Annotated in this window: 193 protein-coding genes, 2 tRNA genes, 5 pseudogenes and 1 riboswitch (2 of these 201 only partly in view); of the genes and pseudogenes, 130 read left to right on the forward strand and 70 right to left on the reverse strand. The window is 68.3% G+C overall.

Features of this window, described 5'->3' with window-relative positions; genetic code table 11:
* A protein-coding gene (rimI, locus tag ACSQ19_RS10675) for a ribosomal protein S18-alanine N-acetyltransferase (protein WP_296279593.1) crosses the window boundary here: on the forward strand, positions 1-343 show its 3' portion. It extends 167 nt beyond the left edge of the window; only the last 343 of its 510 coding nucleotides appear in the window; its start codon lies beyond the left edge, outside the window; the stop codon is at positions 341-343.
* Positions 344-443: 100 nt separating this feature from the next.
* Here rimI and ACSQ19_RS10680 read toward each other — a convergent pair whose 3' ends face one another.
* From ACSQ19_RS10680 to ACSQ19_RS10690, 3 genes are all read right to left on the reverse strand, one after another.
* Complete coding sequence (locus tag ACSQ19_RS10680) at positions 444-3,215, reverse strand: valine--tRNA ligase (RefSeq protein WP_435996880.1); 2,772 nt, start codon at positions 3,213-3,215, stop codon at positions 444-446.
* A 69-nt stretch (positions 3,216-3,284) separates the two neighbouring features.
* A complete protein-coding gene (locus tag ACSQ19_RS10685) occupies positions 3,285-3,707 on the reverse strand; it encodes a DNA polymerase III subunit chi (protein WP_435996882.1) in 423 nt (140 codons plus the stop codon).
* Between the two features lie 22 nt (positions 3,708-3,729).
* A complete protein-coding gene (locus ACSQ19_RS10690) occupies positions 3,730-5,205 on the reverse strand; it encodes a leucyl aminopeptidase (protein ID WP_435996884.1) in 1,476 nt (491 codons plus the stop codon).
* A 129-nt stretch (positions 5,206-5,334) separates the two neighbouring features.
* On the opposite strand from ACSQ19_RS10690, the gene lptF reads away from it, so the two are divergent.
* Complete coding sequence (lptF, locus tag ACSQ19_RS10695) at positions 5,335-6,414, forward strand: LPS export ABC transporter permease LptF (RefSeq protein WP_435996886.1); 1,080 nt, start codon at positions 5,335-5,337, stop codon at positions 6,412-6,414.
* On the forward strand, positions 6,411-7,514 hold the full coding sequence (gene lptG / locus ACSQ19_RS10700; RefSeq protein WP_435996888.1) for an LPS export ABC transporter permease LptG: 1,104 nt from the start codon (positions 6,411-6,413) through the stop codon (positions 7,512-7,514). Before lptF ends, lptG begins: the two co-directional genes overlap by 4 nt.
* Before the next feature lie 7 nt (positions 7,515-7,521).
* Here the strand turns inward: lptG and ACSQ19_RS10705 are convergent, their stop codons facing one another.
* Complete coding sequence (locus ACSQ19_RS10705) at positions 7,522-7,992, reverse strand: RDD family protein (RefSeq protein WP_435996890.1); 471 nt, start codon at positions 7,990-7,992, stop codon at positions 7,522-7,524.
* A gap of 178 nt (positions 7,993-8,170) precedes the next feature.
* Between ACSQ19_RS10705 and xerD the strand changes: the two genes are divergently transcribed.
* From xerD to ACSQ19_RS10730, 5 genes are all read left to right on the forward strand, one after another.
* Positions 8,171-9,124: a site-specific tyrosine recombinase XerD gene (gene xerD / locus ACSQ19_RS10710; protein WP_296279605.1), complete on the forward strand. Its 954-nt coding sequence runs from the start codon at positions 8,171-8,173 to the stop codon at positions 9,122-9,124.
* A 109-nt stretch (positions 9,125-9,233) separates the two neighbouring features.
* Positions 9,234-10,076 (forward strand): DsbC family protein, encoded by an 843-nt coding sequence (locus ACSQ19_RS10715; protein WP_299340509.1) that lies wholly within the window; start codon positions 9,234-9,236, stop codon positions 10,074-10,076.
* Between the two features lie 78 nt (positions 10,077-10,154).
* A complete protein-coding gene (gene purL, locus ACSQ19_RS10720) occupies positions 10,155-14,051 on the forward strand; it encodes a phosphoribosylformylglycinamidine synthase (RefSeq protein ID WP_435996893.1) in 3,897 nt (1,298 codons plus the stop codon).
* Between the two features lie 81 nt (positions 14,052-14,132).
* Positions 14,133-15,845: a type II secretion system ATPase GspE gene (gene gspE, locus ACSQ19_RS10725; protein WP_435996895.1), complete on the forward strand. Its 1,713-nt coding sequence runs from the start codon at positions 14,133-14,135 to the stop codon at positions 15,843-15,845.
* Between the two features lie 5 nt (positions 15,846-15,850).
* The gene (locus ACSQ19_RS10730; RefSeq protein WP_435996897.1) at positions 15,851-16,300 is read left to right on the forward strand and encodes a hypothetical protein; all 450 of its coding nucleotides are present in this window, start codon (positions 15,851-15,853) and stop codon (positions 16,298-16,300) included.
* Between the two features lie 339 nt (positions 16,301-16,639).
* On the opposite strand, the gene ACSQ19_RS10735 is transcribed toward ACSQ19_RS10730, so the two are convergent.
* Positions 16,640-16,894 (reverse strand): hypothetical protein, encoded by a 255-nt coding sequence (locus ACSQ19_RS10735; RefSeq protein WP_435996899.1) that lies wholly within the window; start codon positions 16,892-16,894, stop codon positions 16,640-16,642.
* A gap of 662 nt (positions 16,895-17,556) precedes the next feature.
* Between ACSQ19_RS10735 and ACSQ19_RS10740 the strand changes: the two genes are divergently transcribed.
* Positions 17,557-18,261 carry a discoidin domain-containing protein gene (locus tag ACSQ19_RS10740; RefSeq protein ID WP_436000943.1) on the forward strand — a complete coding sequence of 235 codons (705 nt, stop codon included), beginning with the start codon at positions 17,557-17,559 and terminating at the stop codon, positions 18,259-18,261.
* A gap of 55 nt (positions 18,262-18,316) precedes the next feature.
* Here ACSQ19_RS10740 and ACSQ19_RS10745 read toward each other — a convergent pair whose 3' ends face one another.
* The 3 genes and pseudogenes from ACSQ19_RS10745 to ACSQ19_RS10755 all read right to left on the reverse strand — a co-directional run.
* On the reverse strand, positions 18,317-22,714 hold the full coding sequence (locus ACSQ19_RS10745) for a hypothetical protein (protein WP_436040795.1): 4,398 nt from the start codon (positions 22,712-22,714) through the stop codon (positions 18,317-18,319).
* A gap of 36 nt (positions 22,715-22,750) precedes the next feature.
* Positions 22,751-23,512: pseudogene (locus ACSQ19_RS10750) on the reverse strand (YadA family autotransporter adhesin); the annotation flags it as partial.
* Positions 23,513-23,572: 60 nt separating this feature from the next.
* A pseudogene (locus tag ACSQ19_RS10755) lies at positions 23,573-24,106 on the reverse strand (ESPR-type extended signal peptide-containing protein); the annotation flags it as partial.
* A gap of 240 nt (positions 24,107-24,346) precedes the next feature.
* Here ACSQ19_RS10755 and ACSQ19_RS10760 point away from each other — a divergent pair.
* The 14 genes from ACSQ19_RS10760 (at position 24,347) to ACSQ19_RS10825 (ending at position 37,226) form a co-directional block, all read left to right on the forward strand.
* Positions 24,347-24,562, forward strand: a complete 216-nt coding sequence (locus tag ACSQ19_RS10760) for a hypothetical protein (protein WP_435996903.1) — start codon at positions 24,347-24,349, stop codon at positions 24,560-24,562.
* A gap of 129 nt (positions 24,563-24,691) precedes the next feature.
* On the forward strand, positions 24,692-26,491 hold the full coding sequence (locus ACSQ19_RS10765) for a S8 family peptidase (protein ID WP_296279623.1): 1,800 nt from the start codon (positions 24,692-24,694) through the stop codon (positions 26,489-26,491).
* Positions 26,492-26,617: 126 nt separating this feature from the next.
* Positions 26,618-27,832 carry a type II secretion system protein XpsF gene (xpsF, locus tag ACSQ19_RS10770; protein WP_296279835.1) on the forward strand — a complete coding sequence of 405 codons (1,215 nt, stop codon included), beginning with the start codon at positions 26,618-26,620 and terminating at the stop codon, positions 27,830-27,832.
* 40 nt (positions 27,833-27,872) lie between these two features.
* Positions 27,873-28,289, forward strand: coding sequence for a type II secretion system major pseudopilin GspG (gspG, locus tag ACSQ19_RS10775; RefSeq protein ID WP_296279836.1), 417 nt, complete (start codon positions 27,873-27,875; stop codon positions 28,287-28,289).
* Between the two features lie 44 nt (positions 28,290-28,333).
* A complete protein-coding gene (gene xpsH, locus ACSQ19_RS10780) occupies positions 28,334-28,819 on the forward strand; it encodes a type II secretion system protein XpsH (RefSeq protein WP_299340528.1) in 486 nt (161 codons plus the stop codon).
* A complete protein-coding gene (gene xpsI / locus ACSQ19_RS10785) occupies positions 28,816-29,247 on the forward strand; it encodes a type II secretion system protein XpsI (RefSeq protein WP_299340531.1) in 432 nt (143 codons plus the stop codon). The genes xpsH and xpsI overlap by 4 nt, the downstream gene beginning before the upstream one ends.
* Positions 29,244-29,915 (forward strand): prepilin-type N-terminal cleavage/methylation domain-containing protein, encoded by a 672-nt coding sequence (locus tag ACSQ19_RS10790; RefSeq protein WP_296279628.1) that lies wholly within the window; start codon positions 29,244-29,246, stop codon positions 29,913-29,915. Before xpsI ends, ACSQ19_RS10790 begins: the two co-directional genes overlap by 4 nt.
* A complete protein-coding gene (locus ACSQ19_RS10795) occupies positions 29,912-30,763 on the forward strand; it encodes a general secretion pathway protein GspK (protein WP_435996906.1) in 852 nt (283 codons plus the stop codon). Before ACSQ19_RS10790 ends, ACSQ19_RS10795 begins: the two co-directional genes overlap by 4 nt.
* Positions 30,760-31,899, forward strand: a complete 1,140-nt coding sequence (locus ACSQ19_RS10800) for a PilN domain-containing protein (protein WP_435996908.1) — start codon at positions 30,760-30,762, stop codon at positions 31,897-31,899. The genes ACSQ19_RS10795 and ACSQ19_RS10800 overlap by 4 nt, the downstream gene beginning before the upstream one ends.
* Positions 31,880-32,500, forward strand: coding sequence for a type II secretion system protein GspM (gene gspM / locus ACSQ19_RS10805; protein ID WP_435996910.1), 621 nt, complete (start codon positions 31,880-31,882; stop codon positions 32,498-32,500). Before ACSQ19_RS10800 ends, gspM begins: the two co-directional genes overlap by 20 nt.
* Entirely contained in the window at positions 32,490-33,323 is an 834-nt protein-coding gene (locus ACSQ19_RS10810) for a type II secretion system protein XpsN (protein ID WP_435996912.1), read from the forward strand. Before gspM ends, ACSQ19_RS10810 begins: the two co-directional genes overlap by 11 nt.
* A 9-nt stretch (positions 33,324-33,332) precedes the next feature.
* Positions 33,333-35,540, forward strand: coding sequence for a type II secretion system secretin GspD (gene gspD / locus ACSQ19_RS10815; RefSeq protein WP_296279637.1), 2,208 nt, complete (start codon positions 33,333-33,335; stop codon positions 35,538-35,540).
* Positions 35,537-36,385: a glycosyltransferase family 2 protein gene (locus tag ACSQ19_RS10820; protein WP_435996914.1), complete on the forward strand. Its 849-nt coding sequence runs from the start codon at positions 35,537-35,539 to the stop codon at positions 36,383-36,385. Before gspD ends, ACSQ19_RS10820 begins: the two co-directional genes overlap by 4 nt.
* Positions 36,369-37,226 (forward strand): glycosyltransferase family 2 protein, encoded by an 858-nt coding sequence (locus ACSQ19_RS10825; RefSeq protein ID WP_435996916.1) that lies wholly within the window; start codon positions 36,369-36,371, stop codon positions 37,224-37,226. The genes ACSQ19_RS10820 and ACSQ19_RS10825 overlap by 17 nt, the downstream gene beginning before the upstream one ends.
* A gap of 7 nt (positions 37,227-37,233) precedes the next feature.
* On the opposite strand, the gene ACSQ19_RS10830 is transcribed toward ACSQ19_RS10825, so the two are convergent.
* The 5 genes from ACSQ19_RS10830 to thiS all read right to left on the reverse strand — a co-directional run bounded on the left by ACSQ19_RS10830 (position 37,234) and on the right by thiS (position 41,420).
* Positions 37,234-37,626: an ACT domain-containing protein gene (locus ACSQ19_RS10830; protein WP_435996918.1), complete on the reverse strand. Its 393-nt coding sequence runs from the start codon at positions 37,624-37,626 to the stop codon at positions 37,234-37,236.
* Positions 37,623-39,491 carry an SLC13 family permease gene (locus ACSQ19_RS10835; protein ID WP_435996920.1) on the reverse strand — a complete coding sequence of 623 codons (1,869 nt, stop codon included), beginning with the start codon at positions 39,489-39,491 and terminating at the stop codon, positions 37,623-37,625. Before ACSQ19_RS10835 ends, ACSQ19_RS10830 begins: the two co-directional genes overlap by 4 nt.
* A 138-nt stretch (positions 39,492-39,629) precedes the next feature.
* Positions 39,630-40,364, reverse strand: a complete 735-nt coding sequence (gene trmB, locus ACSQ19_RS10840) for a tRNA (guanosine(46)-N7)-methyltransferase TrmB (protein ID WP_296279646.1) — start codon at positions 40,362-40,364, stop codon at positions 39,630-39,632.
* Entirely contained in the window at positions 40,364-41,158 is a 795-nt protein-coding gene (locus ACSQ19_RS10845; protein WP_296279648.1) for a thiazole synthase, read from the reverse strand. Before ACSQ19_RS10845 ends, trmB begins: the two co-directional genes overlap by 1 nt.
* 61 nt (positions 41,159-41,219) lie before the next feature.
* Positions 41,220-41,420: a sulfur carrier protein ThiS gene (gene thiS, locus ACSQ19_RS10850; protein WP_299340560.1), complete on the reverse strand. Its 201-nt coding sequence runs from the start codon at positions 41,418-41,420 to the stop codon at positions 41,220-41,222.
* A 177-nt stretch (positions 41,421-41,597) separates the two neighbouring features.
* On the opposite strand from thiS, the gene ACSQ19_RS10855 reads away from it, so the two are divergent.
* The 6 genes from ACSQ19_RS10855 to ACSQ19_RS10880 all read left to right on the forward strand — a co-directional run bounded on the left by ACSQ19_RS10855 (position 41,598) and on the right by ACSQ19_RS10880 (position 47,333).
* The gene (locus tag ACSQ19_RS10855) at positions 41,598-43,397 is read left to right on the forward strand and encodes an autotransporter domain-containing protein (protein ID WP_436000946.1); all 1,800 of its coding nucleotides are present in this window, start codon (positions 41,598-41,600) and stop codon (positions 43,395-43,397) included.
* A 79-nt stretch (positions 43,398-43,476) separates the two neighbouring features.
* Positions 43,477-43,550 (forward strand) — tRNA-Gly (locus ACSQ19_RS10860).
* Between the two features lie 79 nt (positions 43,551-43,629).
* A complete protein-coding gene (gene rimK / locus ACSQ19_RS10865) occupies positions 43,630-44,511 on the forward strand; it encodes a 30S ribosomal protein S6--L-glutamate ligase (RefSeq protein ID WP_296279651.1) in 882 nt (293 codons plus the stop codon).
* Between the two features lie 298 nt (positions 44,512-44,809).
* A complete protein-coding gene (locus ACSQ19_RS10870) occupies positions 44,810-45,292 on the forward strand; it encodes a hypothetical protein (RefSeq protein ID WP_435996924.1) in 483 nt (160 codons plus the stop codon).
* Positions 45,293-45,301: 9 nt separating this feature from the next.
* Positions 45,302-45,985, forward strand: a complete 684-nt coding sequence (locus ACSQ19_RS10875; RefSeq protein ID WP_055936695.1) for a response regulator transcription factor — start codon at positions 45,302-45,304, stop codon at positions 45,983-45,985.
* Positions 45,972-47,333, forward strand: coding sequence for a sensor histidine kinase (locus ACSQ19_RS10880; RefSeq protein ID WP_436000948.1), 1,362 nt, complete (start codon positions 45,972-45,974; stop codon positions 47,331-47,333). The genes ACSQ19_RS10875 and ACSQ19_RS10880 overlap by 14 nt, the downstream gene beginning before the upstream one ends.
* A 15-nt stretch (positions 47,334-47,348) precedes the next feature.
* Here the strand turns inward: ACSQ19_RS10880 and ACSQ19_RS10885 are convergent, their stop codons facing one another.
* Both ACSQ19_RS10885 and metF read right to left on the reverse strand, forming a co-directional pair.
* On the reverse strand, positions 47,349-47,837 hold the full coding sequence (locus tag ACSQ19_RS10885; RefSeq protein ID WP_435996926.1) for a hypothetical protein: 489 nt from the start codon (positions 47,835-47,837) through the stop codon (positions 47,349-47,351).
* A gap of 203 nt (positions 47,838-48,040) precedes the next feature.
* The gene (gene metF, locus ACSQ19_RS10890) at positions 48,041-48,874 is read right to left on the reverse strand and encodes a methylenetetrahydrofolate reductase [NAD(P)H] (RefSeq protein ID WP_296279657.1); all 834 of its coding nucleotides are present in this window, start codon (positions 48,872-48,874) and stop codon (positions 48,041-48,043) included.
* A 152-nt stretch (positions 48,875-49,026) separates the two neighbouring features.
* On the opposite strand from metF, the gene ACSQ19_RS10895 reads away from it, so the two are divergent.
* Positions 49,027-49,584: a DUF3228 family protein gene (locus tag ACSQ19_RS10895; RefSeq protein WP_299340572.1), complete on the forward strand. Its 558-nt coding sequence runs from the start codon at positions 49,027-49,029 to the stop codon at positions 49,582-49,584.
* Positions 49,585-49,602: 18 nt separating this feature from the next.
* Here ACSQ19_RS10895 and ACSQ19_RS10900 read toward each other — a convergent pair whose 3' ends face one another.
* From ACSQ19_RS10900 to ahcY, 4 genes are all read right to left on the reverse strand, one after another.
* Positions 49,603-50,115 (reverse strand): gluconokinase, encoded by a 513-nt coding sequence (locus ACSQ19_RS10900; RefSeq protein WP_435996929.1) that lies wholly within the window; start codon positions 50,113-50,115, stop codon positions 49,603-49,605.
* Positions 50,112-52,484 carry a GH36-type glycosyl hydrolase domain-containing protein gene (locus tag ACSQ19_RS10905; protein ID WP_435996931.1) on the reverse strand — a complete coding sequence of 791 codons (2,373 nt, stop codon included), beginning with the start codon at positions 52,482-52,484 and terminating at the stop codon, positions 50,112-50,114. The genes ACSQ19_RS10900 and ACSQ19_RS10905 overlap by 4 nt, the downstream gene beginning before the upstream one ends.
* Positions 52,481-53,881, reverse strand: coding sequence for an MFS transporter (locus ACSQ19_RS10910; RefSeq protein ID WP_435996933.1), 1,401 nt, complete (start codon positions 53,879-53,881; stop codon positions 52,481-52,483). Before ACSQ19_RS10910 ends, ACSQ19_RS10905 begins: the two co-directional genes overlap by 4 nt.
* 213 nt (positions 53,882-54,094) lie before the next feature.
* Positions 54,095-55,537 (reverse strand): adenosylhomocysteinase, encoded by a 1,443-nt coding sequence (gene ahcY, locus ACSQ19_RS10915; protein WP_435996935.1) that lies wholly within the window; start codon positions 55,535-55,537, stop codon positions 54,095-54,097.
* A gap of 35 nt (positions 55,538-55,572) precedes the next feature.
* A riboswitch (S-adenosyl-L-homocysteine riboswitch) is annotated at positions 55,573-55,699 on the reverse strand.
* 154 nt (positions 55,700-55,853) lie between these two features.
* Here ahcY and ppc point away from each other — a divergent pair.
* Positions 55,854-58,577, forward strand: a complete 2,724-nt coding sequence (gene ppc, locus ACSQ19_RS10920) for a phosphoenolpyruvate carboxylase (RefSeq protein WP_435996937.1) — start codon at positions 55,854-55,856, stop codon at positions 58,575-58,577.
* Between the two features lie 98 nt (positions 58,578-58,675).
* On the opposite strand, the gene ACSQ19_RS10925 is transcribed toward ppc, so the two are convergent.
* From ACSQ19_RS10925 to metK, 3 genes and pseudogenes are all read right to left on the reverse strand, one after another.
* On the reverse strand, positions 58,676-60,541 hold the full coding sequence (locus ACSQ19_RS10925; RefSeq protein WP_436000950.1) for an ATP-binding cassette domain-containing protein: 1,866 nt from the start codon (positions 60,539-60,541) through the stop codon (positions 58,676-58,678).
* Positions 60,542-60,580: 39 nt separating this feature from the next.
* Positions 60,581-61,079, reverse strand: a pseudogene (locus ACSQ19_RS10930) (acyl-CoA thioesterase); the annotation flags it as partial.
* Positions 61,080-61,299: 220 nt separating this feature from the next.
* Positions 61,300-62,511: a methionine adenosyltransferase gene (gene metK, locus ACSQ19_RS10935; protein WP_296279675.1), complete on the reverse strand. Its 1,212-nt coding sequence runs from the start codon at positions 62,509-62,511 to the stop codon at positions 61,300-61,302.
* 203 nt (positions 62,512-62,714) lie between these two features.
* Between metK and ACSQ19_RS10940 the strand changes: the two genes are divergently transcribed.
* The 3 genes from ACSQ19_RS10940 to ACSQ19_RS10950 all read left to right on the forward strand — a co-directional run bounded on the left by ACSQ19_RS10940 (position 62,715) and on the right by ACSQ19_RS10950 (position 66,425).
* The gene (locus ACSQ19_RS10940; protein ID WP_435996939.1) at positions 62,715-64,442 is read left to right on the forward strand and encodes a lysophospholipid acyltransferase family protein; all 1,728 of its coding nucleotides are present in this window, start codon (positions 62,715-62,717) and stop codon (positions 64,440-64,442) included.
* Entirely contained in the window at positions 64,439-65,257 is an 819-nt protein-coding gene (locus tag ACSQ19_RS10945) for a UDP-2,3-diacylglucosamine diphosphatase (protein ID WP_435996941.1), read from the forward strand. Before ACSQ19_RS10940 ends, ACSQ19_RS10945 begins: the two co-directional genes overlap by 4 nt.
* Positions 65,258-65,318: 61 nt before the next feature.
* Positions 65,319-66,425, forward strand: a complete 1,107-nt coding sequence (locus tag ACSQ19_RS10950; protein WP_435996943.1) for a metal-dependent hydrolase — start codon at positions 65,319-65,321, stop codon at positions 66,423-66,425.
* A 1-nt stretch (position 66,426) separates the two neighbouring features.
* Here ACSQ19_RS10950 and ACSQ19_RS10955 read toward each other — a convergent pair whose 3' ends face one another.
* The 5 genes from ACSQ19_RS10955 to ACSQ19_RS10975 all read right to left on the reverse strand — a co-directional run bounded on the left by ACSQ19_RS10955 (position 66,427) and on the right by ACSQ19_RS10975 (position 71,326).
* Positions 66,427-67,254, reverse strand: coding sequence for a class I SAM-dependent methyltransferase (locus ACSQ19_RS10955; RefSeq protein WP_296279682.1), 828 nt, complete (start codon positions 67,252-67,254; stop codon positions 66,427-66,429).
* Positions 67,255-67,265: 11 nt separating this feature from the next.
* Positions 67,266-68,264, reverse strand: a complete 999-nt coding sequence (gene dusB / locus ACSQ19_RS10960) for a tRNA dihydrouridine synthase DusB (protein ID WP_296279683.1) — start codon at positions 68,262-68,264, stop codon at positions 67,266-67,268.
* A 43-nt stretch (positions 68,265-68,307) separates the two neighbouring features.
* On the reverse strand, positions 68,308-69,291 hold the full coding sequence (locus ACSQ19_RS10965; RefSeq protein WP_435996946.1) for a ribokinase: 984 nt from the start codon (positions 69,289-69,291) through the stop codon (positions 68,308-68,310).
* A 97-nt stretch (positions 69,292-69,388) separates the two neighbouring features.
* On the reverse strand, positions 69,389-70,687 hold the full coding sequence (locus ACSQ19_RS10970; protein WP_296279841.1) for a NupC/NupG family nucleoside CNT transporter: 1,299 nt from the start codon (positions 70,685-70,687) through the stop codon (positions 69,389-69,391).
* A 69-nt stretch (positions 70,688-70,756) separates the two neighbouring features.
* Positions 70,757-71,326 carry a TMEM165/GDT1 family protein gene (locus ACSQ19_RS10975; RefSeq protein ID WP_296279686.1) on the reverse strand — a complete coding sequence of 190 codons (570 nt, stop codon included), beginning with the start codon at positions 71,324-71,326 and terminating at the stop codon, positions 70,757-70,759.
* A gap of 298 nt (positions 71,327-71,624) precedes the next feature.
* On the opposite strand from ACSQ19_RS10975, the gene hemP reads away from it, so the two are divergent.
* The 4 genes from hemP to ACSQ19_RS10995 all read left to right on the forward strand — a co-directional run bounded on the left by hemP (position 71,625) and on the right by ACSQ19_RS10995 (position 75,838).
* Positions 71,625-71,867, forward strand: a complete 243-nt coding sequence (hemP, locus tag ACSQ19_RS10980) for a hemin uptake protein HemP (protein WP_436000953.1) — start codon at positions 71,625-71,627, stop codon at positions 71,865-71,867.
* Between the two features lie 118 nt (positions 71,868-71,985).
* Positions 71,986-74,223 carry a TonB-dependent hemoglobin/transferrin/lactoferrin family receptor gene (locus ACSQ19_RS10985; protein ID WP_435996948.1) on the forward strand — a complete coding sequence of 746 codons (2,238 nt, stop codon included), beginning with the start codon at positions 71,986-71,988 and terminating at the stop codon, positions 74,221-74,223.
* Positions 74,224-74,234: 11 nt separating this feature from the next.
* On the forward strand, positions 74,235-74,867 hold the full coding sequence (locus ACSQ19_RS10990; protein ID WP_436000955.1) for a Hemin transport protein: 633 nt from the start codon (positions 74,235-74,237) through the stop codon (positions 74,865-74,867).
* Between the two features lie 11 nt (positions 74,868-74,878).
* A complete protein-coding gene (locus ACSQ19_RS10995; RefSeq protein ID WP_435996950.1) occupies positions 74,879-75,838 on the forward strand; it encodes a DUF6607 family protein in 960 nt (319 codons plus the stop codon).
* Between the two features lie 98 nt (positions 75,839-75,936).
* On the opposite strand, the gene ACSQ19_RS11000 is transcribed toward ACSQ19_RS10995, so the two are convergent.
* The 3 genes from ACSQ19_RS11000 to ACSQ19_RS11010 are packed head-to-tail and all read right to left on the reverse strand — an operon-like array spanning position 75,937 to position 78,419.
* Positions 75,937-77,124, reverse strand: a complete 1,188-nt coding sequence (locus ACSQ19_RS11000) for a PDZ domain-containing protein (protein ID WP_435996952.1) — start codon at positions 77,122-77,124, stop codon at positions 75,937-75,939.
* Between the two features lie 28 nt (positions 77,125-77,152).
* The gene (locus ACSQ19_RS11005; RefSeq protein WP_435996954.1) at positions 77,153-77,863 is read right to left on the reverse strand and encodes a hypothetical protein; all 711 of its coding nucleotides are present in this window, start codon (positions 77,861-77,863) and stop codon (positions 77,153-77,155) included.
* On the reverse strand, positions 77,856-78,419 hold the full coding sequence (locus ACSQ19_RS11010; protein WP_296279696.1) for an RNA polymerase sigma factor: 564 nt from the start codon (positions 78,417-78,419) through the stop codon (positions 77,856-77,858). Before ACSQ19_RS11010 ends, ACSQ19_RS11005 begins: the two co-directional genes overlap by 8 nt.
* A 132-nt stretch (positions 78,420-78,551) precedes the next feature.
* On the opposite strand from ACSQ19_RS11010, the gene ACSQ19_RS11015 reads away from it, so the two are divergent.
* The 7 genes from ACSQ19_RS11015 to ACSQ19_RS11045 all read left to right on the forward strand — a co-directional run bounded on the left by ACSQ19_RS11015 (position 78,552) and on the right by ACSQ19_RS11045 (position 84,235).
* Positions 78,552-79,517 carry an SPFH domain-containing protein gene (locus tag ACSQ19_RS11015; protein ID WP_435996956.1) on the forward strand — a complete coding sequence of 322 codons (966 nt, stop codon included), beginning with the start codon at positions 78,552-78,554 and terminating at the stop codon, positions 79,515-79,517.
* Position 79,518: 1 nt separating this feature from the next.
* Positions 79,519-79,950 carry an NfeD family protein gene (locus tag ACSQ19_RS11020; protein WP_435996958.1) on the forward strand — a complete coding sequence of 144 codons (432 nt, stop codon included), beginning with the start codon at positions 79,519-79,521 and terminating at the stop codon, positions 79,948-79,950.
* Positions 79,951-80,466, forward strand: coding sequence for a hypothetical protein (locus ACSQ19_RS11025; protein ID WP_296279702.1), 516 nt, complete (start codon positions 79,951-79,953; stop codon positions 80,464-80,466).
* A gap of 88 nt (positions 80,467-80,554) precedes the next feature.
* Entirely contained in the window at positions 80,555-81,676 is a 1,122-nt protein-coding gene (gene gcvT / locus ACSQ19_RS11030) for a glycine cleavage system aminomethyltransferase GcvT (protein ID WP_435996961.1), read from the forward strand.
* Positions 81,677-81,760: 84 nt separating this feature from the next.
* Positions 81,761-82,156 carry a glycine cleavage system protein GcvH gene (gene gcvH, locus ACSQ19_RS11035; RefSeq protein WP_296279706.1) on the forward strand — a complete coding sequence of 132 codons (396 nt, stop codon included), beginning with the start codon at positions 81,761-81,763 and terminating at the stop codon, positions 82,154-82,156.
* A gap of 992 nt (positions 82,157-83,148) precedes the next feature.
* Complete coding sequence (locus tag ACSQ19_RS11040) at positions 83,149-83,583, forward strand: hypothetical protein (protein ID WP_299340632.1); 435 nt, start codon at positions 83,149-83,151, stop codon at positions 83,581-83,583.
* 115 nt (positions 83,584-83,698) lie between these two features.
* Positions 83,699-84,235, forward strand: a complete 537-nt coding sequence (locus ACSQ19_RS11045; protein WP_435996964.1) for an SRPBCC family protein — start codon at positions 83,699-83,701, stop codon at positions 84,233-84,235.
* Positions 84,236-84,292: 57 nt separating this feature from the next.
* On the opposite strand, the gene ACSQ19_RS11050 is transcribed toward ACSQ19_RS11045, so the two are convergent.
* Together ACSQ19_RS11050 and ACSQ19_RS11055 are read right to left on the reverse strand one after the other, a co-directional pair.
* Complete coding sequence (locus ACSQ19_RS11050; RefSeq protein ID WP_435996966.1) at positions 84,293-85,720, reverse strand: serine hydrolase domain-containing protein; 1,428 nt, start codon at positions 85,718-85,720, stop codon at positions 84,293-84,295.
* A gap of 307 nt (positions 85,721-86,027) precedes the next feature.
* Complete coding sequence (locus ACSQ19_RS11055; RefSeq protein ID WP_435996968.1) at positions 86,028-87,671, reverse strand: GMC family oxidoreductase; 1,644 nt, start codon at positions 87,669-87,671, stop codon at positions 86,028-86,030.
* 213 nt (positions 87,672-87,884) lie between these two features.
* Between ACSQ19_RS11055 and ACSQ19_RS11060 the strand changes: the two genes are divergently transcribed.
* Both ACSQ19_RS11060 and ACSQ19_RS11065 read left to right on the forward strand, forming a co-directional pair.
* Positions 87,885-89,252: an NTP/NDP exchange transporter gene (locus tag ACSQ19_RS11060; RefSeq protein WP_435996970.1), complete on the forward strand. Its 1,368-nt coding sequence runs from the start codon at positions 87,885-87,887 to the stop codon at positions 89,250-89,252.
* 50 nt (positions 89,253-89,302) lie between these two features.
* On the forward strand, positions 89,303-89,653 hold the full coding sequence (locus ACSQ19_RS11065) for a DUF1304 domain-containing protein (RefSeq protein ID WP_435996972.1): 351 nt from the start codon (positions 89,303-89,305) through the stop codon (positions 89,651-89,653).
* A 117-nt stretch (positions 89,654-89,770) separates the two neighbouring features.
* Here ACSQ19_RS11065 and ACSQ19_RS11070 read toward each other — a convergent pair whose 3' ends face one another.
* The 3 genes from ACSQ19_RS11070 to ACSQ19_RS11080 all read right to left on the reverse strand — a co-directional run bounded on the left by ACSQ19_RS11070 (position 89,771) and on the right by ACSQ19_RS11080 (position 93,747).
* The gene (locus ACSQ19_RS11070) at positions 89,771-90,250 is read right to left on the reverse strand and encodes a hotdog fold domain-containing protein (RefSeq protein ID WP_296279720.1); all 480 of its coding nucleotides are present in this window, start codon (positions 90,248-90,250) and stop codon (positions 89,771-89,773) included.
* Positions 90,251-90,313: 63 nt separating this feature from the next.
* Positions 90,314-92,791 (reverse strand): acyl-CoA dehydrogenase, encoded by a 2,478-nt coding sequence (locus ACSQ19_RS11075; RefSeq protein ID WP_299340647.1) that lies wholly within the window; start codon positions 92,789-92,791, stop codon positions 90,314-90,316.
* Positions 92,788-93,747 carry an alpha/beta fold hydrolase gene (locus ACSQ19_RS11080; protein WP_435996975.1) on the reverse strand — a complete coding sequence of 320 codons (960 nt, stop codon included), beginning with the start codon at positions 93,745-93,747 and terminating at the stop codon, positions 92,788-92,790. The genes ACSQ19_RS11075 and ACSQ19_RS11080 overlap by 4 nt, the downstream gene beginning before the upstream one ends.
* A 145-nt stretch (positions 93,748-93,892) precedes the next feature.
* Here ACSQ19_RS11080 and ACSQ19_RS11085 point away from each other — a divergent pair, with 145 nt between their 5' ends.
* Positions 93,893-94,492: a TetR/AcrR family transcriptional regulator gene (locus ACSQ19_RS11085; protein WP_296279725.1), complete on the forward strand. Its 600-nt coding sequence runs from the start codon at positions 93,893-93,895 to the stop codon at positions 94,490-94,492.
* Positions 94,493-94,547: 55 nt separating this feature from the next.
* Here ACSQ19_RS11085 and ACSQ19_RS11090 read toward each other — a convergent pair whose 3' ends face one another.
* Genes ACSQ19_RS11090 through ACSQ19_RS11105 form a run of 4 tightly spaced genes read right to left on the reverse strand, consistent with a single transcriptional unit; the run spans position 94,548 to position 96,667 of the window.
* Entirely contained in the window at positions 94,548-94,985 is a 438-nt protein-coding gene (locus ACSQ19_RS11090; RefSeq protein ID WP_435996977.1) for a hypothetical protein, read from the reverse strand.
* Positions 94,982-95,341: a hypothetical protein gene (locus tag ACSQ19_RS11095; protein WP_435996979.1), complete on the reverse strand. Its 360-nt coding sequence runs from the start codon at positions 95,339-95,341 to the stop codon at positions 94,982-94,984. Before ACSQ19_RS11095 ends, ACSQ19_RS11090 begins: the two co-directional genes overlap by 4 nt.
* 56 nt (positions 95,342-95,397) lie before the next feature.
* On the reverse strand, positions 95,398-96,213 hold the full coding sequence (locus ACSQ19_RS11100; protein ID WP_436000957.1) for a DUF2145 domain-containing protein: 816 nt from the start codon (positions 96,211-96,213) through the stop codon (positions 95,398-95,400).
* Positions 96,214-96,220: 7 nt separating this feature from the next.
* The gene (locus tag ACSQ19_RS11105) at positions 96,221-96,667 is read right to left on the reverse strand and encodes a hypothetical protein (RefSeq protein WP_296279728.1); all 447 of its coding nucleotides are present in this window, start codon (positions 96,665-96,667) and stop codon (positions 96,221-96,223) included.
* A 109-nt stretch (positions 96,668-96,776) separates the two neighbouring features.
* Between ACSQ19_RS11105 and ACSQ19_RS11110 the strand changes: the two genes are divergently transcribed.
* The 4 genes from ACSQ19_RS11110 to ACSQ19_RS11125 all read left to right on the forward strand — a co-directional run bounded on the left by ACSQ19_RS11110 (position 96,777) and on the right by ACSQ19_RS11125 (position 102,463).
* Positions 96,777-97,520, forward strand: a complete 744-nt coding sequence (locus ACSQ19_RS11110; protein WP_296279729.1) for a helix-turn-helix domain-containing protein — start codon at positions 96,777-96,779, stop codon at positions 97,518-97,520.
* Positions 97,521-97,985: 465 nt separating this feature from the next.
* Entirely contained in the window at positions 97,986-99,776 is a 1,791-nt protein-coding gene (locus ACSQ19_RS11115; protein WP_435996982.1) for a phosphoenolpyruvate carboxykinase (GTP), read from the forward strand.
* 136 nt (positions 99,777-99,912) lie between these two features.
* Positions 99,913-101,550 (forward strand): NAD+ synthase, encoded by a 1,638-nt coding sequence (locus ACSQ19_RS11120; protein WP_435996984.1) that lies wholly within the window; start codon positions 99,913-99,915, stop codon positions 101,548-101,550.
* Between the two features lie 25 nt (positions 101,551-101,575).
* Entirely contained in the window at positions 101,576-102,463 is an 888-nt protein-coding gene (locus ACSQ19_RS11125; protein ID WP_435996986.1) for a vitamin K epoxide reductase family protein, read from the forward strand.
* A gap of 68 nt (positions 102,464-102,531) precedes the next feature.
* Here the strand turns inward: ACSQ19_RS11125 and ACSQ19_RS11130 are convergent, their stop codons facing one another.
* A complete protein-coding gene (locus tag ACSQ19_RS11130; RefSeq protein WP_296279737.1) occupies positions 102,532-103,419 on the reverse strand; it encodes an outer membrane protein assembly factor BamD in 888 nt (295 codons plus the stop codon).
* 118 nt (positions 103,420-103,537) lie between these two features.
* On the opposite strand from ACSQ19_RS11130, the gene rluD reads away from it, so the two are divergent.
* From rluD to ACSQ19_RS11150, 4 genes are all read left to right on the forward strand, one after another.
* Positions 103,538-104,512 carry a 23S rRNA pseudouridine(1911/1915/1917) synthase RluD gene (gene rluD, locus ACSQ19_RS11135; protein WP_435996988.1) on the forward strand — a complete coding sequence of 325 codons (975 nt, stop codon included), beginning with the start codon at positions 103,538-103,540 and terminating at the stop codon, positions 104,510-104,512.
* Positions 104,509-105,279 (forward strand): peptidoglycan editing factor PgeF, encoded by a 771-nt coding sequence (pgeF, locus tag ACSQ19_RS11140; protein WP_435996990.1) that lies wholly within the window; start codon positions 104,509-104,511, stop codon positions 105,277-105,279. Before rluD ends, pgeF begins: the two co-directional genes overlap by 4 nt.
* Entirely contained in the window at positions 105,264-105,803 is a 540-nt protein-coding gene (locus ACSQ19_RS11145; RefSeq protein ID WP_435996992.1) for a DUF4166 domain-containing protein, read from the forward strand. Before pgeF ends, ACSQ19_RS11145 begins: the two co-directional genes overlap by 16 nt.
* A 218-nt stretch (positions 105,804-106,021) precedes the next feature.
* Positions 106,022-106,438 (forward strand): thiol-disulfide oxidoreductase DCC family protein, encoded by a 417-nt coding sequence (locus ACSQ19_RS11150; protein ID WP_435996994.1) that lies wholly within the window; start codon positions 106,022-106,024, stop codon positions 106,436-106,438.
* A gap of 269 nt (positions 106,439-106,707) precedes the next feature.
* On the opposite strand, the gene ACSQ19_RS11155 is transcribed toward ACSQ19_RS11150, so the two are convergent.
* Entirely contained in the window at positions 106,708-109,122 is a 2,415-nt protein-coding gene (locus ACSQ19_RS11155; RefSeq protein ID WP_435996997.1) for a TonB-dependent receptor plug domain-containing protein, read from the reverse strand.
* 184 nt (positions 109,123-109,306) lie between these two features.
* Between ACSQ19_RS11155 and ACSQ19_RS11160 the strand changes: the two genes are divergently transcribed.
* The 4 genes from ACSQ19_RS11160 (at position 109,307) to ACSQ19_RS11175 (ending at position 116,608) form a co-directional block, all read left to right on the forward strand.
* Positions 109,307-109,780: a DUF3574 domain-containing protein gene (locus ACSQ19_RS11160; protein WP_435996999.1), complete on the forward strand. Its 474-nt coding sequence runs from the start codon at positions 109,307-109,309 to the stop codon at positions 109,778-109,780.
* Positions 109,781-109,853: 73 nt separating this feature from the next.
* On the forward strand, positions 109,854-111,437 hold the full coding sequence (locus tag ACSQ19_RS11165; RefSeq protein ID WP_435997001.1) for a hypothetical protein: 1,584 nt from the start codon (positions 109,854-109,856) through the stop codon (positions 111,435-111,437).
* A gap of 162 nt (positions 111,438-111,599) precedes the next feature.
* Complete coding sequence (gene clpB / locus ACSQ19_RS11170; RefSeq protein ID WP_435997003.1) at positions 111,600-114,203, forward strand: ATP-dependent chaperone ClpB; 2,604 nt, start codon at positions 111,600-111,602, stop codon at positions 114,201-114,203.
* 134 nt (positions 114,204-114,337) lie between these two features.
* Entirely contained in the window at positions 114,338-116,608 is a 2,271-nt protein-coding gene (locus tag ACSQ19_RS11175) for an EAL domain-containing protein (RefSeq protein WP_435997005.1), read from the forward strand.
* Between the two features lie 9 nt (positions 116,609-116,617).
* On the opposite strand, the gene ybaL is transcribed toward ACSQ19_RS11175, so the two are convergent.
* Together ybaL and ACSQ19_RS11185 are read right to left on the reverse strand one after the other, a co-directional pair.
* Positions 116,618-118,306, reverse strand: a complete 1,689-nt coding sequence (gene ybaL / locus ACSQ19_RS11180) for a YbaL family putative K(+) efflux transporter (RefSeq protein WP_435997007.1) — start codon at positions 118,304-118,306, stop codon at positions 116,618-116,620.
* A gap of 164 nt (positions 118,307-118,470) precedes the next feature.
* Positions 118,471-120,876, reverse strand: coding sequence for a TonB-dependent receptor plug domain-containing protein (locus ACSQ19_RS11185; protein WP_435997009.1), 2,406 nt, complete (start codon positions 120,874-120,876; stop codon positions 118,471-118,473).
* Between the two features lie 203 nt (positions 120,877-121,079).
* Between ACSQ19_RS11185 and ACSQ19_RS11190 the strand changes: the two genes are divergently transcribed.
* Genes ACSQ19_RS11190 through ACSQ19_RS11200 form a run of 3 tightly spaced genes read left to right on the forward strand, consistent with a single transcriptional unit; the run spans position 121,080 to position 124,023 of the window.
* Complete coding sequence (locus tag ACSQ19_RS11190; RefSeq protein ID WP_435997011.1) at positions 121,080-122,930, forward strand: ABC-F family ATP-binding cassette domain-containing protein; 1,851 nt, start codon at positions 121,080-121,082, stop codon at positions 122,928-122,930.
* Positions 122,931-122,988: 58 nt separating this feature from the next.
* Entirely contained in the window at positions 122,989-123,324 is a 336-nt protein-coding gene (locus ACSQ19_RS11195; protein WP_435997013.1) for an FmdB family zinc ribbon protein, read from the forward strand.
* A 45-nt stretch (positions 123,325-123,369) separates the two neighbouring features.
* Positions 123,370-124,023, forward strand: a complete 654-nt coding sequence (locus ACSQ19_RS11200; RefSeq protein ID WP_435997015.1) for a hypothetical protein — start codon at positions 123,370-123,372, stop codon at positions 124,021-124,023.
* Positions 124,024-124,038: 15 nt separating this feature from the next.
* On the opposite strand, the gene ACSQ19_RS11205 is transcribed toward ACSQ19_RS11200, so the two are convergent.
* Positions 124,039-124,938 (reverse strand): DUF3011 domain-containing protein, encoded by a 900-nt coding sequence (locus tag ACSQ19_RS11205; protein ID WP_435997017.1) that lies wholly within the window; start codon positions 124,936-124,938, stop codon positions 124,039-124,041.
* A 161-nt stretch (positions 124,939-125,099) separates the two neighbouring features.
* Between ACSQ19_RS11205 and aspS the strand changes: the two genes are divergently transcribed.
* The 3 genes from aspS to ACSQ19_RS11220 are packed head-to-tail and all read left to right on the forward strand — an operon-like array spanning position 125,100 to position 127,692.
* A complete protein-coding gene (gene aspS, locus ACSQ19_RS11210; protein WP_435997019.1) occupies positions 125,100-126,851 on the forward strand; it encodes an aspartate--tRNA ligase in 1,752 nt (583 codons plus the stop codon).
* Positions 126,852-126,865: 14 nt separating this feature from the next.
* The gene (locus ACSQ19_RS11215; protein ID WP_435997021.1) at positions 126,866-127,168 is read left to right on the forward strand and encodes a DNA primase; all 303 of its coding nucleotides are present in this window, start codon (positions 126,866-126,868) and stop codon (positions 127,166-127,168) included.
* Positions 127,169-127,170: 2 nt separating this feature from the next.
* Positions 127,171-127,692 carry an N-acetyltransferase family protein gene (locus ACSQ19_RS11220; RefSeq protein WP_435997023.1) on the forward strand — a complete coding sequence of 174 codons (522 nt, stop codon included), beginning with the start codon at positions 127,171-127,173 and terminating at the stop codon, positions 127,690-127,692.
* 458 nt (positions 127,693-128,150) lie between these two features.
* On the opposite strand, the gene ACSQ19_RS11225 is transcribed toward ACSQ19_RS11220, so the two are convergent.
* Positions 128,151-129,092 (reverse strand): alpha/beta fold hydrolase, encoded by a 942-nt coding sequence (locus ACSQ19_RS11225; RefSeq protein WP_435997025.1) that lies wholly within the window; start codon positions 129,090-129,092, stop codon positions 128,151-128,153.
* Positions 129,093-129,130: 38 nt separating this feature from the next.
* Positions 129,131-129,559 (reverse strand): organic hydroperoxide resistance protein, encoded by a 429-nt coding sequence (locus ACSQ19_RS11230; RefSeq protein WP_296279770.1) that lies wholly within the window; start codon positions 129,557-129,559, stop codon positions 129,131-129,133.
* Between the two features lie 125 nt (positions 129,560-129,684).
* Between ACSQ19_RS11230 and ACSQ19_RS11235 the strand changes: the two genes are divergently transcribed.
* The 22 genes from ACSQ19_RS11235 (at position 129,685) to ACSQ19_RS11340 (ending at position 151,344) form a co-directional block, all read left to right on the forward strand.
* Entirely contained in the window at positions 129,685-130,512 is an 828-nt protein-coding gene (locus tag ACSQ19_RS11235) for an AraC family transcriptional regulator (protein ID WP_299342584.1), read from the forward strand.
* Positions 130,513-130,555: 43 nt separating this feature from the next.
* A complete protein-coding gene (locus ACSQ19_RS11240) occupies positions 130,556-131,194 on the forward strand; it encodes an esterase/lipase family protein (RefSeq protein WP_436000959.1) in 639 nt (212 codons plus the stop codon).
* A gap of 57 nt (positions 131,195-131,251) precedes the next feature.
* Positions 131,252-131,983, forward strand: coding sequence for a YebC/PmpR family DNA-binding transcriptional regulator (locus ACSQ19_RS11245; protein ID WP_435997027.1), 732 nt, complete (start codon positions 131,252-131,254; stop codon positions 131,981-131,983).
* 9 nt (positions 131,984-131,992) lie between these two features.
* Positions 131,993-132,514 (forward strand): crossover junction endodeoxyribonuclease RuvC, encoded by a 522-nt coding sequence (ruvC, locus tag ACSQ19_RS11250; protein WP_299340753.1) that lies wholly within the window; start codon positions 131,993-131,995, stop codon positions 132,512-132,514.
* The gene (ruvA, locus tag ACSQ19_RS11255) at positions 132,511-133,098 is read left to right on the forward strand and encodes a Holliday junction branch migration protein RuvA (RefSeq protein WP_296279773.1); all 588 of its coding nucleotides are present in this window, start codon (positions 132,511-132,513) and stop codon (positions 133,096-133,098) included. The genes ruvC and ruvA overlap by 4 nt, the downstream gene beginning before the upstream one ends.
* 52 nt (positions 133,099-133,150) lie before the next feature.
* Positions 133,151-135,079, forward strand: a complete 1,929-nt coding sequence (locus ACSQ19_RS11260; protein ID WP_435997030.1) for a potassium transporter Kup — start codon at positions 133,151-133,153, stop codon at positions 135,077-135,079.
* Between the two features lie 61 nt (positions 135,080-135,140).
* Positions 135,141-136,304, forward strand: a complete 1,164-nt coding sequence (locus ACSQ19_RS11265) for a DUF418 domain-containing protein (protein ID WP_435997032.1) — start codon at positions 135,141-135,143, stop codon at positions 136,302-136,304.
* A gap of 41 nt (positions 136,305-136,345) precedes the next feature.
* Complete coding sequence (gene ruvB, locus ACSQ19_RS11270) at positions 136,346-137,386, forward strand: Holliday junction branch migration DNA helicase RuvB (RefSeq protein WP_296279775.1); 1,041 nt, start codon at positions 136,346-136,348, stop codon at positions 137,384-137,386.
* A 51-nt stretch (positions 137,387-137,437) separates the two neighbouring features.
* Positions 137,438-137,893 (forward strand): tol-pal system-associated acyl-CoA thioesterase, encoded by a 456-nt coding sequence (gene ybgC, locus ACSQ19_RS11275; protein WP_296279776.1) that lies wholly within the window; start codon positions 137,438-137,440, stop codon positions 137,891-137,893.
* 39 nt (positions 137,894-137,932) lie between these two features.
* Entirely contained in the window at positions 137,933-138,706 is a 774-nt protein-coding gene (gene tolQ, locus ACSQ19_RS11280; protein ID WP_435997035.1) for a protein TolQ, read from the forward strand.
* A gap of 12 nt (positions 138,707-138,718) precedes the next feature.
* Positions 138,719-139,147: an ExbD/TolR family protein gene (locus ACSQ19_RS11285; RefSeq protein WP_296279778.1), complete on the forward strand. Its 429-nt coding sequence runs from the start codon at positions 138,719-138,721 to the stop codon at positions 139,145-139,147.
* A gap of 6 nt (positions 139,148-139,153) precedes the next feature.
* The gene (gene tolA, locus ACSQ19_RS11290; protein ID WP_296279780.1) at positions 139,154-140,191 is read left to right on the forward strand and encodes a cell envelope integrity protein TolA; all 1,038 of its coding nucleotides are present in this window, start codon (positions 139,154-139,156) and stop codon (positions 140,189-140,191) included.
* 101 nt (positions 140,192-140,292) lie between these two features.
* Positions 140,293-141,612, forward strand: a complete 1,320-nt coding sequence (gene tolB, locus ACSQ19_RS11295) for a Tol-Pal system beta propeller repeat protein TolB (protein WP_299340766.1) — start codon at positions 140,293-140,295, stop codon at positions 141,610-141,612.
* A gap of 66 nt (positions 141,613-141,678) precedes the next feature.
* On the forward strand, positions 141,679-142,194 hold the full coding sequence (pal, locus tag ACSQ19_RS11300) for a peptidoglycan-associated lipoprotein Pal (protein ID WP_299340768.1): 516 nt from the start codon (positions 141,679-141,681) through the stop codon (positions 142,192-142,194).
* 21 nt (positions 142,195-142,215) lie between these two features.
* Entirely contained in the window at positions 142,216-143,031 is an 816-nt protein-coding gene (gene ybgF, locus ACSQ19_RS11305) for a tol-pal system protein YbgF (RefSeq protein WP_435997038.1), read from the forward strand.
* A gap of 64 nt (positions 143,032-143,095) precedes the next feature.
* Positions 143,096-143,779: a 7-carboxy-7-deazaguanine synthase QueE gene (queE, locus tag ACSQ19_RS11310; protein ID WP_435997040.1), complete on the forward strand. Its 684-nt coding sequence runs from the start codon at positions 143,096-143,098 to the stop codon at positions 143,777-143,779.
* Between the two features lie 46 nt (positions 143,780-143,825).
* On the forward strand, positions 143,826-144,491 hold the full coding sequence (queC, locus tag ACSQ19_RS11315) for a 7-cyano-7-deazaguanine synthase QueC (protein WP_435997042.1): 666 nt from the start codon (positions 143,826-143,828) through the stop codon (positions 144,489-144,491).
* A gap of 72 nt (positions 144,492-144,563) precedes the next feature.
* Positions 144,564-144,639, forward strand: a tRNA-Lys gene (locus tag ACSQ19_RS11320).
* A gap of 73 nt (positions 144,640-144,712) precedes the next feature.
* Positions 144,713-145,819, forward strand: a complete 1,107-nt coding sequence (locus ACSQ19_RS11325; protein ID WP_299342590.1) for a PLP-dependent cysteine synthase family protein — start codon at positions 144,713-144,715, stop codon at positions 145,817-145,819.
* A gap of 27 nt (positions 145,820-145,846) precedes the next feature.
* Positions 145,847-147,874: a M3 family metallopeptidase gene (locus tag ACSQ19_RS11330; RefSeq protein WP_435997044.1), complete on the forward strand. Its 2,028-nt coding sequence runs from the start codon at positions 145,847-145,849 to the stop codon at positions 147,872-147,874.
* Between the two features lie 131 nt (positions 147,875-148,005).
* A complete protein-coding gene (locus ACSQ19_RS11335) occupies positions 148,006-150,186 on the forward strand; it encodes a glycoside hydrolase family 3 N-terminal domain-containing protein (RefSeq protein ID WP_435997046.1) in 2,181 nt (726 codons plus the stop codon).
* A gap of 6 nt (positions 150,187-150,192) precedes the next feature.
* A complete protein-coding gene (locus tag ACSQ19_RS11340; protein WP_435997048.1) occupies positions 150,193-151,344 on the forward strand; it encodes an MFS transporter in 1,152 nt (383 codons plus the stop codon).
* A gap of 5 nt (positions 151,345-151,349) precedes the next feature.
* On the opposite strand, the gene ACSQ19_RS11345 is transcribed toward ACSQ19_RS11340, so the two are convergent.
* From ACSQ19_RS11345 to ACSQ19_RS11355, 3 genes are all read right to left on the reverse strand, one after another.
* Entirely contained in the window at positions 151,350-151,805 is a 456-nt protein-coding gene (locus tag ACSQ19_RS11345) for a hypothetical protein (protein WP_299340785.1), read from the reverse strand.
* Between the two features lie 104 nt (positions 151,806-151,909).
* Positions 151,910-153,703 (reverse strand): DNA helicase RecQ, encoded by a 1,794-nt coding sequence (gene recQ / locus ACSQ19_RS11350; protein ID WP_435997051.1) that lies wholly within the window; start codon positions 153,701-153,703, stop codon positions 151,910-151,912.
* A gap of 975 nt (positions 153,704-154,678) precedes the next feature.
* Complete coding sequence (locus ACSQ19_RS11355) at positions 154,679-155,233, reverse strand: Dps family protein (RefSeq protein ID WP_435997053.1); 555 nt, start codon at positions 155,231-155,233, stop codon at positions 154,679-154,681.
* 89 nt (positions 155,234-155,322) lie between these two features.
* Between ACSQ19_RS11355 and hrpA the strand changes: the two genes are divergently transcribed.
* The gene (hrpA, locus tag ACSQ19_RS11360; RefSeq protein ID WP_435997055.1) at positions 155,323-159,432 is read left to right on the forward strand and encodes an ATP-dependent RNA helicase HrpA; all 4,110 of its coding nucleotides are present in this window, start codon (positions 155,323-155,325) and stop codon (positions 159,430-159,432) included.
* Positions 159,433-159,438: 6 nt separating this feature from the next.
* Here hrpA and ACSQ19_RS11365 read toward each other — a convergent pair whose 3' ends face one another.
* Positions 159,439-159,987: a hypothetical protein gene (locus tag ACSQ19_RS11365; protein WP_296279804.1), complete on the reverse strand. Its 549-nt coding sequence runs from the start codon at positions 159,985-159,987 to the stop codon at positions 159,439-159,441.
* A gap of 71 nt (positions 159,988-160,058) precedes the next feature.
* Here ACSQ19_RS11365 and ACSQ19_RS11370 point away from each other — a divergent pair, with 71 nt between their 5' ends.
* On the forward strand, positions 160,059-162,215 hold the full coding sequence (locus ACSQ19_RS11370; protein ID WP_435997057.1) for a RelA/SpoT family protein: 2,157 nt from the start codon (positions 160,059-160,061) through the stop codon (positions 162,213-162,215).
* A gap of 17 nt (positions 162,216-162,232) precedes the next feature.
* Positions 162,233-163,822 (forward strand): hypothetical protein, encoded by a 1,590-nt coding sequence (locus ACSQ19_RS11375; RefSeq protein WP_435997059.1) that lies wholly within the window; start codon positions 162,233-162,235, stop codon positions 163,820-163,822.
* Here the strand turns inward: ACSQ19_RS11375 and ACSQ19_RS11380 are convergent.
* Positions 163,819-165,915 (reverse strand): glycosyltransferase, encoded by a 2,097-nt coding sequence (locus ACSQ19_RS11380; RefSeq protein WP_435997061.1) that lies wholly within the window; start codon positions 165,913-165,915, stop codon positions 163,819-163,821. The genes ACSQ19_RS11375 and ACSQ19_RS11380 overlap by 4 nt on opposite strands.
* Positions 165,916-166,040: 125 nt before the next feature.
* On the opposite strand from ACSQ19_RS11380, the gene mrcB reads away from it, so the two are divergent.
* The 8 genes from mrcB to ACSQ19_RS11420 all read left to right on the forward strand — a co-directional run bounded on the left by mrcB (position 166,041) and on the right by ACSQ19_RS11420 (position 177,312).
* Positions 166,041-168,422 (forward strand): penicillin-binding protein 1B, encoded by a 2,382-nt coding sequence (gene mrcB / locus ACSQ19_RS11385; protein WP_436000961.1) that lies wholly within the window; start codon positions 166,041-166,043, stop codon positions 168,420-168,422.
* The gene (locus ACSQ19_RS11390; RefSeq protein WP_435997063.1) at positions 168,422-169,006 is read left to right on the forward strand and encodes a hypothetical protein; all 585 of its coding nucleotides are present in this window, start codon (positions 168,422-168,424) and stop codon (positions 169,004-169,006) included. The genes mrcB and ACSQ19_RS11390 overlap by 1 nt, the downstream gene beginning before the upstream one ends.
* Before the next feature lie 61 nt (positions 169,007-169,067).
* The gene (locus ACSQ19_RS11395; RefSeq protein WP_435997065.1) at positions 169,068-171,116 is read left to right on the forward strand and encodes an ATP-dependent DNA helicase; all 2,049 of its coding nucleotides are present in this window, start codon (positions 169,068-169,070) and stop codon (positions 171,114-171,116) included.
* A 51-nt stretch (positions 171,117-171,167) separates the two neighbouring features.
* A complete protein-coding gene (gene tsaB, locus ACSQ19_RS11400; protein ID WP_435997067.1) occupies positions 171,168-171,911 on the forward strand; it encodes a tRNA (adenosine(37)-N6)-threonylcarbamoyltransferase complex dimerization subunit type 1 TsaB in 744 nt (247 codons plus the stop codon).
* Positions 171,912-172,009: 98 nt separating this feature from the next.
* Positions 172,010-172,420, forward strand: a complete 411-nt coding sequence (locus ACSQ19_RS11405) for a GntR family transcriptional regulator (RefSeq protein ID WP_435997069.1) — start codon at positions 172,010-172,012, stop codon at positions 172,418-172,420.
* Between the two features lie 15 nt (positions 172,421-172,435).
* The gene (locus ACSQ19_RS11410) at positions 172,436-173,344 is read left to right on the forward strand and encodes an ABC transporter ATP-binding protein (protein ID WP_296282775.1); all 909 of its coding nucleotides are present in this window, start codon (positions 172,436-172,438) and stop codon (positions 173,342-173,344) included.
* 10 nt (positions 173,345-173,354) lie between these two features.
* Positions 173,355-175,196, forward strand: coding sequence for a hypothetical protein (locus ACSQ19_RS11415; protein ID WP_435997071.1), 1,842 nt, complete (start codon positions 173,355-173,357; stop codon positions 175,194-175,196).
* Positions 175,197-175,230: 34 nt separating this feature from the next.
* Positions 175,231-177,312 carry a S9 family peptidase gene (locus tag ACSQ19_RS11420; protein WP_435997073.1) on the forward strand — a complete coding sequence of 694 codons (2,082 nt, stop codon included), beginning with the start codon at positions 175,231-175,233 and terminating at the stop codon, positions 177,310-177,312.
* A gap of 3 nt (positions 177,313-177,315) precedes the next feature.
* Here the strand turns inward: ACSQ19_RS11420 and ACSQ19_RS11425 are convergent, their stop codons facing one another.
* Both ACSQ19_RS11425 and gshB read right to left on the reverse strand, forming a co-directional pair.
* The gene (locus tag ACSQ19_RS11425; RefSeq protein ID WP_296282772.1) at positions 177,316-178,191 is read right to left on the reverse strand and encodes an energy transducer TonB; all 876 of its coding nucleotides are present in this window, start codon (positions 178,189-178,191) and stop codon (positions 177,316-177,318) included.
* A gap of 1 nt (position 178,192) precedes the next feature.
* On the reverse strand, positions 178,193-179,140 hold the full coding sequence (gshB, locus tag ACSQ19_RS11430; protein ID WP_435997076.1) for a glutathione synthase: 948 nt from the start codon (positions 179,138-179,140) through the stop codon (positions 178,193-178,195).
* Between the two features lie 243 nt (positions 179,141-179,383).
* Between gshB and pilG the strand changes: the two genes are divergently transcribed.
* The 6 genes from pilG to ACSQ19_RS11460 all read left to right on the forward strand — a co-directional run bounded on the left by pilG (position 179,384) and on the right by ACSQ19_RS11460 (position 190,257).
* Positions 179,384-179,785: a twitching motility response regulator PilG gene (pilG, locus tag ACSQ19_RS11435; RefSeq protein WP_162110591.1), complete on the forward strand. Its 402-nt coding sequence runs from the start codon at positions 179,384-179,386 to the stop codon at positions 179,783-179,785.
* Between the two features lie 53 nt (positions 179,786-179,838).
* Positions 179,839-180,369: a chemotaxis protein CheW gene (locus ACSQ19_RS11440; protein ID WP_296282780.1), complete on the forward strand. Its 531-nt coding sequence runs from the start codon at positions 179,839-179,841 to the stop codon at positions 180,367-180,369.
* A gap of 34 nt (positions 180,370-180,403) precedes the next feature.
* Complete coding sequence (locus tag ACSQ19_RS11445) at positions 180,404-182,440, forward strand: methyl-accepting chemotaxis protein (protein ID WP_435997078.1); 2,037 nt, start codon at positions 180,404-180,406, stop codon at positions 182,438-182,440.
* A 90-nt stretch (positions 182,441-182,530) separates the two neighbouring features.
* Positions 182,531-188,542 carry an Hpt domain-containing protein gene (locus ACSQ19_RS11450; protein WP_435997080.1) on the forward strand — a complete coding sequence of 2,004 codons (6,012 nt, stop codon included), beginning with the start codon at positions 182,531-182,533 and terminating at the stop codon, positions 188,540-188,542.
* Positions 188,529-189,776: a chemotaxis protein CheB gene (locus tag ACSQ19_RS11455; protein WP_299340821.1), complete on the forward strand. Its 1,248-nt coding sequence runs from the start codon at positions 188,529-188,531 to the stop codon at positions 189,774-189,776. The genes ACSQ19_RS11450 and ACSQ19_RS11455 overlap by 14 nt, the downstream gene beginning before the upstream one ends.
* Positions 189,777-189,786: 10 nt before the next feature.
* Positions 189,787-190,257 carry a chemotaxis protein CheW gene (locus ACSQ19_RS11460; protein WP_296282767.1) on the forward strand — a complete coding sequence of 157 codons (471 nt, stop codon included), beginning with the start codon at positions 189,787-189,789 and terminating at the stop codon, positions 190,255-190,257.
* Between the two features lie 64 nt (positions 190,258-190,321).
* On the opposite strand, the gene ACSQ19_RS11465 is transcribed toward ACSQ19_RS11460, so the two are convergent.
* Positions 190,322-191,053, reverse strand: coding sequence for a 16S rRNA (uracil(1498)-N(3))-methyltransferase (locus ACSQ19_RS11465; protein WP_435997083.1), 732 nt, complete (start codon positions 191,051-191,053; stop codon positions 190,322-190,324).
* Complete coding sequence (bioA, locus tag ACSQ19_RS11470) at positions 191,044-192,417, reverse strand: adenosylmethionine--8-amino-7-oxononanoate transaminase (protein ID WP_435997085.1); 1,374 nt, start codon at positions 192,415-192,417, stop codon at positions 191,044-191,046. The genes ACSQ19_RS11465 and bioA overlap by 10 nt, the downstream gene beginning before the upstream one ends.
* Before the next feature lie 101 nt (positions 192,418-192,518).
* On the opposite strand from bioA, the gene nudE reads away from it, so the two are divergent.
* From nudE to ACSQ19_RS11495, 5 genes are read left to right on the forward strand one after another with little or no spacing between them, the layout of a single operon-like run.
* Positions 192,519-193,067 carry an ADP compounds hydrolase NudE gene (gene nudE, locus ACSQ19_RS11475; protein ID WP_299340829.1) on the forward strand — a complete coding sequence of 183 codons (549 nt, stop codon included), beginning with the start codon at positions 192,519-192,521 and terminating at the stop codon, positions 193,065-193,067.
* A complete protein-coding gene (gene cysQ / locus ACSQ19_RS11480) occupies positions 193,064-193,900 on the forward strand; it encodes a 3'(2'),5'-bisphosphate nucleotidase CysQ (RefSeq protein ID WP_296282763.1) in 837 nt (278 codons plus the stop codon). The genes nudE and cysQ overlap by 4 nt, the downstream gene beginning before the upstream one ends.
* Entirely contained in the window at positions 193,878-194,705 is an 828-nt protein-coding gene (mazG, locus tag ACSQ19_RS11485) for a nucleoside triphosphate pyrophosphohydrolase (RefSeq protein WP_435997087.1), read from the forward strand. The genes cysQ and mazG overlap by 23 nt, the downstream gene beginning before the upstream one ends.
* Before the next feature lie 25 nt (positions 194,706-194,730).
* On the forward strand, positions 194,731-195,054 hold the full coding sequence (locus tag ACSQ19_RS11490; RefSeq protein ID WP_435997089.1) for a YnfA family protein: 324 nt from the start codon (positions 194,731-194,733) through the stop codon (positions 195,052-195,054).
* 16 nt (positions 195,055-195,070) lie between these two features.
* Positions 195,071-195,373, forward strand: a complete 303-nt coding sequence (locus tag ACSQ19_RS11495; protein ID WP_296282760.1) for a DUF962 domain-containing protein — start codon at positions 195,071-195,073, stop codon at positions 195,371-195,373.
* A 16-nt stretch (positions 195,374-195,389) separates the two neighbouring features.
* Here the strand turns inward: ACSQ19_RS11495 and ACSQ19_RS11500 are convergent, their stop codons facing one another.
* Positions 195,390-195,728 carry a DMT family protein gene (locus ACSQ19_RS11500; protein WP_296282759.1) on the reverse strand — a complete coding sequence of 113 codons (339 nt, stop codon included), beginning with the start codon at positions 195,726-195,728 and terminating at the stop codon, positions 195,390-195,392.
* Between the two features lie 128 nt (positions 195,729-195,856).
* Between ACSQ19_RS11500 and ACSQ19_RS11505 the strand changes: the two genes are divergently transcribed.
* The 9 genes from ACSQ19_RS11505 (at position 195,857) to ACSQ19_RS11545 (ending at position 205,130) form a co-directional block, all read left to right on the forward strand.
* Entirely contained in the window at positions 195,857-196,558 is a 702-nt protein-coding gene (locus tag ACSQ19_RS11505) for a response regulator transcription factor (protein WP_055940490.1), read from the forward strand.
* A 49-nt stretch (positions 196,559-196,607) separates the two neighbouring features.
* A complete protein-coding gene (locus tag ACSQ19_RS11510; RefSeq protein WP_296282758.1) occupies positions 196,608-197,879 on the forward strand; it encodes a sensor histidine kinase in 1,272 nt (423 codons plus the stop codon).
* Between the two features lie 96 nt (positions 197,880-197,975).
* Entirely contained in the window at positions 197,976-199,511 is a 1,536-nt protein-coding gene (locus ACSQ19_RS11515) for an efflux RND transporter periplasmic adaptor subunit (RefSeq protein WP_435997093.1), read from the forward strand.
* A 2-nt stretch (positions 199,512-199,513) separates the two neighbouring features.
* Positions 199,514-200,239: an ABC transporter ATP-binding protein gene (locus ACSQ19_RS11520; protein ID WP_435997095.1), complete on the forward strand. Its 726-nt coding sequence runs from the start codon at positions 199,514-199,516 to the stop codon at positions 200,237-200,239.
* Positions 200,236-201,477, forward strand: a complete 1,242-nt coding sequence (locus ACSQ19_RS11525) for an ABC transporter permease (RefSeq protein WP_435997097.1) — start codon at positions 200,236-200,238, stop codon at positions 201,475-201,477. Before ACSQ19_RS11520 ends, ACSQ19_RS11525 begins: the two co-directional genes overlap by 4 nt.
* A 71-nt stretch (positions 201,478-201,548) precedes the next feature.
* Positions 201,549-202,505, forward strand: a complete 957-nt coding sequence (locus ACSQ19_RS11530; RefSeq protein WP_435997099.1) for an isoaspartyl peptidase/L-asparaginase family protein — start codon at positions 201,549-201,551, stop codon at positions 202,503-202,505.
* Complete coding sequence (locus ACSQ19_RS11535) at positions 202,505-203,221, forward strand: RNA polymerase sigma factor (RefSeq protein ID WP_435997101.1); 717 nt, start codon at positions 202,505-202,507, stop codon at positions 203,219-203,221. The genes ACSQ19_RS11530 and ACSQ19_RS11535 overlap by 1 nt, the downstream gene beginning before the upstream one ends.
* Positions 203,200-203,577 (forward strand): VOC family protein, encoded by a 378-nt coding sequence (locus ACSQ19_RS11540; RefSeq protein WP_296282752.1) that lies wholly within the window; start codon positions 203,200-203,202, stop codon positions 203,575-203,577. The genes ACSQ19_RS11535 and ACSQ19_RS11540 overlap by 22 nt, the downstream gene beginning before the upstream one ends.
* Positions 203,578-203,756: 179 nt before the next feature.
* Positions 203,757-205,130: a S8 family peptidase gene (locus ACSQ19_RS11545; RefSeq protein ID WP_435997105.1), complete on the forward strand. Its 1,374-nt coding sequence runs from the start codon at positions 203,757-203,759 to the stop codon at positions 205,128-205,130.
* Between the two features lie 64 nt (positions 205,131-205,194).
* Here ACSQ19_RS11545 and ACSQ19_RS11550 read toward each other — a convergent pair whose 3' ends face one another.
* Complete coding sequence (locus ACSQ19_RS11550; protein ID WP_436000963.1) at positions 205,195-205,923, reverse strand: SGNH/GDSL hydrolase family protein; 729 nt, start codon at positions 205,921-205,923, stop codon at positions 205,195-205,197.
* 227 nt (positions 205,924-206,150) lie between these two features.
* Here ACSQ19_RS11550 and ACSQ19_RS11555 point away from each other — a divergent pair, with 227 nt between their 5' ends.
* From ACSQ19_RS11555 to ACSQ19_RS11590, 8 genes are all read left to right on the forward strand, one after another.
* Positions 206,151-206,531 carry a diacylglycerol kinase gene (locus ACSQ19_RS11555; RefSeq protein WP_296282749.1) on the forward strand — a complete coding sequence of 127 codons (381 nt, stop codon included), beginning with the start codon at positions 206,151-206,153 and terminating at the stop codon, positions 206,529-206,531.
* A gap of 29 nt (positions 206,532-206,560) precedes the next feature.
* Positions 206,561-207,295 (forward strand): TerC family protein, encoded by a 735-nt coding sequence (locus ACSQ19_RS11560; RefSeq protein ID WP_435997108.1) that lies wholly within the window; start codon positions 206,561-206,563, stop codon positions 207,293-207,295.
* Positions 207,296-207,453: 158 nt separating this feature from the next.
* Positions 207,454-208,095 carry a LemA family protein gene (locus tag ACSQ19_RS11565; protein ID WP_296282747.1) on the forward strand — a complete coding sequence of 214 codons (642 nt, stop codon included), beginning with the start codon at positions 207,454-207,456 and terminating at the stop codon, positions 208,093-208,095.
* Positions 208,096-208,104: 9 nt separating this feature from the next.
* Complete coding sequence (locus ACSQ19_RS11570; RefSeq protein WP_436000964.1) at positions 208,105-209,007, forward strand: TPM domain-containing protein; 903 nt, start codon at positions 208,105-208,107, stop codon at positions 209,005-209,007.
* Positions 209,007-209,498 (forward strand): TPM domain-containing protein, encoded by a 492-nt coding sequence (locus tag ACSQ19_RS11575; RefSeq protein ID WP_435997110.1) that lies wholly within the window; start codon positions 209,007-209,009, stop codon positions 209,496-209,498. The genes ACSQ19_RS11570 and ACSQ19_RS11575 overlap by 1 nt, the downstream gene beginning before the upstream one ends.
* A gap of 153 nt (positions 209,499-209,651) precedes the next feature.
* Positions 209,652-210,530 carry a prolipoprotein diacylglyceryl transferase gene (gene lgt / locus ACSQ19_RS11580; RefSeq protein WP_435997113.1) on the forward strand — a complete coding sequence of 293 codons (879 nt, stop codon included), beginning with the start codon at positions 209,652-209,654 and terminating at the stop codon, positions 210,528-210,530.
* A 29-nt stretch (positions 210,531-210,559) separates the two neighbouring features.
* The gene (locus ACSQ19_RS11585) at positions 210,560-211,354 is read left to right on the forward strand and encodes a thymidylate synthase (protein ID WP_435997115.1); all 795 of its coding nucleotides are present in this window, start codon (positions 210,560-210,562) and stop codon (positions 211,352-211,354) included.
* A gap of 3 nt (positions 211,355-211,357) precedes the next feature.
* A complete protein-coding gene (locus ACSQ19_RS11590; protein WP_435997117.1) occupies positions 211,358-211,852 on the forward strand; it encodes a dihydrofolate reductase in 495 nt (164 codons plus the stop codon).
* Positions 211,853-212,021: 169 nt separating this feature from the next.
* Here ACSQ19_RS11590 and ACSQ19_RS11595 read toward each other — a convergent pair.
* The 9 genes and pseudogenes from ACSQ19_RS11595 to ACSQ19_RS11635 all read right to left on the reverse strand — a co-directional run.
* A pseudogene (locus ACSQ19_RS11595) lies at positions 212,022-212,867 on the reverse strand (symmetrical bis(5'-nucleosyl)-tetraphosphatase); the annotation flags it as partial.
* A 10-nt stretch (positions 212,868-212,877) separates the two neighbouring features.
* Complete coding sequence (apaG, locus tag ACSQ19_RS11600; protein WP_435997119.1) at positions 212,878-213,258, reverse strand: Co2+/Mg2+ efflux protein ApaG; 381 nt, start codon at positions 213,256-213,258, stop codon at positions 212,878-212,880.
* A 58-nt stretch (positions 213,259-213,316) separates the two neighbouring features.
* On the reverse strand, positions 213,317-214,102 hold the full coding sequence (gene rsmA / locus ACSQ19_RS11605; RefSeq protein ID WP_299340879.1) for a 16S rRNA (adenine(1518)-N(6)/adenine(1519)-N(6))-dimethyltransferase RsmA: 786 nt from the start codon (positions 214,100-214,102) through the stop codon (positions 213,317-213,319).
* A gap of 96 nt (positions 214,103-214,198) precedes the next feature.
* Positions 214,199-215,185, reverse strand: a complete 987-nt coding sequence (gene pdxA / locus ACSQ19_RS11610) for a 4-hydroxythreonine-4-phosphate dehydrogenase PdxA (protein WP_435997121.1) — start codon at positions 215,183-215,185, stop codon at positions 214,199-214,201.
* A 34-nt stretch (positions 215,186-215,219) separates the two neighbouring features.
* Positions 215,220-216,512 (reverse strand): annotated as a pseudogene (locus tag ACSQ19_RS11615) (peptidylprolyl isomerase); the annotation flags it as partial.
* Positions 216,509-218,974, reverse strand: a complete 2,466-nt coding sequence (gene lptD, locus ACSQ19_RS11620; RefSeq protein WP_435997123.1) for an LPS assembly protein LptD — start codon at positions 218,972-218,974, stop codon at positions 216,509-216,511. The gene lptD and the pseudogene ACSQ19_RS11615, both read right to left, overlap by 4 nt.
* A gap of 125 nt (positions 218,975-219,099) precedes the next feature.
* Positions 219,100-220,008: a histone deacetylase family protein gene (locus ACSQ19_RS11625; RefSeq protein ID WP_435997125.1), complete on the reverse strand. Its 909-nt coding sequence runs from the start codon at positions 220,006-220,008 to the stop codon at positions 219,100-219,102.
* A gap of 266 nt (positions 220,009-220,274) precedes the next feature.
* Positions 220,275-220,832, reverse strand: coding sequence for a cob(I)yrinic acid a,c-diamide adenosyltransferase (locus ACSQ19_RS11630; protein ID WP_296278855.1), 558 nt, complete (start codon positions 220,830-220,832; stop codon positions 220,275-220,277).
* Between the two features lie 17 nt (positions 220,833-220,849).
* Entirely contained in the window at positions 220,850-221,452 is a 603-nt protein-coding gene (locus ACSQ19_RS11635) for a hypothetical protein (protein WP_299340887.1), read from the reverse strand.
* A gap of 97 nt (positions 221,453-221,549) precedes the next feature.
* On the opposite strand from ACSQ19_RS11635, the gene ubiH reads away from it, so the two are divergent.
* From ubiH to ACSQ19_RS11650, 3 genes are read left to right on the forward strand one after another with little or no spacing between them, the layout of a single operon-like run.
* On the forward strand, positions 221,550-222,758 hold the full coding sequence (ubiH, locus tag ACSQ19_RS11640) for a 2-octaprenyl-6-methoxyphenyl hydroxylase (protein WP_435997128.1): 1,209 nt from the start codon (positions 221,550-221,552) through the stop codon (positions 222,756-222,758).
* The gene (locus ACSQ19_RS11645) at positions 222,755-223,942 is read left to right on the forward strand and encodes a UbiH/UbiF family hydroxylase (protein WP_435997130.1); all 1,188 of its coding nucleotides are present in this window, start codon (positions 222,755-222,757) and stop codon (positions 223,940-223,942) included. Before ubiH ends, ACSQ19_RS11645 begins: the two co-directional genes overlap by 4 nt.
* Positions 223,943-224,000: 58 nt before the next feature.
* Positions 224,001-225,125 (forward strand): Gfo/Idh/MocA family protein, encoded by a 1,125-nt coding sequence (locus ACSQ19_RS11650; protein ID WP_435997132.1) that lies wholly within the window; start codon positions 224,001-224,003, stop codon positions 225,123-225,125.
* Positions 225,126-225,131: 6 nt separating this feature from the next.
* On the opposite strand, the gene ACSQ19_RS11655 is transcribed toward ACSQ19_RS11650, so the two are convergent.
* The 4 genes from ACSQ19_RS11655 to ACSQ19_RS11670 form a co-directional block, all read right to left on the reverse strand.
* A complete protein-coding gene (locus tag ACSQ19_RS11655; RefSeq protein WP_296278207.1) occupies positions 225,132-225,854 on the reverse strand; it encodes a hypothetical protein in 723 nt (240 codons plus the stop codon).
* A gap of 72 nt (positions 225,855-225,926) precedes the next feature.
* The gene (locus ACSQ19_RS11660; protein WP_435997134.1) at positions 225,927-226,859 is read right to left on the reverse strand and encodes an SMP-30/gluconolactonase/LRE family protein; all 933 of its coding nucleotides are present in this window, start codon (positions 226,857-226,859) and stop codon (positions 225,927-225,929) included.
* Between the two features lie 37 nt (positions 226,860-226,896).
* Positions 226,897-227,949, reverse strand: coding sequence for a 23S rRNA (cytidine(2498)-2'-O)-methyltransferase RlmM (gene rlmM / locus ACSQ19_RS11665; RefSeq protein WP_435997136.1), 1,053 nt, complete (start codon positions 227,947-227,949; stop codon positions 226,897-226,899).
* A 93-nt stretch (positions 227,950-228,042) separates the two neighbouring features.
* A protein-coding gene (locus tag ACSQ19_RS11670) for a nucleoside deaminase (protein WP_299340902.1) crosses the window boundary here: on the reverse strand, positions 228,043-228,596 show its 3' portion. 7 nt of this gene lie beyond the right edge of the window; the window shows 554 of its 561 coding nt (coding positions 8-561); its start codon lies beyond the right edge, outside the window; it ends in the stop codon at positions 228,043-228,045.

A 228,596-nucleotide genomic window follows, 5' to 3' on the forward strand; every position in this document is an offset into this window, starting at 1 on the left:
GATGACGGAACACGGACTGGTGATCGGCTACGGCCTGCTGAGCATCGCGGCAGACGAGGCGCATGTGCTGAACGTCTGTGTGGCACCGGAACGCCAGGGGCGCGGTCTCGGTCGCCACCTGTTGCGCGCGCTGGTGAAGATCGCCCGCGACCACCGCGCACAGCGCGTCTTCCTGGAAGTGCGCCCGTCCAATCCGGGCGCGATCGCGCTGTACCACAGCGAAGGCTTCAACGAGATCGGCCGCCGGCCGCGCTACTACCCGGCCCGCGATGGTCGCGAGGACGCACTGGTCATGGCGATCGAACTGGTCGCCGACGACATCACCTCGATGCCGCCGCTGTAGGGCGGAGCTCGCTCCGCTGCTTTCCGGTCAGTCGATGGAAGGGTAACGCCTGCGCGGAGTCGAGCAAGCTCGACTCTACCGAACCGGAATGACGTGAGCGTCAGAGCTTCGCGCGCTGCCCGTGCAGGGCGGCGAGCTGGTTGCTCCAGTCGACGAGGCGCTGGCGTTCCTGTTCGACCACCGCCGGCGGCACTTTGTCGGTGAACTTGGCCAGCTTGGCCTCGCTCTTCTCCTTCTCGCTGGCGACGCGTGCGATTTCCTTGTCCAGGCGCGCGCGTTCGGCATCGAGATCGACCAGGCCTTCCAGCGGCACCAGCAGCTTCAGCTCACCGACCACCGCGGCTGCCGAGGCGGGCGCATCGGCGCCGGCGTCCAGCCACTTGATGCCTTCGAGCTTCAGCAGGAACGAAAGCGGCGCGGTGAAGCGCTCGATCCGCGCGCGGTCCTGCGCGGCACCGTCCTGCAGCAGCAGGCGGACGGTCTTGCCCGGCGAGACGTTGAGCTCGCTGCGCACGCGGCGCAGCGTGGACACCATCGTCTTCAGCCATTCCACGTCGGCATCGGCCTGCGCGTACTCCTGGCCGGCGAAGTCGCCGGCGACCGGGTAGGGCCGCAGCGACACGGTGCCGCCGTCGATGCCCAGCTTCGGCGCGACCTGCTGCCACAGTTCCTCGGTAACGAACGGGGTCAGCGGATGCAGCAGGCGCAGCAGCGACTCCAGCACGTACAGCAGCGTGTGGCGGGTGCTGTCGGCGGCAGTCGCGTCATCGCCATTGAGCGCGGGCTTGGCGAGTTCGACGAACCAGTCGCAGAACTCGTTCCAGGCGAACTCGTACAGCGCCTGCGACAGCAGGTCGAAGCGGTAGGCGGCGAACTGCGTTTCAGCTTCGGCGACGACCTTGGCCAGGCGCGAGAGGATCCACTTTTCCGCATCGGTCTTCGGCTGCGGCTGGCCGCTGGCGGTGAAGCCGTCGGTGTTCATCAGCACGAAGCGGGTGGCGTTCCACAGCTTGTTGCAGAAGTTCTTGTAGCCCTCGGCGCGGCCCATGTCGAACTTGATGTCGCGGCCGTGCGTCGCCAGCGCGGCGATGGTGAAGCGCAGCGCGTCGGCGCCGTGCGGCACGATGCCGTCCGGGAATTCCTTGCGCGTGGCCTTCTCGATCTTCTCGGCCATCTTCGGCTGCATCAGGCCGCCGGTGCGCTTGGCCACCAGGTCTTCCAGCGAGATGCCGTCGATGATGTCCAAGGGGTCGAGCACGTTGCCCTTCGACTTGGACATCTTCTGGCCGTCCTTGTCGCGGATCAGGCCGGTCATGTAGACGTCGCGGAACGGCACCTGGCCGACGAAGCTGTCGGTGGCCATCACCATGCGCGCCACCCAGAAGAAGATGATGTCGAAGCCGGTGACCAGCACCGACGACGGCAGGTAGCGGTCGAAACCGCGCGCGGCCATCGCCTGCGTGTCCGGCCAGCCCATCGTGCTGAACGGCCACAGCTGCGAGGAGAACCAGGTCTCCAGCACGTCGCTGTCCTGCGTCAGCGCAACGTCGGCGGACAGGCCGGCCTTGGCGCGCGCCTCGGCTTCGTCGCGGCCGACGTAGCAGTTGCCCGCGCCATCGAACCACGCCGGGATGCGGTGGCCCCACCAGAGCTGGCGGCTGATGCACCAGTCCTGGATGTTCTCCATCCAGTGGCGGTAGGTGTTGATCCAGTTCGGCGGGACGAACTTCACCTCGCCGGATTCGACGAGTTCCAAGCCGCGCTTGGCCAGGCCATCCATCTTCACGAACCACTGGTCCGTCAGGTAGGGCTCGATCACCTGGTTGGTGCGGTCGCCGCGCGGCACCTGCAGCTTGTGCGGCTTGGTTTCGACCAGCAGGCCGAGGTCTTCCAGGTCCGCGAGCACGACCTTGCGGGCTTCGTAGCGGTCCAGGCCGCGGTACTTTTCCGGCGCGTTCTCGTTGATCGCCGCGGTCGGCGTCAGCAGGTTGATCAGCGGCAGGTCGTGGCGCAGGCCCACCTGGTAGTCGTTGAAGTCGTGCGCCGGCGTGACCTTGACCACGCCCGTGCCGAACTCGCGGTCGACGTAGTCGTCGGCGATGACGGGAATCTCGCGGTCGGTCAGCGGCAGCTTCACCGCCTTGCCGATCAGGTGCGCGTAGCGTTCATCGTCCGGATGCACCATCACGGCGGTGTCGCCGAGCATGGTTTCCGGACGCGTCGTGGCGACTACCAGCGAACCGCTGCCGTCGGCCAGCGGATACTCGATCGACCACAGGAAGCCGTCTTCCTCGACGTTCTCCACTTCCAGGTCGGAGATCGCGGTCTTCAGTACCGGATCCCAGTTGACCAGGCGCTGGCCGCGGTAGATCAGCCCCTGCTCGTGCCAGTGCACGAACGCCTCGATGACCGCCTTCGACGCATCGTCGTCCATCGTGAAGGTGCTGCGCGACCAGTCGCCCGATGCGCCCATGCGGCGCATCTGCCGCTCGATGGTGTCGCCGGATTGCGCCTTCCATTCCCACACCTTGGCGATGAAGCCGTCGCGGCCCAGCGAATCGCGCGTCTCGCCCTTGCCTTCCAGCGCCAGGTTGCGGCTGACGACCATCTCGGTGGCGATGCCGGCATGGTCGGTACCCATCTGCCACAACGTGTCGTAGCCGCGCATGCGGTGGTAGCGCACCAGTGCGTCCATCAGCGTGTGCTGGAACGCGTGGCCCATGTGCAACGTGCCGGTGACGTTCGGCGGCGGCAGCAGCACCGTATAAGGTTCGCCCTTGCCACTGGGTTTGAAGTAGCCGGCCGCCTCCCACTGTGCGTACAGGCGGGATTCGAAGGATTTCGGGTCGTAGCTGGAGGCGAGGTCGGTCATCGTGTCGGTGTGGTTGCTGCGATCGTGCGAACGCGGATCGCGTGGCCGGCGGCAGCGCCGCCGAGGGCATTACATGTCGTGCTTGTTCACGTCGTAGCCGCGCGCCTTGTACTGCTTCCAGCGCTCGCGCAGCGGCTCGCGCGCGGACGGGTCGGCGGGCACCACTTCCAACACGCGCTCGCAGTCGCCGGCGAAGGCGTCGTCGCGCAGGTTGATGACCAGCGCGCGGGCGGGTACGTCGACATCGGGCGTGGCGATCAGCACGGGCGTCAGCTCGTCCTCCTCGTCGCCGGCGATCTGGTGCGGGATGTAGGCGTCCGGATCGAACTCCCACAACAGTTCGTCGAGCGCTTCGGCCTGCGCCGCGTCGCGCGCCAGTACCAGCGTCCACTGGTTGCTGTCGTAGGCCTTGCGGGCCAGTTCGCAGACCAGCTTGAGCGGTTCCTCAAGGAAGCGCGGCTTGGCGATCAGGTAGAAGTCGGCACGGGCCATGGCGTCGGGTTCGCGTCGCCGGTCAGGCGACGCGGTCCAGCAGCCACTGGCTCAGCAGGCCGACCGGTCGGCCGGTGGCCATGCCGCGCTTGCCTTCGTCATTGGAGACGCCGGCGATGTCCAGGTGCGCCCAGCGCTGGCCTTCGGTGAAGCGCGCGAGGAAGCAGCCGGCGGTGATCGCGCCGGCCCAGCGGCCGCCGATGTTGTAAACGTCGGCGAAGCTGGATTCCAGCTGGGTCTGATACTCGTCCCACAGCGGCAGGCGCCATGCGCGGTCGAACACGGTCTCGCCCGCACCGAGCAACTCGTTGCTGAGGTCGTCGTGCTTGCTCATCAGGCCGCTGGCGTAGCGGCCGAGCGCCACGATGCAGGCGCCGGTCAGCGTGGCGACGTCGACCAGCGCGGCGGGCTTGAAGCGCTCGGCGTAGGTCAGGGCGTCGCACAGGATCAGGCGGCCCTCGGCGTCGGTGTTGCCGACCTCGATCGTCTTGCCGGACATGCTGGTGATGACATCGGAAGGACGGTAGGCGTTGCCGTCGATGGCGTTCTCCACCGCCGGCACGACCACGATCAGGTTCAGCGGCAGCTTCATCTTCACGGCAGCCACGAAGGTGCCGATGACGCTGCCCGCGCCCAGCATGTCGTACTTCATCTCCTCGATGCCGCCCTGCGTCTTCAGGTTGACGCCGCCGGTGTCGAAGGTGATGCCCTTGCCGACCAGTACGTACGGCTTGGTGTCGGCGTCGCCGGCACCGTTCCACTTCAGCACGATCAGGTGCGGACGGTTGGCCGAGCCGCGCGCCACGGCCAGCAGCGAGCCCATGCCGAGCGATTCCATCTGCGTCTCGTCGAGGATCTCGGCTTCGGCGCCGTGCTCCGAGGCCAACTGCTGCGCCTGCTCGGCCAGATAGGCCGGGGTGCAGATATTGGGCGGCAGGTTGCCGAGTTCGCGCGTGGTCTGGACGCCGGCGGCGATGGCAATGCCCTGCGCCAGGGCATCGGCATCCTCGCCGGCGATGGCGAAGTGGGTCAGACCCGGGTCGTCGTTCTTCTTCTTGCCCAGCGTGGCGGTGTAGCGGTAGCAGGCATGGTCGGCGGCGATCACGGCCTGGCGGATATTCCACGCCGCATCGCGGTCCTTCACCGCCACGTCGGACAGGGTGAACAATGCGGACTTGACCGGGCCGATCTTCAGGGTACGGGCAGCGTCGCCCACCGCCTTCAGGTACTGGGCCACGCCGAACTTGGCGGTCTCGCCCAGTCCTACCACCAGCACGCGCGGGGCGGTGACGCCTGGCAGGTCGTGCAACAGGGTGGTCTTGCCGGTCTTGCCCCCGATGTCGCCCCGCTGCAGCAGCGCCGACAGCTTGCCGCCGCTGGCCGCATCCACGGCCTGGCCGGCCGCGGTCAGGCGCTTGTCGGCGTAAGCGCCTACCACGAGGCAATCGACGCCGGCCTGGGCGGGGGCTTCGTGGTTCAGGGTGAATTCCAGCGTCATTGATCAGATTCCCGGTTCAGTTACGTACAATCGCGGGCCGGATGAAGGTGGCTGACGCCATCCCGGACCGCAGAGACTGCCGCCGCAGGCGCGGCGCACAAGCCCGAGATTGTAAATCAAGCCCTCCTGATGCCGAAGCTGGACCGCTACCTCTTCCGGGAATTCACCCAGAGCTTCCTGGCCACCCTGATCATCCTGCTGATGGTCAGCGTCGGCGGCGTGATGGCGGACCTGCTGGGCGACGTGGCCGACGGCAAGGTGCCGGCCCGCCTGCTGCTGTCCCAGTTGGGCCTGCAGTTCCTCAACTACATGCCCTACATCATCCCGCTGGCGCTGATGCTGGGCCTGCTGCTGGCGTTCTCGCGCCTGTACCGGGATTCGGAAATGGCGGTCCTGACGGCGGCGGGCATCGGTCCGCGCCGGCTGCTGCGGCCGCTGATGATGCTGGTGGTGCCGGTGGTGGTGATCGTCGGCGTGTGCTCGCTCTGGCTGGGCCCGTGGGCGCTGCGCACCGCGCAGAACATGCTGGAGCATGCCAACCGCAGCCTCGTGGTGTCTGGCCTGGACGCGGGCAAGTTCACCGTCCTGTCCAGTGGTGCCGTGGTCTATGTCAGTGCCCTGTCGCCGGACGGTACCGGGCTGAGCAAGGTCTTCATGCACCGCGCCGACGAGGGCCGCATCGACGTGGTGACGGCGAAATCGGGGCAGATGTTCTTCGAGGGCGAACGCAACCGTTACCTGCGCCTGGACGACGGCTTCCGGGTCGAAGGTCCGGATGGTGCGGGGCTGGATTACCGGCTGATCCGCTACAAGTCCAATGAGGTCGCGTTGCCCGACCGGGCCGACACGCTCGACAAGGATGATCCCGCGCTGCTGCCGACGCCCCGTTTGCTGGGCGATGACCGACCGCAGGCGAACGCGCAGGTGCACGCGCGGCTGACTCCGCCGCTGCTGGCGCTGGCATTCGCCCTGCTGACCCTGCCGCTGTCGCGCAGTTCGCCGCGCCAGACCCGCTACGGTCGCGTGATGCTGGGCTTCCTTGCCTATCTGGTCGGCGTCAGCCTCATGTTCAACGGTACCCAGTTGCTGGCCGACGGCAAGCTGCCGGGGCTGTTGGGCCTGTGGTGGCTGACCCTGCCGCTGCTGGCGGCGGCGATCTGGTTCTACCTGCGTGACGGCCGGCTGTCGCGGCCGCGGAGGCGCGCATGAGGCTGTTGCCGCGCCTGCATGACACCTACGTGGGCCAGGTGGTCCTGGTCACGGTGCTGCTGACCTGGGCGGTGCTGGTGGGCCTGGACGTGGTGATGGCGCTGTCTGGCGAGATCGGCGACCTTGGCACCGGCAACTACACCTTCGGCCATGCGGTCGCTTGGGTGATGTACACCGTCCCGCGCCGCGCCTACACCATGTTCCCCACGGCAGCGGTGATCGGTTCGCTGATGGGGCTGGGCCAGCTCGCGGCCAGTTCGGAACTCACCGCCCTGCGTGCGCTGGGCCTGTCGCGCCTGCGCCTGAGCATTTCGGTTGCCGCCGCGCTGGGCATCCTGACCGTGCTGATGATCTTCAGCGGCGAGACGCTGGGTCCGTGGGGCCAGCGCCAGGCCGACGTGCTGAAGATGGCGGCGCGCACCGGCAACGTGGCGATGGACCGCTATTCGGGGCTGTGGGCGCGGGAAGGCAACACCTTCCTGTATGCGCAGAGCGGTGAAGAGAAGGACCAGGGCGGTGGCAAGGTGTCCCTGCAGCTGCGCGACGTGCGCATGTACGAACTCGCGGACGACGGCAGGCTCGCCTCGATCGCGCATGCCGCCACCGCCGAGCACCTGGACGGTTACTGGCTGTTGAAGAACGTGCGCCGCACCACCTTCAAGGAGCGCTCGGCCGTGCAGACGACGGTACTGGGCGAGCGCTGGGAATCGGAACTGGACGCGGCGGTGCTGTCGTCCAGCCTGGTGCGCGCACGCAACATGCCCAGCACCGAGTTGAGCCAGAACATCGATTACCGCAAGCGCAACGGGCTGGACGCGCGCGACTACGAGGACCAGTACTGGGCGCGCTGGTTCTATCCGCTCAACGTGCTGGCGCTGTGCCTGGCCGCCATCCCGTTCGCGTTCGGCAGCCTGCGCAGCGGCGGCATGGGCAAGCGGTTGTTCCTGGGCATCGTGTTCGCCGTCGGCTTCTACGTGCTGCAGACGATGTTCGTGCGGCTCGCGGGTGCATTCCGGCTCGACTACCGCATCGCGTACGCCATTCCGCCGTTCGCCCTGCTGGGCATTTCCTGGCTGATGTTCCGGCGCAGGAGCCGCTGAGGCGCCATCAGGCGCGCTTCGGCAATCGCACCACGCGCGTGCCGCTGAAGCGGTCGTGGAAGGCCAGCCGGTCGCGGTCCAGCCACGCCCACCAGAAGCCCAGGCCCGCGGCCAGCGTCGACAGCGTCGCCAGCGCATAGCGTCGCCACAGCGCGGCCAGCGTCGGTGTGCCGCCGTCGGCCGCGATCACCTTCAACCGCCACGGCCGCATGCCAAGGGTCTGTCCACCGCGCAGCCAGCTGAAGGTGGCATACAGCCCGGCGGCGCCCCAGCAGCACGTCCATAACAGCCACCACATCGGGCTGAAGGGCTCGATGTTGTGGCGGACGTTGTCGCTGATCACCACGTCAACCAGCACGAACGGAATCGCCACCGCCAGCCACATGGCCAGCACGGGCCAGAAATCGTAGAGCAGCGCGAGCAGGCGCCAGCCGATCAGGGCGCGGGAGGATGCGGGAGTGGTAGCGGGATCCGTCATCGCGACAGGATACCGGCTACGACCCGTCGACTCTCGTGGGAGCGTCGTCAGTCGCGAAATGAGCCGGCGACGGCGCATAACGCCTTCGGGTGCGGTACTTCCACGCGTCCTGGGGCGATCGGCTTTCGCGACTGACGTCGCTCCCACAAGAACGATCCGCATCGCCTAAGCTTGCCGCATGACTGCCCGCACGCCCGCCGAACGCCGCCAGCAGGCGAGCACATTGCCTCCGGTACCGGACGCCGATGCGAACGACATCGCAGCCTTCCTGGATGCGATCTGGGCCGAAAGCGGTCTCGCACGGCCGTCGCTCGACAGCTATCGGCGCGATCTGGAAGGCTTCGCGCGCTGGCGCAACGGGCGCGGGGGAGGGTTGGCGGCGGCGGATCGTGCCGCGCTGTTCGACTACCTGGCCTGGCGCACGCGCGAGGGCTATTCGCCGCGCAGCAATGCCCGGCTACTGTCCGCCCTGCGGGCCTTCTACGCCCACCGCCTGCGCCGGGGCCAGCGTCGCGACGATCCCACGGCACTGCTCGAGCCCCCCCGCCTGCCGCGCTCATTGCCGAAGGCGCTGGCGGAAACCGAGATCGATGCGCTGCTGGCCGCGCCGGACATTGACACCCCGCTGGGCCTGCGCGACCGCGCCATGCTGGAGCTGATGTACGCGGCCGGCCTGCGCGTCAGCGAACTGGTCACCCTGCCGGCGACGGCAGTCAACCTGCGGCAGGGCGTGCTGCGGGTCACCGGCAAGGGCAGCAAGGACCGCCTGGTGCCGTTGGGGGAAGAGTCGCAGCACTGGCTGGAAACCTACCTGGCTCGGTCGCGGCCCGCGCTGGTCGGCAAGCGCAGCGTGCCGGCCCTGTTCGTCGGCGCAACGGGCGAGCCGCCGACCCGGCAGCAGTTCTGGTCGCTGGTGAAGCGCTATGCGGGCGCCGCGGGCATCGATCCCGTCCGCATCAGTCCACACGGGCTACGCCACAGCTTCGCCACCCACCTGCTGAACCGCGGTGCCGACCTCCGCGCGCTGCAACTGCTGCTGGGTCACAGCTCGCTGTCGACCACCCAGATCTACACGCTGGTCGCGCGCGAGCACCTGAAGCAGCTGCACGGACGCCATCACCCGCGCGCGTGAGCCCGCTCACACTGGCGGGCGGTTAAGCCGCCTGCCTGCCACCGTGTGCCAGAATTCCCGCCTGTTCCCTGCCAGCCAGCCGCGTCGCGGCTCATTCCGGATGCCCCTGATGCCCCGCCTGATCACCGCCGCCCTGCTGGGTGCCCTGAGCCTGACCGCCTGCGCGCAGGCGCCGCAACCGCCTGCCAAGGACCAGGCCGCGACCGCGTCGCCCGCGCCGGCCTCCGCGCCCCAGCTCAAGCCGGGAACCGGGAGCACGCCCGACGACCGCGCGCGCTCCGCCGTGGCGCAGTTGAACCCTCGCGCCAAGATCGACTACGTCGGTGCCGCGCCGTTGCCGGGCTTCCGGGAAGTGATCGTGGGCGGGCAGTTGCTGTACATCAGCGACGACGGCCGCTACGTCATGCAGGGCGCCGTGCTGGACCTGCAGCAGCAGCAGGACGTGATGCAGAACAGCGTCGCCCTGGCCAAGCACCGCAGCGCGCTGATCGCCACCATTCCCCACAGCGAGAAGATCGTGTTCGCGCCGCCGAACGCCAAGTACACGGTCACCGTGTTCACCGACATCGAATGCGGCTACTGCCGCAAGCTGCACGAGGAAATCGCCGAGATCAACCGGCAGGGCATCGCGGTGGAGTACCTCGCGTTCCCGCGCATGGGACTCGGCAGCCAGGACCACAAGGACATGATCTCGGTCTGGTGCGCACCGGATCGCAAGCGCGCACTGACCGACGCCAAGGCCGGCAAGTCCGTCCCCGCGCGCGACTGCAAGAACCCGGTGACCATGGAGTTCGACGTCGGCCAGCGCATCGGGGTCAGCGGAACCCCGGCCATCTATTCGGCGGACGGCGTCCAGCTGGGCGGCTACCTGCCACCGGCCGCGCTCCGGGCCAAGCTGGATGAACTGGCCGCCAGAAAGGCCCCTGCCGCGCCCGCGGGCGCCGCCCCCTGATCCCGACGAAGCCGGCCCCGCGCCGGCTTCGCTACAATAGCGGGCCCCGTCTGACGGCACGCCCCCACGGTTCCGGACATGATCGTCCTCGAAGGCCAACCGGCCTTGTCGCACTTCCGCCGCGCGCGGCTCGAATCCAGGCTCCAGTCGATTGTTTCCGACGTCCGCATCTGCGGCGCCTGGCACGTCTATTTCATCGAACCCGAGGCAGGCGCCACGCCGGACCTGGCCACGCTGCGCCGCATCCTGCAGGCCGGTGACGGCAGCGAGGCGCTGGCGGCGGGCGCGGTCTCGCGCTTCGTCACCCCGCGCCTCGGCACGCTGTCGCCGTGGGCCAGCAAGGCCACCGAGCTGCTGCGCGGTGCCGGACAGCCGGTCAAGCGCGTCGAACGCGGCCTGCGCATCGACCTGGAAGGCTGGAACGACAGCCGGCCGGCACTGGCGAAGGCGCTGCACGACCCGATGACGCAATCGCTGCTGGCGAGCCGCGAGCAGGCGCAGGCGCTGTTCATCGCGCCGGCGCGCGGCGAACTGGAACGCATCCCGCTGGCACAGCTGGAAGCCGCCAACGCGCGCCTCGGCCTGGCGCTGGCCGAGGACGAGATCGATTACCTGCGCACCCGTTACACCGAGCTGGGTCGTGATCCCTCCGACGTCGAACTGATGATGTTCGCGCAGGCCAACTCCGAGCACTGCCGGCACAAGATCTTCAATGCCACCTGGACCATCGACGGCAAGGACCAGGACCGCTCGCTGTTCCGGATGATCAAGCACACCCATGCGCAGACGCCCGAGCACACGCTCAGCGCCTACAGCGACAATGCGGCGGTGGTCGAGGGTTATCCGGCGGCCCGTTTCCGCCCCGACGGCAGCGGCCAGTACCGCCTCGAGGCGACGCTGGACTCGGCGTTCTGCATCAAGGTCGAGACACACAACCATCCGACCGCGATCGCCCCGTTCCCCGGCGCCAGCACCGGTGCCGGCGGCGAGATCCGCGACGAGGGCGCCACCGGCCGCGGCGGCAAGCCGAAGGCCGGCCTGACCGGCTTCTCGGTCTCGCACCTGCGCATCCCGACACTGCCGCAGCCGTGGGAGATGCCTCGCGCGCTGAATCCGCGCATGGCGCCGGCGCTGGAGATCATGCTCGACGGCCCGCTGGGAGGCGCCGCGTTCAACAACGAATTCGGCCGGCCGAACCTGCTGGGCTATTTCCGCAGTTTCGAGCTGCCGGAAGGCGAGGCACTGACCCGCGCCTACGACAAGCCGATCATGCTGGCCGGCGGCCTGGGCGCGATCGACCGCATCCAGGTGGAGAAGAAGACGCTCTCGGCCGGCGATGCCGTCATCGTGCTCGGCGGCCCGGCGATGCTGATCGGCTTGGGTGGCGGTGCGGCGAGTTCGGTGGCTTCCGGCGAAAGCGCCGAAGCGCTCGATTTCGCCAGCGTGCAGCGCGACAACCCCGAGATGGAGCGCCGCTGCCAGGAAGTCATCGACCGCTGCGTGGCGATGGGCGAGGACAACCCGATCCTGTGGTTCCACGACGTGGGCGCGGGCGGCCTGTCGAATGCGATTCCTGAACTGCTGCACGACTCCGGCGTGGGCGGGGTGATCGACCTGGGCAAGGTACCCAGCGACGATCCGTCGCTGTCGCCGATGCAGCTGTGGTGCAACGAATCGCAGGAGCGTTACGTGCTGGGCGTGCCGCAGGCGCGCCTGGCCGAATTCGCCGCACTGTGCGAGCGCGAGCGTTGCCCCTTCGCAGCCGTCGGCGTGGCGACGAAGGAAGAACGCCTGGTAGTCGCGTACGGCGCAACGCCCGGCAGTATTCCTGCCGATGCGCCTATCGACCTGCCGATGGACGTGCTGTTCGGCAAGCCCCCGAAGATGCACCGCGACACCGCGCATCCGGCGCCGCCCCAGTGGCCCGCGCTGCAGACCGGGGCGCTGGACCTGCATGAAGCCGGCCTGCGCGTGCTCGCGCATCCGACGGTGGCCTCCAAGCAGTTCCTGATCACCATCGGCGACCGCAGCGTCGGCGGCCTGACCGCACGCGACCAGCTGGTCGGCCCGTGGCAGATGCCGGTGGCCGACTGCGCGATCACGCTGAGCGGCTACGAAGGTTTTGTCGGCGAAGCGATGGCGATCGGCGAGCGTACGCCGCTGGCGCTGCTCGATGCCGCCGCCGCCGCCCGCATGGCAGTGGGCGAAGCGATCACCAACCTGTGCGCCGCGCCGGTGGAATCGCTGCACCGCGTGAAGCTGTCCGCGAACTGGATGGCGGCTGCCGGGCATCCGGGCGAAGACGCGCTGCTGTTCGACGCGGTGAAGGCCGTCGGCATGGAGCTGTGCCCCGACTTGGACATCAGCATTCCGGTCGGCAAGGACTCGCTGTCGATGCAGGCGCAGTGGCATCGCGACGGTCAGGCGCAGAAGTCGGTGTCCCCGGTGTCGCTGATCATCAGCGCCTTCGCGCCGGTCACCGACGTGCGCCAGCACCTGACGCCGCTGCTGTCGCGCGAAGACGACAGCGAGTTGTGGCTGATCGGGCTGGGCGCGGGCAAGAAGCGTCTCGGCGGTTCCGTGCTCGCGCAGGTCTACCCGCAGTCGGGCGGCGAGGGCGCCTGGCCGGCGTTCGCCGGCGGTGGCCACGACGAAAGCGTGCCGGACCTCGACGATCCGCAGCGCCTGCGCGATTTCTTCCACCTGATCGCCGACGCACGCGAGGCCGGCCTGCTGCTGGCGTACCACGACCGCAGCGACGGCGGCGCGTTCGCCGCGTTGTGCGAGATGGCGTTCGCCTCCCACCGCGGCCTGGACATCAACCTCGACGGCTGGGGCGACGATGCGTTCCGCACGCTGTTCGCCGAAGAACTCGGTGCGGTGGTGCAGGTGGCCGACGAAGACCGCGCTGCGTTCGCCGATCTGGTCGAGCGCCACGCGCTGACCGAGTGCGCGCAGCGCATCGCACGCCCGACCACGGCGTCCACGATCCGCGTGCAGCAGGACGGCGACGTGCTGGCGGAGTGGCGCTGGGAGGACCTCTTCGATGCCTGGTGGTCGGTCACCCACGCCATGCAGAAGCTGCGCGACAACCCCGAGGCCGCCGACCAGGAGCGCGATGCCGCACGCCAGTTCGGGCGCACAGGCCTGAAGCCGAAACTGTCCTTCGACGCCGCCGAGGATGTCGCGGCGCCCTTCGTCGCCACGGGCAAGCGCCCGAAGGTGGCGATCCTGCGCGAGCAGGGCGTCAATGGCCAGATCGAGATGGCATCGGCCTTCGCCCGCGCCGGCTTCGATGCGTTCGACGTGCACATGAGCGACCTGATCGCGGGGCGCGTGTCGCTGAAGGACTTCAGCGGCCTGGCGGCCTGCGGCGGCTTCAGTTACGGCGACGTGCTGGGCGCGGGCCGCGGCTGGGCGACCTCGATCCTCGAGCGTGGTGCGCTGCGCGATGCCTTCGCGGCGTTCTTCGCGCGACAGGACACGTTCTCGCTGGGCGTCTGCAACGGCTGCCAGATGATGAGCCAGCTGAAGGACATCATTCCCGGTGCGCAGCACTGGCCGCAGTTCCTGCGTAACCAGAGCGAGCAGTTCGAAGCGCGCGTGGCATTGCTGGAAGTGCAGGAATCGCCGTCGGTGTTCTTCCGCGGCATGGCCGGCTCACGCATCCCGGTGGCAGTGGCCCATGGCGAAGGACGTGCCGAGTTCGCCGGCCCGGTCGACCAGGCCGCGGCGCGCGTGGCGCTGCGCTACGTGGACGGCGATGGTGCGATCGCGACCACGTATCCGCTCAATCCCAACGGCTCTCCGGACGGCATCACCGGCCTGACCAGCGACGACGGCCGGGCGACCATCCTGATGCCGCATCCCGAGCGCACACCGCGCAGCGCGAACCACAGCTGGCATCCGGCGGGCTGGCCGGACGATTCGCCGTGGCTGCGCATGTTCCGCAATGCGCGGGTGTGGGTGGGCTGAGCCTGCGCGCCCGTTGGCGACAGCGGGCCACTCCGGGGCAACGCGGCACCTGATAAAGTCCGGGCCTTCAAGGAGGCCCCCGTGAACGCAGCCGTGTCCGACCCCTCGCTTTCCGCCGACGAGCGTATCGTCGGCGCGCTGCTTGCACGCGGAAGGCTGAAGGAAACCGACCTGGCGCGTGCGCGCCGCCTGCAGGACGAGGCGGGCGGCGGTCTGCTGGCCTTGCTGTCGCGGCTGGGACTGGTCTCCGAGCGCGACCATGCGGAAACCGCGGCGGAGGTGCTCGGGCTGCCGCTGGTCAACGCCAAGGATGCGCCGGACGTGCCGCCGGAATCGGTGGTGATGTCGCTGCGCTTCCTGAAGCAGTTCCACCTGTGCCCGGTGGGTGAGGACGAGACCCACATCGATCTGTTGATGGCCGATCCGCAGGACCACTACGCGCTCGAGGCCGTGCGGCTGGCGACCGGCCGCATCGTGCGCCCGCAGGTGGCGCTGCGGTCGGAGATCAGCGACCTGATCGAGCGTTACTACGGGCAGGGACGCAGCGCGATGGGCGCGATCGTCGAGAATGCGGATGGCGAGGCCACCGCAGACCTCGATGATGTCGAGCACCTGCGCGACCTCGCCTCCGAGGCGCCGGTCATCCGCCTGGTGAACCTGGTGATCCAGCGCGCCGTCGAATTGCGCGCGTCGGACATCCACATCGAACCGTTCGAGAACCGGTTGAAGGTGCGCTACCGCATCGATGGCGTGCTGGAGGAGGGCGAAAGCCCGCCGGCCAACCTCACCGCGGCGGTGATCAGCCGCGTGAAGATCATGGCCAAGCTCAACATCGCCGAGCGCCGGTTGCCGCAGGACGGCCGCATCATGCTGCGCGTGCAGGGCAAGGAACTCGACCTGCGCGTATCCACCGTGCCCACGGCGCACGGCGAAAGCGTGGTGATGCGCCTGCTCGATCGCGAAACGGTGGTGTTCGACTTCAAGAAGCTGGGCTTCACCGATGCCTTCCTGCCGCAGTTCCAGAAAGTGCTGGAGCAGCCACACGGGATCCTGCTGGTCACCGGCCCCACCGGTTCGGGCAAGACCACCACGCTGTACACCGCGCTCAGCAAGCTCAATACGCCAGACGTCAAGATCATCACGGTGGAAGATCCCGTCGAGTACCAGATCGAGGGCATCAACCAGATCCAGGCCAAGCCGCAGATCGGGCTGGACTTCGCCCACGCGCTGCGCAGCATCGTCCGGCAGGATCCGGACATCATCATGATCGGCGAAATGCGCGACCTCGAGACCGCGCGCATCGCCATCCAGTCCGCGCTGACCGGCCACCTGGTGCTGTCCACGCTGCACACCAACAATGCGGCCGGCGGCATCACCCGCATGCTGGACATGGGCGTTGAGGACTACCTGATGACGTCCACCATCAATGGCATCCTCGCCCAGCGCCTCGTGCGCCGGCTGGAGCCGACGCATGCGGAGAGGTACGCGGCGTCGCCCGAGGAAATCGAAAAGTTCCACCTGCGCCGCTTCCAGCCCGAAGGCGACATCTTCCTGTACCGCCCGCGTGGCTCCGCCATCGCGCCGACCGGGTACCTCGGCCGCACGACCATCGTCGAATTCCTGGTGATGAACGACGACGTCCGCCGCGCCATCATGCGGCACGCGGGCATGGGCGAGATCGAGCAGCTGGCTCGCGAGGCCGGCATGCGGACCATGTACGAGGACGGCATCGTCAAGGCGCTGTCCGGCGAAACGACCATCGAGGAAGTCCTGCGCGTGACGGAAGAGGGGTGAGGCGCATGAACGGCAGACTGGCGGGTTACCTGATCCTGGCGGCGTGTGCGTTGCCGACCGTTGCGTTAGCGGCCAAGCCCGCACCGAAGACCCTCGCACGCGGCGAGCTGCCTGCGGGCTTCGCCATCGGTACGGCCTCGCCCTCGCTGGCGCTGCAGGTCGAGGTCGCAGGCGGCAAGGTCATCGCGTGGGCGCCCGCCGGTGACGGGCCCGGCAACCTGCGCGCCACCCGCAGCGGCGATGCCACGCAGACCACGCTGATGGTCAGCAGTACGCTGGCGGAGGCGGTCAAGTTCGACCTGTACGTCTCGCGGGACGGCGAGCAGTTCACCTACGCCAGCAGCTGCGGCGTGACGCCGGGCATCTCCTCGTTCGAGATGTGGGAGAAACCGGTGACGCACTTCGCGATGGGCAATCCGCGCGTCCTGCCGAAGGGCGGCATGGCCTGCGACTGAGGCCTGGCACTGCGGGTCCGGCTTCCGCCTCGTCCTCCTCCGCTGCGGCGCGGCTTTCCGCCTGCGGGATCCTCGTGAATACTCCGTTGGAATCGTTTCCAGCGGGGGTCGCGTGGACGGGAAGGGACGTGTGCGCGTGGCGTTGTTGGCCGCGCTGGCAGTGACGGGTGCGGCGGCGGCGAGGGACGACGCAAGGAAGACCTACGCCAATCCGCTGGATATCGACTACCGCTACAACTTCGAGCAGGAAAGCCTGGGGATCTCCTATCGCACGGGCGCCGACCCGGTGATCGTGCGCCACGGCGACGCCTACTATCTGTTCCAGACCCTGGCCGATGGCTACTGGCGCTCGACCGATCTGGTCGACTGGCGATTCATCACCCCCGATCGCTGGCCGTTCGACAGCATGGTCGCGCCTGCGGTGATCTCCGATGGCGACCGCATGCTGGTGATGCGTTCGCTGTTCTCGCCAGGGGCCGTGCTGGTGTCGCGCGATCCCGCCCGGGGGCGGTTCGATTTCCTGACGCGCATGCTGCCGGAACTGCCGAATGCGGTCGCGCCCGGCCGCGATGTCGGCTTGCCCGGATGGCGCAACGGCGATCCTCAGCCGGCGAAGATTCCGCCCGGTCCGTGGGACCCGGCGTTCTTCAGGGACGACGACGGTCGCTGGTACCTGTACTGGGGTTCGTCCGACACGTTCCCGCTGTACGGCATCGAACTCGACATGTCCAAGGGCATGCGTTACGTCGGTAAGCCGCGCGCGCTGCTCGCACTCGATCCCGAGGCGCATGGATGGGAGCGCTTTGGCCAGGATCATCGCGGCGCGTTCTTCCCCGACGGCGAGCCGGTCGGCAACTACATGGAAGGCGCCTGGATGACGAAGGTGCGGGGCCGGTATTACCTGCAGTACGGTGCCCCCCGGTACCGAGTACAACGCGTATGCGACCGGCACCTATGTGGGCGACAGCCCGCTGGGCCCGTTCACCTATGCGGCCTACAACCCGGTGGGCTACAAGCCCGGCGGCTTCGTGCAGGGGGCGGGCCACGGGTCCACGTTCCAGGATGCGCATGGCAACTGGTGGAATACGGGCACGCCGTGGCTCGGCTACAACTGGACCTTCGAGCGGCGCATCGCGATGTTCCCGGCGGCCTTCAGTACCGATGGCCAGATGTCGGTCAGCACGCGCTTCGGCGATTTCCCCCATTACTTGCCGGCGGGACCGAATGCGGATCCGACCGACCTGTTCACCGGCTGGATGCTGCTGTCCTGGCGCAAGCCGGTGACGGCGTCGACTACGCGGGAGGGATATCCCGCCGGCAATGCGACCGACGAGAATCCGCGCACGTTCTGGGTAGCCGGCAGGAACACGGCGGGACAGACACTGACGGTGGATCTTGGCGCTTCCAGGACGCTGCGCGCGATGCAGGTGAACTTCGCTGACTACCAGTCCGGGCGCTACGGTGATGCCGATGACATCTACACGGAATTCGCGCTGGAGTATTCGACGGACGGACGCCGCTGGCGGCCGCTGGCGGCCACCGGCGCACCGCGGCGCGATCGTCCGAATGCGTATTTCCAGCTGCCCGCGCCGGTCAGTGCGCGCTACGTACGCTACGTGCACGGTCACGTCGGTGCCGCCCATCTTGCGATCAGCGATCTGCGCGTGTTCGGCGATGCCGGCGGTCCTGTGCCGCGCGCGCCGCGGGGAGTGGTCGTCCGCCGCGACGCCGATCCGCGCCAGGCGTTCGTCAGCTGGCGCCCGGTACGCGGTGCGGTGGGCTACAACGTGCGGTGGGGCATCGCGCCGGACCGTTTGAACCTGACCTACCAGGTGTTCGCCGACCGGCCGACCACGCTGGAACTTCGCGCCCTCAGCCGGGGTGTCGCGTACCACGTGGCGGTCGAGGCGTTCGACGAGAACGGCGTGTCACCGCCGAGCGCAACCGTCGCGCTGCCTTGATCGCGCAGAAGAAGGGCCCGGCATGCCGGGCCCTTCCGCATTCCACGACAGCGACTTACAGGTCGATACCGAAACCGACGCCGGCCGACTTTTCGTCACCGCTGAACGCACCGCCGATGCTGAACGATGCGCGCTCGCCGAGCGGCTTCGAGTAGCCCACCGACAGCGCGTTCTCGCCGTTCTGCCAGCCTGCACCCACGGCGACGCGTCCACGCGGACTGCGGCTGCCCGCCGCGTTGATCGCCATGTTCAGCATCGCCGAGCTCATCGCGCCCATCCGGTCTAGACGACGGTCCTGTTCGGAGAAGCGACGGTCCACGTCACCGCGGAAGGCATTGAAGTCGTCCTCCAGCGCCTTGACCTGGAAGTCGGCATACGCCTTCGCGCTCGCCAGCGTGCTTGCCGAGGACTGATCGGTGTAGGACTGCGCGCTGCTGAGCGTGTTGGCGTCGCCGGCGTCGGCGTACGACGCGGCGGCGGCCGGCACGTCCGCGGTGGCGGTGGCGTCGCTTGGGGCCGCAACCGCCGGCTGGCCACTGGCGACAGCGCCGCTGCCGCCAGCCTCCGTCGTCGCCGTGCCGCGTGTCGGCGACGATGCATTACCACCGGTGCCGGGCGCGGAGGCCGATTCTCCGCTGGAATGCGCTTGGCTGGCCTGTGCTGGCGGTGTCGCGGCGGTCGATGCGGTGGAGGTGCCGCTGCTCAACCCGTTGTACATCCCGTAAAGCTCGTTGAGCTTGGCATCGACGGCGGTGAATGCCGCGCCCACGTTGTTGTACGACGTGCCCTGGATCGTGTAGCTCGGCGCGATGAACACGCCGCCGGAGAAACCGGCGCCACCGCCCAAGGAACTGGCGACCAGGCTCAACTGCGACAGATTGACCGCATCGGTCGCCTGGGTACCGGCGGCGACGTTGGTGACCTGCCGCTCGCTACCCGCGCTGCCGACCGACACCGTGTCCTCGCGGTCGGCGACCGAATCGCCACCGATCGCGACGCTGTTGTCGGCTTCGGCGGTCGCCAGGTTGCCCAGCGCCACCGCATTGACGCCGGGCGTGTAGGCGCCCCCGCCGACGGCGACCGAGTAATCGCCGGAAGCTTCGGTCGCCAGGGCCCCGAAGAACGCGCCGCCGACGGCGACGCTGTTGTCGCCGCTGGCAAGCGCGCGTGAGCCCAGTGCCGTGCTGTCGTAGTTGTTCGCGGTCGCACCGAAGCCCAGTGCCGTCGCGCTCTCTCCGCTGGCATCGGCACCGTAGCCGAACGCCGAGGCGGCGAACCCGGAGGCACTGCTGTATCCGCCCACGGCCGTCGCGGCATCGCCCGCGGCATCGCTGCGGAAACCGGTTGCCGTGGCTTGCAGGCCGGACGCCGCGCTTTCCGTACCGTTGGCCGTGGCGTACGCACCGGAGGCGGTGGCTCCCGCACCCATCGCCGTCGCACCGCTTTCACTGGCGACGGCGCCTGCACCGACGGCCGTCGCATCGTCTGCAGTGGCTTCCGTGCTGGCGTAGACCGGATTGCCGTCCTCGTCGAGGACCGGGTCGCCGTTGTCGTCGAGCAGCGGACGCTGGCCACCGAGCGCGACCGCGCCGGCGCCTGTCGCCTGCGCTCCCGCGCCGTTGGCAACGCTGTTCTCGCCGGTCGCGGTCGCATTGAAGCCGCTGGCCGTGGCGCCGTTCGCGAGGGCGAAGGCACCGGAGCCGGTGGCCGTCGCACCGACACCTTCCGCGAGCGCCGCCGAACCGGACGCCGTCGCGTAATCGCCGGTCGCGGTGGCGTCATCGCTGCCGTCGCCCGCGCCATTGGCCTTGAAGTAGCGCGTGGCGTTCTCCGACGCGTCGGCCAGCGCGTTCAACTGGTCGAGGTTCACCGCATCCGTGCCTTCCGTACCCGCGGCCACATTGGTGATCTGGCGTTCGGCCCCCACGTCGCCCACCGAGACGGTGTCGTCGCGGTCGTTCCAGGAGTTGGCGCCGATCGCGACGCTGTTCGTCGCCCCCGCCACGGCGTTCACGCCCACGGCCACGCTCTCTTCGCCATCGGCGTAGCTGTTGTGGCCGAGCGCAGTGCTGTACTCGCCCGTGGCCCAGGCTCCGTTGCCGAAGGCCGAGCTGCCGGTCCCGCTGGCACGGGTGTTGATGAGGCCGAAGAAGGTGGTGCCGCCCACCGCGGTGCTTTCATCGCCGCCAGCGGCGGCCCCTTCGCCGACCGCCGTCGCGCCGCTGCCGCCTGCATCGGCACCGTAGCCGAATGCCGAAGCGAAATCGCCGCCGGCACTGCTGTAGCCGCCGACGGTCGTGGATGCCAGGCCGCCCGCGCTGCTGCGGAAGCCGACCGCCGTCGCCTGCGTTTCGGATGCCGAGGCTTCCGTGCCCAGCGCCGTCGCGTACGCACCGGACGCATTCGCACCCGCACCGGTGGCGGTCGCACCGACCTCGCCCGCGACCGCACCTGCGCCGATCGCCGTGGCATCGTCCGCCGTGGCCTCGGTGCTGGCATAGACCGGGTTGCCGTCTTCATCCAGCACCGGGTCGCCGTTTTCGTCGAGCAGCTGGCGCTGTCCACCCAGTGCGACCGCACCTGCGCCCGTGGCCTGTGCGCCCGCACCGTTGGCGACGCTGTTGTTGCCGGTGGCGGTGGCATTGAAGCCGGTCGCCGTGGCGCCGTCGGCGATCGCGAACGCGCCGGAACCGGTCGCCGTCGCGCCGACGCCGTCGGCCAGCGCAGCCGAACCGGAGGCGGTCGCATAGTCTCCGTTGGCGGTGGCGTCGTCGGTGCCATCGTTCGCACCGTTCGCCTTGAAGTAGCGCGTGGCGTTTTCTGAAGCTTCGGCGACTGCATTCAACTGATCGAGGTTCACCGCGTCGGTACCTTCGGTACCGGCGGCGACGTTGGTGATCTGGCGCTCGCTGCCTACATCGCCCACCGAGACGGTGTTGTCGCGGTCCGCCGTCGAGTTCGCGCCGAGCGCCACGCTGTTGTCGCCCAGCGCCGTGCTGTAGAAGCCGACGGCCGTGCTGTTGTCGCCGCTGGCCCAGGATTCCGCGCCCAGTGCCGTGGCGTAGTCGCCCGGCGCGTAGGAGAAGAAGCCGGCCGCCGTGCTTTCCAGACCCGACGCCTCCGACAGACTGCCGGCCGCCAGGCTGTAGTCGCCTGCGGCGATCGCGCCCGACCCGAAGGCGGCCGCGCTGAATCCGCTCGCCTGCGTGTAGACCAGGAGACCGAAGCCGGGAATCAGGTCCGCCGGCCCACCCACCGCCACGCTGTAGTCGCCGCTGGCGCCGCTGGCGTGGCCGAAGCTCGACGCATACGACCCGGTGGCCGTACTGCCATAGCCGAAGGCGGAACTCGCTTCACCACTGGCTTCGCTGAGCACACCGAACGACGAACTGCCGAGCGCCGAGGCGAGGCTGCCGGAACCGACCGCCGTCGCGCCCAGCCCGGAAGCGACCGTATTGACGCTGATCGGATTGCCCTCGGCATCGAAGGCATCGACCGTGCCACCGATGGCGATGCTGGAATCGCCGCTGGCTTCGGCGCTGCTGCCGTTGGCCACGCTGTTGCTGCCGGTGGCGGTCGCGGAGAAGCCGGTCGCGGTGGCACCGTCGGCCAGGGCGAACGCGCCCGAGCCGGTGGCCGTGGCGCCAACGCCTTCGGCCAGTGCGGCCGACCCGGACGCCGTGGCGTAATCGCCGGTGGCCGTCGCGTCGTCGGAGCCGTCGTCCGCACCGTTGGCCTTGAAGTAGCGCGTCGCGTTCTCCGAGGCTTCCGCCACGGCGTTCAACTGATCGACGTTCACCGCATCGGTGCCTTCGGTGCCGGCGGCGACGTTGGTGATCTGGCGTTCGCCGCCGACGCTGCCGACGGACACGGTGTCTTCGCGATCGGCGACCGAGTCGCCGCCGATGGCGACGCTGTTGTCGGCCTCGGCCGTGGCCAGGTTGCCCAGCGCCACCGAGTTGAAGCCCGGCGTGTACGCGCCGCCGCCGACGGCCACCGAATAGTCGCCCGAGGCTTCGGTGGCGAACAGACCGAAGAAGGCACCACCGACGGCCACGCTGTTGTCGCCACTGGCGATCGAGTTCGAACCCAGCGCGGTGCTGTCGAAGTTGCTCGCGATCGCACCGAAGCCCAGCGCCGTCGCGCTGTTGCCGCTCGCCTCGGCGCCGTATCCGAAGGCCGATGCGCCGAAGTTGGATGCGTTGCTGTAGCCGCCGATGGCCGTCGCGGCATCGTCGGAGGCATCACTGCGGAAGCCGACGGCGGTGGCCTGGATGCCCGACGCAGCGGCTTCGGTGCCGATGGCGGAGGCATAGGCGCCCGACGCATTCGCACCCGCACCGGTGGCGGTCGCCCCGACTTCGCCCGCGACCGCACCTGCGCCGATCGCCGTGGCATCGTCCGCCGTGGCCTCGGTGCTGGCATAGACCGGGTTGCCGTCTTCATCCAGCACCGGGTCGCCGTTTTCGTCGAGCAGCTGGCGCTGTCCACCCAGTGCGACCGCACCTGCGCCCGTGGCCTGTGCGCCCGCACCGTTGGCGACGCTGTTGTTGCCGGTGGCGGTGGCATTGAAGCCGGTCGCCGTCGCACCGTCGGCGATCGCGAACGCGCCGGAACCGGTCGCCGTCGCGCCGACGCCGTCGGCCAGCGCAGCCGAACCGGAGGCGGTCGCATAGTCTCCATTGGCGGTGGCGTCGTCGGTGCCGTCGTTCGCACCGTTCGCCTTGAAGTAGCGCGTGGCGTCTTCCGAAGCTTCGGCGACTGCATTCAACTGATCGACGTTCACTGCATCGGTGCCTTCGGTACCGGCGGCGACGTTGGTGATCTGCCGCTCGCTGCCGGCGCTGCCGACGGAGACGGTGTCTTCGCGGTCGGCCACGGAGTCGCCACCGAGCGCAACGCTGTTGTCGGCATTCGCCGACGCGAGATTGCCGATGGCGGTCGCATTCGTGCCCGGCGCCCACGCGCCGCCGCCGACCGCGGTCGAGAAGTCGCCCGATGCTTCGGTCGGCAGGAAGCCGAGCAGGGATCCACCGACTGCGACGCTGTTGTAACCGGTCGCAAGGGAGCCGGAACCCAGCGCGGTGCTGTCGCCGCCGCTGGCATCGGCACCGTAGCCGACCGCCGTGTCGAAATCGCCCGACGCATTGGCGAAGCCGCCGACCGCGACGGTCGCAATTCCTGTCGCCGTGCTGGTGTGGCCTGCGGCCAGCGCCTGCGTGCCCGATGCAGTGGACGCGCTGCCGAATGCACCGGCATACGCACCGGTCGCCGTGCTGCCGGTGCCCACCGCGCTGGCGCCCGCGCCCGTCGCGTTCGCCTGCGTACCGACGGCAGTCGCGTTGGCGCCGGTGGCGTTGCTCTGGCTGCCCAGCGCCGTCGCGCCCTGCGCGGTCGCACTGCTGTCGTAGCCCACCGCCGTGGCATTAACCCCCTTTGCTTCCGCATAACCGCCAACGGCGGTGGCGCCCGCTTTGTTGGCGATGCTCTTGTAGCCGACAGCGACCGCATGGCGACCGGACGCGTCGACATCATCGCCGCACGAGACGGCGTTCTCGCCGGGGCGGCCGTCCTTGATCGGATTGCCGCGTGCATCCACGCAGTAGGCGGGGCCCGTTCCGATCTGCGGCTTGTCGTTCTGCGGTTGGCCCTTGTTCTTGTCGTGGGCCAATGCCGCACCGAACGGTGCACTTGCGAGCAGCGCCGACACCAGTAGTGTCACGCCGAGGCGCGCACGCACGCGCGCACCGGACGACATCATGCCATGCGCGCGGCGCGCGAACTCGGAGGCGACGACCAGCATGCCCAGGGAGGGGTTCCACACCTTGCTGTAAATCCTATTCATGGATCACGTCCTTCATTCTGTGTTTTCGGGGGAATACGACAGCACCCGGGCTTGGCGGCACGGGGATGCGAAGCGGATTGCGTCAGGAAAACGAAAGCCGCCGCATGCGACAGGGGAGACGCATGGACGGGTCGCACGAAGCAAAGGAAGCGGGGAGGAAGTTGCAGTCGGAGGCCGGCGGCGTCGGGGCGTGCCGCGGCTGGCGCGAAGAGCACGACGCAATGGCGTCGCGGAAAAGACATGCAAGCGGATCAGCGAAGAACGATGTCGCGTCGAAAAGCCATGGCTGCATTCCCCATCCCCTCATCCCGAGATGATGCAAAAAAACTCCGTGTGATCGAACACTACATCCGCGTTGTGCAATTTGCGAGAGATTTGCTACGTTCGGCGCAACGCGAAGAAAACGCTGAAAACAAGGCGTTAACGCCTTGTGCATTCGTTGTTCTCGTCGCGTGAAGAGTGTCGTGGCAGGTAAACAGGGGTACCTGCACGATCCGCTTGAAAGGGAAGTCGCAAGTCGTTGAGTACGCACGTCGTAAACGGGTTACCCAGTTCGTTCATCCTTGTAGACATGGAGCAGGTCCAGTGAATTCATCTTCCTCATTCCGTCGTTCGCGCCGTCATCCCCTCGTTGCTGCACTCGCCGCAATCGTCACCGCCGGCGCGTTCGCTGGTACCGCATTCGCGGGCGATGTCAGTACCGCCGGTCTTCGCGACGGCCAGACCTACGACCGGTTCATCGTGAAATACCGCGATGGCAGTACCGCCCGTGCCAGCAACACGACGCTGCAGCGTTCGTTGTCGGGTGCGGTATCGCGCGCCGCGCTGGGTCCGGCGAACGGCAAGGCGGTGAGCGCTGCGAAGCTGCGCCGCCTGGGCATCGGCGCCGAGCTGGTGCAGACCTCGCGCAAGCTCGATCGCGTCGAGGCCGAGAGCCTGCTGCGGCAGCTGGCGACCGATCCGGACGTGGAGTTCGTCGAAGTCGACGCGCGCCGTTATGCGCGCCTCGTCCCCAACGACACCTACTACAACCAGTATCAGTGGCACTTCAAGGATCCGGTCGGCGGCATCAACCTGCCGGCGGCCTGGGACAACGCCACCGGTGCGGGCGTGGTCGTCGCCGTGCTGGACACGGGCATCACCACCCACAGCGATCTCGATGCGAACATCCTGCCGGGCTACGACTTCATCAGCGACACGTTCGTTTCGCGCGATGGCGACCTTCGCGATGCGGACCCGCGCGACGAAGGCGACTGGAATCCGGTGGCGGGTGAATGCTATGCGGGTTCGCCCGTGCAGGACAGCAGCTGGCACGGCACCCACGTGGCGGGCACGGTCGCGGAAGTCACCAACAATGCCAAGGGCATGGCCGGCGGCGCATTCAATGCGAAGGTCGTGCCGGCGCGCGTGCTGGGCCGCTGCGGCGGCTACACCTCGGACATTTCGGATGCCGTCATCTGGGCCTCCGGCGGCACCGTGGCCGGTGTACCCGCCAACGCGAATCCGGCTGAGGTCATCAACCTGAGCCTCGGTGGGTCCGGTGCGTGCAGCGCGGTGGAGCAGAACGCCTTCAACATCGCCATCGCCAACGGCAGCACGGTTGTGGTCGCGGCCGGCAACGATGCAGGCAACGTCACCGGCTACTCGCCGGGCAACTGCGCCGGCGTCATCACCGTCGGCGCCACCCGCATCACCGGCGGCATCGCGTCGTATTCCAATTACGGCACGCGCGTCGACATCTCGGCACCGGGCGGCGGCGGCAGCGTCGATGGCAATCCGGGTGGTTACGTATGGTCCACCGGCAACTCGGGCACCACCGTACCCACCACGGAGACCTACTTCGGCCTGGGCGGCACGTCGATGGCGGCGCCCCACGTGGCGGCGGTGGTGGCGCTGATGCAGAGCGTGGCCGATACACCGCTGACGCCGGCGCAGATCCTGGCGACGCTGAAGTCGACCGCGCGCCCGTTCCCCGTCGCGCCGCCGGCCAACCGTCCGATCGGTGCGGGCATCGTCAATGCCGCGGCAGCGGTCCAGGCCGTGATCGGCGGCGGCGAACCGCCCACCGCGACACCGTTGACCAATAATGTCGCCGTCGGGGGCAATACCGGCGCCAAGGATGCGGTGGTGCAGTACGCGCTCGTGGTGCCGGCCGGGGCCAGCAACCTGTCCTTCATCAGTTACGGCGGCAGCGGCAACGCCGACCTGTACGTGAAGTTCGGCAGTGCGGCCACGGCGACGAGCTACGACCTGCGCTCGGTGCGCCCCGGCAACAACGACGTGGTGAACATCGCGAACCCGCAGGCGGGCACGTACTACGTGTCGCTGGTGGGCAAGACGAAGTTCTCCGGCGTCAGCGTGCGTGGCAGTTTCACCGCGCCCTGAGTGTTCTGCGGTGCATCGCGACGGCCCCGGGAGACCGGGGCCGTTTCGTTCCATGACATGATCGCCCCGCATGACGCTGGGCCGGGGAATACGGTAAGTTGGCGCATTCTCCTTTTGTCCTCCGGCATGCCGCTCTACCGCTACAAGGCCCTCAACGCGCACGGTGAAATGCTGGATGGCCAGATGGAGGCCGCCAGCGATGCCGACGTGGTCGCGCGCCTGCAGGAGCAGGGACACCTGCCGGTCGAAGCCGCACTGGCCGTGGCCGGGGGTGGACGCAGTCTGGGGCAACTTTGGCGACCGAATGCGTTCGCGGGCGACAGGCTGGTGCAGTTCACCCAGCAACTCGCCACGCTGCTGGGCGCCGGACAGCCGCTCGACCGCGCGCTCGGCATCCTGCTGGACCTGCCGGAAGACGAGAAAGCGCGTCGCGTCATCACCGACATCCGCGATGCCGTGCGCGGCGGTGCGCCGCTGTCCACTGCGCTGGATCGACAGCACGGTCTTTTCTCGCGGCTGTACATCAACATGGTCCGTGCCGGCGAGGCCGGCGGCAGCCTCCACGACACCCTGCAGCGGCTGGGCGATTATCTCGAGCGCAGCCGCGCGCTGAAGGGACGGGTGGTCAATGCGCTGGTGTATCCGGCGATCCTGCTGGTGGTGGTCGGGTTCGCGCTGCTGTTCCTGCTCGGCTACGTGGTTCCGCAGTTCGCGGTGATGTACGAGAGCCTGGACGTGGCGCTGCCGTGGTTCACGCGCGGGGTGTTGTGGGTGGGCGCGTTCGTGCGCGACTTCTGGTTCGTGCTGGTCGCTGTCCCTGCGCTGGCGCTGCTGTGGTTCGATCGCCGCCGCCGCGACCCCGGCTTCCGCAGCCGGCTGGACGGCTGGCTGCTGGGGCGCCCGCTCGTCGGCCCGCTGGTCGCCCGGCTGGAAACCGCCCGGCTCGCGCGCACGCTTGGCACGCTGCTGAAGAACGGCGTGCCCCTGCTCACCGCGCTGGGCATCGCGCGCAACGTGCTGGGCAACCGTGCCCTGGCGGCCGATGTCGACGTGGCCGCGGAGGACGTGAAGAACGGCCACGGGCTGTCCGCCTCGCTGGGCAAGGGAAAGCGGTTTCCACGACTGGCGCTGCAGATGATCCAGGTGGGCGAGGAGTCCGGTGCCCTCGACGGCATGCTGCTGAAGACGGCCGAAACCTTCGAGCAGGAAACGGCTCAGGTGCTGGACCGTATGCTGGCCGCCCTGGTGCCTGCCATCACGCTGATCCTGGCGGCGGTGGTCGGTGTCGTCATCATCGCCGTGCTGGTCCCGCTGTACGATCTGACCGGCGCCATCAACTGAGCATCCTGGAGAGTCCGCCACCATGTCCCGCACGCGCCCGATGACTGCGTTCCGCTCCCCGCAATCCCAGCAGGGCTTCAGCCTGCTCGAGATCATCATCGTGCTGGTGCTGATCGGCGGCATCCTGGTGCTGGTCGGCAGTCGCGTGATGGGCGGTGCCGACAGCGGCAAGGTGAAACTGGCCCAGTCGCAGGTGCAGACGCTGGCGGGCAAGGTCGAGACCTACCAGTTGGACACCGGCCGGTATCCGGCACAGCTGTCCGACCTGGTGACCAATCCGGGCAACGCGAGCGGGTGGCTGGGCCCGTACGCGAAGGAGAGCGAGTTGCAGGATCCCTGGAAGAACCCGATCGAATACCGCATTCCCGGCGAGACGCAGCGCTTCGACCTGATCAGCCTGGGCGCCGATGGCAAGGCCGGTGGCGACAGCGTCAACGCGGACATCACGAACGAGTAAGCGCGGCCACCGCCGCCGTGGCGCGCCGTGCCGCTACCGTCTCCATGCCTCCGGCCCGCAGGCCTGCCGCGGCGCGGCCGCACGTGGCCGGCTTCACCCTGCTCGAGACGCTGCTGGTCCTGGCGCTGATCGCGGCGGCGGGCATCCTCGCGGCGATGGCCTTCACCGGCGGCATGGACGGCATGCGGTTGCGCTCGGAATCCAAGGAAGTCGCTGCGCAGCTGCGCTACACGCGGGCGCGTGCGATCGCGACCGGGCAGCCGCAGCGTTTCCGGATCGATCCGCGCGCGCATGCGTGGGAGGCGGCCGGTGACCGGCGTGGCGACATCGATCGCGCCCTGGCGGTCCGCTTCACCGGCGTGCGCGAGGCACAGGAGCGGGCGGGCGAGGGCGCGATCCTGTTCTTCCCCGACGGAGGTTCCACCGGTGGCCGCATCACGCTGGCCGCCGGGACGGCCGCGTGGAGCATCGACGTGGCCTGGCTGACCGGCGAAACGCGCCTGCTGCGCGACGAGGTGCGCGCGCCATGACGCCGCCCAACCGCCGTCATCAGCGTGGCTTCACCCTGCTCGAAGTCATCGTCGCCTTCGCGCTGCTGGCGCTGGCGCTGAGCCTGCTGCTGGGGTCGCTCTCCGGAGCAAGCCGGCAGGTGCGCGAATCGGCGGACAGCAGTCGCGCGACGCTGCACGCGCAATCCCTGCTGGCGCAGCTGGGTGCGGGCGATGTCCTGCAACCGGGACGGCAGGAGGGCAGCTTCGAAGGCGATCGTTATCGCTGGCAGCTCGACATCGCGCCGTTCGCCGATCCGTTGGCGGCGCGGGCACAGCTCGATCCGGGCGCGCCGCAACTCCTCGATGTACGCCTGGTCGTTCGCTGGGGCGACGAGCGGGCACAGGCGATGCAATGGCGCACGCTGCGATTGGCGCCGCGCGACGTCAACCAGGCCGTGTCGCCATGATGCGCGCGCGCACGCAGGGCTTCACCCTGATCGAAGTGCTGCTCGCGCTGGTGCTGCTGGCGGCAGGACTGGCGCTGGCGTTCGCGACGCTGCGCTCCTCCACCGCGGTGGTCACGCGCGGCGAGGACATGGCGCAGGCGAGCGAGCGCATGCGCGCGGTACATGGCTACCTGCGCGCGCGACTGGCGTCGGCGCAGCCCATCGTGTTCGCGACGGACCGGGGCACGCTGCGCCAGGCGCGCTTCATCGGCACGCCGCAGCGCATGCGCTTCGTGGCGGACCTGCCGGACTATCTAGGGTATGGCGGCCCTTACGTGCACGACCTGGTCGCGGACGAGGAAGGTCGCCTGCAGGTGGCCTTCGCCGTCGCCCGTCCGGACGCGTCGCTGGAGGACGTCGATCTCGCCGCGCGCGGACAGCGGGCGGAGCGGCTGGCCGACGGGCTGCGTTCCGTGCGCTTCCGGTATCGCGGCCTGGATGCGGACAATCGCCTCGGTCCATGGCAGGACCGCTGGGAGACTTCCGAGATGCTGCCGCTGCAGGTGAAGGTGGAAATGGTCGCGATCGCCGGCGGGCGCTGGCCGGACCTTGTCGTGACCCTCGCGCGCAGCGAGGGCGGCGCAGGCGGCGGGCTGTTGCCCGGCGGCACGAATCCGGTACTGCCATGAAGCGCATGCACGGTGCCGCGCTGTTGCTGGTGCTGTGGCTGGTGGCCCTGCTCACCGCGCTGGTCGGTGCGTATGCGCTGACGGCGCGGATGGAGGCGTTGCAGGGTCGGGTCGGCAGCCGCGGCGCGATCGCGCAGGAGGTCGCGCGCGCCGGCATCGAGTACGCGCTCGTGCGGGTGGCCGACCGCAATCCGGAAACCCACTGGCAACCCAATGGCCGCCCTTACGCGTGGACGTTCGATGGCCAGCAGGTCCAGGTGCGCATCGTCGATGAGACCGGCAAGGTTGATCTCAACCAGGCCGACGTGCCGCTGCTGTCGCGGCTGATGCAGGCGCTCGGAGAACCTGCGGACGCCAGCGATGCGCTCGCGGCGGCGATCGTCGACTGGCGCGATGCCGACAACCTCACCCAGCCGGTGGGCGGGGCCGAGGACAGCGACTACGCGGCGGCGGAGCGCGAGTACGGTGCCAAGGACGCGCCGTTCGACACGGTTGCGGAAGTCGAGCAGGTCCTGGGCATGACGCCGGACCTGTACGCGCGCCTCGCGCCATTCCTGACGCTGTACTCGGGCCGCGCGCAGCCGGACGCGACGTACGCGCCGGGGCCGGTGCTGCAGGCCATGGGCGTGGATGCGGCGGCATGGCTGGCGCAACGCAATGCGACCGGCGTCACCGGCGGCCCGCAACTCGTCGGCGCCGGCAGCGGCACGTATAGTATCCAGAGTCGTGCGCGGCTGGCCGATGGCCGCGAAGCGTCGGTGCGGACAGTGGTGCGCGCGGGGGCCAGCCCGGTGCCGGGTTCGGCCTATACCTTGTTGCGCTGGGAGGAGGGAGCGTCACCACAATGAGCGGCGTACGCGACACCTTGCAGCGGTTCCGGGCACGGCTCGGTCCCGGGCCACGCAGCTTCTTCGCGTGGTGGGGACAGGCGTTGGCGACCTGGTTGCCCGCGCGCTGGCGCGTGGTGCTGGGGCTGACGGGCGACCGCCTGCTGTTCCAGCGTCAGGACGACGAGATCGAAATGAGCTGGCTGGAGGGCACGCAGCGGCATCCGCTCGCGCGCTTGCCGGCCACGGTGAGCCCTGACGATCTGCGTGCGCTGCTCGGCAGCCGGCTGGCCGAACTGCCGCGCTGGTGGCTGGTGCCGGCGGGCATGGCACTGCGTCGGCGCCTGCTGCTGCCGGCCGCGGCGGCGGACCGCCTGCGCGACGTGCTGACGTTCGAGCTCGACCGGCAAACCCCGTTCACCGCCAACGATGCGTGCTTCGACGCGCGCGTGGTGGGGGTGCGTGAGGATGCACAACTCGATGTGGAACTGGCGGCCGTGCACAAGGCGGCCTTCATCGATGGCCTGTCGCGGCTGGGCGCACTCTCGCAGGGTCTGGCCGGCGCGGACGTGGAAGACGCGGGCGGTGCGCCGCTGGGCGTGAACCTGCTGCCCGAGGCATCGCGCGTTGCGCGCCAGGCCCCGCGCCGCGGCCTGCATGCCGTGCTGGCGTCGGTAGCCGTCATCGCCGTGGTGTTCGCTGCCTGGGCCGTCCTGGACAACCGGCGCGCTGCCGCCGACGCCTTCGCCGCGCGGGTGGACAGCCGGGCCGATGCGGCGCGGCAGGTGGCGGCGCAGCGGCAGCAACTCGTCGACCTCGTCGCCGGCACCACCACGCTAAACCAGACCAGTGCGCGCCGGCCGACATCGCTGGAAGTGATGGATGAGGTCACGCAGCGTCTTCCCGACAACACCTATCTGGAAAAACTCGCCATCGAAGGCGACCGGCTGACGCTGATCGGTTTCAGCCCGGAAGCCTCGGGACTGGTCGCGCGCCTGCAAGGCTCGCCGTTGTGGCGCAATCCTGCACTGAGTGGCGCGCTGCAGCCGGATCCGCGTACGCGCATGGACCGCTTCACGATGACGGCCGAGCTGCTGGGCAAACAGGACCCGGCTGCCGCGACGCAAGGAGGCGCCGATGCCGCTGGCCGTGACTGACCGCGATCGCTGGCTGGCGCTGGCGCTGCTGTTGGCAGCGCTGTTGCTGGGCTACGCGCTGCTCGTGCATCCCTGGTGGACGGTGCCGATGCAGGAAGTAGGCGCGCGCGTGGATGAGCTGCGCGAGCGCGAACTTCGCATCCGTACCCAGCTGCAGCAGGCACCGCAGGTGCAGCGCGAACTCGCCGCCGCGCTCGCGCAGCAGGCGCAGCGCCCGGGCTTCCTTCCGGAAGCGACGGTCGAGCTGGCGACCGCGGGCCTGGTGCAGCGTCTGGAAACCGTCGTCAGGCAAGCCAGCCCCGGCAACCGCAGCTGCGCCATCGCCAACCAGTCGCCGCTGGCGGTCGCGGGACGCGAAATCTACCCGCGCGTGGTCGTGCAGGTGCGCCTGCGCTGCGGCGCGCCGGAACTGGCATCGGTCCTGCACCAGCTCGAATCCGGCAGCCCGCGCCTGTTCGTGGAGAACCTCAACATCCTCGCGCAGCGGTACGCCTACCAGGCCAGCGAAAGCGGCGCCGGCGGCCTGGACGTGAACTTCGACCTGTACGGGTACCTCAAGCCCTCGCCGGTACTGACCCAGGAGCCGTCCGGTGCGCGCTGACAGCTGGGGGGTGCGCACGTGGATCCTCGCCGTCGTGGCGGGGTGGGCGGTGGTGGCCGCGCTGATGGCCCTGTTCGGGCTGGGCAGCCGCATCACGCCCCTGCCTGCCGATCCGGGCATGGTGCAGGCGTTGCCGCGCCTGCCGGCGAGCCCGCCCGAACGACTGGGCGCGCTGGAACAGTATGCAGGCGTCGGCGAGCGGCCCCTGTTTTCGGAGGATCGCCGTCCGAAGCCGTTCTTCCTCTCCGGCGAGGAAGCCGCGGCACCGGCCTTCGACCTGGTATTGACCAGCGTGCTGATCACGCCCGCGCTGGAGCTGGCCATCGTGCAGCCCGCGCAGGGCGGCGAGGGCCTGCGGGTGAAGGTGGGCGATTCGCCGGCCGGCTTCCCGGGGTGGCGGCTGGTCGAACTCGATCCGCGCCGCGCCGTCTTCGAGGGTCCGGAAGGCCGTCGCGAGATGGCGTTGCGTGTCTTCGACGGTGCGGGAGGACAACCGCCTTCGCCGGTCGCAGGTGTACCTGCCGCCGTGCCGCCCGCCGCGACCATCGTTCCACCGGCTGCGCCGGGCGGACGCACGACCGGCGGCAACAGCGCACCCGCCGCCATGCCCACGGTGGCATCGCCGCCCGGTCCGGCGCAGATGCCGACTCCGGCACCTGCCGCCAGCCCATCGCCCTCGTCGACGGCGCCGTCCGTGCCCGTCCAGACGACGGACCAGCAGATGGACGCCATCCGCCAGCGCATCGAGCAGCGCCGCGCGCAGTTGCGGCAGCAGCAGGCGCAACCCACCACGCCGCCGGCAACGCCCGGCAAGACACAGTAGAGTGCCGGCATGACGTTACGTGTGATCCTGTTTTCCCTTTGTCTGGGCCTGCTGGCCGGCTGTGCCAGCGCGCCGTCGCCCGATGTGCGTCGCACGACCGCGCCAGGTACAGGCGAAGTCGTCGCGGGCACCGCGCAGACCACGCCGCTGAAGGAAGGCGACGCGCCGGTGACCGGGCCGCAGGCGCAGATCCGCCGCGGCAACGGGCAGATGATCAACCGCAGTGCGGCGAGTGCACCGTTGCCGTCGCTGGGCGGCGCCAGCAGTGGATCGGCCACGTTCAATTTCGAGGGCGAGTCCGTCCACGCCGTGGTGAAGGCGATCCTCGGCGACATGCTGGGGCAGAACTACGTGATCGCGCCGGGCGTGCAGGGCACCGTGACGCTGGGCACGCCGAAGCCGGTATCGCCGGCCGAAGCCCTCAACCTGCTGGAAATGGTGCTGGGCTGGAACAACGCGCGCCTGGTCTACAGCGGCGGGCGCTACAACATCATCCCGGCCGACCAGGCACTGGCCGGCAGCGTGGCGCCGCGCACCGGGCCTGCCTCCAATGCACGCGGCTATGAAGTGCGCGTGGTGCCGCTGCGCTTCATCTCGGCCAGTGAAATGAAGAAGGTGCTGGAGCCGTACGCGCGGCCCAACGCCATCGTCAATGTCGACGGCACCCGCAATGTCATCACTCTGGCGGGCACGCGCACCGAACTGGAAAACTACCTGCGCACCGTCGAGATCTTCGATGTCGACTGGCTGTCCGGCATGTCGGTGGGCGTGTTCCCGCTGCAGTCGGGCCGCGCTACGCGGGTGGTCGCCGACCTGGAGAAGGTGTTCGGCAACGACAGCAAGACGCCCAGCGCCGGCATGTTCCGTTTCATGCCGCTGGAGGGTGCCAACGCCGTGCTCGTCATCACGCCGCAGCCGGCGTACCTGGACCAGATCCAGCAATGGCTGGAGCGCATCGACGGTGCGGGCGAAGGCAGCCGGCTGTTTTCGTACGAACTGAAGTACGTCAAGGCGCGCGAACTCGCGCAGCGGCTGGCGGAAGTGTTCGGCTCCTCCGGCGGCGGAAGCAGCGGCGACAGCCGGTCGACCGGTGGCGCCGGAAACACCTCGCTGATGCCGGGCACCGATCCCGTGCAGATCAACGATGGCGGCATGAACAGCAATGGCGGCAGCGTCGATTTCGGCGGCAGCAGTGGCAGTAGCGGGAGTGCCGGGGGCGGGCTCGGCAGCGGGTCGCTTTCGCTCAACCAGCGCGACAACGGCAACGGCGCCGTGACGCTGGAAGTCGACGGCAACCGCGTCGGCGTGGCCGCCGTGGAAGAAACCAACACGCTGCTCGTGCGCGCCAGTGCGAGTGCCTGGCAGTCGATCCGCGAAGTGGTCGAGAAGCTCGACGTGATGCCGATGCAGGTGCACATCGAAGCGCAGATCGCGGAAGTGTCGCTGACCGGCGACCTCAGTTATGGCGTGAACTGGTACTTCGAGCGCGCGGTCACGGACGCGGGCCTGCCCGACGCCGTCGGACGCACCACCTGGAGCCAGCTTGCCGGGAACATCGCGGGCAGCACGGTCGGCGGCGTGAATCCCGGTGCCAGCTGGACCTTCCTCGGCCGCAACGCCGCGGCGATCATCTCGGCGCTCGACGAGGTCACCGACGTCCGCCTGCTGCAGACGCCGTCGATCTTCGCGCGCAACAACGTCGAAGCCACCCTCAACGTGGGCAGCCGCATCCCGATTTCCTCGGTCACCGTCAATCCGGGGCTTGGCACCGACAACACCTACAGCCAGGTGCAGTACCTGGATACCGGCATCATCCTGAAGGTGCGGCCGCGGGTGACGAAGGACGGCATCGTCTTCCTCGACATCGTGCAGGAAGTCAGCACGCCGGGCGACGTGCCGGACGACAACGGCAACGTGCGCATCAACACGCGGCGCTTCAAGACCGAAGTCGCGGTCGAGGCAGGCAACACCGTGATGCTGGCCGGCCTGATCAGCGATGGCGCGACCAAGGGCTCGCGAGGATTCCCGGGGCTGAGCCGCCTGCCGGTGATCGGTGGCCTGTTCGGCCGGCAGACCAGCAGCAGCGACCGCAGCGAAGTCATCGTGCTGTTGACGCCGACCATCGTCCGCAACCCGCAGGAAGCCAACGACCTGACCGACGAGTACGGCAAGCGCTTCCGCGCGCTGGAACCCCTGCACACGCCGCGCTCCAAGTGACGCCGCCGGCCGCATCGTCCCTGCCCATCGTCCTGTTGCCGATCGGCAGCGACGACGATGCGCTCGACGCCTGCCTCGGGGCGCTGGACGCCGGCACGCCCGCCGGCACGCGCCTGTGGCTGGCCGACGACGCGCAGGCCGGACCCCGTGGCCTCGCCATCATCGAGCGCTGGCTCGCCCGCACCCGCCTTCAGGCCGATTACACCCGCCGTCCGCGCATGCTCGGCGAGGTCGCGCACGTGGACCAGATGCTCGCCGCGTGCGGCGACGCGGACGTGGTGGTGCTCGCGCCCGACGCGCAGCCCTTGCCCGGCTGGCTGCAACAGCTGGCCGCCTGCTTCGCGCGCGACGCCGCCATCGCCACCGCCACCCCCTGGTGCAATGCCGGTGAAGCCGCTGCGTGGCCGCGCCTGGGCGAAGTGAGCCTGCCACCCGCCGATGTCGAACGCACGGCGCACGCCTGTGCCGCGATGTCGCCGCTGCATCCCGAGCTGCCCGCCGCCGTCGCGCACGCCGTCGCGTTGCGCGGCAGTGCGCGCAAGCGGGTCGGCGGACTGGACGCGGCGAGCTATGGCTCGTGGTATGCCGCGCTGGTCGACCTGTCGCTGCGGCTCGCCGGCCTGGGGTGGCGCAACGTGCTGTGCGAGACCGCGTTCGTCGCGCGTGGCGGCGAAGGCGGCCCTGCCGACGGCGACATGGACGCCTTGAATGCACGCTGGCCCACGTTCACGCCCAGGCTGGCGACGTTCCTGATGGAGGATCCGCTGCGCGTACCGCGCGAACGGTTGCATGCGTTGTATACGGAAGCAGGATCGCCGGAGCGCCAGCGTGACCTCTTCGGTTGACGCGTCCGGCATCGCCGCGGTGGTGGTGACGCACGAAAGCGCGTCCAGCATCGACGACTGCCTGATGCGCCTGCGCGTGGCGCATGGCGTGCACGAGATCCGCGTGGTCGACAACGCATCCACCGACGACACGATGGAGATCGTGCAGCGGCATGCCTTGCAAGATGCGCGCGTGCGCTTCATTGCCAATCCTGACAATCCGGGATTCGCGGTGGGATGCAACCAGGGCGCGCGCGATACGCAGGCATGCTGGCTTGCGTTCGTGAACCCCGACCTGATGGTGGAAGCCGACACGCTGGCGCGGTTGCGCGCACACGCGGCCGATGCGGCGACGACCAGGATGCTGGGCGTGGACCTGGTCGACGAGGACGGCGTGCGCGATGCCGCTGCGCGCCGTCGCGATCCGGTCTTCGCCGCCATGTTGCGCTCGCCCGGTGCGGCGTCGCGGTTGGGAGTCGCCGTCGACGAGGCGACCCCATTGCAGCCGGTCGACATCATCTCCGGCGCACTGATGCTGATGCCACGCGCGCTGTTCGACAGGATCGGCGGCTTCGACGAAGGCTACCGCCTGCACGCCGAAGACATGGATCTCTGCCGGCGCGCGCGCGCGGCAGGCGCCCTGGTCGCCGTCGCCAACGACATCCGCGTGCTGCATATCCGCGGCGTGTCGAGTCGCGCCCGCCCGGTATTCGTGGAATGGCACAAGCATCGGGGCCTGTGGCGCTATTTCCGCAAATTCGAGGCCGCGCAACAGGGTCCGGTCACGCAGGTGGGCGTGTTCGCCGCGATCTGGCTGCATTTCGGCGCGGTGCTGGCGCGGATCCTGCTGCGTCGTCGTTGACGCGAAGCTAGTCGCCCGACACGTGGTGTCCGTGCTCGCGCAACGCCTGCAGGGTGATGTCCAGTTGGTGGTCCTGCACGAGCACGTAGTCGGTATCGAACGTGGAGATGGCGAAGATGCCCACGCCGGCAGCCGCCAGGGGATCCAGCACGGCGTTCAGGATACCGGTCATCGCGAAGTCGAAGGGCCCCTGCAGCTTGAACATGCGCCAGCCGCGCTGGCAGCGGACATCGTCGGGTACGCATGCTTCTTCGCAGACCAGCGACAGTTCGTCGTCGGTCCAGCCGGCATGGCGCATGCCGTGAGTGGGCCACCACCCAGGTAGCGTGGCGCCGGCCGGCAGTTGCGCGACGGCGTAGCGGTCGGGCAGCAGCACCAGCGTCAGCGAGGGCGGGTTCACCCGGCGCGTCCGTTCCACCAGAACAGCGCGTTGACGGCCAGCACCACCACCAGGGTATAGATCAGGGACAGCGGGCCGCCGACGCGCCACAGCTGGCGCGAGGTGTAGTTGGCGGGGCCGACGATCATCGAGATCACCGGGTTGGACGCGGTCATCAGGTTGTTCGATGCGGACAGCGCCACGATCAGCGCGAACGCGGTGGGATTGCCGCCCGCCGCCAGTGCCAGGTTGATCGCCATCGGCACCATCACGATGGTCGCACCGACATGGCTGATGACCAGCGAGAACGCGGTCGTGAGCAGCGCGACGGCGATCTCCAGCACCCAGATGGGAATGCCTTCCGGCAACCGTTCCACGGTATGCCCTGCCACCCACGCGGCCGCACCGCTGCTGTCCATCGCCCAGCCGAGCGGAATCAGGCCGGCCATCAGGAACACCGTCTTCCAGTTGATCGCGCCGTAGGCTTCGTCCATGCGCAGCACGCCGGTCAGCAGCATGCCCGCCACGCCGGTCATCAGGGTCAGCGCGACCGGCAGCTTGGAGGTCAACGCGATGATGATGGTGATGGCGAAGATGGTCATCGCGATCTTGAACTTGTGCGGGCGCTGTTCGCCCTTCGGGTAGTCCGTCACCACCACGAAGTCGCGGCTTTCCGCCGCCAGGCCGAGGTCCTGCCAGATGCTGTGGAGCACCAGCATGTCGCCGGCGCGCAGCTTCTCCTCGCGCACGTTCTCGCGGATGACCTTCTTGTCGCGGTTGATCGCCAGCAGGCTGATGCCATTCTGCTTGCGCAGGCGCAGCTCGCGCGCGGTCTTGCCAATGAACTTCGACGTCGGCGGCACCACGGCTTCGGAAATGCCCGCGCGGCTGGGATTGAACAGGTCGCCGAAGTGGCGCAGGCGCGAGGACATGCGCAGGAACTGGTTCTGCGCGAAGTCGCTGATCTCCTGCCGCGCACCCATCACGCCCAGCACGCTGCCCACCCAGATGCGCATGTCCGCCGGCGGGGCAAGCCGGGTGTCGTTGCCGGTCTGCAGCGCCAGCATCAGCGGCGCGTCATGCAGGGCTTCCGCCTCGCCGAGCGACATGCCGACGAGCGGGCTCTCGGCGCTGACGACCAGCTCGAACACGTCGCCTTCGATCCCGTAGGTGTTGGCGAAGTAACTCTCCGTGCGCGCGGGCGTGACCACGCCATCGCTGTCCTGGGTGTCGTCCTTGAGTTTGCGGTCGCCGACGTACCGGAAGTACAGGAGCGACGCGATCACCAGCGTCAGCCCGATCGGCCACGGCGCGAACATGCGCAGCGGCTCCAGCGTGGCCATGCCGGAGGGCAGGTTGTTGTTGGCGGAGACCAGCAGGTCGTTGAGCAGGATCAGCGGCGAGTTGCCGACCATGGTGAACGCGCCGCCCATGACGATCGCGGCCGCGATCGGCAGCAGCAACCGCTGCATCGACAGGCCGGTGCGCGACGACAATCGCGAGGCGACGGGCATGAACAGCGCCATCACCGACGGGTTCTGCATGAAGGACGAGTTGAGGCTGGCGATGGCCGTGGTCATCAGCAGCAGTCTCTGCTCGATGCCGTGGCCGCGCCGCAGCAGCCACGAGGCCAGCCGGTTCAGCGCGCCGGTACGGTCCAGGCCGGCGCCCAGGATCATGGTGGCGATGATGCTCATCACCGCGTTGCCGGAGAAGCCGCCGAAGATTTCCTCCGGGGCGATCAGCCCGGTGATGCCCAGCACCACCAGCACCACCAGCGCGACCAGGTCCGCGCGGATGCGCTCGAACAGGAACATCGCCATCGTGAAGCCGACCAGCCCGAGGACGAGCTTCATGTCGTTGGTCAGCGTCAGCGCGTTGTCCATCAGAACGGCCGGAATGCGGGATTCGGGATACGGGAATGACGGGTCGGCGGGGCCACGCAGCCATGCGGACGCAGGCTATCGCGCGGTGGTCGCGCGTGGCAGGAGTGCACGCTCCTGCAGATCCCGAATCCCGAGTCCCTAATCCCGGTCATAGACAAGATCCCACACCCCGTGTCCTAGCTTCTGGCCGCGTGTCTCGAAATGCGTCTGCGGGCGCCAGTCCGGACGCGGCACGCTGCCGCGCGGACCTGCCCGGTTGCGCAGGCCGGGCGTCGCGTCCAGCACGTCCCACATGTGCTCGGCATAGGCCTCCCAGTCCGTGGCGCAATGCAGCCGGCCGCCCGGACGCAGCTTGCGCGCGATCAGTGCCGCGAATTCGGGTTGCACCAGGCGGCGTTTGTTGTGGCGCTTCTTGTGCCACGGATCCGGGAAGTAGATGCGCACTTCATCCAGCGATCCGTCGGCGACTTCGTGCTGCAGCACTTCCACCGCATCGTGGTGGTAGACGCGCACGTGGTCGCTGCCGTCCTCGGCCAGCGCGTTGAGCAGGCGACCGACGCCGGGGGCATGCACTTCCAGGCCGAGGTAGTCACGGTCCTTGTCGTTCGCCGCGGCGAAACGGAGCGCCTCGCCGTTGCCGAAGCCGATTTCCAGCACGCGCGGTGCGCTGCGGCCGAACACCGCGTCGTAGTCGCGCGGCGCGCCGGTGTAGTCCAGCCCGAAGCGCGGCCATTGGGTATCGAAGGCGCGCTGCTGCGCCTCGGTGAAGCGGCCCTGGCGCAACACGAAACTGCGGATTTCGCGCCGGCCGTCGCTGATCGTGAACGGCTTGGGAGGGGTCTTGGCGCCGGGGCTGGAAAACGGATCGGTCATCAGCCGATCAGTCCGTCGATCGGGCTGGAGGCGGACGCGTTGCGCTTGCGCGGGATGCGACCCGCCAGGAAGGCTTCGCGGCCGGCTTCCACCGCTTTCTTCATCGCGCTCGCCATCAGCACGGGGTGTTTCGCGCCGGCGATGGCGGTATTCATCAGCACGCCGTCGCAGCCGAGTTCCATCGCGATGGCGGCATCGGAGGCGGTGCCGACGCCGGCATCGACCAGCACGGGGACTTTCGCGTTCTCGATGATTTCCAGCAGGTTGTACTTGTTCTGCACGCCCAGGCCGGAGCCGATCGGCGCAGCCAGCGGCATAACCGCCACGCAACCGATCTCTTCGAGGCGGCGGGCGAGGATCGGATCGTCGCTGGTGTAGACCATCACCTGGAATCCGTCCGCCACCAGCTTCTCGGCGGCGGCAAGCGTCTGCACCACGTCGGGATACAGGGTCTTCTGGTCGCCCAGCACTTCCAGCTTCACCAGGGTATGGCCGTCGAGCAGCTCGCGTGCCAGCCGGCAGGTGCGCACGGCATCGTCGGCGGTGTAGCAGCCGGCGGTGTTGGGAAGAATGGTGTAGCGGTCCGGCGGCAGCACGTCGAGCAGGTTGGGCTCGTTGGGCGACTGGCCCAGGTTCGTGCGGCGGATGGCGACGGTGACGATCTCGGCGCCCGCAGCCTCGGTGGCCAGGCGGGTTTCCTCGAAATCCTTGAACTTGCCGGTGCCGGTCAGCAGGCGGGAACGGTAGGACTTGCCCGCGATCACCAGCGGGTCATGGGGGGCGGTGTTGGACATGCGGCGATTATCGCCCATCAAGCCTCGGCGCGTCCCCCCGGGGTGCGGCAGGCCGAGGCCGTCAGCCGCCGCCGAGCGCGTGCACGATCTCGACGCGGTCGCCGGCACGCAGCACGTGTTGCGCGTGCTGTCCGCGCGGGATGATCTCGCCGTTGACCTCGATGGCCACGCGTCGCTCGGCCAGCCCCTGCAGCACCAGCAGGGAGGCGATGGTGCTCTGGTCCGGCAGCGCCTGCGGCTGCCCGTTCAACTGGATGTCCATGCCGCCATTGTCGCCGAAGGCCGGCGCGCATGCCGCATTGCAGCGTGTGCGGGCGCGGCCTTGGTGGAACGATGCGCGCCATGCGCAGCCGTACGGCAGAGCCGGCACGCAGTCCCGTCCATCCTTTCTTGCCCCGGAGATTCCATGAAGCGTTCCCTTTCGCCTGTCCGTTCCCTGCTGGCCGTGGCGCTGGCCGTGGCGGCGGCCCCCGCCCTGGCGGCGGACAGCCCGTACTCGCAGACGATCTTTTTCGGCGACAGCCTGACCGACTCCGGCCATTTCCGTCCGGCGCTGGTACAGCTCGGTGGTCCTTCCGCCGCCATCCTCGGTCGCTTCACCACCAACCCCGGCCTGGTGTGGTCCGAATATCTGGCCGAGTACTACGGCACGGTTGCCGCCAGCGCCAACCAGGGGGGCACGAACTACGCCGTCGGCGGTGCGCGCGTGGGGACCAACACCTCCGGCGCCCTCGGCGCGATTCCCTCGATGACCACCCAGCTGAACACCTATCTGTCCGCGAGCGGTGGCCGTGCCGATCCGAACGCCCTGTACACCGTCTGGGGCGGCGCGAACGACCTGTTCGCCGTGGTCGCCGGCGCCAACCCCACCGCGACCATCGGTGGCGCCGTCACCGCGCAGGTCGGCATCATCGGGCAACTGCAGAATGCGGGCGCGCGCTACATCCTGGTGCCGACGGTGCCGGACCTGGGCTTGACGCCCTCGTTCCGCGCCCAGGGACCCACGAATGCAGCCGCCGGCACGCAGCTGGCCACCACCTACAACACGGCGTTGTTCGGCGCCATCAACACCGCCGGCCTGCGGGTGATCCCGCTGGATACCTTCACGCTGCTGCGCGAGATCGTCGCCAGCCCCGCGGAGTACGGCTTCGGCAACGTCACCGGCACCGCCTGCAATCCGCAGATCACCGCGTCGTCGGTCACCTGCAGTCCGCTCAACTACGCCACGCCGAATGCAGCGGACGTCTATGCGTTCGCCGATGGCGTGCATCCGTCGTCGAAGGCCCACGACATCCTGTCGCAGTATGCGGTGGCGATGCTCGAAGGTCCGCGCCAGATCGCGCTGCTGCCGTACACCGCGTCGGTGCATGGCCGTGCCCGCGCTGATCGGGTGGCCTCGCACGTTGCGGGCAAGCCCGAGGCGGACGGCATGCGCTGGTGGGGCGACGTGCGGGGTGACTTCCTGCGTTATGACGACGGCAACCTGTACGACGGCGCGGGCCCCATGGGCACCTTCGGCGTCGACTGGTCGCAGGGTTCGTGGGTCTATGGCGCCTTTGCCGGCTACGGACGCGCGAAGTACGACTTCGGCCTGCGCCGCGGCAGTTTCGACGAAAGCGACGCCACGCTCGGCGGGTTCGCCGGCTGGTATGGCGACCAGCTGTGGGCGAACGCGCAGGTCAGCTACAGCTGGCTGTCCTACGACATCGACCGCGAAGTGCAGCTGGGCGGCGTGACGCGCCGGCACAGCGGTTCGCCGGATGGCACCAACCTGACGGTCGGCGCAAGCGCCGGCTACGAGTTCGGCGACGGCGCCTTCCGCCACGGCCCGGTGGTGAGCGTGGTATCGCAGACCATCGAGATGGACGGTTACAGCGAGAGCAACGTCAACTCGACGGCACTGGCCTATCCGGATCAGGACTTCGATTCGCTGATCGGCAGCGCCGGCTGGCAGGTGAGCTACGCGATCAACGATCACCTGGCGCCGTACGCCCGCCTGACGATCGACAAGGAGTTCGAAGACCCGGCCGACGAAGTCTTCGCGCAGTCGCTGTCCATGCCTGGCACGGCCCCCTATGCCGTGCCCGGCCTGACCCAGGACGACAGCTACGGCACGCTGCTGCTCGGCGCGCGCACGCAGCTGTTCGGACTGGACGCGAACCTCGGCGTGAATACCACCGTCAACCAGGGTGGTGGCGCCAACGCCACCGCGTTCATGACCCTGAGCGGCAGCTTCTGATATTGCCGTGCGATGCGGCGCCGGACCGCCGGCGCCGCATTGCCTTGCCGCCCGTCGCGGCATAGACTCGCGCCATCGTGCGGGTGTAGTTCAATGGTAGAACTGCAGCTTCCCAAGCTGCTAGCGTGGGTTCGATTCCCATCACCCGCTCCAGTCCGCGCCATCCCCTCCCTGTCATCGGCCCGTGCAGCGGGCGTGGCATGCTGTGCCCGACCCCCGTGAACGATTCCCCATGAAGCTCGCCATCCTGTCGCGCAACGGCAAGTTGTATTCGACGCGCCGCCTGGTCGAGGCCGCGCGCCAGCGCGGCCACACGGTCCGCGTGCTGGACCCGCTGCGCTGTTACATGCGCATTGCGTCGACCGGTTTCCAGTTGCACTACAAGGGCCGTTCGCTGGCGGGCTACGACGCGGTGATTCCGCGCATCGGCGCTTCCATCACGCGCTATGGCACGGCCGTGCTGCGCCAGTTCGAGCTGATGGGCACGTACAGCCCGAATCCCTCCGATGCCATCCTGCGCGCGCGCGACAAGCTGCGCGCGCACCAGTTGCTGGCCGCGCAGGGCATCGACCTGCCGGTCACCGTCTTCGGCGACAACCCCGACGACACCAGCGACCTGCTGTCGATGCTGGGTCCGCCACCGCATGTGATCAAGTTGAACGAGGGCGCGCAGGGCGCCGGCGTGATGCTGACCGAAAAGCCTTCGGCTTCCCGCAGCGTGGTCGAGGCCCTCCGCGGTCTGTACGCCAGCTTCGTGGTGCAGGAATTCATCGCTGAAGCCGACGGTGCCGACCTGCGTTGCTTCGTCGTGGGCGACGAGGTGGTGGCGTCGATGCGCCGGCAGGCGCCGGAGGGCGATTTCCGTTCCAACCTGCATCGCGGCGGGACCGCCCTGCATGCGGTGGCATCCGATGAGGAGCGTGCCGTGGCGATCCGGGCCGCGAAGGTACTGGGGCTGGGCGTGGCGGGCGTGGACCTGATCCGTGCCCAGCGGGGTCCCCTGGTCCTGGAGGTCAACTCGACGCCGGGGCTCGAGGGCATCGAATCCGTATGCGGCGTGGACGTCGCCGGGAGGATCGTGGAGCACCTCGCGAGGCAGGCTGAACAGGGCTGACCCGACGTGGCCGTGTCTTTTTCACGTGGAATTAACGCACTCTTTAACGGTCGTTTAATCGAAGGCCGCGTAGCCTTGACCGGACCGCAGCTCTGCGTTCCTCCCGGTCTTTGCATCTGGAAAGCACAGGATTACGGTAATCGGGGCATTAGTTTGGCCCAGGCGGGCGACCACCCGCCTGGGCCTTGTTTTTTTTGCACGCGGCTGTCGCCACGCGCTATGGCAGAATCCGGATTATCCCCATGCCCGAACTCTGCTGGGCGGGGCAGATCCTTCAACCTGACGAACGAGGTGTTGAATGTACAAGGTGGTACTCGGCTCCCTGCTGGCACTGGCCGCTCTCACCGCACACGCCAAGATCGACGCCGGCAACGACGGCGCCCCGGCCAAGGTGAATATCAACGGATCGTTCGAGGAACAGCGACTGGCCATCATCAAGGATCTCGATGGCGGCAAGGTCTATTCCGAGATCAGCCAGAAGGAGCGCAGCGACGTCAAGGATGCGCTGAACCGCATCTCCGGCGCGTTGGAGGCGACGAGTGGCGTGCAGGGCCTCAGCGAAGAACAGAAAGCCCGTGTATTCAACGACCAGGAACTGGTCAACAGCATCCTCACGCGCGCCGGTGAGGACAGCCGTCTGGTGTGCACGCGGGAGAAGGTGGTCGGCTCGCATCGTCCCACGACGCAGTGCCAGACCGTCGCGGAACGTCGCCGTATCCGGGAAAACGACCAGAACGCCCTGCTCAAGAGCAATCGGGTCATCCTGCGCGGCAACAACTAAGGCGTCCTGATGCGTATTCTCGTCATTGAAGACAACAGCGACATCGCCGCCAACCTCGGCGATTACCTGGAGGAGCGCGGACACACCGTCGACTTCGCCGCCGACGGTGTGACCGGCCTGCACCTTGCCGTGGTGCACGAGTTCGATGCGATCGTCCTCGACCTCAACCTGCCCGGCATGGACGGGCTGGAAGTCTGCCGCAAGCTGCGCAACGAAGCGCGCAAGCAGACGCCGGTGCTGATGCTGACCGCACGCGATTCGCTGGACAACAAGCTGGCCGGTTTCGATTCCGGCGCCGACGATTACCTGATCAAGCCGTTCGCGTTGCAGGAAGTGGAGGTGCGCCTCAACGCGCTGTCCCGTCGCGGCAAGGGCGTACAGACGCGGGTGCTGGAGGTGGGCGAGCTGGAATACAACCTGGACACACTGGAAGTCCGTCGCCAGGGCAAGCTGCTGCAGCTCAATCCCACGGCGCTCAAGATCCTGCAGGCCCTGATGGAGGCGTCGCCCGCCGTGGTGACGCGCCAGGAACTGGAAACGCGCGTCTGGGGCGAGGAATTGCCGGATTCGGACTCGCTGCGCGTGCACATCCACGGCCTGCGCGCCGTGGTCGACAAGCCGTTCGACTCGCCCTACATCCAGACGCGCCATGGCATCGGATACCGCATCGCCGCGCCCGATGCCAGCAGCTGAGTCGTCGAAACCCCGCCGCCACCGCCGTTTCCGGCGGCGGCTGCGCACCCGCATCATCCTGTCGTTCGTCCTGTTGGGTTTTGGCCTGACGGTGCTGTTCGCGTATGCAACGATTGTTGCGCGTCAGCGCGTCGAGAACCAATTGGTCGAAGACGTGATGAACCGCAATCTGGATGAATCTTGGCGGCGGTTCGCGCAAAGCGAAGGCCAGGTGATCGGTGCGCCGTTCGAGCAGGTGAAGGCGTATTACTACCTTCCCGACAAGTTTGAAAGCCTCAGGCTTGCAAAGCCGGAGTGGTATGCATTGCCTGACGGCATCCATAACATTACCGACATAGGCGATGACGGAAAGGCGTATCCCTTCAAGCTGGGAGTAAGGAAAACGCCGCAGATCTGGTTCTTCCTTGCTTATGACATGGGGCAGACGGCGCGCGCTGAAGTGCAGTTCAAGCGCGCGGTTTACGGCTCGATCCTTGTGTTCACTGTGTTTTCGCTGGTGGTCGGGTGGTGGTCCGCTTCCCGGGTCATGAGTCCAGTATCCGAACTTGCCGCACGACTGCGTGCGTATCGCGGCAGCAGCAATCCGAGGCCGCTGGCGCCGCACTTTCCGCAAGACGAAGTCGGCGAACTGGCCAAGGCCCTGGACGACTATTCCAGTCGCCTTACCGACGTCGTCCAGCGCGATCGCGAGTTCAACGCCGACGTCAGCCACGAGCTGCGCACGCCGCTGGCCATCATCCGCGGCTCGGTGGAGCTGATGCTGTCGCGGCCGGACATGGACGAGAAGACGCGCACGCGCATCCAGCGCATCCAGCGTGCCGAGCAGCAGTGCACGGACCTGATCAGTGCACTGCTGCTGCTGTCCCGCAACGAACGCGGCCACGGCAATACCGATGTCGCGCGCGTGGTCGACCAGTTGCTCGATGCGCATCGCGCCACGCTGGGCGGCAAGCCGCTGATCCTGCGCGTCGAAGGCGAAGGGGGGGCAACGGTCGATTCGCCGGAAGCCGCGCTGTCGGTGGCACTCGGCAATCTGATCGGCAATGCCGTCAAGTACACGAAGGAAGGCGAGGTGGTCGTGCGCCTGCTGCCTGATGCGGTCGAAGTCGTGGATTCGGGCCCGGGGCTCAGCAAGGAAGACGCCGCGCGCCTGTTCGAGCGTGGCTACCGCGGCACGCATGCGGGCCATTCGCAAGGGGGCGGCATCGGACTGTCCATCGTCAGCCGCCTGTGCGCGCTGTACGGATGGCAGGTAGGCGTGCGCCCCGGCGAGCAGAAGGGCGTGATCGCCACGCTGCGATTTTCACCCGATCGCGAGTCGGGCGACGCATCACGGTCGCTCCCCTGACCCCACCGACTGCTGTCAGAGCGTGATCCAGAAGCAGTTGTAGGCGCGGCGCAGGCCGAACGTGGTGTCGGCCGGCGTGGCGCTGTTCTTCAGCGTCTGCACGACGCGCAGTCCCGTCGGCCGTTGCCGTTGCGTTGCGGTCTGCGGGTAATAGCCGTCCTGGTTAGCGTCGACGACGGAGCCTTCCGCATCCAGTATCGGGGCCGGCGCGGGACGGACCGGCACGATATCGACCAGCGGGCGTTGGACCACCACGTCGAGCCGGTCGAGGATGCGCAGGGCACCCGCATCCGACGTGCCGGCCCAGTGGTAGACCCCCGCGAGCCTGTTCACGTCGCCTGCCTGGATCGCCGACGACACCTGCATCACCAGGTCGCTGAGCGTGCGCGAACAGCCGCCGCGGTAAAGCGCGCCGGTGGCGGCGGTCGTCGTCGTGGAAGGCAGACGGTCCATCGCGCCTACGTCCTCGCAGCGCTTGTCGGTGTAGACCGTCTCGCCGGACATCGTCGTGCAGCGTTGGACGCCCTGCTGTTGCGCCCGGGCGGTGGGCGACCCGGCACCGGGACACACGAGGAGGCCGGCGAGGGCGAGGAGAAAGAGGGTCCGCATATCGCCAGCCTAATCCGGCATGCGCGCCGCGGTCATGGGACGTGCGCACGGAATGAGGGGTTGTTCACCTGCCGGTCGGATGCCCGCTGTGGAGAGCGTCAGGCGGACCAGCCGAGCCTCGACAGGACGGTCTGCGTCGGCTTGGCCAGGTTGAGCGTGTAGAAGTGCAGCGACGGCGCTCCCCCGGCGACCAGTCGTTCGCACAGGTTGGCCACGACGTCCGCGCCGAAGTCGCGGATCGCCTCGGCATCGTCGCCCAGCGCCTGCATTCGCTTGCCTATCCAGCGGGGAATTTCGGCGCCGCAGGCTTCGGAGAAGCGGCGGAGCTGCGAAAAGTTCGAGATCGGCATGATGCCCGGGATGATGGGGATCTCGACGCCGAGCTTGCGCACCGCGTCGACGAAGTGGAAGTAGGCATCCGGGTTGTAGAAGTACTGCGTGATTGCACCGTTGGCGCCGGCATCGACCTTGGCCTTGAAGTGGCGCAGGTCGGTCAGCGCGTCCTCGGCCTGAGGATGCGTCTCGGGATAGGCGCCGACTTCGATGTGGAACGTGTCGCCATGTTCGGCACGGATGAATTGGATCAGTTCGGAGGCATAGCGCAGGTCGCCGGTGAAGCCCATGCCCGACGGAAGGTCGCCGCGCAACGCGACGATGCGTTTGCAGCCCAATGCCCGGTAGAGCCGCAACAGTTCCCGTATTTCTTCGCGGCTGCCGCCCACGCAGGAGAGATGGGGCACGCCTTCGAAACCGTGATGCTGGCTGAGATGGCGGACCGTCTCCGAGGTATAGCTCAGCGTGGACCCGCCGGCACCGAACGTGCACGACACGTATTCGGGCTTGTACGCCTTCAGCCTGTCCGCGGTGCGATCGAGCTGCGCGCGCTGCTCATCGGTCTTGGGAGGGTAGAACTCGAAGCTGAGGGAGGGCATGGACGGCGCCGTTCGGGTCGAGAGCATATTGTATCTCTTCATCCGGATGAATGTGTATGGCTGGTGGCGTCCCGTCCTTCGTGACGGGAATTCGGCCAGGTGTGATGGCTCCGGGGCGGGTACGCTGTCCGCCTTCCGCCACTGGCTGCCGCATGACCATCGTCCTCACTCCCTTCGCCCGCACCCGGTTGTTCCCGACCGAGCCGCGTCGCAACGCCATCCAGGACTGCACGCCTCAGGCCTTCGAGCAGCGCCTGAACACGGAGCCGCCGGTGGCGGTGCTGGCGGGCTATGCGCCGTTCTGCCGATTGCACGTGCATCGCAACTGGACGTCGACACGGTGCCTGACCGTACCGATCACCGACGACAACCGGTCCCTGTTGCGATCAGGCTACGAAGCGCGGTCCTCGAAAGAACTGCCGGTGCTGGTGCGCTGGTTCGAAGGCGTCGAGCCGCCGGTGGCGGACTACCTGGTTGTCATCCTGTACAGCGCGGCGCAATTGGCGCACGAGCGGGCGCCGATCGAAGGCGACTGGGGCATCGTCGGATGCCTGTACACGCAGGCGCCCGAAGAAATTCCGATGGCGCCCATCACGATGATGCGCAATGCGCTGGGCGTGGAGGAAGGCGGTTCGGGCGTGCCGATCAACCGCGAGGCATACCGGCGCAGCGTCGCGTTCTGGGAGCTCAACGCCAACTGGCGCCCGTAGTCCGCGCCGGGTTGCCGCTCAGCGCGACGCCAGCGCGGACAGGGCGCAGCGCAACTGGGCGGCGGGCGCCCGGGCCACGTCGATCCGTACCACGTCTGCTTCGTCCGTCGGAACTTCGAGGGTGGCGAACTGACTGTCCAGCAGCGAGGCCGGCATGTAGTGGCCCTGGCGATCCTGCAGCCGTGCGGCGATCAGGGCCGCGTCGCCCGCCAGGAACAGGAAACGCATCGGCACGCCGGTCGCCCGCAACGCCTCGCGGTGGCGCCGACGCAGGCCCGAAAAGGCCAGCACGACGCGCTCGCCCGATGCCGCGCGTTGCCGCAGGTCGGTGGCGATGCGGCGTACCCACGGGGCGCGCATCCGGTCGGTCAGCGGCTGGCCACTGGCCATGCGCGCCTTCGCCGCCGTGCCGTGGAAATCGTCCGCGTCCAGGAACGTCGCCTGCCATGCGCCTGCCAGTGCACGTGCGAGCGTGGTCTTGCCACTGCCCGACACGCCCATGACCACGACGACGTGGACATGGCCGCTCATGCCGGGAGCTCGATGCGCACCTGGTAGGTGCGGCCGGCCTCGATGCCGCGCAGCAGGGCATCTTCCAGCCACGCGCCATCCACGGCGACCCGCGTCGTCGCGAGACCCGCAACGCGTTCGATGGCGACATCGAACCAGGCACCCCGGAAACGACGCGCCGCGCGTGCCGACGGCCAATGCGAGGGCAGCTGCGGCGCGATCCTCAACGCATCGCCCTCGCCGCGCAGGCCGAACAGGTGCTCCACCAGGCAGCGATACATCCACGCCGCCGTGCCCGTGTTGAACAACTGGCTGGAACGGCCCGCCGTACGCGGGTGCAGGCGCCATGCGCCACGGTAGTAATTGGGCACGAACACCGGCAGCTGGCCGCGCTGCAGGCAATCCTCCGGTGCGGGCGACGGCAGCATCGCGCGCAGCACATGCCAGGCACGGTCCGCGTCCCCGGCCTGGTACAGGCTGTAGAGATAGAACGCCGCGGCATGGTTGTAGACCGCCCCGTTCTCGGCGGTGCCGGGGAACTTCTGCGTCACCCGTCCCACGTCCTCGCGCACGCGCGTGTAAGGCGGGTCGTACATCGCCACGCCGTAGGGCGAGACCAGGTGCGCATCGACCGCCGCGAGCATGCGCGTGCGCTTGTCGTCATCCGGCGCACCGCTGAGCAGGGCCCAGCTCTGCGGATTGAGGAAGATGCGGCCTTCCGTGTCGGCGGCGATGCCGAAGGGGACGTCGTCGTCGGTGATGCCGCGGCCATACCAGTCGCCATCCCACAGGTGCGCGTTCATCGCCGCGTTGCAGGCATCCGCGCCCGCGTGGAATTCGTCGGCGAGCGCGTCATCGCCGCGGCGTGCGCAGACCGCCGCCCATTCCTTCAGGGCGTAGGCGCTGGCCAGCGTCAGCCATCCGGACACACCGCGCCCGCGCCAGCCGACCATGTTCATCGGATCGCACCAGTCGCCCTGCGCGATGTAGCTCAGGCCGCGCGCATCGCGTGCCTTCAGCAGCCAGCGCATGGCGCGATCGATGCGATCGGCGACCGGAGCGGCATCGCCCTCGCGGGCAGTGACCAGTTCGTCGAGGATCGTATCGTCGCCCGTCTCGTCCAGATACGCGCGCAGGCAGATCGGCAGCCATACGCAATGGTCGGTATGCGGGATCTGGTTGATGTATTTCAGTTCTGCACCTTCGGACAGCAGGATGCCATCGGGCATCGCGCCGGACGGCTCCTGTTGCGACAGCGCATGCAGGAACGCCGCCCGCGCCACCTCGGGCCGCAGGAAGCCCATGCCCATGTGGTCCTGCAGGTAGTTGCGCGTCTGCGGATCGGTGGTCAGGCGGTTGACGTCGCCGTGGTAGTACACCTGCCGCGGCAGCCAGTGGTTGGCGAACGCATCCAGCCACGGATCCGGCGTTTCGATGCGCAGGCAGCCCGCGCCGGCCCCGATGTACGCAGTGCTTGCGCGCCGGGCTTCGGTGAACCCGTCCGGTGAAAGATGTCGCGCGCGCAGCTGGCGGATCTCGTCGTCATCGCGTGCGGGCGCGAACACGAAGCGGAACTCCTGAACGTCGTCGTCGTCGAGCGTCACGCGGTATTGCAGCACCGCCGTCGGCATCTCGTACGCTGCCTCGCCACCGCCCAAGTGCTCGCCGTCCACGATGCCCTTCGGGGCATGCAGCCCGCCTTCACCCTCGAATGTCGCCTGGTTCGCTTCCCAGGCGTCCGGCGCGCGCGCGTGCAGCAGCACGGTACGGTCCTTGAAATCGCGCTGGCGGAAATAGTCCTCGACTTTCTGGTATGGCGCGACGCTGTCGCAGACGATGGCGCCCAGGTCGGAGCGATAGCGTCCGGACTGGTTCATCCACGACATGTAGCCGACCGGGAAATACGGGTACAGGCTAAGCCGTCGCCGCCGGCCCGACCGGTTGCGCACGCGCAGCGTCCACAGTTCGGCCACGTCGTCGACCGGCAACACGACGCACATCTCCACGTCGATGCCCGCGCACTGCACGCGCCACGCCACGTCGTCGAGGCCGACGGAGAAGGCGAACGAATCCGGTGCACGGCGCACGGGTTCGTGCGGCACGGAGAACAGGCCGCCATCGTCCTCGTCCTTCACGTAGCAGAAGCGTCCCGGATGGTGCGCGTAGTACGGCTGCTCCGGCTGCATGAAGCTCCTGGCTTCCAGCGTCGGCGCATGTGCGTACTTGGCCGGTTCCGGCTGCATGAACTGCGCGGTGGCGAAGCCGCGGCAGTTCAGCTGCAGCAGCATCCGCCGGTTCCACAGGAAGGTCGATGCCGCGGGCATGGCGGTGGGGCTGGCGAGGACGAAGCGGCGGCCGTTTTCCTCGAAGCCGTACGGTGCCTCCGTCATGCCGCCGCCTCGCGGCGCGATCGCAGCTCGGCCTGCACCTGCGCCAGCGTGGCGTCATCCAGCGGGTAGAACCGCATCACCCCCGCCGCGAGCAGGGCGACGCCCCCCGGAATCACCGTCAGCAGCAGCACGATGCCGAGCCGCGACGCATCCGACTGGGCGGCGTTGGCCACGTAGCCCATGCCGGCCAGGATCCACGCGATCGTCGCCGACGCCAGTGCGCCGCCGAGCTTCTGCGAGAACGTCGCTGCCGCGAACGTCATCGCGGTGGCGCGGCGTCCTGTCTTCCATTCGGTGTAGTCGGCGCAGTCGGCGTACATGGAGAACGCCAGCGGCGATTTCGGTCCCAGCATCATTCCCACCAGCAGGTTGAGGGCGAACATCCACCACACGGACTCGGGAGGGATGAAGAACATCGCGCAGCTCACCACGCCGACGCCTGCCATCAACCCCGCCATCAGTCGCCGCTTGTCCACGTAGCGCGTCATCAGCGGCGTCAGCCCGGCGCCCACGGCGAGGGCGAGCGCGTACGCACCCAGGAACAGACCGGTCAGGTCAGGCCGACCCAGGTGGTACTTCAAGTAGTAGGCCAATGAACCACCACGCATCACGATGGTCACCATGATGATCAGCGCGAGCGCGAACAGCACCATCCACGGCCGGTTGTGCAGCAGGTCGACGATATCCTGGCGGACGTCGCTGGCCTGTTGCGGCGGCGGCGACACGCGTTCGCGCGTGGACAGCGCTACGGTGACGAAGGCCGCCGTGGCGATCACGCCGTACAGCGAGAGGGTCAGTTGCCAGCCCAGCACGTCGTCGCCACGTCCCAGCCAGCGCACCAGGTCCAGCGTCAGCCAGTTGACCGCCATCGTCCCCGCGAACGCGGCGATGAAGCGGAAGCTGATCAGCTGCGTGCGCTGCTGGCTGTCGCCGGTGATCACGCCCGACAGCGCGGAATAGGGGATGCTCACCACGGTGTAGGCCAGCATCATCAGCGTGAAGGTGGCATAGGCCCACACCAGTTTCGCGCCCTGGCCGAGGTCGGGCACGGTCCACGTCAGCACACCGGTGAACGCCAGCGGCAACGCGCCGTACAGCAGGTACGGACGGAAGCGGCCGAAGCGGCTGCGGGTGCGATCCGCCAGCGCGCCCATCAGCGGGTCGGTGACGGCATCCACGATCTTGGTGACCAGCATCATGGTGCCGACGGCCGCAGCGGCCAGGCCCATCACGTCGGTATAGAAGATGAGCAGGAACGCGGAAATGTTCGCCCAATAAAGGTTGAAGCCGAAGTCGCCGACGCCGTAGCCGATCTTTTCGCCCAACCGGGGTTCCGTCGAGGGTAGTGCCTTGTCGGCGGGGTGCGCGGTGCCGCCGCTCCCCTGGTCGCGTTGCATGTCCACTCCCGGTGCTGGGTCATTGCGCCGCAGGCCGGGTACCGGCTGGGGCGATGTACGGCGGCCAAGCTTGCGATGATCGCCGGAGCGAGGCAAGCGCCCGGCGGTATGGAAATGGTTGCGAACGAGGGCGCGCGCCGGACCCTCGCTGCACGGAATGCAGAACGGGCGCCCTGGGGCGCCCGTTCTTTCATCGCAGTGGTGACGCGGTGATCAGTAGCGGTAGTGATCCGGCTTGTAAGGGCCTTCGACCGCCACGCCGAGGTAGTCGGCCTGGTCCTTGGTGAGGGTCGTCAGCTTCACGCCGATCTTCTCCAGGTGCAGGCGCGCGACTTCCTCGTCGAGCTGCTTCGGGAGGCGGTAGACGGTCTTCTCGTACACATCCTTGTTCGCCCACAGGTCGATCTGCGCCAGCGTCTGGTTGGCGAAGGAGTTCGACATGACGAAGCTCGGGTGGCCGGTGGCGCAGCCCAGGTTCACCAGGCGGCCTTCGGCCAGCAGGAAGATCGCGTTGCCGTTCGGGAACACGAACTTGTCGACCTGCGGCTTGATGTTGATGCGCTTGGCTTCCGACGCGTACAGCGCATCCACCTGGATCTCGTTGTCGAAGTGGCCGATGTTGCAGACGATGGCCTGGTCCTTCATCGCCTTCATGTGCTCGAGGGTGATGATGTCCTTGTTGCCGGTCGTGGTGACGTAGATGTCGGCCTGGCCCAGGCTATCCTCGACGGTGTTGACCTCGAAGCCTTCCATCGCGGCCTGCAGTGCGCAGATCGGGTCGATCTCGGTGACGATGACGCGGGCGCCATACGCGCGCAGCGAGTGCGCCGAGCCCTTGCCGACGTCGCCGTAGCCGCAGACCACGGCGACCTTGCCGGCCAGCATCACGTCCATCGCGCGCTTCAGGCCGTCGGCCAGCGACTCGCGGCAGCCGTACAGGTTGTCGAACTTCGACTTGGTGACCGAGTCGTTGACGTTGATCGCGGGCACCAGCAGCTTGCCCTGCTCGGCGATCTGGTACAGGCGGTGCACGCCGGTGGTGGTCTCTTCGGAGACACCCTTCCAGTCCTTGACCACGCGGGTCCAATAGCCGGGACGCTCCTTGGCGACGCGCTTCAACAGGTCCTTGATCACCTGCTCCTCATGGCTGCCCGACGCGCTGTTGACCCACGTCGTGTCGCCCCGCTCCAGCTCATAGCCCTTGTGGATCAGCAGCGTGACGTCGCCACCGTCGTCCACCACCAGCTCCGGGCCCGTCAGGGTGCCGTCGGGCAGGGTGAAGGTCAGCGCGTCGAGCGTGCAGTCCCAGTACTCTTCCAGCGTCTCGCCTTTCCAGGCGAACACCGGCGTGCCGCTCGCGGCGATCGCGGCGGCGGCGTGGTCCTGCGTCGAGAAGATGTTGCACGAGGCCCAGCGCACGTCGGCGCCGATGTCCTTCAGCGTCTCGATCAGCACGGCGGTCTGGATGGTCATGTGCAGCGAGCCGGTCACGCGCACGCCCTTCAGCGGCTTGGTGGCGGCGTGCTTGCGGCGGATCGACATCAGGCCGGGCATCTCGTGCTCGGCGATGTCCAGTTCCTTGCGGCCCCAGTCGGCCAGGGAGATGTCGGCGACCTTGTAATCGCCTTCGGTGGAAAACTTGCGTACTGCGTTCATGGCTCTTGCTCCGGTCTGTGCGATCAGGGTCGCAGGGTATCCGGGCGCCGTTGCAGGTTCATTCCACCGAGCCTGGCCGGACTATGTGGAGAGTCCGCACAGGATGTGCAGGCTCTTGCGGAAGGATCCGCACATGTCACGGTCGCAGCGCCCCTCGGCGAAGGGTCGCCATTATATCGCTTGTTCCGGATGAAACGATGGCGCACGGCTCACGCCTGATCGGGTAGGCTCAGGCATGCTGCCCTGCAGCAGACCAGTTGTCTGTCCGAACAATACCAATCCAGACCAAACCGAACGACGGGATCCACGCCCCCGCATGAACAGCCCCCGCAGTCTCGAATTCGCCCCACCCGATGTTCCCCTGCGTGAAGACGTGCGCCGGCTCGGCGCGCTGGTCGGTGACATGCTGGCCGAGCAGGTTTCTCCGGAGTTTCTGGCAGGCGTGGAGCGGGTGCGCACCACGGCGATCGCGCGCCGCCAGGGCGGGGAGCCGCCCCAGATCCTGGCTGGACTGCTGGAGGGTCAGGCGCCCGAAGAGGCGGAGTCCCTGATCCGCGCGTTCAGCACGTATTTCCAGGTCGTGAACATCGCCGAGCGCGTGCACCGCATTCGCCGGCGCCGGGACTACCAGCGCACCGGCAGTGCCCGTCCACAGCCCGACGGCCTGCACGACACGCTGGCCAAACTGAAAGCGCAGGGCGTGAGCCTGGCGGAACTAGCGGAGTGGCTTCCGCGCATCGACGTGGAGCCCGTCTTCACCGCGCACCCGACCGAGGCCGTGCGCCGCGCGCTGCTCGAGAAGGAGCAGCTGATGGTCGCCAGCCTGATCAACGGCCTGGACGGCACGCGTACGCCCGGCGAACTGGCCACCGACACCGCGCGCTTCCGCATGGCGCTGACGTCGGCGTGGCAGACGGCCGATTCGTCGCCGGTGCGTCCTGGCGTGGAGGACGAGCGGGAGCATGTCGGCTTCTACCTGATCGAGGTGCTCTATCGCGTCATCCCCGTACTGTACGAAACGCTGGAAAGCGCGATCACCGAGGTCTACGGCGCCGCACCCGAGGTGACCGCCCGGCTTCCCCGTGTGCTGCGCTTCGGTACCTGGGTCGGCGGCGACATGGACGGCAATCCGAATGTCGACGCGCGCACGGTTACCGCAACCCTGGACACGCAGCGACGCGCCATCCTCACGCGCTACCTCAAGGAACTGCGCCAGCTCACGACGCTGCTCAGCCAGTCGAGCTCGATCATCGGGGTGTCGGACGATGTCGTCGCACGCCTCGATCATTACCGCGCCCTGATGCCAGAGGCTGCGAAGAAGTCGCGACCCCGCCATGGCGACCAGCCGTACCGGCTGCTCAACGACCTGATGCGTGCGCGCCTGCAGGCCACGCTGGAAGATCGCCCCGAAGGCTATGCGTCGCCAGACGAACTCGCGCAGGACGTCGATCTCATCCTGCACAGCCTGGAAGCCCACCGCGGCATCCATGCCGGCTGGTTCGCGGTGCGCAGGCTGGCGTGGCGGGTGCGCACGTTCGGTTTCCACCTCGCGCGGCTCGACGTACGGCAGGAATCCAGCGTGCACGCACGCGCGGTGGCGGCCGCGCTGGGCGACGGTGACTGGGAACAGCGCGATGCGGTCGAACGCGCTGCGTTGCTGGGTCCGTACGCCAGCGGCGATGCGGTGCTGCCGGCGTCCGACCAGGAAGGCAACGAGCGCCTGGATGCGGTGTTCGCGGCCCTCGCCGATGCGCGTGCGCGCCACGGCACGGATGCCCTGGGGACCTACATCATCAGCATGGCGCACAGCCGCGCCGACGTACTGACCGTGCTCGCGCTGGCGCGCCGGGGTGGGCTGGTCGACGACGCAGGCCAGGTGCCGCTGGATATCGCGCCGCTGTTCGAAACCATCGACGACCTCGGCCACGGTACCGACGTCCTGCGCGACCTGCTGGCCGATCCGGTCTACCGCGCCCACCTGGCCGCGCGCGGCAACGTGCAAATGGTGATGCTGGGGTATTCCGACAGCGGCAAGGACGGCGGCATCGCCGCCTCGCGCTGGGGCCTGCAGCGCGCGCAGGTGGACCTGGTCGACGCGGCGCAGGAGCTGGGTATCCGGCTGACGTTCTTCCATGGCCGCGGCGGCTCGATCATCCGTGGCGGCGGCAAGACCACGCGGGCGCTGGAAGCCGCGCCGCGCGGCAGTGTGGACGGCCGCCTGCGCGTGACCGAGCAGGGCGAGGTGATCCATCGCAAGTACGGCATCCGCGCGCTTGCGTTGCGCTCGCTGGAGCAGTCGGTGGGTGCGGTGCTGCTGTCCAGCCTGCGGCCGCGTCCCCCCGAGCCGCGCGAGACACGCTGGCGCGAGATCATGGCGCTCGTCGCGGGCGAGAGTTCGCAGGCCTATCGCGCCTTCGTGCAGGCGCCGCGCTTCATGGACTATTTCCGCAGCGCCACGCCGATCGACGTGATCGAGCGTATGACGCTGGGCTCGCGTCCATCGCGACGGCTCGGACAGGATGCCGCGCTCAGCAACCTGCGTGCGATTCCCTGGGTGTTCGCGTGGAGCCAGGCGCGTGCCGTGATCCCCGGGTGGTACGGCGTGGGGACCGGCCTGCAGGCGGCGGTCGTTGCGTATGGTGAAGAGGCACTGCGCGAAATGGCGCGCGACTGGCCCTTCTTCAAGACCTTCCTTGACGACGTGTCGATGGTGCTCGCCAAAGGCGACCTGAGCATCGCCGAGATGTACTCGAAGATGGCCGGCGACCTGCATGGAGAGTTCTTCCCGAAGGTGCAGCAGGAGCATGCCGCCGTCCTGCGCTGGGTGCTGGCGCTCAATGGCAACGACTGGCTGCTGCAGCACGACCAGCGATTGGCGCTGTCGATCCGGCTGCGCAACCCCTACATCGACCCCATCAGCGTGATGCAGGCCGACCTGCTGAAGCGCTGGCGCGCCAGCGACCGCGAAGACGACGCGCTGCTGCATGCGCTCGTCGCCAGCATCAACGGCGTGTCGCAGGGCGTGCAGAACACCGGGTGAGCGCGAGATCTGTGGCGTGGGAGCGACGTGAGTCGCGATGAGGCGTTACTGGCGTGCCATCGCGACTCACGTCGCTCCCACATCGGCATCATTGCGCTTCAGCCATCCAGCTCCGACCAGCGCTGGTAGGCGAGGTCCAGCTCAGCCTGTCGGGCGGCAAGTTCATCGTTCGCGCGCTGCAGGTCGGCCGGCGCTTGCTGGTAGTAGGCCGCATCGTTCATCGCGGCGGTGCGTGCGGCGATGTCGGTTTCCAGGGCTTCGATGCGCGCCGGCAGCTGTTCCAGCTCGCGCGCTTCCTTGAAGCTCAGCTTGCGCTTGGCGGCCACGGGTTCGGGCTGTTTCGACAGTGCGGGTTTGACCGGTACGGATGCCGTGGCGGTCGCGCCGGGCGCGCGGCGCTGGCGCAACCAGTCCGAGTAACCGCCGACGTAATCCCCCAGTCGTCCTTCGCCCTCCAGCACCAGGGTACTGGTGACCACGTTGTCGAGGAAGTCGCGATCGTGGCTGACTAGCAGCAGCGTGCCCTTGTAGTCGAGCAGCAGCTCTTCCAGCAGCTCCAGCGTCTCGACGTCCAGGTCGTTGGTCGGTTCGTCCATCACCAGCAGGTTGGAGGGTTGTGCGAACAGCTTGGCCAGCAGCAGCCGGTTGCGCTCACCGCCGGACAGGCGGGTGATCGGCGCACGCGCGCGTTCAGGCGAGAACAGGAAATCCTGCAGGTAGCCGATGACGTGCTTGCGACTGCCATTGATCTCGACGAAGTCGCTGCCCTCGGCGACGTTCTCCAGCGTCGTGCGGGAGTCGTCCAGCTGGCTGCGGTGCTGGTCGAAGTACGCGATCTGCAGGCCGGTGCCCAGCTTCACTTCGCCCTGCTGCGGCGCGAGTTCGCCCAGCAGGATCTTCAACAGGGTCGACTTGCCCGCGCCGTTGGGGCCGATGATGCCCACGCGATCGCCGCGCATGATCGTCGCGGACACGTCGTCCAGCAGCACGCGACCGTCGTAGGCCTGGGTGATGTGCTTGGCCTCGATGACCTTCTTGCCCGACGACTGCGCCGCCGCGGCCTCCATCCTCACGTTGCCGGACAGCTCGCGGCGCTGGGCGCGCTCGCGGCGCATCGCCTTCAGTGCGGTGACGCGGCCTTCGTTGCGCGTGCGGCGGGCCTTGATGCCCTGTCGGATCCAGACCTCTTCCTGCGCCAGCAGCTTGTCGAAGCGCGCGTTCTCCTGCGCCTCGGCGTGCAGGCGTTCTTCGCGGCGGCGCAGGTAGTTGTCGTAGTCACCCGGCCAACTGGTCAGCTGGCCGCGGTCGATTTCGAGGATGCGGGTGGCCAGCGAGCGCAGGAAGCTGCGGTCGTGGGTGACGAAGACGATGCTGCCACCAAACGACTTCAGGAAGCCTTCCAGCCAGGCGATCGCCTCGATGTCGAGGTGGTTGGTGGGCTCGTCCAGCAGCAGGATGTCGGGGTTGCGGACCAGGGCCTGCGCCAGCAGCACGCGGCGCTTCATGCCACCGGAGAGCGCCGCGAAGTCGGTCTCCTCCGGCAGCTCCAGCCGTGTCAGCACCTGCTGCACGCGCAAGTCCAGGTCCCAGCCATTGCGCGCCTCTATCAGCGCCTGGGCTTCACCCATCGCCTCCATGTCGCCGTCGTGGAGTGCATGGTGGTAGCGCGCCAGCAGCTGGCCCAGGTCGCCCAGGCCCTCGGCGACCACGTCAAACACGGTGCCCTGCGTATCCTGCGGCACTTCCTGAGCCATGCGCGCGACCACCACGCCGTTCTGCACGCGGATCTCGCCGTCGTCCGGCTTCAGCTCGCTGGCCATCAGGCGCATCAGGGTGGATTTGCCCATGCCGTTGCGGCCGACGATGCAGACGCGCTCGCCGGGTTCGATGGACAGGTCGACGTGTTCGAGGAGAAGCGGCCCGCCGACGCTGAAGTCGACCCGCTGGAATTGCATCAGGGACATGTGTGTATTGTAGCCGGCGCGCCCTGCCGGCGGCCGCCGGTCAGGCGGTTTCGATGGCCCGGCTGCCCAGTTCGGCGTGCCGGCGTTCCATTTCCTCGCGCAACTGGCGGCGCAGGCGCGCGGCGGCGAAGCGGCGGATCTCGTCCGGCGTGGACGGCGCCAGTGGCGGGACCGGGGTGGTCCGGCCGTCGTCGTCCACCGCCACCATCGTGAAAAAGCAGCTGTTGGCGTGGCGCACGCTCTGTTTGCGGATGTCCTCGGCGACGACCTTGATGCCGATTTCCATCGACGACGTACCGGTGTGGTTGACCGAAGCGAGGAACGTCACCAGTTCGCCCACGTTGATGGCCTGGCGGAACATCACCTGGTCCACCGACAGGGTGACCACGTACTTGCCGGCGTAGCGGCTGCCACACGCGTACGCCACCTGGTCGAGCAGCTTGAGGATCGCGCCGCCGTGGACCTTGCCGGAGAAGTTGGCCATGTCCGGCGTCATCAGCACCGTCATGGTGAGCTGGTGGCTTTTGAGCGATTCCATGGCGCGCCTCCTGGGGGTGAGGCGCGCAGGCTAACCGATCCCGACACGCCCTGTGATGGTCACCCGTGTCGTAGAGCGGAGCTTGCTCCGCTTCACGCCTGGTGAAAGAAAGAACGGGCCGCTTTCGCGGCCCGTTCTTCGAGGCGGAGGCGCTGAATCCCTGTGTTAGCAGGGATGACGGCCCGGCAAAGGCGCCTGCGAACGCAGGCGCGCCGGGTCGTCACTTCAGCTTGGCGTCCTTGCGCAGCGCTTCGGCGCGGTCGGTCTTCTCCCACGAGAAGGCGGTCGCGGTGTGCTTCTTGCCGGCGGCGTCCACGTAGCTGATCTCGCGCGGCTTGCGACCGAAGTGGCCGTAGCTGGCGGTCGGCTGGTAGATCGGGTGCTCGAGGTCGAGCATCCGGGTGATGCCGTACGGGCGCAGGTCGAAGTGCTTGCGGATCAGCTTCTCGATCACGTCGTCGCCGACCTTGCCGGTGCCGAAGGTGGTGACCGAGATCGAGGTCGGCTCGGCCACGCCGATGGCGTAGGAGACCTGCACTTCGCACTTGTCGGCCAGGCCGGCGGCCACGATGTTCTTGGCCACGTAGCGCGCGGCGTAGGCCGCCGAGCGGTCGACCTTCGACGGATCCTTGCCCGAGAACGCGCCGCCGCCATGGCGGGCCATGCCGCCGTAGCTGTCGACGATGATCTTGCGGCCGGTCAGGCCGCAGTCGCCCACCGGGCCACCGATGACGAACTTGCCGGTCGGGTTGATGTGCACCTTGTTCTTCGGCAGCGCGTCCAGCCACTTCTTCGGCAGCACGGGCACCAGGATCTCGGCGCGCACGGCCTCGATCAGGTCCTTCTGCTTGATGTCCGGGTCGTGCTGGGTCGACAGCACCACGGCGTCCAGGCCCAGGACGGTGTTGCCGTCGTAGCGCAGGGTGACCTGCGACTTGGCGTCGGGGCGCAGCCACTTCAGCTTGCCCTTCTTGCGCACCTTGGCCTGCTGTTCCACCAGGCGGTGGCTGTAGTACAGCGGGGCGGGCATGAATTCCGGCGCCTCGTTGCAGGCGTAGCCGAACATCAGGCCCTGGTCGCCCGCACCCTGTTCTTCCGGCTTCTTGCGGTCGACGCCCTGGTTGATGTCGGGCGACTGCTTGCCGAGCATGTTGATGATGGCGCAGGTGTGGCCGTCGAAGCCGACGTCCGAATTGTCGTAGCCGATGTCATTGATGACCTTGCGCGCCAGCGACTCGATGTCGACCCACGCGCTGGTGGTGACTTCGCCGGCCACGATGGCGGCGCCCGTCTTCACCAGCGTCTCGCAGGCCACGCGCGCGCGCTTGTCCTGGGCCAGGATGGCGTCCAGCACGGCGTCGGAAATCTGGTCTGCGATCTTGTCCGGATGGCCTTCGGAGACCGATTCGGAGGTGAACAGGTAGCTGGACATCAGGCTTATATCCTTTGATTCGGATGAAAAGATGGGCGCGCATGATACACGCCGGGGGCGGTGCGTGCATTCTGCGCCGTTCAGGGTCCGCCGGGGTTAAGCGGGCATCAAGCGCACCTGTCACCGGATTGCCAGAAAACCGCAACCGCACTGTCGCAGGCCAGGTGCAGGCTGCGCGGCGAAACCCCGCCGCCGGTCCCGCCATGCATCCGCTGGAACGCCAGATCGCCGAACGCTATCCCCACTGGTTCCGCGGTCGCCGCGCCCGGCTGACCCAGCCGCTGCTGCGCACACTCGGGCGCTGGTCGAAGCTCGACCAGGCCTATGCATTCCTTGCGGACCACGGCCACCTGCAAGGGCTCGACTTCATCGATGCCGCGATCGATCACCTCAACCTGCGCCCGACAGTGGATGCGGCCGGCGAGCAGCGCATCCCGGCGCAGGGACGGCTGCTGATCGTGGCCAACCATCCTTCCGGCGCGCTGGATGCGCTGGCGCTGCTGCAACTCGTCGGTCGCGTGCGCCGTGACGTGAAGATCGTGGCGAACGATGTCCTGTCCGGCATCGCCCACATCGCCGGTCTGCTGCTGCCGGTGCGGATTCTCGGCGGGAAGCCCAGTGGCGAGAGCGTGCGCGCCGTGGAGCAGGCGCTGGCGGCCGAACAATGCGTCATCGTCTTTCCGGCCGGTGAGGTGTCGCGCCTGGGTCCGCGCGGCGTGCGCGACACCCGCTGGCGCCGCGGCTTCCTGCGTTTCGCGCGTGCGACCGGTGCGCCGGTGCTGCCGATCCGTGTGCAGGCACGCAACTCGCCGCTCTTCTATGGGGCCTCTGCGCTGTTCAAGCCGGCGGGTACGGCGTTGCTGGCGCGCGAGATGTTCCGCCGCAGCCAGCGGCGCCTGCAGCTGCATGTCGGCCAGCCGATGCGGATCGATACCGACGGCGATGCAGCCGTCGCGATCGCGCGCGTGCGTGCGGCACTCTACGCGCTCGGCCGGCGGACGCGGCCCGGAACGAACGAGTGCAGCGATGCGCCGGAGCCGCTGCTCGATGCCCTGGCGCCGGACACGCTCGAGGCCTGCATCGCCACCCTCGACGTGCTGGGGCAGACGACGGACGGAAAGCGCATCTGCGTCGGCCGGCTGGCCGGTGGTTCGCCGCTGCTGCGCGAGATCGGCCGGCTGCGCGAACTGACGTTCCGCGCGGTGGGCGAGGGCACCGGCAAGCGCCTGGACGTGGATGCGTTCGACACCTGGTACGAACACATCGTGCTGTGGGATGCCGCCCACAGGAAGATCGCCGGTGCCTATCGGATCGCGCGCGGCGCGCCCGTGCTGGCGGCGCAGGGACTGAAGGGCCTCTATACCGCCACGCTGTTCGACTATGCCGACGACGCGCTGCCACGCCTGGCCTCTGGCATGGAGCTGGGCCGCAGCTTCGTGGTGCCCGACTACTGGGGCAGCCGCAGCATCGACTACCTGTGGCAGGGCATCGGCGCCTACCTGCGCCGGCATCCGCGGGTGCGCTACCTGTTCGGTGCGGTGTCGATGAGCGCCGCCCTGCCGCTGCACGCGCGCGAACAGATCGTGGCGTACTACGCGCACTACTACGGCGACGCGAACGGCGAGGCGCGATCGCGCCATCCGTTCCGCTATACCGCCACGCCGCCGCGTTTCGACGCGCTGGACGCCGATACGGCCTACCGTGTGCTGAAGACCAACCTCGACACGCTGGGCGCAACCATCCCGATGCTCTACAAGCAGTACACCGAGCTGTGCGAGCCGGGGGGTGCGCGTTTCCTGGCTTTCGGGGTGGACCCGGATTTCAGCGATTCGATCGATGGCCTGATCGAGGTGGACCTGCACCGCATCCGGCCGAAGAAGCGCGATCGCTATCTGGGCGAGGCGTGGCGTCCGATGGAAACGGCAGCATGAGTTCGCGGGCCGCGCCACCTGCGATGCGGCGCGCGGTCTTCGTCTCCGACGTGCATCTCGGCTCCAAGCACTGCCACGCGGCGGAGTTCGCCGATTTCCTCGCAGGATTGCGTTGCCGGCGGCTTTATCTGGTCGGCGACATCGTCGACCTGTGGTGGATGGCACAGCGCCGCGCGTCCTGGGATGCGGCCCACAACCGCGTGGTTGAGGCGCTGCACGCGCTGGCACGCAACGGGACCGAACTCGTCTACGTGCCCGGCAACCACGACAGGCCGATCCGCCGATTCTGCGGCCTGATGCTGCCCGCCATGCAGGTGCGGCGCCGCGCGATCCACACCACGCTCGATGGGCGCAGGCTGCTGGTCACGCACGGCGACGACTACGACGGCGTCACCCACTTCGGCGGCCTGCAGGAAAAGTTCGGCGACTGGCTGTACTACCGCATCCTCACCGGCAACCGGTTGACCAACCAGTTGCGCCGCCGCTTCGGCCTGCGCTACTGGTCGCTGGCGGAATACCTGAAGCGGCAGAGCGACGCCGCCGAACGCTACATCGCCCGTTTCGTGCAGGCGGGACTCGACGACGCGCGTCGGCGCGGGCTGGATGGCATCGTCTGTGGCCACATCCACCGCGCCTCGCTGCTCCAGCGCGATGGACTGCTCTACGCCAACGACGGCGACTGGGTCGAAAGCCTCACCGCGCTGAGCGAGGAGGCCGACGGCACGCTGTGCCTGCTGTCGCATACCGGCAAGGTGCTGCACGAGGTGGCGCCGCGGTTGCGGCTGGTGCCGCAGGACTCGCAACGCGCCGCGTGAGCGGTGTCGCCGTGCAGGCGAGGTGATGGTCGCCGGCGTGGCGCGCTCCTACAATCACGCCATGGATTCCCTCAGCCAGATCGTTCTGGGTGGCGCCGTCGCCGCCGCCATCGCCCCTGCAGGGCATCGCCGGGCCGCCCTGCTCGCCGGCGCGGCCCTGGGCACGCTGCCCGACCTCGACAGCCTGCCGATCGCCCTCTTCTCCGACAACCCGGTCACGCTGATGACCGTGCACCGCAGCTTCAGCCATTCGCTGTTCGTGTTGCCGCTGGTGGGGTGGCTGATCTGGTGGCTGTTCAGACGCTATGGCCGCGGACGGGTCGCCGCAGCGCCCGCGCGTTGGTTCTGGGCGATCCAGCTGGCATTGGTCACCCATCCCTTGCTCGACGCCTTCACCGTCTACGGCACACAACTGTGGTGGCCGCTCACGCCGCCGCCGGCGATGTGGTCCAGCGTGTTCATCATCGACCCGCTGTATACGGTCTGGCTGCTGGTGGCGTGCGTCGCGGCGTGGTGCCTGCGCGAGCGGGTCGCCGCGCAACGGGTACTGGTGGCCGGCCTGGTGCTGAGCACCGCTTACCTGGGGTGGTCGCTGGTCGCGAAGTCCAACGTGGATCGCGACGCGGAGCGCACGCTGGCGTCGATGGGTCTCGGCGATGCGCCTTACTTCTCGGTGCCGATGCCCTTCAATACGCTGCTGTGGCGCGTGGTGGCGATGACGCCGTCGGGCTATGTCGAGGCCGAGCGCTCGGTACTGGTCGACGAGGGGCCGCTGCAGTTCCGCGGCTACCCCTCCAACGTGCAGGCCTACCGTGAAGCGGCCGGCGTGCCGGCGGTCCAGCGCCTGGCCTGGTTCAACCGCGGCTTCATGCGCGCGCAGGTGCAGGACGGGCGGCTGGTCCTGTCCGACCTGCGCATGGGGATGGAGCCCGACTACAACTTCCGCTTCACCGTGGCCGAGCAGCGCGACGGGCGCTGGCAGGCGGTTGCGCCGGTACAGCACCCCTGGTCGATGCCGGTCTCCGGCGGCGACGGCATGCGCCGCCTGCTGGCCGCGATGTGGCACCGGACGTGGCACCCGTCTGCGGAGCCGGTTCGTGCCGCGCTGGGCCCTGGCACTGCCCCGCCTGCGCCGACTGCGACGCCGGACGCTGCGTCGGCGCCCTGACTCAGTACACCGTCGCGCGCGCCTGCACGAAGGCGTAGAAGAACACGGCGTCAGGATCGTTCTGCACATCGTGCATCTCGCGGCGCATGCCGTCGACGATGTCGCGGGTGACCCGCCCGGCGTCCACGAGCGAATCCGCCGCCGACAGCAGCAGTTCCTCCCAGAACGCGATCATGTCCTTGCGCCGTGCGGGCTCGCGGTTGTCGAAGTGCACGGTCTTGATCTCGGTCGCCACGTCGCGATAGCCGCCGGCCAGCAGGAGGTTGCCGAGCTTGGCCCCGATGAACGGGTCGCCGTTGCTGTCGTACTGGAAATCGTTGAACGCCATCCAGTAGCGCCAGGTGTTGGGAGAATAAGGATGCAGCAGGAACGAGGAGTTCATCACCTCGGTGATGTAGATCGGTGAGCCCGGCGCCAGGACGCGGCGGACCTCGCTCAGCACGCGCGCCGGATTCGGCACGTGTTCCAGGATCCAGCACAGGAAGGCGGCATCGAATTCGCGCGCGCCGTAGGGCAGGCGGCTGGCGTCGGCCTGCTGCAGCGTGTAACGGTCGCGGCACCAGGGCATCGTGGCGAGGTTCTGCTTCGCCGCCGCCAACTGCACCTCGTTGAGGTCCACGCAGGTGACGTGCACGTCCGGGAACCGGCGCAGCAGGATTTCGGTCTGCGCCCCGACGCCGCTGCCGACCTCGAGCAGCCGGCGCGCGCCGGTGTAGTCGATGTGGTTGAAGAGCGTGCTTTCCAGCAGCCGGGCCTGCTTCATCAGGCGGGCCTGCTCCACCGATGAGAATCCGTGGAGATAGGTGGGGCTTTCGGTCATCTCGGACATGGCGGGGTTCCTCAGGCGGCGGCGGGCAGGTCCGGCACGGCACCGGCGATGAGTGCATCGAAATAGTCGCGCGTCAGCCGTACCTGTTCGTCCGCGCTCTCGGCACGATTGACCACGGCACGGAAGGCGATGTTCTCCGGGCGATCCTTCGCATACCAGCCCAGGTGCTTGCGGGCGATGCGAACGCCCTGCGGCTCACCATAGAAGCCATGCAAGGCTTCCAGGTGGCCGAGCAGGATGTCGCGGACTTCCTGCAGGGACGGCGGCGGCAGGCGTTCGCCGGTGGCCAGGTAGTGCGCGACCTCGCGGAAGAGCCAGGGACGGCCCTGCGCAGCGCGGCCGATCATCACCGCATCGGCCCCCGTCGTCGCCAGCACGTGCGCTGCCTTTTCCGGCGAATCGATGTCGCCGTTGGCCACGACCGGAATGCGCAGTGCCGCCTTGATCGCGGCGATGGTGTCGTACTCGGCGGTGCCGGTGTAGTGCTGGTCGCGCGTGCGGCCGTGGACGGCCAGCGAGGCGATGCCGCTGGCTTCGGCGATGCGCGCGATGACGGGTCCGTTGCGATGGTCGCAATCCCAGCCGGTGCGGATCTTCAGGGTGACGGGAACGTCGACCGCCTTCACGACGGCTTCCAGGATGCGGCCCACCAGCGCCTCGTCGCGCATCAGCGCCGAGCCGGCCCAGGCATTGCACACCTTCTTGGCCGGGCAGCCCATGTTGATGTCGATGATCTGCGCACCGTGGTCGGCATTGTGGCGCGCGGCATGGGCGAGCTGCTCGGGTTCGGTGCCGGCGATCTGCACGCTGACCGGGCTGGGTTCACCGTCGTGGTCCATCCGGTGCAGCGATTTGTTCGTGTTCCAGAACCGCGGGTCGCTGATGGTCATCTCCGACACCGCCAGCCCCGCGCCCAACCGCTTGCACAGCAGGCGGAACGGCTTGTCGGTCACGCCGGCCATGGGGGCCAGCATCACGGGGGCGTCGATGCGATAGGGACCGATCTGCATGCCGGCATTATCCGCCGTTTGTCCCCGGGGAGAACCGGCAGGACTACGCGCCGTAGCGCACCGCCAGGTCCGCGCGCAATGGCATCGCCAGCGCGGCACCAGCACGTTCGGTCGACAGCGCCGCGTAGCGGTTGGCGAACCGCACGTGATCGGCAAAGCAGGGCAGTGCGGCCTCGGCCAGCGACGCCGCGAGTGCGCCGTTGAAGGCATCGCCGGCGCCGGTCGTATCGACGACCGTGGCCGCCTCCGCCGCGACGCGGTAATGCGGGCGGGCGTCGCCGCGCAGGGCGTCGTCGGGATGCGACACGTACACGCCGGTGGCGCCCAGCGTCACCACCACGGTGCCGTGGGGGAACAGCTGACGACAGTGCTGGTGCAGGGTGACCCCATCGAGCGTGGCGACATCGTCGGCGCTGATCCGTTCGCCCAGGTGGCGTGCGAGCAGGGCGGCGAATTCGGTTTCGTTCGGCGTGATGACATCGGCGTGCGCCAGCAGTTCGGTCGTCGTCGCGGCATTCGCCGGTGCGGGGTTCAGCAGGGTGGTGGCACCGCACTGGCGGGCGGCCTGCAGTGTGGCCAGCACGGTGTCCGCGGGCGATTCCAGCTGGGCCAGCACCACGCCTGCGGCGACGAGCACGTCCGCCTGCCCCGTGGCGAAGTCGGCCGACAGGGTCGCGTTGGCGCCGGCGCCGATGACGATGGTGTTGCGCCCGTGCGCATCCACGTAGATGCCGGCGGTCCCGGTGGGCTCCTCGCTCGCGTCGACGCGCAGCGCCAGGCCGTCGGCGGCCGCCAGGTCACGCGCCAGCCGCCCCCCGGCGTCGTCGCCCAGCGCACAGACGAACGTGGTGTCCGCGCCCGCCCGCACCGCCGCGACCGCCTGGTTGAAGCCCTTGCCCCCGGGCCCACTGGCATAACGTCCGGCGATGGTGGCGCCCGCCGCCGGCAGCGCGTCGCAGCGCCAGACATGATCGACATTGAACGAGCCCACGACGACGACGCGGGCGGCAGGGAGGTGCGTATTCATGGTGCGATACCTGAGGTCCGGAACGCGGCATCGCCACGCCCACGGGAAGGGAACGTAAACAGGATGGGCGGGGCGGCCGGCGGCCGCCGCTCACGGGTCAGCCGAAGTGCGACAGCACGCCGGCGATGGTGGCCGTCATCAGCGTCGCGATGGTGCCGCCCAGCACGGCGCGCAGCCCGAACCGTGCCAGGTCGGAGCGACGCTCGGGCGCCAGGCCGCCGATGCCGCCGATCTGGATCGCGATCGAACTGAAGTTGGCGAAACCGCACAACGCATAGGTCGCGATCAGGCGGCCCTCATCGGTCAGCGTCACGCCGGGCGTCTGCCCGTTCACGATGCCGGCCAGCTGCAGGTAAGCGACGAACTCGTTGATCACCACCTTCTGGCCGATCAGCGAACCCACGGTGGTCGCGTCCTGCCACGGTACGCCGATCACCCAGGCGATGGGCGCCAGCAGGTAGCCGAAGATCGTCGCCAGGTCGGTCGGCTTGCCGATCGCGGAGGCCAGGCCGGTGATCTCGCCCAGCCACGTCAGCGGCGCATTGATCAGCGCGATCAGGGCGATGAACGCGAGCAGCATCGCGCCGATGTTCAATGCCAGCTTCAGGCCATCGCCGGCGCCCGCGGCAGCGGCGTCGATGATGTTGCTGGAGGTCTTCTCCACTTCCATCTTCACGGTGCCGCGGGTCAGCGGCGTGCCGGTTTCCGGGATCAGCAGCTTCGCCACCACAAGCGTGGCGGGAGCGGCCATGATCGAGGCGGCCAGCAGGTGCTTGGCATAGAAGGCCTGCTGCTCCGGGTCGCCGCCACCCAGCATGCCCACGTAGGCCGCAAGCACGCCACCGGCGATGTGGGCCATGCCGCCGATCATCATGGTGATCAGCTCGGACTCGGTCATCTTCGGAATATAGGGGCGCACCGTCAGCGGCGCTTCGGTCTGGCCGATGAACACGCTGGCGCAGACGCTGGTGGTTTCCGCGCCGGAGACCTTCATGACCTTGGTGATGGCCAGCGCCATCATCCGCACGATGAACTGCATCACGCCCAGGTGGTACATCACGCCCATCAGCGCGGCAAAGAAGATGATGGTGGGCAGTACCTGGAAGGCGAAGATGAAGCCGAACTTCTCGGTGTCCATCAGGCTGCCGAAGATGAAGCCGGAGCCCGCCTTGACGAACTCGAGGATCTTCACGAACCCATGGCCCAGCCAGTCGAACACTTCGCGTCCGCCGGGCACCAGCAGCACCAGCGCGGCGAAGGCGATCTGCAGGGTGACGCCCGTGGCGACCAGCTTCCAGTCGATGGCCTTCCGGTTGTTGGAAAACAGCCAGACGATGCCGATCAGCACCGCCAGACCGAACAGGCCAAAGCCGATCCGCCCCAAGACTTCCAGCATGTATTCCCCCAGACCTTGCATGTTGTTCTGACCGGGCAGTCTAGCAGCGCGCCGGCTTCCCCAGACCGTTCAGCCAACCCCTCGCCACGCGACCCAGAGGGCCAGGCCGAAGAACACCACGGCAGCCAGCGTGCGGGCCAGCTTCAGCGGCAGCCTGTCGGCGAACCGATGGCCCAGCCAGACCACCGGCAGGTTGGCCAGCAGCATCCCGATCGTGGTGCCCGCGATCACCTGCCACAGCGGCGTGTACTTGGTCGCCAGCAGGACGGTGGCGACCTGGGTCTTGTCGCCGATCTCCGCCAGGAAGAAGGCAAGGGTGGTGGCGATGAACGCGCCGTGCGCGGGCAGTTTCTCGTTCTCGTCCAGGGTGTCCGGCTTTAGCGTCCACAGGGCCACGGCCAGGAAGCTGGCGGCCACCAGCCAGCGCAGGACGTCCGGTGACAGCCATTGGGTGAGCTCAGCGCCCAGCCAGGCGGAGATGGCATGGTTCACGACCGTGGCGGCGAGGATGCCCCAGGCGATGGGCCAGGGTTTGCGGTAACGCGCCGCAAGCAGCAGCGCGAGCAGTTGGGTCTTGTCGCCGATCTCGGCCAGGGTGACGGTGCCGGTGGAGACCAGCAGGGCATGCAGCGATTGCATCGACAACTCCGGGGCCAGGCGTTCGCGGATGGACGCGAAGGCAAACGGCACGCAGCCCGGCCCGGGTTAGCGCGACGCCTGCCTTCGGTCTTGCCCGGCGAAGCGGATCGCTTCGTCCCGCGCACCATGGTCGGCTGACCAAGTGTGTTGACGCGCGGACCCCGTCAGGACGGGTGGGCTACTCCCCGGAGGAGGAAAGTGCGCACATTGTAATGAGACGGACGCGGGCACGGCGGAGACGTTCTCATTTAGACGGCGGCGGGAGGTACATGCACGGGATGTTGACTCGCAAATAAGAATCATTATCATCGATGGTGTTCCTTCCCTGGAGCCCACCATGATCCCGACCCTCACCACCTCGCCCATGCTCGACACGCGTTCGCTGCGCGAGCGCCTCTCCTTGCCGGCCACGCCACGCAGCGAAGACCTGCTCCACAGCGACGCTCTGTTGAAGGGGCAGCGCGAAGTCCTGATCCGCCATGGCGACCGCGTCTATCGCCTGCGTCACACCAGCAATGACAAGCTGATCCTCACCAAGTAGTTCCAAGGTCGCCGCCACCGATGGCGGCGACCCGCTTCTCTCTCCACCGGGCCAGCCAAGGATTCTCCGGCCGCCAGCCTTCCGGGTCTGATCACCACCCACAGGAATGCTGTACGCCATGATGCGTCCCACGCTGCTCACCGCGGCCGTGTGGCTGGCCCTTGCCGGCCATGCCCATGCCGCTCCCGCCACCGATGCGGCTTCGCCCTCTTCCTCCAGCGCCGATGCGAATGAACTGGCGCGCATCCAGGTTACCGCCACGCGCAGCGAGCGCGCCGTCACGGATGTGCCGAACACGGTCAGCGTCATCGATCGCGAGGAACTGGACGACCGCCTGGTCCGCGACATCAAGGCACTGGTGCGCTATGAGCCCGGCGTGACCGTGACCTCCAGCTTCGGCCGCTTCGGCCTGGGTGGCTTCCGCATCCGCGGCCTGGAAGGCAATCGCGTACGCATCCAGACCGATGGCATTCCGGTATCGGACGCGTTCTCGATCGGCAGCTTCTCCAACGCGAGCCGCAACTTCGTCGACTTGGACACGTTGAAGCAGGTCGAGATCGTGCGCGGGCCGTCCAGTTCGCTGTACGGCTCGGATGCGCTCGGCGGCGTCGTGTCGTTCATCACCAAGGATCCTTCGGACTATCTCGATGACGGCAAGGATGCGTACTTCGGCTTCCGCCTCGGCTTCGACAGCAGCTGGAACGGCTTGTTCGGCAACGCCACCACGGCCTTCGGCGGCGAGCGCTGGAGCGGCCTGGTCAGCGTGGGCCACCGGCAGGGCCAGGAGACCGAGAACCAGGGCGATGTCGGTGGCGTCGGTGCCACGCGCACGTTGCCGAATCCGCAGGAACGGGACGGCCGCAGCCTGTTGACGAAGCTGGTCTTTGCACCGAGCGAAGGACAGCGGTTCCGCCTGACGGTGGAAGGCAACGAGGACAATGCCGATACCGATCTGTTGACCCAGCAGGGGTATCAATCGCTGACGCGCGCCACCAACGATCGCGTGATCGCGCGCGACCACCAGACGCGTGCGCGCGTCGCCTTCGCGCATGAGTGGGACAACCTTTCGGCGGCATTCGCCGACAGTCTGGACTGGCAGGTCTACCGCCAGGACAGCGAGACCACCCAGTACACGCGCGAGGAACGCGCGCTGCCGGCGCCGACGCTGCGCGACATCCGCGAGCGCGAGTTCAATTTCGACCAGCGGACCTATGGTCTCCAGGCGAATTTCCGCAAGGCGTTCGGCACCTCTGTTCGCCACGACCTGATCTATGGCCTGGACCTCGCACGTACCGAGACACGGCAGAAGCGCGACGGTCTGCGCACGTTCCCGCTGACCGGCGTGAGCACGCCGGTCATGTCGCCGGATACGTTCCCCGTGCGCGACTTCCCGGTGAGCAAGACCACAACGGCCGCCCTGTACGTGCAGGACGAGATCAGCTTCGCTGACGGCGCGTTCCGATTGGTTCCGGGCCTGCGCGTGGACCACTATCGCCTCGATCCGCAGCACGACGCGATCTTCGACGCCGACAATCCGGGCGTGGCGCTGGCGGACATCCGCGAAACCAGCGTGTCGCCCAAACTCGGCATGGTGTGGACGTTCGCGCCGGCGTGGTCGCTGTTCGGTGGATATGCGCATGGCTTCCGATCGCCGCCGTACAACGACGTCAACATCGGGTTCACCAACGTGCAGTTCGGGTACACCGCCATCGCGAACCCGGACCTGAAGCCGGAAACCAGCGACGGCGTCGAACTGGGCGTGCGTTATGCAGGCGAAGTGGCGTATGCGAGCTTCTCGGGCTACTACAACCGCTACGACGACTTCATCGAATCGATGCGGCCCATCGGCTACAACGACGACGGGCTGATGGTCTACCAGTCGCAGAACATTTCCGAAGCGCAGATCCATGGCCTGGAGCTCAAGGCGGGCCTGGACATCGGTGCGCTGTCCGATGCGTGGGCGGGCTGGTCGTTGCGCGGTGCGGCCGCGTGGTCGCGCGGCAAGGACCGCAGCACCGATACGCCGCTGGACAGCGTGGACCCGCTGACCGCGACGCTGGGCCTGGCATACGACGCCTCGTCGTGGGGCGCGGAACTAGCAGGCCGTTTCGTGGACCGCAAGCGCCGCGTGTCGGACCCGGACTACTACCGCCAGGCGGGCTATGGCGTGCTCGACCTGTACGTGCGCTGGAATTTCGCGCCTGGCGCGAAGTTCAACGTCGGCGTCTTCAACCTGGCCGATCGTCGCTACATCGACGCGGGCGACATGGCGCTCGTTGCCACCGGCAGCACCACGCTCGATCGCTACACTGCGCCGGGCCGCACGCTGTCGGCCAGCGTGGCGGTGAGCTGGTAACCGCCATGCCGATGCTGCGGGCACTCCCCGGTTCCGTCACGGGCGCATCCACGGATGCGTTCCCGGGCGCCGCGCAACTCGCGGCGTTGGGACCGGTGTTGTGCCTGTATCGCACGCAGCACGGCAGCGAACTGGCAGGCTGGCAACAGGCGGTGCGGGTGGAAGCCCGCGCCGGCGTGGGCAGCGACGGTCTGGACGAACGATTGCTGTTCTTCGACGCGCAGGGACGGTGCTGCTGGCGTCTGTGCCTATTGCCGGACAGCGATTTCGTGGCCTGGGATCGCCTGGTGGCGTCGTTGCCGCAGGGCGCCGACGGTGAAGCCGCCGGGCTGGCCGACCGCCTGTGGCAACGCCTCGCGGGACGCTTGCTCGGCGGGCAGTGGCGCGCCTGTGCGCTGCAACTCCATGCGGTGCCGCAGCCCGCCACGTTGCCCGTGCTGGCAGCCAGCCTGTCGTTGATGTCGGTGCTGGGCGTCAACACGGCGCGTCGCATCGCCCACGCGGAAGGCGCGGAACTGGAAAGTGGGCTGCACGACTGCTGCTGCGCATCGTCGACCCGCTACAACGCGTCCCTGCCTGGCGTGGATCGACAAACCCCTATGGAGGCGGGCGACAAGGTCGTGCCGCTGATCAGACTCAAATGAGAGAAGCCACCATGAAAACACCGGTCGCCACCCTGCTGTCCACCGCCTTGCTGCTGGCCGCAGGCCAGGCCTTCGCCGCCGACCCTGCCCGCGATCGCCAGTCGATCCTGGCGATGCAGGGCGATTACACCGTCGACTTCGCCTTCGACGAAACCGTCCTGCTGCAGCCGGGCTACGAGCGGCAGGCGGCCATGCGCAGCGGCGGCGATGAGACCGTCATCGTCGTCGAAGACACGCCGAGCCGGATCGTCCTCCAGCACATCCTGGTCGACGCCGAGAGTGGCCACGTGACCAAGCACTGGCGGCAAGACTGGACCTACGAGGCACCTACGCGCTTCGAGTTCAGTGCCGATCAGACCTGGAGCGTCCGCGCGATCCCTGCCGATGCCACGCGCGGCGCGTGGACGCAGTGCGTGTATGAGGTCAGCGATGCGCCGCGCTACTGCGGTACCGGCCGCTGGGAGTACACCAACGGCGTGACGACCTGGACCAGCGATCTGAGCTGGCGGCCGCTACCACGTCGCGAGTACACCAAGCGCAGCGACTACAACGCCCTGTCGGTGGTCAACCGCCACACGCTGACGCCGAACGGCTGGACTCACGAGCAGTTCAACACCAAGGTCCTGCGAAAACCTGACGGGACGCAGGTGGAACTGGCGCGCGAGTTCGGCTTCAACGATTACATCAAGACCACCGAGGTCGACTTCAAGCCCGCGCGCGATTACTGGCAGGCGACGGCCGGCTACTGGGCCAAGGTGCGCGCGCATTGGGATCGATTCCTGTCCCGCGCGCCCGGCGTCCACCTGAAAACCAAGGTGGATGGCATGGCGATGATCATTCCGCTGTTCACCCAGGCCAGCGACGTGCAGGAAGGCAAGACCGTGGCGGATGCGGCCATCGCCAAGGTGTTCGCCGACTGGGTCGAACCTGCACCTGCAGAACGTACCGCCGCGGCCGGGCAATCGCGCTGAAGGTTCTCTCCGGCACAGGGACGTGCCGCCTTTGCAGAAAAAGACCCCCGCGGTTGCGGGGGCAGGGGATTCATCGGTTTCTCTTCTAGTAATACGTGTCAGAGCAGCGTGCTGCCCTTGCCGGATGGCGGTACGGGCGCAGCAGGCGGCGGGGGCGGCAGCGGCACCGGCATGTCGCCGCCGTCGTCTTCGAAGGTCTGCACCTTGCCGTCCTGGTCGACGATCATCACGCGCCGACGCTCCACGACGTTCGGCGCCTTGCCGGCGGTCTCGGCCGTACGCGGCTTCACGACCACACGCGCTGTCGCGGGAAAACGGAACGCCGCGGCTTTCGGTACGGTCACGGTGCTGGTCCGGGTCTGGCGGTCCCGCAGGTATTCGATCGCGACCTTGGCGTCTTCCGGCTTGTCGCGGAGCGCCTGCGTGACGTCGCGAGGCGAGGTGACGGTTGCGCCGTCGATCTTGCGGATCACATCGCCCGCCTGCAGGCCCTCGAGTTCCTCGCCGACAGACAGCACGAGCACGCCGGCGTCCGTGCCGAAGTAGCGACCCAACGAAGCATCCACCGTCGCCAGGTTGAGGTTGCTCCAGCGGAAGGCATGGGCGAGTGCGGGCAGCTGGCAGTCCTCGCCCTTGCAGTCGCCCAGTCGCCCGAGCTTGCGGAGCTCGAGCTGGACTTCGGGTGCGATGACGGTGCTGATATCGCCCATCGGCAGGGGCACGCCTTCGATCCTCGGCATGCCGCCGTCGGCGCTGCTGAAGAAGACGGCGCCCGGACCCTGGCCGGCGAATGCTACGCGCGGCGATACCTGGGTGGGAGTGACGCTCGCTTCGTGTGTTTTGCCGTCGCGCTGATAGGTGACGCGCACGGGGGTATCCGCCTTGAGGTTGGCCAACCGCGCGCGCGCGTCGGCCACGCGGGCGTCGGCGGTGGCGCCACCGATCGTCTCGCCGGCCACGCGCATCAGCCGATCGCCCGCCGTTAGGCCGGCCTTGGCCGCGCCGCTGTCCGGCGTCACACCCGTGATGCGCACGCCTGCCGCGTCGTCACCCGAGAGCAGCACGCCGAGGCGCGGCCGACGCACGACGATGTGATCGATGTCGACGGGTGCGCGCATGGCGCCGGCGTCCCGCGAGAGTTCGGCGACGCGTTTCGCGGCGCGCTGCAGGTCCGCGCGGGCGGCGTCCAGTTCCTTCTGTTTCGCCGCATCGCCCTGCTGGGCCAACGCCGGCAGCGGTGCGATCAGTGCAAGGGCCAGCAGCGACCGGGATAGAGGCTTGAGCATGGAAGGTCTCCTTGTTGCGTGTTCTGGATCAGTAGATGGCGCTGTCGGCGGCGGTATCGTTCAACGCGACCTGCCAGCGTTGGGTGGCTTCCACGCCGGTGAGCTGGCGCAGCGTGTCGACGCGCTCTTCCCACAGCGCGGTGCGCGTGGCCTCGGACAGGGCGGGTTGCGAGAGGGCCAGGTCGATGTGGCTGACCTGGTCCTGCAGGTCGGCGCTGACGGTTAGGGCCGCCACATTGCCGGTACTGCTGTCGGGTAGTTGCGCCAGCACGGCTTCGAGTCGCGCGGATTCGGTATAGAGCGCATCGAGACGGGCGGGTTCCGTCGGCGCGCGAGGCACAGGGCGTGCGATGGCTGGGCGCGCCGATGGCGCGTCAGCGATCCGTTGCGTCGTGGAAACACCCACGGGTGCGGCGGCGGGTTCGGCATCGGCGGATCGCGCCGGGATGTCCGGAAGCGCCGGTGCCGTGGCCACGACCCCAGGCGCGCGTTGCGACGGCGGCATCGGGGTCTGTGCATCCCGCCAGTGCATCAACGGGATCACGGCGGCGAAGAAGGCTGTCGCGGCCATCGCGAGGACGGGACGTCGCCAGCGCACCGGACGTGCCGGCACGCGCGCTGGCGGCAGTGCAGCGGCGACGCGCTGCCACGCGCCGTGAGGTGGCGCTTCCAGCGGCAGGGCGCCGAAGGCATCGCCCCAATCGCGCGGCATGGGTTCGCGGGAACGGGAATCAGGCATGGACGGTGTCCTCGATGTTCAACAGCGCCCGCAGCCGGCGCGTGCCGCGGGAGACCTGCGATTTGGAGAAGCTCGGCGTGCGCTGCATGAGCCCGGCGATCTCCTCATGGGTGTAGCCCTCGGCGTGGTAGAGCCACAACACGCTGCGGGTCGCCGCGGGTAGCGCTTCCAGTGCGCGCTGCAGCAGCGCGGCGTCGGCCGCGGCCGCGGGGGGCAGGCCCTGGTCCGGCGGCAGGTCGTCTTCCTCCACCGAAATCTCGGCAACCAGTCGCTTCTGCCGGCGCAGGCGCAGCAGGGCTTCGTTGACCGCGATCTGCCGCAGCCACCCCCAGAAGGGGCAGTCGGCGCGATAGTCCGGTAGGTGGTGGAACAGCTTCAGCATGGTGTCCTGCAGCACGTCGCCGGCCTCCTCGCGGTCGCCGCAGATGCGCAGCGCCAGCGTGAACACCGGCCGCTCGAACCGTCGGTAGATCTGCTCGAACGCCTCCCGGCAGCCGGTGCGCGCGCGGGCGACCAGGGCGTCGGGGATGTCGATGGCGAACTGCGATCGGCTCAAGCGGGGAAATTCGTCGGGGTTCGGAGGTAGGGATGCGGCGGAAGGCAATACCGTCGCAGGGGCGGTGAAGTTCCCGCCGGCCCCCTCCCTCCGGCGCCTATAATCGAGGCCACATCACGGGAGGGGGCCAGCATGGATTTCGGTATTTCGACACTCGTGGTCGCGGCGGTGGCGCTGTTCATCGTCGTGACCTTCTTCAAGGGCGTCCGCGTCGTCCCCCAGGGGTACGAGTTCACCGTGGAGCACTTCGGCAAGTACACCCACACCATGTCGCCCGGCCTGCACTTCCTCATTCCGTACATGCAGAGCATCGGCCGCAAGGTCAACATGATGGAGCAGGTGTTCGAAGTGCCCTCGCAGGACGTCATCACCAAGGACAACGCGGTGGTGAAGGTGGACGGCGTGGTGTTCTTCCAGGTGCTGGACGCCGCCAAGGCGGCCTATGAAGTGTCCAGCCTGGACCAGGCGATGATCGCCCTTGTGCAGACGAACATCCGCACGGTGATCGGTTCGATGGACCTGGACGAGTCGCTCAGCCAGCGCGAGACGATCAATGCGAAGCTGCTGGGCGTGGTGGATCACGCCACCAGCCCGTGGGGCGTGAAGGTCAACCGCATCGAGATCAAGGACATCCAGCCGCCGCGCGACCTGGTCGACGCAATGGCCCGGCAGATGAAGGCCGAGCGCGACAAGCGCGCCTCGATCCTGGAAGCGGAAGGCGCGCGGCAGTCGGAAATCCTGCGTGCAGAGGGCGACAAGCAGAGCGCGATCCTGGAAGCCGAAGGCAAGCGCGAGGCCGCCTATCGCGAAGCCGAGGCGCGCGAACGCCTGGCGGAAGCCGAGGCCAAGGCCACCGAACTGGTGTCCAACGCCATCGCGCAGGGCGACGTGCAGGCGATCAACTACTTCATCGCGCAGAAATACGTGGAAGCGTTCAAGGAGCTGGCCACCGCGCCGAACCAGAAATTCGTGCTGATGCCGATGGAGGCCAGCGGCATCATCGGATCGATCGGCGGCATCGCCGAACTCGCCAGGGAGGCGCTGGGCAAGCAACAGGCTGCTGCGCCGCCGCGCCCGCCGCGCGTCCCGGGAGGCTGACATGAGCATCAAGTTCGCGTTCTGGGCGATCGCGGCGCTGGTGCTGTTCGCGGCGGAAGCGATGGCGCCGGGCGCCTTCATGTTGTGGTTCGGATTCGCGGCGGTGGCGATGGCGATCGTGGTGCTGGCCGCGCCGGGCGTGGGCTGGCTGGCGCAGGTGGTGCTGTTTTCCGTGCTCGCCGTGATCTCCGTGGCGGTCTACCGCAAGTGGTTCCGCGGCAAGGGGCGGCAGAGCGACAAGCCGCTGCTCAACCGCCGCGCCGAGCAGCTGGTGGGAACCGTCTCCACGCTCGACCAGCCCATCGAAAGCGGCCGCGGCCGGGTCAAGATCGACGATGCGTTCTGGACGGTGGAAGGTGCCGACCTGCCCGTCGGCACGCGGGTGCGGGTGATCGCAGTGAATGGCATGACCCTGAAGGTGCAGGAGGCGTAAGTGGGCGTTCCGCGGCTGGCGTGGTCGATGTCGGTGCTGGCGCCGTTGGCGGTGGCGGCGACGGATCTCGTCGGCAAGGTCATGCCGCCTTACCCGGACGGGCTCGACGAGTTGGGGGGGAGTTGCGTCTCGGAGTCCGCGGATCCGGCCCGCGTCTGCGATTACTCCGTCGGCGTGCTGGCCGCACCCGCAGCCACAATCGATGGCGACCCCGTGCCGCGCTTCGTGGTGGCAGGCCAGTTCGCCGGCCGCGACGGCGCCCGTGCGCAGTGGCGCATCACCGATGCGCTGCCGTATCCCACCGGACGGACCGGCTACTACCTTCAGTTCGGCACCTGCCGCGTGAACGGGCGCGACGACGCGCGCGTGGCGGCGATCGTTCGGCAGCACGACACCGCGACGGAATGGCTGAAGGATGTCGCGTGGGCGGGCCGGCTGCGGTTGCCCGATGGCCGCTTCGAGGTGCTGGAGGCGCGTTCCGTGGACTGCATCAACGAGGCCTACTACGGCCTTTAGCACGCGGCGTACGACGGCGCTCCGTCGTGCCGCACCGTGCTGGTGCGTTCTGGGATAATGGCCCTCTTTGTCCGTCCCGGAATCCGTCATGACCCAGAAGACCATCCTCAACGACACCCATCGCGCGCTCGGCGCCAAGATGGTCGACTTCGGCGGCTGGGACATGCCGATCCACTACGGCTCGCAGATCGAGGAGCATCACCAGGTGCGCCGCGACGCCGGCATGTTCGACGTCAGCCACATGACCGTGGTCGACCTGCGCGGGCCGCGTACGAGGGAATTCCTGCGCCAACTGGTCGCCAACTCGGTCGACAAGCTGCAGAAGCCAGGCAAGGCGCTGTACACGGCGATGCTCAATGCGCAGGGTGGCGTCATCGACGACCTCATCATCTACTTCCTGGCGGAGGACTTCTTCCGCCTGGTGGTCAATGCGGCCACCCGCGAGAAGGACCTGGCGTGGATCACCGCGCAGGCGGCGCCCTTCGACGTCCAAGTCGCCGAGCGCCCGGACTTCGCCATGGTGGCCGTCCAGGGTCCGACCGCCCGCGAGCGCGTGCACGGGCTGTTGCGGGAAGAAGACCGCGCGAAGGTCGGCAAGCTGACCCGCTTCGCCGCCGCCGACGCCACCAGTGCCCAGGGCGTGCCGCTGTTCGTCGCGCGCACCGGTTACACGGGCGAGGACGGTTACGAGATCGTGCTGCCGCAGGCGCAGGCGGTGGCGTTCTGGAACGCGCTGCTCGATGCCGGCGTCAAGCCGGCGGGCCTGGGCGCGCGCGATACGTTGCGCCTGGAGGCCGGCATGAACCTGTACGGCCAGGACATGGACGACACCGTTTCGCCCTACGAAGCGGCGCTCGCCTGGACGGTCGCACTGGACGAAGGCCGTCCGTTCACCGGCCGCGCCACGCTGGAGGCGCAGAAGGCGACCGGCGCGGCGCGCCAGATGATCGGCCTGGTCATGGACGAGAAGGGGGTGCTGCGCCACGGGCAGAAAGTGCTCACCGCCCATGGCGACGGCGAGATCCTGTCGGGCACCTTCTCGCCGACGCTCGGCAAGGCGATCGCGTTCGCGCGCGTGCCGGCCGGCGACATTCCGCTGGGCGCCGCGGGCGGCGTACGCGTGGACATCCGTGGCAGGGACGTGCCGGTGCGCGTCGTGAAGTTCCCGTTCGTGCGCGACGGACAGCCGCAGCCGGGCGTCCTGGAGTGAGCCGCGACTGGCAGCCTTCACTTCCGCATTCCTCCGCTAAACTATCGTTCCCTTCCCGACCCACGCAGCGATCCGGAGCACCCCATGAGTGAGATTCCTGGCGATCTGAAGTTCCTGAAGTCCCACGAGTGGGCCCGCGTTGAAGCTGGCGGTCGCGTCACCGTCGGCATTTCCGATCACGCGCAGGGCCTGCTGGGCGACCTGGTCTACGTCGAGCTGCCCAACGTGGGCGACCGCATCGAAGCCGGCAACGCGAGCGCGGTGGTCGAGTCGGTCAAGGCGGCGTCCGACGTCTACAGCCCGATCACCGGCAAGGTCGTCGAGGTCAACGCCGCGCTGGCCGACAAGCCCGAAACCATCAACGAAGACGCCTACGGCGAAGGCTGGATCTTCGTCCTCGAAGCCGAGGAGCCGGAGCAGCTCAACGACCTGCTCTCGCCCGACGACTACGCCGAGCTGATCGAAGACGAAGACCACTGAGGCAATCCTGCAGGCGGTCCCCGACGGGGAGCCGGCGATGGCGGACGATGATCCGCCGCTGCCGGCTCCCCGTTTCGTTTCCGACGCGGCGCAGCGCGCGGGACAGACGGCGGGGTGCGTCGTCGCCGTCGCGCGCCACCTTCGGCGGCGGGAAAAGTGGAATGGCGGGTACGCGCCGGGCGTCACGCGTTCGTGCGGCGGAGTGGCATGCGCGGCAGGTGATCGCGAGCGTTCTCCCATCGACGGCATGGTTTCGAACGTCGCGATGCGTCGCCTGGCGAAGAAAAAAGTTTGCGCAATTTGGCGCAATCGGGCTTGTGCGACGCGAAATCCGACGCCCCAGACGAAAGTTTTTTTTAGCCGCCGTTCAAGCCATCGGCGTGCACGTCGGTGCGACCGCATGGCATGCCGCGCCGCGTGGCCGACGCGTGGTGCGCGCATGCGCCATGAAAAAAATGCGCGTTTTACCGATGTTTTTTTTCACGCGCATGTCAGTGGGTCGCGTCGAGGGCATCCGCCATCGCCACGGGACGGTGGTTCCGCGCGCTCGCTGCCGCCGTGTCGCCGGGAGGGGCGTCGGAAAAAAGTTGCGCGAAGGTGTTGACACCTTGAAAAACCGTGATTAGGTTTCGCCCCAAGCAGCACCGGCTGCGGAAGCGAGTGAGTCGAATCAACACGACAGCGCGAGAGACAACACAGCCCATCGTCCGCACCCAGATCGCGGTGGACGCAGGCCTCGCTTCCCCCGGAAAAACGCAACGCACCCTTTCCACCGCACCCGTGTCGCCTGGCGACGCGGGTGTTTTCGTATTTGTAGGGAGCCGGGTTTCGCACGCCGGGCGCCCTGGGGAATCCGTATCGCCGCGCGTGTCGCGACGACGGCTGCCGGCGGGTCCGACTCCCGCGGCGTTTCTTGCAGCTGGGCCTGCCTCCGGGCAGATGTGCTGTAACCAGACGTAAAAATCCATAGTTCACTGACGAGGAGCCATCACATGGCAATGAAGAAAGCTGCGAAGAAGAAACCGGCCGCCAAGAAGGCTGCCAAGAAGGCCACCAAGAAGTCTGCTGCCAAGAAGACCGTGAAGAAGGCAGTGAAGAAGGCTGCCAAGAAGGTCGCCAAGAAGGTCGCCAAGGCCAAGAAGGCAGTGAAGAAGGTCGCCAAGAAGGCTGCGAAGAAGGTAGCCAAGAAGCCGGCGAAGAAGGCCGCCAAGAAGACCGCGAAGAAGGCCACCAAGAAGGTAGCCAAGAAGCCGGCCAAGAAGGTTGCCAAGAAGGCCGCCAAGAAGACCGCGAAGAAGGCTGCCAAGAAAGTAGCCAAGAAGCCGGCCAAGAAGGCCGCGAAGAAGGCCGCCAAGAAGCCTGCCAAGAAGTCCAAGAAGAAAGCGGCCCCGGTCGCGCTGCCGGCCACCCCGGCTCCGCTGATCTAAGCCCACCCCGGTTATCCGTAACACCATGGACTCTCTCCCTGTGCCCAGCGGGGGGAGAGTTTTTTTATGCGCGAACCGCTAGGCTTCCGCTTTCCGGATGCCGACAGGGTGGCGCGTGAAGTTCATCAAATGGGTGCTCGCGGCCATCGCCGCGTTGGGGTTGCTGTTCGTGGTGGTGGGGTTGTTCCTGCCGTCAACCACGCATGTCGAGCGCACCGTCGTCATCAAGCGCAGCCCCGGACCCGTCTTCGACACGCTCGACTCGTTCCGGCGCTTCAACGACTGGTCGCCGTGGGCGGAGTATGACCCGCAGGCCAGGTACATCTTCGAAGGTCCGGACCGTGGCGCGGGCGCGCGCATGCGTTGGGTGGGCAACCGGGCAGTGGGCAGCGGCAGCCAGGAGATCATCGCCAGCGAGCCCAAGCGTCGCATCGTGGTGGCGCTGGATTTCGATGGCAGCCAGGCGCAGGCGACCTATCTGATCGCGCCGGAAGGCGACGGAACGCGCGTGACCTGGGCGTTCGACAGCGCGCACGGGTTCAACCCGCTCAAGCGTTGGCTGGGCCTGCTGTTCGACCGGATGATCGGTGCGGACTACGAGAAAGGGCTGTCCAGGCTCAAGGCGATGCTCGAACAGGACGCGCAACGCTGACGACGACGGCTGCCCGGTCGATGGTTCCCCATCGCACCGGCAGCGTCCGATGAGTGCTCAGCGCGGCGATGCGGTCGCGCGCTGCGAAGAGGTCCCGCTGTCCTTCCGGTTGTCGACCGGCGTTCCGTCGGGCGACTCGGCGAGCAGCAGATCGTAGTCGGCAGGCGTTTCTACCCACGGCTGGCCCGGCAGGCCCATCGCACGATCGAGGATGGTCGGCAGCAGGCCGGACGGCAGCGAGCTGTCGCTGTTCCACACCAGGGCCACGCCGAGATCCTGCCCCGGCACGAGGGCGACCAGCCCCCGGTACCCCTGCACGGCGCCGGCATGGAAAACCACCTGCTGGCCCGCGTAATCGAACACGCGCCATCCCAGCGCATAACTGGCGGAGTTGACGCGCTCCCGGCGCCAGCCGCCGCGCATTTCCCCGGGCGTCGTCACCACCGGTGCATGCAGCGTCGCCAGCAGGGGCGCGGGCAGCACGTCGGGACGATGACCTGTCTGGGCGATCAGCCACTGCGCAAGATCGCTGGCGCTGGCGTTGACCCCCGCCGCCGGCGGCAGGCGGTAGTAAGTGGGCTTCGGCGTGAGCGACACCCAGCCATTGCGGGTGCGCACGTGCGGACGCGCCCAGCGCGTGCTGCCTTCGATACCGGCGAGGCCCATGCTCGCATCGTTCATGCCCAGCGGCTTGAAGATGCGGCGGTCCACCGCCTGGTCGTAGAACGTCCCGGACGCAGCGAACACCACGTCGCCAATCAGGCTGAAGGCGACGTTCTGGTAGGCGTAGCACTCGCCGGGCGCGCACTTCAGCGGTGCGTAGGCCAGCTTGCGGGCCACGTCGTAGTACTCGGCATTGGCCTCGATGTCGCGATCGAACGCGTTGTGCGCCTGCAGGCCGACGCTGTGGCTGAGGACATCCGCGACGGTCACGTGCGCCGTCGCATTGGCATCGCTCAGCTGGAACCCCGGCACGAACTGGTTGACCTTGCTGTCCCAGCGCAACGACCCGTCCTGCACCATCAGGCCCGTCAGCGTGCTCGCGAAGGCCTTCGACAGCGACGCCAGCCGGAACACGGTGTGCGAGTCGACCTGTTGCGGGTTCACCACGTCGGTGACGCCATAGCCGCGCGCGCTGAGCACGCGGCCGTTGTGCACGATGGCCATCGCCAGGCCAGGCACGCGCTGGCCGACCGTGAGGTGCTCGGCCATGGTTTCGAACGCACGCACGTCGAAGCCCGCCGCGAGCGGCTGGACGTTCTGCTCCGCCAGCGAGGTGCGGTAGGGACGCGGCTGCGTGGGCGACATGTAGGGCGCCGTGCTGGCCGCCGCATTGCCCGTCGCCGCGGCGGCCTGCGGGCCTTGGCCGGCGGCCTTCCAGCTCGACGGTGTCTGCGCCGTGGACGAAAGCGTCAGCGGCAGCAGCAAGCCGATCATGCCGACACGGAAGACATGGCGCGATCGCCGGCTTTTCTTGGGGTTCATCGTGCGTGGCGCCTGCGTGAGCGGATGCTGCCTGGGATCATAACGCCGCTTTTTTCGGTTGCACAAACAAGGAGAGGTTCCGTGTGCATGTTGTTCATCCTGTTGCGGATTGCGGATGTGCGGAACGTCCCAATTCAGCAAGGTGGAATGCCTGCGATGCGAGGGCGTGCATCGCGTTCAGGAAGATCCACTAGACCACATGCAAGTGCCGCGCCAACAAGGCGCGCGCCAGCGCGACGCGCGGGCATCGGCTGAACAGATACACGGCTTGATCGCCGCGCGGGGGCTGTGTACGGCGGGTGCGAACTCAGTCGACGGTGGCCAGTGCGCTCGGCGCCGTGTGTGCCGACAGGTCGTCGCCACACAAGGTGGGAAGGCCGCGGATCAGATCCGACGCGCGCTCGGCGATCATGATGGTGGGTGCGTTGGTGTTGCCGCCGATCAGCGACGGCATCACCGAGGCGTCGATCACCCGAAGCCCCTCGATGCCGCGCACGCGCAACTGCGGGTCGACGACGGCGTCCTCATCCTTGCCCATGCGGCAGGTGCCGACCGGGTGGTAGACGGTCTCCGCCTTGGCGCGGATGAAGTCGACCAGCTCCGCATCGGACAGGTCGGTGCGGCGGGGATGGATCGGTGCTCCGCGGTAGGCGTCGAACGCGGGCTGGGCGAACAGCTCGCGCGACAGCTTGGCGCACTCGACCATCATCTTCAGGTCGAAGCCTTCCTGGTCGCTCAGGTAGTGGGCTTCGATGCGCGCGTCGGCACGCGGATCCGCGCTCGCCAGCGCGATGCGGCCCCGGCTTCGCGGGCGCAGGAAGCAGGCATGCAACGTATAGCCGTCGCCGGGCAGCCGGTGACGACCGTGGTCGTCCAGCATGGCCGGCACGAAATGCATCTGGATGTCGGGGCGGTCGTCCGGAGCCAGCGGCGAGCGCACGAACGCGCCGGCCTCCGCAATGTTGCTGCTGCCCGGGCCGCGATGCCCGCGCAGGAAGTAGTCGAAGGCCGTCTTCAGCTCGCTGGTACGGTCGTAGGTGATGCGCTGCGTACTGTGCTGCAGGGTGCAGATGTCGAGGTGGTCCTGCAGGTTGCGGCCGACGCCGGGCAGCGCGTGCCGCACGCTGATGCCCGTCTGCTGCAGGTGATCCGCCGGGCCGATGCCGGACAGCATCAGCAACTGCGGCGAGTTGATCGCGCCGCCGCTCAACAGCACCTCGCGTCCGCACCGCACGACGATCTCATGGCCGCCGCGGGCGTAGGCGACGCCGACGGCGCGTCCCTTCTCCAGCAGGATGCGCCGCACCAGTGCGCCAGTGACGATGTCGAGGTTCTGGCGGTCGCGCGCCGGGTCCAGGTAGGCCACCGCCGCCGAACAGCGTGCACCGTCCTTCTGCGTCACCTGGTAGAGCCCGAAGCCCGCCTGCGTCGCACCGTTGAAGTCATCGTTGCGCGCGAAGCCGGCCTGCACCCCCGCCTCGACGAAGGCCGCGGACAGCGGATTGGTGTAGCGCAGATCGGACACGTGCAGCGGGCCGTCGCCGCCATGCAGCGTGTCCGCACCGCGGGTGTTGTGTTCCGAGCGGCGGAAATAGGGCAATGCGCCCGCCCAGCCCCAGCCGGCGGCACCCGCAGCCGCCCAGTCGTCGTAGTCCTGGGGCACGCCGCGGATGTAGCACATCGCATTGATCGAACTGGACCCGCCCAGCACCTTGCCGCGGGGCCACCACAGGCGACGGTTGTCCAGGTGCGGCTCGGGCGCGGTGTCGTAGTTCCAGTTGACACCTTTCTGGCCGACCAGCTTGGCCAGGCCGGCGGGCATGTGGATGAAGGGGTGCCAGTCGCGCGGCCCGGCTTCGAGCAGCAGCACGCGGCACGCCGGGTCTTCGCTCAGGCGGTGGGCAAGGACGCAACCGGCCGATCCGGCGCCCACGATGATGTAGTCGTACACATGCTGCCCTGTTGCGAAGTCCGGCCGAACCTAGCGGCGGGGGATAGAGCAAATGCTCGGGCATTCGACGCGTCCGGCGCCGGGGACGCGCAATGCGGGATTCCGGCGGAGCGCGTCCCCGGAAAGGCTGGCGATGTTGCAGCGCATCGGATACCGTGCGCGCCACAGGCGGGCGGTGCCCGCGTCCCGATGAAACGATCGCAGGCCGCGCCCATGGACCCGTCTTCCCCAGCGACCACCCGGTTCGGCCGATTCCGCGCGGCGCTGTCGGAGTCGCCGCCGCTGCTGTGGGCATTCGTGTACTTCTTCTGCCTGCTGAGCGGCTACTACGTGCTGCGGCCGGTGCGGGAAGCGATGGCGGCCTCCAGCGACATCGAAGCGGTGTTTCCGCCGGCACTGATTGCCTTCTTCGCCAGCCGCGGCATCGCGCTCAGCGAATTCACGCTGCAGTTCATCTTCAGCGCCGTGTTCGTCATCATGCTGGTGCTGCAGCCGGTCTACGGCTGGCTGGTCAGCCGCTTTCCGCGCCGGGTGTTCCTGCCGGTGATCTACGGCTTCTTCATCGCCACGCTGCTCGTGTTCTACGCCATGTTCGACAGCGGCATCGCGGGGCGCGGACTGGCCTTCATCCTGTGGATCACGGTATTCAACCTGTTCGCGGTCGCCGTGTTCTGGAGCTTCATGGCGGACGTGTTCACCAATGCCGAGGCGCGCAAGTTCTACGGGTACATCGGCGCAGCCGGCACGATGGGGGCATTCCTGGGGCCCGTGCTGACCAAGACGCTGGTGGTGCGGGTCGGCATTCCCAACATGATGCTGGTGTCTGCCTTCCTGTTCTCGGTCTGCGTGCTCTGCATCTTCAAGCTACGGACGTGGGCGGTCGCCCGCGAGGCGCTGCGCGAGCAGGTCAGCGGGGAGATCCCCATGGGCGGCGACGTGCTGGCGGGGTTGAAGCTCATCGCGCGCGAGCCGCTGCTGCGCTGGCTGGCCGCGATGGTGGTCATGGGCGTCGGCGTGGGCACGCTGCTCTACAACGAGCAGAATGCCATCGCCCGCACGATGTTCAGTTCGGCCGAGCAGCGCGCCGACTACTTCGCCACGCTCGATCTCGCGGTGAATTCACTGACCCTCGTGGTGCAGCTGCTGGTGACGCGCTTCCTGCTGTCGCGCTTCGGCATCGCGCCGGCGCTGCTGATCCCCGGCTGCGCGATCATCATCGGGTTCTCGATCCTGGCGGCATCGCCGCTGCCCATGATGATCGCCATCGTGCAGGTGGTCACCCGCGCCAGCGAGTTCTCGCTGGCCAAGCCGGCGCGCGAGACCATCTACACGCGGGTCGGCCGCGAGTGGCGCTACAAGGCGGGGGCGGCGATCGACACGGTCATCTATCGCGGCGGCGACCTCAGCTTCGTCTGGCTGCACAAGCTCCTGTCCGCGTTCGGGTCGAACGTCGTGTTCGGTGCCGGCCTGCTGGTCGCCAGCGCCATGACCTTCAGCGCGTGGCGCCTGCTGCGCGAAGAGTCCAAGCTGCCGTCCGAACGGGCGGCGAGCGACCCGTCGACGGCCACGAGGACCTCCTGACGTCCTTGCACGATGCCGCTATGCTGCCCGGCACATGACGGGAGGCCTGGATGGACGTGATCGCTTCGGTGTTGGTGGTACTGGTGGCGGTGCTACACGCCTGGTTCCTGGTACTGGAAATGTTCCTCTGGACCAAGCCCGCCGGCCTGAAGACCTTCCGCAACACGCCCGAGAAGGCCGAGACCACCCGCGTGCTGGCGGCCAACCAGGGGCTCTACAACGGCTTCCTCGCTGCAGGCCTGCTGTGGGGACTGGTGACCGCGCAATGGAACGTGGTCGTGTTCTTCCTGATGTGCGTGGTCGTCGCCGCGCTTTACGGCGCGTGGAGTGTCAGTCGGCGGATCTTCTACGTGCAGGGGCTGCCCGCGATCGCGGCGTTGGCCGCTATCTGGCTTCTCTGATCCGGCATCTAGACCGATGTGGGAGCGACGTGAGTCGCGACGGCTCCCTCCGGCAGGTCATCTTCGCGGACGGATGTTATGCGTCGCGACTTACGTCGCTCCCACGACGGCTACGCATCAGTCGGTGCGCGGTGGCTTCGGCGACACCCACATGGAGATGCGCGCGCGGAACACCGGCTCGTCCTGCGGATTGCTGACCACCACGTCCATCGGCAGCTCATAGCCATCGACGGATTCGCGGGGCTCGAAGGCCGGGGTCGCGACCGCGGTCATCGTCCCGACGGCCTTCTTCAGGTACTCGACCGTCATGCCCTTGGGAATCCAGCGCATCGAGCGCGGGATGCTGACGTCGGTGGTGAGGCCGCCGACGAATTCAGCCAGGTTGCACAGCGCGATCGCGTGCACGGTGCCGAGGTGGTTGGTGACCGAACGGCGATGGCGGATGGTCGCTTCGCCGCGGCCGGGTTCCAGCCGCACCATGCGCGGGCCGATGCTGCCGAAGTAGGGCGCCTTGAAGCAGATCAGGCGCGAGAACAGCCAGTGGCCTAGCGGCTTGCGGCTCAGGCTGCGGTAGATCTTCAGGACGTCGGCGCTCATCGTGTGCTCCTGTCGCGACGACGGCGGGACATGCCCGCCGTCGTCGTGTCTTTCGTGGTGGCGTCAGGCCGCTTCGCGCGGTTGCCGCTTGTTCTGCGGCAGGTCGTAGTAGCTGGCGGCACGCAGTTCGTGCACGTCGAAGTCGTCCACGGTGATCGTGTCCAGCGTGATCGCGCGCAGTTCTTCCAGCTGCCTGCGCTCTTCCGCGGTGATCCAGCCCTCGCGCACGCCTTCATCCAGCTGCGCGCTGTAGTCCAGGGCTTCGATGTCCCTGGTCTTCAGCGCCTTCAGGAACTTGCGCTCCACCGGCTCGGCGGCCACGGCGGCGGCCAGGTAGCTGTCGATGCGGCCGCCGGGGTTGTTCTCGCACGGGGTCAGGAACACGCCCTGGCCCAGGCGGTCGCGCGCTTCGTTCGGCGCCATCAGCAGCATTGCGACGCGATGGCTCAGGCGGTCGCCCGGGGCCACGGCGCGGCGGCCGAACGGGAACACCACCGGCCACAGCAGCCAGCCCAGCGGTTTGATCGGGAAATTGCGCAGCGCCTGCGACAGCGCCAGCTCGATCTCGTACGCACTGTTGTGGAACGCCCACGCCAGCAGCGGCTTGTCGGCTTCCGGGGCGCCGTCGTCATGGTGGCGCTTGAGCACCGCGCTCATCATGTACAGGTGGCTCAGTACGTCGCCCAGGCGGCCCGACAGCGATTCCTTGAACTTCAGCTTGCCGCCCAGCGCGCCCAGCGAGATGTCGGTGAGCAGCGCCAGGTTGGCGGCGTACCGGTCCAGCTTGCGGAAGAACTTCTTCGTGTACGCATCGCCCGGGGCCGCACCGATCTTCGAACCGGTGATGCCGAACCAGAACGAGCGCACCGCGTTGGAGATGGCCCCGCCGATGTGCGGGTAGAGCACGGCATCCAGCTGGTTGACGCCGGCACGGGTATCCGGGTCCTGTGCCGCGCGCATTTCCTTAATGATGTACGGATGGCACAGGATCGAACCCTGGCCGAAGATCAGCAGGCTGCGCGTCATGATGTTCGCGCCTTCCACCGTGATGGCGATCGGCGAGGCCTGCCACGCACGGCCGGCGAAGTTGCGCGGGCCCAGGATGATGCCCTTGCCGCCGACGATGTCCATCACGTCCTTGGCGACATCGCGGCCCATGTTCGTGCAGTGGTACTTGGCGATCGCCGAAGGTACCGACGGCACGTCGCCACGGTCCACGGCGGCCGCGGTGGCCTGCGACAGCGCGCTGATCGCGTACGCCTTGCCGCCGATGCGGGCCAGGGCCTCCTCCACGCCTTCGAAGCGGCCGACCGACAGGCCGAACTGCTTGCGGATGCGGGCATAACTGCCGGTGACGCGCGCGCCGAACTTGGCGCCGCCGCTGGCGGTGGAAGGCAGAGTGATCGAGCGGCCCACGGCCAGGCATTCGTTGAGCATGTTCCAGCCCTTGCCGGCCATCTCGACGCCACCGATCAGCTGGCTCAGCGGGATGAACACGTCGCGGCCATGGATGGGGCCGTTCTGGAACGGCGAGTTCAGCGGGAAGTGGCGGCGGCCGACGTCCACGCCGGGCGTATCGCGCGGCAGCAGCGCCAGGGTGATGCCGATGTCGCGCGTGTCGCCGATCAGTCCGTCCGGGTCGTACATGCGGAACGCCAGGCCGATGAGCGTGGCGACCGGCGCCAGGGTGATGTAGCGCTTGTCGAAGGTCAGGCGGATGCCCAGCACGTTGGCGCCGTTCCATTCACCCTTGCAGACGATGCCGTAGTCGGGAATCGAGGTCGCATCGGAGCCGGCGAACGGGCCCGTCAGGCCGAAGCAGGGCACCTCCTGACCGATCGCCAGGCGCGGCAGGTAGTAGTCCTTCTGCTCCTGCGTGCCGTAATGATTGAGCAGTTCGCCCGGGCCCAGCGAGTTGGGCACGCCGACGGTGGAGCTGACCACGCTGCTGACCGAGGCGATCTTCTGGATCACCTTGTGGTGCGCCAGCGCGGAGAAGCCCAAGCCGCCGTACTGCTTCGGGATGATCATGCCGAAGAACTTGTTCTTCTTGATGTAGTCCCACAGCTCCGGCGGCAGGTCGGCGTGGATGTGGGTGATTTCCCAGTCGTTGGTCATCCGGCACAGCTCTTCCACCGGACCGTCCAGAAAGGCCTGTTCGTCGGCGGTGAGCTGCGGCTTCGGATAGGCCAGCAGCTTGTTCCAGTCCGGGTCGCCGGTGAACAGGTCGCCTTCGAAGCCGACCGACCCGGTTTCCAGCGCGATGCGCTCGGTCTGCGACAGCGGCGGCAGTGCTCGACGCAGGAAGCCGAGCGCCGGCGCCGTGATCAACGGCTTGCGGATCGCCGGGATCAGCAGCGGCAGCGCGATCGCCACCACCACCAGCGCCGCGACGACGGTGGCCGTGGGGTTGGCGCCCAGCAGCCAGCACGCGACCAGCAGGCTGGCGGTGATCGCGGCCCAGTAGGCGAGCCGGATCCGATGGTAGGCGGCGAATGCGCCCGCCAGCAGGAAGGCGAGGAAGGGGATGACGATGCTCATGGGGTTGCTCCGGACACGGATTCGGTTACATCGGATTCGGCATGGCCCGGCGCAGCCGGCAGGCTTGCCAGGTATTCCAGCACGGTGGCGGTAAATGCGTCGTTGTCGTCGCCGGCCACCATGTGCGTGGCCTGCGGCAGGTGCACGTGGCGCGCATGCGGCACCAATCGCTGGAATTCTTCGACGGTCTTCTCCGAGACCAGGTCGCTGCGCCCGCCACTGATCAGCAGCACGGGGCACTGCACCCGGCGCGCGGCCTCGGCGATGGCGTCCTGGTGCTGGGCGCTGTCGCGCGCGAGCTCGTCGACCAGGCGCGGGTCCCAATGCCAGCGCCACCGGCTATCGGCGCCTTCGCGAAGCAGCTCGCGCAGGTCGTCGGCGGATTTGCGCGTGCGCCGCTGCGGTTGGTACGCGGCAATGGCGTCCGCCGCGTGATCGAGCGACGCGAAGCCGTCGGGGAACGCGGTCATGAAGGCGAGGATGCGCTGCAGGCCGGCGTGTTCCCAGCGCGGGGTGATGTCCACCAGCACCATGGCGCGGAACAGGCCGGGCCAGCGCGACTCGGCGATCAGCCCGAACAGCCCGCCCATCGACGCGCCGACCAGGACCGGCGGTTCCGGTTGTTCACCGGCCACCACGATCAGGTCGTCGGCGAACTGGTCGCCCGCATAGGGAAGATCGGGGGCATTGCGGCCGGACTCGCCGTGGCCACGCGCGTCGTAGGCGAGTCCGGCATATCCCTGTTCGGCCAGCCATTGCCCGGTTCGATGCCAGGCGCCCGCGGTCTGTCCGAACCCGTGCGCGTAGATCAGCGCCGGATGGCTCTGCAGGGCGCGGGGCGACGGGAAACGACGAAGCGCGAGCGGCACCTCTCCCTGTCCTTTCAGCACGCGATCCGAACCGGCGTCGATGACGCGGGAGCGCGGCGCGGGAGCAGGAGAGGTGGAGGTAACCATACGGCCAAGTATGGGTTGTCGCATTTAGAGCAGTCAATCGGTTTGGCATTCGCGTTTCACATGCAACCGATTGATTTGTCTTTATTTGTGGTGCGCTGCAGCATACATACCGCTACACACCTCGGCGTATGGTTAAATGCCGGCCATGAGCACGCCCAGCCCCGAAACACCCGCCAGCGCCCCCGCCCGCAACGCCCGCCTGAGTGCCGACGACTGGGCCCAGGCGGCGCTCGACCTGATCGCGGAGCAGGGGGTGTCGGCGGTGGCCGTGGAACCGCTCGCCCGCCGGCTGGGTGTCACGAAGGGCAGCTTCTACTGGCACTTCCCGTCCCGCGATGCGCTGCTGCAGGCGGCGCTGGAGCGTTGGGAAGTCGGTGAACAGGAAAACATCTTCGGCAGCCTGGAAAAGGTGGCCGATCCGCGCGAACGCCTGCGCGCGCTGTTCCAGCTGGTCGGGCACGAGGTCAAGCCGCACATCATCTACAGCGAACTGCTGAAGGCGCTGGATCACCCCTCCGTGCAGCCGGTCATCGACCGCATCTCGCAGCGCCGGCTGGACTATCTGGTGGCGATGTTCCGCCAGGCCGGCCTGCAGCGCACCGATGCCACGCATCGTGCGCGCCTGGCCTATGCGGCCTATGTGGGCTTCCTGCAACTGTCGCTGCAGCTGCAGCAGCCGCGCATGACGTCGGAAGAGTTCGAGACCTACCTCGAACACGTCATCTCGACGTTGATTCCGAACTGACGCTTCGTAAGGCGGCGTGTGGTCGCCGTGTGGAGGGCGGGCTACGTCGCGCCCGTCACTTGATTGGTGCGGGCGCGTCGACGGCTTGCATGTGCGAAGACAGCAGCCCCAGATCGGCCCGTACTTCCTGATCGTCGAACTGCGTGGTCGAGGTGATACGAACCGTCGCATGAACTCTCGGTTCGGCATCCAGATAGCAATCCTTGCATCGCTGGATCGTCAGTACCTTCAGCGTCGACCCTTCCGGGAAGCGCGTCCGCGAAATGACCTCCGGTCCATCAAAGCCGGGCGGGTGGACGACTTTGTAGACGCTAGGTGAGGGGCCGTAGTTCTGATCCAGGCTCACGCGATAGACGGTCATGTCAGCCGTCGTCCTGTACTCGTTGCCGACATATCGCGCGTACTCCGGATCGCGGCTTACATCTTCGTAGCTGACTGGATAGCAGCCAACCAGCAGGAGCGCTGCGAGCAAAGCGATGAATCTGGCGTTCATCGATGATCTCCTCCCGCGGGGCTCGCGCCGGATCGCCGCGTCTTGCCAGCGCGCGCGACCGCATAGAGCGCGACGTAGCAAAGGCCGAAGGCGAGCGGCAGTGCCCAAGCCTGTGGGCCATTGCCGTAGTTCAGATATGCGGCGTTGATGTGGATCGCGGGTATCGTCGTCAGTGGGAGGGCGATGACGGCACGACCATCGAGCCTGCGTGAGCGCCACAGCAGCCAGGCGGATGCCGTCAGCAGCGCCAACTGCAGGTAAACCCAGCCGCGATACACGGCGCTGTCGGACACGAGTAATGCGAGATGCACGGGAATCGATGTCAGTACGCAGGCGGCCAGCAGGCGCGAGAGCAAGCGGAAAGCCAATACGCCGGGAGATGCGTGCGACGTGGCGGCGCGCGTGACCTCCCTCACGCCGGCCCCATCGCCACTTGCCGCACGCCACCCCGCCACTCCCGCTGCTCGCGTACGTACCCGCTGCGCTCCAGCCAGCGGAAGATCGAGCGCACGGTGACGACGGGGTAGTCGCCGGACAGGCGCGTGCCGACGGGGTGGTCGGTGAAGTCGGTGTTGGCGGAGAACAGTCCGCCCAGTACGCGCTTGGAATAGGCGATGTGCACCGTGTCCGGCACGAAACCATCCCCGCGGGCGAAGGCGTACGCACTGCGGCGGTCGTAGATGCCGCGATCGGCGAATGCCGCGGCCATCACTTCGACGAGCCACGCGGTGGAGTTCTGGTAATCCTCGCTGCCGGGTCGCGCGATCAGGTTGTAGCGTGGGTGGTGCAGGCTGTGGCGTGGCATCTGCTGCAGCCGCGCGGCCAGGCGGTCGGCTACGTCCGGCGTGAACCAGACGATGCGCAGGTCCTGGTTCACGAGGTCGTCGGCGAAGAAGTTCACCAACCCCTGCGCATACAGGCCGGAGCGGTCGCTGCCGCATTCGTTGAGCAGGTGCACCACCGTCCAGCGGCCTTCGGCGTGGTCGCGCACGGCGAAACCGGCGTGGCTGTAGACCAGGCCCTGCTTCGACAGGTCGGTGCCAACGCGTGCGATCAGCGCCACCGGCGCATCCACCTCGTCGAGTTCCCGCGCCGCCAGCAACGCGGTGCGCGCGGCGTCCGCCACCTTGTGCGGCGGCATCTCCAGTTGCTTGCAGGCATCGCCCGCGCGTGCCGTCCCTGGCAGCGCGAGGACGAAGGCGAAAAGGCATGCCGCGAACGTGCGCATCACGCGATCACCCGCCGTAGCGGTGGCTGTGGATGTGGGGGCGGGCGGCGTCGTTGGCGATGAAGCACAGCGCTTCGCCGGCCGCGCTGAGGATCCAGCCGGTCGACACCGCAGCCACGCTGATGGCCGTGCCGACCGCGATGCCTAGCCGCTTGATCGCCTCCGCGCTCAGGTACACGACGAACGAGGCGGCGCCCACCACGCCCGCTGCGGCGACCGACACCGTGACCGCCACGCTGCCCGCCACCACGGCGACGCCGGTCACCACGGCGGACGCGCCATGGCCCAGTGCGTGGATCACCGCGACGGGCACTTCGATGGAGGCTTCGAGACTGGCCTGCGACATACGGCTGGCGCCATCGGACTGGGGGGCGGCCTGCGCCGGGAGGGTCATGCCGCCGGACAGGGCGGTGGCCAGGGCAAGCGATAGCGAGCGGGCGATCAGGCGGGTCATGGCGGGCTCCGGCGATGTCGCCGCACCTTGGCCGCGCTCACCCGCGGTGTTCAATCGGCATCGACGAGGTAAGCTCCGGCGCAACAACGGGTATAGGAATCCGCTACCGATGGCCGTCTCGGTCGACCTGATCGATGCCCTGAAGCGCTGCCTGCGCGCGCAGGAACTGACGTACCGCGAACTCGCCGTCCGCATCCGCATGAGCGAAGCGGCGGTCAAGCGCATGTTCTCCCGCCGCGCGATGAGCCTGCAGCGGCTCGAGCAGATCTGCGATGTGCTCGATGTCGGCCTGGCCGAGCTCAGCGCCGAAGCCTCGCGCGGGCGCAAGGCGATGGCCCAACTGAGCGAGGCGCAGGAACAGGCCCTGGTGGACGACCCGCCGCTGCTCATGGCGCTGTTCCTCACCCTGAACCGCTGGCGCCAGGACGACGTGATGGGCCACTTCGGCTTCACGCCGGCGCAGTGGACCGGTCTGCTGGTCAAGCTGGATCGCCTGGGCATCATCGAACTGATGCCCGGCAACCGCGGCCGCGCGCTGACCGCGCGCAACTTCCGCTGGCGTGCCGATGGCCCGATGGAGCGCTACTTCCGGCTCACCCTGCTGACCGATTACTTCGCCGATCCATTCGACGGGGAACAGGATGCGCTGCTGCTGCTGAGCGGCAGCCTGAGCATCGACGGCGTGAAGCAGCTCCGCCAGCGCCTTGAGGAGGTCGCGCGCGAGTTCGATGCGTTGCTCGCCCGCGATGCGACGCTGCCGGCGGAAGACCGGGTGGGGGTCAGCCTGGTGCTGGCGCAGAAGCCGTGGCTGCTGCAGCTGTTCAATCCCTACCGGCGCTCGCGCGAGGCGTAGCCGCCGGGAAGGAGATCGCGCTCGGAATGTCATCGATGGGGCCCGGAAAGCCATCGATGGCCCGTGTTGCTCCATCGATCGCCCTCTGAGCCCCGTCGATGGCACGTTGAGCTCCATCGGCATCGCCCCCGGAGCCCCATCGATCGGGTTCCGTGCTCCATCGATCACCTTCCGAGCCCGAGCGATGAGGCTCCGAGGGCGATCGATGGCATGGCGAGTCCCATCGATCGCTCTCGGAAAGCCATCGATCGGGCGTCCGGGCCTCATCGTTGGCTCTCCGAGCTCGATCGATGGCCTTCGGAGCTCCGTCCTTGGCGCGCAACGCCCTGTGTGGCGGGCCTTCTCTGGCCCTGGTGAGACGGAATGACCCTCGTTCCCCCTCCCGGATGACCGCCCGTCGACGTTCTCCTCGTCTGAAGGACAAGACATTGGTATCATTTTGGTCTCACTTTTCGAGGGTGTGGCATGAACGCAGCGGTCGATGTTTTCAAACGCAACGAATTTCCGGGCAGTTCGCTGGCCGCGTTGAACGCCTGGGTCGCCGAGGTCGCCGCGCTCACCCAACCCGACCACATCCACTGGTGCGATGGCAGCGATGCCGAGAACGCGCTGCTGACGAAGCAGATGCTGGCCGACGGCACCTTGCTGCCGCTGAATCCTGAAACCCACCCGCACAGCTGGCTGCACCGCTCCAGCCCGAGCGACGTGGCACGCGTCGAGCACCTGACCTTCGTGTGTACCGCGCAGCCCGACGATGCCGGCCCCAACAACCACTGGATGGCCCCGGCCGAGGCGCACGCGAAGATGGACGCGCTGTTCGCCGGATGCATGCGCGGGCGCACGCTGTACGTGATCCCGTACTGCATGGGTCCGATCGATTCGCCGCTCTCGCGCTGCGGCGTGGAGATCACCGATTCGCCGTACGTGGTGGCGAACATGCGCATCATGACCCGCATGGGCGCACCGGCGCTGGCGCGGATCGAGCGCGAAGGTGCGTTCGTGAAAGGCCTGCACTCCACCGGCGAGCTCGACCCGGACCGCCGCTTCATCATGCATTTCCCCGACGAGCTGACCATCAAGAGCTTCGGCTCCGGCTACGGCGGCAACGCGCTGCTGGGCAAGAAGTGCCACGCCCTGCGCATCGCCTCGCACCAGGCGCGCCATGAAGGCTGGCTGGCCGAGCACATGCTGATCGTCGGCATCGAGAACCCGCAGGGCGAAACGCATTACATCGCCGCCGCGTTCCCGTCGGCGTGCGGCAAGACCAACCTGGCCATGCTGATTCCGCCGGAAGGCTATCGCCAGGCGGGCTGGAAGGTGTGGACCGTCGGCGACGACATCTGCTGGATGCGCCCCGGCGCCGATGGCCGCCTGTACGCGATCAATCCGGAAGCCGGTTTCTTCGGCGTGGCGCCGGGCACCTCCGACAGTTCCAACCCCAACGCGCTGGCCACCATCAGCCACCACACCATCTTCACCAACGTCGCCGTCACCGACGAGCAGGAGCCGTGGTGGGAAGGCCTGGACACGCGCACGCCGGCGCTGGACTGGCAGGGGCGCAAGTACGATGCAGCCAACGGGCCGGCCGCGCACCCCAACTCGCGCTTCACCGTGTCGGCCAAGCAGTGCCCCAGCTATTCGGCCAAGGCCGAGGATCCGCAGGGCGTGCCGATCAGCGCCATCGTCTTCGGCGGCCGCCGCGCCTCGCTGGTGCCGCTGGTGTTCGAAGCGCGCGACTGGACGCACGGCGTGCTGGTCGGCGCGGCGATGGGCTCGGAAACCACGGCCGCCGCGACCGGCGCGGTCGGCGTGATGCGTCGCGACCCGATGGCGATGAAGCCGTTCTGCGGCTACAACTTCGCCGACTACTTCGCCCACTGGCTGTCGTTCGACCGGGCCGGCGCGAAGCTGCCCAAAATTTTCCACGTGAACTGGTTCCGCAAGGGCGGCGACGGCAAGTTCCTGTGGCCCGGCTTCGGCGAAAACCTGCGCGTGCTGGAGTGGATGATCCAGCGCGTCGAGGGCAAGGCCGACGCGGTGGAAACCCCCATCGGCCACCTGCCGCGCGCCGAGGACCTCAACCTGGATGGCGTGGCGCTGAGCGATGAAGCGCACGACCTGCTGTTCGGCTTCGACCGCGCCGGCTGGCAGGCGGAGTTCGCCGGCATCGGCGAGTACCTGCAGGAATTCGGCACCCGCACGCCGCAGGCATTGAAGGACGAACAGCAACGCATCGCGGCCCGTCTGGCCCACTGATTCCCCGCCTCGCGCATCGTTTTCCTGCGCAAGCCCCGCGCACGTCCTCCCGGGACGCCGCGGGGCTTTTTTGTGCGGGCGCGCGGCCTGCCGTGCTCTGGGATAATGCCGGCGCTCGCTCCCACCGAAGGCCGACATGACCCAGACCCTCCGCATCGCCATGGCGCAGTTCGATTTCCCGGTCGGCGCCGTTGCGCAGAACAGCGAGAGCATCCGCCGCATGATCGCCGAGGCGCGCGACCAGTACGGCGCCGACGTGGTGCTGTTCCCCGAACTGGCGGTCAGCGGCTATCCGCCTGAAGACCTCTTGCTGCGTCCGCGCTTCCTGGCCGATTGCGAAACCGCACTGAGGGAGATCGCCGCCACCACGCACGGCATCGTCGCCGTGGTGGGCTGGCCGCAGAGCGCTGGCAGCGTGGTGTACAACGCGGCCAGCGTGCTGCGCGACGGCGCGGTCGAGGCCACCTACCGCAAGCGCGAACTGCCCAACTACGCGGTGTTCGACGAGCGCCGCTACTTCGACGTGGACCCGGATGGCGGCGCCTGCACCTTCGAGGTGAACGGCGTTCCGCTGGGCCTGGTGATCTGCGAAGACCTCTGGTTCCCCGAGCCGCTGGCCGACACCGCCGAGGCGGGCGCCGTACTGACGCTGGTGCCCAATGCGTCGCCGTTTGACCGCGACAAGCATGCGCAACGCGATGCGCTGATCGCCGAGCGCACGCGCGAGACCGGCATGGCGCTGGCGTACCTCAACGTGGTGGGCGGGCAGGATGCGGTGGTGTTCGATGGCGCGTCCGTGGTCGCCAACGGCGACGGCACCGTGCATCCGGCCGCGGCGGCCTTCACCGACCAATGGCTGGTGGTCGACTTCGACGTGGACACGCGTGCGTTCAGTCCGGTGGTGTGGATGGACGACGGCGACGAGAGCCGCGATGCGCTGGCGTGGCGCGCGATCGTGCGCGGCATCCGCGACTACTGCGGCAAGAACGGGTTTTCGAAGGTCTGGCTGGGCCTGTCCGGCGGCATCGATTCGGCGATGGTGCTGGCGCTGGCGGTGGACGCGCTGGGCGCGGACAACGTCACTGCGGTGCGGCTGCCGTCGCGCTATACCGCAGGCCTGTCCAATGACCTCGCCGCCGAACAGTGCGCGGCGATGGGCGTGAAACTGGAAGCCATCTCGATCGAAGCGCCGTTCAAGGGTTTCCTGGACGCGCTCGGCCCGATCTTCGGCGACAGGCCCGCCGACACCACCGAGGAGAACCTGCAGTCGCGCAGCCGCGGCGTGATCCTGATGGCGCTGAGCAACAAGTTCGGCGGCCTGCTGCTCACCACCGGCAACAAGAGCGAGTACGCGGTGGGCTACGCCACGATCTACGGCGACATGTGCGGCGGCTACGCGCCGATCAAGGACCTGTACAAGACCGAGGTGTTCGCGCTGGCGCGCTGGCGCAACACGGTGGGCGGCGCACCGGTGATCCCGCCGGCCGTGATCGACCGACCGCCGTCGGCCGAGCTGCGCGAGAACCAGAAGGACCAGGATTCGCTGCCGCCGTACGACGTGCTGGACGCGATCCTGTTCCGCTACGTGGACCTGGAGCAGTCGCGCGACGAGATCGTCGCCGCCGGCTTCGACGCCGCCACCGTGGACCGCATGCTGCGGCTGGTGCGCATCAACGAGTGGAAGCGCCACCAGGCCGCGCCCGGACCCAAGGTCTCGCGCCGCGCGTTCGGCCGCGAACGCCGCTATCCCATCACCAACAAGTACGCGCTGTGAGCGCGACCGCGCGCCGGAGACCGGAATGACAAGGAAGAAAAAGCGTTCATCCCATCGCGACCGGCCCGCGGTGCCGGCGCCGCGTCCGGCCGCACCGCCGGACCGGGTGATGCTGGCCCTGGCGGCGCTGGGCCTGCTGATCACCGGCTACCTGGCCTGGACGGCGGGGAGCGGGTCACCATCCGCGTTCTGCGGCGCCGACGGAGGGTGCGATGCGATCCGGCGCAGCGGATGGTCCACGCTGCTGGGCGTGCCGATGGCGCTGTGGGGCTTCGGCCTGTATGCGCTGGTCGCGCTCGTGTCGCTGGCGCGTAAGGCGTCGCCGCTGCTGCGCTGGCAACGCCAGTGGCGGCTGGTGCTGCTGGGACTGGCGGTCAGCGTGTACCTCACCGCGATAGGGGCGTTCGTGCTCGATGCGTACTGCATCGGTTGCCTGGCCTCGCTGGCGGTGCTGGCGGCGATGTTCGCGTGGCTGCAGCTGCGCCGTCCCGCCTCGGCGCCGGGCCAGCCGTGGACGCGCTGGTGGGGAGTGCAGGCGGTGCCCGTCTTGTTGGTGCTCGCGGTCCTGCACGTGCACCAGAGCGGACTGCTGCACCAGCGACCCGAGAGCCGTCGCGCAGAAGCGCTCGCGCAGCACCTGACCGCCTACGGCGCGAAGTTCTATGGCGCATCCTGGTGCGTGGAATGCAGTCGGCAGAAACGCCATTTCGGCCATGCGGCGGAGCGCCTGCCCTATGTGGAATGCTCGCCGGGGGGACGCAATGCGCCGATGGTCTCGGCGTGCGCATCGGCGGGCGTCACCGTGTTCCCGACCTGGGTCATCGACGGCATCGAACACAACGGCGTGATGGAGCCGCGCCAGCTGGCGGTGCTGACGCGCTTCGACTGGGACAAGGCCCGCCCCGCCGACTGACGTGGCCGCAACGCCCGGCAAAGAAAAAGGGCCGTGAGGCCCTTTTTTCTTCCGCAACCGGTGGACGGTCAGTCGTCCTTGCGCTGGTCCACGGTATTGCTGGACTTCTCGCCGGCGAACGGATTCAGGCGACGCACCATCCACGGGTAGTCCGGGAACTTGCCGGCCAGCCAGGGGTGCTGCGGGTCGTTGAGTTCCAGCACGCGCCTGGCGTCATCGGCCAGGGTCTTGTTGCCCAGATGGGTGTACGCCTCGGCCAGCACGGCGATGGCATCGTACTGGTAGGCGCTCTGCGGGTAGGTTTCCAGCAGGTACTTGGCGCGGCTGGCGGCCGACACCCAGGCATCGCGTCGCAGGTAGTAGATGGCCGTGTCCAGTTCATGCAGGGCGAACTGGTCGCGCAACGCGGTCATGCGCTGGCGTGCATCGGCGGCATACCGGCTGTTGGGGTAGTTCTCGGCCACGCGGGCGAAGTCGTTGTAGCCCTGCATGGGCGTGGCCAGGTCGCGGCGGCTGGCATCCAGGCGCCATACCTTCTGCAGGAAGACCGTGTCGCGGTTGGAGTTGGCCAGTCCGCGCAGGTAGTACATGTACGGGATGTTGCGGTGGGTCGGGTAGGTGCGGATGAAGCGGTCGATGGTGGTGACCGCGTCGTCCAGCTTGCCGGCCTTGTACTCGGCGTAGGCCGATTCCATCAGCGCCTGTTCGGTGTAGGGACCATACGGGTACTGGGCGATCAGGCGGCGGAAGCTCAGCAGGCCGCGGTCCCAGTTGTTGTTGGCCATGGCCTGGTGCGCTTCCTGGTACATCACCTCGACCGGCTGGTTCTCCGCCGCGTCCTTCTTCTTGAAGATCTTGCCGCAGCCGGTACCGGCGAAGCCGACGACCAGGGCCAGCAGCACGAGACGGGTGGTCGCGGAGGGGCGGGAGAAGCGGGGGAAGGCACGCTGGGTCATGGGCTGGCGGCAGGCCGCGGCAGGGAAACAGGCCGTCGATGATAGCCTAGGCGCCGCCTTCGCCATGAACAATCGGCCAATACGGACCGGCGCATGGCCTCTCTGGACGTCTTCCCGCATGACCGAACCCGATTCCCCCGATACCCCGCGCACGGCCATCGTGCCCGCCAGCGCCGCCGGCCGCCGCTTCGACGCCGCCCTTGCGGAGCTGTTCCCCGAGTTCTCCCGCTCGCGCCTGACCGAGTGGATCAAGTCCGGCAATGCCCTGCTGGATGGACAGGTGGTGCGGCCGCGCGATCCGGTGCGCGGCGGCGAAACCGCCAGCCTGGACGTGGTGCTGGATACCCAGACCCACGCCGAGCCGGAAGACATCCCGCTGGACATCCTGTACGAGGACGAACACGTCTTCGTGCTGGACAAGCCCGCCGGCCTGGTGGTGCACCCCGGCGCCGGCAATCCGACCGGCACGCTGGTCAATGCGCTGCTGTTCCGCGATCCGTCGCTGTCGGCGCTGCCGCGGGCGGGCATCGTGCACCGGCTGGACAAGGACACCTCCGGCGTCATGGTGGTGGCGCGCACCCTGCCGGCCCACACCTCGCTGGTGGCGCAGCTGGCCTCGCGCGACGTGCACCGGCAGTACCTCGCCGTGGTGGTCGGCGCGATGGTGTCCGGCGGTACCGCCAACGCGCCGATCGATCGCCACCCGCGCGACCGCCTGAAGATGGCAGTACGCGAGGACGGCCGCGACGCGGTCACCCACTACCGCCTGCGCGAACGCTTCCGCGCGCACACGGCGCTGGAATGCCGACTGGAAACCGGCCGCACGCACCAGATCCGCGTGCACATGGCGCACATCAAGTACCCCATCGTCGGCGACCCGCTGTACGGCGGTCCGCTGCGTTTGCCGAAGGGCGCCAGCGACGACCTGATCGCGGTGCTGCGCAGCTTCCGCCGACAGGCACTGCATGCGGAAACGCTGGAATTCGCACATCCGGTCAGTGGCGAGCCCGTGCGGGTCACCGCGCCGGTGCCGGCCGACATGGTCGCCCTGCTGGCTGCGCTGCGCGCGGACACCCAGGCACAACGCAAGTGAATCGCGCGCCCGCCGTCGCGGCCGACTGGCCCGCACCGGCGGGGGTGCACGCCTTCACCACGCTGCGCCATGGCGCGGGCGTGTCGCGGGCGCCGTTCGACCACTTCAACCTGGGCAACAAGTACGCGGCCGATGGCGATGACCCGGCCGTGGTGGCCCGCAACCGCGCGCAACTGGCCGAGCTGGCCGGACTGCCTTCCGCGCCGCACTGGTTGAAGCAGGTGCACGGCACGGATGTCGTGCGCGTGGACGTGCCTGCCGACCCCGCCACACCGGAGCCCGTCGCCGATGCGCTGGTGACCTCGGAGCCCGGCGTGGTGCTCGCCATCCTGACGGCCGATTGCCTGCCTGTGGTATTCGCGGCGAAAGACGGCCGCGAGATCGCCGCCGCGCATGCGGGCTGGCCGGGTCTGTCCAAGGGTATGCTCGAAGCGACCCTCGCCGCGATGCGCACCCCGGCCACGGAGGTGATCGCATGGATCGGCCCGGCGGCCGGGCCGCAGCGCTATGAAGTTGGCGAGAACGTGTTCGACGCCTTCGTCTCGCAGGATGCGGGCGCGGCCGCGGCCTTCGCTCCGACGCGTCCGGGCCATTGGCTGGCCGACCTGCCCGCGCTCGCGCGCCGCCGCCTCGTTGCGCGCCGCATGCGGGCGGAGGACATCCACGGCGGCGATCTCTGCACGATCAGCGAACCCGACCGCTTCTTCTCCCACCGCCGCGACGGCCGCAGCGGACGCATCGCCACGCTGGCGTGGATGCAACCGTAAGCCCGTTGTTCGCAGCATTGCTGGGGCCGGCGTTCACCACGCTGCCGGAACCGGTGCGCGCGCTGCATGTCGCGCAGGGACTGAAGCGGTACGTCGGCGAGGTGCAGGTCGAACGCGGCTCGGGCCTGCTGTCGCGACTGGTCGCCGCGGCCACGCACCTGCCACCCGCGGGCACGGGCCCACTGTGCGTCGAGATCGACGCATCGGCGGACCACGAACGCTGGATTCGCTACATCGGCGGCCGCGCCATGCCCTCTCGGTTGTGGCGCGAGGGCGACGTGCTGTGCGAAAGACTGGGCGTAGCGACGTTCGGGTTCCACCTGGAGGTCGTGAACGGGGCGATAGTCTGGCGCGTCGTCCGGGTCGGCGTGTTCGGCGTGCGGCTACCGCCCCGCTGGTTCACCGGCGTCGGCGCGCGCGAGTCCACGGACGGCGAGCGTTACGCGTTCGATGTGTGGGCCTCGTTGCCGCTCGTCGGACTGCTGGTGCACTACACGGGCTGGCTGGATGTACGCAACGAGTGAATGGCTGTCCTTCTCCCCGCGTGCGGGGAGAAGGTGCCCGGAGGGCGGATGAGGGGCGCTTCTCGTTGTCGACACGGGAGCGGGCGTCAGTGCATCGCGCGTTGCGCCTGTGCGGTGGCGCGATGGGTGGCAGGCTCCGTTCGCCCCTCACCCGCCGTTGGCATCCTCTCCCCGCGCGCGGGGAGAGGGGGAATCATCCTGTTTGATGGAGAGGTTGCGTGACGACACGGGATTCATCCAGCCCGCAAGGTCCGGTCATCGTCTTCGACGGCATCTGCGTGCTGTGCAACGGCTGGGTACGCTTTTTGTTGAAGCATGACGGCGAAGGCCGCTACCGCTTCGCCGCCATGCAGTCAGAGCGCGGACGCGCGCTGCTGGCGACGCACGGCCTGGACCCCGACGATCCGGCTTCGTTCCTCCTGGTCGATGGCGATAGCGCGTGGACCGACAGCGACGCCATCCAGCGCGTGCTGACCGGGCTGGGCGGAGCATGGCGCCTGGCGGGGTTCATCGCATGGGTGCCGCGTTCCGTGCGCGATCCGCTGTACCGCTGGATCGCGCGGAACAGATATCGCTTGTTTGGCACCACTGCATGCCACGTGCCGACGGAAAAGGAGCGCGCGCGCTTCCTGTAGCGTGCGCCGCGCGCACGACGGGCGGTGGAGGGATCCTGCGGTCGTGCGCACGGCGCACGCTACGCATTCATCCAGGCGGGTGTCGGGACCCGGCGACGTTCGCGCCTGGCTTCGGAATGACACGGTGTCGTGTACCAACAGAACAGGAGCGGGCGCGGTTCCGTAGCGTGCGCCATGCGCACGGCGGGCGGTTGACGGATCCTGCGGTCGTGCGCACGGCGCACGCTACGCCGTCATCCCGGCTTGCGACGGGATGACGGCGGGGTCCATCAGAAGGTGTAGCGCACCCGGGTGTAGTAGTACGCGCCGTTGCTGCCGATGGGCGACAGCACGTCGTAGGGCAGGTTGCCGAAGTAGTAGATGTCTTCGTTCGACAGGTCCGGGTACTCGTCGGTCAGGTTGAGGCCACCCAGCGCCACGCTCCACTTCGAGGAGACCTTGTATTCGACTTCCGCATCCAGCTGCCACTCGGCGCCGTAGGTCTGTTCCGGCTCGAAGCCGCCGCCGAAGTTGAACACGCGCTTGGCGCTGCCATGGCGGCTCACGCGGCCCAGCAGGTTCCAGCGCTCGCTGTCCCAGTTCGCGGTGAGCTGCGCGCGCGTTCGCGGCGCGGCATCGGTCAGTGTGTTGCTCTCCTCCACGCCGAACAGGACGTAGCTCGGGTCGATGGCGAGCAGTTCCGCCGGCGTGGACGCGATGTTCTTCAGCTCGGTCTTGGCGTAGCTGTAAGCGCCGGTCAGCAGCAGGTTGCCGTCGCCCAGCGCCTGCCGCCAGTTGGCCACCACTTCGGCGCCTTCGGTGCGGGTGTCGGCGGCGTTGATGAAGAAGTTGGCGCTCTGCACGCCAGGCACGCCGAAGTTGTCCAGCACGAAGTCCGTCAGCGCGTCGCCGCTGATGCGTTCGGTAAGCGCAACGCGATCGTCGATGTCGATGCGGAACACATCCAGCGACACGTCGAAGTGCTCGCCGATCCGGCTGGTGAAGCCCAGGCTGAGGTTCAGCGACTTCTCCGGATCCAGGTCCTGCGCGCCCAGCGCACGGGCGATGGGGTTGTTGACCGACAGCAGGCGGCCCTGGGTGAGCTGGCCCGAGGCGTCATAGCCGGTGGACGTGGATTCGAAGCCGATCTGGCTCAGCGACGGCGCGCGGAAGTTGTTCGACACCGAGCCGCGCAGGGCGAACGCGGGCGCGAATTCGTAGCGGGCGGCCAGCTTGCCGGTCAGCTCGACACCGAAGTCGTCGTAGTGCTCGTAGCGCGCGGCGATGTCGGTGGTGAATTTCTCGCCCCACTGGCTGCTGAGGCTGGCGTAGACGCTGGACACGTCGCGGTCGAGGTCGGCGGTGTCCTGCGGCGTCAGTCCGCCACCGGCCTGCGAACCGGTCGGGCGATCGGTGTAGGGGCCGGCCGCGTACGAAGCCGGATCGCCGGCACCGGTCTCGAAGGTTTCGTGGCGGAACTCCACGCCGGTGGCGAACGTATGCGCGCCGAACACGCGGCTGATGTCCAGGTTCAACAGGGTCTGGCCGGCGTCGTAATCGCCGGTCTTGAAGCGGGTCGGACTGGTCGGGCCGAGCGAGGCGTTGAGTGAATTGCGCAGGCGGTAGGTGAATGCGTTGCGGCCGTGGTTGAGGCTGGTGTCGTAGTCCCAGTCGCCCCACTGCCCACGCACGCCGGCCACGCCGGCCAGGTCCAGGTTGTCGCCTTCCGAGATCGGGCGGTAACCGTTCGGATACACCTCCTTCCAGTTCGCCACGCCATCGGGGTAGCGGAAATAGTTGGCGCCTTCGGTATCGCTCTGGTGGTAGGTGCCGAAGGCGTACAGCTCAGCCGATTCGCCCAGCGGTATGGCCGCGTTGAGCCACGCGTTGATGTCGCGCGAGCTGCCGTCGCCCAGCACGTAGTTGCGCTGGCCGGCCAGGGCCAGGTTGTCGGGCGTCTGTTCCTCGAAGAACGGGATCTGGTCGAAGCCGGCGCGATTGGTGCCCTCGCGCTGCTTGTACTCCAGGCCGACCCGGAAGAAGCCGCCGTCGCCGATGCGGTCGCCGACCTGCGCGCTGAAGAAGCCGCTCTGGCCGTCGGTGACGGTCTGGTCGATCGGCTCCACCTTCGTGTGGTGCGCGCCGTAGCTGGCTTCGAAGGCGCCGCCTTCCGGCGCGTCGTTGAGGATCACGTTGATGACGCCGGCCACGGCATCGGAGCCGTACTGGGCGCCCGCGCCGTCGCGCAGCACTTCGATGCGCTTGATCGCGCTGACCGGGATGGCGTTGAAGTCCACCGGCGTGTTGCCCTTGCCGATCTTGCTGTCGGTATTGACCAGCGCGCTGGTGTGGCGGCGCTTGCCGTTCACCAGCACCAGTACCTGGTTGGGGCTCAGGCCGCGCAGCTGTGCGGCGCGGATGTGGTCGGCGCCGCCGGAGTTGGACTGGCGCGGGAAGTTCAGCGACGGCAGCAGCGCCTGCAGCGCGCTGCCGAGTTCGCCGTTGAGCACGCCGGCCTTGCGGATGTCCTCGGCGGTCAGCACGTCGATGGGCGAGGTGGATTCCAGCGCGGTGCGGTCGGTGGCGCGGGTGCCGGTGACGATCACGGCGTCCAGGTCGGTGGCGCCGGAAGTCTGTGCAGCGGCGGGGAGGGCAAGCGCCAGGGCGATGGCGGCGCCCAGCGGGGCAAGGATCGGATGCGGCATGGAAAGTCTCGTGGGGCGAGGGGAGAAACCGGATAAAGTCTATCGCTTTATTGCGATGAAGCGATATATTAAGTCGCGATGCGGCGGCTGCGTCATCTCTGCTCCCCATCTGCTTATGCCGCCGCGTCATATGGCCGTCGCGTCGGCATGTTCCATCCTGTCCTCCTCCCACGAGGTTTGCCCCATGTCGCATCGCGCTGTCTGGTTGTCGGTCCTGCTTGTGCTCGCCGGGTGCGTGTCCACGCCACCGCCGTCCTCTCCCGCCACCCCCACCGCCTCGTTGCAGGGCGACGTGTTGCGGCCCGCGACCGCCAGTGGCTGGGTACGCAGCGAGCTGTATTTCGGGGTGGGCGAAGAGACGGGGCCGGCCGACCGTCCGCAGGCCGAGCCGATCACCGAGGCGACGTGGCGCGCGTTCCTGGACGAGGAAGTGACCTCGCGCTTTCCCGATGGCCTGACCGTGTTCGATGCCTACGGCCAGTGGCTGTTCCGCGGCGCGAAGGAACCCAACCGCCTGAAGACGAAGGTGCTGGTGGTCCTGCACGAGGACACCCCACAGCGCCGCGCCGACATCGAGGCGATCCGCCTGGCATGGAAGCAGGCGACCGGCCACCAGTCGGTGCTGTGGTCGCGCCACGCGGTGGACGTATCGTTCTGAACCCGGTGCGCCCGCCGATCGCGCGGGCGCTTATGCTGGCGACCTCCCGCCCACCCCACTGATTACCGATTCCATGACCGCATCGGCTTCCCCCGTGCGCCGCTGGTTCGTACCCGGCGACCTCAACGGCTTCTTCGGCCTGGTGGTGGACAACCTGTCCATCCTCGGTTTCATCGCCGCCGCGCTGATCGGCATCTTCCAGTTCCCGGCCGAGGTGGTGTTCACCCGCATGTTCCCGGGCACCGCGCTGGGCGTGCTGGTCGGCAACCTGATCTACACGTGGATGGCGCATCGCCTGGCCGCGAAGACCGGCCGGGACGACGTCACCGCGATGCCGCTGGGCCTGGATGCGCCGACCAGCATCGGCATGGCGCTGCTGGTGCTGGGCCCGGCCTTCGTCGGCTTCAAGCAGGCCGGCATGGACGAGCAGGCGGCGGCCACCGCCACCTGGCAACTCGGCATGGCCGCGCTGGTGGTGATGGGCGTATTGAAGCTGGTGCTCTCGTTCTTTGGCGATGCGGTCACGCGCGCGGTGCCGCGTGCGGGCCTGCTGGGGTCGATCGGTGGCGCGGCGCTGACGTTGCTCGGCTTCCTGCCGCTGATCGAAACGCTGCGCCAGCCCATCGTCGGTTTCGTCACCTTCGGGCTGCTGCTGTACGTGCTGGTGGCGAAGGGCAAGCTGCCGGTGAAGCTGCCCGGCGTGCTGCTGGCCTTCATCGTCGGCACCGCGCTGTACTACGGCCTCGGTTTCGCCGGCCTGGGCGCGCCCGGCTTCAAGGTGCCGGATGCGGTGCCGCTCGCGCTGACACTGCCGCTGCCCACGCTGGGCTGGCTCGATGGGTTGGCCTACACCGTGCCGTATCTCCCGCTGCTGCTGCCGTTCGGCCTGCTGATGGTCGTCGGTGGCATCAACGTCAGCGAAAGCGCGCGCGCCGCGGGCGACGACTACCGTACGCGCGACGTGCTGCTGGCCGAAGCGGTGTCCACGCTGGTCGCCGGTGTCTGCGGCGGCGTCGCGCAGACCACGCCATACATCGGCCAGCCCGCGTACAAGCACATGGGCGCGCGCAAGGGCTACACGCTGCTGACGGGCATCTTCATCGGCCTCGGCGGCGTGCTCGGCTACGTGTCGGGCCTGGTGCAGTGGCTGCCGGTGGCGGTGCTGGCGCCGATCATCGTCTACGTGGGCCTGGACATCACCGTGCAGGCATTCACCGAAACCCCGCGCAAGCACGCCATCGCGGTAGCGCTGGGCTTCCTGCCGTCGGTGGCGTACCTGCTGACGATCAAGTTCGGCAATCCGGCGTGGATCGCGCCCGACCACTTCGCCGGCCTGTACGAAGGCGTCGACGGGCACGGGCTGCCGGACCTGGCCACCATCGTCACCCTGGGCAACGGCTTCATCATCACCGCGATGATCTGGACCACCGCGCTGGTGGCGATGATCGACGGCCGCAACGGCCGTGCGGTCGTCGCGTTGCTGGTCGGCGCAGTGCTGACATTGTTCGGCATCATCCATTCGGTCGATCCGCGCGGCGGCATCTACCTGCCGTGGGACGTCGACGGCCTGCGCGCGACGATCCTGTGGCAGTTCACCGGGGCGTATGCGGCGCTGGCGGTGCTGCTGGGTCTCCTGTCCCTGCAGAAGAAGCCGTAAGGCGGGCCCTGGCCCGCCGTTTCCGGTGCATGCGCGGACGGTGGGCCAAGGCCCGCCCTACGTGAATCCGGGTCTCAGCAGGTCTTGAAACACCGCCGCTTAACCGCATCTGGGTAGCATCGGCTGGCGTTCGCCGGCCCCTGACTCTCTGAGGTTCTCCCCATGCGGATGGACAAACTGACCTCGCGTTTCCAGCAGGCGCTGGCGGATGCGCAGTCGCTGGCCGTAGGCCGCGACCACACCATGATCGAACCGGTGCACGTGCTCACCGCCCTGCTCGAACAGCAGGGCGGCAGCACGCGGCCGTTGCTGGCGCAGGCCGGCGTCAACGTGCCCGTGCTGCGCGAGCGGCTGGGCGAGGCGCTGGACAAACTACCGAAGGTCACCGGCCAGGCTGGCCAGTTGTCGATCGGCAACGATTTGTCGCGCCTGCTCAACGTGACCGACAAGCTGGCGCAGGACGCCGGCGATACCTATATCGCCAGCGAGTGGTTCCTGCTGGCCGCGCTGGACGACAGCGGGGCTGCAGGGCAGGAACTGAAAGCCAGCGGGGCCGACAAGCAGAAGCTGCGCACCGCGATCGAGAGGCTGCGGGGAGGAGAGAAGGTGCAATCCGAGAATGCCGAGGACCAGCGCCAGGCGCTGGAGAAGTACACCATCGATCTGACCGAGCGCGCGGAGATCGGCAAGCTGGATCCGGTGATCGGCCGCGACGAGGAAATCCGCCGCACCATCCAGGTCCTGCAGCGCCGCACCAAGAACAACCCGGTGCTGATCGGCGAGCCCGGCGTGGGCAAGACCGCCATCGTCGAAGGCCTGGCCCAGCGCATCGTCAACGGTGAAGTGCCCGAGGGCCTGCGCGGCAAGCGCGTGCTGTCGCTCGACATGGGCGCGCTGATCGCCGGTGCCAAGTTCCGCGGCGAGTTCGAGGAACGCCTGAAGGGCGTGCTCAACGACCTGGCCAAGAACGAAGGCCAGATCATCCTCTTCATCGACGAGCTGCACACGATGGTCGGCGCAGGCAAGGCCGAGGGTTCGATGGATGCCGGCAACATGCTGAAGCCCGCGCTGGCGCGTGGCGAACTGCACTGCATCGGCGCGACCACGCTGGACGAGTACCGCAAGTACGTCGAGAAGGACGCCGCGCTGGAGCGCCGCTTCCAGAAGGTGTTCGTCGGCGAGCCCAGCGTCGAGGACACCATCGCCATCCTGCGCGGCCTGAAGGAAAAGTACGCGGTGCACCACGGTGTCGAGATCACCGACCCCGCCATCGTCGCCGCCGCGCAGTTGAGCCACCGCTACATCGCCGACCGCCAGCTGCCGGACAAGGCCATCGACCTGATGGACGAAGCCGCCAGCCGCATCCGCATGGAGATCGACTCCAAGCCGGAGGAAATGGACCGGATGGAGCGGCGGCTGATCCAGCTCAAGATCCAGCGCGAGGCGCTGAAGAAGGAAAAGGACGCGCAGTCGAAGCAGCGCCTGGCCGATCTGGAAACCGAGATCGAATCGCTGCAGCGCGAGTTCAACGACCTGGAAGAGATCTGGAAGGCCGAGAAGGCGACGCTTACCGGTGCGACGAAGATCAAGGAGCAGATCGAGCGCGCGAAGCTGGAGCTCGAGGCCGCGCAGCGCAAGCAGGACTACGCGCGCATGAGCGAACTGCAGTACGGCCAGCTGCCGGAGCTTGAAAAGCAGTTGTCGGCCGCGCAGGAGGCCGAGCAGAAGGGCTTCCGCCTGCTGCAGGACAAGGTCACCGACGAGGAGATCGCCGAGGTCGTCAGCCGCTGGACCGGCATCCCGGTCAGCAAGATGCTGGAAGGCGAGCGTGAGAAGCTGCTGCAGATGGAGCAGTCGCTGCGCGGCCGCGTGATCGGCCAGGAAGAGGCGATCAAGGTCGTCTCCGACGCGGTGCGCCGTTCGCGCGCGGGCATTTCCGATCCCGACCGTCCGAGCGGCTCGTTCCTTTTCCTGGGCCCGACCGGCGTGGGCAAGACCGAGCTGTGCAAGGCGCTGGCCGAGTTCCTGTTCGACAGCAGCGACGCGATGGTCCGCATCGACATGAGCGAGTTCATGGAGAAGCATGCGGTGAGCCGCCTGGTCGGCGCACCCCCGGGCTACGTGGGCTACGAGGAAGGTGGCTACCTGACGGAGGCCGTGCGTCGTCGTCCCTACAGCGTGATCCTGCTGGACGAGGTCGAGAAGGCGCACCCGGACGTGTTCAACATCCTGCTGCAGGTGCTGGACGACGGTCGCCTGACCGACGGACAGGGCCGCACGGTGGACTTCCGCAACACGGTCATCGTGATGACGTCCAACCTGGGGTCCAGCCTGATCCAGGACATGTCCGAGGGCGATGGGTCGGCTGATACGCCGGAGCGCTACACGCAGATGAAGGCGGCGGTGATGGGCGTGGTGCAGGCGCACTTCCGTCCGGAGTTCATCAACCGGCTGGACGACATCGTCGTGTTCCATCCGCTGGACAAGACGCAGATCCGCGAGATCGCGCGCATCCAGACGCGTTACCTCGCCAAGCGGCTGGCCGAACGCCAGATCGCGCTGGAACTGGACGACTCGGCGCTGATGCTGCTGGGCAACGTCGGTTTCGACCCGGTATACGGCGCGCGGCCGCTGAAGCGCGCGATCCAGGCACAGCTGGAGAACCCGCTGGCGCACAAGATCCTGTCGGGTGCGTTCGCCGCCGGCGATACGGTGCGCGTCCGCGCGGAAGGCGGCCAACTGGTGTTCGAGACCGTCGCGCGCTGACGGACGGTAGGCCAGCGCCTGTCCTGCTTTCGTCCATCGGCGCGTGGTAGTACGTTATGGGGCGGCCTGCGATGGGGCAGGGCCGCCGCCGTGCGCGCGAGGACGCGGAGCTGGCAAGGGGCAAGGGCGGACGGATGGCCGATCATGCAGGGCAGCCGGTGCGTGGCCTGGGCGGGAGCATGCAGGTGCTCCTGTTGGGCGGCATGTGCCTGCTGCTGCAGCAGATCCCGATCCGCTACCGCATCGACTTCTTCGGCGAACTCGCCGATGCCTCGCTGATCCACCTGCATACCGGCCTGCTGCTGGCCATCGCCATGCTGGTGCGCGATGCGCGCGTGGTGGCGGGCTGCTTCGTGCTGACGTTCGCGGGCTGGACGCTCCGCCAGCTCTACCTGTTCGATGACGGCCAGCCCTCGTGGACGTTGGCGTGGGGCGCAGCCTCGTACCTGTTCCAGTACGGCTGGACGCGGCTGTGCGCGCGCTGGATGGGATGGCCGCGCATGGCCGGCACGGGCGTGCAGCGCGGCGACCTGATGCGGTTCGCCGCGATCGGGCTGCTGGTGTACCCCATCGTCATCGCGCTGCTGGGTTTCAGCATCGCGCTGGTCAATACGCCGGCCGTGGCGGTGAGCGCCGCCTTCCAGATGTTCTTCGCCAAGCAGTTCGGCGTGGCGGTGGTGACGCTGCCGCTCGTCATCGGCTGGCAGGAACGTACGCTGCCCGCGGCGCGCTCGACGATCGGCCGGCATTGGATGTGGCCGGTGGTGCTGGGGCTGGGCCTGGCGATCAGCCTGTGGGCGGCGGTGCAGGTCCGGCAGTCCTTCGGTGGCGTATCGCTGCCGTCGGCGCCGGTGCTGATGGACTACCGCTTCGCGCTGCTGCTGGTGCTCGCCTGGTGCATGCTGCGCCTGCCGCCGCGCTGGGCGATGCTGTCCCTGTCGCTCACCCTGTTGTTGCTGGTCGGCATGGTGGCGGGCACGGCCGAGTACGCCAATACCCCGGTAGGCTTCTTCAACCTGCTGCACATCGCGGCGGAAATGAACATCCTGCTGCTCGCGATGCTCTACCTGTGGCTGACCAACCGCGACCGCTCCGCGCTGGCGGAGCAGCTGTCGGAAGAAACGCTGCGCGACCAGGTCACGGGCCTGCCCAACCTCAAGGCGTTGCGTGGGCGCATGGAAAGGCCACTGCCGCGCACGGAGCTGGGCTACCTGTTGCTCGACCAGACCGACACGCTGGTGGCCGGCTTCGGGCTGGACACCCAGGCGCAGGCGATGAACGCGACCGCGCGGCGGGTGGACGACCTGGTCGAGGCGTACTACGTCGGCACGGGCCAGTTCGCGCTGCTGCCGCGCCCGGGGCGCGACGCCGACCTGTGGGAACGCGTGATGGCCCGCGTCGAACATGCGGAGATCGATGTCGACGGCGAACCGATACGGCTGCTGCCGTACCTCGGCGTCGCGGCGTTCAACGGCGCGCACGCGAGCGTGATCGACCGCGCCGTGCTGGCCGCGTCGCACCTGGCGTTCGAGGCGCGCCAGCACGGGGAACTGCGGCCGCGCTACAGCGACATCGGCGACACCCAGTTGCGGCGCACGCACCGCCGACAACTGCACGACGCCACCGAAGCCCTGGCCAGCCTGCGCAGCGAGCGCGTGGTGCTGTACTTCCAGCCCATCCGCGATCTGGTGGAGGACATGCAGGGCGAGCCCCGGCCGCTGGCGGGCGAAGTGCTGTGCCGACTGATCGACGAGCGCGGCGACATCATGTCGCCGGCGCGCTTCATGGCACCGCTGGAGGCGGCGGGGCGGGGCGCCGAACTGGACCTGGCGGTCATGCGCGCGCTGTTCCGGCTGCTGCGCAAGACACCGGCCGCGCTGCCGCATTGCCGCGAGATCGCCATCAACCTGACCGGACAGAGCCTGGCGTCGATGAGCTTCCAGGTCGAGTTGCGCACCTTGCTGGCGGGTTCGCCGCTGCCGATGCACGCGCTGTGCTTCGAAGTCACCGAAACCGCGGCCATCTCCAACACCGCGGCGGCCAGCCACCTGCTGGCCGACCTGCGCGCGCTGGGCTGCCACATCGCCATCGACGATTTCGGTACCGGCATGCAGAGCTTCGCGCGCCTGCGGGAGCTGCCGGTGGACGTGATCAAGATCGATGGTTCGTTCGTGCGCAACGTGGCGCAGCTCGGGAAGGACTACGCCGTGGTGCAGGCCTCGGTGGCGGTGGCGAAAGCCTTCGGCGCGGTCACCGTGGCGGAGTTCGTCGAGGACGAGGACACGGAATACTGCCTCCGCCGCTTGGGCGTGCACCGCGTGCAGGGGTATCTCTACGGCGCGCCGCGGCCGCTCGCCGACGTGCTGGCGGAAACGGCCGCCGAGGCCGCCGCCTCGCGCGAGTGAGGCGGCGGCTCAGGCACTCGTGCGCTGCGGGCGGTAGGGCGGCGTGGACATCACCATTTCGGCCAGCGAGAACGCGAGTTCGCGTTCGGCCAGCACGGCGCCGTCGGCGCCGTGTTCCAGCAGGTGCTTCACTTCGCCGTCGCTGTGCGCGCGCGCCAGCAAGGTCAGCGAAGGGTTGATCGCGCGCAGCTTGGCCAGCGTCTCGCCGGCTTCCAACGGCTGGGGGATCGCCAGCACGGCGATCTTGGCGCGCTCCGGGTGCGCTTCCGCCAGCACGCGGTCGGCGGCCGCACTGCCGCGGATCGCGGGAATGCCCGCATCGTGTGCGCGGGCGACGTGGTCGCCGTTGTCGTCGATGACGATCAACGGCACGCCCCGGTCGCGCAGGACGCGTGCCAGCTCGCTGCCCACGCGGCCGTAGCCGATGATGATGGCGTGGTCGGTGACGTCCAGCGACGGACCGGGCGGCACCTCGGGTTCGATCGGCAAGGGTGCCAGCGCTTCCTGCTTCGTCTGCCAGCGGTCCAGCCACGAGAACAGGAACGGGTTGGCGATGATGGACAGCAGCGAGCCGGCCAGGATCAGGTCGCGTCCGTCCGGCGGCAGGATCTTCAATGCCACGCCCAGCGCGGCCAGGATGAAGGAGAACTCGCCGATCTGCGCCAGGCTGACCGAAATGGTCAGCGCCGTGCCGGTCGGATGCTTGAACGCCTTGACGATGTAGTACGCCGCGACCGACTTGCCCAGCACGATGATGCCGAACGTGGCCAGCACCTGCCACGGATGGGCCACCAGGATGGCCGGGTTGAACAGCATGCCGACCGAGACGAAGAACAGCACCGCGAACGCGTCGCGCAGCGGCAGCGAGTCGTTGGCGGCCTTGTGGCTGAGCTCCGATTCGTTGAGCAGCATGCCGGCGAAGAACGCGCCCAGCGCGAACGACACGCCGAACAGCGTGGCCGAGCCGAACGCCACGCCCAGCGCGATCGCCAGTACCGACAGGGTGAACAGCTCGCGCGAACCGGTGGCGGCGATCTTCTCCAGCGTCCACGGGATGACGCGCCGACCCACCACCAGCATGAAGGCGACGAAGGCGCCCAGCTTGATGAAGGTCCAGGCGATGGCCACCATGAACGTGCCGAAGCTGGCACCTTCGGCCTGGGCTTCCGGCCCGAATGCCTCCGCCAGCACCGGCAGCATCACCAGCGCCAGCACCATCACCAGATCCTCGACGATCAGCCAGCCCACCGCGATGCGGCCGCGCCTGGTCTCGAGCAGGCGACGTTCCTCCATCGCACGCAGCAGTACCACCGTGCTCGCCACCGACAACGCCAGCCCGAACACGAAGCCGTTGAGCGGTGTCCAGCCCATGCCCCACGCCAGCGCCCACCCCAAGCCGGTCGCGACCACGATCTGCGCGATGGCGCCGGGAATGGCGATCGCTTTTACTTCCAGCAGGTCTTCCAGCGAAAAGTGCAGGCCCACGCCGAACATAAGCAGCATCACGCCCAGTTCGGACAATTGGGTGGCGAGTTCCTGGTCCGCGACGAAGCCGGGCGTGAATGGACCGACGAAGATGCCTGCGATGAGGTAACCGACCAGCGGCGAGAAGCGCAGCTTGTGCGCAAGCGCGCCCAGCACGAAGGCCAGGGCGAGGCCTACCGCGATGATGTTGATCAGGTCGGTGTCATGGTGCATCGAATGGCGCGGTTCCTCGGCGTGATCGGTCGAGTGTCGCCGATGCGGACGCTTTGTCGCAAACCCGCGACGCATGCCAAGCCTGCGTCGCGCGGTTCAGTTGCCCCCATCATGGGAACGCCCCGCGCGGGGCGGGGCGTTCCGGTGAGGCACGAAGCGCGGGTTTACCAGGTGTAGCTGATCCGGCCGTATGCGTAGGCGCCGTTGAAGCCGAACGGACTCTGCGACGGATACGGCAACTGGCCGGTGGTCGAGGTGTTCAACGCCGGGGAGATGAAGATGTTCTCGTCCGGGTACTCGTCCAGCACATTGTCGCCGCCGACGGTGAACTCCCAACCGCCGGTCTTGTAACTGAAGGCTAGGTCAAACAGCCACTTCGCACCGAAGGTCTGGTCCAGCACCGGGTTGGCGTTGAGGATGGTGAACTCGCCGTAGCGGGTGGCCGTGGTGCTGACGCTGAAGCCGCCCTTGGTCCAGATGCCGTTGAGGAAGAACTTGTCGCGCGGCGCACCCACTTCGAACCGGCCCAGTTCCACGCGGCCGAAACGCAGGGCGGTGGGATCGATCGCCGTCAGCGCGGCCGGATTCGGCGCCACGCGGTCGATCTCGGTCTTGTTGTAGTTGTAGCCGGTGGTGAAGTCGAGCGTGCTGCTCGCCAACGCCCACTTGTAGGTGCCGACGATGTCGACGCCCTTGGTGGTCGTGTCCAGCGCGTTGGTGAAGTAACGGCCGCCGGCGACATCCGGGAAACCGTTCGCGTTGAGCCAGGTGCGCACCGCCGTGCTGGTCAGGTTCTCCGACAGCGTGATGCGGTCCTTGACCTTGATGTGGTACCCATCGATGGTCACGTACAGGTTCTCGACCGGCGTGAGCACCAGGCCCAGGCTGAGGTTGTCCGATTCCTCCGCTTTCAGCGGTTCCGCACCGAGCGAGATGCCGGCCGGGTTGGTTACCCGGAACGTGACTAGGTCGAAGGGCAGCCCGCCGATGAAGTTGGTCGACGTGGTCTGGTAGTACTGCTGTTGCAGCGACGGCGCGTGGAAGCCCGTCGATGCCGTCGCACGCAACGCCACCGCGTCGTTGAACGCGTAGCGGCCCGTCAGCTTGCCGGTGGTGGTGTCGCCGAAGTCGCTGTAGTCCTCATAGCGCACGGCGACGCCGGCGGACAGTTTCTCGGTCAGGTCGCCTTCCAGGCCGGCGTAGAACGAAATGTTGTTGCGGTCGAAGCTGCCGCTGTCGCTCGGCCGGAAGCCCGGGAACACCTGCGCACCGGACGGCGCGGGTGCGCCGCCGATCAACACCCCGCCGTTGATGTACGACCCGGGCTCGCCGGCACCGATGGTGAACTTCTCGCCTCGCCATTCCGCGCCGTAGGACAGGGTGACCGGATAGGCCAGGCCCCAGTCCAGTTGCTTGTTGAAATCGAAGTTCAGCACGTGCTGCTTGAGTTCCAGCGAGCCGGCGTAGAACGCGGTGGGAGAGGTGGGGCCCAGGCTCCGGTTCAACGTGTTCTGGATGTCGAACTCCAGTTCGTTGCTGCCATAGGTGTAGCTGATGTCGATGTTGGTGCCGCCGGCAGTGAAGGTCTTGATGCCGCTGGAAACGCTGACGTCGGTGGACGTGTTGAAGATCTGCGGCAGGAAGCCGTCCGGATAGATCGACGGGATGTTGCGCGAGTCGCCGGCCGGGCGGAAGAAGCCGTTGGAGAGCGTTTCGCGCTTGGTATGGAGGCCGTAGGAATAGAACGTCAGGTAGTCGGTGACGTCCACTTCGCCGTTGTACAGGAAGGAGGCGTTGTCGACCTCGGGATCGCCATAGCGCTGCACGACCTTGCCGCCCGGCGCGCTGGTTGCCGTCACCGTCCCCAGGAAGGGACGTGCCCGGTCGGTCTGGTCCTGATGCCCCGCTTGTGCGGCCAGGTGGACCTTGCCGCTCTCACCGAGCTTGAAGCCGGCATCGGCAAGCGCCTGGTACTGGCGGCCGTCGCCGGCGCTGTAGCCGCCGCCGGTCACGCTGACGCTGCCGCCGCTGTCGGCGCCCTTCAGCACGATGTTGATGACACCGGCGATGGCGTCGGAGCCGTACTGCGCGGAGGCGCCGTCCCGCAGCACTTCAACGCGTTCGATGGCGGAAATCGGGATCGAGTTGAGGTCCACCGGCGAGGAGCTGCGCCCCTGGCTGCCGTTGACGTTGACCAGCGCGCCCGGGTGGTAGCGCTTGCCGTTCACCAGCACCAGGGTGTGGTCGGGGGCCAGGCCGCGCAGCTGGGCCGGACGCATCGCGTCGGTACCATCGTTGATCGCGGCGCGGGGGAAGTTCAGCGAGGGCACGGCGCGCGAGAGCGCGGTGGCCAGTTCCACCGTGCCGGTGGACTCCAGCACCTCGGGCGTGATGATGTCGATCGGTGCAGTGGATTCGGCCACCGTGCGATCCGCCACGCGGGTGCCGGTGACGATCAGGGTGTCGAGCGTTTGCGCGTCGGACGATGCAGGGGCTTCCTGCGCGAGGGCGATGGGTGCGGCGAGCGCCAGGGCGACGGCGAAGGCGAGGGGCGAAAGCTTGCGGGTCATGGTGGCTCCAACGGGATGGAAGGACGGCGCAGCAGGGTCGATGGTGGCAGGAAAGTTGCCGCTGAAATCAGTTTTGTGCGTTGCACCAACCCCTTTGTTACCGCCCTATGACATGGATGTCAATGGATTCTTAACAACTGTGAGGCGGCCCGCTACCGATAAACTACGCGGCCGCTCTTCCCCAAATCCCCGTAGGTTGTTTCTTGATTTCCCTTCGTAATTTCGCGCTCCGCCGTGGTGAGCGCCTGCTGCTGTCCAACGTCGACCTCACCCTGCACGCGGGCTACCGCGTCGGCGTGGTGGGTCGCAACGGCGCGGGCAAGTCCAGCCTGTTCGCCGCCGTCCAAGGCGAACTCGAGGCCGACAAGGGCGACCTGGACCTGCCCGGCAAGGTGCGCATCGCCAGCGTGGCGCAGGAAACACCCTCGCTCCCCGACCCGGCGCTGACCTTCGTGCTCGGAGGCGACACCGAGGTCGCCGCCGTGCTGCAGGCCGAGGCCGATGCCACCGCGCGGGAAGATTGGGAAGCGGTGGCCAATGCGCACCAGAAGATGGCCGAGATCGGCGCCTACGACGCAGAGGCGCGCGCCGGCAAGCTGCTGCACGGCCTCGGTTTCCCGGCCGACACGCACCACCGCCCGGTGTCGTCGTTCTCCGGCGGATGGCGGGTGCGCCTGAACCTGGCGCGCGCGCTGATGATGCCCAGCGACCTGCTGCTGCTCGACGAACCCACCAACCACCTCGACATGGACGCCGTGCTCTGGCTGGAGCAGTGGCTGCTGAAGTATCCCGGCACGCTGCTGCTGATCTCTCACGACCGTGAGTTCCTCGACAACGTCGCGACCCACACGCTGCACCTGCATGGCGGCGGCGCCAAGCTGTACACCGGCGGCTACACCGACTTCGAGCGCCAGCGCGCCGAACAGCTGCGCCAGCAGCAGATCGCGCACGAGAAGGAACAGGCAGAACGCGCGCACCTGCAGAGCTTCATCGACCGCTTCAAGGCCAAGGCATCGAAGGCCGCGCAGGCGCAAAGCCGCATGAAGCGCCTGGCCAAGCTGGCCGGTACCGAGGCCGTGCGCGCGGAGCGCGAATTCCGCATCGAGTTCGCCGAGCCGGCCAAGCTGCCGTTCTCGCTGATCCGCCTCAACCATGTCGAAGCCGGTTACGGCGGCGACGCCGTCATCCTCCACGACGTCGGCTTCGGCCTCGAAGCGGGTCAGCGCATCGGCCTGCTGGGCCCGAATGGTGCCGGCAAGACCACCTTGGTAAAGACGCTCGTGGGCGAGTTGTCGACCATGGCAGGCGACCGCATGGCGCACCCGGACCTGCGCATCGGCTACTTCGCGCAGCACACGGTGGAGTCGCTGCATGAAGGCCAGTCGCCGATGGACCATTTCCGCGAACTGTCGCCGGAAGGCAGCAACCAATCGTTCCGCGACTTCCTGGGCAAGTGGAACTTCCCGGGCGACCGCGCATTCGAGCCGGTGGATGGCTTCTCCGGCGGCGAACGCGCCCGCTTGGCACTGGCGCTGATCGCCTGGCAGCAGCCGAACGTGCTGCTGCTCGACGAACCCACCAACCACCTCGATCTGGAGATGCGCGAAGCCTTGGCCGAAGCGCTCAGCGATTTCGATGGCGCGATCGTGATGGTCTCGCATGACCGCCACCTGATCGGCCTGGTGTGCGACACCTTCTGGCGCGTCGCCGATGGCGTGGTCGAGCCGTTCGACGGCGACCTCGACGAGTACGCCGCCTGGTTGCGCACGCGCGCCTCCGCGCAGGGCAGCAAACCACTGCGCAGCGAGCCCGCGCCCACGCCGAAAGCCGCGCCAGCGCCCGTGCGCAAGGTCAATCCGGTGAAGTTGGCCGCCGCCGAGGCCAAGGTCGCCGAACTCGAAGGCAAGCTGGCCGATGTCGATGCGCAACTCGCGGACCCGAAGAGCTACGCCGACGCCGAACTCGCCGCGCGACTGGGCCGGGATCGCGAAGCGCTACAGCAGCAACTGGCGAAGGCCGAAGAGGCCTGGTCGGCGCTGTACGACGAGGCTTGAATCGCGCCACCGCCATCCCCACACCCCGTACGTCCGTCCCACCCCCCGATCAGCTGCCATGCCCATCTACGCCTTCGAATGCACCCAGTGCGGCCACAGTTTCGACCGCCTGCAGAAACTGTCCGATCCGGATCCCGACACCTGCCCCGCCTGCAGTGCGCACGCGGTGAAGCGCCAGCTGACGGCGCCGTCGTTCCGGCTGGCGGGCAGCGGCTGGTACGAGACCGACTTCAAGAAGGACGGCGACAAGAAGCGCAACCTGGCAGACGGCGGCGAAGGCGCCAAGCCTTCCGGTGAGTCGAAGCCTGCCGAGCCGGCGCCGGCGAAGACCGAAAGTACGCCGGCGAAGACGGAATCGAAGCCTGCGACGCCGTCGTCGACATCCTCGTCCTGAGAGCGTCGGTGTAAGGTGCATCCCTTCGTGTCGCGGGGGGATGCAATGAAAGGTGCCGTATTGTTCTTGCTGGCTGCGCTCTGCATTGCCGGATGTCAGGGGGGAGAGCCGAAGTACCGTATTTCGGACGACTTCAGTGCGCCGCCGCCGGTCAACATCATTACAGAGCCTCACGCGCAATTTTTTGCCAACCTGCAGCACCTGTGCGGCAAGGCCTATGCGGGCCGCATCACCGCCAACCAGCCCGCACCGACCACGCCTGATCCTTTCGAGGGCAAGGCGCTGGTCATGCACGTGCGGGGGTGCGACGACCCGACGCGCGAGATCCGCATTCCCTTCCACGTAGGCGACGACCATTCGCGCACCTGGGTGCTGACGCGCACCGGTACCGGCCTGAGGTTGAAGCACGACCACCGCCACGAAGACGGCAGTCCGGACGCGGTGACGATGTATGGCGGCGACACGGCCGAGCCGGGTAGTACGCGGCGGCAGGCGTTCCCGGTGGATGCGGATTCGATCGCGATGTTCGAGCGGGAAGGCCTGGCGGCCTCGGTGACGAATACGTGGGCGATGGAACTGGTGCCCGGCAAGACCTTCGTCTACGAGTTGAGCCGGCCGAACGGCCGGTTGTTCCGGGTGGAATTCGACCTCACCACGCCGGTCGAACTGCCGCCGGCACCCTGGGGCGCCGGCGGTTGAGTCGGTAACGGCGGCTCAGCGCGGCCCGAAGCGGCCGCGGCAGCCGCGGTCCACCCATACCTGCGTGCCGGTGTAACCCCAGCTGTAGCCTTCGCGGCAGCTGGTGTTCGAGATCTGTTGCAGCAGGATCGGACGACCCTGGCGCGGGTCGTAGGCGCAGGTCTTGCGGCGGTTGTCTTCGCTGCTGCAGGTCACCGAGTAGTTGCTGGAACCGCCACCGCTTCCCACGCGTGGCGCGAATTCGGCGCGGCAGCCATTGCCGACGTACACCTGGCCCTGCTGCGACTGCCAGCTCCGGCCTTCCACGCAGGCCGCGTTCGACAGCTGTCGGGTCAGGCGCGAGTGGCCACTCCACGGCGTGCGGCAGGTGCGCCCGCGGCCGTCGTTGCTTTCACAGCGGATCGTGCCACCGGTGGCGTTGCCCTGGGCGAATTCGCCGCGGCACCCCTTCCATACGGTGATCAGGCCGTCCTGCGAGCTCCACGTGGCGCCCTCTTCGCAGCGGCTGTTGGAGATCTGCCGCACCAGCCGCGACTGCCCACGCCACGGCGGCGTGCACCGCTTGGCGTCGCCGCTCTTGCTCTCGCAGAGGATGGTGTTGCCGGCGGGCGGCGGGTTGGGATTCCAGCCGCCGTTGTTGCCGCCGAGCGACTGGGCGATGTCCTGCTTGATCCGGCTGAAGGTCCAGTTGGACCGGTTGACCTGGTCCAGGTAGAAGCGGAGCTGGTCGTCCGGGATGCGGCGACCGCGGGACTGCTCGGAGTATTCCAGGCTGATCACCCGGGTCTGGTCCTGCACTGAAAGCGTGCGGAGGTTTTCCGGCGCGTACGCCTTGGGCGTGATCTGGGCGGCGGCGCTGCCGGCCACCAGGGCCAGCAACAGTACGAGCACGGACTGCAACAACGGCTTCTTCATGGTGGCGCCCTCCTGGGGAGCAGCCAGCATACGCCGGACCCGTTAAGCCCGTGCAGGGGCGGGTGGGGTCCGCGGGCGGGGGACCGGGTAAACTACGCGGCTTGACCGGCCTGTCCCGCCGCGGAATGTCCCGGCCCCGGTCCGAACCCAGTGGAGCCCCCATGCGTACCCATTTCTGCGGCCTCGTCGACGAGGCCATGATCGGCCAGACCGTGACCCTGTGCGGCTGGACCGACGTCGCCCGCAACCTCGGCGGTGTCTGCTTCATCGACCTGCGCGACCACGAAGGCATCGTCCAGGTCACCGTGGACCCGTCCAATGCCGAGGTGTTCAAGGTGGCCGCGTCGCTGGGCTACGAGGACGTGCTGCAGATCGAAGGCGTCGTGCGCGCGCGCGAGGCCGTCAACACCAAGATCCGCACCGGCCAGGTGGAAGTGATCGCCACCAAGATCACCGTGCTCAACAAGGCCGATCCGCTGCCGTTCCACCACCACGAGAACCCGGGCGAGGAGACGCGCCTGAAGTATCGCTACCTGGACCTGCGCAGCGCCGACATGCAGCGCAAGCAGCGCACGCGCATCCGGCTGGTGCAGGCGTTGCGCCGCTGGCTGGATGCGCGCGGCTTCCAGGACATCGAAACGCCGATCCTCACAAAGGCCACGCCCGAAGGTGCGCGCGACTTCCTGGTGCCGGCGCGCATGCACCCGGGCGAGTTCTACGCGCTGCCGCAGTCGCCGCAGCTGTTCAAGCAGATCCTGATGGTCGCCGGCTTCGACCGCTACTACCAGATCGCGCGCTGCTTCCGCGACGAAGCGCTGCGCGCCGACCGCCAGCTGGAGTTCACCCAGCTCGACATGGAGTTCGCCTTCGTGCGCGAGCGCGACGTGCAGGACGCCGTGGAAGGCATGATCCGCGACATCTTCGCCGAGGTGATGGACGTGCAGCTGGATGCGCAATTCCCGCGCATGACCTGGGCCGAGGCGATGCGTCGCTACGGTTCGGACAAGCCGGACCTGCGCATCGCGCTGGAACTCGTCGACGTGGCCGAGCTGGTGAAGTCCAGTGAGTTCGCCGTATTCACCGCCGCCGCGAACGATCCGGACGGCCGCGTGGCCGCGCTGCGCATCCCGGGCGGGGCGTCGCTCAGCCGCAAGCAGATCGACGAGTACGCCGCGCACGCCGCCAAGTACGGCGCCAAGGGCCTGGCCTACATCAAGATCGACGAGGCTGGCGAAATCTCCTCGCCGATCCGTAAGTTCTTCGCCGAAGACGCCTTCGCGGCGCTGGTGAAGCACGTCGGCGCCGGCAACGGCGACATCGTGTTCTTCGGCGCGGGCGGCTACAACAAGGTCAGCGACTTCATGGGCGCACTGCGCCTGAAGGCCGGCAAGGACTTTGGCCTGGTGCAGGACGGCTGGAAGCCCCTGTGGGTCACCGACTTCCCGATGTTCGAGTGGGACGAGGAAGCGCAACGCTACGTCGCGCTCCACCATCCCTTCACCGCGCCCGCGGTGGACGACATCGACGACCTGCGCGCGAATGCCAAGACGGCGGTATCGCGCGGTTACGACATGGTGCTGAACGGCAACGAGATCGGTGGTGGTTCGATCCGTATCCACCGCCCCGACATGCAGAGCGCGGTGTTCGAGCTGCTTGGCATCGGTGCGGAAGAGGCGGAAGCGAAGTTCGGCTTCCTGCTGGACGCGCTGCGCTTCGGCGCGCCGCCGCATGGCGGCATCGCGTTCGGCATCGACCGCATCGCGGCGCTGATGGCGGGCACGGAGTCGATCCGCGACGTCATCCCGTTCCCCAAGACCACCAGCGCGCAGTGCCTGATGACCGGTGCGCCGTCGCCGATCCCGGACGAGCAGCTTGCTGAAGTCCACATCCAGGTTCGTCCGAAGAAAGACTGAGAGAGAAACACGCAATGACGGAATATGCTTTTTCGCTGGAATGGGAACGCCTGGGCAATGAAGGCGCCGATGCGGGCCTGGTGACGGAACGCGCGCGCGTGTTCGGCGGCTGGCTGGTGCGTGTCGGCACGTCGCCGGCCGCGATGGCGGTGACCTTCGTACCGGACGGCCAGGGCCGCTGGGACGGCGAGGACTTCGGCGAAGACGACTACGAAGAAGAAGACGAAGAAGAAGACGAAGAAGAGTACGAAGAGGAAGAAGACGAGGACGCCGACGAGGAAGACGAGGCGGACGAAGAGGAAGAAGAGGACGCGTAAGCGTGCAGATCCGCCGCGCCACCGTCGATGACGCCACGGCCCTTTCGGACCTGGCGTCGCGTACGTTCACGGAAACCTTCGGGCATCTGTATCCGGCTGAGGATCTCGCCGCATTCCTCGCCGATGCTTATGACGTCGACAAGCAGCGGATCATCCTGTCGCACCCGGATTACGCGGTGTGGTTCCTGGAGGACGATGGCGTGGCCGTGGGCCATGCGGCCGCCGGGCCGTGCGGGTTGCCGCACGCGGACGTGGTGAAGGGCGATGGCGAGCTGAAGCGGCTGTACGTGCTGGCCTCGCACCAGAACGGTGGGTGGGGCGGGAAGCTGTTCGCCGAGGTGGAACGGTGGCTGTTGAAGGACGGGCCGCGGACGCTGTGGATCGGGGTGTGGTCGGAGAACTTCGGTGCGCAGCGGTTCTATGGGCGGCAGGGGTTTGTGCGGGTCGGGGCGTACAAGTTTCCGGTGGGGAAGACGCTGGATGATGAGTTCATCCTGCGGCGGGATGCTTCTTCTGTCGGTTGATGCAGGAGCTTCCGCTAGCCCTTCGGTCGAGCGGGTAACTTTTCTTTGTTGACGCAAAGAAAAGTCACCAAAAGAAAGCGTCTTTCACGACGAAGCAATCCCATCAGTTCGTTGCTATCAGGATTTTCCGACTCGCCTTCCTGGCGAGGCGGAAAACGGCGGACATCCATGTCCGCCGCCCTCCGGGTCTGCTAGTGCTCGCGGCCGTTCGTAGACCGGGAAGATCACGCCCATCCCCGTAGGGGGCGCCGCTTGGGCGCGATGCTTTCCATGCAGGCGGGGATAGAGCATCGCGGGCATGGCCCGCTGCTACAGGGCAGCACTGGCGAGGCGGAAAACGGCGGACATCCCTGTCCGCCGCCCTCCGGGTCTGGTGGGCTCGCTGGCGCATCGGGATCCGGAAGATCAAAAGCGAACGGCCGCTTGATGCGGCCGTTGCTTTGTCTGCGTATTGGAACTTACTTCTGCAGGAAGTCGAGCAGGTCCTGGTTGACGCGATCCTTGTGCGTGTCCGTCAGGCCGTGCGGTGCGCCGGCGTAGACGATCAGTTGCGCGCCCTTGATCAGCCTGGCCGAGCTGCGGCCGGCGGCGTCGATGGGGACGATCTGGTCGTCGTCGCCGTGTATCACCAGGGTGGGGATGTCGAACTTCTTCAGGTCGTCGCGGAAGTCGGTGGCCGAGAACGCGGCGATCGAGTCGTACGTGTTCTTGTGGCCACCCTGCATGCCCTGCGCCCACCAGCTGTCGATCAGGCCCTGCGATACCTTCGCGCCCGGACGGTTGAAGCCGTAGAACGGGCCGGACGGGATGTCCTTGTAGAGCTGCGCACGGTTGTCCAACTGGCCTTTGCGGATGCCATCGAACACTTCGATCGGCAGGCCGCCCGGGTTGTCCGCGGTTTTCAGCATGAGCGGCGGAACCGCGCTGATCAGCACCGCCTTCTTCACCCGGCCGGTGCCGTGGCGACCGATGTAGCGCGCCACTTCGCCGCCGCCGGTGGAGAAGCCGACCACGGTGACGTCCTTCAGGTCGAGTGTGTTGATCACGGTGGCGAGGTCATCGGCATAGTGATCCATGTCGTTGCCGTCCCACGGCTGGCTGGAGCGGCCGTGGCCGCGGCGGTCGTGCGCCACCACGCGGTAGCCCTTGGAAGCCAGGAAGATCATCTGCGACTCCCAACTGTCCGAAGACAGCGGCCAGCCATGGCTGAAGGTCACGACCGGACCGTTCTTCGGGCCCCAGTCCTTGTAATAGAGCTGCACACCGTCGGCGGTGGTGATGGTGCTGGCGGTGCGTTCTGCGGCCACCGGCGCGGTGGCCGGTGCGGCCTGGGCGGTCATTCCGGCCTGGGTGGCGACGGCCAGCATGCTGGCGGCAAACGTGCGGGTGAGCGTGTTCATGGGATTGGATTCCTGTGGAGGGTGGTCAGGAACAGCGGTCAGTCGGCGATCGCCAGCGTCACGTCGATGTTGCCTCGCGTGGCGTTGGAGTACGGGCAGACGATGTGTGCAGCGTCGACGAGGGCCTGCAGCTGGTCGCGGGCGATGCCGGGTGCAGCGATGGTCAATTCCGCCTGGATACCGAAGCCGGTGGGGATCTGGCCGATGCCGACCTTGCCGGTGACGGTGGTGGTGCCAGGCAGGCTGATCTTCTGCTTGCCGGCGACGAACTTCAACGCACCCAGGAAGCACGCCGAGTAGCCGGCGGCGAACAGCTGCTCGGGGTTGGTGCCCGGGCCACCGGCGCCGCCCAGTTCGCGCGGGGTCGACAGCGTGACGTCCAGCGCGCCGTCGGACGAGGTGGCCTGGCCTTCGCGGCCACCCGAGGCGGTGGCAGTGGCGGTGTAGAGGATCGTTTCGATGGACATGGCGTTACTCCTGCAAGGGTGGGGGGGGTCCGGAGCGGGGTGGCCGTCCGGTGAGGTGTACTTTGCGCGCTCCGTGCGTACGATTCGTGACGTATAGTCCTGATAACTTGATCGGGAGTACCGATGTGGTCGACAGGCTCGCTGTGCTGCTGGAACGGTTCTCGGTGTCGGCGGAGGTGTTCCATGCCGGCGCGCTCTGCGGCATCAACACGCTGGAGGCGGAGCCTGGCGTGGGCCAGCTGCACCTGATCCAGCGCGGGCCGCTGGAGGTGTTCCACGGCAGCGCGTCGCTGCGCATCGACGCGCCCAGCCTGCTGCTCTATCCCCGTGCGATGACGCACCGTTTCGTCAGCGACGACGAACGCGGAGCCGACATGGCCTGCGCCAACGTGCGCTTCGACGGCGGCGCGCAGAATCCGATCGGCGCCGCGTTGCCGGACGTGGTCTGCCTGCCGCTCGACGGCATCGTCGGTGCGCAGGAGGTGCTGGCGTTGCTGTTCGAGGAGGCCTTCACCCAGCGCTGCGGCCGCACCGCGCTGGTCAACCGGCTGTTCGAGGTGGTCATGATCCAGGTGCTGCGGCAACTGATGGAGACCGGCGAGGTGAAGGGCGGGATGTTGGCCGGCCTGTCGCACCCGCGCCTGCGTCACGCCCTCGTCGCCATGCACGAGGCGCCGTCGAAGGACTGGACGCTGGACGACCTGGCGGGCGTGGCCGGCATGTCGCGCAGCGTGTTCGCGACGCATTTCCGCGAGGCGCTGGGCACCACGCCGGGCCAGTACCTGCAGGGCTGGCGGGTGGGCCTCGCACAACAGGCGCTGCGGCAGGGCAGGCCACTCAAGGTGGTGGCCTCGGACGTGGGCTACGGCAGCGAGGCGGCGCTGTCGCGTGCGTTCAAGGCGCACAGCGGCATGTCGCCGCGCGAATGGAAGCGCCTGCATGCAACGCACTGACGCGGTGGGCCACGAACCCGCGCTGTCGCCCATACGGCCGCGCATGAATGATGCGAGAGACGACACCACCCGCGTGCTGCTGGTGCACGGCATCTGGAATGCGAAATCCTGGCTCGCTCCCCTCGCACGGCGATTGCGCCGCGAAGGCTTCGAGGTCGAAGTGTTCGGCTATCCCAGCATCCTGGGCGGCCCGGATCCGGCGATCGCCGCCCTGATCGAGCGGCTGCAGGCCTCGCCGCCGGTGCATCTGGTCGGGCACAGCCTGGGCGGCCTGATAGGACTGGAGGCACTGCGTCGCGCGCCCGGCTTGCCCGTGCGGCGGATGGTCTGCCTGGGGTCGCCGCTGTGCGGCAGCGGCGCCGCCCGCCGTCTGGGTCGGCACGTCTGGACGGCGCCCGTGCTCGGCCGCAGCGGCGCGCTGCTGCAGACGGGCTGCGTGCCATGGGACGGGCACGTACCGGTGGCGATGGTGGCGGGGAACGTCGCGCGCGGCATCGGGCGCCTGATCACCCGGTTCGACGGCGCGTCGGACGGCACGGTCGGACTGGAAGAGACCCGGCTGCCCGGCCTGGCGGCGCACTGCGTGGTGCCTGCCAGCCACACCGGTCTGGTGTTCTCCGCCGATGCCGCCCACCAGGCGGCCTGCTTCCTTCGCAACGGCCGCTTCGACGGACAGGACTGACCTGCGCAGGCGGGCGCGTATAATCCGCGCCCTTGTCAGTGCACTCCGGAAGTCACCATGGGCAGAGGCCCGTCGATCGAAGCCCGCAAGAACGCCACCGATGCCAAACGGGGCAAGATCTTCACCAAGATCATCCGCGAGATCGGCGTGGCGGCCCGCGCCGGCGGCGGCGAACCCGCCAACAACCCGCGCCTGCGTGCGGCCGTGGACAAGGGCCTGTCGGCCAACATGTCGAAGGACGTCATCGAGCGCGCCATCAAGAAGGCGACCGGTGAACTGGAAGGCGTGGTGTTCGAAGAGATCCGCTACGAAGGCTACGCGCCGGGCGGCGTCGCGGTGATCGTCGACTGCCTGACCGACAACCGCGTGCGCACCGTGGCCGAAGTGCGCCATGCGTTCGGCAAGCACGGCGGCAACATGGGAACGGAAGGCTCGGTCGCCTTCATGTTCAAGCGCCTCGGCGTGCTGAGCTACGCACCGGGGGCCGACGAGGAGAAGATCACCGAAGCGGCCATCGAGGCGGGCGCCGATGACATCGTGATCTATCCCGACGACGGCTCGATCGACGTGGTCACCGCGCCGGATGCTTTCCAGGCCGTCAAGGAGGCGATGACGGCCGCCGGCCTGGCGCCGGGCCACGCCGAGATAACCTACCGTGCCGACAACGACATCCGCGTGGAAGGCGAGACCGCCCTGCAGGTGAAGAAGCTGCTGGACATGCTGGAAGACCTCGACGATGTGCAGGACGTCTACTCCAACGCCGACCTGGGCGCCGACGCGTACGCGTAAGCCGATCCCGTGACCCGCATCCTCGGCATCGACCCCGGTTCCCAGCGCACCGGCATCGGCATCATCGATGTCGATGCCACGGGCAAGGTGAGCCACGTCCACCATGCACCGCTGGTGCTGCTGGGCGCCGAGGATTTCCCGCAGCGCCTGCGCGTGCTGCTGGATGGGCTGACCGCCATCATCGCCGCGTGGCAACCGGACGAAGTGGCCATCGAGAAAGTCTTCATGGCGCGCAATCCGGATTCGGCGCTGAAACTGGGGCAGGCGCGGGGCGCCGCCATCAGTGCCGTCGTCCTGCGCGACCTGCCGGTGCACGAGTACGCCGCCAAGGAAGTGAAGCTGGCCGTCGTCGGCCGTGGCAGCGCAGAAAAGACCCAGATCCAGCACATGGTCGGCATCATGCTCAACCTGCACGGCAAGCTGCAGGCCGATGCGGCCGATGCGCTGGCCGTCGCCATCACCCACGCACACGTGCGCGCCACCGCAAAACGGCTGGGCGTGAGTTCGCAACTGGCATGGAGCAGGAAATGATCGGACGTCTTCGCGGCATCCTGGCGTACAAGTCCCCGCCCTGGCTGGTGATCGACGTGGGCGGCGTGGGCTATGAGCTCGAGGCGCCGATGAGCACGTTCTACGACCTGCCGGACGTGGGTCGCGAAGTGCTGCTGTTCACCCACCATGCGCAGAAGGAGGACAGCGTGTCGCTGTACGGCTTCCTGCGCGAGGGCGAGCGCCGGCTGTTCCGCGACGTGCAGAAGGTCAGCGGCATCGGCGCGAAGATCGCGCTGGCGGTGCTGTCCGGCGCCAGCGTGGACGAGTTCGCGCGCATGGTGCAGGCCGGCGATGTCACGGCGCTGACGCGCATCCCCGGCATCGGCAAGAAGACCGCCGAGCGCATGGTGGTGGAACTGCGCGACCGCGCGGCCGACCTGATGGGTACCGGCGTGGGCGGCATCACCGCGCTGCCGGCGGATCCGCAGTCCGAAGCCACCATCGCCCTGCAGCAGCTCGGCTACAAGCCCGCCGAGGCCACCCGCATGGCGCGTGATGCCGCCGCGCCCGGCGACGATGCCGCCATGATCATCCGCAAGGCCCTGCAGGCCGCGCTGCGCTGAGCGCTGCGTTAGAGCATCCCTTCACTTCCACAGCGCTACCCTGCCGGCCGCCATGTCCACCCCACATTCTTCCCACGCCGCGCCCGGCGACACCGGCCAGCACGGTCATTCCAAGGCAGGCATGGTCGCGCTGGTGGCCGGCGCGGTCGGCGTGGTGTTCGGCGACATCGGCACCAGCCCGCTGTACACCATCAAGGAGATGTTCCACCCGCACTTCGGCCTGACGCCCGATCCTGACACGGTGCGCGGCCTGTTGTCGCTGGGCTTCTGGTCGCTGCTGCTGGTGGTGACGCTGAAGTACGTCATCGTGATCATGCGCGCCGACAACGAAGGCGAGGGCGGCATCATGGCGCTGACGGCGCTGGCGCAGCGCAGCCTGGCCAAGGGCTCGCGCATGAGCTACACAGTCGGCATCCTCGGCATCTTCGGCGCGGCGCTGTTCTTCGGCGACGGCATGATCACCCCGCCGATCACCGTGCTGGGTGCGGTGGAGGGCCTGGAAGTCGTGTCGCCCGTCTTCAAGCAGTGGGTGGTGCCGATCAGCCTGGTCATCCTGACCGGCCTGTTCGCCATGCAGCGTTTCGGCACGGCGAAAGTCGGCAGGGCCTTCGGTCCGGTGATGATCACCTGGTTCATCGTGCTGGCCGGCTTCGGCATCTACAACATCGCACACAATCCCTCGGTGCTGGCGGCGCTCAACCCGTACTGGGCGTGGCATTTCTTCGTGACCCACGACTGGCACGCCGTGCTGATCCTCGGCGCCGTGGTGCTGACCGTGACCGGCGGTGAGGCGCTGTACGCCGACATGGGCCACTTCGGCAAACGGCCCATCCGCTGGGGCTGGTTCGGCTTCGTGCTGCCGGCGCTGGTGCTGAACTACTACGGCCAGGGCGCGGTGCTGCTGCGCCATCCCGAAGCGGTCGCGAATCCGTTCTACATGTCGATCCCGGACTGGGCGCAGATCCCGATGCTGGTGCTGGCGACGACGGCGGCCGCGGTGGCTTCGCAGGCGGTCATCACCGGCGCGTTCTCGGTGACGCGCCAGGCCATCCAGCTGGGCTACCTGCCGCGCCTGCACATCAAGTACACCTCGAAGGACACCATCGGCCAGATCTACGTGCCGTCGGTCAACCTGATGCTGTACCTGGCGGTGATCGTGCTGGTGCTGAGCTTCCAGAGCTCGGGGGCGCTGGCCACGGCGTATGGCCTGTCGGTCACCGGTACCATGCTGATCGATACCTTGCTGCTGGCCATCGTGGCGTACACGCGCTGGCCGGATTCGCGCCGCTGGGTACTGCCGTTGTGCGGCGTCTTCCTGGTGATCGACCTGGCCTTCCTGTTCGCCAACGGCGCCAAGCTGGTCACCGGCATCGGCGCCTGGGTGCCGCTGTTCATCGGCATCACCGCCTTCACGATGATGCGCACCTGGCGCCGCGGCCGCGAGCTGCTGCATGGCGAGGTGCAGAAGGAAGGCATCCGGCTGGATACCTTCCTGCCGGGCCTGATGCTGGCGCCGCCGGTGCGCGTCCCCGGCACGGCCATCTTCCTGACCGCCGACAAGGGCGTGGTGCCGCACGCGCTGCTGCACAACCTCAAGCACAACAAGGTGCTGCACGAGCGCAACGTGTTCCTGACGGTCGAGACGCTGACCGTGCCGTATGCGCCGAAGAAGAAGCGCCTGAAGATCGATCCGATCGGCGACGATTTCTACCGGGTGGTGATCAGCTACGGTTTCGCCGAAACGCCGGACGTCCCGCAGGCACTGATGGGGTCGTGCGACCAGGGCGGCGTGTATTTCGACCCGATGGAAACCACGTACTTCGCCAGCCGCGAAACCGTGGTCGCGCGTCGACAGGGAGGCATGCCGATCTGGCGCGACAAGCTGTTCGCGGCCATGCATCGGAATGCGGCGCCTGCGACGGGGTTCTTCCGGATCCCGGGCAACCGCCTGGTCGAGCTCGGCGCGCAGGTCGAGATCTGACCGCGCGTCGCGTGCGGGGCGCTGCCGTAAACTTGGGCTCCGCCCCACGCAAGGAGGCAGGATGCCGCCGCATGACCGCCTGACCGTGCTCGACGTGCTGCGCGGCATCGCCATCCTCGGCACGCTGGGCACCAACATCTGGGTCTTCATGTATCCCGGCGGCTTGCTCGGTTACATGGAGTTCGGGTGGGGACGAGCATCGGAGGCGCACTGGGCCGTGCTGGCCTTGCAGCAGCTGACCCAGGGCAAGTTCCTCGGTCTGTTGGCGCTGATGTTCGGCATGGGCATCGCCTTGCAGCAGCGTTCCGCGGCGGCGCAGGGTGCCCGGTGGCCGGGTCCGTACCTGATACGCGCGCTGCTGCTCTTCGTCGATGGCGTGCTGAACTATCTGTTCGTCGTCGAATTCGATGTGCTGATGGGCTATGCGCTCACATCGGTGATCGTGGCCTTCATGTTGAAGCTGGGTGCCCGGGGTCGGTGGGCCTGGCTGGCCGTGGCCGCCACGCTCCACCTGATGTTCCTGGGCATCATCGTCGTTGCGCTGGCGCTGTGGGGTGACCAGCTCGCGGCCGAGCCGGCCGTCGCGACGGCAACGGTCAATGCGAGCTGGTGGGACCTGGTGGTGGCGCGGATCGACCACGTCTGGCTCTTCCGCCAGGAAATGATCTTCATCGCACCGATGAGCGTGGCGTTGTTCCTGGCCGGGGCGCGCCTGCTCGATGCGGGCGTGTTCGAGGCGCGCGGCGCGCGCCTGCGCCGTTGGCTGATGGTCATCGGCCTGGGGCTGGCGTGGCCCATCGACATGGCGCTGGGCGTGTTCGGAGGCGAAGCAGGCATCATGGCCGGCCGCTACGGCAGCGCGCCATTCGTGGCGGTGGGACTCCTGGCGGCGGTCGCGGAAGCGTTCCAGCGGCGGCCAACACCCGGCTTCCTCGGACAGCGCTTGGCCGAGGTGGGCCGCATGGCATTGAGTGGGTATGTGCTGCAGAACCTGCTGGCGTCCGCCCTTTGCTACGACTGGGGACTGGGGTTGGCGCGGCGTGTTCCGGATGCCGCTTCGGTGCCGGTAACGATCGCGGCCTACGCGGCGGTTGCGGCCTGCGTGATGGTGTTCGCCCACGCGTGGCAGCGACATGCGAAGCGGGGGCCGCTGGAATGGGCGTGGCATGCCTCCTACGAGCGGCTGACGCGCGGGATGAGGTCACGGCCTGTCGTGGCGGCCTGATCGCGCGGTCGCAAGCACAGCCGGTCCGTCATAATGGGGCCATGACCGCCGACCGCATCATCGATTCCTCCGCCACCCGCGAAGACGACGCCATCGAGGCCAGCATCCGGCCGAAGCGGCTGGACGAGTATCTCGGCCAGAAGCCGGTGCGCGAACAGCTGGACATCTACATCCAGGCGGCGAAAGGACGCGGCGAGGCACTGGACCACGTGCTGATCTTCGGGCCGCCCGGCCTCGGCAAGACCACGCTGAGCCACGTGATCGCCAACGAGCTGGGCGTGAACCTGCGCGTGACCTCGGGCCCGGTGATCGAGAAAGCCGGCGACCTGGCGGCGCTGCTGACCAACCTGCAGCCGCACGACGTGCTGTTCGTCGACGAGATCCATCGCCTCTCGCCCGTCGTCGAGGAAGTGCTGTACCCGGCGATGGAGGATTTCCAGATCGACATCATGATCGGCGAGGGCCCTGCGGCCCGTTCGATCAAACTCGACCTGCCACCGTTCACCCTGATCGGCGCCACCACCCGCGCCGGTCTTCTGACCGCTCCGCTGCGGGACCGCTTCGGCATCGTGCAGCGACTCGAGTTCTACTCGCCCGAAGAGCTGACCCGTATCGTGCAGCGCTCCGCGCGCATCCTGGGCATGGACTGCGTGCCGGAAGGCGCCGCGGAGATCGCGCGCCGTGCCCGCGGCACGCCCCGCATCGCCAACCGCCTGCTGCGCCGCGTGCGCGATTACGCGCAGGTCAAGGCCGACGGTCATATCGACGTCGATGTCGCGCGCGCGGCGATGCAGATGCTGAAGGTGGACCCCGAGGGCTTCGACGAACTCGACCGCCGCATGCTGCGCACCATCGTCGACAGTTTCGATGGCGGTCCGGTGGGCGTCGAGTCCCTGGCTGCCGCGCTCAGCGAGGAGCGGGGCACGCTGGAAGATGTCATCGAACCCTATCTGATCCAGCAGGGTTTCCTGATCCGCACCGCTCGCGGACGCATGGCGACCCGCAAGGCGTACCTGCACCTGGGACTCACGCCGAAGGGGCGCGTTCCCGAACCGGGCGATGCGTCCGGTGAACTGTTCTGAGCGGCACTGGTTACAGGTTGGTATGCACCACAGGGTGCGGGAGCGCATGCGTTGACTACTGATTCGACGAGGATCGCCGCGGAGGCGGTGCCGTTCATCTTTCCGACACGCGTCTATTGGGAAGATACCGACGCCGGTGGCGTGGTGTACCACGCGCAATACGTTGCTTTCCTCGAACGGACCCGTACCGAATGGTTGCGGGCCCGGGGCCATGCCCAGGAACGACTGCGCCAGACCCACGACCTGGTGTTCGCCGTCCGCGCGATGCGCCTGGATTTCCTGCGTCCCGCGCGGTTGGACGATCTGCTGCACGTGTCGGCGCGCATCCACCAGTGCAAGCGGGCCAGCGTGGTCTTCGCCCAGTCCATCGAGCGGGACGGCGAAGTCCTGCTGACCGCTGAGGTGAAGGTGGCGGCGCTGAGTGCCTCGGGTTTCAGACCCGTTGCGCTGCCCGAGGCGTTGTATGACGAATTCCGCCGGCTCGAAACCCCGGGCCGTCCGCTTTGACCTGATGCGCAACACGAACCGAACGACGAGGAACGACGGATGATCGCAACGCTACTGGCCTTCCAGGACACCGTGGTGGAGGCGTTGCCGCCGGAGACCGCCGCCGCGACGGCCGATGCGGCCGCCGCCACCGTGCATAGCGGCATCAACTACATCGACCTGATGCTCAAGGCGAGCCTGCCGGTGCAGTTGATCGTGCTGCTGCTGCTGGCCGGGTCGCTGATCAGCTGGGTGATCATCTTCCGCAAGGGTCGCGTGTTCAAGAACGCCAACCGTGATGCCGACGAGTTCGAGAGCCGCTTCTGGTCGGGCGCCGAACTGCACAAGCTCTACGCCGGCGCCGCCGACCGCAATCGCGTGGTGACCGGCCTGGAGGCGATCTTCGAAGCGGGCTTCCGCGAGTTCACCCGCCTGCGCGACAAGCGCGGCCTTGACGGACGCGCGCAGCTGGAAGGCGCACAGCGCGCCATGCGCGTGACTTATACGCGCGAAGTCGACCAGCTCGAGCGCAACCTGGAACTGCTCGCCAACATCGGCTCCACCGCGCCTTACGTCGGCCTCGTAGGTACGGTGTTCGGCATCATGGTGACGATGCACGACATGCTCAACAGCGGCGAGCAGGCAGGCATCGCCGCCGTCGCGCCGGGCATTTCGGAAGCGCTGTTCGCCACGGCGATCGGCCTGTTCGTCGCGATTCCCGCGGTGTGGGCGTACAACCGCTTCACCACCCGCGTCGAGCGGCTGGCGGTGCGCTACGAGAGCTTCGCCGAAGAGTTCAGCTCCATCCTCCAGCGCCAGAACGCAGCCGAGTAAGCGGAGTTCCCCATGGCCGGAAGCATCGTCCACCGCAAGCGGCGCAAGCTGAAATCCGAGATCAACGTCGTGCCTTACATCGACGTGATGCTGGTGCTGCTGATCATCTTCATGGTGACCGCGCCGCTGCTCACGCTGAGCGTGGACGTGAAGCTGCCGTCGTCCACGGCCAAGGCCGTGGAAACCAAGAACGACCCGATCATCGTCGTCGCCTACCCGGATGGCCGGCTGGGCCTGCAACTGCCCGGCGACAAGGCGCCGCGCACCGTCGACGCGGCACAGCTCGAGGCCATGCTGGCGCCGATCAAGGCCGAACAGGGCAACGAATTGCGCGTATTGCTCGCAGGCGACGCGGATGCGCCGTACCAGCGGGTGATCGACGCCACCGAGGCGCTGAAGAAGGCCAAGGTGACCAACGTCGTCCTGTGGACCAAGCAGTAACGCGCCATGCACGCTGAAGCCTTCCAGCGACAGACGCTGCCGCAGGACGAAGGGCTGGGCCGGGCGGTTGCGTGGGCCATCGGCCTGCACGTGTTGCTGCTCGTGGTGCTGCTGGTGTCGCCGTACTTCAAGTGGGACCGCGAGCGCCTGAATGCCGCAGGTTCGCAATCGATGGAGGCCACGCTCGACGTGTCGTCGTCCGATGCGCGGGCGGTCGAACGGGCGCTTGATTTCCAGCCGGCGCCGATGCCCGAGCCGGTGCAGGAGCCGGCTCCCGAGGACACCGTCCCGCCCCCCCAGCCGATTCCCGAGCCTGCACCGCAGGACGCGCCGGTCGAACGCCAGGCGCAGGCGCAGGAACGCATTCCAGTGCCGGATGAGGTCGACCAGGATGAAGCGCGCCGTGAGGCGATTTCGCAGGAAAAGGCGCGACAGGAGCAGGAGGCCAAGCGCCGCCAGGAACAGATCGACTTGACCGAGCGCAAGCGCCAGGAGCAGGCCGAGCAGCAGCGCCGGCTCGCCGCCCAACAGGAAGAGGACAGGCAAAAGCGCATCACCACGGAGGCGGCGCAGAAGGCCGAGGCGGACAAGAAGCGTCTTGAGGAGATCCGGCGCCAGCGGGCGCAGGCGGCCCGCGAGGCGCAGCTGGCCGAACAGAAGCTCCGTCAGCTCGCAGATGCGCGGGCGCGCCAGGCGGCGGCCACGGCAGCGTCCACGCAGGCGCCGTCCGCCGGTCCGGCGGGCACCGGCGGCACGGATGAGGATCTGAGGGGGCGCTATGCCGCCGCCATCCAGGAGGCTGTCTTGCGTCAGTGGACGCGCCCGGAGTCCGTCCCGGTCGGTACGCGCTGCCGTGTGGTGATCCGCCAGTTGCCCGGCGGCGATGTGGTCAGCGCAGAAGTGCAGCCGGGGTGCGCCATGGATGCGGCCGGGCAGGACTCGATCGAACGCGCCGTACTGAAGGCGCGACCGCTGCCGTACCGTGGCTTCGAGACCGTCTTCGCCCGCACCCTGACGCTGAACTTCGAGGCCCGCGACCGCTGACTTCACGCCGCGTTTCGCTGCCTTCCGTTCACAATTGTTAAAACGTTCACGCGGGGGCTGGTATCCCTTTGCCGCCCCGCCCAACCGCAGAGTCGTTGCCCATGAAGAAACCGTTGCGCTGGTTCGCCTTGATCCTGTTCATGCTCGCCCCGGTGCTGGCGTCCGCCCAGCAGCAGGGTCTGGAGATCGACATCATCGGCGGCAACGCCTCGGCCCTGCCGATCACCGTGGTGCCCATGCCCTACCAGGGCAGCGCGGCCGCTCCGCCGACCGACGTGTCCGCAGTTGTCCGTGCCGACCTCGAGCGCTCGGGTGCCTTCCGCACGTTGCCGGAGGCCCGCATCGCCGAGCGTCCGACCCGGGGTGGCGAGATCCAGTATCCGACCTGGCAGGCCCTGCGCCAGGACTACATCGTGGTCGGTCGCGTGGTGGATGCCGGCGACGGCGGCTATCGCGTCGAGTACGAACTCTTCGACGTGGCCAAGAAGGAGCGCATGCTCGGCCTGGCCATGACGGCGCGCTCGAATGCGCTGCGTGACGTCGCCCACCAGATGGCCGATGCCATCTACGAGAAGATCCTCGGCGTGCGTGGCGCGTTCTGGACCCGCATCGCCTACGTCACCGCTGCCGGCACCGGCAAGGCAACTCGCTACGCGCTGATGGTGGCCGATTCCGACGGTTACAACCCGCAGACGGTCGTGCGTTCGGCCGAGCCGCTGCTGTCCCCGTCATGGAGCCCGGATGGCCGCAAGCTGGCCTACGTCAGCTTCGAGAGCGGCAACTCGGCCATCTATATCCAGGACATCTCGACCGGTGCGCGCGAGAAGATCGCCAGCTTCCGCGGCATCAATGGCGCGCCCGCGTTCTCGCCCGATGGCCGCCAGTTGGCGTTGACGCTGTCGCGCAGCGGCAATCCCGAGATCTACGTGATGGACCTGGGCAGCCGTTCGCTGCGCCAGCTCACCAATACGTCCGCCATCGACACCGAGCCGGTGTGGAGCGCGGATGGCGGCAGCATCTACTTCACCTCCGACCGCGGCGGTCGTCCGCAGATCTACCGCGTGCCCGCCGCTGGCGGCAGCGCCAGCCGGGTGACGTTCGAAGGCAACTACAACGCGACGGCTACGGTGTCGTACGACGGCAAGAAGGTGGCAGTGGTGCAGGGCAGCGGCAACAACTACCGCATCGCCCTGATGGACAGCAGCCTGGGTGGCGCGCGCTGGTCTTCGCTGTCGCCGGGCTCGCTGGACGAGTCGCCGAGTTTCGCCCCCAACGCCAGCATGGTGCTGTACGCCGCACGCGAAGGCGGGCGCGGCGTGCTGTATGCCGTCTCCGCGGATGCGCGCGTACGCCAGCGTCTGGTCGTGGCGAATGCGGATGTGCGCGAACCTGCGTGGTCGCCCTACCGTACCGCTCGTTAAGTTTGTGTCTACAATGTGACCCCTCGCTCCACCTGTCCCCCTGTTCCAATGACGCAAGGAATGACCATGAACAACACCACCCGTGTTCTGATGCTGTCCCTGATGTCCGTCGCCGTGCTGGCGGGCTGCAAGAAGGACGTGAAGCCGACGCCGCCGGCCGACACCACCACCACCACGCCGACCACCCCGACCACCCCGACCACGTCGGGCGTGTACGGCCCGGGCGACCTGGACACCGACGCCTGCCTGCGCCAGCGCGTGGTCTACTTCGACCTCGACCAGGACGCCCTGAAGCCGGAGTTCCAGGCCATCATGGGGTGCCACGCCAAGTACCTGCGTGACCGTCCGTCCTCGCGCATCACGCTGGAAGGCCACGCCGACGAGCGCGGCAGCCGTGAGTACAACATCGGCCTGGGCGAGCGCCGCGGCAACGCCGTGAATTCCGCCCTGCAGGCCAGCGGCGGTTCGGCCAGCCAGCTGTCCGTGGTCAGCTACGGCGAAGAGCGCCCGGTCTGCACCGATTCCAGCGAGTCCTGCTGGTCGCAGAACCGTCGCGTCGAGATCGTCTACACGGCCAAGTAAGCCGTCGTCGCCACGATGATCGTGAAGAAGACGTACCTGCTGGTCCTCGCGGCGGCCCTCGTGGCCGCCGCTCCCGCTCACGCGCAGCGCGTCAGCCTGGCCGATCGCGTGGCCGCGCTGGAAGCGAAAGCGAACAATCCGCAGCAGAACCTGGACCTGCTCAACAAGGTCACGCAGCAGGAATCGGAACTGCGTGAGCTGCGTGCCCAGCTCGAGCAGCTGCAGAACGAGAACGAGCAGCTCAAGCAGCGGGGCCGTGACCAGTATCTCGACCTGGACGGTCGCCTCAACCGACTGGAAGGCGGCGCCGCGCCGTCACCGGTCGGCACGCCCGCGGCCACACCCCCCCTCGGCAGTGCGCCGGCCACCGCGCCGGCGCCCGTCGTGTCCGCTACGTCCGAGCGCCCACCCAGCGTCCACGGGGACACGGGAGCGATGTCCGCGGCCGGTGATGAGCGTGCCGCCTACAACGTGGCCTTCGACAAGCTCAAGGCCGGCGATTACGCGGATGCCGCGCAATTGTTCACCAGTTTCCTGCAGCTCTATCCCAGCGGCGTGTACGCCCCCAACGCCCTGTACTGGCTGGGCGAGAGCTACTACGTCACGCAGAACTACGCGCTGGCTGCGGAGCAGTTCCGCGCGCTGCTGGGGCAGTATCCGACCCACGACAAGGCGGCAGGCGCCCTGTTGAAGATCGGCCTGTGCGACTACGGCCTCGGCAAGCTGCCCGAAGCCGAACGCACGCTGGGCGAGGTCATCGCCAAGTACCCGGGCACGGATGTCGCCCGTACGGCCGACGACCGCCTGCGCGCCATCCAGCTCGGCCGCTTGCGCTGAGTCTAGGAGATACCGGTGCTCCGGACGGAGACGCCGGACCGGCAGGGCGTATCATGCGCACCCCATGAATGATGCCGCCCGCCCCAGCGAAATCGTCCAGTCCCCGCTGGAACGCCTCAAGATCACCGAGATCTTCCTGTCCCTGCAGGGCGAGGCAAACGCGGTCGGCTGGCCCACCGTGTTCGTCCGCCTGACCGGCTGCCCGCTGCGCTGCCAGTACTGCGACACTGCCTATGCCTTCCACGGCGGCGAGTGGCGCGAGATCGACGACATCGTCGCCGAGGTCTCCCGGCATGGCGTCCGCCACGTCTGCGTCACCGGCGGCGAGCCGCTCTCGCAGAAGCGCTGCCTGGTGTTGCTGAAGAAGCTCTGCGACGCCGGTTTCGACGTCTCCCTGGAAACCTCGGGTGCGATCGATATCGCCGAGGTCGATCCTCGCGTGTCGCGCGTGGTGGACCTGAAGACGCCAGGCTCCAAGGAAATGGCGCGCAACCGCCTTGAGAACCTGCCGCTGCTCACCGCGCGCGACCAGGTGAAGTTCGTGCTGTGCGGCCGCGCCGACTACGAGTGGGCGCGCGGCATGCTGGCCGAGCATCGCTTGCCCGAGCGCTGCGACGTGCTGTTCTCGCCCAGCAAGTCCGAACTGTCGCCGCGCGACCTGGCGGACTGGATCGTCGAGGACCGCCTGCCGGTTCGCTTCCAGATGCAGCTGCACAAGCTGCTGTGGGATGACGAGCCGGGACGCTGAGCAGCGCCTGCGGTAGCCTACCCATCACCCCACGAAACATCGCCCCATGAAGAATGCCGTCGTCCTGCTGTCCGGAGGCATGGACTCCGCCGTCGTCGTCGCCATCGCCCGCGAGCAGGGCTTCGCCGTGCATGCGCTGAGCGTGCGCTACGGCCAGCGGCACACCTCCGAACTCGATGCCGCCGCGCGCGTGGCCACTACGCTCGGCGCCGCCGCGCACAAGACCGTGCACGTGGACCTGCGCAGCATCGGGGGCTCCGCGCTGACCGATGACATCGACGTGCCCGAGGCCGGCGGCCCCGGCATCCCCGTGACCTACGTGCCGGCCCGCAACACCATCATGCTGTCGGTCGCGCTGGGCTGGGCCGAGGTGCTGGGCGCCAACGACATCTTCTGCGGCGTCAATGCGGTGGACTACTCGGGCTATCCGGATTGCCGCCCGGAATTCATCGAGGCCTTCGAGAAGCTCGCCAACGTGGCGACCAAGGCAGGCGTGGAAGGCGCGGGCTTGCGCATCCAGGCGCCGCTGCTGCGCATGAGCAAGGCCGACATCGTGCGCGAGGGCGTGCGCCTTGGGGTGGATTTCGCGCAGACCGTGTCGTGCTACCAGGCCGACGCCGAGGGCCGGGCCTGCGGCCATTGCGACGCCTGCCGCCTGCGCGCCGCCGGCTTCGCCGACGCCGGCGTGCCGGATCCCACCCACTACGCCTGACGGGCGCGAATCGCCCCCGTGCGGACGATGCGCTAGAATGCGCGTCCCGGTGCAAGGCCGGGATGCGTTCCCGGGCCGTTAGCTCAGTCGGTAGAGCAGAAGACTTTTAATCTTTTGGTCGAAGGTTCGAATCCTTCACGGCCCACCACGCACATCCCGCCGCCGCGCCATCATCGCGCCGCGTTCGCGTCGGCGCCCGGCAGGGAATCTTCCACGTGGCGATGGCAGTGCGTGACTGGACGGCGCAGGCGATCCAGCGCATCGAAGCGGACTTCAACCGGTCTGCCGACACCCACCTGATCCCGCTGCCGCTGCCCGGTTTTCCCGGCATCGATGTCTATCTCAAGGACGAGTCCAGCCATCCGACCGGCAGCCTGAAGCACCGGCTGGCACGCTCGCTGTTCCTGTATTCGCTGGCGAATGGCTGGCTGCGCGAGGGCGCGCCGGTGATCGAGGCCTCCAGCGGTTCGACGGCCGTGTCCGAGGCCTATTTCGCGCGCCTGCTCGGGTTGCCCTTCATCGCCGTGATGCCGTCGTCGACCTCGCCCGACAAGATCGCGGCCATCCAGTTCCAGGGCGGACGCTGCCACCTGGTCGAGCAGGCGGCGGAGATCAACGAGGTCTCGCGGCGACTGGCGCAGGAAAGCGGCGGCCACTTCATGGACCAGTTCACCTATGCCGAGCGCGCCACCGACTGGCGTGCGAACAACAACATCGCCGAATCCATCTTCAAGCAGATGGAAGCCGAGCCCCATCCCGTGCCGGCGTGGATCGTCTGCAGCCCCGGTACCGGCGGCACCAGCGCCACGTTGGGACGCTACGTGCGCTATCGCCGTCATCCCACGCGCGTGATGTGTGCCGACCCGGAGCACTCGGTGTTCTTCGACCAGTACCGGGGCGCGTGCGGCGGTTGCGACGACACCACGCTGACCTGCGCGCGCGGCTCCGGGATCGAGGGCATCGGTCGCCCGCATTGCGAACCCAGCTTCATCCCGGCGTGCATCGATGCGATGGTGAAGGTGCCCGACGGCTTGAGCCTGGCGGCCATGCGCCACGTCAACGCGGTGCTGGGTCGCCGGGTTGGCGGATCGACCGGCACCAACTTCGTCGGCATCCTCGCGGCGGCCATGCGCATGCGCGAAGAAGGCCAGGTGGGGTCCATTGTCAGCATCCTGTGCGACAGTGGTGAACGCTACGCGCACAGTTACTACAACCGGGACTGGTATCTGGAGCGCGGCATCCCCATCGTGGAGAACGACGATGCCATCGCCGCCGCTGTCGCCGGACGAGGCCTGCCGTCGCTGGCACGGGCCGACTGGCCCGACTGAAATCCCCTTTTTGCAGATGGTATAGCCATGACCAATCCACTCCTCGACTTCTCTGGCCTGCCGCGGTTCGACGAGATCCGCCCCGAGCACATCGCACCCGCCATAGACCAGTTGCTGGCCGAGGCCGAGGCGGCCGTGAAGGTGGCGGAATCCGTCACGCCGGTGACATGGGAGACCTTCGTGGTGCCGCTGGACGATGCGACCGAACGCCTGTCGCGGGGCTGGAACCAGGTGACGCACCTGGAGGCGGTCGCAAACTCGCCCGCGCTGCGCAGCGCGTACAACGCGCAGTTGCCCAAGGTGACCCGCTTCTGGAGCGCACTGGGACAGAATCTTGCGCTGTACCGGCAGTATCGCGCGCTGGCGGATACGCCGGAAGCGGCGCACTACGATGCCGCACGCCGCAAGGTCCTGGACAACGCGCTGCGCGACTTCCGCCTCGGTGGCGCCGAGCTGCCGGACGCGCAGAAGGCACGCTTCGGCGCGGTGAAGGAAGAACTGGCGAGCCTGTCGGCGAAATTCTCCCAGAACGTGCTGGACGCGACCGACGAGTACGAATTCTGGATCAAGGACAAGCAGCACCTCGGCGGCCTGCCGGCCGACGTGGTGTCGGCCGCACGCGCGGCGGCGAAGGCCGACGACGAACCGGGCTGGAAATTCACCCTGCAGATGCCGTGCTACCTGCCGGTGCAGGCCTACGCCGACGACCGCGCGTTGCGCGAGACCCTGTACCACGCCAATGCGGTGCGCGCTTCCGAACTCGCCGACAACGACGCGCTCGACAACTCTGCGCTGATCGACCGCATCCTCGCCCTGCGTACCGAACTGGCCGCGCTGCTGGGCTTCGCCAGCTACGCCGAGTATTCACTGGCCACCAAGATGGCCGATACGCCGGACGAGGTGCTGCAGTTCCTGCGCGACCTCGCCGCACGCGCCAGGCCGCACGCGCAACGCGACCGCGCGGAGCTGGAAGCGTTCGCCCGCGATCATCTGGGGCTGGAAACGCTCGAAGCCTGGGATCTCGCCTACGCCAGCGAGAAGCTCAAGCAGGCGCGCTACAGCTTTTCCGCGCAGGAGGTGAAGCAGTACTTCACCGAGCCGGCGGTGCTGGCCGGGCTGTTCGCTGTGATCGGCGACCTTTATGGCCTGCGCGTGGAGCCGGATGAAGCGCCGACGTGGCATCCCGACGTGCGCTTTTACCGCCTAGTCGACGGCGACGGCAGCCTGGTCGGCCAGTTTTACCTCGACCTGTACGCCCGCGAAGGCAAGCGCGGCGGCGCCTGGATGGACGATTGCCGCAACCGCCGCGAGACGGCAAACGGCACGCAGACGCCCCTGGTGTATCTGGTGTGCAACTTCGGCAAGGGCATGGACGGCAAGCCAGCCACCTTCAGCCACAGCGACGTGACCACGCTGTTCCACGAAATGGGCCATGGGCTGCACCAGTTGCTGACGCAGGTCGGTGAACTCGGCGTGGCCGGCATCAACGGGGTGGAGTGGGATGCGGTGGAGCTGCCCAGCCAGTTCATGGAGAACTTCTGCTGGGAATGGGAGCGCGTGCAGGCCATGACCGCCCACGTGGACAGCGGTGAGCCGCTGCCGCGCGCGCTGTTCGACCGCATGGTCGCGGCCAAGCACTACCAGAGCGGGATGGCGACCGTGCGCCAGCTGGAATTCGGCCTGTTCGACATGCAGCTGCACAGCGCGTTCGACGCCGGCAACGACACCGTGCTGGCGCTGCTGGACCATGTACGCGACGAGGTGGCCGTGAACGTCCCGCCGGCGTTCAACCGCTTCCCCCACCAGTTCAGCCACATTTTCGCGGGTGGCTACGGGGCGGGGTACTACAGCTACAAGTGGGCGGAGGTGCTCAGCGCGGATGCCTATGCGGCCTTCGAGGAAGCCCCCGCGCACGTGGCAGAAACGGGGGCGCGGTTCCGGCACGAGGTGCTGGCGCGTGGCGGCAGCCGCAGCGCGGCCGAGAACTTCCGCGCGTTCCGCGGCCGCGCGCCGCGCATCGAGGCCTTGCTGCGTCACGCCGGCATGGCCGGCTGAGCGGTTCGAACGCGCTCCCGGGCGCCTCGATCCAGGTGCGCACGGGGCCGCGGCCGGGCGTTTGACCATGACTGTAAACGTTTTCATAATGCTTGCCCTGTCATACCCGCGTTCCGGGGAGGATCGCTTACATGCCGCATCAGCGAAGGATCGAGGGCCTGATCGCCGCCATGACACTGGAGGAGAAGATCGGCCAGCTGGGCGCCTTTGCCGATGCGTTGCGGCCGTTCGCGTTCGAGTTCAATCCGGAAACCTTCGCGCGCGATGCCGAGCAGGTGCGCGAGCAGATCCGCAGCGGTCGCGTCGGTGCGCTCTTCAATGGCGTGGGCGTGGCGGAAGGCCGTGAGGCGCAGCGCATCGCGGTGGAGGAAAGCCGACTCGGCATTCCGCTGCTGCTGGGCGCCGACGTGATCCATGGCATGCGCACCGTGTTCCCGATTCCGCTGGGTGAAGCGGCCAGCTTCGAGCCCGACCTCGCCGAGCGCACCGCGCGCGCCACCGCCAGGGAGGCCACGGCCGCGGGAATCCACTGGACGTTCGCGCCGATGGTCGACGTCGCACGCGACCAGCGGTGGGGCCGCGTCGCCGAAACGTCGGGCGAAGACGTCTACCTGTCCTGCGAGTTCGCCGCCGCCCGCGTGCGCGGCTTCCAGGGCGACGACCTGACGGCGTCCGATTCGCTGCTGACCACGCCCAAGCATTTCGCCGCCTATGGCGCGATCTCCGCGGGACTGGATTACAACTTCGTGGACATGGCGCCGCAGACCCTGCGCGACGTGCACTTGCCGCCGTTCAAGGCGGCGATCGATGCCGGCGCGCTGACGCTGATGAGTTCGTTCAACGACATCAACGGCGTGCCCGCCTCGGCCAACCGCGAGCTGCTGACCGACATCCTGCGCGGCGAGTGGAAGTTCGAGGGTTTCGTCGTCTCGGACTACACCTCCGACCTGGAGCTGGTGGCGCACGGTTATGCCAGCGACGAGGCCGACGCCGCGCAGAAGGCGCTGTCGGCCGGACTGGACATGAGCCTGCAGAGCGGCATCTATGCCGGCCACGTCGCCACGCTGGTCGAGCAGGGTCGCCTGACCATGGACGAGGTCGACGAGGCCGTGCGCCGCGTGCTGCACGTCAAGGCCGCGGTTGGCCTGTTCGACGATCCCTACCGCTGCCTGGATGCCGGGCGCGAAGCCGACCAGTCGCACATCGCTGCGCACGATGCGCTGGCACGCGACTGCGCGCGCCGCTCGGTCGTTCTGTTGAAGAACGAAGGCAACCTGCTGCCCCTGAAGAAGGCCGGCCAGCGCATCGCGCTGATCGGGCCGTTCGCCCAGGACACCGCCAACCTCGGCGGCTGCTGGAACATCTTCGGCGACGCCTCACGCATGGTCGACATGGAGACGGGCGTGCGCGCCGCGCTGGAGGATCCCTCCGCGCTGGTGGTGGTGCCGGGCAGTGGCATCGAGGCACCGCTCGAAGGCGGCATCGAGGCGGCAGTGGCGGCTGCGCGCGAGGCCGATGTCGTATTGCTGGCGCTGGGCGAGCCGCACGAGTTTTCCGGTGAGGCGCAGTCGCGCACGCAGATCGTGATCCCGGCCGCGCAGCAGGCGCTGGCGGAAGCGGTGGCCGCGGCGGGCACACCGGTCGTCGTGGTGTTGCGCAACGGTCGCGCGCTGGCGCTGGAAGGTGCGGTGCGCGATGCGCAGGCGATCCTGGTGGGCTGGTTCCTCGGCACACAGACCGGTCCCGCGCTCGCCGACGTCGTGTTCGGCGACTACAACCCGTCGGCACGGCTGCCGGTGAGTTTTCCGCAGGATGCCGGGCAGCAGCCGTACTTCTACAACCATCCGGCGACCGGACGCCCCAATGTGCCGGGTACGCCGCGCTTCTTTCAGACGCGCTGGCGCGAAGTCAGCCACGCCGCGCTGTATCCGTTCGGCCATGGCATGTCGTACACCCGTTTTGACTACGGCGTGCCGCAACTCGACACGGCGCGCCTGGGTTGGGACGAAGCGCTGACCATCCGCACGCGCGTCGCCAACCAGGGCACGCGCGATGGCGAAGAGGTCGTGCAGCTTTACCTGCGCGACCGCACCGCCAGCCGCGTGCGGCCGGTGCGCGAGCTGAAACGCTTCCGCAAGATCGCGCTGGCGGCAGGCGCATCCCAGGAGGTGGTGTTCACGCTGACACGCGCCGATCTCGAATTCCACGGCGTCGACAACCGCCCCGTCGCCGAACCCGGTCTGTTCGACCTGTGGGTCGCGCCGTCCAGCGCCGTCGGCGACGCAGTGACGTTCGAACTGCTGGCTCCCTGAGTCCGCATGACCTGGCATGAAGCGGCGACGCCGGTCGTGGGCGCGCGCGAGCGCATCGCCACGCGCGTCGTCTTCTTCGTGGCAGGGTTCGCCATCTCCGCCTGGGCGCCGCTGATTCCGTTCGCCAAACGCCGGCTTGCGCTGGACGACGGGCAGTTGGGCCTGATGCTGTTGTGCCTGGGCGTGGGATCGGTGCTGATGATGCCGCTGGCGGGCGGCCTGGCGGCCCGATTCGGATGCCGACGCGTGATGCTGGCGGCGGGGGCGGTGATCTGCGCGTGCATGCCGGCACTGATGCTGGCGCCGACCCTTCCCCTGCTTGCGCTGGTACTGGCGCTCTTCGGTGCGGGCATGGGCGTGCTCGACGTGGTGATGAACGTGAAGGCGGTGATCGTCGAACGCGCTGGCGGCCGCGCGATGATGTCCGGCTTCCATGGCATGTACAGCGTCGGCGGCATCGCCGGCGCCGGGGGTGTCGCAGGCGCCCTGGCGCTCGGCGCGTCGCCGTTGTCGGCGATCGTCGCCATGGCGATCGTTGCGGCGCTGCTGCTGGCGACCTGCCGCCGCGGGCTGCTGCTGGAAGGGGACGGAGGCGATCATCCGGCGTTCGTGCTGCCGCGTGGACGTGTGTTGCTGATCGGCGCGGTGTGCTTTGCGATGTTCCTGTCGGAGGGGGCGGTACTGGACTGGAGCGCGGTGTTCCTGACATCGGTGCGTGACGCTGACCCTGCCATCGCCGGTTTCGGGTACGTCGCCTTCGCGGTGACGATGACGATCGGCCGCCTGACCGGCGACCGGATCGTGCATGCCCTGGGTGCGTTCCGGGTCGTGGTGTGCGGCGCGCTGCTTGCCGCCGCCGGGTTCGCGCTGGTCGTCCTGGTCGCGTCGCCCCTGGCCGGACTCGCCGGCTTCGCCCTGGTCGGTGCCGGCGCGGCGAACGTGGTGCCGGTGATGTTTTCCGCTGCCGGTCGCCAGCGCAGCATGCCCACGCACCTGGCGGTCGCGGCGGTCACCACGATGGGCTATGCGGGTGTGTTGCTGGGACCGGCGGCGTTGGGCTTCATCGCCAAGCTCACCTCGCTGGCGACCGCGCTGGGATTGCTCGTCCTGCTGCTGACGGCGGTGGCAGCGGTCGCACGCGTCGCCACGCGCGACTGATACGCCTACGGGCGCGGCGCGCCGCGCATCATCGGACCGGCGGGATAGCCGCCGTGCGGGCCGTAATACCCGCCGGGACCATCGTACCGGTCCACGTTGATGTTGAGATTGAAGGTGCGCGGCTTGCCTTCGTCGTCGTACGTGGTCTTGCAGAGGTTGAGGTTCGCTGCGTTGTAGGTGCTGCGGCCATGGCCCTTGCTGTAGCCGACGCCTGCGGTGACGCTGCCCGACACGCCGTCGCCATCCTCATCGCCGTAGCGGACGCAGGGATCGACCGGAGTGGCCGGCGACGCGCCCTTCTTCGGGCGTGCCGGTTGCGTATCGCCATACCAGGTGCCGGGCGGATCCTGACGGTATGCGGCGGAGGAGGGCAGGCTGAGATCCAGCGCTTCGGCATTCGACTGGGCCGATGCCGACGAGGCGCTAAGCAGGGCCAGCAGGGCGAGGGGCAACGTCTTCATGGGCAATCCCGGAAGCGCGGTCCGCCGGCTGGCCGACCTTGCACGAACGCTACCAGCCGCGGATTGAACGCGGGCTGGATAAAACGCCCGCGCGACGCGGAGCGTCACCCGACCGCGCGCAGCACGTCCAGGACGCGTTGCCCGTAGCGCTCGAGCTTGGCGCCACCAATGCCGCCCACCCGCGCCAGGTCGGCCAGCGTGGCCGGCTGCTGCTCGGCGATGTTGCGCAGCGTGCTGTCGTGGAAGATGACGTAGGCGGGCACGTTCTGCTCGCGGGCCAGCTCCGCGCGCAGGTCGCGGAGACGCTGGAAACGCGGCAGGTCGGCGGCCTGCACCGGGACGCCGCTGCGAGGGCTGCGGTCGCGTTCGCGGCGTTCGCGCTGTTCCTTGCGCAGCTGCAGGCGGCGCTCGCCGCGCAGCACGGCGCGACTGCCTTCGGTCAGGCGCAGGCTGCCGAACTCGGCTTCGACCTCCAGCAGGCCGCAGGCCACGAGTTGGCGGAATACGCTGCGCCACGTCGTGGCGTCCAGATCCTTGCCGATCCCGTAGGTGGTCAGGTGCTCGTGGCCGCACTGGCGGATGCGTTCGCTCTCGCTGCCGCGCAGCACGTCGATGACATGGTTCACGCCGAAGCGCTGGCCGCTGCGATACACGCAGCTCAGCGCCTTCTGCGCGGCCTCGGTGGCATCCCAGGTCTCGGCCGGACTCAGGCAGTTGTCGCAGTTGCCGCATTCGTGCGGATAGGTTTCGCCGAAGCCGGCCAGCAGCACCTGCCGGCGGCACTGGGTGGATTCGCAGTAGCCCAGCAGCTGGTCCAGCTTGCGCCGCTCCAGCCGCTTGCGTTCTTCGCCGGCCTCGCCCTGTTCGATCATCTGCTTCAGCAGCACCACGTCGCCCAAGCCATAGCAGAGCCACGCCTCGGCTGCTTCACCATCGCGGCCGGCACGGCCGGTCTCCTGGTAGTAGCCTTCCATCGACTTGGGCAGGTCCACGTGGGCGACGAAGCGCACGTCGGGCTTGTCGATGCCCATGCCGAAGGCGATGGTCGCCACCATGACGATCCCTTCCTCGCGCAGGAAGCGGCGCTGGTTGTGCGCCCGCACGCTCGCGTCGAGTCCGGCATGGTACGGCAGGGCATTGAAACCCTGCTCGGCGAGATAGTCCGCGAACTGCTCGACCCGCTTGCGCGACAGGCAGTAGACGATGCCGGCCTCGCCCTTGTGCTTGCGCAGCATGTCGCGCAGCTGGTGGCGGGCATTGTCCTTCTGCACGACGGTATAGCGGATGTTGGGACGATCGAACGAGCTGACGAACTTCTCGGCGTCGACAAGGTTCAGGCGCTCGGCGATCTCGCGCTGCGTCGGCGGATCCGCGGTGGCGGTCAGCGCGATGCGCGGCACGTCGGGCCAGCGCTCGTGCAGCAGGGTCAGTTCCAGGTATTCGCGACGGAAATCGTGGCCCCACGCCGACACGCAGTGCGCTTCGTCGATGGCGAACAGCGCGATGCGGCTGCGGTCCAGCAGCGACAGGAAGCGGCCGGTCAGCAGCCGCTCCGGCGCGACGTAGAGCAGGTCCAGCTCGCCCTGCAGCAGGGCCTGTTCGACCTGCTGGGCCTCGTCGGCGGCCAGCGAGGAGTTCAGGAAGGCGGCGCGCACGCCGAGCTGGCGCAGGGCGTCCACCTGGTCCTGCATCAGCGCGATCAGCGGGGAGACGACGATGCCGGTGCCGTCGCGCAACAGCGCAGGCACCTGATAGCACAGCGACTTGCCGGCGCCGGTCGGCATGAGGACCAAGGCATCGTGGCCGGCGGCGAGGTGTTCCACGATCGCCTGCTGGTGGCCACGGAAGGCGCTGTAACCGAAGACGCGCTGGAGGGTTTCGAGTGCGGGGGACGACATGAGGACAAGGATAACGCGGTGAAAGGTGTCAGCCCGCGTTGAGGACACGATGGGCTATCGGAAATCGGTGCGGCGCGGGGTAGGAGTTGATCCTGAGGTGGATGGACTGTCGGAAGCCCATCTCCCAGCGGGAGAGGGGTTGGGGTGAGGGGTAACGAAGCCAGTTTCGTTGGTGTGCCCGTAGCGGTCACCACGCCCACGGCCATGTTTCACTCGATGGCCTTGCGGGATAGTCTTCGTCTCGGACACATGGTGCCGCTCGCCGCGGAGGCCCTACTTGACCAGCCATTCGGCTGTTGAAGGGCGCTTCTTTGCTTGTGCAAAGAAAGTAGGCAAAGAAAGCACACCCCGGCGGTCCGCCCGCCGCAAGCGGCGGGTGCGCAGTCCCGGCAGGAATTTTCGTGCAGGGCATCCTGCCCTGTACGAAAACGGCGCACATCCGTGTGCGCCGCCCTGCGGGTTGTACCCGCCGGGACTGCCGGACCTCAGGGGGCCCAAGAGCGGAAGCCGACGTTTCCACACGCGACCTGCTGTGCTGTTGCTCCTGCTTTCCGGGGGCCCCATGAGGCACGGCGAGTGGGTCGGGTAAAACCCGAAGGGCGCCGTCATGGATGACGGCATTTTCGTATGGCACATGGATGTGCCTTACAAAAATTCCCGGCCTACTCGCGGACCCTGTGCGCAGCGCAGGGCGTGCCGCTTGGGGCGTGTTTCTTTGGTTCCTTTCTTTGCACGAGCAAAGAAAGGAACGCCCTCCGCGGCGAGCGGCACCATGCGTCCGAGACAGAAAGCCTCTCCCGCCAGGCCATCGACAGCAGAGCCCATCGCGGATGTGGCAACCGCCAGCGCGGGGCGAAGACATCGACTTCGTTGGCCCTCACCCCAACCCCTCTCCCGCAGGGAGAAGGGCTCAGAAGGGCTCAGACCAAAAACGCCCGGACAAGCCGGGCGTTTTGCGCTTCACTCAGGCTTCGATTACTGCAGCAGCGAGCGCAGCATCCACGCGTACTTCTCGTGCGTCTGCAGGCGCTGCGTCAGTAGGTCCTCGGTCGGTGCGTCGTCGGCGTCGTCGGCGATGTCCAGCACCTTGCGTGCAGTGCGGCAGACGGCCTCGTTGCCGACCACCAGCTGGCGGACCATTTCGCGCCAGTCGGCGCTGTCGGTCAGCCCCGGCTCTTCCGGGATCGAGGTCAGGCCGACGAATTCGCGGTAGGAGCCCGGTGCATTGAAGCCCAGCGCGCGGATGCGTTCGGCGATCTCGTCCAGCGCCGTCCACTGCTCGGTGTACTGGGTCTCGAACATCGTATGCAGCGAATTGAACATCGCGCCGGTGATGTTCCAGTGGAAATTGTGGGTCTTCAGGTAGAGCGTGTAGCTGTCGGCGAGGAAGCGCGACAGGCCGTCGGCGATCTTCTTGCGTTCGCTGCCGCTGATCCCGATATCGATGTTGGGTGCGGACGGAGCCGAGGCGAGCGGGGCGGCGACGGGTGCGGCCTTGGTCTTGGCGGGCTTGGTCTTCGGCTTGGCCATGCGGATTCTCCTGTGGGTGGGTTGAGGCGGCACAATGGGCACACTAGAACATGTGGCGTGAGCGAAAAGTTTCAACCGTTCCCCGAAGAATGAATACCCCCCGCGATTCCTCCCAACCCCATCCCCACCGTGCCGCCCTAGAGCAGGCACGGCGATCGTTCGACCGTGCCCTGAGCCGCGACCGAGGCCGCCTGCAGGGTCTGTGGTCGCGCTGGCAGGGCAAGCCGGCCGATGCCGGCGCGCGCCAGGCCTTCGAACAGGCGCTGCACGCCTCCGTCGCCGCCCGTGAACGCCGTGGTTCCACGGTACCCGCAGTGACGCTCGACGACAGCCTGCCCATCGCGCGCGAGGGCGAACGCATCGTCGAGCTGATCCGCAACCATCAGGTGGTCGTGATCGCAGGCGAGACCGGCTCGGGCAAGACCACCCAGCTGCCCAAGCTCTGCCTGGCCGCCGGGCGCGGTGTGGCCGGGATGATCGGGTGTACGCAGCCGCGGCGCATCGCCGCGCGTGCGGTGGCGCGCCGCGTGGCCGAGGAACTGAAGACCGAGATCGGCCGTGGGGTCGGCTTCCAGGTGCGCTTCAACGACCAGGTGGGCGACGACACCCACATCAAGTTCATGACCGACGGCATCCTGCTGGCGGAGATCGCCAGCGACCGCTGGCTGTCGGCCTATGACACGATCATCGTCGACGAGGCGCACGAACGCAGCCTCAACATCGATTTCCTGCTCGGCTACCTCAAGCAGCTGCTGCGCAAGCGCCGTGACCTGAAGGTGATCGTCACCTCCGCCACTATCGATACCGCGCGCTTCGCCCGGCACTTCGACGATGCGCCGGTGATCAGCGTGGAAGGGCGAACCTATCCGGTGGAGGTGCGCTACCGCGCGCTGGAAGGCGAGGGCGAGCAGGAGGGGGAGCGCACGGTCAACGACGGGATCGTGGCGGCGGTGGACGAGATCACACGGCAGGACGCGCGCGGCGACGTGCTGGTCTTCCTGCCCGGCGAGCGCGAGATCCGCGACGCGCACCAGGCGCTGGAGCGACGCAAGTACAGGAATACCGAGGTATTGCCGCTGTATGCGCGCCTGTCCAACCAGGACCAGGACCGCGTGTTCAACCCTGGGCCGAACCGGCGCATCGTGCTGGCGACCAACGTCGCCGAGACCTCGCTGACGGTGCCGCGCATCCGCTACGTCGTCGATCCCGGGTTCGCGCGCGTCAAGCGTTACAGCCCGCGCAACAAGCTCGACCGCCTGCACATCGAACCGGTCTCGCAGGCCAGCGCCAACCAGCGCAAGGGCCGCTGCGGACGCATCGCCGAAGGCATCTGCTATCGCCTCTACGCCGAAGCCGATTTCCAGTCGCGCGCCGAGTTCACCGATCCGGAGATCCGCCGCTCCAGCCTGGCCGGCGTGATCCTGCGCATGCTGCAGCTGGGACTGGGACGGATCGAGGATTTTCCGTTCCTGGAGGCGCCCGACGAGCGCGCGGTCGCCGACGGCTGGCAGCAGCTGGTCGAGCTCGGCGCCATCGACGGCGAGCGGCGCATGACCGCCATCGGCAGGCAGATGGCGCGCCTGCCGGTGGACGTGAAGCTGGCGCGCATGCTGGTGGCGGCGCAGGCCGCCGGCTGCCTGCGGCCTATGCTGGTGATTGCCTCGTTCCTGGGCATCCAGGATCCGCGCGAGCGTCCGGCCGATGCGCGCGGCGCGGCCGACACCGCGCACGCGCAGTTCGCCGATGGCCGGTCCGAGTTCGTCGGCGTGCTGCGCCTGTGGGATGCGTACCGGCAGGCGCACGAAGATCTCACCCAGTCCAAGCTGCGCGACTGGTGCGGTCGCCACTTCCTCGGTTTCCTGCGCATGCGCGAATGGCGCGAGCTGCACCGCCAGCTGCGCCTGCTGTGCGAGGAGCTGGGGTGGAAGGAAGAGGCCGTCGAGGCGTCGATGGCGCCGCTGCTCGCCGGCAGCAGCGCGCCGCCGGTCGCGCGCGACGACGCGGCGGCCGCGAAGGCCACGCGCGGCCAGCTGCATCGCGCCGCGCGCCTGGCCCGCGAAGGCAAGCCCGACGCGCCGTTGGCGCCGCTCACCGCCGGGGTGCTGAAGGAGCCGGCGCACAGCGGTGGGGGCTTCAGTGAGCGCGTGCGGGCCGGCGCCTACCAGACCCTGCATCGCGCGCTGGTGGCCGGCCTGCCCACGCAGATCGGCCATCGCACCGACAAGGGCGATTTCCAGGCGCCACGCCAGCGCCGCTTCCTGCCATTCCCGGCCTCGCCGCTGTCGAAACGGCCGCCGCCGTGGCTGCTGGCGGCCAACCTGCTGGACACGCAGAAGGTCTGGGGCATGACGTTGGCCGCGATCGAACCGGACTGGGTGATCGCCGAACTGCCGCACCTGCTGCTGCGCAAGCATTTCGATCCGCACTGGTCGCGCGCGCAGGGGCAGGTGCTGGCGTCGGAGCAGATCAGCCTGTTCGGGCTGGTGCTGGCACCGAAAAAGCCGGTCCACTACGGCCGCATCGCACCGGGCGAAGCGCACGACCTCTTCGTGCGCCAGGGCTTGGTGACCGGCGAGATCAACACGCGCGCCTCCTTCGTTGCCGACAACCTGAAGACGCTGGAACAGGCGCGCGAGGAAGAAGCGAAACTCCGGCGTGCGGGACTGGTCGCCGACGAGGACTGGCAGGCGCGCTGGTACCTGGATCGCGTGCCATCGGAGCTCCACTCCGCCGCCGGCCTCGATGCGTGGTGGAAAGCGCTGCCGGCCGACAAGCGGCGAGCGCTGCACTGGTCGCTGGTCGACCTGTTGCCGGGCGAGGGCAGCGAGGAAGATCGCTACCCAAAATACTTCGCGCTCGGCGATGCCCGCCTGCCGCTGCAGTACCGGTTCGAGCCCGGTGCCGCCGACGACGGCGTGACGCTGGAGGTGCCGCTGCACCTGCTCAACGCGCTGGATCCCGCGCGGCTTTCCTGGCTCGCCCCGGGCTTCGTGGCCGACAAGGCGGCCGGGTTGATCCGTAGCCTGCCCAAGGCCATGCGGCGCAACTACGTGCCGGCACCGGATTTCGGTCGTGCGTTCTTCGAGGCGTTCGCAAAGCCGACCGCCGATGACATCCGCGGCGAACTGGCGCGCTTCCTGTCGCGTGCCACGGGCGTGGCGGTGGGTGCGCTCGACTTCGACGAGGCCGCGCTAGAGCCGCACCTGCGCATGAACCTGCGCCTGCGCGAGGATCCCCGTGGGGGTGGCGAGGGCAAGGTGCTGGCCGAATCGCGCGATCTCGACGCGCTGCGTGCGCGCTTCGGCGCGAAGGCGGGGCAGGCGTTCGCCGCGCGTGCGGGTCGCGCGATGGCCGCGAGCGGGCTGCGCGATTTCCCCGCGCAACCGATTCCGCAGGACGTTCCTGGCGAAGCGGGCGTGCCCGCCTATCCGGCGCTGCGCGACGACGGCGATAGCGTCGCGTTGCAGGTGTTCGCCGATCGCGCCGAGGCGGATGCGTCGCACCCGCGGGGCGTCCGTCGCTTGCTGGACATCGCCCTGGCCGACAAGGTGAAGCAGGCACGCAAGCAATTGCCCGTGTCGCCCAAGACGGGCCTGCTGTATGCGGCCATCGAGTCGCAGGAACGCCTGCGCGGCGACATCGTCGATGCGGCGATGAATGCGCTGCTGGCGGAAGGGTTGGCGACGATCCGTGACCGCGCCGCGTTCGAACAACGGCGCGATGATGCCGGCAAGCGCCTGTTCGGCGAGGCCATGGCGCGGCTGGAGCTGGCCGAGGCCATCCTGTCGGCGGTAGCGGAACTGAAGCCCCAGCTCGACGCGCAGTTGATGGGATGGGCGCGGGGCAACCTCGATGACCTGCGCATGCAACTCGCGGCGCTGGTACGCCCCGGGTTCCTGCGCGAGACGCCGGCCGACGCACTGGCGCAACTGCCGCGCTACCTGAAGGCGATGGCCTTGCGTGCGGAGCGGGCCAAGCGCGATCCCGCGAAGGACCAGGCCCGGATGCTGGAGCTCAAGCCGTTCGCCGACGCCTTGGCGCAGGCGGCGGCAGAAGGCGTCGCGTCTTCGACGGCGTGGCAGGCCTTGCGTTGGGACCTGGAGGAGCTGCGGGTGTCGGTGTTCGCTCAGGAGCTGGGCGCGAAGAGCGGCGTCTCGCCGAAGAAGCTCGCGCAGCGCCTGCAGGCGCTGCGCGGATGAATCCGTTTACTTGACGCGGCGCACCTTGGCGGCCGTGTTGTAACCGTCGATGCGAAGGAACCAGTTGTTGAACAGGCCGGGCTTGATCGTGACGGCCGGATTCGTCTTGCGTACGCCCTGCAGGCTGGCGGACTCGATCTGCTCCCACACCTGGCCATTGGCCAGCGTATAGCGCTTGCCTTCGGCGAAGCCCTTGAATTCCCCCTCCAGCGTGCTCTTGATCGGCTCGTCGGAGCCGAAGTCGAAGAAGCCGCGGTTCTCCTGTTCCACCTGCTTGCGGGTATCCGCCTTGGCCTGGGTGACGGCGACCTGGGTCTCCTGACGCACCTGCTCGACGGCGCGTGCGGTTTCGCTGCCCACCTTGCGGGTGAGCCACGCGCTGAGCGTGGCCAGTTCGGCATCGCTCAGCTTGTCGAGGCCGGCGGCCTTGAATTCCTCTGCGCTCATCGATTCGCGCAGGTTGCCGAAGCGCGCGTCGGATGCGGCGTCCTGAGCGAAGGCGAGCAGCGGCGCGCTCGCCAGTACCAGGGATAGAAACAAGCGGCTCATCTTCATGGTTGTTCCTGCGGTCGACTGGCCGTTAGTGTAGTCATTCCGGCGACGCTCGGTCGCCTCTCCGTACGTCCATGGTTCCCCCCGCCCACGACATCGCGACGCTGCTGCGACGGCCGGCCCTGCAAGCGCTGCCTGCCCCGTTGCGCCACGCGCTCGCCGATGCGGCGACGGCGGCCGGTGCGCAGGACGGCATGCCCGATGCCATCGGGGTGCTGGACGACACGCTGGATACGCTGGCCATGCTCGGCGCCGACGGCGACGTCATCCTGGCGGCGCTGCTGCACGGGGCGCCGGGGCTGCAGGCGGCCGTCGGCCGTGCGGCGGGTGCGCAGGTGCCCGGCCTGGCCGACCTGCTGGAAGGGCAGGTGGCCGCGGCGCAGGTCTGGGCACTGCATGCGGAGCAGACCCGGGGCGCCAGCACCGAAGGCTTGCGCCGCCTGCTGCTGGCCATCGTGCGCGACCTGCGCGTGGTCACCATCCTGCTCGCCCGCCAGCTCGCCCGCATGCGGGCCGCGGGCGCCCTGCCCGAATCCGATCGCCAGGCACTGGCGCGACTGACCCGCGACATCCACGCGCCGCTGGCCAATCGCCTGGGCATCTGGCAGCTGAAGTGGGAGCTGGAGGACTTGGCGTTCCGGTACCTGCAGCCGCAGGTCTACAAGCAGATCGCCACGCAACTGGACGAAAAGCGCGTCGGCCGCGAGCGCTACATCGGTGCGGTCATCGATGCGTTGCGCGCGGCGCTCGCCGACCACGGGATCCATGCCGACATCAGTGGCCGGCCGAAGCACATCTACAGCATCTGGCGGAAGATGCAGCGCAAGCAGGTCGGCTTCGACGAGCTCTACGACCTGCGCGCGGTCCGCATCGCCGTGGACGATGTCGCCGCGTGCTATGCCGCACTGGGCATCGTGCATGCGTTGTGGGTGCCGATCCCCAGTGAGTTCGACGACTACATCGCGCGCCCGAAGGCCAACGACTACCGGTCGTTGCATACCGCCGTGGTCGGCCCCGAGGGCCGCACGCTGGAAGTGCAGATCCGCACGCACGAGATGCATGCGCAGGCCGAGCTGGGCGTGGCCGCGCACTGGAAGTACAAAGAAGGCAAGGCCGGCGGCGATGCCTTCGACCGCAAGATCGCCTGGATGCGACGGCTGCTGGACGGAGCGGCCGAAGGCGCGGGCGGCGACGGTGCACTGGCGGGGGAGCTGGATGCCGAACTGGTCGAGGACCGGGTGTACGCGCTGACGCCGAAAGGCGAAGTGGTCGACCTGCCGCAGGGGGGCACCGTGCTGGATTTTGCGTACCACGTGCACACGATGGTGGGCCACCGCACGCGCGGCGCCAAGGTCAACGGCCGCATCGTGCCGCTCAACCATGTGCTGCGCAGCGGCGACCGCGTCGAGATCCTGACATCGAAGGAGCCCGGACCGCGCCGCGACTGGTTGCTGCAGGCCAATGGATTCCTCGCCAGCGGGCGTTCGCGCGACAAGGTGCGTGCGTGGTTCCACAAGCTCGATCGCGCCCGCAACCTGCAGGCCGGGCGCGAGTTGCTGGAAAAGGAGCTGAAGCGCCTGGGCCTGCACCATGCCGACCTCACGGGAGCGGCGAAGAAGTTCCATGCCGACAACGTGGACGAGCTCTACATCCAGGTGGCACTGGGCGATGTGGGCCCGCACCAGGTGGGTCGCGCGTTGCATGAAGAACAGCGTGCGCCCGCGGAGCCGGAGGGTTCCTCGCTGCCGGTGTTGCGGCCTCCACGCAGGGTCGCCCGGCCCGGCAAGTCGAAATTCACCGTGCAGGGCGTCGGCAACCTGCTGGTGCAGCTCGCCCGCTGCTGCCAGCCGGTACCGGGCGAGCCGATCGCGGGTTACCTGACCCGCGTGCGTGGCGTCACCGTGCACCGCACCGACTGCGCGGCGTTCGCCCGGCTGGCGGCCACGAGCCCGCAGCGCGTATTGCCGGTGGAGTGGGGCCAGGCGGGCGGCGGTTACGAAGTGGACGTGCAGGTCACCGCGCTTGACCGCAAGTGGCTGCTCAAGGACATCACCACGCTGATCGCGCAGGAAGAAGCCAACGTGCTGGACATCAACAGCCAGGGCAACCGCGCGAATGGCCGCGTCCACCTTCGCCTGCGCCTGAAGGTCGCCGACTTCGGCCAGCTGTCGACGCTGCTCGGGAAGCTGGACGCGCTGCCCGGGGTGGAAGACGCACGACGTTCAGGCTGAGTGGGTATGCTGCGGGCGTGACCCGCGAAGACCACCACGACGCCGGGCGAAGCCGACGCATCGAACCGCACATCGACTGGGAGCGCGTCGACGCATCCGTGCCGCCTTCGCGGCGTATCCCGATGCCGGCGTGGCGCGACCGGCGGTACTGGCGCTGGGTGGCGGGCATCGTGCTCGCCTTGGCGGTGGCGCTGGTGGCGCTGCGCCAGCCGCTGGCTGACCTGCTATGGCCCGAGACCGGCGTCCAGTCCCTGCTGGACCAGGCGGACCAGGCGCTGCAGGCCGGCCGCCTGAATGCCGCCGACGGGACGGGCGCGCGGCAGCTGTACGAGGCAGCCCAGGCGATGGACAACGACCGCACCGAAGCGGCCGAGGGCCTGCGTCGCGTCGCGGAAGCGGCACTTCGCGCGGCGGATTCGGCCCTGCAGCGCCACCGGTTCGACGAAGCGCGCATGCACCTGGCGCTCGCACGCGACCTCCACGTGCCGCGACCGGACGCGGACGCGTTGGCCGCCAGGCTGCGCGCCCGGGAAGCGGCGCATGCCGGCGTCGATGGACTGCTTGCGGCCGCGGCGCGTGCGCACGCGGACAAGCGCCTGTCGGAAGGCGATGACGCGGCGTTGCCGCTGTATCAGCGCGTGCTCGCGCTGCAGCCCACGCGCCTCGAAGCCCTGGAGGGTCGGGAGGACGCGCTGTCCGACCTGTTGCAGGAAGCTGGACAGCGGCTGCAGCGGGGTGAATTGGGCGAGGCGGCCAGCAGGATCGCGGCGGCGCGCACCTTCGATCCTGGACACGTCGATCTTCCACAGGCGGAAGCCGCGCTGGCGGCGGCGGTCGATGCACGACGCCGTGCGGGTGCACGGGACCTGGCGCGCGGGCGCTTGTCGGCGGCGCGATCGGCCTATGAAGCCGTGGCGGCGGCCGTGCCGGATGACGCGGCGGCGCGGCAGGGGCTCGAACAGACGGGCATTGCCCATGCTCGGCAGGCTGAACGCGAAGCGGGCGACTTCGATTTCATGCAGGCGGAACGCGAACTCGCGCTTGCACGCACACTGGCGCCGCAGTCGTCGCGGGTGGTACAGGCGGAGCAGTCTGTCGCCCGTGCCCGCGAAGCCCAGCAGCGTCAGGGCGCTGCGCCGTCGCTTGCGCCACGCGAGCGCGACCGGCGTGTGCAGGCGCTGCTGGAGCGCATGGCACAAGCCGAAGCGCAGGGGCAGTGGCTCACCCCACCCGGCGACAGTGCGTACGACACGTTGCGTGCGGCACAGGCGCTCGCGCCGGACAACGCTGTCGTGAAACAGGCGGCGCTGCGCCTGCTCCCCGCCGTCCGTACCTGCTATGAAGACGAACTGCGCGCCAACCGCGTCCGGCGCGCACAGGCCTGCCTGCAGGCGTGGCAGACCCTGCAGCCGCGGGATGCCGCACTGGCGGATGCGCGCCGTCGCCTGGCGGAAAAATGGATTGCCGTGGGAACGGAGCGGCTGGGGATGGGGGACGTGGCGTTCGCCGCCCAGGCGTTGCAGGAGGCGCGACGCCTGGACGGTGCGCTCGCCGGGCTGGAGGATTTCGACGCGCGCGTGCGGACGGCGCAGGCGGCCACGCCCTAGCGCTGGAAGATGCGCCGTACCGTGTCGCGCGCGGCGTCCAGCGAGAAGTGGCGCGCGATGTTGTCGCGGCCATGTTCGGAGAGCGTCCCCCAGAGTTCGGCATCGTCGTACAGGCGCAGCACGGCCTCGGCGAACGCGTCCGCGTCATCCGCCACCAGCACGTCGTGCCCGTGGGTCAGGTGCATGCCTTCGATCGCGCACGAGGTCGCCACCACCGGCTGGCCGTGCGCCATGCTCAGGTTGACCTTGCCCTTCACGCCGGCACCGAAGCGCAGCGGCGCCAGGGCGATGCGCGCGCCGTCCATGTAGCCGCCGATGTCGGCGACATGCCCGTGCACGAGGATGCCCGGTTGCGCCTGCAGCGCCAGCACGTCCGCCGGCGGAGCCATCCCGATGCAATGGAAGCGGATGTCGGGTCGCCGCGCCTGGATGCGCGGGAAGATCTCGCGCCCGAACCACAACACCGCATCGACATTGGGCGGATGGCGGAAGCCGCCGACGAAGACCAGGTCCTTGCGCTGCCCGAACGGCAGCCCGGTGTCCGCCAGTTCGTGCAGGTTCGGCAGGACCTCGACCTCGGTGGCGGGCAGCAGGGTGGACAGCAACTCGCGCTCGGCAGGACTGACCACCAGCGTGGCATCCGCCTGCCGCATCAGCGCCAGTTCGCGATCGCGCGTGCGCTCGGCGGCGCGTCGCAGGCCGGCGTCGCCGGACAACTCGGCACCGCGCAGTTCGCGCAGGAAGTGCAGGTCGACGGTGTCGAACACCACGCGCGCCTGCGGGGCGAAACGCCGCACCAGCGGGAGGAACTCGGCTGCCACGTAGTGGCGGGACAGCATCACCACGTCGAAGCGCGGGCCATGTTCGCGCAACCATGCCGAGGGCCGTGTCGCGAACGGCGCGTGCCACGCTTCCACGCCGTGTCGCCGCAAGCGTGCCGTATCGCCCTCGACCTGGCGCAGGTCGGCAGGCAGGAACACCACGTGGACGCCCTCGTCGACCAGCATGCGCATCAGATTGACGAGGCGCAGCGAAGCGGAATCGTGGTGCGGGCGCGGAGTTTCCGCATCGATGATCAGGACCTGGCGGCGCGGACGCACGACCGAGCCGGCGCTCGGCAGGCTGCCGGCACGTGGCTGCTGCACCAGCGCGTCCTTCCACTTCGCCGCGAACACGCCGCGGTTGCGTACCTGGTAGGCCTTCGTTCCACTGCCGGTGTCCGTGCCGGAGGTGACGCCCTCCAGATGGACGACCCGCGACGCGGGCTGGCAGACGACGCGCAGGCCGTACGCGCGCACGGCGAAGGCGAGGTCGGTGTCCTCGTAATAGGCCGGCGAATAGCGCGTGTCGAATCCGCCGAGCGCGTGGAACAGTCGCGCGGGAATCGCGATGGCGGCACCGGAGCAGTAGTCCGCGTCGCGCAGGCTCGCATAGCGCGGATCGTCGGGAGAGTCGAAGCGGCCATAGTTCCAGGCCGATCCATCGTCGAACACGACGCCGCCGGCTTCCTGCAGGCGTCCGTCCGGATACACCAGCTGCGCGCCCACCAGGCCGATGCCCGCCTGCGTGTCGAATGTGGCGAGCAGCGCATCCAGCCATCCCGGCTGCGGCACGGTGTCGTTGTTGAGGAACACCAGGCAATCGCCCGTGGCCAGCGCGGCGCCATCGTTGCACGCCGCGATGAAGCCGCCATTGGTGGTGCGGCGGTGGTAGCGCAGGCCGGCGACCTGCGGCATCCATTCGCCCGTATCGTCGGTGGAACCGTCGTCCACCACGATGATCTCGCAGGATGCGGCCGGCGGATGGTCCGCCAGCGCGCGCAGGCAGGCCAGCGTGCAGGCCGCCTGGTTGTAGACGGGGATGATGATGCTGGCGCGCGGCGCTTGGCCGGCCGGCACGGCGAACGGCGCGAAGGGTAGGTCGGCGGGGAGGTAGAGCGGGGTGGAGATCGGCGGGACGTGGCGCGCGAACTGCCGTCGCACGCGCGCCCAGGTGGGTCCCAGGCCACGCGTGCGCAGGCTGGCAAGACCGCGCCGGACCAGGCCACGCGCGCGTTCCAGCATGAAGCGCACGTCGGCCCACGACATCGACATTCCGTTGCAACTCCAGCTGAGCAGGGGGGAAGCGGGCCGGGCGCACCCTCGGTGGCTGCGCTAGACTCGCCCGAATTCCCATTGTCGCATCCCCTGTGGCCCGCAACGACTACGACGACGAAGCGCTGGACGAAGACGACATCGACGACGGCGATGGGCCCGGCTGGCGGCAACGCCTGCTGACATGGGGCCTCGCCCTGGTTGGCCTGGGCCTGGGTTTCCTGATCCCCTACACGCTGTACCTCAACCACCAGGTCAGCGAGCGCTTCGGCGAACTGCGCTGGCAGATCCCGACCCGCGTGTACGCGCGTCCGCTGCAGGTCGCGCCGGGCCTGGCGATGGATGCGCAGACGCTGAAGACGGAACTCGATGCGGCGTCGTATCGCGACGACGGCACCGGCGAGAGCCCGGGTACCTACGCGCGCGATGGAGGTCGCTTCACCATTTCCAGCCGCGGCTACATCGACGTGGACGGTCGGGTGGCGCCGCGCCGCGTGCAGGTCAGCCTGTCCAATGGGCGCATCGCAGTGGTGCGCGACCTCGCGCGCAAGCAGAACCTCAAGGCGGCGCGGCTGGATCCGGCGCGCATCGCCACGCTGTACGGACAGAAACAGGAAGAACGCCGCCTCGTGCGGCTGGAGGAAGTGCCCGAACTGCTGGTGACCGGGCTGCAGGCGGTCGAGGACCGCGATTTCAAGGATCACCACGGCGTCGACCTGTCCGGCATGGTGCGAGCGGCATGGCTGCTGGTGCGGTCGGGCGGCGATACGAAGCAGGGCGCCAGCACGCTGACCCAGCAGCTCGCGCGCAGCGGCCTGCTCGGCATCGGCAAGGAACAGACTGCGACGCGCAAGTTCAACGAGATCCTGTACGCGTTGATCCTGGAAGCGCGCTATGACAAGCGCACGATCCTGGAGGCGTATTTCAACCAGGTGGACCTGGGACAACGCGGCAGCCAGGCTATCCACGGGGTCGCGGCCGGCGCCGAATTCTGGTTCGGTCGCGACCTCGACAGCCTGACCACCGAACAGGTGGCGCTGCTGATAGGACTGGTGAAGGGGCCGTCCTGGTACAACCCGCGCCGCAATCCCGAGCGCGCCACGCAACGTCGCGACTACGTGCTCTCCAAGCTGCACGAGACGGGCCTCATCGACGATGCCGAATACAAGCGCGCGCGCACCGCGCCGCTGGGCGTCACCAAGACGCCGGGCATGGCTGCCGCCAATCGCTTCCCCGCCTATGTGGATCTGGTGCGCCGCCAGCTGGCGCGTGACTACCCCGAAAGCGCATTGCAGGGCGCGGGCTTGAGCGTGCTCACCGGCATGTCGCCGTCGGCGCAGGCGTACGCGGAAGCGTCGGTGATGCGCACGATCAAGGCGCTCGAGAACAAGCGCCGACCGCCGCTACAGGCCGGGATGGTGGTGACGGACGTGCACGACGGCGACGTGCTGGCCGTGGTCGGCAGCCGCAATGTGTCGGAGATCGGATTCAACCGCGCGGTGGAGGCGCAGCGTCCGGTGGGTTCGCTGCTCAAGCCCTTCGTCTACCTGCTCGCGTTGGCCCAGCCCGACCAGTACTCGCTGGCGTCGTGGGTCGACGATTCGCCGGTGACCGTGCAGCTGGGCAAGGGCCGCCGCTGGACGCCGGCCAATTCCGACCGTCGCAGCCATGGCACGGTTCGCCTGGTCGATGCCCTGGCGCGGTCGTACAACCAGGCCACCGTGCGGGTGGGCATGAAGGTCGAACCGGACCGCCTGGCGCAGCTCATCCGCGTGCTGGCCGGCATCCAGGCGGAGCCGAATCCGGCCCTGATCCTGGGCGCGACGGACCAGAGCCCGTACGCGATGGCGCAGCTGTACCAGTTCCTCGCCTCCGGTGGCGAAATCCAGCCGCTGCATGCGGTGCGCGGCGTCCTCGATCCCGACGGCAAGCTGCTCAAGCGCTACGACAAGACGCCGGCACCGGCGCAGGAGGGCGACTCCATCGCCGCCAACCTGATCACGGTGGCGTTGCAGCAGGTGGTGTCCAACGGTACCGGTCGCCAGCTGATCGGCGACGGTCTGGGCCGGCTGCAGTCCGCCGGCAAGACCGGCACCAGCAACGACGGCCGCGACAGCTGGTATGCCGGCTATACGGGCGATCACCTGGCCGTGGTGTGGATGGGCAACGACCAGAACGAACAGACCGGCCTCTACGGCGGCACCGGTGCGATGCGCGTATGGTCGGGCCTGTTCTCGCGCCTGCCGAGCGCACCGCTCAAGGTGTCGGACAAGGGCCTGGACTGGCAGTGGGTGGTCGGCTCCAACAGCACCGACGCGAGCTGCCCGGAAGCGCGCCAACTCCCGTTCGTCTCCGGCTTCGCGCCCGCGTATGCCGCCTGCGTGGTCGAAGAGCCGGTGATGGAGGGCGAAGAGTCGGAAGGCGGCGGGTGGCGCAGCTGGTTCGGCCTGGACCGCAAGAAAGACGAAGCACCGCCCCCTCAAGAGACGCCGCCGCCGCAACCGTGATGACGAAGCCTGCATTTCCCTTGTTCCTGGTGTTCCTCGCCGGCTGCGCCTCGGCGCCCGCGCCGGAAGCGCCCGCCGCGCGCGATCCCCTGACCCCCGAGCAGCGCGTCGCCGCCATCCGTGCTGCAGCGGGCGATGACGACCGCGAACTGGCGGTGCAGCCGCTGCGTGATCCGCAGGTCGAAGACCTGCGTGAGCGCGCGCAGCAAGCGCTTGCCGCGCGCAACGCCGCCGCCGCGGCCGACGCATTGAACCAGGCCCTGTTGCTCGTGCCCGAAGATCCCGCCGTCCTGCAGGAGCGTGCCGAAGTGGCGCTGTTGCAGGGCGACTACGCCCGTGCCGACACGTTGGCGCAGCGTGCCTTCCAGCTGGGTTCGCAGGTCGGTCCGCTGTGCCGGCAGCACTGGGAAACCGTGCGCCAGGTGCGGCAGCATGAACAGGCCGTGCAGCCCGCGCTGCCGGTGCGCCACACGCCCGAGGATGCCGCGCAGCACGCGGCACGCGCGGCCACCCTGCAGGCCTCGATCACCGAGGCCGAAAGCCGGCGTGATGCCTGCACCGTGCCGGTGATCGAGCGCATGTGAAGGGCGCCGCGTCAGTCGCGACGCGGTACCCTTGCCTCCATACGCCGCTTTCGCTTTCCCGATGTCCCAGCTAGCCCAGGCCAGCCGCGACGCCCTCAGTGAGGGCGGCGCCCTGGCGGAACGACTCGACGCCTTTGCGCCCCGTGACGCCCAGCAGCGACTGACGGCGGCGATCGCCGACGCCTTCGACGCGCGCGACGTGCTGCTGGCGGAGGCGGGTACGGGCACCGGCAAGACGTTCGCGTACCTGGTGCCTGCGCTGTTGTCCGGACTGAAGACCATCGTGTCCACCGGCACTCGTGCGCTGCAGGACCAGCTGTACCACCGCGACCTGCCGCGCGTGCGCGATGCGCTCGGCGTGGCCGGGCTGAAGTCGGCGCTGCTCAAGGGGCGCAGCAACTACCTGTGCCGCTACCGGCTCAACCAGGCCAAGGGTGATCCGCAGGCGCTGCGGACCACGTTCACCAGCCGCGAGCACGTGGACCAGTTCCAGCGCATCGTCGCCTGGGGTGGGCGCACCAAGCTCGGCGACATGGCGGAGCTGGCGGCGCTGCCCGACGACTCGCCGCTGCTGCCGCTGGTCACCTCCACCATCGACAACTGCCTGGGCAGCGAGTGTCCGTTCTGGGACGACTGCTTCGTGGTGCAGGCACGCCAGCGCGCGCAAACCGCGGACATCGTGGTCGTCAACCACCACCTGCTGCTCGCCGACCTGGCGCTGAAGCAGGAGGGGTTCGGCGAGATCCTGCCGGGTGCGCAGGCGTTCGTCATCGACGAAGCGCACCAGCTGCCGGAACTGGCGGCCAACTTCTTCGGGGAAGGTTTCGGCATGCGCCCGTTGCAGGAGCTGGCGCGCGACTGCCTGGCCGAATCCAAGGATGCCGCCGGTGCGCTGTCCGCCCTGCAACCGCCGGTGCGCGCGCTGGAGCAGGCGCTGCGCGAACTGCGCGCGGCGATGGAAGGCCTGCCGGCACGCGGGACACGCGAACGCCTGCTGGCCAAGCCGGAGGTGGCGGCCGGCTTCGAGGTGCTGTCCGCTGCGCTCGAGGAACTGTCGGCGGCGCTCGCGCCGCTGGCCGAAGCATCGCTGGGGCTGGAGGCCTGCGCCGCACGGGCGAAGGAGTTCGGCACGCGGCTCTCGCGCTGGTACCAGGCGCCGTCGCGCAAGGGGGCATTCGACGATGATCCCAGCCCGGACGAGGGCGCCGGCGACGTACTCTGGTACGAACTGACGCCACGCGCCTTCCGCTGCCAGCGCACCCCGCTGGACGTATCCGGGCCCTTGCGCCAGCACCGCGAGCAATCGCGCGCCGCGTGGGTGTTCACCTCCGCCACGCTGGCGGTCGGGGGGCGCTTCGACCATCTCGCCGTGCGGCTGGGACTGGACGATCCGCCGACGCTGCTGCAGCCGAGCCCGTTCGACTGGCCGCAGCAGGCGTTGTGCTACCTGCCCACCGGATTGCCGGATCCGAATGCGCCCGGTTACGGCGCGGCGCTGATCGCGGCATTGCGACCGGTGCTGGTCTCCTCGCAGGGGCGCGCATTCCTGTTGTTCGCATCGCATCGCGCGCTGCGCGAAGCCGCCGACGCGCTGCGGGGCGGGCCGTGGCCGCTGTTCGTGCAGGGCGAGGCGCCGCGCGGCACCCTGCTGGAGCGCTTCCGCGAATCGGGAAACGGCGTGCTGCTGGGCGCGGCGAGTTTCCGCGAGGGCGTTGACGTGGTCGGCGACGCGTTGAGCGTGGTGGTGGTGGACAAGCTGCCGTTCGCCGCGCCCGACGATCCGGTGTTCGAGGCGCGCCTTGAAGCGGTACGCCGTGCCGGCGGCAATCCTTTCCGCGATGAACAGTTGCCGCAGGCGGTCATCGCGCTGAAACAGGCGGTGGGCCGGCTGATCCGCAGCGAAACCGACCGCGGCGTGCTGGTGCTCTGCGATCCGCGCCTGACCGGCAAACCCTACGGGCGCGTCTTCCTCGATTCGCTGCCCCCGTTCCGTCGAACCCAGCGCGTGCAGGACGTCCAGCGCTTCTTCGGTGCCGAGATCGAGGAAGCCGCGCCGCCAGCGGTGCCCGCCGGCGACGCGGACGACTGGTTCGCCGATGCACGCTTCTGATCGCGGCCCTGCCGCGTTTAAGCTAACCGCTTCGCTCCTTGCGCACGCCCCATGAAGCTGCTCGCCTTCGAAACCTCTACCGAAGCCTGTTCCATCGCCGTCTACGTCGATGGCGAGGTGCGCGAGCGCTTCGACGTCGCGCCGCGCCGCCATGCCGAACTCGCCTTGCCCTGGGCGGAAGCCTTGCTCGCCGAGGCCGGCCTGGCGCGCAGCCAGCTCGATGCGATCGCCCTGAGTCGCGGCCCCGGTGCCTTCACCGGAGTGCGCCTGGCCATCGCGCTGGCGCAGGGCATCGCGCTGGCGCTGGATCGGCCGCTGGTACCGGTGTCTACGCTCGCCGTGCTCGCGGCGCAGGTGCCGCCGCCGCCGGTGAGCGCGGGCGAGGGCGGCTGCGACGTCGCCGCGCCGCGCGCCATCCTCGCCGCCATCGACGCGCGCATGGGCGAGATCTACACCGGCACGTTCGTGCACCGTGGCGATCGCCTCGAGGCGACGTCCGGCGAAGCGGTGGTCGCGCCCGCGGACTACGTGCTGGCCGGCGACGCGCGTGGCTGGGTCGGCGTGGGGACCGGCTTCGCGGCCTCCGGGGGCGTGCTCGCCGCCCGACTGGAGACGCGTTTCGCCCGCATCGATGCGCATGCGCTGCCGCATGCGTCGGATCTTGCGAAGCTGGCGGCGGATGCCTTCATGCGTGGCGAGGGGATCGCGCCGGAACATGTCGAACCCGCCTACCTGCGCAACAACGTCGCCCTGACCCTCGACGAGCAGAAAGCGCTGCGCGCCGCGCGCAGCTGAGCCGACCGGGCTTTCCGCCGGGGGATGCCATCGGTCATGGTTGACCCGGATCGCGCAGACTGTACTATTCGTATTAGTACAGTTGAGCGAATCCCGCCATGGCCCGTACCACTCCCCTGATGTTGCAGATCGCCACCGGCGACGCGCGGCCGATCGTCCGCCAGATCATCGACGGCATTCGGCTGAAGATCGCCGCCGGTGAGTTGAAGCACGGCGACCAGTTGCCCAGCGTGCGCGGCCTGGCCCAGCAACTGACGATAAATCCGAACACCGTGGCCAAGGCTTATGCGGAATTGACCACGGAGGGCTGGCTGGCGTCGCGCCAGGGCATGGGGCTGTACGTGGCGGCGCCACGCCAGCGCCTGTCCGATGCCGAACGCGAACGACGCCTGGACGATGCCATCGGACGCTTCGTCAACGACGTTATCCCGCTGGATTTCCCCCCCGACGACGTGCAAGCCCGCGTCTCGCACGAATTGCGGCGATGGTCGCCGCGCCGCACCGCCTGAGCAGGACGCGCATCCATGTCCGACGACTACGTCATCGAAACTCGCGCGCTGACCCGCCGCTACGGCCGCAAGCTGGCGCTGGACCACCTGGACCTGGCGGTGCCGCGCGGACGCATCCATGCGATCGTCGGTGCCAACGGCGCCGGCAAGTCCACGCTTTTTCGCATCCTCCTCGGCTTCCTGCCACCGTCGTCGGGGGCGGCGCGCATCCTCGGCCGCGACAGCCAGTGCCTGCGGCCCGACGACCGCAGCCGCATCGGGTTCGTCAACGAAGAACACACGCTGCCGGGATGGATGCGGGTCGATCAGGTGCGCGCCATGCAGCAGCACCAGTACCCACGCTGGAATGCACGGGCGTACGACGATGTCATCGGCCACTACCACGTGCTGCCGCGCCAGAAGGTGTCGCAGCTCTCGCGTGGTGAGCGCGCGGGATTCAACTTGGCGCTGGCGCTCGCGCAATCGCCCGAACTGCTGGTGCTGGACGAGCCGACGCTGGGGCTTGACGTGGTGGCCAAGCGCGCATTCCTCGAGTCGCTGTTGTACAGCACCGCCGCCGAACACTGCACGGTGGTGTACTGCTCGCACCAGATGGAGGAGATCGAGCGCGTCGCCGACAACCTCATCATCCTCGAGCGCGGGCAGCTGAAGCACATGTCCGCGCCCGAAGACTTCACGGCGCGGGTGTCGCTATGGATCGCCGACGTTCCGTTCAAGGGTCCGGACCCGCGCACCGTGCCCGGCCTGCTTGAAGTGCAACGCCTGGATGGCCTGCACCACTACCTCGTGCTGGACCAGGACGAAGGCTTCGCCGACTTCCTGCGGGCGCAGGGAGCGCGCTCGCTCCAGTGCATGCCGGTGAGCCTGGACCGTGCGGTCAACGGTTTCCTGGCCAAGAACCACGCCGCCCCCGCGGCCGCCTGAGGAGATGCCCATGTTCGATTTCTTCAGGAGCGAGCTCGTCCGTTTCCGCGCCTGGGCGGTACTCGCGGCGGTGGTGCACGTGCTGGCCCTGGCCTTCATGGCACGCGTGGTCGATCTGGGCCAGCAACCGCTGCTCGTGCATCGTGTGATCGGCGGCGTGTACGCCTTGTGCGGTCTGTTGCTCGGTCTGTACCAGATGGGCAGTTACCGCAAGCCCAGCCAATGGGTGAGCCTGCTGCACAGGCCGATGCCGCCCGGTCGCATCGCCCTCGCGCTGTCGGCGTCGGCGTCGGTGCTGCTGGCAGTCGCCGTGGCGCTCCCGCTGCTGGCCATCGCAGCCTGGCAGGAGACCCTGACGCCGCGCGTCGTCGATGCGCGCCACTGGCTGCTGCCCCTTTCGGGCTGGCTGATCGCCACCACCGCCTACCTTGCAGGTGCGTTCTGCGGCCTGCGCGGCTGGCGCTGGTCCGGCGCGGCACTGGCGCTGTTGGTCTGGCTGTTGGTCAGCCGTGCATATGGGCCGGCGATGATCGCGGTCGAACTGGTCGTACTGGCCTGGCTGGCGCTGCTGTTGCGCGTCGCCTTCGCCGCCGACCTGGATTCGCCTCCGCGCCACCTGCTGGCGACCGCCGCTGTCGCGTTGCCGTTGCAAGTGGCCTTGCACCTTGCGCTCCTCGTACTGCTGTTCTGCATCGAGATGCTGTGGGTCATGCAGGGCAGCCATCCGAACAATACCCCGGCGCCACCCCCTGGCGGGCACAACGAAGTGGAAAAGATGGATGCAAGGGACCGCATGATCGCGGGCCTGCGCGGCAGCCAGCATCCCGATGCCGCGTTGCTGCGGGAACAGATTCGCCTGTCCGATCCCGAGGGGCTGGGCGTGCAGGTGCCCAAGCTGCCGCAACGCCAGGAACTGGCCAATTTCCGCCCGATGGAGTTCGACGACGGAGAGCGCCGCGAACGTTGGGTGTTCAGCCACGACGACATGCGCCTGCAGGGCTATCGTCTTGCCGACAATCAGGCGGTGGGCACGCTGGGCGTGGGTCCGTCGCACGCGCCGTTTCCTGCCGTGGTACTGCCCGGTGACGGGTTGCCGGGCATGAACCCCGGGGATGCGGTGCTGGTCGGCGGCGACACTCTGTACCAGTACAGGAGCCAGCAACGCCAAGTGGTGCCGCGCCTGCGCGTGAGGACGGGCGAAGCACTGATGGGGGGCGGACCGCTGGGGCAGGGCGTGGGCATGCTCAGCGATCGCGCACTGTACTTCTACGACGGACGCCCGCTGGTGGAAGACGATGCCGTGGTATCGCCCCGGTTACGCGTGCCGTTGCCGGGCGCGATGGGCGACCTGCGCAATCTGGACATGATCGAACTGGTCGATGGCCACCTCATCTCGCTCGCCTTCTCGGCGAAGTCGCACGCCGATGGCGCCGCGCCCGTGCAGATCACGCTGCGCACGCACGACGATGGCCGTATCGAAACGGTGCATCGCCGGGCGCTGGCCTTCGACTATCCGCCTGTCTACCGCTACCGCGACTGGTGGCCTTCTCCGCTCCTGTCGATGATCGAAACGGCAGCGCGCGACCTGTTCTCGCCGCCGCTGCCGCTCGATGTCGTCCATCCCGCGCCACGTCCGATGTCGATGGCCTGGCTGGCAGGCGTGCTGTCGCTGCTGTCGCTGGTCGCAGCGTTCTGGCGGACCTCGCTGACCGGGCTCTCGCCGGCCGCGCGCTGGGGCTGGGTCGCGGCATGCGGGCTGATCGGCTTGCCGGCGCTGGGCAGTCTCTGGCTACTGGTGCCAACACGCGAGACCGCACTCGCGATGAATCCGTCCCATCCAGCGACGGCCTGACCGCTACCGCCCTCGACCCCTCCCGGAGAACCGCATGAGCCTTCTCTCTTCCGGCGCCTGCAGGCGTCCGTGGGCATCGCTGTGGCTGGCGGTCGCGATGCTCACGTCGGCGCCCGCATCAGCGGCAGCCGACACGGCACTGGTCCGCTACCTCGCCACGGAGCGCGCGCGTGCGCCTTCACCGGTCTTGCCGCGCGGCGTCTTGCTGCAACGGGGCTCGATCATCGACATCCGCCTATCGCCGGACGGACGTCGCGTGGCGTGGCTGCGCGAGCGCGGCGAACACCAGGAGCTGTGGCTGCACGTCGTCGCCGACCGCGAACCCCGCCGCCTGCTGGCGGACACGGCGGCACAGGCGCTGGAATGGAGTCATGACGGACGCTGGCTGCTGTTGCGGTCGGCGCGTGACCTGCAGGCGATCGCCGTGGCGGGACAGGGAGGTTCCGGTCGCATCGCTGCGCTGGGCGATGGCAGCGCGACCGCAATGCTCGATGTCGACCATAGCCAGCCTGCGGCCGTACTCCTCGTGGAACGCGAAGGCACCGTCGCCGCACCGCGCGCCTGGCGCCTGGTGCGCGTGGACATGCGCGGACGGCGCACCGTGGTGTGGCAGGACCGCCAGCGCATCGTCGATGCGTTGCTCCGGGACGACGGCACGGTGGCCTGGCTGCAGCGCGTGGAAGCCGACGGCCTTGCCATCGTCGCTATCGATCGGGCGGTCGCGACGCAGGTCGTGCGCCACGACCCCAGCCGGCGCTGCGCACTTCGGGGCATCGCGACCGATGGCTCGGCATGGGTGAGGACCGACCTGGACGGGGATCTCGCGCGCGTCGCACGGCTGTCGCGCGAAGGACGCTTGCACGTCGTGCATGCCGATCCCGACCGCGTGGCGGACGTGGACAGCATCATCGAGGATCCTGTCGACCGGCGGCCACGCTTCGTCGCCTACCGCAGCACGGCCGCCACGCTCCACGCGCTGGACCGCGACGATGCAGCACACCTGGCGGTCCTGCGCTCGAAGCTGGCGGGCGGCGACCTTGCCCTGCAACTCGGCGTGGGTCGCGAGGCGCGCTGGCTGGTGGAGGCATCGTCGCCGCAGAATCCCCTGCGGCGCTGGCATCTCTACGATCCGGCTTCACGGACCCTGTCGACGTTGCTGGAGGAAACGCCGGTGGACCGTCGCGGCGGCAGTGCGGCGGTCGTGGTGCCCGAAGCATCGCTCGCACGGCCGCTGCCGTTGACGTGGAAGGCATCGGATGGGCGCGCGCTGCACGGATTCCTGTGGCTGCCGCCGGGGCGCGATGCCGCGGAGCTGCCGTTGGTCGTGGTGCCCCATGGGGGGCCCTGGAATCACTGGAAGCCCGAGTACCGGTCGCTGAGCCAGTTGCTCGCCAACCGCGGTTATGCGGTGTTCGAGCCCAACTTCCGCGGATCGACCGGTCATGGTCGCGATTACGTGCTCGCCGCGGGTGCGGATTTCGGCAACGGCCGGGTGCAGCGCGACATCACCGACGGAACGCGCTGGCTGCTGGCGCAGGGCGTCGGCGACCCGGACCGCGTCGGTATCGCGGGCGCGTCCTTCGGGGGATATTCCGCGCTGCTCGGCGTCACCTTCACGCCGGACCTGTTCAAGGTGGCGGTCGCCACGGTGCCGCCGCCGGACTTCGGCTGGGTGCTGCGCTGGGTGCTGCGCAATCCCGAGGCGCTGGATATCGGCGGCGCCGTGTCGATGGAGACATGGTTGCGAGGGCAGGGCATCGACGTGGCGGATGCTCAGGCGATGGCGCGCCTGCACGCGCAGTCCCCGCTGGCGAATGTCGACCGCCTGCAGCGGCCGGTACTGCTGGTGGCAGGCGGCGAGGACCGCCGCGTGGGACTTGCAGGCGTCGTCGAGTACGCCGCGCGCTTGGAACTGGCGAACAAGGAGGTCGCACTGCTGGTCGACGCGCAGGCGGGCCACGACGGCGGCTCGCCGATCGCCCGGGAGGCGCGCGCCTACCTCATCGAAGCCATGTTGCATCGCGAACTCGGTGGCATGCCCCCGGCATCGCCGGACCCGGAACTGCGGCGGTACCTGCGCAGGAATCTCCGCCTGCCGGGCGCCCTGGCGCCCTGACGCTCACTCGTCGCGCACTTCGCCCCCGGGCAGGAAGCGCCAGGTGCGGGTGACGTGCAGGATGTCGACGTTCTCCGCCGTTTCCGGCAAGGGCGGGAACGGCGAGGACAGCTGCACGATGCGCTGCGCCGTCGAATCGAGCAGGGGGATGCCGCTGGACTGGATGATGCGGGTCTGCTCGACGCTGCCGTCGCGTCGCACTGCCACGCTGATCACCAGCGTGCCCGCGAGGCGGCGGCGCCGCGCTTCGTCGGGGTAGTTGAGGTTGCCGACGCGCTCGGCGCGGTCCACCCACGCGCGCAGGTAGTTCGCGTAGACGTATTCCTTCGTGCTCGCCGACACGAACTTGCGCTTCGGCCGCTTGGCGTACAGCTCGGAGCGCAGGTGGTACTCGGCGGCCAGCCGCGCCATCTCGGCATCGCGCTGTACCTTCTGCTCGCCTTGCGGAAGCTCGGGCTGGTCGGGTTGCGGGCGGGCTTCCGGGGCAGGCGTGCGGGCGTCGCTGTCGCGCGTGGTCACCACGCGGGTTTCCTGCGGTGGCGCCGGCGCGGTGGTCTGCGCGCGCAGCGGCTGAGGCGCCAGTCCCGTGTCGGGCTGGGGGATCCAGCCGGCCTGGCTGTCGCGGGGACGCCTGGCCTGGTCGCTTTCTCCGCCGCCCTCCTGGTTGGCGGCGGCCAGGAAGTCGGCCTCCTTCGGCGTCAGCGGCGTGCTGGTCTGGCTCAGGATCACATCCAGCGTCGGCATGACGGGCGCGGCGTCGTCGAGCGCAAAGCCGACGCCCAGCACCAGCAGGCCATGCACGATCAGCGACAGCGCCAGCGTGGCGCCGAGGCGTTCGTTGGCGCCGATCCTGGGCGGTGGTACGGGAACCGCCGACATCTCAGCGCGCCATCTTCTTCTCGATCACATCGAACAGCTGCCCGGCGATGTTCAGGCCGAACTGCGCATCCAGCTCGCGCACGCAGGTGGGGCTGGTGACGTTGACTTCGGTGAGATAGTCGCCGATCACGTCCAGGCCGACGAACAGCATGCCGCGTCGCTTCATCTCCGGACCGACCTGCGACGCAATCCAGCGGTCGCGGTCGCTCAGCGGCCGGCCTTCGCCGCGGCCGCCGGCGGCCAGGTTGCCGCGGAACTCGTCACCCTGCGGGATGCGGGCCAGCGCGTAACCGACAGGTTCGCCGTCGACCAGCAGCACGCGCTTGTCGCCGTCCTTGATGCCCGGGATGAAGCGCTGCGCGAGGGTCAGGTGGCCGGGACCGACCAGAGTTTCCAGGATGACGTTGGTATTGGGGTCGCCGGCCTTCACGCGGAAGATCGAGCGCCCGCCCATGCCGTCCAGCGGCTTCAGCACCGCCTCGCCGTGCTCGGCGACGAAGGCCTTCAGTGCGGCCGGGTCGCGGCTGACCAGCGTGGGCGGGCAGCAGTGCGGGAACAGCAGGGCGGCCAGCTTCTCGTTGTAGTCGCGCAGTCCCTGGGGGTCGTTGACGATCAGCGCGCCGGCCTGCTGGGCGACGCCCAGCACGTGGGTGTCGTAGAGGTACTGGTCGTCGACGGGGGGGTCCTTGCGCATCAGCACGACCTGGCCCGGACCGAAGGCGAGCTCATGCGCTTCGCCGAGGGTGTACCAGTCGGCCTTGTCGTCCCGTACGGTGAGCGGGGCCACCTGCGCGTGCGCCACGCCGTCGCGCAGTGACAGCCGCCCGGGCGCGACATAGTGCAGGCGATGGCCGCGCCGCTGGCCTTCCAGCAACATGGCGAAGGTGGTGTCCTTGGCGATCTTGATGGACCCGATCGGGTCCATGACGACGATGACGTCCAGCGGCATGGGGAGGGTTCTGCGGGAGACGCCGCGATGGTATCAGGGCGCGTGCGGTCGCCGCCCCGCGTGCGGGTGGAACACCCTGTCGCGGGTGCCGGCGAAAACTGCGACGCAGTTCGCATCATCCCGTTCATCGGAACGGCGGTCGGCGCTGCGGCTTGACAGTGCGCGCCGTGATAGGGGATATAGGCAGCAACGCAGCGTGGCCGGTTCGTCAATGAAGCCACGCGCGCATGGGGAAATCAGGTAATGACGCAGAACGAAGGCCAGGCCGGTGGATTCCACGGCCTACGGGTCATGGTGATCGATGACTCGAAAACCATCCGCCGCACCGCGGAAACCCTGCTGAAACGCGAGGGTTGCGAAGTCGTGACCGCGACCGACGGGTTCGAGGCCCTGGCCAAGATCGCCGACCAGCAGCCGCAGATCATCTTCGTGGACATCATGATGCCGCGCCTGGACGGGTACCAGACCTGTGCGCTGATCAAGAACAACCAGGTGTTCAAGTCCACGCCGGTCATCATGCTGTCGTCCAAGGACAGCCTGTTCGACAAGGCGCGCGGGCGCATCGTGGGCTCGGAGCAGTACCTGACCAAGCCGTTCACGCGCGAGGAACTCCTCGACGCCATCCGCGCCCACGTCAGCACCTGAGGGGCTGGCGCCATGGCGACCATTCGCACTGAAGGCACAGGGGGCGGGCGATGATCCGCACACCGTTCGACACGCTCGCCGAATACGAGCGCCGCAGCCTGGCGCACGCCGTGCTGCAGCCGGCGCGCGAGATCGCCCAGGACCAGTACCGCGGCGTCGGCTACCGTGTCGGCAAGCGCCGGCTGATTTCCAACTTCGGGGAAGTGGTGGAAATCGTGCAGATGCCGCCGGTCACGCCGGTGCCGGGCGCACACCCGTGGCTGCTGGGCATCGGCAACCTGCGCGGCAACCTGTTCCCGGTGGTCGACCTGAAGCAGTTCCTCGAAGGCGAGCGCACCGTGCTGCACGAGGGCCAGCGCGTGCTGGTGATGCGCCAGGCCGGCGGCGACGTCGCGCTGACCATCGACGAGCTGTACGGCCAGCGCAGCTTCCACGAATCGCAGCAGGTCGAGCCGGGGGATCTGGCGGACGGCCGCTACGGGCATTTCATCGATCGCGCCTTCGCCAGCGACGATCAGCGGTGGGGCGTCTTTGCGCTGGGGTTGTTGGCGCGCACGCCCGAATTCCGCCAGACCGCGCTCTGAGCGCGTACGACAAGCACAATCCAGGGGTTGAACGATGAGCACTGCGACGGATTCTCCTAGCGCCGGCAAGGTCGGCAGTTTCGGCAACAACTTCTGGTTGCTGCTGCTGGCGCTGTCGGTGCTGGTCTTCGGTGCCAATACCGGCGTGGCGACCTACCAGGGCAGCCGGTTGTCCGGTGCCAGCACCGGCGCATCGGACATGCGCGTGCTGTCGCAGCAGCTGGCCAACCAGGGCCGTGAAGCGGTGGCCGGCAACGCCGAGGCGTTCAAGGCGTTCAAGGAGACCAAGCAGTCGGTCGAAGCCACGGTGTCCAGCCTGCAGAGCCGCTTTGGCAGCGAGGGCGCCATCGCCGGTCCGCTGGCCAAGCTGAGCGCCACCTGGGCACCGCTGGGCAAGAGCGCCGACCAGATCGTCGCGTCCGAAGCCGCCGTGCTGGCGCTGGCCGGCAACGCGGACCGGTTCGCCACCCAGGTCCCCAACCTGCAGGCGCAGCTCAACGAAGTGGTGCGTGCCATGTCGGCCGGCGGTGCGCCGTCGTCGCAGATCTACAGTGCCCTGCAGCAGGTGGTGCTGGCGGGCACGATGGCCCGTCGCGTGACGGAAATCCGGGCCGGCGGCGCCGGCGCCGCGACTGCGGGCGACGCGCTGGGCCGCGACGCCGTGCTGTTCGGCCAGGTGCTGGACGGCCTGCGCGACGGCAACCCGGACCTGGGCATCGCGCCCGTCCGCAACGCCGCGGCGCTGTCGGCGCTGCAGAATTCGCAGGCGCTGTGGACGGCGATGAAGAAGGACCTGGACGCGATCCTGGCCAGCTCGCGCAACCTGTTCGCGGCGCAGTCCGCCGCGGCGGCGCTGACCAACGGTTCGGGCGAGATGCTGCAGGACAGCACCAACCTGTTCCAGGCGTTCTCGGCCTTCGGTTCTGTGCGCGATACGCGCCTGTTCCCCAATTTCTGGCTCGGCATCGCCTCGGGCATCGCGGCGCTGGTCTCCATCATCGGCCTGCTGTGGTCGCTGTACCGCACCCGCCAGCGCGAGCAGGAAATGCGCTACCAGACGCAGGTGGAATACAACAGCCGCAACCAGCAGGCGATCATGCGGCTGCTGGACGAAATCAGCTCGCTGGGTGAAGGCGACCTGACGGTGAAGGCCTCGGTGACCGAGGACATGACCGGCGCCATCGCGGACGCCATCAACTACGCCGTCGACGAACTGCGCAACCTGGTGACCACCATCAACGACACCTCGGTGCAGGTGGCCGCGTCGACCCAGGAAACCCAGGCGACGGCCCTGCAGCTGGCGGAGGCCGCCGGCCACCAGGCCGACCAGATCACCACCGCCTCCGACCGCATCAGCGAGATCGCGACCAGCATCGACCAGGTGTCGAAGAACTCCACCGAGTCCGCCGAAGTGGCGCAGCGCTCGGTGCAGATCGCGACCGAGGGCGCCGGCGTGGTGCGCGAGACGATCCGCGGCATGGACCAGATCCGCGACCAGATCCAGGAAACCTCCAAGCGCATCAAGCGCCTGGGCGAGTCCTCGCAGGAAATCGGCTCGGTCGTGGAACTGATCAACGACATTTCCGAGCAGACCAACATCCTGGCCTTGAACGCCGCCGTGCAGGCGGCCTCGGCCGGTGAAGCGGGCCGTGGTTTCGCGGTCGTGGCCGACGAAGTGCAGCGCCTCGCCGAACGCACCTCGGGCGCGACGCGCCGCATCGAATCGCTGGTGCAGACCATTCAGGCCGATACCAACGAAGCGGTCAGCTCGATGGAGCAGACCACCGCCGAAGTGGTCTCCGGTGCGCGACTGGCCGAGGACGCGGGTACCGCGCTGGGCGAGATCGAGCGCGTGTCGAACGACCTGAACAACCTCATCAAGGGCATCTCCGGTGCTGCGCAGCAGCAGTCCGCCGCCGCGCTGGACATTACCCAGACGATGGGCGTGATCCGCCAGATCACCTCGCAGACCTCGCTGGGCGCCGGGCAGACGGCCGAGTCCATCGGACACCTGGCGCAGTTGGCCGCGGACCTGCGCCGTTCGGTCGCCGACTTCAAGCTGCCGGGCTGAGGACGGGACGCAACGCATGAATTTCCTACGCCATCCCGCCCGCCTGCAGCGCGAGGCTGACGGTTCCCTCGTCGCCGCGGGAGCCCGCCCATGAGCGCGCTGCGCGAAGCCATGAGCCACGCCGTGCTCGGCTGGGTGAAGCCCGAACTCGACGAGACCCTGCGCCAGGTGCGCCAGGAAATCGAGGCGTTCGTCGAGGCGCCCGCCGACACCAGCCGCATGCGCTTCTGCGCCGGCTACCTGCACCAGGTGCAGGGCACCCTGCGCATGGTGGAGTTGTATGCGCCGGCGATGGTGGCCGAGGAGCTCGAACTGCTGGCCAAGGCCTTGCAGGACGGCAGCGCGGGCGATCGCGACGAAGCATGCTCCACGCTGATGCGCGGCGCCGTGCTGTTGCCGGATTATCTGGAGCGGCTGCAGGAAGGCCATCGCGACATCCCGATCGTGCTGCTGCCGTTGCTCAACGAGATCCGCGCGGCGCGTGGCGCGTCCGGGCTCAACGAAAGCATGCTGTTCCCGCCGGGGTCGCGCGACGATGCGGCGCCAAGCGAGGCCGAGATCGACCACGCGCGCAGCAGCCTCAGTGGCCGCAACCGCGAGCTGCTCGACACCGTCGGCAATGCGGTCAAGGAAGAACTGCTGCGCGTCAAGGACGCGCTCGACCTGCACCTGCGCACCGGCAGCGACGCGCACGAACTGGAATCGCAGGTCACCGAACTGGGCAATGTCGGCGATACGCTCGGCATGATGGGCCTGGGCGTGGCCCGTGACGTGGTCATGCAGCAGCGCGACACGCTGCGCGAGGTCGTGGCCGGGACGCGTCCCGCCGACGAAGGCACGCTGCTCGACGTGGCCGGTGCCCTGCTTTATGTCGACGCATCGCTGGACGACCAGGTCGCGCGCCTGGGCAGCGGTGGCGATGCCGGCCCGGACCCCAGCGCGGCCGAGTCGCAGCGCACGGTGGAAGTGCTGGCGCAGGAAGCCATCATCAATTTCGCCGGCGCGCGCGAGCGCTTCGTCGCGTTCATCGAGACCAACTGGGATCACGCCGAACTGGCGGAGGTGCCGCGGCTGCTGGACGAAGTGGCTGGTGCCCTGCGCATGCTCGAGCTGGGCCAGGCCGGCGACTACGTGGTCGGCGTGAAGCGCTACGTCAGCGGCGAGCTGATCGGCAAGAAACGCGTACCGGGCGGCCAGCAGCTGGACACGCTGGCCGATGCGATGGCCAGCCTGGAGTACTACCTGGAGGCGCTGCGCGAGCGGCGTCCCAACCGCGAGGACATCCTCGAGATCACCCGCGGCAGCCTGGAAGCCCTGCGCTACTGGCCGCTGCCCGCCGAGACCGTCGTCGCCGAGACGCCCGCCGCCGCGCCCGCGGCCGAGGCATTGCCGGTGCCGCCACCCGCTGTCGACGCACCCGCGCTCCCGTCGTTCGGCGAGCTGTCGCTCGAGCCGGTCGATGCCGCGCCTGCACCAGCACCGCATGCCGGGGCGAACCCGTTCGATCCCGTCGGCTTCGAGGAAGCCGACAGCGTCGAGGCACCGACGATCGAAGTCGCCCCGGCAGGGGTGGAACCGACCGTCGACAGCGAAGAGGTCGCCACGGCGGATGCGCCGGCCGACGCCCTGCCCGGGATGCCCGAAGCGCCCGTTGCCGTGTCGGACACCGACGCCGACGCGCTGCCCGACCTGCGCCACGAGATCGCTGCCGCAGCGGCCGCCATGCCGGCTGCCGTCGTAGGCGGTTTCGACGGCGATACCACCGACATCGACGACGACATCCGTGAGGTGTTCCTCGAGGAGTTCGACGAAGAGATCGTCAACCTCCGGCAGCTGCTGCCGGCCTGGCGCAGCAATACCGAAGACCTCGAACGCCTGCGGCCGATCCGCCGCGTCTTCCACACGCTGAAGGGAAGCGGCCGTCTGGTCGGCGCCAAGACGCTCGGCGAATTCAGCTGGAAGGTCGAGAACATGCTCAACCGCGTGCTCGACCGCACGCGCGCGCCCAGTCACGCCGTCGAAGTCCTGCTGGAGCAGGCCTGCGACGCGTTGCCCCAACTCAATGCCGCGCTGCGCGGCCAGGGCAGCGTGACGGCGGACCTGGCCGGCCTGCAGGACGTGGCAGACCGGCTGGCGGCGGGCGAAGACGCCTACTACAGCGCGGAACCGCCGGTCCTCGACGACGAGGCCGACTTCGTCGAACCCGCCTCCGTCGCGCCGCCGGCCACCTTCGCGGACGACGCGCCAGCCGTGTTCGAGCCGGAAACCGAGGGAACCCCGGCATCGGTCGACGCCGTGCTCCGCGAAATCCTCGAGGCCGAAGTCGACAACCACCTCGATACCGTCGACCACTGGCTGCAGAAGGCCCAGGTGGAGGCCACGCCGGTCAGCGAAGATCTGCTGCGCGCCATCCACACGATGAACGGTGCGCTGGCGATGGCCGACGTGCCCGAGATCACCCAGGTCACCGCGCCGGCCGAACAGTACGTCAAGCGCCTGCTGGCCGCGGGCGAAACGCCCACGCCGGAAGGTGTCGCCGCACTGGCCGATACCGCGCAGGCGATCCGCCGCAGCGTCGCCGCGCTGCAGGCTCCGTCGCCGCGCATCCCCGTGTTCGCCGCACTCGCGGGCCAGTTGCGCGCGCTGGGCGACAGCCTGCCCGACGTGCGCCACGGGGCGCAGATCGTCGACGACACCCAGCAGGGCACGTACGTCGGCCAGACCACGGCCGCGCCGGTGTCGCCGTCCGACATCGAACTGGCAGCGCTCGACCTGTCGGCATACCTCGACAGCGAGACGTTGCAGGGTGCCGGCGAATCCGCTGCCGCGACGGCGCAGCAGGGCGGAGCATCCGACGACCTGTCCCTGCCTGCTTCCGACGAGCACACCGACGCCCTCGCGCCGGTCGAGGCGCATGACGCTCCCACGCCCGTCGAACAGGACGTCAAGACGTTCTACGACATCGATTACCGCATCCTGCCCCGCACGCGGGCCGCGGATGTGGAGGGTGCACCGGCACCGGTCGAGGCGCTCGCCACGGATGCGCCGGCAGCCATCGAACAGACCGACATGGCCATCGGCGAGCCTGAGCTTTCGCTCGAGGCTGCCGCAGAAGGCGTCGAGCCGGCGGCCTATGAAGTGGAGCCGGTCATCGCGGACGCACCGGCGCCGGCCGCCGACGAGGCAGTGCCCGGCGTCGAAGACGATGCCCTGACGGTCGATGGCGATCTGCCGGCCTTCCTCGCCGAAACCGACGGGGCGCAGGCCGCGGATGAAGGTGCCGAGGCGGCCGATGACGCCGTGCCGGCGTCGACGGCTGAAGAAGCCGCGACGGCGGACGACCTCGCCCTGACCGACATCGACACGGCCGATGCCACGACCGCATCGGCGGGGATCGCCGACGAAGCCGAGGTTCCGACCGCAATCGAGGACGACAGCGCGATGGCTGACGATGCTGTCGAGACGGTCGATCCGTCGCACGTGCCGTCCGACGATGCCGGAATCGCTGTGGACTTCGCCGACAGTGCCGGGACGGATGAGGCGCCCGCCTCCGATGCGATCGCCGTGGACGGGGGCGACGTGCCTGCCTCCGCCGAGGACGCCGTCGTCGAGGACACGACCGTGGCCGAAGACGCGGATGCCGGCTTCGACGACACCGTCGAGGTGGCCGAGGCGCCGGAACCGGCGCCGCTGGATGTCGAAGCCGTTGCCTCCGTCGAAGCCGAGGAGTCTGCCGTGACCAGTGCACCCGCCGACATGCCGGAGCCGGAAGAGGCCCTCGACCTGACCGGTCTCGACCTGGACCTGGTCGAGATCTTCGTCGAGGAAGGCAACGACCTGCTCGACCACGCCGACGACCTGATCGCCAAGCTGCGTGAAACCCCGGAAGACCGCGCGCTCATCACCAGCCTGCAGCGCGACCTGCATACGCTGAAAGGCGGCGCTCGCATGGCCGGCATCCATGCCGTCGGCGACCTGGGGCATGCGATCGAGACGATGCTCGAGTCGATCGCGGGCCAGCGCACGGAGCTGGACCGCCGCGCGATCCAGTTGCTGGAACGCGGCTTCGATACGCTGCACGGGCAACTGGCCCGCGTCACCGCGCGCCGCGCAGTCTCGATCCCCGACGGCATGATCGCCGAGTTCAACGCGCGCGCCCGCGGCATCGAGCTGCCGGATGCGCCCGTCGTCTCCGACGCGCCCGCTGCGCCGATCGAACTCGCGCCGCTGTCGGCACCGATCGATACCGAGGCCGCCGCGCCGGTGGAGGAAGAGTTCTTCCCGGTGGGCCAGCAGGAACAGGTCCGCGTGCGCGCCGACCTGCTCGACCGCCTGGTCAACAACGCCGGCGAGGTCGCGATCTACCGCGCGCGCCTGGAGCAGCAGCTGGGCGCGTTCCGCGGTGCCATGGCCGAGCTCGACCGCACCAACATCCGCATGCACGACCAGCTGCGTCGTCTCGACCTGGAAACGGAAGCGCAGATCGTCGCCCGTTACCAGCGCGAGCACGACAAGCAGGATCCCACGTTCGATCCGCTGGAACTGGACCGCTTCTCCACGCTGCAGCAGCTCAGCCGCGCGCTGGCCGAGTCGGCCGCCGACATCAGTGGCCTGCAGGGCGTGCTGGACGATCTCGCGCGCCAGTACGACAGCCTGCTGCAGCAGCAGTCGCGCGTCAGCTCGGAGCTGCAGGATGGCCTGATGCGTGCGCGCATGCTGCCGTTCGAAGGCATCGTGCCGCGCCTGCGCCGCGTGCTGCGCCAGGCGGCCACCGAGACGCACAAGCAGGTCAGCCTGCAGTTCTCCGGTACGCACGGCGAAATGGACCGCAACGTGCTGGACCGCATGACCGCGCCGCTGGAACACCTGCTGCGCAACTCCGTGGCGCATGGCCTGGAAACACCGAAGGAACGTCGCAAGGCCGGCAAGCCGGAAGAAGGCACCGTGCACGTCGCGCTGCGCCGCGAGGGATCGGAAATGGTGCTGGAGGTGTCCGACGACGGCGCCGGCCTGAACCGCGACGCCATCCGCAAGCGCGCCGAGCAGCGCGGCCTGCTGCAACCGGGCGCCGTATTGCCCGACAGCGCGCTGGACCGCCTGATCCTGGAGCCCGGCTTCAGTACTGCCGACAAGGTCAGCCAGTTGGCGGGTCGCGGCGTCGGCATGGACGTGGTCTACAACGAAGTGCGCCAGCTGGGCGGTTCGCTGGAAATCAGTTCCGTGCCCGGCAAGGGCGCCACGTTCACCCTGCGCCTGCCGCAGACGCTGGCGGTCAGCCAGGCGGTGTTCGTGCAGATCGGCGAAACGCAGTTCGCGGTGCCGGTGGCGGCGGTCAGCGGTATCGGCCGCATCAGCCACGCCCGCTTCAGCGCCGGTGCCGGCAGCTACCACTACGCCGGCGAAGACTACCCGCTGTACAACCTGGGCCATCTGGTCGGGCAGGGTGCCGCCAAGGCCGAAGGCCAGCCGCAGGTGCCGCTGCTGCTCGTACGCTCCGGCGACCTGCGTGCCGCCGTGGCGGTGGACCAGGTGCTCGGCAACCGCGAGATCGTGGTCAAGCCGGTCGGCCCGCAGATCTCCTCCATCCCCGGCATCTATGGCGCCACGATCACCGGCGACGGCAGCGTGGTGGTGATCCTGGATGCGGCACCGCTGGTGCGCCGCCACCTGGCGCAGCCGCAGGAGCCTGCAGCGCAGGCACCGGTGGTGGAACAGCGCCGGGTGCCGCTGGTGATGGTGGTCGACGACTCGCTGACCATGCGCAAGGTCACCAGTCGCGTGCTGGAACGCCACAACTTCGAGGTCAGCGCCGCGCGCGACGGCGTCGAAGCGCTGGAGAAGCTGGAAGAGCGCGTACCCGACCTGATGCTGCTCGATATCGAGATGCCGCGCATGGATGGCTACGAGCTGGCCACCGCGATGAAGGCCGATCCACGCTTCAAGGACGTGCCGATCGTGATGATCACCTCGCGTACCGGCGACAAGCATCGCCAGCGTGCCTTCGATATCGGCGTGCAGCGCTACCTGGGCAAGCCCTACCAGGAGCTCGATCTGATGCGCAACGTGTACGACCTGCTGGGAATCGCCCGTGTCCGTGAGTGAAGCCAAACGCGTAGCCCTGCTGGCGCGCCCGGGCGAGGCGCGCGAGCGCCTGCGCGTGGCGCTGCACGACGCCGGCGCCGAGATCGTGCTGGAAGACGACCCCAACGCCCTCGACGCCGACGCGCTCGGCAACAGTGCGCCGCAGGTGGTGCTGGTGGCGCTGGAGCCGGCCATCGAGGACAGCCTCGAGCGCTTCGACAGCGTCTTGCATGACCCGGCCGTCGCCGTGATCTTCGACGAGGCCGATCTGGCCGCCAAGCGCCAGGGCTGGGAGGCCCAGCGCTGGGCACGCCACCTGGCTGCCAAGCTGCATGGCCATCGCGACGTGCTGCCGCCCGGTCGGGAAGAAGACGTGGGCCTGCAGCTCGAACCGGGATTGCCGGTAACGCCGGCGCAACTGCACGAAGGCGCAGAGATTTCCCTGCACGTGGAGGAAGCGGCCGACATGGCGCTGGAACTGCCGAGCGACGATTTCGCCTATACCGGCGGCCTGCAGGTGCGCGAGGGGAACGAGCAGGTCGTCGACGTCGATGACTGGCTGCGCGCGGCGTCGCCGCAATCCGAATCCGACCTCCCGCAGACGCCGCCGCCGCTGCCCGAGTTGCCCGCTGCGGTTCCGCCGCCCTTGCCTGCGTCCGTGTCCAAGTCCACCTTCGATCTCTCGACCCTGGAGCTCGAACCGCTGGATGGCGCATCTGCAGGCGCGACGCGCGTGCAGGGCGCGGTGCTCGTATTCGCCGGCATCGGGGGACCCGACGCCGTGCGCAAGTTGCTGGCCGATCTCCCGACCGGCTTTCCCAAGCCGGTGATGGTGCACCTGCGCCTGGATGGCGGCCGTTACGACAATCTCGTGCGGCAGATGGAGCGGGTGTCGCACATGCCCGTGCTGCTCGCCGAAGCAGGCAAGGCCGCCGACGCCGGACACGTCTACGTGCTGCCCGGCGACGTCGTGCCGTTCGTCGATGCCGGCGCCGTGGGCTTCCGTCCCGGCGACGCGATCCAGGCCACGATTCCACAATTGCCGCCGGAAGACAGCGCGGTGCTGCTGCTCAGCGGCAGCGACACCGGACTGGTGGATGCGGCGGCGGCGCTCGGCAAGGAGGGTGCCCTGGTCATGGGCCAGTCGCAGGAGGGCTGCTACGACCCTGCCGCACCGAAGGCGCTGGCCGCCCGTGGCGCCGAACTGGGCACCCCCGCGCAACTCGCGCAGCGCCTGACCGACCGCTGGTTCTGAAGGACACACGATGGCCCATTCCAACGACGAAATCCGCGGCGTCCTGATCCAGGCGGGCGAATACCGGTTGCTGCTGCCCAATGCCACCGTGGCGGAAGTGCTGACACGCGCGCCGGTCGAGCCGGTTGCCGACATGCCCGACTGGTTGCCGGGACGGATCGACTGGCACGGCTGGGCCGTGCCGCTGGTCGCCTTCGGGCGCCTCACCGGCAACGCGAGCGAGCCGGTCGCGCTGAACAGCAAGATCGTCGTGCTCAAGGCGTTGAGCGGCGACAAGGACCGCCCGTACTTCGCCCTGCTGACGCCGTCCTTCCCGCGGCTGGTGTCGGTACCGCGCGACGGCCTGCTGGCCGATGCGACCGAGGAGGATCTCCCCGTCGGGGTGAAAGTCCGCGTGCTGCTCGGTGACGAAGCCGCCGTACTGCCCGACCTGGAAGTGGTCGAAACGATGATCGGCGACGCGCTGGCAAGCGCGGCCTGACGTACCCCGCTATCTGCAGGAGCGGCCGTGGGCCGCGCCTGAAGTTTTCACTCAGCGTGGCTTCTTACAGGTCGCCGAAGCGCGACTGCAGTGCGGCGATGGCGGCGAGCCCGGCGGTTTCGGTGCGCAGGATGCGCGGGCCGAGACGGAGCCCGATGAAGCCCGCCGCCGACAGCGTGTCGCGATCGCGCGGCGACCAGCCGCCCTCCGGCCCGATCGCGACCACGACCGCAGCTGCATCGATCTGCGCCGTGGCGAGGGACACGTCGCCGGTCGGGTCCAGCGTCAGCTTCGTTGCCCCGTGATCGACCGCCTGTGCCGCGTCGCCCAGTGTGGTGGGTACCGCCAGCGACGGCAGGCGCGCACGGCCGCTCTGTTCGCAGGCTGAGGCGATGACGCTGCGCCAGTGCGCCATGCGCTTTTCCGTGCGATCGGCATCGAGCTTCACTTCGGTGCGCTCGGCCATCACCGGGATGATCGAGGCCACGCCCAGTTCGGTCGCCTTCTGCAGGATCAGGTCCATCTTCTCGCCACGCGCGATGCCCTGCAGCAGGCTGACGCGCAGCGGCGACTCGTTGTCGACGTCACGCGCGCCGACCACGTCGGCCAGTACGCCCCGCTTGCCGATCGCGGCGATGCGCGCGTCGTAGTCGCGGCCGTCGCCATTGAACAACACGCAGCCGTCGCCCTCGCGCAGGCGCAGTACGCGGGCCAGATGGTTGGCGGAGGCGTCGGGCAGGGCGATCGACGTGCCGACCGCCAGGCCGGCATCGACGTGGCAGCGGGTCAGGCGCATGACGTGGCCTCGTCGATGGCGTGGCGGGTGACGTCGGCGAGGAGTTGCAGGGCATCCTCGTCCACGCAGTAGGGCGGCATCCAGTACAGCACGTCGCCCAAGGGGCGCAGCACCACGCCGCGTGCGAGCGCGGCCCGGTACGCCTTCAGCCCGATACGTGCGGCGGCGGGGAAGGGTGTCGCCTTGTCGCCGTCCTGGGTGAGTTCGAACGCGAGCATCATGCCGGCCTGTCGCACGTCGGCCACATGCCGGTGCGACGCCAGCGGTGCGGCGAGCACGGCCATCGCGTGGGCCGTGCGGCGGTTGCGCGCCAGCACGTCGTCGCTGCGGAAGATGTCCAGCGATGCCAGCGCAGCGGCGCAAGCCAGGGGATTGCCGGTGTAGCTGTGCGAATGCAGGAACGCGCGTTCGCGCGAATCGTCCAGGAAGCCATCGTAGAGCGCCTGGGTGGCCAGCACCGCGGCCAGCGGCAGGAAGCCGCCGGTCAATCCCTTCGACAGGCACAGCAGGTCGGGCATCACGCCGCTCTGTTCGCTGGCGAACAGCGTGCCGGTACGCCCGAAGCCGACCGCGATCTCGTCGGCGATCAGAAACGCGCCGCTGGCATCGCACAGCTCACGTACCCGAGTCAGGTAGTCGGCGTGGTGCATGCGCATGCCGCCCGCGCACTGCACGCGTGGCTCGACGATCACGGCACAGACCTCGCCCGCATGCTGCTCCAGCAGCCTGCCCAGCGCGTCGGCAGCACGCGCGGCGCACGCGGCCGGCGATTCGCCGGGGTGCGCCAGGTACGCATCGGGCGAGGGCGCGAACAAGGCCTCCGCCAACAACGGCGCATACACGCGGCGGTACAGCGGAATGTCGCCGACCGCGAGCGCGCCGAGCGTTTCGCCGTGGTAGCCGTTTTCCAGCGCGATGAACTTCGTGCGCCGGTGGTCGCCGCGGTTGTGGAACCAGTGGAACGCCATCTTCAGCGCCACTTCCACGCCGGACGAACCGTTGTCCGCGTAGAAAACCTTGGCCAGCGGCGCGCGACCCGCCTGCCGCGGCGCCACCGCCAGCAGCCGTTCGGCCAGTTCGATCGCCGGCGCATGGGTGAAGCCGGCCAGCATCACCTGTTCGAGTACGCCGGCCTGGGCCGCGATGGCGGCACCGATCCTAGGCTCAGCGTGGCCGAACAGGTTGGTCCACCAGCTGCTCACCGCGTCCAGGTAGCGCGATCCGTCGTGGCCGATGAGCCACGCGCCCTCGCCCCGGGCGATCGGGACCAGCGGCAAGGTGTGCGGGTGTTCACGCATCTGCGTGCAGGGATGCCACAGCACGGACAGATCACGGGCACGCCAGTGGTCCGCCTCTGCTAGCATTCCCGCTTGATGATCCTGTTGTCGCATCCCCCCATGATATCGGGCACCACCCCCTGCCGTCGCCGCGCTCCGCGTGGAACGGGCGGAACGTGCGCCGTCGCATGAGCCGCCTTCCCACCATCCATGGGATCACCCAGCGCGCCGACGGGCCGGATCGCCACGTCGAAGAGCTGGACCTGGAGTTCAGCAACGGCGAGCGCCGCCGCTACCACCGCCTGCGCTCGCAGGGTCATGGCGCCGTGGTGGTGGTGCCGATGCAGGACGACGACACGGTGCTGCTGGTGCGCGAGTACGCCGCCGGCATGCACCGCTACGAACTGGGCCTTGTGAAGGGCCGGATCGACGCGGGCGAGACGCCAGAACAGGCCGCGGACCGCGAGCTGAAGGAAGAAGCCGGTTTCGGCGCGCACCGCCTGGACGTGCTGCGCGCCCTGACCCTGGCGCCCACTTACATGAGCCACCAGTCCTGGCTGGTGGTGGCGAGAGACCTGTACCCCGAGCGCCTGCCGGGGGATGAACCCGAGGAGTTGGAAGTAGTGCCCTGGAAGTTGCAAGACCTCGACCAGCTGATGCTGCGCGAGGATTTTTCGGAAGGCCGTTCGCTTGCGGCGTTGTTCATCGCCCGCGAATGGTTGAAAGAGCGGACATGAGCCGCATGACCGCAGACCTGCACGAAGCCGTCATCGTCATCGCCCGCGAAGCGGGCCTCGCCATCATGGCGGTGTACGAGAACGCCTTCGACGTGCAGCACAAGAGCGACGACAGCCCGCTGACCGCCGCCGACATGGCCGCCCACCAGGTGATCATCGACGGCCTGCGCCGCCTGACCCCGCAATGGCCTGTGTTGTCCGAGGAAGCCGCCGACATCCCGTGGGCCGAGCGCAGCCAGTGGCCGACCTACTGGCTGGTGGATCCGCTCGACGGCACGCGCGAGTTCATCAAGCGCAACGGCGAATTCACCGTCAACATCGCACTGATCGAGCAGAACGAGCCCATCTTCGGCGTGGTCCATGCGCCGGTCGGCGGCGAGACATGGCACGCGCGGCAGGGGCGGAACGCCTACCGCCGCGTCGGCGACGTGGATGCGCAGATCCGCACGCGGGCGCCGGCCACCGGCACGCTGAAAGTGGCGGCCAGCCGGTCCCATCGCGACGCGCGCACGCAGGCTTTCCTCGACGGCATGGGGACGATCGAAGACGTCGCGCTCGGTTCGTCGCTCAAGTTCTGCCGCATCGCCGAAGGTGCCCTGGACGTCTATCCGCGTTTCGGCCCCACCAGCGAGTGGGATACCGCCGCCGCGCAATGCGTGCTGGAAGCCGCCGGCGGCGCACTGCTGGCGCCGGATGGCCGCGCGTTCCGCTACAACCGCCGCGAGACGCTGCTCAACGGCGATTTCGTTGCGCTGGGCGACATGACGTTGCCATGGCGCACCTGGCTGGCGCTGGCGCAGGACGACGCGAATGGGCACGCCCGCATCGCCTGACGGCGACATCGCGCGGCTGTTGGCCATCATGGCCCGGCTGCGCGATCCCGATGGCGGTTGCCCCTGGGACCTGGAGCAGGATTTTTCCACCATCGCGCCGTACACGGTGGAAGAAGCCTACGAAGTCGCCGACGCGATCGACCGGCACGACCTGCAGGCCTTGAAGGACGAACTGGGCGACCTGCTGCTGCAGGTCGTCTTCCATGCGCAGATGGCACAGGAGCAGGGTGCCTTCGCGTTCGGCGATGTCGTCGCCGCCATCTGCGACAAGATGGTGCGCCGCCATCCGCATGTATTCGGCGAGGCCTCATTCGCCGATGCCGAGGCGCAGACCGTCAACTGGGAGGCCATCAAGGCCGCCGAACGGAAGGCCGCCGGCGAGGAAGATGCATCCGCATTGGCCGGCGTGTCGCGCGGGCTGCCGGAATGGCAGCGCGCAGTGAAGCTGCAGTCGCGCGCGGCGCGCGTGGGCTTCGACTGGCCGGGCACCGCACCGGTGATCGACAAGCTGCACGAAGAGATCGACGAAGTCCGCGTCGAGCTCGCCGCCGCACCCTCGCCGGAGCGCGATGCGCGGCTGGAGGACGAGATCGGCGACCTGCTGTTCGTCGCCGCCAACCTCGCCCGGCACGCGAAGGTGGATGTCGGCAGCGCGCTGCGCCGGGCCAACCTGAAGTTCGAACGCCGCTTCCGCGCGATGGAGGCGATCGCCGCCGCGGAAGGCACCACGATGTCCGCGCTGGACCTCGAAGCACAGGAAGCGCTGTGGACGCGGGTGAAAGCCACGGAGCGGAACCCGGCGTGACCCGCGCCTGCGTTAGGCTTGCCGCATGAAGACCCTGCTGCTGTTCCTCGCCACCGCGGTGGCCGAGATCGTCGGCTGCTATCTGCCGTATCTGTGGCTGCGCAAGGGCGGCAGCGCCTGGTTGCTGGTGCCGGCCGCGGCGAGCCTGGCACTGTTCGCCTGGTTGTTGACGCTGCACCCCACGGCCTCGGGCCGCGTCTACGCCGCGTATGGCGGCGTCTACATCACGACGGCGATCTTCTGGCTGTGGGCGGTCGATGCCGTGAAGCCGACGCGCTGGGACCTGCTGGGCGCCGGCTTGTGCCTGGCCGGCATGGCGGTGATCATGTTCTCGCCACGCGCCGCCTGACCCTGTGGGAGGGGACATGAGCCGCTTCGCCAGCTTCCGCGAGTTCTATCCGTTCTATCTCGACGAGCACAGCAACCGCACGTCGCGGCGCCTGCACTTCATCGGCAGCTGCGGTGTGCTGGCGCTGCTGGCGATGGCCATCGTCGAGCGCAACGCGTGGTGGCTGCTCGCCGCGTTGTTCTGCGGGTATGGCTTCGCCTGGGTCGGCCACTTCTTCTTCGAGAAGAACCGGCCCGCGACCTTCAAGCATCCGTTCTATTCCTTCGCCGGCGACTGGGTGATGTTCAAGGACATCCTCACCGGGAAGATCCGGTTCTGACCCTCTTCCTACAGGTTCATTCGTAGAACATCAGGAACGCCGCACCCACGATCAGGGCAAAGGCAGCGTAGTGGTTCCACTTCAGCGGCTGGCCCAGATACCAGGTGCTGAAGCCGGCGAAGACCAGGAGGGTCAGGACCTCCTGGATGGTCTTCAGCTGCACGACCGAGTACACCGTGCTGCCCATCCGGTTAGCCGGCACCATCAGGGTGTACTCGAAGAACGCGATGCCCCAGCTGGCCAGGATCGCCACGAACAGCGGCGAGGACTTGTACTTCAGGTGCCCATACCAGGCGAACGTCATGAAAACGTTGGAGGCCAGCAGCAGGAAAAGGGGCAGGATGCGGTCGATCATGGCAAGGCCGTCGGGAGGGGAGCGCGAAGCGTAATGCCAACTGCCGGCTGAATGGAGAGGGCGTCTTCACGCGGTGTCTACCGGTGGCCCGGTAGCTTCACAAACCTGAAGCCTCTCAAGGAGTTGTCATGCGACACAGTCAGGAAACCGCGGGTCTGGTGCTGGTGGTGGAAGACAACCGCAACATTTCCGAGATGATCGGGGAATATCTGGAAGGCCGCGGCTTTGAAGTCGACTACGCCACCGACGGCCTGGACGGGTATCGCCTGGCGGTGGAGAACAGCTACGACGTGCTGGTGCTGGACCTGATGCTGCCGCGGCTGGACGGCATGGAAGTCTGCAAGCGCCTGCGCACCGAGGCACGCAAGTCCACGCCGGTGCTGATGCTGACCGCGCGCGACACCCTGGACGACAAGCTGACCGGCCTGAGTTCCGGTGCGGACGACTACCTGACCAAGCCGTTCGCGATCCAGGAACTGGAAGCGCGCCTGCGCGCGCTGATCCGCCGCGAACGGCGCCAGGTGGGAGCCGAGGTGCTGAAGGTCGCCGACCTGGTGCTGGACCCGGTCAGCATGCGTGCCACGCGCGGCGGCACCGAACTGATGCTCTCGCCCATCGGCCTGCGCCTGCTGACCATCCTTATGCGCGAATCGCCGCGGGTGGTGACGCGCCAGGAGATCGAGCGCGAGATCTGGGGCAATGGCCTGCCCGATTCGGACACGCTGCGCAGCCACCTCTACAACCTGCGCAAGGTGATCGACAAACCGTTCGACAAGCCGCTGCTGCACACCGTGCAGAGCGCGGGCTACCGCATCGCCGACATCGGCTGACCGGACCGTCGGCGCGCGGCATCTTCCTGCCTCCGCCCGACGACTGCCCATGCGCCACGGCCTGCCCCGCAAACTCAGGATCGCCTTCATCCTGCAGGCCGTCATGGTCAGCCTGGCCATCGTGCTGGGCGTGTACGTGATCTCCGCGGTCATCAAGCACAGCCTGATGAACACCGCGCTGCAGGAAGAGGCCGGGCACTTCTGGGAGCTCTACAGCGCCAGTACCGCGCAGCCGCCACCGAACACCTTCAACCTGCGCGGCTACCTGGTGCTGAAGGGGCACTCCAACCTGGTGCTGCCGGAAAACCTCCGCGATCTCCGTCCGGGCTTCCACGAATTGAAGGACGACGACCTGCTGGTGCTCGTCGACGAGCAACCGCAGGGCCGCCTGTACCTGGTGTTCCTGCGTTCGCAGGCCGAGCGCCTGGCCTTCTACTTCGGCACCGTGCCGATCATCATGACCCTGGTGGCCATCTACCTGGTGTCGTGGCTGACCTACCGCGCCTCCAAACGCCTGGTGTCGCCGGTCAGTTGGCTGGCACGGCAGGTGGCGGAATGGGATCCGCGCCGCCCGGATGTCAGCGCGCTGGCGCCCGAACGCCTGCCGAGCGACGTGCAGGGTGAGGCCCGCCAGCTGGCCTCGGCGCTGCACGGCCTGGCCCAGCGCGTCACCGCGCATGTGGCGCGCGAGCGCGATTTCACCCGCGACGCCAGTCATGAACTGCGCACGCCGCTGACCGTCATCCGCGTGGCCACCGACATGGGCATGGCGGAAGATGCGCCGCCACGCGTGGCCCGTGCCCTGCAGCGCATCCAGCGCGCCGGCCGCGACATGGAGGCGGTGATCGATGCCTTCCTGATCCTCGCGCGCGAAGCCGAGGTTGAACCGCAGAGCGAAGACTTCGACGTGGCCGACATCGTCATGGACGAGGCCGAAAACGCACGCACGCTCCTGCTCAACAAGCCGGTCGACCTGGAGGTCACGCTGCACGCGCGCCCGCGGCTGCATGCGCCGCCGCGGGTGTTCCAGGTCGTGGTCAGCAACCTGCTGCGCAATGCCTGCGCCTACACCGACCGCGGCCGCATCGACGTGCTGCTGGAGCCCGACCGGGTGGTCGTGCGGGACAGCGGCATCGGCATGTCGGCCGAGTCGATGACCCGCGTGTTCGAACCTTTCTATCGTGCCGACCCCTCGCGTCCGCACGGCAGCGGACTGGGCCTGTCCATCGTCAGCCGGCTGTGCGAACGCTTCGGCTGGAAGATCGAGCTGGACAGCGAGCTGGGGCGCGGCACCACGGCCACGATCCGCTTCGTTCCGTAAGCTATACGGGAACTGATCGGTACCGCACGCTGTCAACGCCGCGGCCTCCGGCGCGTTCCCCCTTCCGACTCCCCCTCTTCCGAGCCGACTCACTGCATGAGCCAGCCTGCACGCACTGCCCCCCGCAAGCCTTCCCCGTTGCCCAGGATCCTGCTGGGGGTCGCCGTCATCGCCCTCGTCGGTGCGGGCGCCTGGTACTGGACCTCGCGCAAGGCCGAGGGTGCCGAGAGCGCCTATCGCACCGCCACCATCGAACGCGGCGACATCCGCGTGGCCATCTCGGCCACCGGCACGCTGAGCGCCATCTCCACCGTGACCGTCGGCAGCCAGATCTCCGGCCAGGTCACCGACGTGCTGGTGGATTACAACAGCGAGGTCAAGAAGGGCGAGGTGCTGGCACGCATCGATCCGAGCACGTACGAAGCCCAGATCGAACAGGGCAATGCCCAGATCGCCAACGCGCAGGCCAGCCTGAAGCAGGCGCAGGCCACGCTGGCGAACGCCGAACTCGATTACACCCGCAAGGCCGACCTCGGCCGACAGAAGCTGGTCGCGCAGAGCGACGTCGACCTGGCGCGCGCGTCGCGCGACCAGGCACGCGCGCAGGTCAATGCGGCGCAGGCGCAGATCCGCCAGCAGACGGCGTCCACGCAGACCACCCGCGTCAACCTCGACCGTACCGTCATCCGCTCGCCGGTGGATGGCGTGGTGCTGACGCGCACCATCGAGCCGGGCCAGACCGTGGCCGCCAGCCTGCAGGCGCCGGAGCTGTTCACCATCGCCGAAGACCTGTCGAAGATGAAGATCGAGCTGGCTGTCGACGAGGCCGACATCGGCCAGGTCAAGGTGGGACAGGCGGTGTCCTTCACCGTCGACGCGTTCGCCGACCGCCAGTTCCGTGGCGAGGTTCAACAGGTGCGCCTGTCCGCCACCACCACCAGCAACGTGGTGACCTATCCGGTAGTCGTCAGCGTGGACAACAGCGACGGCACGCTGCTGCCCGGGTTGACCGTCAACGCCGAGATCGAGGTCAGCAAGCGCGACGACATCCTCAAGGTGTCCAACGCCGCGCTGCGCTACAAGCCGACCGGCGAGCAGGCCAACGCCTCCGCGACGGCGCAGGCGGCGCCCCAGGGTGGGCAGAACCGCGGTGGCGGCATCAGCGACGACCTCGTGCGCGTTGCAGGAAGCCTGCAGCTGAAGCCCGGGCAGCAGGCCGCCTTCGATGCGGCACTGACGGCGTTGCGCGAACGCCAGGCGGCGCGCATGGCACAGGCGCAGCAGCGCGGGGGTGCCAGCATGTTCGGGGGACCGGGCGGCGGTCCGCGTTCGGGTGGCAATGCGGGGGGCGGCGGCGCGATGCAGGCGCAGATGCGCCAGCGCATGGCCGAACGCATGCAGCAGGATTTCGCCCCGTTCCGCGCCACCCTGGATGACGCGCAGAAGCAGCGCTGGGATGGCGAGCTGCGCACCTTGCTCGCGGCCAAGCGCGCGCCCGTCTACAAGCTGGTCGACGGCAAGCCGGAGATGGTGCAGGTGCGCGTGGGTGCCAGCGACGGCACCAGCACGGAAGTATCCGGACCGGTGAAGGAAGGCGACGTGGTGGTCGTGGGCGAGCGCGCGAAGGAATGAGCATGCCGTCCGCAACTGCCGGCGACCGCGTGCCGGTCATCCAGACGCACGCGCTGGGCAAGGTGTATTCCGCCGGGACCGAGGCTGAGGTCGTCGCGCTGCGCGGCGTGGACATGCGCGTGGACCGCGGCGATTTCGTCGCGATCATGGGACCGTCAGGCTCGGGCAAGTCCACGCTGATGAACCTGATCGGCTGCCTGGACACGCCCAGCGACGGGCGCTATCTATGCGACGGCATCGACGTGGCGACACTGGATGCCGAACAACTGGCGATCCTCCGCCGCGAGAAGATCGGCTTCGTGTTCCAGGGCTTCCACCTGCTGCCGCGCATGACCGCGCTGGAGAACGTGGCGATGCCGCTGGGCTATGCGCAGGTACCCCCCGGCGAACGCGCCGAGCGCGCGCGCCAGGCGCTGGCCGCCGTCGGCCTGGCCGAGCGCGCCGGCCACCGTCCCAACGAACTGTCGGGCGGCCAGCAACAGCGCGTGGCCATTGCGCGTGCGCTGATCAACGAGCCCCCGATCCTGCTGGCCGACGAACCCACGGGCGCGCTGGACAGCAAGACCGGCGAAGAGATCCTTTCGCTGTTCAAGCGCCTGCGCGACGACGGCCACACCGTCATCCTGATCACCCATGACGCCGAAGTCGCCGCGCATGCCGACCGCATCCTGGTGATGCGCGATGGCGAACTGCACGAAGACCTGGATCATGCGGGAGGCCGGCCATGAAGTTCTCCGACATCCTGCGCACCGCGCTGCATGCGCTGCGCGGCAACTGGATGCGCAGCGCGCTGACCTCGCTCGGGGTCATCATCGGCATCGCCGCCGTCATCGTCATGGTGTCGGTGGGCCAGGGCACGCAGGCGGAAATCGACAAGCTGGTCTCCGGCCTGGGCTCGCAGCGCCTGGACATCAGCCCGGGCGCGGGCCGCGGTCCCGGCGGCGGTGGCGTACGCATGAGTTCCAGCAGCTTCTACACGCTGAAGGAAGGCGACGTGGAGGCGATCCGCAACGAGATCCCGGAAGTGCAGTACGTGGCGGGTGCCTTGCGGGGCAATACGCAGATCGTGTTCGCGGAGAACAACGCATCGACCAGCTGGCAGGGCGTGCAGGCGGATTTCTTCGACATCAACGGTTGGGTCATCGCCAATGGCGAGGGCTTCGATGCGCAGGACTACTCCAGCGCCGGCAAGGTCGTGATCCTGGGCGAGACGGTGCGTCGCACGCTGTTCGGCGAGGACAGCGGCGTCGGCCAGACCGTGCGCCTCGGGCGCGTGCCGTTCACCGTCGTGGGTACCCTGGCGCCGAAGGGGCAGGGGGGATTCGGCCAGGACCAGGACGACGTGATGATGGTGCCGCTGGAAACCGCGCGCCGGCGCCTGCTCGGATCGATGGGCCTGCCGCCGGGCGCCGTGATGCAGGTGGCGCTGACGGTGGCCGATGCCAAGGACCTGAGTTACGTGCAGGGCGAGGTGGAGGCGCTGCTGCGCCAGCGGCACAAGATCAATCCGGGCGAAGAGGACGACTTCAACGTCCGCAACATTTCCGAGATCGTCGCCACGCGCACGGCCACGACCAAGCTGATGTCGCTGCTGCTCGGCGCAGTGGCGACCATTTCGCTGATCGTGGGCGGCATCGGCATCATGAACATCATGCTGGTGTCGGTGACCGAGCGCATCCGCGAGATCGGCCTGCGGATGGCGGTGGGTGCGGGACCCGGCGACGTTCGCCGGCAGTTCCTAGCCGAGGCGATGTTGCTGTCGCTGGGTGGCGGCGTGCTGGGTATCGTCATCGGTGTGGCCGGTGCGCTGCTGGTGGGCAAGTTCAGCGACCTGCCGGTGGCGTTGAACGGGCAGGTCATCGGCCTGGCGGCCGGCTTCTCGATCGCCACCGGCCTGTTCTTCGGCTACTACCCGGCGCGCAAGGCCTCGCAGCTGGACCCGATCGAGGCGCTACGCTCGCAATAGGCCGTCGGGGGCTGGTGCGCTGCGGTCGCGGGAGTATGCTGGATGCCCGTCGTGCCCACCGGTCCCGCGCCATGAGCCCGCATTCCTCCCGCCGGCCGCTTGCATTGGCGATCCATGGAGGCGCCGGCGTCATCGAACGGAGCAGCCTTGGCGCCGAGGCCGAAGCCGCGATCCACGCCGACCTCGCGCGTGCGCTCGATGTCGGGCACGCCATCCTCGCCACCGGCGGCAGCGCGCTGGATGCGGTGGAAGCCGCGGTGACGGTGCTGGAGGATTCTCCCTACTTCAACGCCGGTCGCGGCGCGGTGTTCACCGCCGAGGGCCGGCACGAGCTCGATGCGTCGATCATGGACGGGCGCCATCGTCGCGCGGGCGCGGTGGCCGGCGTCATGACGGTACGTCATCCGGTGCGCTTGGCGCGGCGCGTGCTGGAGGATTCCCCGCATGTCTTCCTGATCGGCGATGGTGCGGAGCAGTTCGCCGATACGCAGCCCGGCATCGAACGCGTGCCGAACGGCTGGTTCTCGACCGAGGCGCGCCGCATGCAGTTGCGCGACGCGCAGCAGCGCGAGCAGCAGGCGTGGAACGGCAACGACGATCTGCGCGGACGCTACTTCGGTACGGTCGGTGCGGTGGCCCTGGACAGTCGCGGGCACGTCGCGGCTGCGACGTCGACCGGCGGCATGACCAACAAGCGCTGGGGCCGGGTGGGCGATTCGCCGGTGATCGGCGCCGGGACCTGGGCCGATGCGCGCTGCGCCGTCTCGTGCAGCGGGTGGGGCGAGTTCTACATCCGCAACGCGGTCGCCCACGACATCGCGGCACGGGTCGCTTACCGGGGCGATCGCCTCCACGACGCGGTGGAGGATGTCGTCCTCGGCGATGTCCCGCAGCATGGCGGCGACGGCGGCGCCATCGCGTTGGATACCGATGGCAATGTATCGCTGGTGCTCAACACGCGTGGCATGTACCGCGGATGGGTGTTGCCGGACGGCACGCGGGGCACCGCGATCTACCAGGAGGCCTGATGCCGGCGGCACCGGGCGGGAACGAAGTCACGCTGACGCACGAGGACTATCGCGCCCTCCGTGCGCAGGCGTTGCGGTTGTGTCGGCGTGCGCATGAAGCGGACGACCTGGTGCAGGAGGCGTTGCTCGCGGGACTGCTGGCCGGGCGGCACGATCTGCCATGGCTGTCGGGTGTCGTGCGCCACCAGGCCGCGATGGCTGCCCGCGCCGCCGGACGTCGCCGCCGGCGCGAGGCCGAGGCGGGCCTGTTGGCCGGCAGCGAAGAAAGCCCGTCGCCACACGCCCCCACCAGCGGTACCACCGCCTGCCCGCCGTGGCTGGCCGCGTTGCCGCCCTCCGCACGCAGGCTGGCGATACTCGCGCTGCATGGCCTGTCGGCGGACGAGATCCGCTGGATCCTGCGCATCGAACCGACCGCTTTCCGCCAGCGCCTGACCCGCATCCGCAAGGCGCTCGCCGCACAGTCGCCGGCAGCGCGTGCGGAAAGCATCGCGCTCGCGCACCAGCGCGATCCGGCGCGCAGCGTGGACCTCGCCTTCGGCCTCGCCCGGCGCGCGCTGAAGGCGGCCATGCAGGCTGGCGAGGGGCTGGGTACGCATGATCCGGACGGTCATCTGATCCTGATCGATGCCGGTGCTCACACTTCGCCTTCCCGCGGCAACGTACGGAAGGGAATCACACAGGAGGACATCCCATGCTCGGACACTGCAAGGTAGGCGCCATTGTGTTCTTCGTTTCCGACCTGGCCCGGTCGGTGGGCTTCTATCGCGACACCCTGGGCCTGCCCATCGCCGCGATGGACGGGCATGACGGGCCGTTCGCGATGGGCGAGGTGGGCGAACTCGCCCTGGTGCTCATTCCACGGCCTGCGCGCGCAGGCGAATCGCCAGTCGTCGTCTTCAGCCTGGACGGGGGCATCGATGACCACGCGGAAGCGCTGGCTGCGAAGGGCGTGGACATCGTGGTGCCGGTCAGCGAATCGCCCGATGGCGGACTGTCGCTGGATTTTCTCGACCCCGATGGCAACGTGCTGAGCCTGCACCAGAACGAGGGTGCGCCACGGCGGCGATGACCGCGCGATTCTTCCGCCGATGCGAACCATTCCCATGGCTACCGGTGGCAGGGTTCCGGCGCGCGACAGAGGAGAAAATGTTAGCTGAAAATCCATATCTAGAACGAAAATTACAAGCTAGATTCGACCCACTGCGCTGTCCCGCGCGGCAATCACAACACTCGGAGTCGGATCGGCTTATGAAGAAGAATCGCATGGCGGTGTGGGTGGGTTTGGCACTCGTGACGATGGGCGCGGCGCAAACCGCGAGCGCGGGTGGCAGGCCGGATCTGGTGATCAAGGGATTGAAGGCGGGCCAGCCGCACGTCAGTGGCGAGTTGCTGGTGAAGTATCGCGATGGCGCCGTGCTGGCCGACCGTGATGCGGTGGTGCAGGGCCTCGGTGCGCAGAAGCTGGAGACGGTGCGTCGCGGCAATGGCCGCAGCGGCGAAATCGCCCTGCTCAAGCTGCCAGGCAACGTGGATCTGTCCGCCGCCGTGCAGGTGCTGAGCGCAGACCCTGCCGTCGAGTACGCCGAGCCCAACTGGACCTACCAGCACAACGCGGTCTCCAACGACACCTATGCCACCAACGGGTCGCTGTGGGGCATGTACGGCGATGCGGGCACGCCCGCCAACGTCTACGGCTCGCAGGCGTCCGAGGCCTGGGCCGCCGGCCGTACGAGCTGCGGCAATGTCGTGGTCGGTGTGATCGATGAAGGCATCTACTTCAATCATGAAGACCTGACCGCGAACATCTGGACCAATCCCTACGACCCGGTCGATGGCGTGGACAACGACGGCAACGGCTACGTGGACGACGTGCGTGGGTGGGACTTCGACGGCAACACCAACGACATCAACTCCGGCGGCGCCAACGACGACCATGGCACCCACGTGGCCGGCACCATCGCCGGTGTCGGTGGCAATGGCAAGGGCGTGGCCGGCGTGTGCTGGAGCGGCGTGAAGCTGATCAGCGGCAAGTTCCTCGGCCGTCGTGGCGGCAGCACGGCCAATGCCATCAAGGCGCTGGACTATTTCACCGACCTGAAGACGCGTCATGGCCTCAACCTGGTCGCGACCAACAATTCGTGGGGCGGTGGCGGCTACTCGCAGGCGCTCAGCGATGCCATCGACCGGGCCGGCCAGGCGGAGATCTTGACGATCGTCGCGGCAGGCAACGACAGCGTCAATTGCGAAGGCAACACCTCGGGGGCGTGCTACCCGGCGTCGTATCCCAACGCCAGCATCATTTCGGTGGCGGCGCTGCGGTCCACCGGCGCGCTGGTCTACAACTACGGTGTCACCACGGTGGACCTGGGCGCGCCCGGTTATGGCATCTGGTCGACCGTGCCGAAGGCATCGAAGGGCAGCGTGGTCTCCGGTTATGCCAGCTACAGCGGCACCTCGATGGCCACGCCACACGTCACCGGCGCGGCCGCGCTCTACGCGTCCACGCGTCCCGGCGTGACGGCGGCGCAGATCAAGGCGGCGATTCTCGGCGCCACGGTGCCCACGCCGTCGCTGCAGGGCAAGACGGTCACCGGCGGACGCCTCAACGCCAGCGGCTTCTGATCCGCGCAGGCGATGCAACGAAGAAGCCCGGCATCGCCGGGCTTCTTTTTTTGTGCGGACGCGCTTACTTGAGATAGGGCGCGATCACGCGCTGCCAGATGACGTAGCCGGCACGGTTCATGTGCAGCCGGTCCTCGATGAACAAGGATTCGTCCGGCTGGCCGCTGGCGTCCAGCATGGGCGTGAAGATGTCGATGTAGTCCACGCCCAGGCGCTTGGCTTCCGCCGCGATCAACCCGTTCGCCTCCCGCTGCACGGACAGCAGCTGCGCACGCGACGGGCTGGGTTTGTTGCTGATGTACGCGATCCTTGTTTTCGGCAGGTCGCGGCGCACGCGTTCGACGAAGGCGATGAAGTCCGCATGCAGTTGCTGCGGCGTGCGCCCCGCGTTGAGGTCGTTGTCGCCGGCATAGATCAGGATCTGCCGCGGCGCATACGGCACGACGATGCGGTCGGCATACCACGTGCTGTCGCGCAGTTCGGAACCGCCGAAGCCCCGGTTGATCACCGGCACGCCCGGGAAGTCCTGCGCCAGCGTGTCCCAGAAGCGGATCGACGAGCTGCCGATGAACAGCACGCCCCCGCGCGGCGGCGGCGACTGCGCGTCGGCCGCCTCGAAGCGCTGCATGTTGGCTTCCCAGGCCGGGCTTGAGACCTGTTCGGGGATCCGCGGTGCCTCCTTGGCTGAAACCGGTGTCGCTGCCGTGGCCGGGGTCGTTGGTTGGGTTCCGGCACAGGCGGCCAGCAGTGCGACCAGCGCGGAGGCGATCAGCGGCAGGCGTACGGTATTCAGGAAGGGCACGAGGGGGAGGTCTCCTTGGAAGCGGGCAAGCTAGTGGACCAGCCCGTTCCCGGGGATGCAAACCGCTGGCGAGGCGGCCCGAGATCGCCTTGTGGCAAAATTGGACCCTTGGGCGCAGTGCATGCGCCGGCTCCACCCGACACCTCCCTCTGCTGGATCCGGCTTCGGCCCGACCGGCCGGGGCCGATGCGGGACCCCTTTCCGCCTCAACCCGCCCCATGGCAGACGAAACCGGACACTTCCCGCGCGGCCCCGGCCGCATCCTGAAAGCCACCGTCTGGTCCCTGCAGGGACTGCGCGCGGCGTGGATGCACGAATCCTCGTTCCGCCTCGAGGTCTACCTGCTGGTGGTGATGGCACCCTTGGCGCTGTGGCTGGGCGAAACCGGCCTGGAGCGCGCGGTGATGATCGGCAGCTGCCTGCTGGTGCTCGCGGCGGAACTGCTGAACTCCGCGGTGGAAGCGGTGATCGAGCGCTACGGTCCCGAACACCACGAGCTGGCCGGTCGCGCCAAGGACATGGGCTCCGCTGCCGTGTTCGTGCTGATGATGAACGTGCTGCTGTGCTGGGCGCTGATCCTCGCACCACGCTACCTGTGAATTTTTGATCCGAACCTAGGTACCCCCCGATGATGGAATTGCTTACCGATCCGCAGGTGTGGATCACGCTGGTCACGCTGAGTGCGATCGAGATCGTGCTGGGCATCGACAACCTGGTCTTCATCTCCATCGCGGTCAGCAAGCTGCCGCCGCACCAGCGCGAAGTGGCCCGCAAGTTCGGCATCGCGGTGGCGTGCATCACCCGCATCCTGCTGTTGTTGACCCTTGCGTGGCTGGCCGGCCTGACCGCCGACCTCTTCACGCTGTTCGGCCAGGGCATCTCGGTTCGCGACCTGGTGCTGATCTTGGGCGGCGTGTTCCTGCTGGTGAAGGGCACCAAGGAAATCCTGGAGCTGGTCAAGGGCGAGCCCGATTCGGAAGACGTGCATACGCGTCCCGCCGCTTCGTTCGCCGGCGTGATCGCGCAGATCGCGGTGATCGACATCGTGTTCTCGCTCGACTCGGTGATCGCGGCCGTGGGCATGGCCAACCACACCCCGGTGATGGTGGCGGCAATCCTGTTGGCCGTGGCGGTGATGCTGCTGGCGGCGCGCCCGCTGGGCCAGTTCATCGACAACAACCCGACCATCAAGATGCTGGCGCTGGCCTTCATCGTGGCAGTGGGCGCCTACCTGCTGCTGGATGGCTTCGAGATGCACATCCCGAAGGGTTATCTGTACGGTGCGATGGCCTTCTCTGTCGTGGTCGAGTGCCTCAACCTGTGGGCGAAGAAGCGCGCCAGCCAGCGCATGCTGCGCGAGTGAATCCGCGCCTCGCGAGGGCGCGGCGAAAGGCTGCCTCGGGAGCCTTTCGTTTTTCACGGAAGCCTAACGAAGCGCCGCAGGTGTGATGGGCGCACCTGCTTGCGCCTTCACGGGCAAGGTGCTGCAATCAGTTCGTCCGCCCTAGGGAGTGTCGTGCCATGCGCCAGGTGTCGCGTCTGTGGTTGATCGTCGTGCTGGTCGCGCTGTTGTCCGGTTGCGGGTACAACGCCATCCAGCAGAAGGACGAAGCGGTGAAGGCCGGTTGGTCGGAAGTCCTGAACCAGTACAAGCGCCGCGCCGACCTGATCCCCAATCTGGTCAAGACCGTGCAGGGCTACGCCCAGCAGGAGCGCCAGGTGCTGACCGACGTGACCAACGCGCGTGCGCGGGTGGGGCAGATCCAGGTCAATGCCGACGATGCGGCATCGCTGCAGCAGTTCCAGCAGGCGCAGGGCGAGTTGTCCAGTGCGCTGTCGCGTCTGCTGGTGGTGACCGAGAACTATCCCAACCTGAAATCCGACCAGTCCTTCCGCGACCTGCAGGCGCAACTGGAAGGCACGGAAAACCGCATCACCGTCGCACGCGGCCGCTACATCCAGACGGTGCAGGACTACAACACCTACATCCGCCAGTTCCCGCAGGTGATCACCGCCAAGATCACCGGCGCCAAGGAAAAGCCGAACTTCACGGTCGAGAACGAAGCGGCGATTTCCGAAGCGCCGGCCGTCGATTTCGGCACCCCGCCGCCGGCCGCACCGCAGGCGCCCACACCGCCGCCACCCCCGTCGCCCGGCAACTGAGCCACGCCGATCGCCGCCCTGCTGCGCGCGCTGGCGCTCTGCCTGCTGCTGGTGGCAGCGCCCGCATGGGCGCAGTCGCTGGCCGCGATCCCTGCGCTGGATTCGCCGGTGGTCGACACCACCGGCACGCTGGATGCCTCGCAGAAGCAGCAGCTCGAACAGCAGGCGCTGGCGTTGCAGCAGCGCAAGGGTAGCCAGCTGCAGGTGCTGATGGTGGCGACCACGCAGCCGGAGACCATCGAGCAATACGCGCAGCGCGTTTTCGACCAATGGAAGCTCGGCCGCAAGGGCGTGGACGACGGCGTGTTGCTGCTGGTCGCGAAGGAGGACCGCCGTGTGCGCATCCACCCCGGCTACGGACTGGAAGGTGCCATCCCCGATGCCATCGCCAACCGCGTCATCCAGGAGTATCTGGCACCGAAGTTCCGCGAGGGTGACTTCGGTGGCGGTATCGCCGATGCCACGGCGACCCTGGTGAAACTGATCGACGGCGAAACGCTGCCGGCCCCGGTCAGCACGCATCGCGCCAGTCCGGGCGGCGGTCGGGGTGGCGACTGGATCTTCGCCCTTTTTGCGGCCTTCATCGTGGCGACCCTCGTGCGCGGCATGTTCGGTCGCGCACCTGCGGGGTTGCGAGGCCTGTTCACCGGCGGGGCCGCCGCCGGGGTGGCGCTGCTGCTGTCTTCGCTCATTCCCGCCGGCATCGCGGGCGTGTTCGGCCTGCTGTACGGCCTGGCCTCGGTGTCGACGCGCGGTGGTTATGCCCGGCACCGCGATTGGGGCGGCTGGGGTGGCGGCGGAGGCGGCTGGGGAGGGGGTGGCTTTGGTGGGGGCGGGGGTGGCTTCGGCGGCGGTGGCTGGGGCGGAGGTGGCGGCATGTCCGGAGGCGGTGGCGCCTCGGGGAGCTGGTGATGCGCCTGTTGCGCCATCTGTTCGCCCGTTCCGCCCGGCGGCTGTTCCCCGAGGACAGCCTGCACCGCATTACCGATGCCATCGCGGCAGGCGAGCGGCTGCATCGCGGCGAGGTGATGTTCGCGGTGGAGTCCAACCTGCCGCCGAGCGCCGTGATCGCGGGCGTGGATCCGCGGCAGCGCGCGCATGAGGTATTCGTCCGCCTGCGCACCTGGGATACGGAAGCGAACAACGGCGTGCTGATCTACCTGCTGCTCGCCGACCATCGCATCGAGATCGTGGCCGATCGCGGGCTGGCCGGCCGGGTCAGTGAGGCGCAGTGGCGCGAAGTCTGCCAGCTGATCGAGACGGGCATGGGTGAGGGCCGGGCCGAGCAGGCTGTCCTGGATGGCATCGCGGCGACCTCGGCATTGCTGGCCCAGTATTTCCCGCAGCAGTCGGGCCAGGCCGACGAGGACGAACTGCCCAACCGTCCGCACCTGCTTGACTGATATCGGAGCCGTGGAGCGGAGCGTGCTCCGCTGACGTGATGCCCGGCTGCTCTCTCTCGGCCGGGCAGGCTCGGCGCTACGCGGGCGGCCAGTCATCCACGCACGGGGCGGGTGGGGCAGAATAGTCGCTCCCCACCGGCACTGCCGAGGCGCATGATCTACCTTCACCAGATCGACCCGATCATCTTTTCGCTGGGACCGGTCAAGCTGCACTGGTACGGCTTGATGTACCTGCTGGCGTTCGTCACCGCCTGGTGGCTGGGACGCCTGCGCGCCTCGCAGGGACGCCTGCCCGGCGTCAATGCGGATGCGTTCTCCGACCTGATGTTCTACGCGATGCTTGGCGTCGTGCTGGGCGGGCGTATCGGCTATGTGCTGTTCTATGGGTTCGGCACTTTCCTCGACAATCCCTTGTCGATCTTCAAGGTGTGGGAAGGCGGCATGAGCTTCCATGGTGGCCTGCTCGGCGTGATGGCCGCGGCGCTGTGGTGGTCGCGCAAGCACCGTTTGCACTTCTTCGACACGATGGATTTCGTCGCGCCGCTGGCCGCGCCTGGGTTGGGCTTCGGCCGGCTGGGCAACTTCATCGGCGCCGAGTTGTGGGGCAAGTACACGCACGCCAACTGGGGCGTGATCTTCCCGACCGACCCCGCGCTGCGCCAGATGGACGCGCTGCAGCTGAAGGCGCAGTACGCCGCGGGCGCGTTGAATCAGTTCGCCCGCCATCCCTCACAGCTCTATCAGGCCTTCCTCGAAGGGTTGGTGATGTTCGTCGTGCTGTGGACGGTCTCGCGCAAGCCGCGGCCGCGCTACCTCGTGTCGGGCCTGTTCGCGCTGATGTACGGCGTATTCCGCTTCCTGATGGAATTCGTCCGCGTGCCGGATGAAGGCCATTACGTCGCCTGGGGCTGGCTGACAAAGGGCCAGGTGCTCAGCGTGCCGCTGGTGATGCTGGGCCTGTACCTGCTGTGGCTGTCGCGTCGTGCGCCGACGCTGCAGCCCGTCGTTCCCGCGCCGGTCGCCGGCAAGTAAACCGTGAAGCCTTTCGCCGGAGACCAGGCATGAAGCAATACCTCGACCTGTTGCGCCATGTGCTGGAACAGGGTGCCGAGAAGTCCGACCGCACCGGCACCGGCACCCGCAGCGTGTTCGGCTGGCAGATGCGCTTCGACTTGAACGAAGGCTTCCCGCTGGTCACCACGAAGAAGCTGCACCTGCGCTCGATCATCCACGAGCTGCTGTGGTTCCTGAAAGGCGAAACCAACATCGCCTACCTGAAGGACAACAAGGTCAGCATCTGGGACGAATGGGCCGACGAGCACGGCGAACTGGGCCCCGTGTACGGCAAGCAGTGGCGCAGCTGGGAGGGCGCCGACGGCAAGACCATCGACCAGATGCAGTGGCTGGTGGACGAGATCAAGCGCAATCCGGATTCGCGCCGCCTGGTGATCAGCGCCTGGAACGTCGCCGAACTGCCGAAGATGGCGCTGATGCCGTGCCACTCGCTGTTCCAGTTCTACGTCGTCGACGGCAAGCTCAGTTGCCAGCTCTACCAGCGCAGTGGCGACATCTTCCTCGGCGTGCCGTTCAACATCGCCAGCTACGCACTGCTGACGCATATGGTGGCGCAGGCGACGGGCCTCGGTGTCGGCGACTTCGTGCACACGCTGGGCGATGCGCACCTGTATTCGAACCACTACGACCAGGCGCGCGAGCAACTGTCGCGTGAGCCGCGCGCGCTGCCGAAGCTGCACCTCAATCCCGACGTCACCGACCTGTTCGGCTTCACCTTCGATGACATCGAGATCCACGACTACGATCCGCATCCGGCGATCAAGGCGCCGGTGGCGGTTTAGCGGATGCGGATTTCGCTGGTCGCCGCCCTCGATCGCCATCGCGCCATCGGACGCGACAACGACCTGCCCTGGCGCCTGCACGACGACCTGAAACGCTTCAAGGCGCTGACGCTGGGCAAGCCGGTGCTGATGGGGCGCAAGACCGCCGAATCGCTGGGACGCGCGCTGCCGGGGCGTCTGAATCTGGTGCTGACGCGGCGCGGTACAGTGCCCTTCGAGGGCATGCAGGCTGTCGGGTCGGTCGATGAAGCGCTCGCGATCGCCGAGACGCAAGGCGCCGAAGAACTGAGCGTGATAGGCGGCGGCGAGGTTTACGCGATCACCTTGGGGAGTGCCGACGTGCTGTACCTGACCGAGGTCGATACGGTGGTGGAGGGCGCGCATGCGTTCTTCCCGGCCTTCGATCCGACGGAATGGCGCGAAGTCGCACGCGAGCCGCATCCCGTCGATGCAAAGCACGCGCTGGCATTCGACTTCGTCGAGTACCACCGTCGCTGAGGCGCCCTCTGTAGGCTGGGATGAAGCGAAGCGCAATCCCAGCGCTCTCCCGTTAGGTTGGATCTACAGATGCTGGGTTTATCAACCCAGCCTACGAAGGCCCTGATTTGCGCGTATCTGTAGGTCGGGATGAAGCCAAGCGCCATCCCAGCACTTCTACTCAGTCCTTCGGCAATTCGCCCTTGGGCGGTGGAGGCACGTCTCGGCCGGGGACCTGCACCAGCCGGATATCGTCGGTGTCGAGTTGCAATGCGGTGAGTTTCCCGCCCCACACCGCACCGGTGTCGATCGCGTGCACGCCATGGCCGATCATCAGGCCCAGCGTGGACCAGTGGCCGCAGACGATCTTCAGGTCCCGCTCGGCGCGGCCGGGGACTTCGTACCAGGGATACAGGCCCTGGGCCTGGCGGCCCGGCGCGCCCTTCTCCTCGATCGCCATGCGCCCGCGCGGCGTGCAGTAGCGCATGCGCGTGAGCACGTTGATGATGGCGCGCGAGCGGTCGTGCCCCGAGAGGTGCGGCGCCCAGTTTGGCTTGTCGCCGTACATGTTGCGGAACAGCTTGCGGTAGGCGTTGCCGTGCAACTGCACTTCCACTTCGCGCGCGTGTTTTTCCGCGAGGGCGGTGGTCCACTTCGGCGCGAGCCCGGCGTGCACCATCATCCAGCCCAGTTCACGGTCCACGTGCACCAGTTTCTGCAGGCGCAACCAGTCCAGCAGCACGCGTGCATCGTCGGCCAGCACCACGCGTTGCAGGTCGGGATTGACCTTGCGCTGTTCGTCCGGCGAGCGTTCGCCGATCGCCAGTAGGGAGAGATCGTGGTTGCCCAGCACCACCACGCAGTGATCGCGCAGCGAATGCACCAGCCGCAGCGTTTCCAGCGACTGTCCGCCGCGGTTGACGAGGTCGCCGCAGAACCAAAGCCGGTCCTGCGCCGGATCGAAGCGGATCTTCTCCAGCAGGCGCTGCGTCGCGTCGTAGCAGCCCTGCAGGTCGCCGATGGCCCAGACGGTCATCGCGGCGGACTCAGTGCAGGGTCCGCGGGACGGACAGGGTGAAGGCGGCGATGGGCGCGTCGAACCGGGTGCCGTCGTCGGCGAGCATGTCGTAGCGTCCCTGCATGGTGCCCAGTGCGGTTTCCAGGATGGCGCCGGAGGTGTAGCGGAAGTCTTCGCCCGGCCTCAGCCAGGGCTGTTCGCCGACCACGCCTTCGCCTTCCACTTCCTCCACCTTGCCGTTGGCGTCGGTGATGATCCAGTGCCGGCGAAGCAGCTGCGCCGGCACGCGGCCGCGGTTGTGGATGCGGATCGTGTACGCGAACACATAGCGCCCGTCCTCGGGCGCTGACTGGTCATCCAGGAAGCGCGTGGCGACATCCACTTCGATGGCGTAATCGGGGGAATCCATGCGTTCAGTTTATGCAAACGCGCGTAAAAGCGGAAACAACGCGGCGCGATGCCGCAGCTCAGTCGTCCGCAGGCAGGTTGGCGAGGCGGACGAAACCATCCACGTCGACCTGTTCGGCACGCGCGTCCGGACGCAGGCCGGCGGCTTCGATCTGGTCCGTCGTGCACGTACCACCCAGTGCATTGCGCAGGGTCTTGCGCCGCTGGCCGAACGCCGCGCGCACGACGGCCTCGAAGCGGCCAGGGTCGCTGATGCCGATGGACGTGGCATCGCGGGGCACCAGTCGTGCCACCGCCGAATCGACCTTCGGCGGCGGACGGAACGCGCCGGGCGGGACGACGAACAGCGCGTCCACGCGGCAGTACGCCTGCAGCATTACGCTGAGACGGCCGTAGACCTTGCTGCCGGGCTCGGCGGCCATGCGGTCCACTACCTCCTTCTGCAGCATGAAGACCATGTCGCGGATCGAGGCGGCGTGTTCGATGGCATGGAACAGGATGGGCGACGACAGGTTGTACGGCAGGTTGCCGACCAGGCGCAGTTTTTCGTCGCCGGCGAGCTTGCCGAAGTCCACGTCCAGGACGTTCTTGTGGATGATCGTCAGCCGGCCCACGCCCTCCGACGCTTCCATCAGCGGCGTGATCAGGTCGCGGTCGAACTCGATCGCCGTCAGCTCGCCATGCTTGCGCAGCAGCGGGAACGTGATCGCGCCCTGGCCCGGCCCGATCTCAACCAGCCGGTCGCCAGGCTGCGGATTCACCGCCATCACGATCTTGTCGATGTAGCTGCGGTCGGTCAGGAAGTGCTGGCCGAGGGACTTCTTCGGGGGAGCCTTGAAGGACATGGGGGCGCGGAGCCTTTGAAAGCAGAAGAGAGTGTGGGGAAGTGAGGAGCGAGCAGGGCAGGCGGGAGCGATGGGGCGCGACATCTCCCTCACTCCTCACCGTTCTCCGCTCACTCCTCGCCGTAACGCCATGCGCGCACAGGTGGCCACGGCGGCGAACAGGCTGGAGGGATCGGCGATGCCCTTGCCGGCAAGGTCGAGCGCGGTGCCGTGGTCGACCGCCACGCGCGGATACGGCAGCCCCAGCGTCAGGTTCACCGCCTGCTCGAAGCCGCTGTACTTGAGGACCGGCAGGCCCTGGTCGTGATACATCGCGACCACGGCATCGAAGCCCCGCAGTTTCTGCGGCAGGAACGCGGTATCGGCGGGTAGCGGACCTTCAAGGCGCAGGCCGTCCGCGCGCAGGGCGTGCAACACAGGCTCGATGACCTCGATTTCCTCATTGCCGAGGTGGCCGGCTTCGCCCGCATGCGGGTTCAGGCCGAGCACGGCGATGACCGGTTCGGCGATGCCGAAGTCACGGCGCAGCGCGGCATGCGTGATGCGCAGTACCTGCTCCAGCCCAGCGGGCGTGATGGCGTCGGGAACAGCCCGCAAGGGCAGGTGCGTGGTTGCCAGCGCGACGCGCACGATGTCGTTGGCCAGCATCATCACCACCGGACAGTCCGCCTGTTCCGCCAGCAGTTCCGTCGTGCCCCGGTAAGCGATGCCGCCGGCGTTGATCGCCGCCTTGTGCACGGGGCCGGTGACCAGGCCGTCGAGATCGCCCCGCAGGCAGGCGCCGGCCGCATGCGTCAGCGCATCGATGACCGCGCGCGCGTTGCGCGGCTCGGTCGCGCCGAAGGCGTTTGGGACGGCGTTGGGGAGGGGGTGCAGGCGCAGATCGCCCGGCCGCCGCGCGACCTCATGCTCGGCGAGCAGCCGGAGCGGCAGACCAAGCGCATCGGCTGCCGCCCCCAGCGTGACGGCATCGCCAAAGGCGAGGAGGGTGCAATCGTCGCGCACCTGCTGCGCCAGACGCACGCAGAGTTCGGGTCCGATGCCGCCCGGCTCGCCCGGAACCAGCGCGAGCCGCGGTACCACGTCAGCCGCCCGGCGTGGTCTCGGCGCCGGCATTGCGGAAGCTCACGTAGGCTTCGCCACGCAGTTCCTGCAGATAGCGGTTGTACTCGTCTTCCGCCTTGCGGCGGCCGATGGTTTCGCGCACCTGGGCGCGGCGGTTCTGGTCGGTCACGTCCGTCTGGCGGCTGCCCACGCGCTGCACGATGTGCCAGCCCGCGTCGGTGCGGAACGGCGGGCTGACCTGGCCGTCCTGCAGGCCGGTGACCTGCTGGCCGAAAGCCGGACCGAACGCCTCGGCGGGGAACCAGCCCAGGTCGCCGCCTTCATCGCGGCTGTTGGCGTCCTCGGTGGATTCCTTGGCGACTTCGACGAAATCAGCGCCGCCGGCGATGCGGGCGCGCAGCGTATCGATCTTGGCCTTGGCGGCGTTCGCGTCCTGCGTCGGCGTGATGCGGATCAGGATGTGGCGCGCGTTGTACTCGGTGACCGACCGCTGTTCGGCTTTCGCGCCGTCGCGCACTTCCACCAGCTTCAACAGCTGGAAGCCGCTGGGGCCGCGCAGTGGGCCGACGACCTGGCCGGGGCTCATGCCCTTCAGCATTTCCACGAACGCGGTGGGGATCTCGTCCGGGCTGCGCCAGCCGAGGTCACCGCCTTCCAGGGCGTTGGGGCTGTCCGAGTAGCGCACGGCGGCGGCGGAGAAATCCAGCTCGCCCTTGTCGACAAGCGCCTTGACGCCGTCGATCTTGCTCTTGCCGGTATTGATCTGTTCCGCACTGGCGCCATCGGGCAACGCCACCAGGATGTGCGCGAGGTGGTACTGGACCTGTCCGGTGGCCTGCGCGGCGAGTGCGGCATCGACCTCGCCTTCGCTCACCTGCACGCGGCTCTGGGCGAAGCTCTGGCGGAGGCGCTGGATCGTCACCTCATCGCGCAGCGAACTGCGGAACTCGGCGAACGACATGCCGTCGGCTTCCAGCCGCTGGCGCAGGCCGTCGGGCGTGGTGCCGTTCTGCTGGGCGACCGCGTTGACCGCATTGTTGAGTTCGGCGTCGCTGATGCGGATGCCGCTCTCGGCTGCGCGCGCGACCTGCAGCTTGACCAGCACCAGTCGCTCCAGCACCTGGCGCTCCAGCACGTTGCGCGGCGGAAGCTGGCCAGGCTGGTTGGCGTACTGGGTCAGCACGTTCTGCACCGCGCGGTCCAGCTCGCTCTGCAGCACGACATCCTCGTTGACGACGGCGGCGATGCCGTCCAGGCGCTGCAGGGTCTGGGCCTGCACCGAGGTAGCGACCGTCGACAGGGTCAGCAGGCCGGCGATGAGGAAGCGGGAAAACGGCTTGGTCATGGCAATGGATCCGGAGCGTAAGAGGTGTCGTCCGGTCGCTGCGCGATATTGCTCGGCGGGACGAGATAGAGGTCGTCTCGGTAGTAACCGAGAATAGCACGGCGCAAGGTGCGGTCCGTGTCCTGGCCGGCCGAGCCCAGGCCTTTCAGGACGAATTCCACCTGGAATCCGGTGTTCATTTCGCCCTCGCGGTTGCGCACGTAGCGGCGTACCAGCGCGCGCACGGCCAGGCAGCAGCTGTCCCACTGCACGCCGGCGACGCCTTCCAGCAGACCCGGCTCCTGGTCGGTCGCGGCATCGCGATAGAAGGAGTGGTAGTAGCGTCCCACCACGCTCCACGCCGGCGTCACCGGGTAGAGGAACGAGAAGTCGGCCTGCTCCAGCAGGTCGCGGCGGCGGCGGTACGTGATGTTGACCACGCCGTCGTCCGGCAGCAGGTAGCGGGCACGCACGCTGGCCAGGTCTTCGCGGCGGAACTTCGGGTCCCACTGATAGGAAGCGCCGATGGTCCAGCGATCCGTCGGCGCGTAGTTGGCGTCGACGACCCAGGCCGACTTGCCTTGCGCCAGGGGGACCTCGTTCGGCGCGGTGACGCGCACGTCGTCGAAGTAGCGGATCTGGCCGATGCTGGCCGACAGGCGTTCGAAACCATCCTTCTGCCGCAGCAGGCGCGTGGTCAACGCCAGCGTCAGCTGGTTCGCGTCGGTCTGGCGGTCCGGTCCGGTGTACCGGTTGTCGCGGAACAGCTGCCCGTAGCTGAAGTTGAACGGACGCGTGTCGAAGATCGGCAAGCCGTCTTGTTCGCGATACGGCGCGTTGAGGTAGAACAGGCGCGGCTCGAGCGTGTGCAGGAAGCGGTCGCCCTTGATCTCGGTCTCACGGTCGAAGTACACGCCCGCGTCGAACGAGCCGATCGGCAGGCTGCGGCTGGGCGAACGATCGTAGAACTCGGCGATCTGCGCCGCGCTCACCGGTTGCCCCGCGGCGATGCCATACGCGGCGCGCGCACGATCGGTGGCGATCGTCTGGGCCAGGTCGGCATCCAGCCGGTACTCGGTATGGCGGTAGGCCAGCGTGGGCGTGACGTACCAGGACGCGCCCTGGATGGGGAACGAGATGGTCGGCTTGAGGTCGATGCGGCTGCCGCCGGCGAGTTCGTCGTGCTGGAAGCGCACCGCTTCCGCATGGCCGCCCACGTTGATCCAGCGGCTCAGCGGCTGGCTCCAGTTGAAGTAGGTGCGGGGCAGGCGGTTGTAGGGCAGCGAGGCTTCGGTGCTCAGGTAGTCGGAGAGTTGCCAGTGGTCGGCCATCAGTCCGGCGCTCCAGTACTCGCCGGCGCCATAGATGCCGGCCGTGCTGGTGACGGAGGAGTACGCCTGGCCAAACAGCGAATTGCCGAAGTCCTCCTGGTAGCGCGCGTCGCTCAGCCAGATCAGGTTGGCGCGCGCCTGCCAGTTCGGACTGAACCGGTGGTCGCCTTCGAACGACAGAAAGCCGCGGCCGTCGTCCGGATCGGGATTGTTCGGATTGAGGGGATCGTAGTCCGCCTCGTTCATGCGGTCGCGGACCAGGTCGTCCTTGGTCATCCAGGTGCCCTGGATCTCGCCGCGTCCCTTCTCGTACAGATAGCGGAATTCCGCGCCCATCTGGAACCCGCGTTCGCTCATGTAGCGCGGTTCCAGCGTCGCGTCGTAGTTCGGCGCCAGGTTGAGGTAGATCGGCTGCTTCCAGTCGAAGCCGTTCCGGCCGGACAGGCCGATCGCCGGGTACAGCAGGCCGGTGTGGCGCTGGTCGTCGATGGGGAACTTCAGGTACGGCACGTACAGCACCGGCACCTTGCCCAGGCGGATCGTCGCGCCACGGGCTACGCCCCATCCGTCGTCGGTGTTGATGTCGATGCGGCGCGAGCGCAGTTCCCAGCGGCGGTCGTCGGGATCGCAGGTGGAATAGGTGGAGTGCAGCAGGCTGCCCTCCGGTCCCTTCATGTCGATGCGGTCGGCGCCACCGTTGCCGCGCCGGTCCACCAACTGGTAGCGCACGTTGTCGATCTGGTGCGTGTCGGCGCTCTGGTCGCCGCGGGCCGTGTCGGCGATCAGGCGGATGCCGGTGTCCTGGTACCGGATGTGGCCATCGGCGACGTACGTGTCCTTTTCCTGGTCGTACTTCAGGTTGTCGGCGCCCAGGAACTGGTCGCCGCGACTGAGGGCGACATTGCCCTGGTACTCGAGGTTGGCCTCGGTACCTCCCAGCTGGTCGCCTTCGATCGAGGTCGGCTGATCTGCCCGCTGCTCGCGCGTGAGCTGGGGGTTGTCGGCCGACGGGGGCGCCGCGCCGCCGAATGCCGGGATGACATCCTGGATCGGGCACAGCGCCCAGCTTTCGGGCTTCTCATCGTCGGCCATCGCCGGCAGGCACAGGGCGATGCTGAAGGGCAACGGTAGCAGGCGAAGGGCGGTGCGCACGCGGTGCAAGGCTCGCTGTCGGACGAAAAACGGCCGTTAGCTTGCCCCATCCCATGCATGCGGGCAATGAAGGCCTCCGGCCGGTGTCGGTCGAGGTTCAGCGATTGGCCGGACTGCCGTGGCGATCAGCGCAGCGCGTCCACGTGGGCCTTGGCGCAGTCGCTCAACGCCTCCAGGTCGTAGCCCCCTTCGAGCATGGACACCACGCGTCCGGCGGCATGCCGGTCGGCCAGGTCGCGCAGCTGCCGGGTCAGCCAGCCGAAGTCGTCGGTTTCGAGCATCAGGTCGGCCAGCGGATCGCGCATGTGGGCATCGAATCCGGCCGAGATCAGCAGCAGTTGCGGCTTGAAGTCGTCGAGCGCCGGCAGCAGTTCGTCGGCCCAGGTGTTCTGGAAGCGGAACCCGCCGCTGCCGGGTGGCAGCAGCGCGTTGAAGACGTTGCCGACCCCCCGTTCGTACGGTGCGCCGCTGTGCGGATAAATGCCCGACTCGTGGCTACTGAAGTAGGCCACGCGGGGTTCGTCGTAGAAGATGGCCTGCGTGCCGTTGCCGTGGTGCACGTCGAAGTCGATCACCGCGACGCGCTCAAGTCCGTGCCTGTCGCAGGCATGCGCCGCCGCGACGGCGATGTTGTTGAACAGGCAGAACCCCATCGCGGCCGTGCCGGTCGCATGGTGGCCGGGCGGCCGGACCGCGCAGAAGACGGTCCGGTCCTCGCCGTTCATCACGGCATCCACGCCTGCCACGCCGGCACCGGCGGCCCGCAACGCCGCGGCGCGCGAGGCTGGGGACATCACCGTGTCCGGGTCCAGCATGCGGTAGCCGGACACGTCTGCCTCCAGCACCTCCCGCACCAGCGCTTCGTCGTGCACGCGCCGCAGGTCCCCGAGCTTGGCGATCGGCGCCTCCCGCCAGTCGGCATCGGCGTGGTGCCGGCGCAGCGCATCCAGCACGACTTCCAGCCGGGCGGGCCGCTCCGGATGTTCCGGTCCGGGGTCATGGAGCAGGCAGGCGGGATGGGTGTAGATGATCACGGTGCCGGCATTGTCCGGGTTCGGGAAGTGGCGCAGACGGTCCCACGCGGTGGGGAGTCAGCGCCATTCTAAGCGCGGCCCTGTGGCGGCTGGCATTCGACCTTTCGGGGGCGGCGTGACGTGGCGTCCGCCGTCCGGGTCGCCGATGCTCTGTGCGAGCGCCTTAGGGTGCGATGCCCTGCCGGCGGGTCACCCCGACGCATCGCGGGCAGGGCCCGCTCCTACCATGCTGCGGAGATCGGTGGGACCGCCCCGCGCTCAACGGCTCAGGCGTGGCGCCGCTCGTGTTTCCACAGCACTTCGCCGTGTCCGTCGGCGCGGGCCAGCACGCGGGCCAGCACGAACAGCAGGTCGGACAACCGGTTGAGATAGCGGATCGCTTCCGGGCGCACGGCGTCGTGACGGGCCAGCGTGACGGTTTCGCGCTCGGCCCGGCGCACGATGGTGCGGGCCAGATGGCAACGCGAGGCCGCTTCGCCCCCTGCCGGCAGGATGAAGTCCTTCAGCGGCGGCAGGTCGTCGTTGTACTGGTCCAGTTGCTTTTCCAGCGCATCGACATCGTCACCGGTGATCGCCGCGTGGCCGGGAATGCAGAGCTCGCCGCCCAGATCGAACAACTGGTGCTGCACGGTGGTCAACAGCGCGCGGATGTCGTCCGGCACGCTCGCCACCGCCAGCAGCACGCCGATGGCCGAATTGGCTTCGTCCACCGTGCCGTAGGCCGTGACGCGGGCGGAGTCCTTGCCCACGCGCGTGCCGTCGCCCAGGCCGGTGCTGCCGTCGTCGCCGGTGCGCGTGTAGATCTTCGAGAGGCGGTTGCCCATCGGCGCCCCGGGCCCGCTCAGCCGGCCGCGCGGCCGTGCGGCCGGGCCAAGCGCACCACCTGTCCGGCCAGTACGTGCACGATGACGGCCAGGCCCACGTAGATCGCGGCCACGCGCAGGTACGGCAGGTACCAGTCGCTGAAATTCTTCCACCAGCCGGCGACGGTGGGCTCGCTCACGACCGGGCTGAGCCAGTAGAAGCTGCCCTGGCTCAGCAGGTGGCAGACGGTGACCGAAGCCAGCAGCGTGCCGACCAGCAGTGCCAGCGTGCGGCCGTGGTTAGCGGTCTGGTAACGGCGAAGCAGCGCGCCACCCGCCCACATCGCACCGTAGGCCGGCACCAGGAACCAGTACGCCGGCGAAACGCAGTAATGCGTCCAGAAATTGATGCCCTGGCCGCTGATGACGATGTAGTCCACCGCCACGGCAGCCGCCATGAACAGCGGGAAAGCCCAGCGCGACCAGGTGCGCAGGTAATAGCCACCGATGAAGAAGGCCGCCCAGCTCGCGTCGGGCAACGGACCGATGTGACCGAAGGTCGTCGGCAGGTGCAGGCGGGTGAGGACCAGCAGGGCAGCGACCAGCATCAGCACGAGGGCGCGTTGGGAAGAGATATTCATCGGCACGGTTCCGGAGACTCAGCCCCGCATTCTACCGGAGCCTGCGCGTCGCATGCCCACGGACGGAGCGTGGGAGGCGGGGCGCTATCATGGCCCCATGAAAGAACGGCATGACGTGGTGATCGTGGGCGGGGGGCTGGTCGGCGCCAGCCTGGCCATCGCCCTGGACCGGCAGGGACGGGACGTCGCACTGGTGGAAGCCACGCCGGCCGGGCAGATGCCCGCGGTGTTCGACCAGCGCAATCTCAGTCTCGCCACTGCGACGGTCAATGCGCTCACCGCGCTGGGCGTCATGCAGCAGTTGCGCACGCCCACCGGACCGATCCGGCGCATCCATGTCAGCCGGCAGGGCGACTTCGGGCGCGTGAAGCTGGAGGCCGGGGACTACGGGCGCGAGGCTTTCGGCCAGGTCGTCGTGGCGCGCGAGTTCGGCGACGCGCTGGAGTCCAGCCTGGGCGGCCTGTCCCGGTTGACGCGCTACCGCCCTGCGCGCTTCGTGGGATTCGCGCCCGGCGAAGCGGAGCATCGCGCGCTGCGGGTCGCAGATGCGGACGGCGAGCGCACGTTGCACGCCCGCCTGGTGGTCGCTGCCGACGGGACCCGCAGTGCGGTGCGCGAGGCCCTCGGCATCGGTACGGATGAACACGACTACGGCCAGACGCTGTTCGTCGCCCGCGTGCGCGCCACGCAGGCGCCGGACGGAACCGCCTTCGAACGCCTCGGCGACGAGGGCCCCACGGCACTCCTGCCCCGTGGCGACCGTCACTGGGGCGTGGTGCACGGCGTGGCGCGGGAAGACGCCGACGACGTCGCCGCGCTGGATGACGCCGCCTGGCTGGCGCGGCTGCAGCGCGCGATCGGCTGGCGTATCGGCCGGCTGACCGCGAGCGGTGAGCGCAGCATGTATCCGATCGTCCGCGTGGTCGCGCAACGGCTGACCGCCGAGCGCGCGGTGGTGCTCGGGAATGCCGCGCAGACGATCCATCCCGTCGGCGCGCAGGGCTTCAATCTGGGCCTGCGCGATGCCCTCACGCTGGCCGAAGAGATCGCCCGCCGTGACGATCCGGGCGATACCGCCAGCCTGGCTGCCTACGCCGCGCGCCGGCAGGAAGACCGCGACCGCACGCTGGCGTTCTCCGACGGCCTGGCACGGCTTACCGCCAATCCATCGCCGCTGCTGAAGCCGCTGCGCAGCCTGGGCCTGGTGGCGGTGGATGCGCAGCCTTCGCTGCAGTCGTTCCTGGTGGGTGGAGCGATGGGCTTCCGGGGCGACGTGCCGGCGCTCTGCCGCGGGGAGGCCGCATGAAGCGCCGGGGACAGATCGATGTCGCCGTCGTGGGCGGCGGAGTGGTGGGCGCGGCCTGCGCCCTCGTGCTGGCGCGCGAAGGACTGCAGGTGGCACTGGTCGAAGGCCGCGAGCCCTTGCGCTGGTCGCCGGCGCACCCGGATCTGCGCGTCTATGCGTTCGCGCCCGACAACGCCGCCTTGCTCGACGACGCCGGTGTCTGGGGCGCCATCCGCGACGCGCGCGTGCACCCGTACCGACGCATGCGCGTATGGGATGCCGGTAGTGGCGACGCATTGCGTTTCGACGCCGACACGCTGGGACGAACGCAGCTGGGCTGGATCGTCGAACATGCGCTGCTGGTGGACCGGCTGTGGGCCGCCCTGCCATCGGCCGGTGTGCAGGTGCGCTGTCCGGCGCGCGTGGAGGCGCTGGAGCAGGACGAGAGCGGCGTCACCCTGCGGTTGGACGACGGTACGCGCCTCGATGCGCGTCTGGCAGTGGCCGCCGATGGCGCCGATTCCACCCTGCGTCGCCTGGCCGGTCTCGACGTCGCCACGCACGACTACGCGCAGCGGGGCGTGGTGGCATTCGTCCGGACGGGCATGCCGCACGAAGACACCGCCTGGCAGCGCTTCCTGCCGACCGGACCGTTGGCCTTCCTGCCGTTCGCCGAGGGTCTCAGCTCGATCGTCTGGACGTTGCCGGACGGCGAAGCAGGGCGCGTGCTCGCCTTGGACGATGCCTCCTTCGGTCGCGAGGTGACGCTGGCGATGGGGGGGCAGCTGGGCGAGGTGGAAGCAGCCTCGCCGCGCGCGGCGTTCCCGCTGAAGCGGCAACTGGCCAAGGACTACGTCGACGGCCGCGTGGTCGTGGCCGGCGATGCGGCGCACGTGGTGCATCCGCTCGCAGGGCAGGGCGTGAACCTGGGCCTCCGCGACGTGGGCGCCTTGCGTGACGGGATCCGCGCCGCGCAGGCTCGGCGCGTCGACTGGTCCGCCACGCATCGGCTCGAGCGCTGGGCCCGCGCGCGCCGCAGCGAGAATGCGACCGCCGCGTATGCCTTCGAAGGCATCAACCGGCTGTTCTCGAACGACGACATGCACCTGACCCTCCTGCGCGGTCCGCTGCTGGGCCTGGCCGGCAGGCTGCCGCCGCTGGTGGATTTCTTCTGGCGCCACGCGGCCGGCCAGCGCCCGCGCTGACACCGGCGGCACCCCGCATGCGATAGCCTCGCGATTCCCCACCCTGAGGCTGGCCGCGATGAGTATCGAACGTTCCTCGCCCGATGTATTCCGTCGGCGGCTGCTCGGTGCGCTCGGCGCGGCGGGCATGGCCGGCGTCCTGCCCCGCGTGAGCGCGACGGCCAGGCGTCCGCTGGGCGTCGCCTTGGTCGGTCTCGGCTATTACAGCCGAGACCTGCTGGCTCCTGCGCTGAAGATGACAAGGCATTGCCGGCTGGCCGGCATCGTGACCGGCACGCCGGACAAGGCGGCGGAATGGCAGCGCCGACATGGCATTCCCGACCGCAACGTCTACGACTACGGTGGTTTCGACCGCATCGCCGACAACCCCGACATCGACGTGGTCTATGTCGTGTTGCCCAACCACCTGCACAAGCCGTTCACCCTGCGGGCCGCGGCGGCCGGCAAGCATGTCTGGTGCGAGAAGCCGATGGCGATGGATGCCGCGGAGGCGCGCGCGATGATCGAGGCGTGCCGGCACCAGCGGGTGCAACTGGCGATCGGTTACCGCATGCAACACGAGCCCAATACGCAGGCCGTCATGGCCTTGGCGCACTCGCGACCCTTCGGCCGCCTGCAGCGCATCCGCGCAGAGGCCGGATTCCGCGGATTCGACGACGCCGGCGGCGATCCGTGGCGGCTGGATCCGGCGCGGGGCGGCGGCGCCATGTACGACATGGGCGTGTACGCGCTCAACGCCGCGCGCTACACCACCGGCGCCGAGCCGGTCGCGGTCACCGCCACGGCGTCGGTGCAGCGCCCGGAGATCTTCCGCGGCGTCGACGAGACGATGCAGTTCCGGCTGGAGTTTCCCGACGGCATCGTGGCCGATGGCGAGACCAGCTTTGGCCGCAATCTCAATCTGTTGCGCGCCGAGTGCGCGAACGGGTGGTACGAACTGTCGCCGTTCCAGGCTTACGAAGGCGTGCGCGGCGAGGCCAGCGACGGCCGCCGTTTCGATGTCGCGGTCGGTGCCACGCCTGCGCAGCAGGCGAGGCAGATGGATGCCGATGCGCTGGCGATCCTGGAGCGGCGTGCGCCGCGGGTTCCTGGCGAGGAGGGCTGGCGCGACATGCAGGTACTCGATGCGATCTTCGCGTCCGCGCGCGCGGGTGGGAAACGCGTGGAGATCGCCGCGGGTTGAGTGCGATCAACCCGGAATGAACGGGAAGACGATCTTCAGCAGTCCTTTCAGGCCGCCTTCGGCGGTGCTGGCCACGGCCTTGGCGCCCAGGCTGTTGAGCGCGTTGCGCGCATCCTGCCAGCGCAGCTTGGTGACGTCCTTCTTCAGCAGGTCCGCGACCTCTTCCGAGGTGGGTGTGAGCGCCCTCAAGGCCTCGGTGACCGCGGCCGGATCGGGCTGCAGGTAACCCCAGCGCTCGGCGATGGCAAGCAGCGTATCGAAGCGCACGGCCACGACCTCCCGATTGCGCTCGTAGACCGGCAATGCGCCGACGTCGAGGATGGCCTGTTCGAACTGCTGGTGGTCGTCCGGGTGTTCGACGCGGATGGCGAGGAAGCCGTCCTTGCGGCTGCGCTCGCTGACATGCTTGGCGCCCGACTTCAGGTTCGTTTCGGTCAACGCGCTGGCGACGATGCGCTGCAGCGCGGCGTCGCGTTCTTCCGGCACCAAGGCGCGCCAGCGGGCGTACCCATCGCGGCGCAGCGCCTTGATCTTGGCCGGCGTGACCCGCAGCTTGCCGGCGACGGTGAAATTGGATTCGTCCCGGCCGATGGCGCCGTCGCGCTCCAGCAACACGAAGATCAACAACTCCAGGTCGCGCTTGGTCAGCGACTGGAAGCCCTGCAGCAGGGTCAGGCGCAGGAACTCGGTGCCGAAACCGGCAGGGTCCTTGAGTTCGATGGGCAGCATGGTCGGTCTCCGTGTCAGGAAGGCATCTTGCCACGCGGGCATGTCACTGCCTGAGACCGCGGCGGCACCCGGTCACAGCCCGGTTTCGCGACCGGGAAACTCGGCGCGGAAGGCTTCGATCGCGCCGCGATCCTGCAGGGTGACGTAGACAGTGCGACCGTCCGGACCGCCGAAGGCCACGTTGGTCGGCTTCCGTCCTTTCAACGTCACCTCGCGCACTCGCCTGCCATCGGGCGACACCACCGCGACCACGCCGGCGCCGTAGCGTGCGATGTACAGGTTGCCGCGCACGTCGGTCCGCATGCCGTCCAGGCCGTGGTCGGAGAATGCGATCAGCAGGCGCTTGCCGGACATCGCGCCGCTGCCGTCCAGGTCATAGGCCCATACGCGGCGCTGCACGCTCTCGTTGACGTACAGCACATCGCCCTTCGGCCCGACTTCCACGCCATTGGTGGTGCCCATGCCGGTTTCCAGCAGCGTCGCCTCGCCATGGGGCAGGATGCGCCACAACTGGCCGGTAGCGCCGCGCCAGTCAGGATCGCTGGCGTAGAACATGCCGTTGGGCGCGAACGCGATGTCGTTGGGCTGGTGTGCGCCCGGCAGCGTCGCGAACACGCCGATCGATCGGTCGCGCGGATCGATGCGCAGGATCCGGTGGCCGGTGTAGTCGGCGACGTACATGAAGCCGTCGGCATCGAAGCGGATGCCGTTGCCGGTGCTGCCCTCGGGAAGCGTCATGAACAGGTCTGCGCGGCCTTTGCCATGGCCGTCGAAGGTCACCCGGCCGATCGTGCCGTCGCGGCCATAGCTCACGGCATACAGCGCGCCATCGGGGCCGAACGCTGGCCCTTCGATCCCCGCGCTGAAGACACCGTCGCCGATGACATCGCGCGCGACGTACAGCGTTTCGTTGGCGGCGCTGCGGGCTCCCTGCACGTGCGCGCAGCCGGCGAGCGAGGCGACGAGCCCCAGGGCAATGATGCGGGTCGAGGCAGGTGACGTCATCCGTTTCCCTTGGTGGCGCGCAGCGCGTCTGCAGGTGTCAGCCGGGCGTGGCGAAGACGGTGATCTCTTCGCGGTCGTGGTAGAGCTGGCGCGCGCGCACCTCGAGCGGACGCCCGGCCTGGTCCGCGAACAGGTCCAGGCACAGTCGGGTCTCGTCCCAGCGCTTCTTCATCGGCAGCTTGAGGTTGAATACCGCATGCCGGCACCAGCCTTCACGGAACCACTGCGCCATGCGCTCGGCCACGCGGCGCGGCTGCTCGACCATGTCGCAGACCATCCAGTCCAGCGGCTGGGCGGGTTTCCAGTGGAAGCCGTCGGCACGCAGGTGCTCGACCAGTCCGGTGGCCAGCACGTGATCGCGCAGCGGACCGTTGTCGACGCTGGTCACGCGCAGGTGGTGACGGGTCAGCACCCACGTCCAGCCGCCGGGTGCGGCCCCCAGGTCGGCCGCGGTCATGCCCGGTTGCAGCAATGCATCGCGCTGTCGCTCGTCGAGCAGCGACAGGAAGGCTTCCTCCAGCTTCAGCGCCGAGCGCGAGGGCGCATCGGGCAGCAACTTCAGGCGCGGGATGCCGAGCGGCCACGGCGCGCTGTCGCGTGCGTCGGCAACGCACAGGAACAGATGGTCGCCCTGCACGAATACCACGTGCAGGCGCGGCAGGCGGGCGTCGTCCTTTTCGCTGAGGAATCCGGCCTTGCGCAACGCCGGGCGCAGCGCATTGCCGAAACTGCGCGCCAACCCCGCCAGCGGCTTGGCGCTGTCGGAATCCGGATGCTCGACCCACAGGTCGCCAAATCGTCCGCTGCCGGCCAGCGCGGCAAGCAGGGGCGTGATGCGGTCTTTCGGATCGATGCCGCGCAGTTCGGCGAGCAGACGCAGCTTCTGCCGGGCGAAGATCAGGTCGCGCCAGGGCAGCGCACGGTCCAGCGCCTGCGCCTGTTCGCAGACGTATACCACATGGCCGTCGTTGCGCTGCGCGCGCGCATACCCGGCGAACCCGGCCAGCGCGGCGCGCTCGGTCAGTTCGGCAGCGAGTTCGGGTTCGAATCCCTGGCGGCAAAAGGCCAGCAGGCCGGTCGTCGATGACATGGCGCGGTCGCGTGAAGCGGAGGGTGGCGGCTCCTGCCGCAGGCACAGGGTACAGGAGAAGCGCCGGTCGATGGCTTCTCCTGCCGCGCCAGGTCAGTACGTGTCGCCGCCCTGTTCGCCGTAACGCTTCAGCACGGCACGCGCGTCGTCCCGGCGCAGGTCGCGGACCACCTCGATGCCGCGCTTGTTGAGCTCGCCGATCCAGTCCGCCGGCAGCGGGCCTTCGTCGAACTCGGTCAGTTCCATCACGTCCTCGGCGCGCGCGCCGATCAGCAGGCGGTCGATGCCCGCCCATACCGTGGCGCCATAGCACTGGCAGCAGGGTTGCGACGACGTCGCCAGCACCACCGGCGCGACAAGGTCGTTGAGGCGCGGCGTCTGCAGGCGTTGCTGCGCCAGCATGTAGGCCATGTTCTCTGCGTGCGCCAGCGAGCAGGTATGCGGCATCACGCGGTTCACGCCCAGGGAGATGACGCGATGGTCGGGGCCGAACACCACGGCGCCGAACGGGCCGCCAGTGCTGGCGTCCACGTTGCGGCGCGACAGGTCGATGGCCAGCGCGACCTTCTCTTCGTCGCTCGCGAACGTCGCGGCGGGATCGACCAGGTCGTGGGTCCAGGCGGGCAGGGTCAGGTGGATCTGTTGGT

Origin of the sequence: Pseudoxanthomonas sp. LjRoot127, from assembly GCF_964253495.1 — a bacterium.
Classification (GTDB): Bacteria; Pseudomonadota; Gammaproteobacteria; order Xanthomonadales; family Xanthomonadaceae; genus Pseudoxanthomonas_A.

What these genes read in the sequence shown, in the direction of transcription:
- ACSQ19_RS11020 (WP_435996958.1), top strand. Translation starts at nt 79,519, where the DNA reads ATGAGCATCAAGTTCGCGTTCTGGGCGATCGCGGCGCTGGTGCTGTTC.
- lptG (WP_435996888.1), top strand. Translation starts at nt 6,411, where the DNA reads ATGAGGCTGTTGCCGCGCCTGCATGACACCTACGTGGGCCAGGTGGTC.
- ACSQ19_RS11225 (WP_435997025.1), bottom strand. Translation starts at nt 129,092, where the DNA reads ATGAACACGCTCACCCGCACGTTTGCCGCCAGCATGCTGGCCGTCGCC.
- ACSQ19_RS10910 (WP_435996933.1), bottom strand. Translation starts at nt 53,881, where the DNA reads ATGCAACGCGACCAGGGGAGCGGCGGCACCGCGCACCCCGCCGACAAG.
- xerD (WP_296279605.1), top strand. Translation starts at nt 8,171, where the DNA reads ATGACTGCCCGCACGCCCGCCGAACGCCGCCAGCAGGCGAGCACATTG.
- gcvH (WP_296279706.1), top strand. Translation starts at nt 81,761, where the DNA reads ATGAGTGAGATTCCTGGCGATCTGAAGTTCCTGAAGTCCCACGAGTGG.
- ACSQ19_RS11050 (WP_435996966.1), bottom strand. Translation starts at nt 85,720, where the DNA reads ATGAACCCCAAGAAAAGCCGGCGATCGCGCCATGTCTTCCGTGTCGGC.
- ACSQ19_RS11085 (WP_296279725.1), top strand. Translation starts at nt 93,893, where the DNA reads ATGAGCACGCCCAGCCCCGAAACACCCGCCAGCGCCCCCGCCCGCAAC.
- ACSQ19_RS11520 (WP_435997095.1), top strand. Translation starts at nt 199,514, where the DNA reads ATGCCGTCCGCAACTGCCGGCGACCGCGTGCCGGTCATCCAGACGCAC.
- ACSQ19_RS11265 (WP_435997032.1), top strand. Translation starts at nt 135,141, where the DNA reads ATGCCGCCGCATGACCGCCTGACCGTGCTCGACGTGCTGCGCGGCATC.
- tolQ (WP_435997035.1), top strand. Translation starts at nt 137,933, where the DNA reads ATGATCGCAACGCTACTGGCCTTCCAGGACACCGTGGTGGAGGCGTTG.
- ACSQ19_RS11460 (WP_296282767.1), top strand. Translation starts at nt 189,787, where the DNA reads ATGGCCCATTCCAACGACGAAATCCGCGGCGTCCTGATCCAGGCGGGC.
- ACSQ19_RS11545 (WP_435997105.1), top strand. Translation starts at nt 203,757, where the DNA reads ATGAAGAAGAATCGCATGGCGGTGTGGGTGGGTTTGGCACTCGTGACG.
- ACSQ19_RS11335 (WP_435997046.1), top strand. Translation starts at nt 148,006, where the DNA reads ATGCCGCATCAGCGAAGGATCGAGGGCCTGATCGCCGCCATGACACTG.
- rlmM (WP_435997136.1), bottom strand. Translation starts at nt 227,949, where the DNA reads ATGTCATCGACGACCGGCCTGCTGGCCTTTTGCCGCCAGGGATTCGAA.
- ruvB (WP_296279775.1), top strand. Translation starts at nt 136,346, where the DNA reads ATGACCGCCGACCGCATCATCGATTCCTCCGCCACCCGCGAAGACGAC.
- ACSQ19_RS11660 (WP_435997134.1), bottom strand. Translation starts at nt 226,859, where the DNA reads ATGACGTCACCTGCCTCGACCCGCATCATTGCCCTGGGGCTCGTCGCC.
- ACSQ19_RS11080 (WP_435996975.1), bottom strand. Translation starts at nt 93,747, where the DNA reads ATGGTTACCTCCACCTCTCCTGCTCCCGCGCCGCGCTCCCGCGTCATC.
- tolA (WP_296279780.1), top strand. Translation starts at nt 139,154, where the DNA reads ATGCACGCTGAAGCCTTCCAGCGACAGACGCTGCCGCAGGACGAAGGG.
- ahcY (WP_435996935.1), bottom strand. Translation starts at nt 55,537, where the DNA reads ATGAACGCAGTACGCAAGTTTTCCACCGAAGGCGATTACAAGGTCGCC.
- ACSQ19_RS11555 (WP_296282749.1), top strand. Translation starts at nt 206,151, where the DNA reads ATGGCAGACGAAACCGGACACTTCCCGCGCGGCCCCGGCCGCATCCTG.
- ACSQ19_RS11415 (WP_435997071.1), top strand. Translation starts at nt 173,355, where the DNA reads ATGTTCGATTTCTTCAGGAGCGAGCTCGTCCGTTTCCGCGCCTGGGCG.
- ACSQ19_RS11100 (WP_436000957.1), bottom strand. Translation starts at nt 96,213, where the DNA reads ATGCGCACGTTCGCGGCATGCCTTTTCGCCTTCGTCCTCGCGCTGCCA.
- ACSQ19_RS11215 (WP_435997021.1), top strand. Translation starts at nt 126,866, where the DNA reads ATGACGGAATATGCTTTTTCGCTGGAATGGGAACGCCTGGGCAATGAA.
- ACSQ19_RS11245 (WP_435997027.1), top strand. Translation starts at nt 131,252, where the DNA reads ATGGGCAGAGGCCCGTCGATCGAAGCCCGCAAGAACGCCACCGATGCC.
- thiS (WP_299340560.1), bottom strand. Translation starts at nt 41,420, where the DNA reads ATGGACATCCAGTTGAACGGGCAGCCGCAGGCGCTGCCGGACCAGAGC.
- ACSQ19_RS10880 (WP_436000948.1), top strand. Translation starts at nt 45,972, where the DNA reads ATGCCAGCAGCTGAGTCGTCGAAACCCCGCCGCCACCGCCGTTTCCGG.
- ACSQ19_RS11070 (WP_296279720.1), bottom strand. Translation starts at nt 90,250, where the DNA reads ATGAGCGCCGACGTCCTGAAGATCTACCGCAGCCTGAGCCGCAAGCCG.
- ACSQ19_RS10680 (WP_435996880.1), bottom strand. Translation starts at nt 3,215, where the DNA reads ATGACCGACCTCGCCTCCAGCTACGACCCGAAATCCTTCGAATCCCGC.
- ACSQ19_RS10940 (WP_435996939.1), top strand. Translation starts at nt 62,715, where the DNA reads ATGCATCCGCTGGAACGCCAGATCGCCGAACGCTATCCCCACTGGTTC.
- queE (WP_435997040.1), top strand. Translation starts at nt 143,096, where the DNA reads ATGAATGATGCCGCCCGCCCCAGCGAAATCGTCCAGTCCCCGCTGGAA.
- ACSQ19_RS11445 (WP_435997078.1), top strand. Translation starts at nt 180,404, where the DNA reads ATGAGCACTGCGACGGATTCTCCTAGCGCCGGCAAGGTCGGCAGTTTC.
- trmB (WP_296279646.1), bottom strand. Translation starts at nt 40,364, where the DNA reads ATGACCGATCCGTTTTCCAGCCCCGGCGCCAAGACCCCTCCCAAGCCG.
- ACSQ19_RS10985 (WP_435996948.1), top strand. Translation starts at nt 71,986, where the DNA reads ATGATGCGTCCCACGCTGCTCACCGCGGCCGTGTGGCTGGCCCTTGCC.
- ACSQ19_RS11540 (WP_296282752.1), top strand. Translation starts at nt 203,200, where the DNA reads ATGCTCGGACACTGCAAGGTAGGCGCCATTGTGTTCTTCGTTTCCGAC.
- ruvA (WP_296279773.1), top strand. Translation starts at nt 132,511, where the DNA reads ATGATCGGACGTCTTCGCGGCATCCTGGCGTACAAGTCCCCGCCCTGG.
- ACSQ19_RS10945 (WP_435996941.1), top strand. Translation starts at nt 64,439, where the DNA reads ATGAGTTCGCGGGCCGCGCCACCTGCGATGCGGCGCGCGGTCTTCGTC.
- ACSQ19_RS10800 (WP_435996908.1), top strand. Translation starts at nt 30,760, where the DNA reads ATGAGCGGCGTACGCGACACCTTGCAGCGGTTCCGGGCACGGCTCGGT.
- metK (WP_296279675.1), bottom strand. Translation starts at nt 62,511, where the DNA reads ATGTCCAGCTACCTGTTCACCTCCGAATCGGTCTCCGAAGGCCATCCG.
- ACSQ19_RS11285 (WP_296279778.1), top strand. Translation starts at nt 138,719, where the DNA reads ATGGCCGGAAGCATCGTCCACCGCAAGCGGCGCAAGCTGAAATCCGAG.
- cysQ (WP_296282763.1), top strand. Translation starts at nt 193,064, where the DNA reads ATGAGCCGCATGACCGCAGACCTGCACGAAGCCGTCATCGTCATCGCC.
- tolB (WP_299340766.1), top strand. Translation starts at nt 140,293, where the DNA reads ATGAAGAAACCGTTGCGCTGGTTCGCCTTGATCCTGTTCATGCTCGCC.
- ybaL (WP_435997007.1), bottom strand. Translation starts at nt 118,306, where the DNA reads ATGCACCATGACACCGACCTGATCAACATCATCGCGGTAGGCCTCGCC.
- ACSQ19_RS10760 (WP_435996903.1), top strand. Translation starts at nt 24,347, where the DNA reads ATGCAAGCGGATCAGCGAAGAACGATGTCGCGTCGAAAAGCCATGGCT.
- ACSQ19_RS11155 (WP_435996997.1), bottom strand. Translation starts at nt 109,122, where the DNA reads ATGCCGCATCCGATCCTTGCCCCGCTGGGCGCCGCCATCGCCCTGGCG.
- ACSQ19_RS10900 (WP_435996929.1), bottom strand. Translation starts at nt 50,115, where the DNA reads ATGAGCGGCCATGTCCACGTCGTCGTGGTCATGGGCGTGTCGGGCAGT.
- ACSQ19_RS11230 (WP_296279770.1), bottom strand. Translation starts at nt 129,559, where the DNA reads ATGTCCATCGAAACGATCCTCTACACCGCCACTGCCACCGCCTCGGGT.
- ACSQ19_RS11345 (WP_299340785.1), bottom strand. Translation starts at nt 151,805, where the DNA reads ATGAAGACGTTGCCCCTCGCCCTGCTGGCCCTGCTTAGCGCCTCGTCG.
- ACSQ19_RS11590 (WP_435997117.1), top strand. Translation starts at nt 211,358, where the DNA reads ATGCGGATTTCGCTGGTCGCCGCCCTCGATCGCCATCGCGCCATCGGA.
- apaG (WP_435997119.1), bottom strand. Translation starts at nt 213,258, where the DNA reads ATGGATTCCCCCGATTACGCCATCGAAGTGGATGTCGCCACGCGCTTC.
- ACSQ19_RS11655 (WP_296278207.1), bottom strand. Translation starts at nt 225,854, where the DNA reads ATGCTGCCCATCGAACTCAAGGACCCTGCCGGTTTCGGCACCGAGTTC.
- ACSQ19_RS11505 (WP_055940490.1), top strand. Translation starts at nt 195,857, where the DNA reads ATGCGACACAGTCAGGAAACCGCGGGTCTGGTGCTGGTGGTGGAAGAC.
- ACSQ19_RS11450 (WP_435997080.1), top strand. Translation starts at nt 182,531, where the DNA reads ATGAGCGCGCTGCGCGAAGCCATGAGCCACGCCGTGCTCGGCTGGGTG.
- ACSQ19_RS11340 (WP_435997048.1), top strand. Translation starts at nt 150,193, where the DNA reads ATGACCTGGCATGAAGCGGCGACGCCGGTCGTGGGCGCGCGCGAGCGC.
- pal (WP_299340768.1), top strand. Translation starts at nt 141,679, where the DNA reads ATGAACAACACCACCCGTGTTCTGATGCTGTCCCTGATGTCCGTCGCC.
- ACSQ19_RS11585 (WP_435997115.1), top strand. Translation starts at nt 210,560, where the DNA reads ATGAAGCAATACCTCGACCTGTTGCGCCATGTGCTGGAACAGGGTGCC.
- ACSQ19_RS10845 (WP_296279648.1), bottom strand. Translation starts at nt 41,158, where the DNA reads ATGTCCAACACCGCCCCCCATGACCCGCTGGTGATCGCGGGCAAGTCC.
- ACSQ19_RS11500 (WP_296282759.1), bottom strand. Translation starts at nt 195,728, where the DNA reads ATGATCGACCGCATCCTGCCCCTTTTCCTGCTGCTGGCCTCCAACGTT.
- ACSQ19_RS11525 (WP_435997097.1), top strand. Translation starts at nt 200,236, where the DNA reads ATGAAGTTCTCCGACATCCTGCGCACCGCGCTGCATGCGCTGCGCGGC.
- ACSQ19_RS11495 (WP_296282760.1), top strand. Translation starts at nt 195,071, where the DNA reads ATGAGCCGCTTCGCCAGCTTCCGCGAGTTCTATCCGTTCTATCTCGAC.
- ACSQ19_RS11000 (WP_435996952.1), bottom strand. Translation starts at nt 77,124, where the DNA reads ATGCTCAAGCCTCTATCCCGGTCGCTGCTGGCCCTTGCACTGATCGCA.
- ACSQ19_RS11005 (WP_435996954.1), bottom strand. Translation starts at nt 77,863, where the DNA reads ATGCCTGATTCCCGTTCCCGCGAACCCATGCCGCGCGATTGGGGCGAT.
- ACSQ19_RS11650 (WP_435997132.1), top strand. Translation starts at nt 224,001, where the DNA reads ATGAGTATCGAACGTTCCTCGCCCGATGTATTCCGTCGGCGGCTGCTC.
- ACSQ19_RS10795 (WP_435996906.1), top strand. Translation starts at nt 29,912, where the DNA reads ATGAAGCGCATGCACGGTGCCGCGCTGTTGCTGGTGCTGTGGCTGGTG.
- ACSQ19_RS11370 (WP_435997057.1), top strand. Translation starts at nt 160,059, where the DNA reads ATGGTTCCCCCCGCCCACGACATCGCGACGCTGCTGCGACGGCCGGCC.
- ACSQ19_RS10740 (WP_436000943.1), top strand. Translation starts at nt 17,557, where the DNA reads ATGCTGCTGTCCTGGCGCAAGCCGGTGACGGCGTCGACTACGCGGGAG.
- ACSQ19_RS10895 (WP_299340572.1), top strand. Translation starts at nt 49,027, where the DNA reads ATGACCATCGTCCTCACTCCCTTCGCCCGCACCCGGTTGTTCCCGACC.
- ACSQ19_RS11205 (WP_435997017.1), bottom strand. Translation starts at nt 124,938, where the DNA reads ATGAAGAAGCCGTTGTTGCAGTCCGTGCTCGTACTGTTGCTGGCCCTG.
- ACSQ19_RS11395 (WP_435997065.1), top strand. Translation starts at nt 169,068, where the DNA reads ATGTCCCAGCTAGCCCAGGCCAGCCGCGACGCCCTCAGTGAGGGCGGC.
- rsmA (WP_299340879.1), bottom strand. Translation starts at nt 214,102, where the DNA reads ATGTCCTTCAAGGCTCCCCCGAAGAAGTCCCTCGGCCAGCACTTCCTG.
- ACSQ19_RS10995 (WP_435996950.1), top strand. Translation starts at nt 74,879, where the DNA reads ATGAAAACACCGGTCGCCACCCTGCTGTCCACCGCCTTGCTGCTGGCC.
- ACSQ19_RS10955 (WP_296279682.1), bottom strand. Translation starts at nt 67,254, where the DNA reads ATGTCCGAGATGACCGAAAGCCCCACCTATCTCCACGGATTCTCATCG.
- pilG (WP_162110591.1), top strand. Translation starts at nt 179,384, where the DNA reads ATGACGCAGAACGAAGGCCAGGCCGGTGGATTCCACGGCCTACGGGTC.
- ubiH (WP_435997128.1), top strand. Translation starts at nt 221,550, where the DNA reads ATGAAAGAACGGCATGACGTGGTGATCGTGGGCGGGGGGCTGGTCGGC.
- purL (WP_435996893.1), top strand. Translation starts at nt 10,155, where the DNA reads ATGATCGTCCTCGAAGGCCAACCGGCCTTGTCGCACTTCCGCCGCGCG.
- xpsF (WP_296279835.1), top strand. Translation starts at nt 26,618, where the DNA reads ATGCCGCTCTACCGCTACAAGGCCCTCAACGCGCACGGTGAAATGCTG.
- ACSQ19_RS11565 (WP_296282747.1), top strand. Translation starts at nt 207,454, where the DNA reads ATGCGCCAGGTGTCGCGTCTGTGGTTGATCGTCGTGCTGGTCGCGCTG.
- ACSQ19_RS11425 (WP_296282772.1), bottom strand. Translation starts at nt 178,191, where the DNA reads ATGTCGGCGGTTCCCGTACCACCGCCCAGGATCGGCGCCAACGAACGC.
- ACSQ19_RS10705 (WP_435996890.1), bottom strand. Translation starts at nt 7,992, where the DNA reads ATGACGGATCCCGCTACCACTCCCGCATCCTCCCGCGCCCTGATCGGC.
- ACSQ19_RS10990 (WP_436000955.1), top strand. Translation starts at nt 74,235, where the DNA reads ATGCTGCGGGCACTCCCCGGTTCCGTCACGGGCGCATCCACGGATGCG.
- ACSQ19_RS10875 (WP_055936695.1), top strand. Translation starts at nt 45,302, where the DNA reads ATGCGTATTCTCGTCATTGAAGACAACAGCGACATCGCCGCCAACCTC.
- ACSQ19_RS11325 (WP_299342590.1), top strand. Translation starts at nt 144,713, where the DNA reads ATGGCAGTGCGTGACTGGACGGCGCAGGCGATCCAGCGCATCGAAGCG.
- ACSQ19_RS11065 (WP_435996972.1), top strand. Translation starts at nt 89,303, where the DNA reads ATGGACGTGATCGCTTCGGTGTTGGTGGTACTGGTGGCGGTGCTACAC.
- aspS (WP_435997019.1), top strand. Translation starts at nt 125,100, where the DNA reads ATGCGTACCCATTTCTGCGGCCTCGTCGACGAGGCCATGATCGGCCAG.
- ACSQ19_RS11490 (WP_435997089.1), top strand. Translation starts at nt 194,731, where the DNA reads ATGAAGACCCTGCTGCTGTTCCTCGCCACCGCGGTGGCCGAGATCGTC.
- ACSQ19_RS11645 (WP_435997130.1), top strand. Translation starts at nt 222,755, where the DNA reads ATGAAGCGCCGGGGACAGATCGATGTCGCCGTCGTGGGCGGCGGAGTG.
- lgt (WP_435997113.1), top strand. Translation starts at nt 209,652, where the DNA reads ATGATCTACCTTCACCAGATCGACCCGATCATCTTTTCGCTGGGACCG.
- ACSQ19_RS10790 (WP_296279628.1), top strand. Translation starts at nt 29,244, where the DNA reads ATGATGCGCGCGCGCACGCAGGGCTTCACCCTGATCGAAGTGCTGCTC.
- ACSQ19_RS10970 (WP_296279841.1), bottom strand. Translation starts at nt 70,687, where the DNA reads ATGCTGGAAGTCTTGGGGCGGATCGGCTTTGGCCTGTTCGGTCTGGCG.
- gspM (WP_435996910.1), top strand. Translation starts at nt 31,880, where the DNA reads ATGCCGCTGGCCGTGACTGACCGCGATCGCTGGCTGGCGCTGGCGCTG.
- ACSQ19_RS11465 (WP_435997083.1), bottom strand. Translation starts at nt 191,053, where the DNA reads ATGCGCCTGACCCGCTGCCACGTCGATGCCGGCCTGGCGGTCGGCACG.
- ACSQ19_RS11390 (WP_435997063.1), top strand. Translation starts at nt 168,422, where the DNA reads ATGACGAAGCCTGCATTTCCCTTGTTCCTGGTGTTCCTCGCCGGCTGC.
- ACSQ19_RS11575 (WP_435997110.1), top strand. Translation starts at nt 209,007, where the DNA reads ATGCGCCTGTTGCGCCATCTGTTCGCCCGTTCCGCCCGGCGGCTGTTC.
- ACSQ19_RS11115 (WP_435996982.1), top strand. Translation starts at nt 97,986, where the DNA reads ATGAACGCAGCGGTCGATGTTTTCAAACGCAACGAATTTCCGGGCAGT.
- ACSQ19_RS10925 (WP_436000950.1), bottom strand. Translation starts at nt 60,541, where the DNA reads ATGTCCCTGATGCAATTCCAGCGGGTCGACTTCAGCGTCGGCGGGCCG.
- ACSQ19_RS11090 (WP_435996977.1), bottom strand. Translation starts at nt 94,985, where the DNA reads ATGAACGCCAGATTCATCGCTTTGCTCGCAGCGCTCCTGCTGGTTGGC.
- ACSQ19_RS10885 (WP_435996926.1), bottom strand. Translation starts at nt 47,837, where the DNA reads ATGTCCGGCGAGACGGTCTACACCGACAAGCGCTGCGAGGACGTAGGC.
- gspG (WP_296279836.1), top strand. Translation starts at nt 27,873, where the DNA reads ATGACTGCGTTCCGCTCCCCGCAATCCCAGCAGGGCTTCAGCCTGCTC.
- ACSQ19_RS11355 (WP_435997053.1), bottom strand. Translation starts at nt 155,233, where the DNA reads ATGGCCAAGCCGAAGACCAAGCCCGCCAAGACCAAGGCCGCACCCGTC.
- ACSQ19_RS11380 (WP_435997061.1), bottom strand. Translation starts at nt 165,915, where the DNA reads ATGTCGATGTCGTGGGCCGACGTGCGCTTCATGCTGGAACGCGCGCGT.
- hrpA (WP_435997055.1), top strand. Translation starts at nt 155,323, where the DNA reads ATGAATACCCCCCGCGATTCCTCCCAACCCCATCCCCACCGTGCCGCC.
- ACSQ19_RS11260 (WP_435997030.1), top strand. Translation starts at nt 133,151, where the DNA reads ATGTCCACCCCACATTCTTCCCACGCCGCGCCCGGCGACACCGGCCAG.
- ACSQ19_RS11125 (WP_435996986.1), top strand. Translation starts at nt 101,576, where the DNA reads ATGACAAGGAAGAAAAAGCGTTCATCCCATCGCGACCGGCCCGCGGTG.
- ACSQ19_RS11130 (WP_296279737.1), bottom strand. Translation starts at nt 103,419, where the DNA reads ATGACCCAGCGTGCCTTCCCCCGCTTCTCCCGCCCCTCCGCGACCACC.
- ACSQ19_RS11560 (WP_435997108.1), top strand. Translation starts at nt 206,561, where the DNA reads ATGATGGAATTGCTTACCGATCCGCAGGTGTGGATCACGCTGGTCACG.
- ACSQ19_RS11510 (WP_296282758.1), top strand. Translation starts at nt 196,608, where the DNA reads ATGCGCCACGGCCTGCCCCGCAAACTCAGGATCGCCTTCATCCTGCAG.
- ACSQ19_RS11195 (WP_435997013.1), top strand. Translation starts at nt 122,989, where the DNA reads ATGCCCATCTACGCCTTCGAATGCACCCAGTGCGGCCACAGTTTCGAC.
- ACSQ19_RS11015 (WP_435996956.1), top strand. Translation starts at nt 78,552, where the DNA reads ATGGATTTCGGTATTTCGACACTCGTGGTCGCGGCGGTGGCGCTGTTC.
- rluD (WP_435996988.1), top strand. Translation starts at nt 103,538, where the DNA reads ATGACCGAACCCGATTCCCCCGATACCCCGCGCACGGCCATCGTGCCC.
- ACSQ19_RS11630 (WP_296278855.1), bottom strand. Translation starts at nt 220,832, where the DNA reads ATGGGCAACCGCCTCTCGAAGATCTACACGCGCACCGGCGACGACGGC.
- metF (WP_296279657.1), bottom strand. Translation starts at nt 48,874, where the DNA reads ATGCCCTCCCTCAGCTTCGAGTTCTACCCTCCCAAGACCGATGAGCAG.
- ACSQ19_RS11185 (WP_435997009.1), bottom strand. Translation starts at nt 120,876, where the DNA reads ATGACCCGCAAGCTTTCGCCCCTCGCCTTCGCCGTCGCCCTGGCGCTC.
- ACSQ19_RS11635 (WP_299340887.1), bottom strand. Translation starts at nt 221,452, where the DNA reads ATGAATATCTCTTCCCAACGCGCCCTCGTGCTGATGCTGGTCGCTGCC.
- ACSQ19_RS11060 (WP_435996970.1), top strand. Translation starts at nt 87,885, where the DNA reads ATGGACCCGTCTTCCCCAGCGACCACCCGGTTCGGCCGATTCCGCGCG.
- ACSQ19_RS11165 (WP_435997001.1), top strand. Translation starts at nt 109,854, where the DNA reads ATGACCGCATCGGCTTCCCCCGTGCGCCGCTGGTTCGTACCCGGCGAC.
- recQ (WP_435997051.1), bottom strand. Translation starts at nt 153,703, where the DNA reads ATGTCGTCCCCCGCACTCGAAACCCTCCAGCGCGTCTTCGGTTACAGC.
- queC (WP_435997042.1), top strand. Translation starts at nt 143,826, where the DNA reads ATGAAGAATGCCGTCGTCCTGCTGTCCGGAGGCATGGACTCCGCCGTC.
- ACSQ19_RS10685 (WP_435996882.1), bottom strand. Translation starts at nt 3,707, where the DNA reads ATGGCCCGTGCCGACTTCTACCTGATCGCCAAGCCGCGCTTCCTTGAG.
- rimK (WP_296279651.1), top strand. Translation starts at nt 43,630, where the DNA reads ATGAAGCTCGCCATCCTGTCGCGCAACGGCAAGTTGTATTCGACGCGC.
- ACSQ19_RS11420 (WP_435997073.1), top strand. Translation starts at nt 175,231, where the DNA reads ATGAGCCTTCTCTCTTCCGGCGCCTGCAGGCGTCCGTGGGCATCGCTG.
- ACSQ19_RS11200 (WP_435997015.1), top strand. Translation starts at nt 123,370, where the DNA reads ATGAAAGGTGCCGTATTGTTCTTGCTGGCTGCGCTCTGCATTGCCGGA.
- ACSQ19_RS10905 (WP_435996931.1), bottom strand. Translation starts at nt 52,484, where the DNA reads ATGACGGAGGCACCGTACGGCTTCGAGGAAAACGGCCGCCGCTTCGTC.
- clpB (WP_435997003.1), top strand. Translation starts at nt 111,600, where the DNA reads ATGCGGATGGACAAACTGACCTCGCGTTTCCAGCAGGCGCTGGCGGAT.
- ACSQ19_RS11040 (WP_299340632.1), top strand. Translation starts at nt 83,149, where the DNA reads ATGGCAATGAAGAAAGCTGCGAAGAAGAAACCGGCCGCCAAGAAGGCT.
- ACSQ19_RS11365 (WP_296279804.1), bottom strand. Translation starts at nt 159,987, where the DNA reads ATGAAGATGAGCCGCTTGTTTCTATCCCTGGTACTGGCGAGCGCGCCG.
- ACSQ19_RS11515 (WP_435997093.1), top strand. Translation starts at nt 197,976, where the DNA reads ATGAGCCAGCCTGCACGCACTGCCCCCCGCAAGCCTTCCCCGTTGCCC.
- dusB (WP_296279683.1), bottom strand. Translation starts at nt 68,264, where the DNA reads ATGCAGATCGGTCCCTATCGCATCGACGCCCCCGTGATGCTGGCCCCC.
- lptF (WP_435996886.1), top strand. Translation starts at nt 5,335, where the DNA reads ATGCCGAAGCTGGACCGCTACCTCTTCCGGGAATTCACCCAGAGCTTC.
- mazG (WP_435997087.1), top strand. Translation starts at nt 193,878, where the DNA reads ATGGGCACGCCCGCATCGCCTGACGGCGACATCGCGCGGCTGTTGGCC.
- ACSQ19_RS11405 (WP_435997069.1), top strand. Translation starts at nt 172,010, where the DNA reads ATGGCCCGTACCACTCCCCTGATGTTGCAGATCGCCACCGGCGACGCG.
- ACSQ19_RS11240 (WP_436000959.1), top strand. Translation starts at nt 130,556, where the DNA reads ATGAATGATGCGAGAGACGACACCACCCGCGTGCTGCTGGTGCACGGC.
- ACSQ19_RS11120 (WP_435996984.1), top strand. Translation starts at nt 99,913, where the DNA reads ATGACCCAGACCCTCCGCATCGCCATGGCGCAGTTCGATTTCCCGGTC.
- ACSQ19_RS10950 (WP_435996943.1), top strand. Translation starts at nt 65,319, where the DNA reads ATGGATTCCCTCAGCCAGATCGTTCTGGGTGGCGCCGTCGCCGCCGCC.
- ACSQ19_RS11535 (WP_435997101.1), top strand. Translation starts at nt 202,505, where the DNA reads ATGCCGGCGGCACCGGGCGGGAACGAAGTCACGCTGACGCACGAGGAC.
- ACSQ19_RS10730 (WP_435996897.1), top strand. Translation starts at nt 15,851, where the DNA reads ATGAACGGCAGACTGGCGGGTTACCTGATCCTGGCGGCGTGTGCGTTG.
- ACSQ19_RS11160 (WP_435996999.1), top strand. Translation starts at nt 109,307, where the DNA reads ATGTCGCATCGCGCTGTCTGGTTGTCGGTCCTGCTTGTGCTCGCCGGG.
- nudE (WP_299340829.1), top strand. Translation starts at nt 192,519, where the DNA reads ATGAGCCGCCTTCCCACCATCCATGGGATCACCCAGCGCGCCGACGGG.
- ACSQ19_RS10835 (WP_435996920.1), bottom strand. Translation starts at nt 39,491, where the DNA reads ATGGACAACGCGCTGACGCTGACCAACGACATGAAGCTCGTCCTCGGG.
- ACSQ19_RS10975 (WP_296279686.1), bottom strand. Translation starts at nt 71,326, where the DNA reads ATGCAATCGCTGCATGCCCTGCTGGTCTCCACCGGCACCGTCACCCTG.
- ACSQ19_RS11075 (WP_299340647.1), bottom strand. Translation starts at nt 92,791, where the DNA reads ATGAGCATCGTCATCCCCTTCCTCGCCTTCCTGCTGGCGGGCGCATTC.
- bioA (WP_435997085.1), bottom strand. Translation starts at nt 192,417, where the DNA reads ATGCTAGCAGAGGCGGACCACTGGCGTGCCCGTGATCTGTCCGTGCTG.
- ACSQ19_RS11105 (WP_296279728.1), bottom strand. Translation starts at nt 96,667, where the DNA reads ATGACCCGCCTGATCGCCCGCTCGCTATCGCTTGCCCTGGCCACCGCC.
- ACSQ19_RS10965 (WP_435996946.1), bottom strand. Translation starts at nt 69,291, where the DNA reads ATGAATACGCACCTCCCTGCCGCCCGCGTCGTCGTCGTGGGCTCGTTC.
- gspD (WP_296279637.1), top strand. Translation starts at nt 33,333, where the DNA reads ATGACGTTACGTGTGATCCTGTTTTCCCTTTGTCTGGGCCTGCTGGCC.
- ACSQ19_RS10715 (WP_299340509.1), top strand. Translation starts at nt 9,234, where the DNA reads ATGCCCCGCCTGATCACCGCCGCCCTGCTGGGTGCCCTGAGCCTGACC.
- ACSQ19_RS10690 (WP_435996884.1), bottom strand. Translation starts at nt 5,205, where the DNA reads ATGACGCTGGAATTCACCCTGAACCACGAAGCCCCCGCCCAGGCCGGC.
- ACSQ19_RS11530 (WP_435997099.1), top strand. Translation starts at nt 201,549, where the DNA reads ATGAGCCCGCATTCCTCCCGCCGGCCGCTTGCATTGGCGATCCATGGA.
- xpsH (WP_299340528.1), top strand. Translation starts at nt 28,334, where the DNA reads ATGCCTCCGGCCCGCAGGCCTGCCGCGGCGCGGCCGCACGTGGCCGGC.
- ACSQ19_RS10870 (WP_435996924.1), top strand. Translation starts at nt 44,810, where the DNA reads ATGTACAAGGTGGTACTCGGCTCCCTGCTGGCACTGGCCGCTCTCACC.
- ACSQ19_RS11410 (WP_296282775.1), top strand. Translation starts at nt 172,436, where the DNA reads ATGTCCGACGACTACGTCATCGAAACTCGCGCGCTGACCCGCCGCTAC.
- gcvT (WP_435996961.1), top strand. Translation starts at nt 80,555, where the DNA reads ATGACCCAGAAGACCATCCTCAACGACACCCATCGCGCGCTCGGCGCC.
- gshB (WP_435997076.1), bottom strand. Translation starts at nt 179,140, where the DNA reads ATGCCGCTGGACGTCATCGTCGTCATGGACCCGATCGGGTCCATCAAG.
- ACSQ19_RS11175 (WP_435997005.1), top strand. Translation starts at nt 114,338, where the DNA reads ATGGCCGATCATGCAGGGCAGCCGGTGCGTGGCCTGGGCGGGAGCATG.
- ACSQ19_RS11330 (WP_435997044.1), top strand. Translation starts at nt 145,847, where the DNA reads ATGACCAATCCACTCCTCGACTTCTCTGGCCTGCCGCGGTTCGACGAG.
- xpsI (WP_299340531.1), top strand. Translation starts at nt 28,816, where the DNA reads ATGACGCCGCCCAACCGCCGTCATCAGCGTGGCTTCACCCTGCTCGAA.
- ppc (WP_435996937.1), top strand. Translation starts at nt 55,854, where the DNA reads ATGAACAGCCCCCGCAGTCTCGAATTCGCCCCACCCGATGTTCCCCTG.
- ACSQ19_RS11110 (WP_296279729.1), top strand. Translation starts at nt 96,777, where the DNA reads ATGGCCGTCTCGGTCGACCTGATCGATGCCCTGAAGCGCTGCCTGCGC.
- tsaB (WP_435997067.1), top strand. Translation starts at nt 171,168, where the DNA reads ATGAAGCTGCTCGCCTTCGAAACCTCTACCGAAGCCTGTTCCATCGCC.